This is a genomic window from Daejeonella sp. JGW-45 (assembly GCF_029360805.1).
Lineage (GTDB): Bacteria > Bacteroidota > Bacteroidia > Sphingobacteriales > Sphingobacteriaceae > Daejeonella.
Map to the genome: position 1 here is coordinate 230,687 of NZ_JARKNC010000003.1, position 203,100 is coordinate 433,786.

Annotated in this window: 154 protein-coding genes (1 of these 154 running past the window's edge); 31 read left to right on the forward strand and 123 right to left on the reverse strand. The window is 44.8% G+C overall.

Annotated elements, in window-relative coordinates:
* The 11 genes from P2W76_RS06570 to P2W76_RS06620 all read right to left on the reverse strand — a co-directional run.
* Nucleotides 1-4, reverse strand: partial view of an SGNH/GDSL hydrolase family protein gene (locus P2W76_RS06570; protein ID WP_276346838.1) — the 5' portion only. 812 nt of this gene lie to the left of the window's left edge; the window shows 4 of its 816 coding nt (coding positions 1-4); it begins with the start codon at nucleotides 2-4; its stop codon lies beyond the left edge, outside the window.
* A gap of 44 nt (nucleotides 5-48) precedes the next feature.
* Nucleotides 49-1,161, reverse strand: coding sequence for a sialidase family protein (locus P2W76_RS06575; RefSeq protein WP_276346839.1), 1,113 nt, complete (start codon nucleotides 1,159-1,161; stop codon nucleotides 49-51).
* Between the two features lie 165 nt (nucleotides 1,162-1,326).
* Nucleotides 1,327-2,253 carry a hypothetical protein gene (locus P2W76_RS06580; RefSeq protein WP_276346841.1) on the reverse strand — a complete coding sequence of 309 codons (927 nt, stop codon included), beginning with the start codon at nucleotides 2,251-2,253 and terminating at the stop codon, nucleotides 1,327-1,329.
* 6 nt (nucleotides 2,254-2,259) lie between these two features.
* Nucleotides 2,260-3,429, reverse strand: coding sequence for a sialidase family protein (locus tag P2W76_RS06585; protein ID WP_276346842.1), 1,170 nt, complete (start codon nucleotides 3,427-3,429; stop codon nucleotides 2,260-2,262).
* 12 nt (nucleotides 3,430-3,441) lie between these two features.
* Nucleotides 3,442-4,683 carry a sialidase family protein gene (locus P2W76_RS06590; RefSeq protein ID WP_276346844.1) on the reverse strand — a complete coding sequence of 414 codons (1,242 nt, stop codon included), beginning with the start codon at nucleotides 4,681-4,683 and terminating at the stop codon, nucleotides 3,442-3,444.
* A 91-nt stretch (nucleotides 4,684-4,774) separates the two neighbouring features.
* Nucleotides 4,775-5,872 (reverse strand): sialidase family protein, encoded by a 1,098-nt coding sequence (locus tag P2W76_RS06595; protein WP_276346846.1) that lies wholly within the window; start codon nucleotides 5,870-5,872, stop codon nucleotides 4,775-4,777.
* A 172-nt stretch (nucleotides 5,873-6,044) separates the two neighbouring features.
* Entirely contained in the window at nucleotides 6,045-7,223 is a 1,179-nt protein-coding gene (locus P2W76_RS06600; RefSeq protein WP_276346847.1) for a sialidase family protein, read from the reverse strand.
* A gap of 105 nt (nucleotides 7,224-7,328) precedes the next feature.
* Complete coding sequence (locus P2W76_RS06605) at nucleotides 7,329-8,822, reverse strand: RagB/SusD family nutrient uptake outer membrane protein (protein ID WP_276346849.1); 1,494 nt, start codon at nucleotides 8,820-8,822, stop codon at nucleotides 7,329-7,331.
* 48 nt (nucleotides 8,823-8,870) lie between these two features.
* Nucleotides 8,871-12,050: a TonB-dependent receptor gene (locus P2W76_RS06610; protein ID WP_276346850.1), complete on the reverse strand. Its 3,180-nt coding sequence runs from the start codon at nucleotides 12,048-12,050 to the stop codon at nucleotides 8,871-8,873.
* 196 nt (nucleotides 12,051-12,246) lie between these two features.
* Nucleotides 12,247-14,118: a dihydrodipicolinate synthase family protein gene (locus P2W76_RS06615; RefSeq protein ID WP_276346851.1), complete on the reverse strand. Its 1,872-nt coding sequence runs from the start codon at nucleotides 14,116-14,118 to the stop codon at nucleotides 12,247-12,249.
* Between the two features lie 139 nt (nucleotides 14,119-14,257).
* Nucleotides 14,258-15,652 (reverse strand): sialidase family protein, encoded by a 1,395-nt coding sequence (locus P2W76_RS06620; protein WP_276346853.1) that lies wholly within the window; start codon nucleotides 15,650-15,652, stop codon nucleotides 14,258-14,260.
* Nucleotides 15,653-16,025: 373 nt separating this feature from the next.
* Here P2W76_RS06620 and P2W76_RS06625 point away from each other — a divergent pair, with 373 nt between their 5' ends.
* Both P2W76_RS06625 and P2W76_RS06630 read left to right on the forward strand, forming a co-directional pair.
* Entirely contained in the window at nucleotides 16,026-16,721 is a 696-nt protein-coding gene (locus P2W76_RS06625; protein WP_276346854.1) for an FCD domain-containing protein, read from the forward strand.
* Between the two features lie 124 nt (nucleotides 16,722-16,845).
* A complete protein-coding gene (locus P2W76_RS06630; RefSeq protein WP_276346855.1) occupies nucleotides 16,846-17,604 on the forward strand; it encodes a carboxypeptidase-like regulatory domain-containing protein in 759 nt (252 codons plus the stop codon).
* A 213-nt stretch (nucleotides 17,605-17,817) separates the two neighbouring features.
* On the opposite strand, the gene P2W76_RS06635 is transcribed toward P2W76_RS06630, so the two are convergent.
* From P2W76_RS06635 to P2W76_RS06660, 6 genes are all read right to left on the reverse strand, one after another.
* Nucleotides 17,818-18,402 carry a hypothetical protein gene (locus tag P2W76_RS06635; RefSeq protein ID WP_276346857.1) on the reverse strand — a complete coding sequence of 195 codons (585 nt, stop codon included), beginning with the start codon at nucleotides 18,400-18,402 and terminating at the stop codon, nucleotides 17,818-17,820.
* Complete coding sequence (locus tag P2W76_RS06640) at nucleotides 18,399-18,947, reverse strand: RNA polymerase sigma factor (protein WP_276346859.1); 549 nt, start codon at nucleotides 18,945-18,947, stop codon at nucleotides 18,399-18,401. Before P2W76_RS06640 ends, P2W76_RS06635 begins: the two co-directional genes overlap by 4 nt.
* 29 nt (nucleotides 18,948-18,976) lie before the next feature.
* The gene (locus P2W76_RS06645) at nucleotides 18,977-19,954 is read right to left on the reverse strand and encodes a hypothetical protein (protein WP_276346860.1); all 978 of its coding nucleotides are present in this window, start codon (nucleotides 19,952-19,954) and stop codon (nucleotides 18,977-18,979) included.
* 43 nt (nucleotides 19,955-19,997) lie between these two features.
* Nucleotides 19,998-20,942 carry a hypothetical protein gene (locus P2W76_RS06650; RefSeq protein ID WP_276346862.1) on the reverse strand — a complete coding sequence of 315 codons (945 nt, stop codon included), beginning with the start codon at nucleotides 20,940-20,942 and terminating at the stop codon, nucleotides 19,998-20,000.
* A gap of 105 nt (nucleotides 20,943-21,047) precedes the next feature.
* Nucleotides 21,048-22,541, reverse strand: coding sequence for a tRNA uridine-5-carboxymethylaminomethyl(34) synthesis GTPase MnmE (gene mnmE, locus P2W76_RS06655; protein WP_276346863.1), 1,494 nt, complete (start codon nucleotides 22,539-22,541; stop codon nucleotides 21,048-21,050).
* An 82-nt stretch (nucleotides 22,542-22,623) separates the two neighbouring features.
* The gene (locus tag P2W76_RS06660; protein ID WP_276346864.1) at nucleotides 22,624-23,865 is read right to left on the reverse strand and encodes a DUF2130 domain-containing protein; all 1,242 of its coding nucleotides are present in this window, start codon (nucleotides 23,863-23,865) and stop codon (nucleotides 22,624-22,626) included.
* A 121-nt stretch (nucleotides 23,866-23,986) separates the two neighbouring features.
* On the opposite strand from P2W76_RS06660, the gene P2W76_RS06665 reads away from it, so the two are divergent.
* Complete coding sequence (locus tag P2W76_RS06665; protein WP_276346865.1) at nucleotides 23,987-24,676, forward strand: SAM-dependent methyltransferase; 690 nt, start codon at nucleotides 23,987-23,989, stop codon at nucleotides 24,674-24,676.
* On the opposite strand, the gene P2W76_RS06670 is transcribed toward P2W76_RS06665, so the two are convergent.
* A complete protein-coding gene (locus P2W76_RS06670) occupies nucleotides 24,669-25,538 on the reverse strand; it encodes an aldose 1-epimerase family protein (protein WP_276346866.1) in 870 nt (289 codons plus the stop codon). The two genes, P2W76_RS06665 and P2W76_RS06670, sit on opposite strands and share 8 nt — an antisense overlap.
* A gap of 330 nt (nucleotides 25,539-25,868) precedes the next feature.
* A complete protein-coding gene (locus P2W76_RS06675) occupies nucleotides 25,869-27,095 on the reverse strand; it encodes a DEAD/DEAH box helicase (RefSeq protein ID WP_276346867.1) in 1,227 nt (408 codons plus the stop codon).
* A gap of 339 nt (nucleotides 27,096-27,434) precedes the next feature.
* On the opposite strand from P2W76_RS06675, the gene P2W76_RS06680 reads away from it, so the two are divergent.
* From P2W76_RS06680 to P2W76_RS06690, 3 genes are all read left to right on the forward strand, one after another.
* The gene (locus P2W76_RS06680; protein WP_276346868.1) at nucleotides 27,435-29,045 is read left to right on the forward strand and encodes a CTP synthase; all 1,611 of its coding nucleotides are present in this window, start codon (nucleotides 27,435-27,437) and stop codon (nucleotides 29,043-29,045) included.
* A 17-nt stretch (nucleotides 29,046-29,062) separates the two neighbouring features.
* A complete protein-coding gene (gene yidC / locus P2W76_RS06685) occupies nucleotides 29,063-30,928 on the forward strand; it encodes a membrane protein insertase YidC (protein ID WP_276346869.1) in 1,866 nt (621 codons plus the stop codon).
* Nucleotides 30,929-31,039: 111 nt separating this feature from the next.
* Nucleotides 31,040-31,441, forward strand: a complete 402-nt coding sequence (locus P2W76_RS06690) for a hypothetical protein (RefSeq protein WP_276346870.1) — start codon at nucleotides 31,040-31,042, stop codon at nucleotides 31,439-31,441.
* Nucleotides 31,442-31,595: 154 nt separating this feature from the next.
* Here the strand turns inward: P2W76_RS06690 and P2W76_RS06695 are convergent, their stop codons facing one another.
* The 12 genes from P2W76_RS06695 to P2W76_RS06750 all read right to left on the reverse strand — a co-directional run bounded on the left by P2W76_RS06695 (nucleotide 31,596) and on the right by P2W76_RS06750 (nucleotide 47,093).
* Complete coding sequence (locus tag P2W76_RS06695) at nucleotides 31,596-33,203, reverse strand: serine/threonine-protein kinase (RefSeq protein WP_276346871.1); 1,608 nt, start codon at nucleotides 33,201-33,203, stop codon at nucleotides 31,596-31,598.
* A complete protein-coding gene (locus P2W76_RS06700; RefSeq protein ID WP_276346872.1) occupies nucleotides 33,203-33,994 on the reverse strand; it encodes an FHA domain-containing protein in 792 nt (263 codons plus the stop codon). Before P2W76_RS06700 ends, P2W76_RS06695 begins: the two co-directional genes overlap by 1 nt.
* Before the next feature lie 50 nt (nucleotides 33,995-34,044).
* Nucleotides 34,045-38,166 carry an FtsW/RodA/SpoVE family cell cycle protein gene (locus P2W76_RS06705; protein ID WP_276346873.1) on the reverse strand — a complete coding sequence of 1,374 codons (4,122 nt, stop codon included), beginning with the start codon at nucleotides 38,164-38,166 and terminating at the stop codon, nucleotides 34,045-34,047.
* 3 nt (nucleotides 38,167-38,169) lie between these two features.
* Nucleotides 38,170-39,603, reverse strand: a complete 1,434-nt coding sequence (locus P2W76_RS06710; protein WP_276346875.1) for a protein phosphatase 2C domain-containing protein — start codon at nucleotides 39,601-39,603, stop codon at nucleotides 38,170-38,172.
* A gap of 94 nt (nucleotides 39,604-39,697) precedes the next feature.
* Nucleotides 39,698-40,645, reverse strand: a complete 948-nt coding sequence (locus P2W76_RS06715; RefSeq protein ID WP_276346876.1) for a hypothetical protein — start codon at nucleotides 40,643-40,645, stop codon at nucleotides 39,698-39,700.
* 185 nt (nucleotides 40,646-40,830) lie between these two features.
* The gene (locus P2W76_RS06720; RefSeq protein WP_276346877.1) at nucleotides 40,831-41,337 is read right to left on the reverse strand and encodes a nuclear transport factor 2 family protein; all 507 of its coding nucleotides are present in this window, start codon (nucleotides 41,335-41,337) and stop codon (nucleotides 40,831-40,833) included.
* Between the two features lie 28 nt (nucleotides 41,338-41,365).
* Nucleotides 41,366-42,484: a bile acid:sodium symporter family protein gene (locus tag P2W76_RS06725; RefSeq protein ID WP_276346878.1), complete on the reverse strand. Its 1,119-nt coding sequence runs from the start codon at nucleotides 42,482-42,484 to the stop codon at nucleotides 41,366-41,368.
* Between the two features lie 35 nt (nucleotides 42,485-42,519).
* Nucleotides 42,520-43,446, reverse strand: a complete 927-nt coding sequence (locus tag P2W76_RS06730; RefSeq protein WP_276346880.1) for an RraA family protein — start codon at nucleotides 43,444-43,446, stop codon at nucleotides 42,520-42,522.
* Between the two features lie 118 nt (nucleotides 43,447-43,564).
* Nucleotides 43,565-45,013, reverse strand: coding sequence for a PQQ-dependent sugar dehydrogenase (locus tag P2W76_RS06735; protein ID WP_276346881.1), 1,449 nt, complete (start codon nucleotides 45,011-45,013; stop codon nucleotides 43,565-43,567).
* A gap of 13 nt (nucleotides 45,014-45,026) precedes the next feature.
* Nucleotides 45,027-45,491 carry a cytochrome c gene (locus P2W76_RS06740; RefSeq protein WP_276346882.1) on the reverse strand — a complete coding sequence of 155 codons (465 nt, stop codon included), beginning with the start codon at nucleotides 45,489-45,491 and terminating at the stop codon, nucleotides 45,027-45,029.
* Between the two features lie 179 nt (nucleotides 45,492-45,670).
* Nucleotides 45,671-46,138: a RidA family protein gene (locus tag P2W76_RS06745; RefSeq protein ID WP_276346883.1), complete on the reverse strand. Its 468-nt coding sequence runs from the start codon at nucleotides 46,136-46,138 to the stop codon at nucleotides 45,671-45,673.
* A gap of 22 nt (nucleotides 46,139-46,160) precedes the next feature.
* A complete protein-coding gene (locus tag P2W76_RS06750) occupies nucleotides 46,161-47,093 on the reverse strand; it encodes an SMP-30/gluconolactonase/LRE family protein (protein ID WP_276346884.1) in 933 nt (310 codons plus the stop codon).
* 473 nt (nucleotides 47,094-47,566) lie between these two features.
* Here P2W76_RS06750 and P2W76_RS17905 point away from each other — a divergent pair, with 473 nt between their 5' ends.
* Nucleotides 47,567-47,953: a four helix bundle protein gene (locus P2W76_RS17905; RefSeq protein WP_346429824.1), complete on the forward strand. Its 387-nt coding sequence runs from the start codon at nucleotides 47,567-47,569 to the stop codon at nucleotides 47,951-47,953.
* 267 nt (nucleotides 47,954-48,220) lie between these two features.
* Here the strand turns inward: P2W76_RS17905 and P2W76_RS06755 are convergent, their stop codons facing one another.
* The 22 genes from P2W76_RS06755 to P2W76_RS06860 all read right to left on the reverse strand — a co-directional run bounded on the left by P2W76_RS06755 (nucleotide 48,221) and on the right by P2W76_RS06860 (nucleotide 85,598).
* Nucleotides 48,221-48,799: a c-type cytochrome gene (locus P2W76_RS06755; RefSeq protein WP_276346885.1), complete on the reverse strand. Its 579-nt coding sequence runs from the start codon at nucleotides 48,797-48,799 to the stop codon at nucleotides 48,221-48,223.
* A gap of 164 nt (nucleotides 48,800-48,963) precedes the next feature.
* Nucleotides 48,964-50,271 carry a vanadium-dependent haloperoxidase gene (locus tag P2W76_RS06760; protein ID WP_276346887.1) on the reverse strand — a complete coding sequence of 436 codons (1,308 nt, stop codon included), beginning with the start codon at nucleotides 50,269-50,271 and terminating at the stop codon, nucleotides 48,964-48,966.
* Nucleotides 50,272-50,341: 70 nt separating this feature from the next.
* A complete protein-coding gene (locus tag P2W76_RS06765; protein ID WP_276346889.1) occupies nucleotides 50,342-51,988 on the reverse strand; it encodes an aminotransferase class V-fold PLP-dependent enzyme in 1,647 nt (548 codons plus the stop codon).
* Nucleotides 51,989-52,055: 67 nt separating this feature from the next.
* The gene (locus tag P2W76_RS06770; protein ID WP_276346891.1) at nucleotides 52,056-55,349 is read right to left on the reverse strand and encodes a VCBS repeat-containing protein; all 3,294 of its coding nucleotides are present in this window, start codon (nucleotides 55,347-55,349) and stop codon (nucleotides 52,056-52,058) included.
* Nucleotides 55,350-55,689: 340 nt separating this feature from the next.
* Complete coding sequence (locus P2W76_RS06775; RefSeq protein WP_276346892.1) at nucleotides 55,690-57,240, reverse strand: SusD/RagB family nutrient-binding outer membrane lipoprotein; 1,551 nt, start codon at nucleotides 57,238-57,240, stop codon at nucleotides 55,690-55,692.
* A 20-nt stretch (nucleotides 57,241-57,260) separates the two neighbouring features.
* Nucleotides 57,261-60,341, reverse strand: coding sequence for a SusC/RagA family TonB-linked outer membrane protein (locus tag P2W76_RS06780; protein WP_276346893.1), 3,081 nt, complete (start codon nucleotides 60,339-60,341; stop codon nucleotides 57,261-57,263).
* 449 nt (nucleotides 60,342-60,790) lie between these two features.
* Nucleotides 60,791-62,374 (reverse strand): SusD/RagB family nutrient-binding outer membrane lipoprotein, encoded by a 1,584-nt coding sequence (locus P2W76_RS06785; RefSeq protein ID WP_276346895.1) that lies wholly within the window; start codon nucleotides 62,372-62,374, stop codon nucleotides 60,791-60,793.
* A 27-nt stretch (nucleotides 62,375-62,401) separates the two neighbouring features.
* The gene (locus tag P2W76_RS06790) at nucleotides 62,402-65,419 is read right to left on the reverse strand and encodes a SusC/RagA family TonB-linked outer membrane protein (protein WP_276346896.1); all 3,018 of its coding nucleotides are present in this window, start codon (nucleotides 65,417-65,419) and stop codon (nucleotides 62,402-62,404) included.
* Between the two features lie 247 nt (nucleotides 65,420-65,666).
* On the reverse strand, nucleotides 65,667-66,770 hold the full coding sequence (locus tag P2W76_RS06795; protein WP_276346897.1) for a carbohydrate-binding family 9-like protein: 1,104 nt from the start codon (nucleotides 66,768-66,770) through the stop codon (nucleotides 65,667-65,669).
* Between the two features lie 123 nt (nucleotides 66,771-66,893).
* Nucleotides 66,894-67,823 (reverse strand): hypothetical protein, encoded by a 930-nt coding sequence (locus P2W76_RS06800; protein ID WP_276346898.1) that lies wholly within the window; start codon nucleotides 67,821-67,823, stop codon nucleotides 66,894-66,896.
* A gap of 94 nt (nucleotides 67,824-67,917) precedes the next feature.
* On the reverse strand, nucleotides 67,918-69,216 hold the full coding sequence (locus P2W76_RS06805; RefSeq protein WP_276346899.1) for an MFS transporter: 1,299 nt from the start codon (nucleotides 69,214-69,216) through the stop codon (nucleotides 67,918-67,920).
* Between the two features lie 265 nt (nucleotides 69,217-69,481).
* Nucleotides 69,482-70,120, reverse strand: coding sequence for a bifunctional 4-hydroxy-2-oxoglutarate aldolase/2-dehydro-3-deoxy-phosphogluconate aldolase (locus P2W76_RS06810; RefSeq protein WP_276346901.1), 639 nt, complete (start codon nucleotides 70,118-70,120; stop codon nucleotides 69,482-69,484).
* Nucleotides 70,092-71,108, reverse strand: coding sequence for a 2-dehydro-3-deoxygalactonokinase (locus tag P2W76_RS06815; RefSeq protein ID WP_276346902.1), 1,017 nt, complete (start codon nucleotides 71,106-71,108; stop codon nucleotides 70,092-70,094). The genes P2W76_RS06810 and P2W76_RS06815 overlap by 29 nt, the downstream gene beginning before the upstream one ends.
* 124 nt (nucleotides 71,109-71,232) lie before the next feature.
* On the reverse strand, nucleotides 71,233-72,408 hold the full coding sequence (locus tag P2W76_RS06820) for a sialidase family protein (protein ID WP_276346903.1): 1,176 nt from the start codon (nucleotides 72,406-72,408) through the stop codon (nucleotides 71,233-71,235).
* A 43-nt stretch (nucleotides 72,409-72,451) separates the two neighbouring features.
* Nucleotides 72,452-74,176, reverse strand: coding sequence for an arylsulfatase (locus P2W76_RS06825; RefSeq protein WP_276346904.1), 1,725 nt, complete (start codon nucleotides 74,174-74,176; stop codon nucleotides 72,452-72,454).
* A 59-nt stretch (nucleotides 74,177-74,235) separates the two neighbouring features.
* Nucleotides 74,236-75,510: an amidohydrolase/deacetylase family metallohydrolase gene (locus P2W76_RS06830; RefSeq protein ID WP_276346906.1), complete on the reverse strand. Its 1,275-nt coding sequence runs from the start codon at nucleotides 75,508-75,510 to the stop codon at nucleotides 74,236-74,238.
* Between the two features lie 502 nt (nucleotides 75,511-76,012).
* Nucleotides 76,013-77,236: an aminotransferase class V-fold PLP-dependent enzyme gene (locus tag P2W76_RS06835; RefSeq protein ID WP_276346907.1), complete on the reverse strand. Its 1,224-nt coding sequence runs from the start codon at nucleotides 77,234-77,236 to the stop codon at nucleotides 76,013-76,015.
* A gap of 135 nt (nucleotides 77,237-77,371) precedes the next feature.
* On the reverse strand, nucleotides 77,372-79,024 hold the full coding sequence (locus P2W76_RS06840) for a SusD/RagB family nutrient-binding outer membrane lipoprotein (protein WP_276346908.1): 1,653 nt from the start codon (nucleotides 79,022-79,024) through the stop codon (nucleotides 77,372-77,374).
* Nucleotides 79,025-79,040: 16 nt separating this feature from the next.
* On the reverse strand, nucleotides 79,041-82,505 hold the full coding sequence (locus P2W76_RS06845; RefSeq protein WP_276346910.1) for a SusC/RagA family TonB-linked outer membrane protein: 3,465 nt from the start codon (nucleotides 82,503-82,505) through the stop codon (nucleotides 79,041-79,043).
* 276 nt (nucleotides 82,506-82,781) lie between these two features.
* Nucleotides 82,782-83,951: a FecR domain-containing protein gene (locus tag P2W76_RS06850; RefSeq protein WP_276346911.1), complete on the reverse strand. Its 1,170-nt coding sequence runs from the start codon at nucleotides 83,949-83,951 to the stop codon at nucleotides 82,782-82,784.
* A 342-nt stretch (nucleotides 83,952-84,293) separates the two neighbouring features.
* The gene (locus P2W76_RS06855) at nucleotides 84,294-85,007 is read right to left on the reverse strand and encodes an SGNH/GDSL hydrolase family protein (RefSeq protein WP_276346912.1); all 714 of its coding nucleotides are present in this window, start codon (nucleotides 85,005-85,007) and stop codon (nucleotides 84,294-84,296) included.
* A gap of 45 nt (nucleotides 85,008-85,052) precedes the next feature.
* A complete protein-coding gene (locus P2W76_RS06860) occupies nucleotides 85,053-85,598 on the reverse strand; it encodes an RNA polymerase sigma-70 factor (protein ID WP_276346913.1) in 546 nt (181 codons plus the stop codon).
* Between the two features lie 291 nt (nucleotides 85,599-85,889).
* On the opposite strand from P2W76_RS06860, the gene P2W76_RS06865 reads away from it, so the two are divergent.
* From P2W76_RS06865 to P2W76_RS06890, 6 genes are all read left to right on the forward strand, one after another.
* Nucleotides 85,890-87,209 (forward strand): amidohydrolase/deacetylase family metallohydrolase, encoded by a 1,320-nt coding sequence (locus P2W76_RS06865; protein ID WP_276346914.1) that lies wholly within the window; start codon nucleotides 85,890-85,892, stop codon nucleotides 87,207-87,209.
* Between the two features lie 32 nt (nucleotides 87,210-87,241).
* Complete coding sequence (locus tag P2W76_RS06870) at nucleotides 87,242-88,669, forward strand: PQQ-dependent sugar dehydrogenase (RefSeq protein ID WP_276346916.1); 1,428 nt, start codon at nucleotides 87,242-87,244, stop codon at nucleotides 88,667-88,669.
* Nucleotides 88,670-88,814: 145 nt separating this feature from the next.
* Nucleotides 88,815-89,309 carry a RidA family protein gene (locus P2W76_RS06875; RefSeq protein WP_276346918.1) on the forward strand — a complete coding sequence of 165 codons (495 nt, stop codon included), beginning with the start codon at nucleotides 88,815-88,817 and terminating at the stop codon, nucleotides 89,307-89,309.
* 229 nt (nucleotides 89,310-89,538) lie between these two features.
* Nucleotides 89,539-91,206 (forward strand): L-lactate permease, encoded by a 1,668-nt coding sequence (locus tag P2W76_RS06880; protein WP_276346919.1) that lies wholly within the window; start codon nucleotides 89,539-89,541, stop codon nucleotides 91,204-91,206.
* 91 nt (nucleotides 91,207-91,297) lie between these two features.
* Complete coding sequence (locus P2W76_RS06885) at nucleotides 91,298-91,870, forward strand: hypothetical protein (protein WP_276346920.1); 573 nt, start codon at nucleotides 91,298-91,300, stop codon at nucleotides 91,868-91,870.
* Nucleotides 91,871-91,886: 16 nt separating this feature from the next.
* The gene (locus P2W76_RS06890) at nucleotides 91,887-92,558 is read left to right on the forward strand and encodes a DUF2490 domain-containing protein (RefSeq protein WP_276346921.1); all 672 of its coding nucleotides are present in this window, start codon (nucleotides 91,887-91,889) and stop codon (nucleotides 92,556-92,558) included.
* Nucleotides 92,559-92,619: 61 nt separating this feature from the next.
* Here the strand turns inward: P2W76_RS06890 and P2W76_RS06895 are convergent, their stop codons facing one another.
* The 4 genes from P2W76_RS06895 to P2W76_RS06910 form a co-directional block, all read right to left on the reverse strand.
* Nucleotides 92,620-93,834: an aminotransferase class V-fold PLP-dependent enzyme gene (locus P2W76_RS06895; protein WP_276346922.1), complete on the reverse strand. Its 1,215-nt coding sequence runs from the start codon at nucleotides 93,832-93,834 to the stop codon at nucleotides 92,620-92,622.
* Nucleotides 93,835-93,845: 11 nt separating this feature from the next.
* Nucleotides 93,846-95,426 carry a sodium/solute symporter gene (locus tag P2W76_RS06900; RefSeq protein WP_276346923.1) on the reverse strand — a complete coding sequence of 527 codons (1,581 nt, stop codon included), beginning with the start codon at nucleotides 95,424-95,426 and terminating at the stop codon, nucleotides 93,846-93,848.
* Between the two features lie 21 nt (nucleotides 95,427-95,447).
* Nucleotides 95,448-95,747 carry a DUF485 domain-containing protein gene (locus tag P2W76_RS06905; RefSeq protein ID WP_276346924.1) on the reverse strand — a complete coding sequence of 100 codons (300 nt, stop codon included), beginning with the start codon at nucleotides 95,745-95,747 and terminating at the stop codon, nucleotides 95,448-95,450.
* 163 nt (nucleotides 95,748-95,910) lie between these two features.
* A complete protein-coding gene (locus P2W76_RS06910; protein ID WP_276346925.1) occupies nucleotides 95,911-97,137 on the reverse strand; it encodes a DUF5009 domain-containing protein in 1,227 nt (408 codons plus the stop codon).
* A 161-nt stretch (nucleotides 97,138-97,298) separates the two neighbouring features.
* On the opposite strand from P2W76_RS06910, the gene P2W76_RS06915 reads away from it, so the two are divergent.
* The gene (locus tag P2W76_RS06915) at nucleotides 97,299-97,982 is read left to right on the forward strand and encodes a peptidoglycan recognition family protein (protein WP_276346926.1); all 684 of its coding nucleotides are present in this window, start codon (nucleotides 97,299-97,301) and stop codon (nucleotides 97,980-97,982) included.
* A 38-nt stretch (nucleotides 97,983-98,020) separates the two neighbouring features.
* Here P2W76_RS06915 and P2W76_RS06920 read toward each other — a convergent pair whose 3' ends face one another.
* The 17 genes from P2W76_RS06920 to P2W76_RS07000 form a co-directional block, all read right to left on the reverse strand.
* The gene (locus P2W76_RS06920; protein ID WP_276346927.1) at nucleotides 98,021-99,628 is read right to left on the reverse strand and encodes a SusD/RagB family nutrient-binding outer membrane lipoprotein; all 1,608 of its coding nucleotides are present in this window, start codon (nucleotides 99,626-99,628) and stop codon (nucleotides 98,021-98,023) included.
* A 122-nt stretch (nucleotides 99,629-99,750) separates the two neighbouring features.
* A complete protein-coding gene (locus P2W76_RS06925) occupies nucleotides 99,751-103,080 on the reverse strand; it encodes a SusC/RagA family TonB-linked outer membrane protein (protein WP_276346928.1) in 3,330 nt (1,109 codons plus the stop codon).
* Between the two features lie 200 nt (nucleotides 103,081-103,280).
* Nucleotides 103,281-104,336, reverse strand: coding sequence for a FecR family protein (locus P2W76_RS06930; RefSeq protein WP_276346929.1), 1,056 nt, complete (start codon nucleotides 104,334-104,336; stop codon nucleotides 103,281-103,283).
* Nucleotides 104,337-104,411: 75 nt separating this feature from the next.
* Nucleotides 104,412-104,978: an RNA polymerase sigma-70 factor gene (locus P2W76_RS06935; RefSeq protein WP_276346930.1), complete on the reverse strand. Its 567-nt coding sequence runs from the start codon at nucleotides 104,976-104,978 to the stop codon at nucleotides 104,412-104,414.
* A gap of 155 nt (nucleotides 104,979-105,133) precedes the next feature.
* Nucleotides 105,134-106,306: a mannonate dehydratase gene (gene uxuA / locus P2W76_RS06940; protein WP_276346931.1), complete on the reverse strand. Its 1,173-nt coding sequence runs from the start codon at nucleotides 106,304-106,306 to the stop codon at nucleotides 105,134-105,136.
* A 33-nt stretch (nucleotides 106,307-106,339) separates the two neighbouring features.
* Entirely contained in the window at nucleotides 106,340-107,155 is an 816-nt protein-coding gene (locus P2W76_RS06945) for an SDR family oxidoreductase (protein WP_276346932.1), read from the reverse strand.
* Nucleotides 107,156-107,338: 183 nt separating this feature from the next.
* Nucleotides 107,339-110,488, reverse strand: a complete 3,150-nt coding sequence (locus tag P2W76_RS06950) for a heparinase II/III family protein (protein ID WP_276346933.1) — start codon at nucleotides 110,486-110,488, stop codon at nucleotides 107,339-107,341.
* Between the two features lie 65 nt (nucleotides 110,489-110,553).
* The gene (locus P2W76_RS06955) at nucleotides 110,554-111,867 is read right to left on the reverse strand and encodes a sugar MFS transporter (RefSeq protein WP_276346934.1); all 1,314 of its coding nucleotides are present in this window, start codon (nucleotides 111,865-111,867) and stop codon (nucleotides 110,554-110,556) included.
* Between the two features lie 54 nt (nucleotides 111,868-111,921).
* Nucleotides 111,922-113,433 (reverse strand): hypothetical protein, encoded by a 1,512-nt coding sequence (locus P2W76_RS06960; protein ID WP_276346935.1) that lies wholly within the window; start codon nucleotides 113,431-113,433, stop codon nucleotides 111,922-111,924.
* Between the two features lie 14 nt (nucleotides 113,434-113,447).
* The gene (locus P2W76_RS06965) at nucleotides 113,448-114,203 is read right to left on the reverse strand and encodes a glucosamine-6-phosphate deaminase (RefSeq protein ID WP_276346936.1); all 756 of its coding nucleotides are present in this window, start codon (nucleotides 114,201-114,203) and stop codon (nucleotides 113,448-113,450) included.
* An 84-nt stretch (nucleotides 114,204-114,287) separates the two neighbouring features.
* Entirely contained in the window at nucleotides 114,288-115,478 is a 1,191-nt protein-coding gene (nagA, locus tag P2W76_RS06970; RefSeq protein WP_276346937.1) for an N-acetylglucosamine-6-phosphate deacetylase, read from the reverse strand.
* A 94-nt stretch (nucleotides 115,479-115,572) separates the two neighbouring features.
* Nucleotides 115,573-116,835 carry an Nramp family divalent metal transporter gene (locus P2W76_RS06975; RefSeq protein WP_276346938.1) on the reverse strand — a complete coding sequence of 421 codons (1,263 nt, stop codon included), beginning with the start codon at nucleotides 116,833-116,835 and terminating at the stop codon, nucleotides 115,573-115,575.
* A gap of 83 nt (nucleotides 116,836-116,918) precedes the next feature.
* On the reverse strand, nucleotides 116,919-117,974 hold the full coding sequence (locus tag P2W76_RS06980) for a formylglycine-generating enzyme family protein (RefSeq protein ID WP_276346939.1): 1,056 nt from the start codon (nucleotides 117,972-117,974) through the stop codon (nucleotides 116,919-116,921).
* Between the two features lie 165 nt (nucleotides 117,975-118,139).
* Entirely contained in the window at nucleotides 118,140-119,213 is a 1,074-nt protein-coding gene (locus P2W76_RS06985) for an aldo/keto reductase (RefSeq protein WP_276346940.1), read from the reverse strand.
* Between the two features lie 124 nt (nucleotides 119,214-119,337).
* Nucleotides 119,338-120,885, reverse strand: coding sequence for a sulfatase (locus P2W76_RS06990; protein ID WP_276346941.1), 1,548 nt, complete (start codon nucleotides 120,883-120,885; stop codon nucleotides 119,338-119,340).
* Between the two features lie 68 nt (nucleotides 120,886-120,953).
* The gene (locus P2W76_RS06995) at nucleotides 120,954-122,282 is read right to left on the reverse strand and encodes an AGE family epimerase/isomerase (protein ID WP_276346942.1); all 1,329 of its coding nucleotides are present in this window, start codon (nucleotides 122,280-122,282) and stop codon (nucleotides 120,954-120,956) included.
* Nucleotides 122,283-122,337: 55 nt separating this feature from the next.
* A complete protein-coding gene (locus P2W76_RS07000) occupies nucleotides 122,338-123,666 on the reverse strand; it encodes an AGE family epimerase/isomerase (protein WP_276346943.1) in 1,329 nt (442 codons plus the stop codon).
* Between the two features lie 366 nt (nucleotides 123,667-124,032).
* Here P2W76_RS07000 and P2W76_RS07005 point away from each other — a divergent pair, with 366 nt between their 5' ends.
* Nucleotides 124,033-126,717, forward strand: a complete 2,685-nt coding sequence (locus P2W76_RS07005; RefSeq protein ID WP_276346945.1) for an outer membrane beta-barrel protein — start codon at nucleotides 124,033-124,035, stop codon at nucleotides 126,715-126,717.
* Here P2W76_RS07005 and P2W76_RS07010 read toward each other — a convergent pair.
* The 5 genes from P2W76_RS07010 to P2W76_RS07030 all read right to left on the reverse strand — a co-directional run bounded on the left by P2W76_RS07010 (nucleotide 126,714) and on the right by P2W76_RS07030 (nucleotide 132,395).
* Complete coding sequence (locus P2W76_RS07010; RefSeq protein ID WP_276346946.1) at nucleotides 126,714-127,613, reverse strand: serine hydrolase; 900 nt, start codon at nucleotides 127,611-127,613, stop codon at nucleotides 126,714-126,716. The genes P2W76_RS07005 and P2W76_RS07010 overlap by 4 nt on opposite strands.
* A 172-nt stretch (nucleotides 127,614-127,785) precedes the next feature.
* Nucleotides 127,786-129,675, reverse strand: a complete 1,890-nt coding sequence (locus P2W76_RS07015) for a hypothetical protein (protein ID WP_276346947.1) — start codon at nucleotides 129,673-129,675, stop codon at nucleotides 127,786-127,788.
* Between the two features lie 4 nt (nucleotides 129,676-129,679).
* On the reverse strand, nucleotides 129,680-130,267 hold the full coding sequence (locus tag P2W76_RS07020) for an LUD domain-containing protein (protein ID WP_276346948.1): 588 nt from the start codon (nucleotides 130,265-130,267) through the stop codon (nucleotides 129,680-129,682).
* A complete protein-coding gene (locus tag P2W76_RS07025) occupies nucleotides 130,267-131,652 on the reverse strand; it encodes a lactate utilization protein B (protein ID WP_276346949.1) in 1,386 nt (461 codons plus the stop codon). Before P2W76_RS07025 ends, P2W76_RS07020 begins: the two co-directional genes overlap by 1 nt.
* Nucleotides 131,649-132,395: a (Fe-S)-binding protein gene (locus P2W76_RS07030; RefSeq protein WP_276346950.1), complete on the reverse strand. Its 747-nt coding sequence runs from the start codon at nucleotides 132,393-132,395 to the stop codon at nucleotides 131,649-131,651. Before P2W76_RS07030 ends, P2W76_RS07025 begins: the two co-directional genes overlap by 4 nt.
* A 153-nt stretch (nucleotides 132,396-132,548) precedes the next feature.
* Between P2W76_RS07030 and P2W76_RS07035 the strand changes: the two genes are divergently transcribed.
* The 3 genes from P2W76_RS07035 (at nucleotide 132,549) to P2W76_RS07045 (ending at nucleotide 135,320) form a co-directional block, all read left to right on the forward strand.
* The gene (locus P2W76_RS07035; RefSeq protein WP_276346951.1) at nucleotides 132,549-133,472 is read left to right on the forward strand and encodes a PHB depolymerase family esterase; all 924 of its coding nucleotides are present in this window, start codon (nucleotides 132,549-132,551) and stop codon (nucleotides 133,470-133,472) included.
* Nucleotides 133,473-133,651: 179 nt separating this feature from the next.
* Complete coding sequence (gene moaCB, locus P2W76_RS07040) at nucleotides 133,652-134,602, forward strand: bifunctional molybdenum cofactor biosynthesis protein MoaC/MoaB (RefSeq protein ID WP_276346952.1); 951 nt, start codon at nucleotides 133,652-133,654, stop codon at nucleotides 134,600-134,602.
* A gap of 292 nt (nucleotides 134,603-134,894) precedes the next feature.
* Nucleotides 134,895-135,320: a nuclear transport factor 2 family protein gene (locus tag P2W76_RS07045; protein ID WP_276346953.1), complete on the forward strand. Its 426-nt coding sequence runs from the start codon at nucleotides 134,895-134,897 to the stop codon at nucleotides 135,318-135,320.
* A 128-nt stretch (nucleotides 135,321-135,448) separates the two neighbouring features.
* Here P2W76_RS07045 and P2W76_RS07050 read toward each other — a convergent pair whose 3' ends face one another.
* The 8 genes from P2W76_RS07050 to P2W76_RS07085 all read right to left on the reverse strand — a co-directional run bounded on the left by P2W76_RS07050 (nucleotide 135,449) and on the right by P2W76_RS07085 (nucleotide 141,346).
* Entirely contained in the window at nucleotides 135,449-135,937 is a 489-nt protein-coding gene (locus P2W76_RS07050; protein ID WP_276346954.1) for an SRPBCC domain-containing protein, read from the reverse strand.
* Between the two features lie 166 nt (nucleotides 135,938-136,103).
* Nucleotides 136,104-136,553, reverse strand: coding sequence for a KTSC domain-containing protein (locus tag P2W76_RS07055; protein ID WP_276346955.1), 450 nt, complete (start codon nucleotides 136,551-136,553; stop codon nucleotides 136,104-136,106).
* A 68-nt stretch (nucleotides 136,554-136,621) separates the two neighbouring features.
* Nucleotides 136,622-137,353, reverse strand: coding sequence for a diphthine--ammonia ligase (locus tag P2W76_RS07060; RefSeq protein ID WP_276346956.1), 732 nt, complete (start codon nucleotides 137,351-137,353; stop codon nucleotides 136,622-136,624).
* Nucleotides 137,343-137,696 (reverse strand): MmcQ/YjbR family DNA-binding protein, encoded by a 354-nt coding sequence (locus P2W76_RS07065; RefSeq protein WP_276346957.1) that lies wholly within the window; start codon nucleotides 137,694-137,696, stop codon nucleotides 137,343-137,345. The genes P2W76_RS07060 and P2W76_RS07065 overlap by 11 nt, the downstream gene beginning before the upstream one ends.
* A gap of 84 nt (nucleotides 137,697-137,780) precedes the next feature.
* Nucleotides 137,781-138,047, reverse strand: coding sequence for a zf-TFIIB domain-containing protein (locus P2W76_RS07070; RefSeq protein WP_276346958.1), 267 nt, complete (start codon nucleotides 138,045-138,047; stop codon nucleotides 137,781-137,783).
* A 27-nt stretch (nucleotides 138,048-138,074) separates the two neighbouring features.
* A complete protein-coding gene (locus P2W76_RS07075; protein ID WP_276346960.1) occupies nucleotides 138,075-138,572 on the reverse strand; it encodes a DUF4251 domain-containing protein in 498 nt (165 codons plus the stop codon).
* Nucleotides 138,573-138,746: 174 nt separating this feature from the next.
* Nucleotides 138,747-140,882 carry a molybdopterin cofactor-binding domain-containing protein gene (locus tag P2W76_RS07080; protein ID WP_276346961.1) on the reverse strand — a complete coding sequence of 712 codons (2,136 nt, stop codon included), beginning with the start codon at nucleotides 140,880-140,882 and terminating at the stop codon, nucleotides 138,747-138,749.
* A 5-nt stretch (nucleotides 140,883-140,887) separates the two neighbouring features.
* Nucleotides 140,888-141,346, reverse strand: coding sequence for a (2Fe-2S)-binding protein (locus tag P2W76_RS07085; RefSeq protein WP_276346962.1), 459 nt, complete (start codon nucleotides 141,344-141,346; stop codon nucleotides 140,888-140,890).
* Nucleotides 141,347-141,541: 195 nt separating this feature from the next.
* Between P2W76_RS07085 and P2W76_RS07090 the strand changes: the two genes are divergently transcribed.
* From P2W76_RS07090 to P2W76_RS07120, 7 genes are all read left to right on the forward strand, one after another.
* Nucleotides 141,542-142,825, forward strand: coding sequence for an amidohydrolase/deacetylase family metallohydrolase (locus tag P2W76_RS07090; protein ID WP_276346963.1), 1,284 nt, complete (start codon nucleotides 141,542-141,544; stop codon nucleotides 142,823-142,825).
* Between the two features lie 11 nt (nucleotides 142,826-142,836).
* On the forward strand, nucleotides 142,837-144,150 hold the full coding sequence (locus tag P2W76_RS07095) for an amidohydrolase/deacetylase family metallohydrolase (RefSeq protein WP_276346965.1): 1,314 nt from the start codon (nucleotides 142,837-142,839) through the stop codon (nucleotides 144,148-144,150).
* Nucleotides 144,151-144,166: 16 nt separating this feature from the next.
* Complete coding sequence (locus P2W76_RS07100; RefSeq protein WP_276346966.1) at nucleotides 144,167-145,414, forward strand: amidohydrolase/deacetylase family metallohydrolase; 1,248 nt, start codon at nucleotides 144,167-144,169, stop codon at nucleotides 145,412-145,414.
* Between the two features lie 89 nt (nucleotides 145,415-145,503).
* Nucleotides 145,504-146,136: a SatD family protein gene (locus P2W76_RS07105; protein WP_276346967.1), complete on the forward strand. Its 633-nt coding sequence runs from the start codon at nucleotides 145,504-145,506 to the stop codon at nucleotides 146,134-146,136.
* A 14-nt stretch (nucleotides 146,137-146,150) separates the two neighbouring features.
* Entirely contained in the window at nucleotides 146,151-146,531 is a 381-nt protein-coding gene (locus P2W76_RS07110; RefSeq protein WP_276346968.1) for a hypothetical protein, read from the forward strand.
* Between the two features lie 9 nt (nucleotides 146,532-146,540).
* Entirely contained in the window at nucleotides 146,541-146,990 is a 450-nt protein-coding gene (locus P2W76_RS07115) for a GNAT family N-acetyltransferase (protein WP_276346969.1), read from the forward strand.
* 246 nt (nucleotides 146,991-147,236) lie between these two features.
* Complete coding sequence (locus P2W76_RS07120; protein WP_276346970.1) at nucleotides 147,237-148,919, forward strand: PLP-dependent transferase; 1,683 nt, start codon at nucleotides 147,237-147,239, stop codon at nucleotides 148,917-148,919.
* Nucleotides 148,920-149,000: 81 nt separating this feature from the next.
* Here the strand turns inward: P2W76_RS07120 and P2W76_RS07125 are convergent, their stop codons facing one another.
* The 14 genes from P2W76_RS07125 to P2W76_RS07190 form a co-directional block, all read right to left on the reverse strand.
* Entirely contained in the window at nucleotides 149,001-150,797 is a 1,797-nt protein-coding gene (locus P2W76_RS07125; protein WP_276346972.1) for an ATP-binding protein, read from the reverse strand.
* Between the two features lie 217 nt (nucleotides 150,798-151,014).
* On the reverse strand, nucleotides 151,015-151,590 hold the full coding sequence (locus P2W76_RS07130) for a YceI family protein (protein ID WP_276346973.1): 576 nt from the start codon (nucleotides 151,588-151,590) through the stop codon (nucleotides 151,015-151,017).
* 485 nt (nucleotides 151,591-152,075) lie between these two features.
* On the reverse strand, nucleotides 152,076-153,782 hold the full coding sequence (locus P2W76_RS07135) for an FAD-dependent oxidoreductase (protein ID WP_276346974.1): 1,707 nt from the start codon (nucleotides 153,780-153,782) through the stop codon (nucleotides 152,076-152,078).
* Nucleotides 153,783-153,789: 7 nt separating this feature from the next.
* Nucleotides 153,790-154,209 carry a GNAT family N-acetyltransferase gene (locus P2W76_RS07140; RefSeq protein WP_276346975.1) on the reverse strand — a complete coding sequence of 140 codons (420 nt, stop codon included), beginning with the start codon at nucleotides 154,207-154,209 and terminating at the stop codon, nucleotides 153,790-153,792.
* A gap of 66 nt (nucleotides 154,210-154,275) precedes the next feature.
* Nucleotides 154,276-156,546, reverse strand: a complete 2,271-nt coding sequence (locus tag P2W76_RS07145) for a BamA/TamA family outer membrane protein (RefSeq protein ID WP_276346976.1) — start codon at nucleotides 156,544-156,546, stop codon at nucleotides 154,276-154,278.
* Complete coding sequence (locus tag P2W76_RS07150) at nucleotides 156,543-161,585, reverse strand: translocation/assembly module TamB domain-containing protein (RefSeq protein ID WP_276346977.1); 5,043 nt, start codon at nucleotides 161,583-161,585, stop codon at nucleotides 156,543-156,545. Before P2W76_RS07150 ends, P2W76_RS07145 begins: the two co-directional genes overlap by 4 nt.
* Before the next feature lie 78 nt (nucleotides 161,586-161,663).
* Nucleotides 161,664-163,628 carry a hypothetical protein gene (locus P2W76_RS07155; protein WP_276346979.1) on the reverse strand — a complete coding sequence of 655 codons (1,965 nt, stop codon included), beginning with the start codon at nucleotides 163,626-163,628 and terminating at the stop codon, nucleotides 161,664-161,666.
* 16 nt (nucleotides 163,629-163,644) lie between these two features.
* Complete coding sequence (locus tag P2W76_RS07160; protein WP_276346980.1) at nucleotides 163,645-165,147, reverse strand: PQQ-dependent sugar dehydrogenase; 1,503 nt, start codon at nucleotides 165,145-165,147, stop codon at nucleotides 163,645-163,647.
* Between the two features lie 86 nt (nucleotides 165,148-165,233).
* Nucleotides 165,234-165,653, reverse strand: coding sequence for a hypothetical protein (locus tag P2W76_RS07165; protein WP_276346981.1), 420 nt, complete (start codon nucleotides 165,651-165,653; stop codon nucleotides 165,234-165,236).
* Nucleotides 165,654-165,821: 168 nt separating this feature from the next.
* On the reverse strand, nucleotides 165,822-166,256 hold the full coding sequence (locus P2W76_RS07170; RefSeq protein ID WP_276346982.1) for a GtrA family protein: 435 nt from the start codon (nucleotides 166,254-166,256) through the stop codon (nucleotides 165,822-165,824).
* Nucleotides 166,219-166,911 (reverse strand): CDP-alcohol phosphatidyltransferase family protein, encoded by a 693-nt coding sequence (locus tag P2W76_RS07175; protein WP_276346983.1) that lies wholly within the window; start codon nucleotides 166,909-166,911, stop codon nucleotides 166,219-166,221. Before P2W76_RS07175 ends, P2W76_RS07170 begins: the two co-directional genes overlap by 38 nt.
* A 21-nt stretch (nucleotides 166,912-166,932) precedes the next feature.
* Nucleotides 166,933-167,739: a phytanoyl-CoA dioxygenase family protein gene (locus P2W76_RS07180; RefSeq protein WP_276346985.1), complete on the reverse strand. Its 807-nt coding sequence runs from the start codon at nucleotides 167,737-167,739 to the stop codon at nucleotides 166,933-166,935.
* Between the two features lie 265 nt (nucleotides 167,740-168,004).
* Entirely contained in the window at nucleotides 168,005-168,781 is a 777-nt protein-coding gene (locus P2W76_RS07185) for an SDR family oxidoreductase (protein ID WP_276346986.1), read from the reverse strand.
* A gap of 129 nt (nucleotides 168,782-168,910) precedes the next feature.
* Nucleotides 168,911-169,564 carry a TolC family protein gene (locus P2W76_RS07190; RefSeq protein ID WP_276347028.1) on the reverse strand — a complete coding sequence of 218 codons (654 nt, stop codon included), beginning with the start codon at nucleotides 169,562-169,564 and terminating at the stop codon, nucleotides 168,911-168,913.
* Nucleotides 169,565-169,581: 17 nt separating this feature from the next.
* Here P2W76_RS07190 and P2W76_RS07195 point away from each other — a divergent pair, with 17 nt between their 5' ends.
* Together P2W76_RS07195 and P2W76_RS07200 are read left to right on the forward strand one after the other, a co-directional pair.
* Nucleotides 169,582-170,760, forward strand: a complete 1,179-nt coding sequence (locus P2W76_RS07195; RefSeq protein ID WP_276346987.1) for a sigma-54 dependent transcriptional regulator — start codon at nucleotides 169,582-169,584, stop codon at nucleotides 170,758-170,760.
* Complete coding sequence (locus P2W76_RS07200; RefSeq protein WP_276346988.1) at nucleotides 170,760-172,088, forward strand: HAMP domain-containing sensor histidine kinase; 1,329 nt, start codon at nucleotides 170,760-170,762, stop codon at nucleotides 172,086-172,088. Before P2W76_RS07195 ends, P2W76_RS07200 begins: the two co-directional genes overlap by 1 nt.
* Before the next feature lie 5 nt (nucleotides 172,089-172,093).
* On the opposite strand, the gene P2W76_RS07205 is transcribed toward P2W76_RS07200, so the two are convergent.
* From P2W76_RS07205 to P2W76_RS07225, 5 genes are all read right to left on the reverse strand, one after another.
* On the reverse strand, nucleotides 172,094-174,916 hold the full coding sequence (locus P2W76_RS07205) for an outer membrane beta-barrel protein (RefSeq protein WP_276346989.1): 2,823 nt from the start codon (nucleotides 174,914-174,916) through the stop codon (nucleotides 172,094-172,096).
* A gap of 117 nt (nucleotides 174,917-175,033) precedes the next feature.
* Nucleotides 175,034-175,447, reverse strand: a complete 414-nt coding sequence (locus P2W76_RS07210; protein ID WP_276346991.1) for a hypothetical protein — start codon at nucleotides 175,445-175,447, stop codon at nucleotides 175,034-175,036.
* 101 nt (nucleotides 175,448-175,548) lie between these two features.
* Nucleotides 175,549-176,250, reverse strand: coding sequence for a hypothetical protein (locus P2W76_RS07215; RefSeq protein ID WP_276346993.1), 702 nt, complete (start codon nucleotides 176,248-176,250; stop codon nucleotides 175,549-175,551).
* 174 nt (nucleotides 176,251-176,424) lie between these two features.
* On the reverse strand, nucleotides 176,425-176,955 hold the full coding sequence (locus tag P2W76_RS07220) for a hypothetical protein (protein ID WP_276346994.1): 531 nt from the start codon (nucleotides 176,953-176,955) through the stop codon (nucleotides 176,425-176,427).
* Nucleotides 176,956-177,214: 259 nt separating this feature from the next.
* Nucleotides 177,215-178,045 carry an AraC family transcriptional regulator gene (locus P2W76_RS07225; RefSeq protein ID WP_276346995.1) on the reverse strand — a complete coding sequence of 277 codons (831 nt, stop codon included), beginning with the start codon at nucleotides 178,043-178,045 and terminating at the stop codon, nucleotides 177,215-177,217.
* A 72-nt stretch (nucleotides 178,046-178,117) separates the two neighbouring features.
* Between P2W76_RS07225 and P2W76_RS07230 the strand changes: the two genes are divergently transcribed.
* Both P2W76_RS07230 and tatA read left to right on the forward strand, forming a co-directional pair.
* Complete coding sequence (locus tag P2W76_RS07230) at nucleotides 178,118-179,347, forward strand: MFS transporter (RefSeq protein ID WP_276346996.1); 1,230 nt, start codon at nucleotides 178,118-178,120, stop codon at nucleotides 179,345-179,347.
* Nucleotides 179,348-179,448: 101 nt separating this feature from the next.
* On the forward strand, nucleotides 179,449-179,640 hold the full coding sequence (gene tatA, locus P2W76_RS07235; RefSeq protein ID WP_276346997.1) for a twin-arginine translocase TatA/TatE family subunit: 192 nt from the start codon (nucleotides 179,449-179,451) through the stop codon (nucleotides 179,638-179,640).
* Between the two features lie 108 nt (nucleotides 179,641-179,748).
* On the opposite strand, the gene P2W76_RS07240 is transcribed toward tatA, so the two are convergent.
* From P2W76_RS07240 to P2W76_RS07320, 17 genes are all read right to left on the reverse strand, one after another.
* Nucleotides 179,749-181,542 carry a serine hydrolase gene (locus tag P2W76_RS07240; RefSeq protein WP_276346998.1) on the reverse strand — a complete coding sequence of 598 codons (1,794 nt, stop codon included), beginning with the start codon at nucleotides 181,540-181,542 and terminating at the stop codon, nucleotides 179,749-179,751.
* A 141-nt stretch (nucleotides 181,543-181,683) separates the two neighbouring features.
* The gene (locus P2W76_RS07245) at nucleotides 181,684-181,884 is read right to left on the reverse strand and encodes a hypothetical protein (RefSeq protein ID WP_276346999.1); all 201 of its coding nucleotides are present in this window, start codon (nucleotides 181,882-181,884) and stop codon (nucleotides 181,684-181,686) included.
* 58 nt (nucleotides 181,885-181,942) lie between these two features.
* Nucleotides 181,943-182,104 (reverse strand): hypothetical protein, encoded by a 162-nt coding sequence (locus tag P2W76_RS07250; protein ID WP_276347001.1) that lies wholly within the window; start codon nucleotides 182,102-182,104, stop codon nucleotides 181,943-181,945.
* A 244-nt stretch (nucleotides 182,105-182,348) separates the two neighbouring features.
* Nucleotides 182,349-184,862, reverse strand: coding sequence for a phospholipase C, phosphocholine-specific (locus P2W76_RS07255; protein WP_276347002.1), 2,514 nt, complete (start codon nucleotides 184,860-184,862; stop codon nucleotides 182,349-182,351).
* A 92-nt stretch (nucleotides 184,863-184,954) separates the two neighbouring features.
* Nucleotides 184,955-185,974: a serine hydrolase domain-containing protein gene (locus P2W76_RS07260; protein WP_276347004.1), complete on the reverse strand. Its 1,020-nt coding sequence runs from the start codon at nucleotides 185,972-185,974 to the stop codon at nucleotides 184,955-184,957.
* Between the two features lie 31 nt (nucleotides 185,975-186,005).
* Complete coding sequence (locus P2W76_RS07265; RefSeq protein WP_276347006.1) at nucleotides 186,006-187,226, reverse strand: membrane dipeptidase; 1,221 nt, start codon at nucleotides 187,224-187,226, stop codon at nucleotides 186,006-186,008.
* A 98-nt stretch (nucleotides 187,227-187,324) separates the two neighbouring features.
* Nucleotides 187,325-188,593 (reverse strand): amidohydrolase/deacetylase family metallohydrolase, encoded by a 1,269-nt coding sequence (locus P2W76_RS07270; protein WP_276347008.1) that lies wholly within the window; start codon nucleotides 188,591-188,593, stop codon nucleotides 187,325-187,327.
* A gap of 25 nt (nucleotides 188,594-188,618) precedes the next feature.
* Nucleotides 188,619-189,839 carry a PLP-dependent transferase gene (locus P2W76_RS07275; protein WP_276347010.1) on the reverse strand — a complete coding sequence of 407 codons (1,221 nt, stop codon included), beginning with the start codon at nucleotides 189,837-189,839 and terminating at the stop codon, nucleotides 188,619-188,621.
* Nucleotides 189,840-189,877: 38 nt separating this feature from the next.
* Complete coding sequence (locus P2W76_RS07280) at nucleotides 189,878-190,339, reverse strand: RidA family protein (RefSeq protein ID WP_276347011.1); 462 nt, start codon at nucleotides 190,337-190,339, stop codon at nucleotides 189,878-189,880.
* 102 nt (nucleotides 190,340-190,441) lie between these two features.
* Complete coding sequence (locus tag P2W76_RS07285; protein WP_276347012.1) at nucleotides 190,442-191,860, reverse strand: amidohydrolase/deacetylase family metallohydrolase; 1,419 nt, start codon at nucleotides 191,858-191,860, stop codon at nucleotides 190,442-190,444.
* 119 nt (nucleotides 191,861-191,979) lie between these two features.
* On the reverse strand, nucleotides 191,980-193,029 hold the full coding sequence (locus P2W76_RS07290) for a DUF922 domain-containing protein (RefSeq protein WP_276347013.1): 1,050 nt from the start codon (nucleotides 193,027-193,029) through the stop codon (nucleotides 191,980-191,982).
* A gap of 156 nt (nucleotides 193,030-193,185) precedes the next feature.
* Nucleotides 193,186-194,541, reverse strand: a complete 1,356-nt coding sequence (locus P2W76_RS07295; protein ID WP_276347015.1) for a DegT/DnrJ/EryC1/StrS family aminotransferase — start codon at nucleotides 194,539-194,541, stop codon at nucleotides 193,186-193,188.
* A gap of 155 nt (nucleotides 194,542-194,696) precedes the next feature.
* Nucleotides 194,697-195,908, reverse strand: coding sequence for a nucleoside permease (locus tag P2W76_RS07300; RefSeq protein WP_276347017.1), 1,212 nt, complete (start codon nucleotides 195,906-195,908; stop codon nucleotides 194,697-194,699).
* 6 nt (nucleotides 195,909-195,914) lie between these two features.
* Nucleotides 195,915-197,363 carry a neutral/alkaline non-lysosomal ceramidase N-terminal domain-containing protein gene (locus P2W76_RS07305; protein ID WP_276347018.1) on the reverse strand — a complete coding sequence of 483 codons (1,449 nt, stop codon included), beginning with the start codon at nucleotides 197,361-197,363 and terminating at the stop codon, nucleotides 195,915-195,917.
* 7 nt (nucleotides 197,364-197,370) lie between these two features.
* Nucleotides 197,371-198,750, reverse strand: a complete 1,380-nt coding sequence (locus tag P2W76_RS07310) for a hypothetical protein (protein ID WP_276347019.1) — start codon at nucleotides 198,748-198,750, stop codon at nucleotides 197,371-197,373.
* Nucleotides 198,751-198,837: 87 nt separating this feature from the next.
* The gene (locus P2W76_RS07315; protein ID WP_276347020.1) at nucleotides 198,838-199,866 is read right to left on the reverse strand and encodes a Gfo/Idh/MocA family oxidoreductase; all 1,029 of its coding nucleotides are present in this window, start codon (nucleotides 199,864-199,866) and stop codon (nucleotides 198,838-198,840) included.
* 476 nt (nucleotides 199,867-200,342) lie between these two features.
* A complete protein-coding gene (locus P2W76_RS07320; protein WP_276347021.1) occupies nucleotides 200,343-201,404 on the reverse strand; it encodes a substrate-binding domain-containing protein in 1,062 nt (353 codons plus the stop codon).
* Nucleotides 201,405-201,874: 470 nt separating this feature from the next.
* Between P2W76_RS07320 and P2W76_RS07325 the strand changes: the two genes are divergently transcribed.
* Both P2W76_RS07325 and P2W76_RS07330 read left to right on the forward strand, forming a co-directional pair.
* Entirely contained in the window at nucleotides 201,875-202,444 is a 570-nt protein-coding gene (locus P2W76_RS07325) for a DUF6266 family protein (RefSeq protein WP_276347022.1), read from the forward strand.
* 137 nt (nucleotides 202,445-202,581) lie between these two features.
* The gene (locus P2W76_RS07330; protein WP_276347024.1) at nucleotides 202,582-203,031 is read left to right on the forward strand and encodes a twin-arginine translocation signal domain-containing protein; all 450 of its coding nucleotides are present in this window, start codon (nucleotides 202,582-202,584) and stop codon (nucleotides 203,029-203,031) included.
* Nucleotides 203,032-203,100: the final 69 nt, after the last annotated feature.

Genomic DNA, 203,100 nt, shown 5'->3' on the forward strand with positions numbered 1-203,100 from the left:
TCATATCCCCTCTATTATTTGCTTTTTCACCAATATATTGGCCTAAGGTTATTTATAGATAAAATCCAGGCTAAGCTTTGTAATTTGTGTAACTGCCAGTCCTGTGCCTTTGGGACGATTTCCAGCACAATGGCCAAGTAAAATGTCTTTTTTTGTAAAGTGGATGGCGGTATAGCAGTACCAGCCATCGGGATCATCTTCAAGAGTTTTAATATTTCCCCAGGTTCGCCCTTCATCCTTTGAAATACCAATATTAAAGGGCGTCCGCTTTTGATCCCGGGCGTTGTTGTTCCACACCATTACTAAATCACCTGTAGATGGAACCCGCGCGATAGATGCTGGAGAAAGAGGCGAGTTAATGTTACTCGGTTCGATATGACTCCATGTCTCGCCTTTATCTTTAGAATATGACAACTGCTGAACCCCACCACTGGCCCGAATAAACATCATAACGGTACCGTTGTTTAACTCTACAACACCGGGCTCCTGGGTAATAATATCTGTCGTATTAGGAACAGCCTTGCTGCAGGTCCAGGATGCACCATTATTATCCGAATAATAGTTATATATAATTGCCTTATCCTGCCATTTTCCCTGGCTTGTTTTGTGCATCGCAACCGGCATAAGAAGCCTTCCGCTTTTCAACTGAACCACCCGATTATTATTCAGTACAAAATACCCCTGCTTATCGGTAATACATGAAACCGGATCACTCCAGGTTCGCGCTTCATCTGTTGAAATCCGCATCATCGGCATACAATCTTCTTCAGAATTCTTTCGTGCATAAAACAAGGCGATCGAACCGTTATTCAGCCTGAGCAGTGATACGGACATTACATTCATAGTGCCCTCCTGCTCTACTACAAGCTGATCTTCAGTGCTCCATGTTTTCCCCTTATCGCCTGAATAGCGGCTTGCCAGATACCCGTTCCCAAAATCACTGCCTGATTTGCCTGAAAAATGGCTATAGATAAACAGGATCCTGCCATCTTTTAAAGTAATAAAGTCACCCTCACTGTTTCTGGGGTTATTTTCTCCAGGATTAAGTCTGAGAACTGCACTTTTCGAGGGTTCCTTATTGCTCGTTGAAAGCACGTTACAGCCGGATAATGCGGCTATCATTACTGTCAGGAAAATTAGGTTGATCTTTTTAGACATCATGTATTTCAATTATTAGCTATTTCTCAGCGTTTACTTATAAATCGATTTAAGACCTGGTTTCTGATTTGGAATTTAACGCCCGTAAAGCATACCTCCCTAATATGTCTTGGCTGCTCAATAAGACGGGATCCGTATTTCAAGAACGTAAGCCATTTGAACTTTACCTTATACTTTCCCTAGGGCAAATATTCTGTTCGTTGCCTGAATCGTTACTATTTTGGAATAATGATAAACCGTTGAAATCATTTTACCGTCTTTTGTGATCGGTGTTGGAGCCTCTATGACAAAATCAGCAAAATGATCTTGATTAAAGGCTATAAATGCCAAACTCAGACTGTCAATTTGTTCATCGTATATTTTTGACAGATCCGGATAGACAATAGGTCCCGTATCAACCTGATACAGCTTTCTGGCATGGTTAATATTCATCGTCTTACAAGGAGCTTCAATGACCGCACGAAGTCCGGTTTCATCATTTTTGAGTTCGGTTTGTGTAACGATTGGAATTCCTGCAGCGGTAGCGTCACGTATTTTTTCAAATGTGTTGAGTTCGGTAATTACCTCAGGAACTGGTGTGTATATTACAGGATTACCTCCCCACATTCCTTCCATTTTTTTTACAGAGCGATATCTGTCTCCCCGCTTATCCGCATGACGACGAAAAACCAATACTTTACCTGCTCCGAAAACAGGGAGAAAGTCGTAGTTATCGCTATAGAACAAATCCTTTTCACCAAAAGTATTCTCACTTTTACAGGAGGCTCCCTGATAATAAACAACATGTTTCCCGGATTTTGTATCGGTTATAGTTGTCCTGCTTTCAATCCACATTCTGGCAGAGTTATACTTTCCAGTATTGCATAAAAAGGACTTACCATAATCAATGCATTTCGATTGATCCATATCTTCTGCCCTCAGACCGGCTTCATTCATGCCCGACACCGAGGCAGACGCACCGAGTACACCTGATGCTACTATCAGGCCGGTAGTTCTGATAAAAGTCCGTCGCGAAGCGTCTGTTTTTTCTTCTAAACTTAAGGGAATCTCATTAGAAATAGTCCGCAGACTACCTTTTACAGTTTTCTTATTCATAATATTCTAGTTTAAAAAGTCTTTTTCATGCAATTTTATACTTAGCTCACCAGCAAACCCTGCATACGTTGTAGTTACCCATATCTCTCCGGGTCTTGCTTCAAACACACGCGGATATGCTAAATTCCTAATTTTACTTTTTTCTGTAATCCCAGCTATAACCGTTGGCTTAGTCCAGGTCTTGCCATCATCATCAGAAAACATGATCGACAACTCTTCACGGTTATTACTATGAGCAACTTCAGAAGATATACCATCGCCGCCGCTTAATGGGTATGTCTTTTTACCTTCCGGATAAGCACGATTCCAGACAAGTACCAGGCGACCACTTTTAAGCCTTTGGAGTAAGCCGGGTGCGGAACTAGCATCAATTTTGGTGGGTTTAAAATTTTTCCAGGTTAAGCCTTCATTTTCTGAAAAAGCTTCCCAGAATACTCCCCAATTTGTACGCATTAGCATCCATATACGGCCATCACGGAGTTGCTCAATAGTCGCTTCAGTAACGCCGCTATGATGGCCTACACCGCCAAGATCAATGATATTCGAACGAATCCAGCTCAGACCATTTGTCTTTGAAGTATACGTTAAAACCGTGTGGTGGCCCGGATTATGGCGCATCATCATGGTGCTAATCACAACATTGCCATCCTTCGTCTCTATAATATCACGGGTTGCCCCTGTCCACTCATCATGGAGCTTTTGGGGAGCCTGCCATGTCTTTCCATCATCCAGACTTCTGACTGCATAAGTTGGTATTGTTGCACCCGGCGAATCTGCAATGTCATTTTGCCAGTTCCAATTAGCCTTTTCTTTATCATTTGCAAAGGCCAGTATAATAACTCCATCTTTGGTACGGATCAACGCCCTTTCAATCCGGATATCAAACCGGTCGGCATCAGCAAAAATGGGATATTCGGCCCAGGTTTTGCCCTCGTCCTTACTAATGCAACTTTTATTTCCTTCAACAGTTAGAAGATCTCCATTACCCAATCGGACAAACGGCCCTGTTTTCAATCCGGGAATTTCCTCCGCCTTGTCGTGAATCCAATAACCCTTGGAGCTGAGTTTGCTGCGGCTTGCAGATGATTGTGCTGAAACAAAATGTGAAGTAGTTACGAGAGCCAATAGAATAATTGAGGCCCGAAATGTCTTGAAGATTGTCAATTTAAGATCCATACTTTTAATTATTTATTTCACTAGTTTATTCTTTTTTGACCAGATGACGCGGGCCGCCCAGACGGTACCGTTAGCGCCGCGCGGATGAGGTTTATCCCCAACCATGTACTCAGCATCTGTCACCCATGATTCACTTTGTGTTATCGCAGAAGCTCCAAAATTACCTAGCATAACACCCCTTTCAGGCATCAGCACCTGTTCGGTAGCCCGAATTACATTTAATTTTACCGGGTCGACTTGTGCCACGAATAAGGGAGCCCGGTTGCGTGCAATGTGATCATTCTGTGCACCTCTCCTGGTATATGAAAGAAATAATCCACCACTATGCACCAACCAGTGAGCTTGCGTATTGTAGCTGCCAAGGTCGCTTCCGTCATCAAACGTCCATGGCTTATATGGGCTCCAGTGCAACCCATCTTTACTTGTAGCCACATAAGCTTTAAAGTTGTTCCTCATAGTGAGGTAATACGTTCCTTTAAATAGTACAAGCGAGGGCTCTCCAAGACCTCTACCGCCCATTACGGTCATCTCATCACCATGTTGCAGGTAGGATAAGGTAGTACCGTCGAATGAGCATTCGAGCACTGTAACAGAAGATTCACCCAATTCAGGTCCGCTGAAATAGATTGGGAGGAGAATTTTCCCATCGGGCTTGACAAGCCACTGAACGCATCCGGGATTAACAAGAAAGAACTTAGAATTAGCGTCAGGTACATCATTAATCATTTTCCAGGGCGTCCATAAATTGGTCACCGGATCAAAAATGGCGTATGCTGCGTCATGGGAACGCGGCTTGTCAAGCAATTGCTTTCCCTGTTTGCTATACCTCACTTTAATTCCAATAGCAATAAGCTTACCCGTTTTATCATGCCAACCCGGAGTGACATCGGCAACACTCACTGTCGTACCGTCCGGTTCGTATTGCCATTTAAGTTGTGGTATCTCAACAGGGGCAGACCAGTTTTTCCCAAGATCATCTGTCCTCATATAATACATCCCTGAATAGTAATCACTTACGTTCAAATGTTTCTGAATAGTCATAATAACCGCCGGATTTCCGCGCTTTCCAAATCCCGGAATTGCAGCAGCACGCGGGTGAAACCAGGAAAAGTTTTTATTAAGCTCCTGGTGAGCCACATCAGTCTGAACACGAAATTGAAGCCGTTCTAATTTATTCACAGGCTCCCGGTAGAATCCGTAAAAAACTGTTACTGAAATAACTAGTACAGAGGCTAATAAGACTGACCGTTTCATGGATTTTTTTTGCATTTTATTTGTTCTATATGCTCATTTACTGTGAGTCTAGCTCCCCGAGCTTTTCCGACGGATCAGCATTTTATTTAAACTATTTGTAAATCCAATCGATATTCACCCTTACTACATCTGAAGATGATTTATTCTTATCGGCCCGGTTCCAAAATCCAAACAATACGTTCTTTCGGGTAAAATGAATTGCCGTGTAACAAAAAGAACCTGCAGGGTCATTTTCAAGATCTTTGGTCCTTTCCCATGTTACACCCTCATCTCGAGATATAGCAATACTTAACGGTGTGCGTTTCTGATCGGCGCCATTATTATTCCATGCTAATAATAAATCTCCGGTAGATGGTATTCTGGTAATTGAAGCCGGAGCAACCGGAGATTTTATTTCGCTTGGTTTAATATGGCTCCATGTTTTACCTCTGTCCTTAGAAAACGATAATTGCTGCACCCCGCCGCTCGCCCTGATAAACATCATAATTGTACCATCTTTTAATTCAACTACGCCTGGTTCCTGGGTAATAATATCGGAATTATTAGGTACCGCTTCACTGGATGTCCAACTAATGCCATTATCATCAGAAAAATAAGCATAAATGGTTGCCTTCTCCTGCCATTTCCCATGTAGTGTTCCATGTAAAGCAACCGGCATAAGGAGCCTTCCGTTTTTCAACTGAATTACCCTGTTGTTGTTCATTGCAAAATATCCTTTCTTATCAATTATACATGGAACAGGAGTACTCCAGGTTTTCGCCTCATCATTTGAAACCCGCATCATTGGCACACAATCTTCCTGAGAGTTTTTTCTTAAGTAGAATAATCCAATACTGCCGTTTTTCAACCTGATCAAGGAAACTGACATAACGTTTACATCACCCTCCTGTTCCACTACAAGCTGATCTTCGGTGCTCCATGTTTTTCCCATATCGTCTGAATAGCGGCTTGCCAGGTAGGCGCTTCCAAAATCGCTGCCGGAGGGACTTGAAAAATGGCTATAGATAAAAAGAATCTTGCCATTCTTTAAAGTAATAAAGTCTCCTTCACTATTTCGTGAATTGCTTATTCCCGGAAGAAGTTGAAGTACCTTTTTTTTGCCCTGACGTTCTTCATTACCAATGTTCACCGATCTACTCTTACAACCTAAGGCAAAGAGCATCAACAAATACAAGCCAACTATTCTCATTATTCCCGGATGCTATTTATAGAACCATTTGCTGATATTTACCGGAAATGCGCGCTGGTCCATGACCAGCTCCATCACCAGCGTAGAATTCAGTCCGGCAGATGAATGATATTTTCATCATATAAGGTAGTTGAAAGAGGCTACCACTTTTTTTACTTAACTGCATGTTCGATTAATTATAAATCCAGTCAAGATTAAGCTTTGTAATTTGCGTGACGGCCAAACCCGTCCCCTTTGGCCGGTTACCAGCACAGTGTCCCAATAAAACGTCTTTGCCGGTGAAATGTATAGCTATGTAGCAATACCAGCCATCCGGATCGCTCTCAACATTTTTGACGTTTTGCCACGTTTTACCTTCGTCCCTGGAGATTGCAACAGTAAGTGGGGTCCGTTTGCCTTTTATCGCCGGATCATCACCGCCATTATTATTCCAGACAAGAAGCAGGTCGCCTGTTGTCGGAATTCTTTCTATAGATGCAGGCGAAACCGGGGATTTAATATTACTTGGCTTAACCGATGACCATGTTACACCTTTATCCTTTGAATAAGATATACACTGAGCTCCTGCATCCGACCGTATTATCATTAAAACGTCCTTGTTCTTTAATTCTACGATCCCGGGCTCCTGTGTTAAAAATTTTTCAGGATTAGGAACTTCTACACCCGATTTCCAGGTAAGTCCATTGTCATCCGAATAGTAACTCCATAAGCTTCCTTTATTCAGACCCGATCCCTCTGCAATGTTATACAGGTTTACCGCCATTAATAGCCTGCCGTTACTCAATTGAATTACACGGTTATTATTCAAAACAAAATAACCTTGTTTGTCAGTAATACAGGCCACCGGCTCACTCCATGTTTTTGCTTCATCGCTTGAGAATCTAACCATTGGTATGCAGTCAGTCTCTGAATTTTTCTTTAAATAGAACAGAGCTATTTTTCCATTTTTCAATCTAAGCAATGAAACGGACATCACATTCATGGTACCTTCTCTTTCGACAACTTTCACGTCCTCAGAACTCCACGTACTCCCGCCATCATCCGAAAACCTTGACGCCAGATAAGCTGGTGAATGGTCACCTCCTTGCGAACCAAAATAGCGGCTGTAAATGAACAGTATACGGCCGCTCTTTAAATTGATAAAGTCTCCCTCGCTATTCCGCGGGTTGTCAGGCCCTGGTTCCAGCCTAAGTACAATTTCTTTCCCCGGATTGGCCGCCTTATTTGTGAAACCCACTTGAAGAAATAATAACAGCAAACAAACAGGCATAGTAATAAGGCCGGATATTTTGAGACTATTAGCAAAACCGGACCGATTCCGCCAATCTTTATAAGAAGATATCGTTTTCATGAAATATAATTTGTTTTATGGCGAGGAAGCTTCCATAGGCTTTTTAGTTTATGGAATCTACCCGGCGGTTGAATTAACTCAAATCACTTTAGCGAATTATTACTCCTAGTACCCCGGATTTTGTATGACTTTAGGCTCTACGCTTAACGTCGACTGCGCTATTGGAAATAACAATAAATGATTCTTTCCCAACTGGGTTTGAAGCGAAGGCACCAACTCAAATGCCTTTCCAAACCTCAGTAAATCCCACCAGTAGTGGCCTTCAAAAGCGGTTTCCAACAAGCGCTCTTTAAGTATTTCTGCATCGTTTTGATCTTTAGAACCATTGGCAAAAACAAACTGAGAGTAATTGGTTCCGTAAGCCCGCTGTCTGACCTTATTAACTTCAACAGATGGATCCTGGCCTAAAGCATTTTTTGCTTCAGCCTTCATCAATAGAATATCGCCATATCTATAAATTACATAATCATCATACCACCATCTTTGACCTGCGATAAGCACCCCATCATACTTGGTTTGTATAGTAGTATAATAGCTTTTTACCCCCGATGGGTAACCACCGTTATATACATAGATCTCCTTAAATGTTGCATTTTTCCGTTGATCTAAATCGCTAAACTGGCTCCGGACATGGGGCATTACCTGCATGTAGGAGTACCCCCTTCCTCCCGTTACAATTGGCCTGGTTGCAGGATCCAAATCACTGCTATTCGGAAGCGATTGCGGATGTAAGAAACTTTGATCATATGGAAATGACTCTCCTGATTCCTGATCCATATACCTTACTGCAAAAATAATTTCTTTGTTACCTTTATTCGTGTAGTCGAATATGCTGGCAAAATTGGCCAGTAAGGAAACATCACTGGTTTCAATGTCATTCAATGCAGTCAATGCTGTTGTAAAATCCGCATTTCCGCCGTTCATTCTTTTGCCTGTCCATAAATAAACCTCCGCTTTTACGGCATTTGCCGCTGGTTTTGACCAAATGAATCTGCCCGTAGGAAAAGTGTTATTAGGAAAAAGAGGTATAGCGGCATCTAAATCTTTTTTAATGAAGCTGAATAGTTGTTCTATGGTAGCTCTTTCCCGCTGGCTGGATTCTGAATAACCCTCGGTTGGAGTATCCACAATTGGAACCCCGCCCCATGTTCTGGCCATAACAAAATAACAGAATGCGCGCATCGTGTAAGCCTGGGCCAGAATATTTTTTTTGTTCGCTTCAGATGAAAATGTAATACCAGGAACGTATTTCAAAATTAAATTTGCATCGTGAATTACCGTGTATAAACCTAACCAAGTCGGCAGCTGTGACGATGCGTTCAAGGTATTTCTATATAAAGGTCCCTGATTAACGGGTTCTCCGCCCACACTAGGGCCAAAAGTGTTACTTCTAATGTCGCCCAACAGGAACAAGTTTGCTGTTTGTGGACGAAATCTCGCGTACATTCCTGTTATTGCCCCATTCGCATCATTCTCGGTTTTCCAGTAAGAAGCGGCCGATATCTGGCTTATAGGTTCTAAGTTTAGATCATCCGTACAAGAACTGACCGATAAGATAATCACCAAAAATAACGTGAGGGCTTTATGTAATTTTTTCATAACTATAATATTTAAAAGCTGTATTAATATGTTGATTGGCTTCGCTAGTTAGAGAGTAACGTTTAGACCAAAAATGATATTCCTGGGAATAGGGTATCTGCCATTATCCTGGCCACCGTATTCAGGATTCAATCCTGAGTATTTAGTGAAATAGTGTAAGTTATGCCCTGTTACGTTAAATCTTAGAGCAGAAATTTTAGCTTTCTGCAATAGAGCTTTAGGTACATCGTAAGTAAATGTCAGCTCACGAATGGCCAAAAAATCACCTTTTTCATAAAATCTTGTAGTCCCGGCAGCTCCTCTGTATAACTTATTACGGACTTGCTGATCCGCATAAACAAATACGGGTAGTTCTGACACATCACCTGGCTTCTGCCATGACTGCAGTAATTCTTTGGAAAGTCCGTTATCACCCTGTAACTGAGCAATCATAGTCAGGTTAGTGTAATTGAAAATTGTCTGGCCCGCTGTAAAATCCGTCCTTATATAAAGACCCATATTTTTATAGCTAAATGAATTGGAGAAGCCACCTGTCCATTTTGGATACATGTTTCCTGCGTAAACTTGGTCGCGGGTATCCAATATTTTATTCCCATCCAGATCTGCAATGATAGCATCACCTCCATATACCTTTTTATCAGCAATAGGAGTTAAATTATCCAGCGGCGCGTTAGCAGCTTCTGCATCAGTAGCATAAACTCCCAGCATGTTATAGGTATAATAATCACCCATAGTACCCCCCTCCTGTAGTCCGCCTTTCCACACGTAAGAATTGGTTTTGGAATCCCAAACTTCTACTCCGCCGATCCGGTTATTTTTAATTCCGTTATAAGGAAGCTTAAGTATTTTGTTAGAAACTCTTGCAACGTTAAACCCAAGATCCCATTGGAAGTTAGATGTACCGGGCATAATCCTGGTATTAAGTTCAAGCTCTACTCCCTTGTTCTCTAAACTTCCTGCATTCGTCAGTGTGCTGGAAAATCCTGTGGAATGAGGCATGCTCAAACTGGCAAGCAGGTTATCAGTTACGCGACGGTAAACGTCAAATACAACATTAACTCTATTATTAAATACCCCCAGGTCCAGTCCGAAATCAAGCGTTTTGGACTGCTCCCACTGAAGCTCACTGTTAGCAATTACCGTATTCTGTACCGCGGCAGATCCTCCATACCTGACTCCAACATTATACTGGCCTTGTGCAGTATACGGCCCGAGGCCGCTTATATTACCATTTACGCCATAGCTTGCTCTCAGCTTTAACTTCAACAAGTTCTCTGGCAAACCACTCCAGAATCTCTCTTTATGCACATTCCATCCCAAAGAAATACCAGGAAATAGCCCCCATTTATACGCTTCTCCCAGATTGGATGCACCATCGTATCTCGCGTTAACGGAAAGAAGATATTTTTGCTTAAAGTCATAATTGATTCTCCCGAAATACCCAAAAATCAGCTGTTCACTTTCGGCGCTGCTTATAGATACCGGCAACGCTGACGCGTTTAATGTTGGGATTAAATCTGTGGCTGCATCCCGCCCATTACCACTTAAACTGCTTGAGAATGTACTATAATAAGAGAACCCGGCTTTAGCTTCAAAATTATGGTCATCTTTTAATGATTTGATATAGGTAAAGACTCCATCCGCCTGCTTTTGCAAACTTTTTGAATTTGAACTGCTGGCGGCCCGGGTGGTAACATAGGATAAGGGACCATTCCAGAATGCCCTTTGAAAACTCCTCGCATCACCAGTCACCTGCCACAGCGACACCTGAGGGTCGAACGTAAGACCAGGCAATATTTTCCATTGCGCCCCAAAGGCAACTGTCAGATCATCGCCAACATTTCTCCGGTCTACAGTATTTAAAAGATACTCGCTGTTCCCCAGGCTTGAGCTTGCGCCTGGAGCCAGGGTACCATCTTCAAATTTATATTTTGCTGTTGGTGGTAATCCTATCGACCTTCCAAATGTAGCCTCTGAAGTCGGATTATTATCCTGGCTGTTTGAATATATCAAACGTCCGAAAACCTTTAAATTGTCTTTGATATTAAAGTCGCCGTTTATATGTCCATTAAGTCTTTTGAAATTTGTCGTAATAACAATTCCATCATTATTAAGGTATCCTAGTCCCGCACTGAAAGAACCCTTATCTGTTCCACCTGACGCGCTTATGCTATGGTTTCCTGATATTCCGGTACGATATATATTATTCTGAAAATCAAAATCATCAAAAATAATCGTTTTGGTTGGATCGATAGGATCAGGCATGCTCTGCCATCCTTCATTCAATTTATGCTGATTCTGAGCATTAAGATACTGTGTAGTATACGCTGTATTTTTCGTAAGATCATTGCCAGTTCCGGCGCTGCTGGCTGAAGAAAGGATCGCCAATTGAGCCGGCTTATTTCCCCAAGTTGCAGAACGATAAATTCCTAATCTTTGAAACTGTATGTAATCTCTCGCACTAAGAAGATCGTACTCTTCAACATTGTCGGAAATTGTCAGATCATATTTATAATCAATTACAGCTTTCCCTGATTTTCCAGATTTAGTAGTAATAATAACTACTCCATTGGAAGCACGGGCTCCATAAATTGAAGTCGCAGCGGCGTCCTTAAGAACCTGCAAAGATTCAACATCAGACTGGTCAATTGTATTAATATTGCTTCTGATAACCCCATCTACGACATATAAGGGTCCCGCACCATCGGGATTGTTTATAGAAGTGCCACCCCTTATGATTATGCGGGGGCCTGATCCCGGCATACCTGAAGTAGTTTGAACCCTAACGCCGGAAAGAGTACCTTGCAATGCTGAAGCTACATTTGAAAATGGAACATTAGCAAGTACTTTAGTATCAAGCTTTGAGACCGACGTGGTAATTGTTTCTCTTGATTGAGACCCATAACCTATAACTACTACTTCTTGTAAACTCTCTAAACTTGCTAAAAGCGTAACGTCAATTACTTTTCTTCCAGAGATTTCAACCTCCTGGTTTTGCATCCCAATAAATGAAAAAATCAAAACACCATTGCCATCGGAAACTGGTATCGAATAACTACCTGTTGTGTTCGTATTTGCACCTATCGAAGTGCCCTTTAATTTAACACTAACTCCGGGGAGAGTTTCACCACTTCGATCTTTGACAGTACCTGTAATGATGGTTTGTGCAAATCCTTCAAAAGCACAGAGCATCAAAAAGGAAACAGAATAAAGTAAAATTTTCTTCATAACAATGTGGTTTAATAGTTCATTAATAAGTCTTACATATTACAATACTAAACAATATTTTCTTTTATGCAAATAAAAATGAAAAAATGTAGGACATATTTATCCGTAACTACAAGGAAGGAAAGGATTTGAAATTTATTTCAGACAGAACCAGGTAGAAATATTAAAAAGCAAGGCAGGCAAATTAAGAGCGTACCTATCGGATCACCTCCAAATCAATAACAGAAACCCGCTCCGTACGGTTCTTTCTGGAATCAGGCTCTCCGCTTACCAACCACCATTGCTTATCATTAACCCGTATGAGCGGAGCGGTAGCGGATGGAGTAATTAATTCTCCCGTCTTAATCATTGACATATCATTCAAACTTAACACCCAAACGTCTTTATGTACGTTAATCGGTTTGCTATTGTCAGCCCTTCCTGTGATGATAAGATGATCATCATCAATACGCTGGCTAGTCCAGGCATAACCTTTAAAAGGCAGATCAGCAAGCTTTGTCCATGTATTCGCTTCAGGATCGTAGCGATACGCATCGCTCAGTGCCAGGCCCTCTGATGAACCGCCCAGCAAATAAAGATATTTCCCATTGGATACCAGCGATGGGAGTATTCTGGCTACGCCGGGAATGGGTTCGACTTCGCGCCAGAGTTCTTTAGTATTCTTCAAATCAAGAACGAACATTTTAGCCGTGCTCACCCCATCCGCGGATCCACCGGCGACATAGAATTTGTGATTAATAATTGCTCCTGCACCCGAGTGTAACGCTAGGGGCAATTTAGGCAGCGGTTTCCATCCTTCCTTCAATGAATTGAGCCGGTAAGCGTCTCCAAAAGCAATCTTCCCATCATCTGTACCCCCCGCGAAGTAAACTCCGCTATCATCTGAAGCATACATGGAATAAGCCACCGGGTGTGGTAATGCTGGTCCGGATATCCATTTATCCTGATTAAAAAGCACTGCATCCTTCAGCCAGGTCTTCGTAATCTTGTCTTTGCTCCACGTATTACCTCCAGCTACTATAACCTTCCCCTCTATTTTGCCTCCTATATGGCCCCCCCGTGCCAGGTTCTCGTCCAGTGATACACCTTTTGTTACTGTAGTGGTGTATTTCATATTCGGACTCAATCCCATCTTTGAAAAGGTTTCACGCATATTTCTTAGTTCAGGCTCTGCCAGTGTCTCTGGTTTAGGTCTGATAAATCGTTTAGGTCCGCCGAAATATTCAATTGCAGTACTCCAAAGAGCAAAGGAAAACTTCTCCATAAAAGGCACATCATATTTCAGTATAATTTCCGTCGCAGTTCTCACATCGTTTTTCTGCATTGCCTGCCAGAATTTTTGCCCGATTGCAGGTGCGTACGTATATAGTGTACTATAATAAGCCGGGGAACCGTAGGGATAACCCTGAAGGTACCTTCCATCGTTACCTCCTCCAAAAATTGCAAGCCTGTCGCCAAACAGGATTTGCCTGCTGACATAATATGGATAGTCAACATCTTCCTTCATGGCGACAATCGATTTATTCTTCACGAGTTCTGTGAGCAGCTCTACAGAATAAAATCCATGCAATATAATGCCCAGTTTCGTTTCCTTCGCAACATCCTGATAAAATTTAACGACGTCTTCAGTACTGGCAGTGTTTGGAAGATCTTTTGGCCTCGAAACCTGAACTGCACTGTAACCCAGTAACTCAGCATACCGTACATAATCCATCACATCTTCCCTGTCCCATGCACCTGTTGATGCGATGGTTAAGGCTTTTCCGTCGACAGCCTTAGCCACAAAACTTGTTAACTCCCTGATCTCCTCATATGACAAAAGATTATATTTGGAATTGCCTGACGTGAGTGTTACTACTCCGCAGCCATAAGCCAGAGCCGGTTTGATCATATCCTCTATTCCTTTGAAGTCAATCTCGTAAGTCTCGGTAAAAGGCGTAGGAAAGGAAAGGATCGGACCTTTTAATTTTTCCCTGAACTCCACTGGAGTAAGAAGTTTTCGAGTCGTGACAGACGTACCCTGGGCTTTTGAATCCACGGTCCATGCTGACTGTAATATTATCAGCATACAGATAGTTAAACGACATTTCCCGGCAAGCTTGTTCATGTTGCCCCTTTTCTGCGTTATCATTATTTGTTTCATACGACAGGCGCTGGTGGTCAAAATCAATGATTAATATTTAGGGTATAGCGGTTGCTGCAGGATTTTACAAGCTGAGAGTATATTTATATGAATTCGCATTCCAGGTCTCCTTATTTTCTCCCAGGCGTGTCAGGTACATTTCTATTTCCTTTGTTTCACGATTTTCAAACAGTGAGAAATTTGAGAACTGAACCAGCTCGGTATCCTTCGCGGGATCACGGTCATCCAACACTGTGAGCGTACTTTTAATAAAAGATGGTCCCTCCTCATTTACTTCTACTATCTGAAGCGGGTACCTGGGACGATTACCCTTCGGAGGATCATTTGTTATGTTTCCAACCCAATAGAGCTTTCCCGTTTTTGAGCTGCGTATTGTTTTGTGTATGGATGCAGGTGAGTAAAACTGTTCGCCTGTATCGTAGCGCATATCTTTTATTTCACTCCAGGTATGTCCCCCGTCTTTAGAAACTGAAAACCATTTTCTTCCGGGAGATACCGGGGTATCATTCCCCCGCATAATGAGCATTAAGTTACCGTTCTTTAATTCGCTGAGATCGAGCTCAACCAGTCCGCGTGAGGATATCTTCCTGGGCAGAAATATTGCTTCGGATTTTTTCCAGTTATAGTTTTGTTTTCCCTTATCCCACGTTCCTATAAAACACATTGCACCGGCAACGTTTCCTTTTCTGTAGTTATTAGGAAAAATAACAGGATACTTTTCATCCTCGTCATTTTTATATGGCACCGGCACAGTAGCACTGATCAGGACTGTACCATTTTTCAATGCCAATGCATTTCCAATGTACATTTCATTGGTCCATAACCAATCTTTCTTACCCCAGTCTTTCGGATCAAAATCAGGTCCTTCTTCATATTTAAGCTGAAAGGTGTCTCCCCAGGTTTGACCATTATCTTCAGAAAGCTGATAATATCCATGATCCCAGAAAAGCCGTTCGCCTTTCCATACACTTTTCAAAGCTTCTTCAGGTTTACCCTGAAATATTCTCTGAAAAACAGGTTTAATTAACCTACCTGAAACAGCGTCAAGCGGCCCGGTTCCTTTTTGACTGGCTCCCCCGCTTTGAGTGAACTGACCGTCGGTTTGTGTCTCTGTCGGGATCGGGATCCATGGCTTCCAGGTACGTCCGTTATCGTCTGACGTTCGTCCCAATTGCATGATATGCCAGTCGCTTGATTGCATAAATAATAAGGTTTCCTGCCGGCGCAACCCTGAGCCGATATAGTGCATTCCTGTCATAGGTGCCAGGCTGGCGTCAGGTCCTTTAATATGAACTTCTCTTTTTATCTGGCAGATCGGACCCCTGGTTATCTTAACCTTGTCCTCTGTTTCAATGACTGCTGCTGAAAGCGATTCCGGCAACAGCCATGACCCAACAAGGGAAGTGATGCCTAGCTGAGAACTCTTTTTTAAGAAACTGCGTCTAACTAATGATTTCATGTATTTATTTTTTCCTGTGTTATGTTTATTGGCCGTTGAGCTTGTCAATTTTTACGGGCTCTCACGGTCTGTGATGTTTGCTTCAATTATTTGCTCCCTATTCGTAATTAATAAGTCTTACATATAACAATACTAAACATTATTTTCCGCTATACAAATAATCTGTCCGGCGGATTGTCGAAAAGTTTCGAAGGAGTTAATGTTAGATGGATAACGAATTACGCGAAGAAAGAGATTAGACCCGGTATCGATATAAAAAGTATCAGATTGTCAAAAGGCTTTACATTTTAAAAAATTAGACATATTAATTTCTAATGAGTAATTTTGCGCCGAACTCGATTGTGAGTTACGTATCCATTAATAAGAAAATACTTTGACAGCATTTAAACTTTCCAAAATACGTCCCGTTGAAAGCCTCACTCAAGTAGATAAAATTGAAATCACGTTACAGGAATATTTTCGGAACGAGAACTTCGCTCCCGGCGATTCTATTCCGAAAGAAGTAGAGCTCGCAGAGGCAATGGGAGTTAGCCGTACAGCTATCAGAGAAGCGATAGCCAGATTTAAAACTTTAGGAATAATCGAGTCCCGGAAGAACAGAGGAATGATCTTAACCCGCCCAGATATTTTAAATAATATGCAACGGTTAATGGACCCTCAATTACTGCATGGGGACACCATGAAAGAGATATTCGAAATGAGGCTGGTTATAGAAATAGGTTTGGCCGACATTCTTTTTCCCAGAAAGACTGAAGCCGGTTTAGTTAAGTTAGAACGGATAGTAGAGAGGGAAGAAAAAACGGATAATAAAATCGAAAAGGTAAAATGTGATGTTGAGTTTCATTCCATGCTATATGAAATTTCGCAGAACGAAACCATTCAACGGTTTCAGAAAATGCTGTTGCCCATATTCGATTACATGGACAATGAATTACATATTAAAAGTCAGATACCGGATGTGGGATATGCATCACACAGGGTATTGCTCGAGGTATTAAAAAACGGCACCCCTGAAGAATTCAGAAGTAAGATGAAAAATCACTTATTTAATTATTTCGAGAAGGTATAGAATCAATCCTTTCTGGTAAACACACCAGTTCTTCCTAAGGCCAGCCTCCAAAATACCCATATTTGGGTATTTGCATCATGCATTTTGCCGCATAGTTTTGATGGATCATTCATCCTAAATCATTATGCGAAAAATCCTTATCACACTTTGTATTGCGTTTGTTCTAGTCGCCTGCGAAAAGCAGGATGCTGCCAACTCCCGCGAAGACAAGATACTGACATGCGGATCTTCCCTGACCGCTCCCTTCCAGTGTATATCGGCCGCTGGCAAATCAACCTTAACTACCACGAAGATCCCCGAACTTTACGGTTACTGGGATTCCGACGATTTTGATTTTTGTGTAAATTATAAGAGCGATGGAACAGGTACAATTACCTTTAAACCTTCAGGATTGTCAAAGGGTTCAACTCAGAAAATCAAGTGGGGAGCGATGGTGAACTCGAAAGGCGAACTGGTGCTGTCAAATGCCGGAACGATCTATATCGCCCACGAAAGTCTCGAAGGCTCTCTTGACCCTCAAATTGCCCTTATGAGCTTCAAGCAATCTACCAAACAATGGTGGGGCTTCGACCTGAGATCAGTCAGCTCATGCCCGACCGTATCGGGTGGCGGAACTCCGGGAACCGGAGGTAACGGTAACATTATATTTTATACTAAATCCGATCTTGGCTGCGGCAGTATTAAGGTGACGATCAATGGTCAAACCGGCACTATAAATCAATACTTCAGCAGCGGGGCTCCGGCATGCGGGAATAATGGCGGAGCGAACTTTAGTCTCCCGGCCGGAAATTATACCTTTACAGCAGAATGTACCAATTATAAATGGACGTCCACACCGGTTACCATTACCGCCGGCCAGTGTTTCAAAATGGAACTTAAGTAATTCGGAGAATTTTAACTTAAAGAAGGTGACGATTTGAATAGAAGTCGTCACCCTTTTTTATTTCAAATAGGTTTCATTTGTACCTTCTTCGTTTTTTCTTCGTCTCCAACCCCATTTTAACTACCGTCAGGGCAATAATAGACGAAGTAGGTACGAACGAGAACACTAGAAGGTGGTTTGCTTGTGCCTGGCTGATAAAATTTGGATGCAAAGCTAATTCGTAGAGTCACCACGAAAAGCACGCGAAGGCACCAGTCTGTAGTCTGCGTCACTGATACCTTTTACTCCCCGCGGCTTTTTCCTTGTTATAACCGTATCTGCCGGCCTGGGTAGCGCCAGCGGTTGTTCTGTTACTTTCTGCACAGGTTCATTCTTTAGAGTTTTATGAGCTGGAAGTTGTTCAGGTTCTCTTATTTCAGAAGTAATTTTTTCGGAAACAACGACTGGCTTGCTAGCGTTAACTTTGATTGGAGGTGTTGTATGATCTGGAGTCGTCTCCTTATTTTTTAAAGGCTGTTCGTGCCGGATTACCGGCGGTTCGTGTTCTAGATCTTTTTCCCTTTCTGGGTTCTGTTTTGAAATAAATATATAGATAATAATCGCTATAAAAAGTGTCAACAGGCCCCCGCCTATCCACCAGTTGGAATTATTTAAACCACCCGAACCCGATGAATTATTTGGCATCTCTATGTTTAACTGGTGTTCAATAGTGGCCCAGATAGCATCCGCCTGATCAGGCACAGGCAGTTCCTGCAGTTTTTGAGCGATCAATTGTTCGTATGTGGTTGGTTGACTCATACCGAGTTTAAGTATTCTATTTTTTGTTGCAATGCTTTTCGGGCTTCGCTCAAGTGCCATTTACTGGTTCCTTCGCTTATGCCCAGGGCTTCCGCAATCTCTTTATGCTTATAACCCTCTACCGCGTACAAAACAAACACGGCATGAGTGGCGGGGGGAAGTTTCTGGATCATGGTCATTATTTCACTTGCATTTAAACGATCCAGGGCGGCATTATCAATAGCAGGTTCGGCAACGGTCTCAATCTCCAGATTATCTATAAACCGGTTTCTTGACTTAATATGATCAAGGCCTTCATTGATAACGATCCGCTTTACCCAGGAATAGATGGTCCCTTTACTTTCATCGAACGTATGGATATGTTTAAATATGCGTACAAAAGCATGACTTAGAATATCCGCGGCATCAAGCTCATCTCTTGAATAACGCATAGCAGCAGACATAGCAAATTTGTAGAGCATGCGGTAAAGCACTTCCTGGGCTCTCCGGTCGTTACTCCGGCAGCCTTCTAAGATCAGCTTTATTTCTGCTTCCTGTTTGGTCACTATTTCAACGCTATGATAGTTCCGTGTCTTTAATCTACAGCACCTGCTGATCCAAGTCTGCGGAGAAGAATTGCCGAGGATATGGAGGCCAGTATCAACCTGGTCTCTTTATCCAGATCGTTATATATCCATACACTATTGTCGTATACATCGATAATGCCCACAACACCGTCATCAATCCGTAGCTCATAACCCGCAGGCATTTGAACGGGCATATTTACCTGCCTGCCTTTTGGAGTAGTCATTTTTTTGGCACGTACGGTTCTAATAATAATCGTTTCGTCCCCGTTAGTGGCGTAGCCTTCCTCCTCGGCGTACGGCAGGTCCAGGAAACGCTTTGCCGTATCTCTTTTTGCATCGTAATTCGTATAAAGCACCACCTGCCACGGCTCATCATAACCGTCGATCAGCGGCAAAACAGCCGCAGAGAAAGAATACTTGTAACTCTTCGTCTGGGAGAAGTCGCCTAACCATTTAATATGAGTTTTGATCTCCCGTTCCGCCATATCTTTGCTTTCGATACAGAATATCTTAGACTCCAGTCCATCTCCATATAAACTATATTGATATTTGGTATTCGAGCTTGTCCTTTTATTGATATTGTCCAGGTTAAAAACCTTTAACAGGTTTTTTTCCGTATTAAACTCCCAAACAGGACCGCTCTTTTCACGGGTAATTACCCAGTCATTTTTAATTTTTGAAGTGCTGTAGCCCCCGAATGTAAGAGTCTGATTAACGGTAAACCCGTTTATTCCCTTAACATTCATCTCTGTAGCCTGTCTGGCAAACTGTTCCGGGATCCCCAATTTAACAGTAGTACACGCTGTAAAAATGAAAACAGGTGTGAGAAGGATAGTATATATTTTAAATTTCATTTGAATAGTGGTCTTAACAGCCATGGAAGTCTGCCCCGCCAGGTAGGCTGGAACAGTCCCGCATGAGTTGATATTTCTTTGCCGGCTCATTATTTCGGCGATAAATATCCTTATTTTAATGTATGTTATCAATTTGTCACTATTTACTGCAATACTCTCCAATAAAGCCCTGTCTTTAATAGACAAAAGCTGCCTCCAGTCCGGGTAGCGGTTTATTGTAGGTGAAAGACGTTAGTTTACGGGTAGGATAACCATGCACATCATACGAATACGAGTAGTGTTCAACAGGACTAGCGTTGTTCAGGATCTCCTTTTTACCGAGGTTATTTACAAAAAAGCTTAAGGGCTGCAGGATATAGTCGAAGCTCACAGAATTCTTCGGATACTTTTTTGAATCAAAATTAGAGAATTGTAATTCGGTAGAGCGTACAAACGTTTTGCTGCTTTCCACATACCAGTAGTAACTATAGTGTACCAGATTACCTGCGACATCGTAAGTAAAATTGGTTTTAGATCGTGGTGTAACCGCACCGTCCAGGGTAACATTGAACTCGGTATAGTCACTCAGCTGATTTTTTGCATTAAACTGAAATTGATACTTCCTAAGCGGTCTGTTCAGCTTATCAAAGCTTAACGCCTCGCTCCATACTGCGCCGCTGTACGTATATTCTGTCCGGATTCCGTCTTTACTCGTCACGCTGATTATTCTACCGTCAGTACCATATGCATAAGTATATTCCTCTCGCCGGACCATATCTGTCCCCTGTACGCTATTATATTGACTGATATATTTTAAAAGGTCGCCCTGTGTATTGTATTCAAATTCCTTGTAATCCAGGGGAGTCCATTTTATTTTTCTAAGCACACCAGGAACAGATGGTACCGATGGATCTGAAGCATCCTCTTCGGCCCGAGGTACAGGATTACCTGGAATTGGAGATGTAGGGCTATCAGGCCCTGCAGGCATGGTATCTATTGGAACAGGCGAATCCGGAAAGGGTTGTTGTGACGTTGGATTATTTTCCAATGGAATTGGAAGTTCGGTTTCTTCACATCCTGACATTAAAAGAGATACTACTGAAATTGCGATAAAGCTTAAGGTTTTAGATAAATTGCTCATATTTTTCTTGTGTTATTTACTGCAATACCCCAGGCCGCGAAAGAATGGTTGGGTAGAAGTGAAAAAAAATATGAACGGGAGTCTATCGTCCTATAAGCGATCGGGTTACTTTCCGATACAGAACTTACTAAAGATCGTTTCCAGCAGGTCATCGGTAGTTACCTGACCGGTAATTTCACCCAGGTAATGCAGGGCCTGTTTTATATCCATCGCCAGAAAATCAGATGTCACCGGGTTATCTATATTTTCAAGCACGCGGTTTAAAGAAGCTTCGGTTTTTTGGAGGGCTTCAAGATGGCGGATATTAGAAACGAGTACATCGTCAGTATTGATGGCGTGAAGGTTGACAATGCGGAGGATATTTTCTTTCAGTGAGTCGATGCCTTCGTTGTTTTTTGCCGATATGAAAAGAGGAGTTGAAAGTTGAAAGTTGAAAGTTGAAAGGGGTATATCGGATTCATTCAAATCTGATGGCAAAAATTGACTGCGGGGCTTAGCCACTTCATCCGGCTCGCCTCCTGATACCTGATACCTGATACCTGATACCTTTTCCACAAATTCCGGTGCCGCCAAATCGTTCTTATTAACCACTGTTAAAAACGGTATTCCGAGGCCTCTTAAGTACTCAACCTGGCTCCCGATCTCGCTAACATCCTGCTGGGGGTCTACCAGATAGATTATCAGTTTCGCCTGTCCTATCTTTTCGTGGGTGCGCTCCACTCCTTTGGCTTCGATAATATCCACCGTTTCGCGGATGCCGGCCGTATCGATGAACCGGAAATTAATGCCTCCAATCATCATTTCATCCTCTACCGTATCACGGGTGGTGCCTGCAATTTCGGAAACAATTGCCCTCTCCTCATTTAACAGTGCGTTTAAAAGTGTCGATTTACCTACGTTAGGCTTGCCTGCTATAACCACCGGAACGCCATTTTTCATAACATTTCCCTGCTCAAACGATTGAATAAGGCGATGCAGGATCCTGTCGATCTGATATATTAAACCCTTAAGATCCTCACGGTTGGCAAATTCTACATCCTCCTCGCCGAAATCAAGCTCAAGCTCTATCATCGATGCAAAATGGATCAACTGGTCACGGAGATGCTGGAGCTCATGGGAAAACCCACCTCTCATCTGCTGCATAGCAACTTGATGGGATGCTTGTGAGTTAGAGGCGATAAGGTCGGCCACAGCCTCTGCCTGCGACAGGTCAAGCTGACCGTTGAGAAATGCCCTTAGGGTAAACTCCCCCGGGCTTGCAGGCCGGGCTCCTTTTCGAATAAGAAGTTTGATGATGCTTTCAATAATATATGCCGAGCCATGTGTGGATATCTCGATAACGTTTTCCCTGGTATACGATTTGGGGCCGATGAAAAGTGAAACCAGAACCTCGTCGAGCACCAGATCGCCATCCTTTATGGTTCCGAAATGAAGGGTATGTGTTTTCTGAATGCTCAGATCTTTACCGGAAAATACCTCATTCACTATGGCTATAGCTTCCGGGCCCGATAAACGTATCACGCCTATGGCTCCTATTCCAGAAGGGGTGGCAAGCGCGATGATGGTATCGGAACTGTGGATAGGTGTGGCAGCTGACATGGCAATAGGTTATTGCGCAAATATCGTGATTTTTATATTCTGTTTCGGGACCGCCAGGACCTTAAGGTTCATATTGCGACAGCTACTCCAGGAGCAGTGTCTCATCTTCGTCATCAGTCAGGCTCAGAGAAATGGTATCCGCACCAGCAATGCCCTCAATAGACCCTTTAATACCAGAGGCATTTATAAGAACCTTATCCAGCTGCTTTTCTCTCATCTTCCACATCTTTTCCATAGCATCCCGCTCTTTATGGATGGAGAGCCGCATACTCATATACCCTTCGCGGATTGCTTTCCATTGTTCTGAGAACTCCGTTCCGGTAAGATAATCGTAGAGCATATGCATTTTATCCCCTTTATTTTCTTGCGACCTGGAAGCATTTGACAGCTTAATTATCCCATCACGCAATACATACGCTACAGCCTTAACTTCCTCAAAAGAACATATCCATACCCCGTCTTTTTCACCAAAGCAATCCATACCCTTAGGATAACATTGGGTAACGATCACTGCTACATCCACTCCTGCTCCCCGCATATCTTTTTTAAGCTTATCTATCCAGTCATTACCGAAATCCTTGGTGCGTTTGCTCTCATAAATGATCCTGCCGCAGTCCTGTCCAAATTTATTCCTTACAGTTTGTACGCAGTCGGCCCCTCTTACCCCCTTGCCTACCTCTCCGATCTCATCAAAAGGGAATGTATTCCGCAACAGTTCTTCCAGGATTAACTCCTGGACTTCTCCCTGGAGCTGCATCGAGCCCTGCTCGGCCTTCCGACGCATTTCTTCGACTAACTTTTTCTGATCTTCGAGCTGCTTCTCAAACTCTTTGATCCTGAGCTGATGTTCGGTTTCTTTGACCTGGTTCTTCTCAATCTCCTGTTTTTTGATCTGTTCGGCAATGATAAGCCGTTCTTCCTGCAGCTTTCGCTGGAAGCTTATCTCGATCTCAACTTCCTTATTTTTCAGTTCCTGCTCTTTTTGAAGGAATGCAAGCTCCTTTTCCCGGGCCAGCTTCAATTTTTCCTCATTGTCTCTATTAGAGTTCTGCAATAACAACAATTGATTCTCGAAATCTGCGGCAAGGCTTTTTCTTAAGCCTTCCTCCAGGTTTTTTCTTTCAACAGCTAATTGCTGCTCATATTTCAACGCTATTTCCTTCTGCTGGGCTCTCAGTTCCTCCTCCTTTTTCTGGAACTCCTCATCCTTCTTCTTTTGCCAGAGTTTCATTTTATCCCTCAACTCCTGCTCGTACTCTTTTCCAATTGCCTCTTCCAGGGGAAATGAGTGATTACATGACGGACATTTAACTTCTGTTGACATAGCTGAAAATTTGTTAAAAATAAGGATTCGTTACCTGTTTACAATCATCAGGCAATTTACTAATAAAATTAGTAAATATCTGCCCCGGCCGAATATATATTCATTTGCCTAATTTTACCTTATGGATGTGTTTGGAAAGGCCCTCACAGATTACTACGAATTCGGGCAATCAGATAAATTGTGGCTGCATAACAATTACGGGAAACCTGAGGATATGCCGGTTGAAGTATTTTTCAGGTCAGGAAACGACATCCCTGAGCTTGAAGAATATGCCCTGGCTCTTTGCCGGGGAAAAATACTTGATATCGGTGCAGGAGTGGGCGTCCATTCCCTGATCCTCCAGTCAAAGGGTTTTGATGTTACTGCCCTGGAGATATCTGGCTCGGCAGCCGGAATAATGAGCGGCCGCGGTGTAAAGAGTGTTATTAATATGGATATCGCTTCGTATACAAATGCTGCCTACGACACGCTGCTGCTCCTGATGAATGGAATTGGTCTCGCTGGAGATATGGAAGGTTTGAATGCATTGCTTCCGCATCTCAAAAACCTGCTTAAGGAAAATGGGCAGATAATCCTTGATTCCTCAGACATCGCCTATTTGTATAATGCACGAAATCTTCCCAGGAAAAACTATTATGGTGAAATTTCATACCGGTACGAGTACCAGGGCAATCAGGGCGAATGGTTTAAGTGGCTATATATTGATTTTAATAAGTTGTCTGAAATAGCTGCAGTCCACGGCATGTTGTGCCAGCTGTTAATTGAGGATGGTATGGATCAATACCTCGCCAGGCTTACCAAAATCAGGTAATTCCTATAGTGTAGTCGACTTCAAAAACATGACCGTGCTCGAGTTTGCGGAGCCCCTCTTTATTCCTGAAATCTCCCGGACCGCCAACACTGTCTCCGTATCCCAACCAGGGTTCAATGCACACAAAGTCAGCGCCCGGAGGAGCCCATATGCCAAGTGACTCAAAATGAGGAAAGGAGACGGAAATAAAATTGGGGGTCTTATGATTTTTTATGAGCACTTCTCTTGAGGCCAAACTTTTGAAAACCAAGGCACCGGCAGAAAACAGATCTTTATTAAGATCGATCTTATTACCGTTCTGGGAAAGATTCTCTCTCTCGCCGTTAAAGTAGCCTTCGTCTGAAAACAAGTGCTTAATGAGTTGTTCTTCTACTTCAAACTCAATATAGTAATCGTCGTATTTCTCTCCCTTAAAGAATGGTATATTAAACGCCGGATGAGCACCAACAGAAAAGTAAATAGCATTTTCATCCTCGTTGATCACCTTATAGCTTACCCGCAGCTCAGAATCAAACAGATCATACAGCACCTGGAAGGTAAATTTAAAGGGATAAACCTGGTGAGTGGTTGCAGAGTGGCTCAAAGAGAATTTCGCATGTGCATCGGAACAGTCCTGAATGATAAATTCTGATGTTCTTGCAAAACCATGCCTTTCCATAGGGTACGTACGGCCGTCAACCTGGATCACGTCATTAAAACACCCTCCAACCACGGGAAATAAGTTGGGCGCATGATAGCCCCAAACAGCGGGATCAGCCTGCCAAAGGTGTTCCACTTTGTTGAGTTTATTAAAGATGGATGTAAGCTGCGCGCCGAGCGGACTTATTTCAACTCTTAAAAATTCGTTCTGAAGTGTTACCATAATAAATACTGATGCCTTTAAAATAACAAATTCAACTGGTTTGTTTTAATAAATGTTAGACCATACGATGACAGGAACAGAATTGGGTTTTCGTAAATTTACAATAAAAATATAAGATGAATTTCCATACACGCAAACAGGTCAAACCTGGCGGTAGGCAGAGATCTACCCAATGACTCGCGGCCACAGCCCCCATGTCTACCGGCTTGTTAAATTGCATAAATTTGGCTCACATTCGTAGCCGGGCATATGCTGCGCATGCCCATGAGGGGATCCCTGTCTGCGATAGGCAGGCCCGATCAAGTCGGGGAAGAGACGGGTGTCGGCAAATTACGCCTGTTTTTTAGGCCAGGTTTTTTTGTTCCTGCCATTCCTCCTGTTGTTTCTCGAGCCTGATGGCCTTCTGAGTGTTGGATTATAAGCAGGGCCCTCTCCTAATTCTTCAGGAAGTGCCATTCTCGGGATTTCCCTCGCAATAAGGTTTTCGATAAAAGAAAATTTACGCTGATCCTTCTCGTTTACAAATGTTATAGCGGTACCGGTGGTTTCTGCTCTGGCAGTCCTGCCGATCCGGTGTATATAGTCTTCAGGGTCAGGCGGTACATCAAAGTTAATAACCAGGCTGATGCCTGTAACATCTATACCCCGGCTTAACACATCAGTTCCGATAATTACCGGTAAAGCCCTGCTTTTGAACGCTCTAAGAATGGTTTCCCGCTGCTCCTGCTCCAGGTCGGAGTGAAAGGCTTCGGCCTTAACACCCTCTTTCCGCAGGGTCCTGTTCAGATCCTTAACGGTTTCTTTTCTCGAACAGAAAATGAGCACGCTCTTATAATCGCCGTTCTTAAGGATCGTGGTTATCAACTTAACCTTCTGGGGGTCATAGACCATATAAACCTGCTGGGAAATTCCGGCCGCAGGTTGTGACAGCGCTATATTGATCTGTTCGGGGTTCTTAAGAATAGTGTTCGCCAGAGTCCTGATCTTTGGCGGCATGGTGGCCGAAAAGAGAAGAGTCTGGCGTTCTTTGGGAAGGCTGCTGATGATCCTGAGTATATCTTCATAAAATCCCATATCCAGCATCCTGTCTGCCTCATCTAGTACCAGGTACTGAAGATGATTCAGCTTGATAGCGCCGGATGCCAGCTGGGCGATCAAGCGCCCTGGTGTAGCGATGATAATGTCTACTCCGTCCAGCATCGCACGGCGCTGCTGCTCGTAGATCATTCCATCCCCGCCTCCATACACCGCGATGGAACTGATTCCCGCAAAATATGCGAGGCCTTCAACCTGCTGGTCTATCTGCTGTGCCAGCTCACGGGTTGGCGCCAGGATTAAAGCTTTTGTATGTTTTTTATCCGTGAGACTGATATGCTGTAACACCGGCAACAGATAGGACGCTGTTTTTCCTGTCCCGGTCTGTGCACATGCGATCAGATCTTTGTGTTCCAAAATTAGAGGGATTGCCTGCTGTTGAATTGGGGTGGGTTTAACATAACCCATGCTTTGAAGACCTTCGAACAATTGAGGGTCGAAATTGAAATCACTGAATGTCAAATGGTAAGAATTAAATTAATTAATATTTACAAAGTTACTTAAAACTATTGAGTACTAGTGAGCTGAAAACGGAAAACGGAAAGTTGAATGCGCATTTATAAGGTTAGATTCCTTAATAAGGGCTTTGGTCGCCATATTCAGTTTTCAGTTTTCACCTTTCAGTTTTCCTCTTTCAACTTTCTGCTGATTTATCAACACATTAAATTTTCTCAACAAATAAGAACCTTATCGATTATTTTCATACTTTTGAATCCCGTACAAAATGATGTTTTTATCGCCTAAAACAGTCTTCAAAGGCTCCTAAACGATAAGGCATTCTAAGCAAATCCTTCAGTTATCATGACCAAATACATTTTTGTTACGGGCGGCGTTACTTCGTCGTTAGGAAAAGGTATTATTTCCGCTTCTCTTGCTAAACTACTTCAATCAAGAGGTTACCGTGTTACTATCCAGAAATTCGATCCCTACATCAATATTGATCCGGGAACGCTGAACCCGTATGAGCACGGCGAATGCTATGTTACTGAAGATGGAGCTGAAACAGATCTGGACCTGGGTCACTATGAGCGGTTTCTTAACGTTCCGACTTCCCAGGCGAACAACATAACTACAGGGCGTATTTATCAGAACGTTATAAACAAAGAGCGCGAAGGAGCTTATCTAGGCAAAACTGTGCAGGTTGTGCCTCATATAACCGACGAGATCAAGCGCAATATGCAAATGCTTGGAGACAGCGGTAATTTTGATATTGTTATCACCGAGCTTGGCGGAACAGTAGGCGATATAGAATCACTACCCTTCATAGAAGCTGTACGACAGTTAAGGTGGGAACTAGGCTCCAGTAACTCGTTGGTTATCCATCTTACACTGGTACCCTTCCTGGCAGCGGCTGGCGAATTAAAAACCAAACCAACCCAGCACTCGGTAAAAATGCTTCTTGAATACGGAATCCAACCCGATATCCTGGTTTGCCGTACAGAACACCATATTCCTCAGGAGCTTCGTAAAAAGATTGCTTTATTCTGCAACGTAAATATAAACGCTGTAATCGAATCTATTGATGCATCTACTATCTATGACGTTCCGCTCCTGATGCTTAAAGAGCAATTAGACAGAACCGTACTGGGTAAGTTAAAACTTCCGCTTAAGAATGACCCGGATATGGAAAGCTGGAAGGATTTTCTGGGACATTTAAAAAACCCGACTTCTGAAGTGGTCATTGGCCTGATAGGAAAGTACGTAGAGCTGCCCGATGCTTATAAATCGATAACAGAGTCGTTTATTCATGCGGGTGCCAAGAATGAATGCAAGGTGAAAGTGAAATGCATCCATTCTGAAGGAATTACCGCTGCTAACGTGGCTGAGAAATTAAGAGGACTTGACGGCGTGCTTGTAGCTCCGGGCTTCGGCAGCCGCGGCATCGAGGGAAAAATAGATGCGATTAAATATGTCCGGGAGAACGACATTCCGTTCTTTGGGATCTGTCTCGGTATGCAATGCGCTGTGGTGGAGTTTGGAAGAAATGTTCTTGGGCTTAAGGATGCTCAAAGCTCAGAGATGGATGAAAACTGCGCAAATCCCGTCATCTCAATGATGGAAGAACAGAAAAAGATCAAGAATAAAGGGGGAACTATGCGTCTTGGCGCATACACTTGTGACCTTAAAAAAGGAAGCAAAGCAGCAGCGATTTACGGAAAAACACGCATTTCCGAAAGGCACCGCCATCGTTATGAGTTCAACAATAAGTATTTGGAGCAATATGAAAAGGCGGGAATGGTACCGTCCGGAATTAACCCTGAAAACAATCTTGTTGAGATCGTAGAGCTTAAAAACCATCCCTTTTTTGTGGGCGGGCAGTTTCACCCTGAATTAAAGTCGACAGTTGCCAATCCTCATCCACTTTTTGTTAACTTTGTCGCCGCTTCTCTGGCATATTCAAAAAGGAAATAAACGACTTTCAAATTATAATGGATAGAAATACATTCACGGGCCTGTTTTTGATACTGATCATTTTAGTTGGCTCGACATATCTTATGCAGCCGTCTGATGAGGACATTAAGCGGGAAAAAGCAAAACAGACTCAGGATTCTTTAGCACGGGCCGGAAAGCCCGTTAAATCACCGGCTGCTGCTGATACATTAAAAACTGTAAGCACACCTAAAATTGATTCCGCGGCAATATTAGCAGGACCTTTCGGCTCGGCAAATTCAGGTTCTTCAACACCGGTCGTACTTGAAAACGAGAAATTAAAAATCGAGATCAGTCCGAAAGGAGGCCGTATTTCTTCTGTCCAGTTAAAAGACTTTCAGACCTATACTAAACAACCGCTCATCATGTTCAGCGGTGAAGGCAACAGGTTTGGACTTATTTTTGGAGCTGCCGGTAAGAACATCAGCACGAACGAACTGTACTTCACTCCTTCCGGTTCCTCGGTATCGGTTTCGCAGGGCGATTCTGCCTCGCTGACCATGCGCCTTAACTATTCGGAAGGCCAGTATATCGATTACATATATTCTCTTAAAGGTGATAGCTATAACGTTGGTTTAACGATCGCAACGCAGGGCATGCAGGACGTGGTTGCGCCAACCCAGCAGCATCTGACCCTTAACTGGGAAACCGTCCTTAAAAAGAAGGAAAAAGACCTCGCGAGCGAGCAGCAGTATTCCACAGCCTATTACAACCAGGGCGAGGCCGGCGTGGACCATCTTGAAAGACTTGAATCTGAAAAGAAAGAACTTACAGAAGGTAAGATCAAGTGGTTTTCCTTCAAACAGCATTTCTTTTCGAACATACTTATTGCTAAGAATGGATTTGACAAAGGCGACCTGGCGGTAAGCACGAGTGCGGACCTTAATATTGTAAAGAGCTTTGCAGCCAATATGCAGATACCGTTTGCAAGACAGGGCGCAACATCTTTTCCAATGGAATTCTATTTTGGGCCAAACCAGATCAATATATTAGAAAAACAGGGCTTTGACATTGATAAGCAGATCGACCTGGGTTACTGGCCTCTAAAATACATTAACCGTTGGGTTGTTCTGCCAGTATTCAATTTCCTCGAACGCTTCGGCTGGGGATATGGCCTGATCATCCTGGTGCTGACCATAGTTCTTAAAACCGTCTTATTGCCGCTGACCTACAAGTCGTATTTGTCTATGGCGAAAATGCGGGTTCTTAAGCCTGAAATGGACGAGATCAAGGCAAAGGTCGGGGATGATAACCCTACCCTGCTGCAACAGGAATATCTGAAGCTCTATAAGAAAGCAGGGGTAAACCCGCTGGGCGGATGTTTGCCGATGCTTCTTCAACTGCCAATCATCATGGCTTTCTTCTTCTTCTTCCCTAACTTGTTTGAGCTTCGCCAGAGAAGTTTCCTGTGGATGGAAGACCTTTCGACCTATGATGCTTTTTTCCAGCTGGGATTTCAGCTTCCTTTCCTTGGATCGCATGTCAGTTTGATGTGTATCCTGATGACTATTTCTACGCTCATTTATACCTATTTTAACAACCAGGTATCAGGAGCCACAGGTCAGATGAAATATATCGGGTACATCACCCCTATTATATTCTTCGGGGTTCTTAACAGCTATCCTTCGGGGCTGAATTACTACTACTTCCTGGCCAATATGTTAACCTTTGCCCAGCAGTATATCATCCGGATGTTTGTAAATGATGATAAGATCCACGCGCAGATACAGGAGAATAAAAAGAAGCCCGCCAGTGAAAAGAAAAAATCGGGCTTCCAGCAGCGTATGGAAGATTATATGAGGCAACAGCAGCAAATAGCGGCGGCAAAAGGTAAAGAAGCGGGGAAGACAGGAAAGAAGAAGTAATTGAGTGATCAGGTGTGTGCGACCGGTAATTGGTAATCAGTGATCTGTATTTAGTAATCGGTGATCGGTGCTGGGGGTTTAGTATCTTTAGCCTTTAACTGTTCTGCCTGTATGAAAAGATTCGCATTTCCATTACTCTTTCTTGTCCTGTTCTTTGTCTCGTGTTCCACAGCTATTAAACAGGAAGATCTTTACGGCAGATGGAACTACGTGAGGGTAGATAATTCCAATCCCCAGGATACCCTTCCTGACGGTGAACTGGAATTACAGTCACCAGCAATCATTTTCAGTCCGGAAGATAATCTCGTAATAGAATGGGGAGGAAAGAAATTATCTTCGGGCAAGTTCCGGCTTGACGGCAAAATGATCAGGTACACCGAAACCCTTGAGGGCGGACAGACAAGGGAGTTTCCATTTCTGATAAACAGTCTTGATGAGAAGGAATTGGTGTTTCAGACCATGGAGCGAAGTACGACTACGGTTGTGGCACGGAGAGTAATTGGAGATCGGTGAGTGGTGACCAGTGATCAGTAAACGGTAATCAGTGACCAGTAAACGGTGATCAGTGACCGGTAAGCGGTGATCGGTAAACAGTAATCGGTAAACAGTAAACAGTAATCAGTAAACAGTAACCAGTAAGAATACAATCGGCAGCACCGATTACTGATCACATCCTTCTCAAATCACGTTTCCGGAGCCACCCTTTAATCACCTGGCCATTTTTCGTGAAGAAAACTACGTAAATGAATCCGTTCCTGTCATCAAGAGCTGTCAGTTCAGGATTATTCGAGCGGGCGAGGAAATTGTGCATACGGGAACTTTCATTGGGATCTGTATAAAAGTAAGCCCTGTTTGCCGCCAGCGTATATTTCGGGGCCCTCACCGGTGGTTCATCAGAGTTACCTGCCATAGGTTCGGATTCAGGGGTCTCTGCAGGCAGCTCTTCTATGACTGATTCATCCTCTGAAGGTAAAACAGTGTCAATTTGCTCATCACTTTTCTGAACTGAATCGATAAGAGCCCTGATCTCCTTGTCGTGGTTGTCTTTTACACGTCGTTGCGGCTCATTTGATAGATCTGCAGAATCTGTTTGCATAGTATCTACCGGGCTAAATGTATTTGTTTCAATAACCGGCTGTTCCCTGGTGTAAAAAGTATACGCCGCCAGGCCGGTAGAAGCCAGAAGCATCAACACCAGCAAATAGAATAATGGCTTTGACAGGCTCACCCTGTCGGGATCAGGGACCGGCGGCAGAGGGTCAAACACTGTATTTGCCTCATTGACCGTCGCTATCTTAGACTTGAGCACCTCATTTTCTTTCTCCAGCTTGCTGAGCCTGCCTGCCATAGCCTCTGAACTGCCTATGTCTGCAGTATAATTGTGAATAATACTAGCATGCAGTTCAACGCCATCCTTAAACCGGTTGGAGGCTTTCTTTTCCAGACATCTGTCTAAAGTCTCCAAAAGCCAGGTTGGAACCCTCATTTCGCTCTCGCGTTTTTCCGCGCTCCATGATTTAGGCAAATGTTGCCGTCTCAGGGCCATCACATCGGGAACTGGCTCCTCCATGTGGGATATCATAACCTTATTACGAGCGGTCTCGCCTTTGTCATTCAGGGGAAACGGAACCGTTCCGGCCAGTAATTCATAGAGGATCACACCGAAGCTATAAACATCACTCTGAAAAAGCATCTGACCTTCGTTTTGCTCAGGCGCCATAAACTCGATGGCCCCGGCGTGTCTCAGGCTTGTTCTGCGTTGTTCGTCAGACATGATTGCCAGGCCGAAATCCAATAGCACATAATTTCCGGTGTAGATATTAAGTTTGACGTTATTGCTTTTAATATCGCCGTGTTTTATCCCCAATTTATGGCAGTGAGCAAGGGCATTACTTAGCTGAGTAACAACTTTGATCAGTTCGTGTATTGTAAATACAGGGTCAGACGGGCTTTCCAGCAGTTCCTCAAGATCAGGGCCTTCTATAAATTCCATTTCGATATATGGGAAAGACCCGCTTTCTGTTAAGCCAGAGTTCAGGATCTTAACGACATTCGGATTAGGAACTTCGTTGACCTTCTTCAGCTTTTCAACCTCATTAAGGAAATCGCGGTAATTCTTATCGTTTTTGTCCTCCTGATGAATAGGTGTCGGTAAAAGCTTTACGGCACTGATTATCTCACCAATCCGCCGGCCTTTATACACTGATCCCTGGCCGCCGGTGCGAATGGCGCCCATATTCTCTAAACCTTCAGCTATGGTAAATACTTTTCCCATTATCGAATAGCTTCCTGAGATACAGATTTGAACTCAATCACCGCAGATTCCCCTAAGATCACCTGATCCCCGTCCTTTAACTCATGGCCGATCTGTGTCGAATTTAATTTAAAAGGACTGTCGTCATTCATGCTTTTAATCTTGATCTTGTTATGCGGGGGCACGCCACCCTCATCAGCAAATATCATAAAAGAACCTTTTTCTGAGTTCCAGGATATGTGCGCGTGCTGCCGGCTGATATATTTATTGGCTTCATTGGAACTATCGCCCGGAAAAGCAATTGCATTGACACGGAAAAAACCATCTGAGCCCTGAGCTTTTTTCTCTCTTCCTATCGTCATGGGTTCCATACCCGAATGAATTTTATATTCAGACTGTTCTGCCTCACCGTTCAATATCTTTATACAGGCCTCAAGATCTTTCCTGATCAAATTTTCCCGGGTTTTTATAAATAAAGCCAGGGCGAGCTCAGAAGCTCTCCTGCTCCCCGTTGGAGCCTCATCGGCAAACGACACTTCCAATGTCCAGTTTAACGGCAGATCCATGTCAAAGTCGTCGGCAATTTTTTGAATTTCTTCCTTTAATCGCTCCGGTTCTCCTACATAAAGTGCGGCCTCGTAAATATGTTTCTCTTCTAAGCGACTGGATATAAACAGTTGCAAGCCCCTGATATTGCGACCCTCACCTCCCTCCGACTTTTGCAATTCTTCCTTAATAAAACGTATAGCTGCATCCCGTAAGGATTTCACATCCATCTGAGCTGGCTGATCATTTTTGAATATTTCGAACATCTGATTTATTTTAATAATCTACTTCAAAAAATAGTCCAATTTTACGCCAATTACATTACTTCCGGTACTTCAACAGAGGCGGTGTCTCTGGCGGCCTCGGGCTTATTCTGTACAGGAACGCTAATCCCTTTTATATATTTTGATCTTAACAATAAGGGGATTACATGCTGTCCGGCGAGCTTAACAGCATCGCTTGATCCTTTGGTTGACTCAATCCGGATACAAACTACCAGATTACCGTTCCCTGAAGCCCTGGGCACAAAGAATGCATACCAGCCGTCATTGATCCTGTTGCCCTTCCAGATTCGCTCCGGCGTACCACTTTTACCACCGACAACAGCTCCAAGCCGCGTCGTTTTGTTCGCGCTCTGCCGGATCATATATTGTTTGAGCAAAGCCGCATTTTCCGGACTGGTTAGCTGAATACCGGGGTTCACCGGAATATCCCTGTCGCCCGATCTCAATACATACCGGTGCTCGGTCAGCTTGCCATGGTTAGAAACAGCGGATACGAGGCGTGCTACCGCAGCCGGACTTGCAATCAGCTCTCCCTGGCCCCATGCCATGCCGGATATGCCTTTTGCCCGTGTCCTCCTGATATTATTAGGATCATACCTGGGGCGGGTATCAAATTCCGTTCTTCGCCACAGCTCACGCCATTTATTTTCCTGGGCAGCGTTATCTGCGCCTTTCGAGTAATAGTATCCCCCCACCCCTCTCAAAAACATTCCTGTTTTCAGATAAAGATCAACCATATTTTCCTGAAGCTGTTCTTCATTTGCAAGCTTGATAAAATATACGTTGTTTGAATTAACTATAGCGCGTTCCATACCTATCAGACCTGTCTCGTCAGGTTCCAATCCCTTAGTCCGGATCCTCTCAAAAGAACTGACCTGGAACTTTTTATCGGCAGCTGCAGGGCCGAGTTTATTAAAAGCAGCCATCGCTGTCAGGATTTTAGCCGTTGAGCCGGGTTGTGTTGCATAAGTGAAGCCGAGATCTGATGTTGTCATCCAGTCAGCCAGTTTATTCTGCTCGGCCGCGGTCATGATCATCCGGTCCCAGTCTTTAACAGGAGGCAAGGGGTAAACCGCCGAAGTAAGCACATCTCCCGTTGAATCCTCGATGATCACAACTGAAACACGGTTGTCTTTAAGCGAGTCGTCCTTTGCTATGGACCGCTGGAGATCTGCTTGCAGTCCGGCGTCAAGCGTCAGCATTAAATCTCTGTTCCGCAATTTAAATTCTTCAACTTTCCGGCTATTGATACCCGCGAGCAATAAGGGTGCGAGCTCCCTGTAATCTTTCTTAGTGACTGTCATTTCCTTCACTCCCCTTGGCAAAAACCTGTCCTCCCTGTACCTGCTGGCAATTGTATTAAATTTAATTACCGGGGTATTGAATCCGCGAAGTTCTGCCGCGTGTTCGTATTCAGCAAAATATCCATTAGTACTGCCAGTAAAAATGCCGGTATTTGCGTCGCCCGTCCAAAAAAACATCTGCTCTTCATAAGGATAGTATCTGTCTACACGCTTATGAATTGCCGAATCCAGATCATAGTCCTTTGCTCCTGCGGCGGCTAAACGACCTTTTTGCTTTTTTATCAAATCCGCATTGCTGGTGACTAAAATGAGTCCGTTACGATCATATAAAGAACCGGCCTGCAGCTTGTTCATCAGTATATTTATCCTGGGATTATAACTAAACATCCTGGCTCCGCTCCGGTCTGCCACCAAAGATGGCTGGACAACCCATTTTTCATTATTTACCAGGTACGAGGCGATGTTAAATATAAGTAAGATAACGCCTGTAAAAGCTGCAGCCAGGGCGGGGATAAGATTCCTATCCTGCTGTTTGCTTATGTAATTCAGTTGTACCTCCGTACCTTTTATCTTTGAAGCCGATAACAGGAATCCTGCAGCTGCAATATTAGCCAGAAGAGAGGATCCGCCGTAACTCACCAGGGGTAATGAAACGCCTGACAATGGCAGCGCGCCGGTGGAGCCGGCGGCAATTAAAAGGAATTGAACAAACGTGCTTATACCTATGCCCGCGCTTAAATAGAACAGGAAAGGAGTTCCCGTTTGGCGGCCAATTAATATTGCCCGGTGCAAATAGATCAGGAAAAGTATACAGATGCAAACTATACCGGCAAGGCCAAACTCTTCGCCCAGCGCCGGCAGGACCATATCGGTGTGAGCCTCAGGAATATTCTTGGCGAAGCCCTCACCTATTCCCTGACCACCGATTCCACCTGCTGACATTGCCCATATCCCGTTAGCTACATGGTCGCCGCCGTAGACCTCATTATTCCAGGCATCGTTCCAGATAGCCTTCCGCTCAACAAGGCGTTGAACCGGCCCGGGGAAAAGCTTGTCCAGGCCGGGGATTTGATCAATAAGTAAAAACCCTGAGATGACCAGAATAGCCATCACTGCCGACTCGCTAAGTTGCTTTCGCTTAAATACCATTGCCAGGGCTAGTATAGTAACGGTTACCAGGGTGGCCAACCATAAACTACGTAACAGCCATACTGTGAACACATACAGAATTACAGCGGCAACCATAAACATAAAGTCGCCCCTGGAAAAAGAAAACAGGATGATAAAAGTGAAACAGATCACCATTGCAGGTCCCAGATCCCCGAGTACCAGGAAAAGCAGGATCGAAACCAGGATCGCGCCTAAGGCGAAAGAGAAGAACGACCAGCGCTTCCTGTAAGTGCGGTATTCGGAGATAAATTTTTCGTTGGCAGCAAAGAAACCAGCCAGAAAAAGGATAATGCCGAATTTCACTATTTCACTCGGTTGTATTCCAAATAAATTAACCTTCACTCCGCTTCCTTCCGGCCCCGTACCAAAAACGATCATTAACGCCAATAACGCAATAGACAATACGGCCCATGGCCAGCCATTCGCTGCCTTTCTGTTGGACCTGAAAAAGAACAATCTATAAAACCTGGAATCGGGGTTTAGCTTGCGGAAGTTGATGAATTGCAGGATGCATAAAACCATTAATCCGGCGAATAAATAAAACAGGGTATCCTTGGCAAGAAAGCGGTCGCGCAAGGGGTCCTGCAGACTGAGCAGCGTCACAAGCGAGATCCCGGTCAGGAACATCAATACCGGCAGCAACAACTGATCTGCCTGAGGAAATCTTATGCTTAGTATGACATGGACCATAAGAAACCCTGCAATGAATCCTCCCCCGATGATCCAAAACCATTTTGTAAACTCTTCAGGTGTCCTTACAATAAGCGCCTTTTCCTTTTTCAGAATGTTAAAATCCCGCGTAGGAAATAAGCGAATAGTGTGAATATTTTGCGTAAATGTGAGGTCAATATCCGACGCCAGTTCCTGAACTCCCTGCGACGATCCGAATTGGAAGCCTGGTTTTAGTGGCAAGACCTGGTATGCTTTGTTATCCGGAAGATTTCGGAATGTAAACTCGCCCTGTGCACCGGTACGTACATAAGCAGTTAATGATTCAAGCTGTTTGCTTCCCTTTTCGTTTGTCAGAAAGGTTTTAGTGTATCCATTTGCGCTCTCCTGGTATCTCCGGTCTATCTCAGCAACCTGGTCACTATAAACGCTGTCCTGCGGCAGGATCATTATCAGCCTGACAAGCACCCCCGGAATTAATTCTCCGTCCTTATCTTTAATTTTTCCATTAATGTCGAATTGACCTGACTTAAGGTCTGTCGACGAGGGCAAAGACGGCGGACGGGATGTTTCCTGATCGTACCGCAGGGAATCATCTCCCGTAAAACCCAATAGCGAACGCGATGCGCGGGCTCTCATTTTAAAGCTTTTACCTCCCCTGACATCCGCCTCCTGTGCGTTAACAAAAAATCTTCGCTTATTCAATTCTCCAATATTATCTATCACACCAAGGTCGCGGCTAGCATTTTCAACAACAGAACGTATCAGATCGATATCCTTTTTATCTTCGAAATAATATCCCCTTAGCATGAGCTTTTGAATCCGTTCTGCTGTTTTGTCTGAATTAAGATTAACCATACTCCCATCCGAAATCCGCGTTTTCACATCTTCAAAATCGCGTTCAAGTACCTGATGCAGGCTAAAAAATAAAAGACCGAACGCCACCGATAAGAGGACGAGAAATATCCGTTCAAACTTTCTGCTAGCTGAATGTGCTTGTGTTTCGGGCATATACTATGGCTGAATGGTTTGTAAGGAATCAGCTTTAAGGAAAATTTCTTTTAAACTTCCGTTCATAAACCTGTCGGGGGTGTTTCCAAATTGGTAACGTACAGGTACAGGACAGTCCAGAAACTGGATACCTATTAACTTTAAGTTCTTCGTCTGAGATTCAATCCCCACTTCAAAGCCATCAATTATCATCCCGTTTAGAACTATATTTTTCGCGCTTGCAGGAATCCGGAAAGCCGGTCCGGCAAAAACAGAATCTGGCTGAAATGCTATTTTACCTCTCGCAAGGATATACAGGGTATCCCTGTTGATATTAATACTGCGGGTTAAAATAATAGGCTGTCTGAAACTGGAGTCGTTCAAGACAAGAGTGTCACTCGTTCCGGAATTGAGTGCCTGGTAGAATAGCTGCTCTGAAGAACTCTCAGCGGTATCCGCGATGACGACTTTCTCCGGAACAGATATTTGTGTTTTGGGATGTAAAAACAGAATATAGATTATCACTAAAGATAAAGCAGCACAAAGTATTATTAACCAAATACTTAATGGTGTTCCATTTTTCCCTGCTTCCGATTTTGCATCTTCTGAAACGACATCGGGTTCGTCATCCTGATCCCGTTTCGGCACTGCAGGCGTCAGGACTTTTTTTTTTGAAGCAGGCACCGGATTAACAGCCTGTTGCTGAACTGGTCTGTCGTTCTTCACTAAAACAACTGTAATATTATCTTTCCCCCCCTTTGAATTCGCATCATCTATTAGTTCCTGCGCCATCACCTCAATTCCCGAATCGCTTGACAAGATCTGTGTAATGTCTTTCCGGGGTACCAGGTCAGTTAAGCCGTCGCTGCATAAAAGGATCATATCACCGGGAAGGAACGGGGAGCTGCCTGTTTCGAAATAGTCGATATCATTTTCCAGGCCGGTGTTAAAACCCAGTGCCTTGTTGATCTCATTTCGTTTAGGGTGGCTCATTGCTGCTTCCTCAGTCAGCCTTCCGCTGTCCTCAAGATAGCCTACGAAAGACTGGTCTTTAGTTACTTTTATAAGAGACCCATCCCGGAGAAGGTATAGCCTTGTGTCTCCCACGTGGATATAATGAAATTCATTATTTTTCACGTCAACAACCGCCAGCGTTAGCACACAAGCCATACTCTCATGTTCCCTCACCTCGATCTTCTCCTGGTAGATCTTCTCATTTGCTTTTAGCAGCGCTTCTGCCATCATCGAAATTATGTTGCCGCCTGGTTTAGCCAGCTGATCGATGATAGTTTCCCGTGCCAGCGCTGCCGCTATTTCACCGCCGGAATATCCGCCTACACCATCTATAGCGGCAGCCAGTATATATTCACCGTCGGCTGATAGCTGGACAATAAATGCATCCTCATTGTTCCCGCGAACCCTACCTGTGTCTGTAAGCCCGAAAAAATTATTCGCCATTCTTTTTATAGGTGTTTTTGATATCCATAAAATGTGCTATCATAAGAATTACACACATAACAAGAAGCACAAAGGATAAAACGTGAGACATGATCTATGGCTTAAAAATATTTATACCAATGATACCGTTAAGTATCATCTTCGAATTTATTGGCAATTCCGTCCAGACGGGCGCGTTGATATCACTTTTCGTTATTACCTGTTCGTTAACGACAGTTTTTTCACCGTAGGAACTAACGTAAAACTTAGAATCCGACTTATTGTGCTTTATAGAAAGATGGGGAGTATCAACCCACTCCGATGGGATCTTGAAAATATTGCTCTTGTCACGGGATTCATCTGATCCTGAAACAACGATCTCTTCATCAGTCATGATATACTCAACCTTCTGCCCTGTATAGGCCTTATCAGGAAGAATGGTTTCAAACCGCGCGATCGGAATATTTCTGACATCATTTAAACCCGATCCCTCCGGAATGAGCTCGTTTATGTATGGAACTTCATAATAGCCTTCGCTATAAAATGTAAAACCTTTAAGGTTCTCCTGGTTAATATCAAAGGTTTGAGCCAGGCCGGTTTGCCGGGGGATAAAAGTTACCCGTAAGCTTTCGTCCTTATGTGTGGTGCCTGGAAGAAGCCTGCCTATGAAGCCCATATCACCCTTCTCATATTCAGGGTGCGAAACAAAGCGGAACACCCATTTATTGCTTGATGGCTCGACTACCCGCAGATCAGTTTTCGACTGGGTTAAGATCTCATAAAACTTCTTAACGGCCTCCTGGACGATAAGTCCGAAGATCCCTCTTTTATTCTCCATAAACCCCTTATAATCGTCGGGGTTGAAGCAAATAATATACTCATGATAGAAAACAACACGCTCGGCAAAAGACAGTGTCGAAATAGATTCCCTGAATTTTTCTATGATATACCTGTACACCTCATTCGGAGTGAGGGTTTTAGGTTTGGCCGATGTAATACCAGTATCATTTAGAAACCAGCTTTGAATACCAATACGTTTCCAAAAATTGGCTTCGGACTTCATGTTTAAGAGCTTTAAGATTATGTAAGGTTTAATGTCCATACAACCCCGAAAACCTACTAAATGTTTTAACCAAGGTTCAGAATTCCATCCATGTCGAACAGTAAATTTCCGGGCACTGTCTTAAGGGTAGAATACAAATAAAAAATGCGCAGGGTCTCCGCGCATTTTCATAATTTCAATAGTGATTACTTCACGGGGTCAGGAAGTTTGAAGGCCTGCCTTGCGAGCAGTTTCCAGTCGCCGTTTTCCTTACGCAAAACAAGGAGAATGCCGATCTTAATATCGGTCGGAGCTCCGGCATTAGTTGCTTTTGCGATAAAAGTATGACGTACAATAGCGTTATCCCCACTTACCGCGATTGTCTGATCAGCGGCGTCTACGGACTGAAAGTCAAAGGGCCCGTTAATCAGATCATCAACAAACTCGGCCTTATTCTGAACCTTACCCCCAGAATGGCCATAGGATAAAGCATCAGAAGCAATGTTCTCGAGTCGACTCTTTTCGGGATTTACTATACTTTTGTTCAGGCTGTCAACTGCAGTCGCCACAGCCTGTTCATCTTCCGGAGTGGCTGTGGCTGTAGCCGCTACAGCCGTTGTATCAGCCCCGGTTTGACTGGTACTTTCTGTTTGACCGCAGGCTACGACTGCTAATAGGGCAATCAGCACAAAACTATTTTTGACATTTCTCATATTATTCTTCAGTTTGGGTTTGTAAAAATTAGTGAGAGCGCACTACCTCTTCAGTTTCAGGAGCTACATAGCCTGCAGGCGGTCTTTTGTGCCAGTATGATGCAAGAATAGATCCTGTTATGTTCATTAGCGGGCCGAAGATACCAGCCGCTAAACCCATAGTGGCTATCTTACCCAGTGAATTCGCAATTGCCGATGCCAATCCGCCGTTTTGCATACCCACTTCGATTGCAACGGTCCGGGCATCACGTTCGGGCATATTAAACAGGCGTGCAAACCAGTATCCTAGTGTATATCCAAAAATATTATGAGCCAAAACCACTAACAACAATATCGCACCGATAGCAAGCAAGCTATCCCGGCCTGCAGCCGTAATAACCACAATGATCAATGCAATTCCGGCCATTGATATTAAAGGCATTATATCGTTAAGTATTTTGGACCTGCCGCTTAAAAGCTTGTTTAAGATCAGACCAAGCCCGATAGGAATAATGATCATCTTAGCTATATCCCACATCATGGCAAGCATATCTATTTCAATGAACTCCCCGGCAAGTAACTTCATCAAAGCCGGTGTGAGAATCGGTGCCAAAAGCGTAGCTATCGAGGTAATCGTGATCGACAAGGCTAGGTTAGCTTTTGCAAGATAGGACATTACATTTGACGCAAGCCCGCTTGGAGAACATCCTATCAGTACAATTCCCGCAGCGATTTCCGGCGGAAAGTTGGTTAAGGTAGCCAGCAGGTAACCCATACCAGGCATGATCATGAACTGGGCAGTGACACCTATCAGAACCCCTCTCGGCGTTTTGATTACAGCTACGAAGTCCTTGGCGCTCATCGATGTTCCCATTCCAAACATGATGATCTGGATAAGCGGAGTGATGAGTAAGGTCAATTTAAAATCGCCCACAGTCAGAAAGTACTGAGGATAATATAATGCCATAGTAACCGCCGCAAAGATAACCGTCGTATAGACGAATCCTTTCATGCTGTCGTAGCCACGGAAGCCGACGGCCAGGGCCAGGAAAAAGGCTACCAATAGCGGCCCTGCCAAGGCCAGATTTCCCATAAAGATCATCCCGAGGGCGACCAGCAGCAACAGGGCTGCAAGCCCCAATGCGATTTTGTAAATAGATTGTGTCAAAGTTTAAGGGTTTAGGTTGTTTATATTCTTGTTTATTACCAGGTTCTTTTACTCATCAACACATCCAGTTCGGCACGGGTCATTTTGCCTTCCTCAGGATGTTGTGCAAGCCATTTAAGAAAGTCCACCTTAATTGCGTCAGTCCACTGGCTGTCGACCTGACCGGTGGTATAACGGCCAGCTTTGATCACTTCAAACCCGAATTTGTCTTTCAATGTAACAAATTCTGCGGTAGCTACCACCTGTTCGGCTAAGTGAGAAGGTACGAAAAGCACCCCGATCCGGCCGCCAATCACCAGGTCGCCCGGAAGAACCATAACCTTACCGATACGAATTGGCGTATTGAGGCCCATCAGCACCATGTCTTCCAGGAATGAAGGATGAAAGTCACGGACGAAGGCATTAAACCCCTTAATTTCGGCTAAGCCCTGTACATCACGCGCAGCACCGTCGAAGACCACCCCGTTACCGGACTTTGTAAAGATCGATGTGGCAAGGGTGCTTCCCATAAGGGTCCCCCCTCCTATCTTTCCGAATCCATCCGCTACATAAATATCTCCTTTTGTCAGGACATCTATAGGCCATGCGTTTGTATTCCCGGTACGGCCTTGTTTTGCACCCCGGTCTTTGATGTTCTTTTCAATATCAGGGCGGGTAGGCATAAACATGGCCGTCATGGCTCTGCCGCTTACCGGAAGATCGTTTACTGTTTTCCAGCCCAATTCAAACTGGTTGGTATAACCCAGGTTTTTTAATACTGTCCACGCATCATCGATGCCGATCTTTTTCGCTCTTTCGAGAAGATTATCAGCTATTTTGGGTCTGCCATCAGCAAACCTTTCGCCTTTCCATTCTGAGGTAAGAAAAATTAACTCCTCCTTCGATATTGTTTGTGCAGACAAATATCCTGTACTTAAGAAGCAAGAGATAATTGAAAGTAAAAAGACATTCTTAATTCTCATTACATTACTATTTAACATTATAAATAAACAAATTTTATTCGACAAAATACCATTTCACAGATCCTGCCCTGAACTCCATAGGTTAAACGTACCGGCTGACTGCTTTGGCAACAAAGATCTATCTTCTCTTCTTTGAAGCAGCTTTACCCGGGAGCGTCAATTTCCAGATACTGCCCTGCACATTTCCATATTCAATGATATACAATTCATTCCCCACAAGAACCGCGTCCGTCGGGTTATTAAAAGTATCAACTATCCTTGTTGTCTTAACCAGGTAATTATCTGCCAGAGGATTGTAAGTCATCTGCAGATGCAGGAGATCCCTGCCCTGATCAGTAAAAGGCTTCATCATACTTGACCTGGCACCAAGCGAATTTCTCAGAACAAAACCACTGCCTTTAAATTCCCCGCTAAGGGCACCCTTACGGTCAAATACCAAACCCAGGGGTGAGCTGTGCGGAGTGAACGTACTGGTAGTCACACCTGTATTATCACCATCGAGTACCTTCCCGGTATGCCCACGGTATTCATTTGCGTCAGGTCCTACGTTCTGGATACCTGCTGTAAATTTAACCCCTTCAGGGATTTTAGGGAACTCCGGATCAGTACGAAAATATTTAACCGCCCAGGCATGCGCACTTCTTGGAATGAAAGGATCTGTGTCCGGGTTTGGCTTCCAGTCGGGATACTGCTGAGGATTTTCAATCCCGCCCATTACCCATGGAAAACCATAATGATGTCCTTCGCGGACCCAAAACATGTCTTCATTATGGTCATAATCCGATGAGTTAACTACAGCGAACAACTTGTCAGAGGCATCAAAAGCAATATCATAGGCATTTCTTATGCCTTCCGCATAGATAAATCCTCCGGCCTTAAGCTTCGCCAGGTCATCCTGTAATTCCAGATCTTTTGCATCCGCCGGAATTCTGAAAATCTTAGCAGTCAACGCATTGTCGCGGGCATTTGGATATGCTCCCCTGTTGTCCTGCACCTCTCCATGATCTGTTCTTGCACCGGTATTGGCATAGATATATTTTCCATCCGGGCTCACCTCAAGTGCATTCCAGCCGTGATCGAACGTAGTGGCGTTTGTTCCGTATTCTACTGTATTAAAAACAACGGTCATTTCAGGCTTACCGGATGGTTTTATATTGTACCGTACCATCCTGCCCTTATTTCCCTTACCGTTATTAACACTCACGTTGCCGCACAAGAACAGGTTGTTACCCGAAAAAATGGCCCCCTGCAGGCGGCCAATACCATGATCCGCAGCGCTTAGTACCTGCTCCGGCACCGGGTTTCCGCCCGAGGTATTAACTTTAAAAACCCCACCATCAAAGGTGGTATAAAAAAAATCGCCGGTGAGCGGGTGTACGAGTAAACGAACAGCTTTAGCACCGACGGTCATATATTTTTCCACTTTTATATCCTGCCTCAGGGCCACGGGGGTTGTCTCAACCGCCGGACGCCTTGCTGTCCTTACGGGAGTATCCTGGGCCGATGACACCAAAGGGATTAAGATCGCCGGGATGGCGAGAGAATATCGTATTAACGAGCGTATCATGTAAGTGTATAAATTATTGTTGTTTTCCAAATTCCTTCAGGTAAGCTATCAGTTCCCATCTTTGCTCCTCCTTCAGAATTTCCTTAAAAGGGGGCATGTTACCTTTTCCATTCGTTAGTTTCCAGAATATAGCACCGTCCTTTTGCTTTATAAATTTCGGATCGTGGAAATTTGCCGGCTTCACTCCCATAGCGCCACCCGCAGCTCCGTCACCGTAGCCGGTTTCTCCATGGCAGGCAAAACAATATAAATTATATAATTCCTCTCCCCTGGAAATAATTTCAGCAGAGGTACCAATTGGGTTTTTAATTGTGTCGGCCCAGGCCGGCGCCTTGAATGGTTCCTGCGCTACAGTGTCTGCTAAATCTGGTGAATAACCAGCCTGGGAATTTGCATTGTTATAGTTTGTTGAAGCGGATAATATAAAAATACCCACAGTACCTAACATCAGAACCCCGTAAAATCTTATCTTCTTCATTTGAATATTATTTACCAATAGCTTAGCCGGAATCCGTCTAAATCATGCATTGTAAGCTAATTGATGATTGTCCCGAACCGGGAAGCAGTAAAAAATTTGTAAGAAGGTTACAGCATAGTGAAAAATCACAACAGCCGTAACCTTAAACTGTAAAACCGATACTTCGGCTCTGTTTTTTATTAGATATAAGCGATGGCGTCCATCTCTACCAGCGAATCGCCCGGTACACCGCCTTTAGCGACAGCTACAGTTGTACGAACCGGTGGTTTTGCTCCGAAACGGCCTTTGTAAACCTCGTTCATGCCCTTGTAATCAGCAATATCATTAAGATATACCGTTACTTTTAAAACCTTCTGCATTGATGAACCGGCTCTTATAAGCTCCTTTTCAAGCTCTTTCAAAACTATCTCCGTATGAGACTTGATATCGAATGGATCGGTATGAGCACCCTTTCCTGCGATGTAAACCAAGCCGTTATGAATCGTATGACCGGCAAATAATTGCTGGCCGGCATAGTCAGTGATGTTTCCGGCTACCTTTTCCGGAGCGGAATCAAGAACTTTTGCATTAGCCACCGCTCCAAGGCCTGTAACACCCACAACAGAGGCAAATAACTTTTTTAATACTGATCTTCTTTGTGTTTTCATTTTCTTATTTGTTGGTTGTTGATTATTTCTTCTTTTGCATTGCCCATTCGCGGCCCGGCCTGTCAACCCGGAAACTCTCAAGGTTGCCCTTATCCTGCAAAGTAACGTACATCGTGCGGCCATCAGGTCCGCCAAAAGCTACATTACTTGCCAATTTGCCTATCAGAGTAATTTCCTGTACGAGCTTTCCTTCTGGCGAGAGCTTTGCAACCGTACCTTTACCATGTCTTGAGATGTACAGGTTTCCGTCAATATCGCACCTCATTCCGTCCATACCGAAATCCGCGAATTCATGAAATAAACGCTTATTGCTTACATTTCCTTCCGGGGAGAGGTCGTAAACCCATACCTTACGCTGAACAGACTCGTTTACATAAAGCAATTTATTATCAGGGCTCACCTCGATCCCGTTTGCAGTCCCCATGCTGTCAAGCAATACAGACGAGCCATTGGTGTCAATACGCCAGATCCGGCCATTACCAGCTTTCCAGTTTGGGTCGCTTGCATATAGCCTGTCTTTATTATCGATCGCAATATCATTAGGCTGGCTCATATTGGCGTTATGCGCAAAAACGGTGATTTCCTTGGTTTGCATATTAACCTTAAGGATATTGTGTTTCGTATAATCAGCAATTAGCATATCGCCTTTGCTGTCGAAGCGAATGCCGTTTCCGATACTCCCTGCCGGTAATTCCACAAATAAACTCGCCTTACCTTCAGGCGTCACCTGACCGATTGTACCCGGGCCACCGAAATTAACCGCGTAGACCGTGCCGGCAGCACTAACTGCAGGCCCTTCAACGCCCTTCGGAAAGCTCTTCTCAGGCGTAAACGTTGATGATTTAAACATTTCAGATTTTGGGATTTGTGCCTGGCATGCCACAAAAAGAGGTAACAAGCCAAGTGCTAAACCGGCAGCCTTAGCTGACAGTCTGTTCTGTAGAAAACGGTTCATTTTCACGGTCATCAGAGAATAAAATACTTTTAAAAAACAGGCGTAAAAAGCCAGTTTATATATATTTTAACGCAATATATGACTCTTAGATGTCATGAGCAATTCCATAGTAATTATGTTACACTTTTTTCATTGGAAACGTGGTAGGTGAACGGTAATCGGTGATCGGTAATCGGTGCTCGGTAATCAGTGATCAGTAATCGGTAATCGGTAGTTACTAGTAAAAGACTCGTTAATGATTGCTGAGCGCAGCACCGATTACTGATCATTGAGTGAAGTACTGATTACTGAGCGCAGCACCGATTACTGATCATTACTGAGCACAGCACCGATCACTGATCACTAAGCGCAGCACCGATCACTAATTACCAAGCGTAGCACCGATCACCATACACGTCACTGATTAACCGGTATCTCATATCAAATAACCGGCATATCAACTTTTTTCCAGAAGATTTCTGGTAAATTTCCTAATGGAATACGTAAAAAATTTCGGGGATTTACATGTATACAAGTTATCACGAGATATCTCTAAGATAATCTTTGAGACTTCAAAAACATTTCCGAGAGAGGAGACTTACTCGCTAACGGATCAGATTCGAAGATCTTCGAGATCTGTTGGCGCTCAAATTGCAGAATCCTGGGCGAAAAGGAAATATGAAAGACATTTTATAAGCAAACTAACTGATGCAGATGGAGAACAAATGGAAACTCAACATTGGCTGGAGGTAGCACGAGATTGTTCCTATATTTCGCCTGATCTTGCCCAAGATCTTCTCGATCAATGTCGCCATGTTGGCAAAATGCTAAACTCAATGATCGCTAAATCAGCAGTTTTCTGTCAAACGGTGAGGAGGTGATCGGTAATCAGTAATCAGTAAGTGGTAATCAGTGAGTGGTAATCGGTAAGTGGTAATCGGTATTCGGTGATCAGTATAATCAGTGATTAGTAGTGAGTAATAAAAGACTCATTACCAAGCACGCACCAATTACTGTGCACACTACTGATCACTGATTACTGATTACCAGTCATGGAGCGAAGCACTGATTACTGAGCGAAGCACTGATCACTGATCACTGATTAACTAGTAACCGAGCGCAGCACCGATTACTGAGCGAAGCACTGATTACTTCAAAGACAACACATATTTAACCATCGCCTTCGCGTCATCGTCAGACAGCGCAGGGTGTGGTGACATTGGAATGGCTCCCCATACACCGCTTCCACCTTTTTTGATTTTTTCAACAAGCTGGTTTACAGTGGAGGCATTGTTTGGATATTTATTCGCCACGTCTTTATAAGATGGTCCGAGCACTTTGACATCGACTTTATGACAGGCAAAACAATCTGACTTCGCTATCAAAGCTTCTCCCCTTTTTATTTCAGCATCGTCATTCGCTGAAGCTGCCGGTTTAGCCGGTGCGGCAGCGGGAGCTTTAGTTGTAGTTGCTGCTGTTGCCGGGCTTGCCGGTGCGGTAGTTGTAGTAACTGCAGTATCAGCCGTTGCGCTTGCAGGCGCAGCAGTGGCTGCTGCAGCAGCAGCAGGAGCTGCAGAAGGTGCTGCCGGTGCGAACCCATCGTTACTGTTATAAGCACTTCCGGAAGCCGTAGAATCTGCGGATGTTGATGCAATACCGCGTTCATTCGACGAATCACCGCATGCTAAAAAAAGGGCACACATACCCAGAATAAATAGTTGTTTCATTTTAGTAAGAGAATATATAGTAAGACGTTGTATAACGCAATTTTATACAAAATATTCGAATTTCAGATTAAATAAAGAACCTTTGACCGATTTTTAGGAATAATCAGAGGCTCCACCAGGACAAAGCAGCTGAGCGATGATAATATTCCAAGGCTCCTACTGCTTCAATTGAGCTTATTAAAGACGAAGTTACCTATCTTCTCTCCTTCCTTAAGACCCTCATCCATAGCTTCGCGATAATGTATACCGCCGTATATACGACTAATAGCTGCTTCCCGGGCGGCATGATTTACGCTTGCAAATTTCCTGTCCGGCCAGCCCCAGCGTCTTTCCGTTGAATCGGTAAAAGCAGTGTTCTTTCCGAAGATATTAGTTAAAACTGTTGCCGAAGCGTTTGATATTATAGAATGCCCGCTAGTGTACTCGGGAAAGGGTGGTGTTTGAAGATATGGTTTCCAGTTTTCGTCAAGATACAAATTGATATAGGTTTCAGGTCTTAACAGCGAGTAAGTGAATTTTGTATTCCAGCAGGCAATAAAAGAATCCATAATGGCAATTGAGACACCGGCATAACTAAATACGGTTTTGTCAAAATCGGCCTTTTGATTTTTGCATACTATACCAGTTATGCCCATCCAGTGACCTCCCGGTGTCATAGCTTTTGTGGCAAACATCACATGTCCGGATACATTCATTTTAAACCCATTACAATCCCAGAAGTCAGCTATTGCCTTTTGCTCATCGGTCAGATTTACTCCCAGGTCGTATACTTCCGAAGCAAGTTTGTGAAACTTGCTATCCTTTTCCTTGCTAAAGGGAGCGGGTGGAAGCGGCAGGAACTGACTGGCAGAATCTATCATGACCGGACGCAGCTTCATCCAGTTTGGTTCTATTGCTGACATATAACCAGGGGGAGTTGGCACCCACCTGCTTTCATCATTATTAACAGTATACTTTACGGCTGACCGGGTTTGTTTGTAATTGTCTTTTTTACTCCAATCCATAACAGCTTTGCTAGATCCCTGGGCATAATTCCGGGAGTTTTCTATAATTTCGGCTGGCATTCCATTCGATTCCGCCAGGTGGATAAGCCCATCAATTATTTTCTGGGTGGAATCCTTCGAAAAGGTCAGTTCCTGCCCCACGTACATGAACGCCAAAAGAGAAGCAAGCTCGATATTAACCGGCTTTTCAGGCTTTGCAAGTTTATTGAATCCAGCTAGTTTTTTGCTAAGCGATCTATATTTTACAGACTTTGATGCCATAACCTCATAAGCTGCCAGATTACTGTAGGCATAGATCCTGCTGGCCACCGGTGGAGAAAAAACATCATACGTGATCACATCTGTTAATGAGCCTACGGTCTGTGAATACAGCTCAGGATTCTTGAAAACTGTTTCATAATCCTTGTCTTCGGAACACGAACTTGCCAGGAATAGAATGCAAATTATAACTACGTATATCTTCTTCATATCGGGAACGTCGATTAGTCTTATCTGTCTAAGTAAATTAATTTATTATCACATCAATATTAACGCATTTTCAGGTAGCTAGAGGCGGGCCTCCCGGTACGGAAACTTTTCGGCGGACCGCCTTGCTTTTTTCCCGGGTTGCTGTAAATTTAGCCGTGCGATATTCGCCCAAATGAATGTCACCTGTAATAGAATCACCGCTCACTGTTCCTGAGAAATAGAAAGTGATGCTATTTCCCGGCATTTCTGCAACGCTTTTAAGCTTCACCTGGTTACCTTCTATAGTACCTGCTATAAGCCTCTCATGAAACTCGCTCTTATGCGTACCATTTACCCAGTTGCCATCTTGAATAAGAGTAAAAATATGCTGATCCATACTGCTGAAAAACTTAATTCCAACTTTCCATGTTCCGCTTAAATTACCCGAAGGACTATTCATGGTTTCTGATTTTGGGCTACGCTTACGCGACAAGACCTCATAAAGACGGTCAGCCACCAAACGATCCTCCCCTTCTTTCATGTGCCCGGCGGTAATATCAATTGATGTTGTGCCATCTGGATGATCGGCATCACCTACGGCAACTCTCGGCTTATTTCTTCCTACCTCTTCTGCTATTTCATTGCCATTAACATTTAATTTTGCCGGATCCCAGCTAATTTTCAAGACCGGGTACTTATTGGACAGTGCTGTTGGTTCGATGATCAATGTTTTAACACCATTTATAGTCAGCATCTTCTTAGAAATAGTGTCCAGCCAGGATAACCATCTCTTCCATTCTGCCTCATGATCTCTTTTCGCCCAGCTTTCTACAGCCGCCAGCATTCCCATCATTTCTTCGCGGCCAACTTTATTATCTCTTCCGGGCCCGTGGTGCGGAGAACTAGCCTGCCATGCAGACATAAGTATATCTTTATTACCAAGCATTAAGCCCGCACATTGAGGCCCTCGTATAGCTTTACCTCCTGAGTAGGCCACTACGTCTGCTCCTCTTTTTAAATGGACCGGGGGAATTGTCAAATGCTCCGCGGCGGCATCGATAAGCACAGGGATATTCGCAGGTTTGGCGATCTTTGATATGACCTCCAGAGAGAACGGCTGCCCGGTAAAGGAACCCTCTACTGCATTGACATAAATCATCGCCGTTTTTGAGTTAATTGCCTTTTTCAGTTCCTCCGGCGATGAAACGTGGACGATTTTCACTCCGATATTCCGGACAGCATGATCATATACATTTCGGGAATACTCAGGAATAATCACTTCGGTTTTTTCCAAACCCGTAAGATCAGGAATACGAATCAGCTTTTCCGGATTACCCCCGGTTACGCAGGCTGCTGTTATATGCTTTAACCCGGCTGCACAACCGGCAGAAACCATAGCCCATTCCGCGCCGGTAATTTCGGCCAGCCTCTTGCTTATCCCGTCAGCGAGTTCATCATACTGAACAAAATTCTGTGAGGCTGCCTCCATTGCTTCTCTTACCTGGGGGAGCTCTAATGATCCGCCAAGAATAGTGAAAGCACCGCGGCAATTAATAATGGGTTCAACGCCAATTGAACGGAAAATATTTAATTCTGAAGAAGCAACAGATGGACCCGGAATTTGCGAAACCAGGGATCCCTTATCAGAAAGAATGGGTCCTGCTAATGATTGTTTAGGAAGCATGCTTCCGGTTAAAGGCAGGAGAGCTAAACCTTTAAGAACATTTCTACGTTTCATGTATTATTTTTTTGGGCTTTATATAATGAGTAGCTTAAATTATCAAATGTCATGGAATCCGGCATTGTCAATTAACCTTTACAGACCTTAGTTTCGAGTCATTTATTCCCATGATGATCTGGTGAGAATTCTGAGATTTATTAGAGACCATTTGCATACTTCTTACATTACCACGAATATTCAAGCCGCTTTTCCATTGAGGTACGTATTCAAATTCGCCTTTACCTTTACCCATTATCATCGTGCCGTTACTTCCAGTGAATTGACCGAATTTGATCCGTGTCCAGGAATTATTACCTGCTAATACCAGATCTTTTTTGCCATCTCCATTAGCGTCAAATGATGCAATTGCATACACAGGAGCATATTGTGCTTCAACGGGAAGCTTCTTCAGTGTAAAACCCTTTCCTGTATTCTCCAAATAAACGGTTTCAAGAATTTCTGATTTCAGCACTTTTGCATCCTTTAACTGCTCAGGCGTAAATAAGTCGGTAATAGTCGCTGTTGAATACTTATGATACTCCAGGAATTTCTTTTTCAGGCCTGGAAGCTGGTCTGTTATATCGTCCCTCGAAGCCGCCGGATAGGATGCGCCTCCATTGTAATAGCAGAAAATGGGATCTACAGAACCGTTTTCATCAAAATCTTTGAAATACAACTGTAAAGGTTCCTTCTCGCTCGCCCGGAATTGAGCATTTGTTCCGAGATTTCCAATGATCAGGTCTTTGTCGCCGTCGCCATCCATGTCATCCGCATGAATTTTATTCCACCAGCCGGTTGAAGCGAACTTAATATATGCTGACGAAGCGTCTGTAAGTTTGCCATTTTTATTCAAAAAGACTTTTACTGGCATCCATTCTCCCACCACTACCAGATCTTCTGTCTTATCATTGTCCACATCGATCCATAATGCATCCGTTACCATGCCTATATTCTTTATCGCCGGTGCGATCTTATTTGTCGCATCCGTATAATTTCCTTTGCCATCATTAATCAGGATCTTGCTCTCCGGCGTAGTTGGATACATCCCCGGGACCAAACGTCCCCCAACGAAAATATCTATATCACCATCTGCATCGATATCAGCAGATTTCACACTTCCTGTACTGATCAGCATTTTTGGCAGACTTGTTTTGCTCGCCGAAAAACCTCCTTTGCCGTCATTTATATAGATCCTGTCCTGCAAAAGAATATCATCCTTACCAAATTCATATCCGCCGCTGGCTACATATAAATCTTTATCGCCGTCGCCGTCTACATCCAAAAATTCAGCGGCCGTATCTTCATACTGAGAATCGGCTGTAATTGCTGCCGATGGTTTAGCAGAAAAGCTCCCGATCGCTGTTTGCAGATAAACAGCTCCGGATTGCCCCGCTGCACCACCTACGAATATGTCATCCAGCCCGTCATGATTCAAATCTGCCTTTACTATACACGGCCCTTGTCTTGACAGGTAGTTAGGCAGCAGGGTCTGAACTGTAAAATCATTAAACTGATTTTCTATGTGAGTATAGTTTATAGTATTGGTGTTGGTGAAATATCTACCCGAAATAGATGCCGGAACGAATTTATCGCTCTGCCCGGCATCCTTCAAATCCAGCGAGACTGTCTGGTTTACTTTAAGATTCCTTAACTTTTGAGTCTGATCATTTGGCCAGACTATTAAAATAGAATCAATAAGGTTGTTTTTTCCTACGCCAAAATTTAATACCGGATCTACAGAAGATTGAAACCCACGCACAGGGATCTGCTCCTGGTAATATTTTTTATCCTTACAATATACCGTCACCTTAGATCCGATACCATAGGAATTCAGGGGATCACCTTTTAGCTTGATCTTAATGTAATTGTTTTTTCCAATCGTTTCACTATTATTCTTGTAGATGCCTGCGTAATCATTTGTATTGCTGACTATCAGGTCCATATCGCCATCGTTGTCTAGATCAGCATACGCAGCACCTGCCGATATGCCTTCCTTGCTTAAGCCCCATTCAGAGTTCTTTTTTTCAAACCTGTCATTCCCCGTATTACGGAAAATGTAATTAGGGGTAACGATAGTCGGCATTTTTTCAATAAAGTCTTTCACCGCGACCTCCTTTCCCTCCTGCCTTGCACGAATGGTTTGATCCATTGTGTATCTTAGGAAGTCCATGTCAGTATAGTCCTTAACGTAACCATTCGTAACAAAGAGATCCTTATTGCCATCGTTATCGTAATCTGAAAACAAAGCAGCCCAGCTCCAGTCTGTGTTAGATATTCCGGCTAACTGGCCTATCTCAGAAAATGTGCCGTCCCCGTTATTTTTTTGCAGCATATTTCGACTGAACTGGTAATAAAAGCCTTTTTGGAAAAGAAATTGCATCTTATCAAAATTTTCGGCACCTGAATGCATCTTTTGTGTCTGATTATCTTCAGGAAGCATATCCAGGGTAACAAGGTCTGGTAAAGCGTCGTTATTATAATCTGCAACGTCAGATCCCATAGAATACATCGATACCAGGCTCATACTTTCGGCGAGCTTATCAGTAAATGTACCATTGCCATTATTAATGAACAGGTAATCAGGTTCATTAAAATCATTGGACACGTAGATATCCGGCCAGTTATCATTATTGACATCAGATATAGCAAGACCTAACCCAAAGGTGAGAACGTTAGAAGTTATTCCAGCTTTAGCACTGATATCGGTATAATAGCCATTATTATTTTGATATAGCTTATTAGCAAAATCCGGATTCTGCTGCTTTCTCAACTGAACATTCTCCTGCACACCCGTGGTGTATTTTTGCAGGGAGTGGTTAATAAGAAACATATCCAGGTCCCCGTCTTTATCATAATCAAAAAAAGAGGCCTGAGTGGAATAACCATGATCAGCAAGGCCATATTCTTCGGCTTTTTCCGTAAACGTCAGATCACCATTATTGATAAATAGCAAGTTCTTCCTTCTTTCAGGATCAATGTCTGCCGAGCGACAAATATAAATGTCGAGAAAACCGTCCGCGTTAATATCAATCATTGTTGCACCAGTACACCACCCCTGCATACTGGCTATACCGCTTTTATCAGTTATATTTTCAAACTCAAAATTTCCTTTGTTGATATACAGACGATTTCTAACCATGTTACCGGTAAAAAGCAAATCCTGAAGCCCATCATTATTAATATCACCAACTGCGACACCGGCGCCGTTATAGAAGTATGAATAGTTCATTACATTCAGTTCATCACTCTCACGAAGCTTATTCGAGTAGTCAATCCCCGTATCATCTTCGTCCAATAAGGTAAAAAGTGTATCATTTTTACTGGCGCAGCCACTCAATGCAAGACTCAAAAGAGCAGCAGCATAAATTTTTTTTAGCATGTTAACGTATTTTATCAGGCACGGATCATTGAAAATTATTTCTGTCAATTGTACAGCATAAAATTCTGAATTATAAGTATTTCAGAATAAAAAACTTTGATAGGAAGGAATAATAGGTCCCAGTCAAAAATTACTGTGCGTTCACAGTGAACCATTAAATATAAAAAATATCTGGGTAAAGAATATCTTTTGAGAACATAATATTCAGAATATTATTGCAAATGATCCCAGGTTCTATCTCATAGGTAAAATACCAGATAAACGGTTATTTTAAACTATTGTCAATAAAAAAGGCCTCCCTGAAATTCAGGAAGGCCTTCACTTTCGATATTATAATTGATTATTTATTCCACCATAAACGGGTAGCTTCATTATCAGGACCACCAAGTTTTGCAACTCCGGTTGCAACACCACCCGGGTTTGTCTGGCTTTCGCCAATAGTGTACGGTACACGACGAATAACCTGATCCTTGGTTACAACTGCACTCTCAGAGTTCATTACAGGGTATAACTTAGGGAAACCGGTACGGCGATATTCAGCCCATGCCTCTACTCCATTGGGCCACAAAGCAAGCCATTTCTGAGTGTGGATCTGCTCCAATTGTCTTGCAGCGTTTGTAGTCCAGGCAACCGGAAGGTCGGTTAATGCAGGTGAAACTACAGCGCCTGTTACAGCGATAGGAGTTTTCGTGCTCGCAGTGTATGCAGCTATTGCAGCCGGATCTGAGATACCCCATTGTTTCAGGGAAGTCTCGATACCTTTCTCATAGAAAGATTTGGCAGTACCAGCGCCCATGTTCCATCCTTTCAATACGCCCTCTGCTCTCAGGAACCAGCTTTCTGCAGCCATCATAACCTCAAATGGATTGGTATTCTGATTTGCTGGTAAAAACCTGTCAGCTACGTTTGACAATTTTGTATTTTGATTCTCTGGCAAACCTAACTGTACCTGAGTATATCCGTTACGGATACCCTTAAAGGTTGCAGTTGTTCCCTCAATAGGAGCATAAAACTTAGAAAGACGCGGATCTTCGTAACCCGTTAACACGGATTCCATTGCAGCGCTCATACGGAACTCATTCCATGCCGTTGCCTGATTGAAACTGTTGATGTTATTGGCAGTAGTTTTCAGGTAAGCATCGTGAGCATTGGTTTCCATAACACCACCGGCTATCGCAGCCTCAGCATTTGTCTTTGCCAATGCAGGCTCTACTCCTGAGATACGGATAGCGATACGAAGGCGTAAAGAGTTAGCAAACCGTATCCACTTATCTACATCACCTGCAAAGATCAGATCATTAGTTCCAAGAAGATTTTTTCCCTTGTATGCCTGCAGGTCAGCAGTTGCTTTAGCCAACTGTACCAGGAAGTCCTTATAAATAACATCCTGAGCATCATAATCCACTTGCTTTAGGCCATTACCTACAGCTGAATAAGGAATTGGTCCCCAATAATCAGTCATTGGCTGAAAGATCTTAACTTTCCAGATATTGGCCATGGCGTAAATTCCAGGATTTTCAGCTACACCACCCGGTTTAGTGTTTTCCAACACCCCCAACAATGGATTTACACCATTATTGTAAAAGTTATTGAATGCACCATTCAACCAGTTACCAACCATTACGTAACGGTCAGAGTTGAAGTTCTGAGCGATATTGCCATAATACTGGGCGTATAAATCGCCAAATAAACTCTGAAAGGTCTGCCATGAAAACAGGATCCCCCTGTGCTGAGTGGCTGCGAATGCATTACCAACAGCTGATGCGTCAAGCTCTGTTAACCTGGTTTTATCAGTATTGTATTCCTCAAACTTGTCGGTACAAGAAGAAATACCAATAGCTGTAACCAGGACCAAGGTTGAAGCAACGATATATAATCTATATTTTTTCATAATTTATAATTTTTTAATAATTAAAACGATAAGTTTAAGTTTAAACCGATCTGGCGGGTTGTAGGCAGGGAGAATCCTTCCTGACCAACGGACGTGTTAGTAGAACCTGCTGTAGATTCAGGGTCGAAACCTTTGGCTTTATTTACGATGAAGAATAAGTTACGACCTACTAAAGAAACAGAAGCTGCCTGGAATGGAGCTTTGTTAAATAGATTTTTTGGTATTGAATAACTTAAAGAAGCTTCGCGTAAACGAACGTTTGTAGCGTCATAAGCCCAAACTTCACCTACCGGAGTATTACGTCCACCTACAAATTTCCAGTATGCCTCGGCAGTTGTCGGAACTGTATTAGCTGCTCCGGCTGCGGTTACACCAGGGAAGATCATAGAGCTTCTTCCAGCTAATGTTTCGGCTACCTGACCATCAGAGTAGATAATTGCATTCGTGAATGAAGTAACCGTACCACCAACACGGGCTGTAATTAAAGCGCTTAGGCTAAATCTCTTGAAGTTAAATGAATTGCTTATACCTCCGGTCCAGTCAGGACGTGAATTACCGATATCAACAGTAGTACCTGGGGTGATCAACGGTAAACCGTTTGGCCCCACTAATATACTTCCGCTGGCATTGCGTTGATAACCTCTGCTATACATCTGACCCAACGGTTGTCCTTCAACAGCACGCTGGAATACCATGAAATCCTGAGTTAAGTTCAAGGTTTTCAAAGTTGGAGACAACTCAACTAACTTATTAATGTTTCTGGCGAAGTTTACGTCAATATTCCAACGGAAATCATTTTTAGCAATAGGCGTTCCATTCAGGGTTAATTCAATACCCTTGTTGTTTACTAAACCAGCGTTAACATACTCTGAGCTCCATCCTGAAGCAGGAGGAAGAGAAACAGTAAATAATTGGTTTTTAGAATCAGAATTATAGAAACCTAAATCAAATCCAAAACGATCGTTAAAGAATTTAGCTTCTAAACCAATCTCCATTGCCGTTGTTAATTCAGGCTTCAATTCAGGGAATGGTTTTACACCATTTCTGCTAATGAAACCGCCGTTACCGCCAGCCGCAAAGTTATATAACTGGGTTGTAAGGAATGCAGCAGCATCGTTACCGGTAGTTGCATAAGAACCTCTCAGCTTAGCAAACGAAACTGCACTTGGTAAAGTGAAGATGTTGGAAAGTATTGCTGAAAAACCTCCTGAACCAAACAGATAAGACTGGTTTTGTTTCGGCAAGGTAGATGACCAGTCATTACGAACTGAACCAGAGATTGTAATTGCATTTTTGTAAGTGAAATCGGCAGTTGCAAAAACACCTTGTTTTTCTGTGGCAACAAATGAGTAACCATCTGTTGGACCACGACCATTGGATGGAATAAATAAGTTATCCCTGTTTAGTCCATTAGTATTGGTTGAACGGAATGTCCTGTCAACGTGCTGAAGACTCGCACCGAAAGTTGCATCAACAGTCAGATCTTCCAGAATGTTCTTTTTGTAGATACCAATGAAGTCAAAGTTAGTTTCAGTAACGTCCCTGTTTTCAGTTACGTAGTTACCAAAATCAGCGATAGTATAGGTATTGTTGTACCATTTACCCTCGAAAGCATCAATTGTTTTATCAATACCTACACGTCCCATTAAACTCAATCCGGGAGTAACCTGGTAAGTTAATGATCCAAAACCCATAACGCGATCCCTGATGTCATCAGAAATGATACGGTTTTTAGTCCAGAACGGATTTTCACCGCCATTAGATCCAGGATTCCAATAGTTCTGCATTAATTTACCTGTTGAAGGGTCAATGTAATCGAATTTTTTAGCCTGTTCCAAAGAGATGTTACGTGGAATACGTAAGATGTGACGCTGGTTATTCTGGTAGGCCTCACCCGTGTATTGCCTGTTGTCAATATCTTGTTTAAGATAAGTAACTTTCGAATCGTAAGATATTTTAGGGCTTACTTTTCCGGTAATACGCAGGTTAAGATTGTTTCTAACCAACTTGTTATTGTCAATGATACCGGTCGCATCTACCCTGGTGTATGCGAAATAAGTCTGAGCTTTTTCGTTACCGCCTGTGAATGCTAAAGTATTTGACAATTGCTTTCCTGTAGAATAGAAATCCCTGTAGTTATTCGGCTGAGGAGTCATGTTATAGGTTTTACCAGCATCTGCAGGATCATTTCCCCACAAAGCTACTGACTGGCCTGTCATTTTCGGACCCCATGAGCCTTCCTGAGCTCTGTTATAAACTCCAGCGGCACCCTGACCATACTCATTCTGGAAGTCATAAAGCTCCATCATCTGCTCAATTTGAGAAGAGCTGTTGAAAGAAACCCCTGAACCTGCCTGCGCACTGCCTTTTTTGGTAGTGATCAATAACGCACCGTTTGCAGCACGTGAACCGTAAAGTGCAGTTGCAGAAGCTCCTCTCAGTACAGTCATAGACTCGATGTTATCAGGGTTGATGCTGGATAATCCATCACCACCATCACGGCCACCGTTACCGGTACCAGGACTGTAATTCGAGTTATCCATTGGAACACCATCGACAACGATCAATGCTCCGTTGTTACCTGTGATTGAACGGTCTCCTCTCAATACAACGCGGGTTGAACCGCCAAGACCTGAAGAAGTACCGGCAACATCAAGACCGGCAACACGGCCGATCAAAGATTTACCAACATTTAACTCTCTGGCTTTTTGGAAATTATCAGTATTGACCTTTTGAGTTGCATAACTCAGGACCCTCTGATCTTTTGTAATACCCAAAGCTGTAACAATTACTCCTTCAAGTAGCTTTGAATCAGATTCAAGACGAACATTTAAATTTGTCCGTCCGTTAACTGAAACAGTCTGACTTGTAAATCCAATGTAGGTAAAGACCAGTGATGCATTGGATGGTACAGAAATTGTAAAATTACCGCTTGCATCAGTACTTGTACCTTGGTTAGATCCACTCACTTTGACGCTTACGCCGGGAAGCGGCAGGTTGTCCGAGTCAGTAACCTTTCCGGTTACACTGACATTCTGCGCAAACGCATAGGTCTGGCAAAGTAGCAGTAACACGATTAGTTTGTAAATTTTTTTCATCATAAAACTTTTTTTGTGTTTAGGTATAAAAAACTATTTGTTTGCTCTAATTTTTACATAAAACTCATATTATCTTACATAAATATTAGGCATTCCTAAATTAAACATTTATTTAATTATGCCAAATATTTACAAAAGTCCCTGAATGTTCAGGCCTTTAACCTCGATCATGTTTGTATGTAATTGATTATAAATAAATTAATGAAACTTGTAAGAATAAAAATCCGCCACATTTTTTTATGCAGATCGCCGAAAATCGCTAACTGAATTTTTACAGTAACAATTTAACGACATATTTGCTATTGCGATCTTCAAAAACTGCGAGTTTTTATCGGCTGCGGCGCGCCGCCCGGATGCCGGATAATTGCTAATTATTTATATAAAAAAAACTGCGAAAACAAAAAAGCACCCCCTTTCAGGAGTGCTTTTTACAATACAAAATTTACCGGGAATTACTTCATCCAGTAAAATTTAATATCCGGTTCATCTTTTCCTTGAAGATACGCTGTAACAGCTGCATCATAAGCAGCTTTACTTGAACTTGCTACAAGGTTAGGATAAGTCAAACGCTTAATAAACGTTCCTTTTGGAAGTCTTGGGTTCGTAGGGAACGCAATTGCGTACTGTGCAGGGTATCCAGTTCTTCTGAACTCTGACCATGCTTCAGTTCCTTCAGGAAATAAAGCGATCCATTTTTGAGTGATGATCTTTTCGAGCTTATTGTCGAAACTACCCGCTTCATCCCATTTTACCGTATTGCTTGTTAATGGCTCGCTGTTTAATGAAGCGTTAGCAGGATCAACATACGCCGCCTGGGTTGAAGTGCTGTTCAGGTAAGCATCCACACCACCGGCACCATTTAATGTGAACGAAGCTCTTATCCCTTCTTCGTACAAAGATTGAGCAGTTCCGCCCACATTCCAACCTCTTAATGCACCCTCAGCTTTAAGGAAATAGCTTTCAGCGCCATCAACGATCTTTACAGGTGCAAACTCAGCAACCTTGAATGTAGAATAATTGATGTATGGTTTTTTATCAGCTGGTTTTTCAATTCCCGGTCTGATTCCTCTGAAGGTACCGGCTATTGGTGCATGCGTTGCAGGATTAGCATATACTGCTAAACGGCTGTCTTTGAAACCATCAAGGTACGTAATGATAGCTGCAGACATCCGGGTATCAGACCATGCATTTGTCATGGTGAAATAAGGATTCACTGCAGTTGCGGAAGCTGCAACCTGGAAAGAGCCAGTGGATAGGTCCATTACACCACCATTAGCAGGCAATAAAGCTTTGTCAGCCTCAGCCTTTCCTTTAGCAGGATCAACCACCGAAATACGCATTGCCATACGTAATCTGATGGTGTTTGCAAGCTTTACCCATTTCAGATAGTCACCCTTAAAAGTCGATCTGTCCCATTTCGCGAAACGCTTGGTATCAGCTGCCGGATCAGCTTTCTCTGCTGCCAAAAGTGCTGCAACAGCTTTTTCCAGGTCAGCAAAAATACCTGCATAAACTTCTGCAGGAGAGTCAAACTTAGGCTCTGCGGTGTTACCGAACTTAGAGTACGGGTAAGGGCCGAAAGTATCAGTAAGCCTTTGACCAGCCATCCCTTTAAGGATCAGACCGATGGCATACAGATCCGGATATTTTACATCATATCCTTTTTTCTGCATAGTCAACCAGTTGTTCATTACATTGTTTGTGCTGGCATCGTATGAACCTGCCCAGATACCTTTGGTTGAGTAGGTCATGGTATTTACATTACCGATGAAAGCTGTCGGAGCTTCAAGGTAACCTGCATATGACTCGGCCTGAAGATTCTGCTGGGTCTGAACACCCGTTCCTGTAACCACGATATTGTTCATCATGATTGGTAACAAAAACGCAGCCTCGGCACCGTCCTTGGCAAGGTCGGCATCAGAGATACGGCCTTTATCCACATTTAACCCCTCAAAGTCGTCCGTACATGCAGGAGCAGCAAGGGTTAACAAGCCCAGGCAAAGGAGCTTGAAATTGTTTTTATTAATATATTTCATCTTCATATTATATATGTTATATGGGTATTAAAAACCAGCTCTAAGTGTGAGACCGATAGAAGTTGCTGAAGGAATTTGGAAGGACTCAAAACCCTGAGCGCCATTTCCGGTACCAGAAGCTAATTCAGGATCGAATGGAGCTTTCTTGTAGAAGAATAACACATTTCTGCCTACTAAAGATAGGTTTACATTTTTGAACGTGTTACCGAATTTCGGCAAAGTGTAGCCAAGAGCTAATTCTCTTAATCTGATGTTAGTAGAGCTGTAGGTATATTCAAGACCAGCCGCACCGTAATCTGCTTTAGAAGATATGTGTCCAAAGTAGGTTTGTGCGTCGACCAATCTGCCGTTCAGCATTACGCCGCCAGCATCACGTGCTTCACCACTTCTCTTAGACAAACCTTTGAAGTCAAGCCATTGCTCGGTAGATGATGATACCAGACCACCGAAACGACCGTCAACAAGGAATGATAAGTTGAAATTTTTGTACTGGAAATTATTATTCATGTTCAACAGGAAATCCGGGTTGGCATTTCCGATGAATTGATCATCAGTAGCGGACAAAACTGGAAGACCGGTAACCGGGTCGAACAACTGTTTGCCGTTTGCATCATACTGATAGGTTTTTCCGAACAGATCATGATACGAACCGTATTTACGGCCTTGCAATAATGAACTTCCCGGACGAAGAAGGAAAAGGTTGGTTAACCTGTTACCGCTGTTCAACACAAAACGATCTGTAGTTAGCAAGCTGCTTAACTCTTCGATACGGTTGGTGTTTCTTGTAAAGTTTAAGGAAGGAGTCCACCTGACTGCGCCGAACTTAGTATCATAGCTTAATGAAGCCTCAATACCTTTGTTACGGATAGTACCACCATTGATGTAGAAACTGGTAGCACCAGAACCTGTAGGGGCAGCAATAGTGAATACCTGATCTTCAGTTAAAGCATTATAGTAAGTAACGCTTAAGTTCAATTTATCTTTCAGGAACCTTAAGTCAGCACCAAACTCAATTGATTTAGAACGCTCAGGTTTAAGAGAGATAGTATCTGTACCGCTGAAGAATGGAAGAGTTGGTCTTCCTACTACGCTTTCCGAAGTATTCACCTGGTAGTTAGAGTTGGTTGCTGCCTGTCCGAAAGATAAGGAGTTACCCACTTCAGCATAACCTGCTCTTAACTTAGCATAAGAAAGGAAATTGTTAGTGCCAATCGTATTTGTCAGCACGTAAGCCAATCCGGCAGATGGATAGAAGAAGGGATCGTTCACAGTAGATGACCATTCATTTCTGGCTGTTACATCAAGGAAGAAGGTTTCTTTAAATCCAAAAGCAGCCGTACCGAATACCGCACGGTCAATCCGCTTAGTTTTTTCAGAAGTTGAAATAAAATTTCCGGTCAGTCCTTGTAAGGCAAAATAATCAGCATAGAACAAGGTGTTACCTGCACCGTCATTACCATTAAAGATCTCGTCAAACTTGGTGATGGTATTACTGAAACCAGCATTGGCTATCAGCGTTAAGTTGCTTGATAATGCTTTATTGGCGTTAAGTAACACGTCAGTGTAGAGTTCTGATCCACGGTTTACTCTCTTATTGAATGCACCGTTTGCTCCAACAGATGTCGGATCAGATGTTGCTCCAAATCTCTGCTCTTCATCAGAACCGTAGTTGTTATACGTAGTTCTCCCGGCAACATTTAACCAGTTTGTCAGATCATACTTAGCAGAACCGGTTAAGTTAGTACGCTGGTTTAAGTTATCTCTGGTGATTTTGTTAGTGATCCAGTACGGATTCTGGTTAGAGCTGTGCTCGTTAACAATGTATGGCCAGTTTTGAACATAGAATCCTCTGGAAGCATCCCATTTACCGCCACCATTAGCTTTGTATTTGTTCATATCATCGCCCATAGGGAAAAGATAAAGACCAAACATCGGGCTATTATACCAACCTGAAAAGTTCTGATTTTTAGTGTGACGATTAATGTAGTTTATACCTCCATCAACAGTAAGCTTGTTGTTAAATGCTTTAGAACTACCACGTACAGTAATGTTATTTCTGCCGTAACCATAACCCGGAACCATTGCTTTTGCAGTAGTGTTAGCATAAGAAATGTAAATACGCTGTGTTTCATTTCCGCTGGCAAGTGATACACTGTTTACATAGTTCTCTCCGGTACGAAAGAAATCTCTGATGTGAGCATCGCTTCCGTTAGAAATTTTCGGGCCCCAGCTTTGATTACCTGTAGTTGAAGCTATTCCGTTTGAACCTTGTCCATACGTTGTCTGAAGCTCAGGTAAAACAAATGGGCTGTCGAAAGTTGCTGTACTGGCAACATTCACACTGGTAGTTCCTAATTTTCCTTTTTTGGTTGTGATCAAGATCACACCATTCGCAGCTTGTGCTCCATACAAAGCTGCGGCAGATGCTCCCTGAAGAATCTGAAGGCTTTCAATGTCTTCCGGATTGTAATCCGAGAATCCACCGATAGGCACCCCATCCACAACATACAGAGGAGAGTTACTACCTGCAATAGACTTGTTACCACGTAACACGATCCTTGGGGATGAACCCGGACCGCCGCTGCCTTGAGTAACAAATACACCTGCTGCTTTACCAGCAAGAGAGTTAAGAACGTTTGCGCCTGTAACTTTGTTTAACTCTTCAGCTGAAACGTTCGTTGTACTGTAAGATAAACTTTTTGCAGACCGCTCAATACCCAAAGCTGTTACAACTACTTCACCTAATGCAGTAGCATCTTCAGCTAAGCGGATGTTAAGGGTAGTACGACCCTGAACAGGAACAGATTGGCTGGTATACCCAATGTAGGTAAAAACCAAAGTTGCCGTTGAAGGCACAGAAATTGTAAAGTTACCCTCAATGTCGGTACTGGTTCCCTGTGTTGTCCCACTCACTTTTACGCTCACCGCTGGAAGTGGTAAATTGTCAGAGTCAGTCACCTTTCCGGTAACACTGATATTCTGCGCAAACACATAGGTCTGGCAAAGCAGCAGTAATACGACTAGTTTGTAAATTTTTTTCGTCATGAACTTTTTTTTGTAAATAAATTAATTAATTGTAAAACCTCCTTTACGTATTCCCTGGAGCAGAAAAACGTGGTAATTCGGCCTCCCAAAATAAGCATTTACGTCAGACTTACCGGAATATTGGACGGTCTTTGCCGAAGCTCTTAACTCAGCCCTCAACTCCTTCCATCTAAGACATTTAGACATAAAAAAACGGGTGCTGTTCGCACCCGTAATCGTAACGTGTTTGTTATCTATGCAAATCAGGCTACAGAATCTGCCGGAAATCGAACTTGCTATCGTGATCTAAAGAGGCTATTTTTTTCCGGGTTTTACTCTCCGCCTGAAGGACAAATTGATTTTCGGTGCCCCGGAGGATCACCTGTTCAATATCGTCAAAGTTAACAAGCGGGTAGTACTGTTTTAAAACCGAAAGGTCGGGTGTATATTTTCCTACCCGGGATTTATAATCCTGCATAAGATAATAATATTTCCATGCGGTAAGCTTTAGCTGCTCGTCCTCCAGGTTCAGAAAATCCAGGCTGTTTTCAGTCTCATCAGCAAACCTTACCACCCCCCACCTTTCCGGGTAATGGAAGTTTACAATGCCGGGTACCGACCAGCAGCTATAAGCCGGTTGTACCGGCCTTCCATTCGCACCCACTCTTTTTACATAAGCGCCATCCTTAATATCAACCTCTCTCTGCACCCGGGTTACATTCATTTTCCAGGTGCTTCCCACCTTAGGCATTGAACGGTTACCACCGTAACGGAACGTCGTTAAAGGAAATGCGAGCTCGATTCCCCAGGATTTATCCTTATCTGACGGGTTATTTAATGTGCCGTCGATATAAACAGCCTTCTTCAGTCCTTTAATATCCCAGTCGGTGATGCTTGGCCCGCCATTACGCGGCGGCTTGTTTAATAAAAGATCCCAGATTGCAGCAAAAGCATTGATCTGGAACTCCATATAATTATGCGTATCTCCATCAGGATCGATAAATATTTCGAGGGCGTTATCCTGGAAAATGGATTGGTCATGCTCTTTTAGTGTAGCCCAGATGTGTTCCTCGTCAAAGCGGCAATAAACATAAAGGTTCTCATTGTCCCACAAAAGCTTGAACCGGGTGGAAGTAGCGGGCTTTTTCTCCGGCTTGCCTTCTATATCCTCAAAAGGCTCAGACCAGGCTGCCTTAGACCAGGCTGGGTCGTCGCTCTTACCATCAATGTTTATAGGCTGAGAAGTTTTAAGGACCGTATATCCCCTCGGGACGGTAAGTATCGGTGCCAGCTTTTCATCGGTTAACTGAGCAGAAACGGTCAGCGAGCTTGCCAGCAACACTGCTGCGAGTATAAGGGTATTAGAATTCATATTGATGATAAATTATTAAAAACTGCGTTCCGGCGGTATCTCCGATGATCTCTGCGTCCACTGCCAAAAAACTCTGCGCTCTCTGCGTTAAAAAAATTCCCACAACACCAGCACGAAGCGCCCCTATTTAGGCAGCAGCTTTGCGTCCCCCGTCTTCAGATATTCTTCAAATAATTTCAATAATTCAGGATCCTTTGGTCGTCCATAAATATCGCTTGACTTGTAGCGCTTCAGGTCGAATGCCTTTTTCATCCATACATCCCTGCGGCGGTCGCGGATAACATTCTTTATTACTGCTGAAACAAATTGCGGCGGAACGGCCAGTATGCCATCCTGATCGCCTATAATAAGATCGCCAGGCATAATGATGGCGTTTCCGATGCGTACAGGAACATTTATTCCCGATACAGTTGCATTGCTCAACGGACCCGGATAGGTTCCGCGGTAGAATGCCTGCATGCCGCTCTGTGCCATATTCTCTAAAAGATAAATTCCACCGTCTACTACCACGCCTGTTTCGGTTGTTTTCCAGATGTAATAGGCTAATTTATCTCCCACGTAAGTTCCGCCCTGCACTTTACCGAAAAGGTCGACCACCACCAGGTCGTTTTTCTGAAGCATGTCAATAGTGGTCTGATTACGCAAACCGGTGAAGTTATTCTTCTTAGCTTCACTCTGCATGCCGGCCACCAGATCAGGTCGTGATGGGATGAACTGCACGGTAAATGCCCGGCCATACAACTTCTTGCCCGGCTGAAGGGTTTTCCAACCAGCCTCATACTGATTAGCATACTCCCGCGGAATAGAGCCAACTGCTTCCACTACCTGGATCTGCAACTGCCGGAAAGTATCAAGCACTGCCTCTGGTATCATTGGGCGCCCACCGGGAAAACGCCCGAAAGGATTGGCAGCGGTAAAGCTTTTCATCTGGTCTTCCGTAAAATTATAGAGTTGAGCATTGGCTGGTTGGATAAAGACAGGGGCTGTAATAAGAAGAGCAAGCACAAAGCTCCTCACCTTAATTTTCAATTGATGAGTAAAAATTGATTTCATTTGTTCTGTAGTAGGGTTAGGTTTTAGGTACTAGGTGTTAGGCTTTAGGTTTTAGGTTTTAGGTCAGACCTAACGCCTAAAGCCTAAGGCCTCATTAAATTGTGAGCTTTGTTACTTTGCGAGAGTCTTTCGTTAAGAAATGAATAATTATCCATGCGATAAGATAAGTAATCCCACATATCGTGAATATTAAATTATACCCGCCCGTAAGGTTGCCCCCTGTTTTATAAACATCCAGGATAACTCCGACCAGCAGCGGAAAAAGAATTCCACCAACCGCACCTGACATGCCTGCGATCCCGACGACCGAACTCACCACCTCTTTTGGGAACATATCTGAAGCCATAGTGAACACATTCGTGGCCCAGGCCTGGTGAACTGCCACGGCAATACTGATGAGGCCTACCGCCACCCACTTATCGGTTACAAAATTAGCGATAGCGATCATGAGGATCAGCTCCAGAACGGCAACGAAAAACAAAACTCCTTTGCGGGCTCTTAACGTTGGCCAGCCTTTTTTGATCAGGGCGGATGAAAAATATCCTCCCGCAATGCTGCCTACCGTTGTAGCCGCATAAATAATCATCAACTCAGGACTTATTACCTTCAGGTTGAGGTTAAATGCTGCCGAAAAGTAAGATGGCAGCCAAATACCAAAGAACCAGAAAATAGGATCGATGAGCAGCTTTCCTGTAATTACTGCCCAGGTCTGCGGCAGTGCAAAAAGCTTAAACCATGATATTGATCTCTTGCTGTCAACGCTTCCCGCCACATCATCCTTATCGCTCTCGATATATAAAAGTTCCTCCTTGGTAAGACGCTTTTGGCGGGAAGGGATCTCATACAATACCAGCCAGAATGCCAGCCATACAAAACCTAGCGCACCAGTGATCATAAAAACACCTTTCCATCCGTAGCTTTGCATGATTACCGGCACAAGTATCAAAGCCACAACACTTCCCACCGCTGTACCGGAATTAAATATGCCGGTGGCAAGAGCCCTTTCCTTACGGGGAAACCACTCTGAAACGGCTTTGACCGCTGCCGGAAAATTCCCGGCCTCGCCAATACCCAGGGACGCCCTGGCGATGCCAAAACCCACAACGGATTTTGCGGCGGCATGAGCCATCCCCGCAACACTCCAGGCAACAACAGCAACACTATAGCCAATCTTGGTTCCTACCTTATCAATAAACTTCCCGGAAATAAGAAGCCCTATCGCATAGGCAAAGGAAAAAGCAGACATTAACGCCGCGAAGTCTGTTTCCGACCAGTTGAACTTGACTTCGAGTGTTGGCTTTAACAGGCCGATAACCTGGCGGTCGAGATAATTAATTACTGTACCTGTAAAAAGGAGGGTGACAATGATCCAGCGGTAGTTTTTAATTTTCATTTAGTTGTTGGTTGTTCCCCGATTTAATCGGGGATCTTGTTCAGTTGCGGGGGATCCCGGCTGTAAGGCAGGACGCGTCGTCTATAATTTGACTGTAATATAATTTAAACATCCGGCGCAGTTGTAATTTAATTGCATTCTTAATATCCCTGTCGACACATGCGGCTGTAGCCTCGTGTCATTGAGGAGATCCCCGACTAAATCGGGGAACAGTTTCCCTGAACTCATACCTCCCACCCATATCCCATATCCCATATCTCATAGCTCATAGCTCACACCTCTTCACAAATTCCTTAAAATGCTCTTCTAATGCTCCCCAATCCTTGTTCTCAATACTTTTCTTATCAAAAAGCTGCCCTCCAACACCAAAACCATCTGCTCCGGCCTTCTTAAATTCAGCGATATTATCCTTATTAATTCCCCCGGTAGGCATGAGTTTGATCTGGTTCAGCGGTGCTTTAACATCTTTGATATAGGCCGAACCCAGCGAAGTAGCAGGATAAACTTTCACCATCGAAGCGCCCAGCTCCCACGCATGATATATCTCCGTTGGTGTAAATGCTCCTGGAAATACCGGCACGCCCTTTTTTACGCAGGATTTGATGACTGTTTCGCTTATTATAGGTGTTACGATAAAGCCCGCCCCGGCAGATAAGGCCTCATCCAAATCCTGCCCGTTGCACACCGTTCCTGCCCCGATATTCAACTTATCGGCATAATTATCGGCCGCGTAACGAATGATCTCTTTCGCCGAACCGGTATTCATCGTAATCTCGAGCGTAGTTAAGCCAGAAGCAATGTATACCGGCAGGATCTGCCGGATATCGTCAAAACTTAATCCCCTGATTATACCGACGACGGGTACCTTATAAAATCTATCCCACGAAAACGCCTGATTGCTCATAATCTGTCTTTGCCTTAAATATGCGTACCTGACCGGCAATTGTTGCTTTGTCGATCAATTCCGGTTTAATAAATATATTATCTTCTTTTAAATTCAGAACCTCGGAAGCCACCTTATAATGATTATAAAGATGTTTGCCGCAGCAGATAACGAGGTTGTCTGCTGAGCCGGATGTAAGCTGCCGTAATTCCGTCCCGATAAGCAAACCGCTTAAATAAAAAGCGTTTTGTTCCTTGTTGAACTTCCCGAACAGCTGATTGGTACGCACTGTAAAAAGGGTGTTCAGAAGGGTTGAGGATCCTGAGGCTTCTACCCCATTCCGGAAGGCCGGCAAATTTCCCGCTTCCGACAAATCCGCGCCGGTAGTGATGGAGTCTTTGAGGATACTATGCTCTGATAAAATATTAAAGATCTCGCCTGTCATAAACGTTCTGAAGCTGCTTACGAGGCCGTCTTTCACCTCGATATGCTTTGAATGAGTTCCGGGAAATACAAACAGCGCATTTGTCCCGACAGACCCGGAAGTTTCTGCAAGATTGAGCAAGCCGATCAGCTGCGCCTCCTCACCTCTCATCACATCTGAATCGCTTTTAATTCCCGATACCACAACCAGGGGATTCCCTCTGCCGTTGAAGTCCGGAAATATTCGTGCAGAGGCCTGGCTTCCATCTGCTGCAAATGGCAGCGGAGCATATGGGATCTCCTCCATCCCAATGGAAGACGATGCCATCCCTGATACCAGCACAGGTATATCAGAAAGATTGATCGATGAGGCAAGCGACAATTGCTCAATGGCCCCTTTCAGCTTTGCCGCATAGAAATTAAAGCGATCCGGTGATCCGGCTGCCTGCCAGGATTTGAAGGTGCCGGCTACTCCTTCGGCCGACTGATGTTCGGCGATAACACTGTAGTCGGACGCATCAACTAAACGCAACCTGAACGAACTCGTTCCCCAATCGCAGCAAAGAATATGATTAATAAGATTCATTTTTTTATTATTGAACGGGAATAGGAAATAGGGAATAGGGAATGGATCTAAACACAGTGTTACCTATTTACTATTTACTATTTCCCATTTACTATTTCCCATTTACTATTTCCCACTTCCCATTCTACTTATTAACTCTTCCCTTAAACACATTCTCCTCAAACCCTTTAAGAATATCCTCCTCATTAAACCTGAAATACAAAATATCCTTCGCCCCTGTCCGGTCGCGGTCAAACACGACGTGAATGCTGCCATCCGGCGTTTGATCTGCATCGGGATAAGAGACATTTTCCCGCGCATCGAGAAGCAACTGGTATGGCCAGGTTTTGCCACCGTCTTTAGATAGAGAAGCTGTCATGTTATTCCTGGTTGTACTGTTGTTGGACACCAGCAGCAAATTCCCTGAAGCCAGTTTACCGATATAAAATCGGCTCGATGTAGTTGGCCCCGCAGCAGTAAAAGGCACGGGGTCTGACCATGTCTTCCCGTAATCCTCACTATTTGCCGAATAGATCCCTTTAGTTGTTCTCAGCAGGGCAAGAAACCTTCCTTCAGGCGATATTTCCACTAGCTGCGGCTCATCATGGATGCGTAATGAATCAGGGAGTACAATGGATGAGTATGAGTTCAGTCCCTGTTTACCGGCAGCCAGAACAAAAGCCCCGCTAGCCGGATAGCTGACGTTTCCGCCCTTCTGCTCAGGCGCCTTGTCTATATATACAGGCAATAAGGTGATCTTTTTTGATTCCAGGTATACCGGCTTATTACTCATAACGCCGTCGGTAAGCCTCTTAGCATTACTGTGTTCTACCTTTGTCCCCTTCATCACAAGATCGACAGAATTAACGCCGCCAAATCCGTCCCACAACAGGCTATCCTTAGCGGAACCGTAGTACAGGCGAACCTGGCCTTCATTGTCACGCCATAATGCCGGATCAAATATCCGCGTCGAAGGAGTTTTGGGATAGACGATCAGCTGATCGTTTACCCAGCTTTTGCCATTGTCTGAACTGGTGGAAACAGTAACGAAATTTCCGGGTCCGGGAGCCGCACCACCGGAATACCAGGCGACATAAATAACTTTCCCGTCAGCACTGGCAGCGATAGCTGGCACCTGTTCAAATTTTCGTTGGACGATCAGCGAATCAGGTATGTCCGATGTTAAAAACAGCGCAGGCCCATTGTCAGCTACAGAATCCTGAGACGATTGTAAATTTGAGCCTGAGTTACATCCTATCGACAGAGCGATCATTCCCGGCAGGAATAATGAGAATCTAAATTTAAAGATCGAGTTTTTCAAATTGAGTGCATTTAATGATTTGATATATTGTCTGCTACGTCTTTTAATTAAGTTTTTCGACTTCAACAAACAAGGGCCCTGAATTAATGCCGGCTGAAGTTAAAAAAATTTCAAGCTTTCCATTGCCTTCCTTAAAATTAACCCTGTCGACCACGGTTTCTGACATGCCTGTTGTTATTTCCTTTTTAACATCCTCGCCATTATACCGGATATACAGCGTTGTGCCAGGGACGGCTTTTTGATGAGTTACCGAAATTTTGTAAGCCCCGGGCTGACTTGTCACATACCAGTAACCTAATTTGTTTCCCTGTTTATATGCCCCCGGGCCACCCCAGTCAAACCTTGAAAGATGCACCACCGGTTGAAATTGTGTTCCCATATGTATCTTTTGCGGTGGATCCGGCCCCCGGTCTGTCATCACCTGATCAAACCATCGCTCATATTTAGCCAGCAGCGATGCCACGATCTCCGGATTTTGTTTTGCTATATTAGATATCTCACTAGGATCGTTCTCAATATCATACAATTCCAACACGGCGATTGCCCTGTTTTGCTCAGCCGGCGTTAAAGGACTGATAGGTCCGTACGGATTGTCGTGCGGAGAAAGCAGCTTATATTTTTGAGAACGAACGGCAAAATGGATATACTTAACCGGATCGGGGCCGGTATGGCCTTGCAGAAATATCTCGCGGGCCGGCAAACGATCCGTTTGGCCCGTAAGAAGTGGCATAAGTGAAATCCCGTCAATTTTCAGTTTCGCCGGCAATTTTGCTTGAACTGCGTCGATCAGAGTAGGCAGAACATCGATATGAGCAGATAAGTTATCTATTTTCTTATTTTCTTTGAACTTACCCGGCCAGCGGATGAAAAAAGGTACGCGTATCCCATTTTCATAGACGCTTGTTTTCGTTCCCCGCAAATTCATGACATAACGGTCAGGGTAAAGATCATTTTTAGATCGCTTCGTTCTGGGGCCATTATCAGACATAAAAATAACGATGGTATTATCCGCAATTCCCAGATCGGTCAAAGCTCTCATCAAACGACCGAAATTATAGTCGACGTTGGCAATCATGCCAAAGGTTCGCGCATTCAGCTCGTGCTCGCCAAGCTTCCGGTAGGGATCTGCCCGTTCTTTATCAACATCAAGAGGAAAATGCGGAAGGTTCGTTGCCAGGTAGGCGAAGAATGGTTTATTATTTTTTTCAGACATGAATTCCAATGCCGCATTGGTGAAAATGTCGTCGCAATAGCCTTTATATTTTTCAGATACATTGTTGTGCTCAAGAACCGGATCATAGTAAGAATTTCCCGCCGGACCGGCACCCTGACCAATACCACCGCCTTTATGCACCAGGGATTCCTGAAATCCCTTATCTGTTGGCCTCATCGGATAATTGTCGCCAAGATGCCATTTACCAAAAATACCCGTGCGATAACCTTCATTTGCAAGGATCTGAGCAATGGTAACCTCGCTGGCTTTCATCAGGTGATCAGACTCAGTTACTCCAACTACTCCTGTTCTGTAGCTGTCACGTCCGGTTAAAAGACTGGCCCGCGTGGGTGAACAGTTGAAGTTTACTATAAACTGCCTAAGTTGGGTACTTTCCCGGGCGAATTTATCAATATTCGGTGTTTTTAAAACAGGATTGCCATTTATCCCCAGATCGCCTATGCCCTGGTCATCAGTCATTACGAGAAGAATGTTGGGGCGCTGCTGGGCAAAGGAAAAACTCCCCTGCATGGCAAATGCAAAAAGGACACCCATACATAAACTTAAGCCCTTGACTTTCAATTTTAACGACTCAGTTGATAAATAATCAGTCTTTATTTTGCTACCGGCGTTCCCGCAATCGCATTCAGGTCATACACGATCCGGCCGCCCTTAATGGTTATTTCACATTCAAACTTCTGTGTTCCGCCCTGCCTGTTTCCGGCAATGTCCCGGAACCCGAATTTACCCTGGCGCATACTCAGTATAGCAATGTCTGCGATCCCTCCAGCGGAGAGATTACCTAGTTCCTCGCGCTTAATAGCCTGGGCAGATCCCCAGGTCGCTGCCTTGATGATGTCCTGAATATTCATTCCCATTGCCAGGAATATAGACATCATATTCAGTTCGTCTTTCATGGAACCTACAATGCTTGAAGTATGCAGGTCAGTACCCATTGTATTAGGATAGAAGCCAGCCTTTATAGCGGGTATTGCCTGGCGGAAATCGAAGCTGCCGCTCCCAAAACCCACGTCGAATACTATCCCTCTTTTTTGGGCATCTAACACAAAGGGCTTGAGCTTCCGGGTTTCAAAATCGACCACAGGGTCCCTTCTGGCCAGTTCAGTGTAAACATGCGTGTAGATATCGCCCGGACGGAGATATTTAGTAAACAACTCTTCGATAGACAGCCTGCCGCCGCCAAAATCTATCATCACAGGCATGTTTGCCTTTCTGCCCGCTTCTGTTATCCTCTGAATCGGTGTCCAGTCGGGAGCGGTAAAATGCGCCAGTTTAAAGCCCACTACATGTTCTTTATATGCTAAGGCCGTATCTACCGCACGCTGAACGTCCATATCATTCAAATTCTGTTCATATGCGCCGCCCCTCATCCCTTCTCCAACGATGTTAAGCAGCGATAATACGCGGGTTTGCGAAAGATCGATGATATTTTTCTTAAAGAGGGCGAACGATTTATAGCCGGCGCCGCCGGCATCAACAACCGTTGTGACGCCGGCTTTAAACGTATGACCGTCCGGCACTACAGCTACAGAACCATTGCTTAAATAATTTTCGCGATGAGGACCGTAAAATACGTGCGCATGTACGTCTATCAGGCCCGGTGTTACATACATTCCCTTTGCATGGACTACTTGTACGGCCATTGCTGTATCGATGTTTTTGGCAATCAGGGCGATCCTGGCTTCCTGTGCCGGCAGACCATTCCCAGCCGTTGTGGCCGGCTCAATAGCAACATCCATTAACCCGTTGATGTTGTTTTTAGGATCAATAACATGACCGCCTTTTATAACAATGCTATAGGGACGCTGCGCCTGTGAATTTAGCGCAGTAATCGCGAGTATGGTTAGCAGGAGAATTAGTTTTTTCACACAAAAAAGTTTAATGTAGTATATTATAGTTATACGTTTTGTTACCAGCGAAACTGGCCCGGAAGGGTGATCGCATGTGTGTGTTTTGTTACATGCGACCACCTTCGGGGTCGGGTTTCGGACTATAAAGATGTTCTATAAACATTTGACCCGTTCCGGGTCATTGCAATGTATAATCCAGGGTATTGCATTGTATAATTCGGGACCTTGCATTGTATAATCCGGGACCTTGCATTATATAATCCAGGTCATTGCATTACATAATCCGGGGCATCGCATTGTATAATCCGGGACATTGCATGTATAATCCGGGACATTGCATTATATAATCCGGGACATTGCATTATATAATCCAGGGCATTGCATTACATAATCCGGGGTATTGCATTGTATAATCCAAGTCATTGCATTACATAATCCGCGCCGTCGCATTATAAGTCGTCGCATTATAATAAGATGCGGGTACACGGAAACCCTGCCCTCCTGCTAACCCCATCACCTGTTAACTCACCGCCGCTTTAGTCAATTCTTCCTGCAAGCGTCTTGCGACGATCTTTTCCTCTCCCGGTTTAAGCATAAATACCGTAATATCAATCCCATCACGGCCACCCATGGTCTCGATCGAAGGGCTTCCGTCCTGCAATCTCTTCTGGATCTCCCTTGGCGTTGCCTTTACTTTGGTCTGGTCCCAGGACACTGTAATTTTGGGAGTGTGGTTAGCCACCGGCGGCACTTCTACTTTAGTGCTTACACCATCGACTTTCTTTGCCGAGTTTGTAATAAGGGCAACCCTGTCCTCCCACATTTTCCACTCCTTGTCATGATCCTGGTTAATATATTTCTCAATAGCTACATACATACCCAGGATCTCTTCCTTGTTAACTTTCATTCCGCGGCCAATATTACCGCCGCTTGGCGGTGCACTTAAACGCGCGGCTGCGATAAGATCTTTACGCCCCATCAGTATACCGGCACTTTGCGGACCGGCCATTGCTTTACCGCCCGATACGCATACCAGGTCGAAACCTATCTGGTTGTATTTCCAGAGATTTTCAACAGGCGGGACATCAGCTGCCATATCGATCATCGTCGGAATGTTGTGCTTTTTGCCTATAGCTACCCACTCTTCGTGTTTGATCTTGCCCAGGGGTCCGCTTGAATTTAAAAACCACATCATAGCGGTTTTGCTGTTAATAGCTTTTTCCAGTTCTTCAGCCGTTTCTATCTCAACCGGCTTAATACCTGTATTGGTGAGCGCATGAACGTAGCCTACATTATGAGTCTTCTGAACGATCACCTCTGTTTTTTCGAAGGTAGAGAGGTCAGGAAGCAAAGCTACTTTCTTACGGTCCATGCGGGTTAACACACCTGCGGTACCCAACACCAATGCCGACCAGCATCCCGCGGTAACCATCGCTGCTTCCGCCTTACACATGGCAGCGATCTTCTCACCAACTTTGTCCTGAACTTCATTGATCATAACGAAGTGCTTAGCCGATTCATTGATAGTATCGACTACCTCATCATGCATTAAAGATGCTGTCATCGTAGTATAAGTACCCGCAGCATTAATAAAAGTCCTCAGACCTAATTCCTTAATGACATCACGTTTAGCCAATGCCGGAGCCGCTGCAGCTGCTTCTGCAATACCTGGAATACCTGTTCCAACAGCGGCGCCTGCAAGCGGAGCTACTGAAAGGTATTTAATTAAATCTCTGCGTTTCATATATTATTTTTTGATTTCTTTTTATTTAAAATGATAAGAGGAGATTAAATTTAATCTCCCCTTATCATATAGCTAATATATAAATAGGCTACCTATAATCCTATAAACACGGGGTTTATAACATATTAGTTACTATTAATTTGTATTACTTTGACCTGTACCCGGGCCAACATCCCACCACATTCTGCCCTGAAGAAGATCTACGGTTTCTTCCGAGAAGTTCTGACGCTTAATAGCTTCGAAATAGTTGGTCTCATTAGTGTTTCTCTCAGATAGCGGTAAAGAGAATCTTCTCCACATTTTTCCTGCAGTTACATTACCCGGATATGATACTTTCTGACCGGCAGTGTTAGTCCAGTTTGCATAATTGAACACTGGGAACTTAGTACGTCTCCAGTTTGACCAGATTTCATAATCATCGCCAAGCATTGAAACCCATTTTTGAGTAGAGATCTGCTCAAGCTGCTGTGTAAAAGTCCCGGCGACCAGGTATGGATTAGCTGCCAGGTACGCATCAACAGCGGCTGTTGATATATTTCCGTTATGAACACCAACGGTCGGCCATAATGCCCACTGAGCCATAGCCGCGCGCACACCATTAGCATAGGCTGCGCTGGCGGTTGTACCTACATTCCAGCCCCTGGCAGCACCTTCGGCTAAGATCAGCCATGCCTCAGCAGGACCCATTGTAATGATGGGTGAGCCCCGGTCGATATAGAGTAATGAAGGCTCAGAATAGGTGTCAAAATCTGTTGGCTTCGTATTGATGCTTCCATTTACCATACCGCGCTGTACTGCAGGCGTGTTATTTGCTGTGTACCCACCGGCACCATTAGGCTCCCATACGACAGAGATCACAGGTAAACGAGGATCATTGGTCGCTTTAAGATGATCAATGAATTTTGCAGCCCATTTGCTGCCTTCTACGTTATCACCACCCGGACTTGTAAAGTCTCCGTTTATATAGGTAACTACCCTGGGATTCATCTGACCGCTCACATTTGCATATTTGATATAAGCAATATCAGAATTTGAGGTCATTACACCTCCGGCTGCCGCTTTTTCTACCCAGGTTTTTGCCGTAGCAGGTTCCACATCCGACATCCGCATTCCCAACCGCGCCATCAGGGTATAACCAAACTTCTTCCATTTGGCAACATCTCCTTTAAAATATGGATCCGCATTTCCAAACACGTTTGGTTTGGCAGGATCCATTGATTTTAACGCAGCTTCAAGCTCGGTCAACATTGCCATATAGATGCTTTTTTGAGTATCATATTTAGGCTTCAGATTATCATCACCTTTCATAGCTTCAGAATATGGCATATCACCCAAAGCATCTGTTTCCTGGTGAAATGCCAGGATCCTGATTATTTCCAATGCTGCACGCTTATTTACATTCTCGGCGCCGGGTATTTGACTTTGAATCTGCAAGATCCGGTTCCAGCTGACAGGGATAGTATTATTAGTACTGTTGCTGGTCGGCCCAGTGCCATTATAGATGTTAAAATTCCCATTTGTACCACCAAAATTGTAGAATTTATCGCCGGTTGCCGGTACTTCTTTGTAGGATGAAAAATATTGGAGGCCCTGACCAAGTGGTCTGTAATTCTCCCCTGGCTGACTTCCAAGTACCGCCGCTGTGAACGCATATTCAGGAACGATATATTCGATCGCATCCGGATTTTTATTCAGATCGGTGAGAGCTTCTGTATCGCAAGATGGCATTACGGAAGCAATAAGAACAGCGCCCGCCGCGTATATCATTTTATAAAATGTCTTTTTCATGTTCTTAAATTTAATATTAGAATCTTAAATTTACGTTAAAACCAATGTTCCTGGTCCTTGGCATTGCAACCCCCTGGCTTCCCTGACCGTTCCCTACAGTTTCCTGCATTTCAGGATCGATACCGGCTTCTTTAATTGCTTTATCCTGGTAAAGAATAGCCAGGTTCAAGCCTGTAATACCAATGGAAGCCTGCTGAACTTTCATAAATTTCAGTGCATTCGCAGGAAGATTGTATTTCAATACTGCGCGGCGCAGTTTCACGAAATCGGTCTTATAAACAAACTGGCCCGGATAAACACTGCCAAAATTGTTATAATATGTGTCAAGCGTTGCCACATCCCAAAGTTTAGTGAATGGCGCACCTGTCTGATCCACTCCGCTCACAGTTAAACCATTTTCCCTTCCAGGCAAAGTTACCGGAGTGTGTCCGAACCTGGTTGCGTACTGTATCAGGTTACTATAGCCAACCGCGCCAAATTTCGAATCGATATCTATAGTAAGTGAAAAACGCTTGTAGCGGAAATTGTTCCCTAATCCCATTAAGTAGGGAGGGTTTCCAACGCCTATGTCCGCTAATACCCTGTCCTCATAACCGGTTGCCTTATTGTAAACAAGCTGGCCGCTGTCGTTTCTTCTCATCACGTAAGCGCGTATGGTTGAGTAAGGAAGTCCTACTGCATTGATCAGCTGAGGTCCTCCAATGGCATTTCCAAGATTAAGAAAATCAATTCCTTCTGCAAGCTCAACGATCTTGCTCTGATTGTAACCAAAGTTGTAATTCACATCCCAGCTAAAGTTTTCTTTCTTCACCGGTGTGCCGGTTAAACTTATCTCCCAACCCTTGTTAGTGATCAGACCAAGGTTCCGGCGTCCGGCAGAATAGCCTGTAGCCTGTGAAATTGGCGGTGAAAGAATGTCATTACGTGTCCTTCTTGAATAATAGTTAACATCCAAACCAAGACGGCTGTCAAGCATCTGAACCTCGAATCCGCCTTCCACTGTCGCCACGGTAACGGGACGGATATTTGGATTTTGCAAGGTATTAGGATTACTTAACGTAGGAAGACCGTAGGCGTTTACTGTACTTATTTCATAAGTCTGATTAATACTTCCGGCATTCACAGTCGCGCTGCCTACTTCAGCCCATGACGAACGAAGTTTTGCGTAGTTCAGGAACTTCGGCATCTTAACCACATCAGATAAAATGAAACTGGCCCCAACTGATGGATAAAAGATTGAGTTAAATCCAGGGTTCAATACAGAGAACCAGTCCTGCCTTCCGGTTACAGTCAGGTAGAAAATATTTTTATAATCGATGTTGGCTTCGCCAAACAAAGAGTTTGTTCCGCTTTTACTGCGTTCTATATTTACCAGGTCCCGGTTTATTAAATTAGACAGGGCATAAAAATCAGGAACAACCCATTGACTGCCATTGGCTTCACTTTCCCTGTTAGAATATCTTTCACGCTGAGCACCAACTAATAAATTAAGTCCGACTTTATCAGCCAGGAATCTTTGATTGTAATTTGCAATAGCTTGAAAATTCGTCAGGTTCGAGTTCTCCTGGTTTGAGTCGTAATAGCCGAGAGGTGTGAACGCATTTGTTTTCGGCACATAGAACTGATCGTTATAGTCACTAAAGTCTCTGGCTGCTGTTCCTTTAATAAACAAATTAGGAAGAAGATTAAACTGAACACTGGCTCTTCCAATTACACGCTGACGAGTATCTTCGTTACCCATTTGGTAGGCTGCATAATACGGGTTAACCGCTGCAGGTACGGGATTCCACTCAAGCTCCCTTCCGGTAGCAGGATTTATTCCCGGCCTGGCAGGATCACCCTTCATATTCCTCACATCAACATTGTTTGCTGCCAGGTACACCGGCCAGGCTGCGTTAATTTCCGCATATCCGACATTAGGCCTGTTTTTACCTTCAACCAGGTTGTACTGAAGACTGGATTCTACTGTAATAAAATCGTTTTTACCCATTTTACCGGTCACGTTTAAGTTCGCAGTTTTACGGTTGTACTCAGAATTCGGCTGCTGGTCTTTGGCACGAAGATCGCTTACTGATAACCTCATTCTTAAATTCTGATTACCGGCGTTCAATGCTACAGTGTTTGTGAAGTTCTGACTCGTCTGGTAAAAGTTTTTGATATTGTCTTTGACATTGAACGCAGAATATGGACGCATAACACCATCGAACTGCATCACCATCGAACCGTCAAGTTTAGCACCATAAGACAGACGTCCGGAGCTTAAAGCGGCTGCAGCGGTAGCTGGTTTTACGCCGTCATTACCCTGACCGTATTCGTACTGGAAATTAGGGAATATATAAGGTGTACCAAAGTTGGCATCTGATGTAAATTCAATTCCAACACCCTTCTGAACCGATCCCTTTTTAGTAGTGATCAGGATAACACCGTTTGCGGCCTGGCTTCCGTAAAGAGCCGCAGCAGCACCACCCTTCAATACAGAGATGGTTGCAATATCATCCGGGTTCATACTAGAGATCCCATCACCACGGTCAACATTCAACCCGCTGGAGCTTGTTACCGGCCCCCGGTTATCGTTATTTATCGGCATACCATCCACTACATATAGCGGTTGCTGATTTCCGTTCAATGATGTGTTACCACGAATGATCACGCGGCTGGAACCACCAACTCCGGAATTCGCCTGCGTTGCGTCAACCCCGGCAATCTTACCCGTTAGCGCATTAGCAACGTTATTCTGGCGGGCTTCAGTGAATTCGTCACCTCTTACTTCCTGCACCGCATACCCCAGACCTCTTTTTGCTTTAGTCACACCAAGCGCCGTTACAACAACTTCGCTCAAAGCCTGGCGGTCTTCAAGAAGAGTAACATTCACACTGGTCCTTCCGTTCACTGCAACCTCCTGGGTTACATAACCCACATAAGTAAATACAAGAACAGCATTAGCGGGTGCGTCTAATGTAAAATTACCCTGAACGTCTGTCGAAGCACCTACCTGAGAGCCTTTTACCCGCACACTCACGCCGATCAGCGCTTGCCCTGTAGCATCGATCACTTTACCCCTGATGTCGATCTTTTCGGCCTGAATAGTGTAGCTTGATACAGCACCAAGCGTCTTCCCGGCTGACATAGCCGCGTCGCGTTCCCCCGGAACGATAGAAAACTTAGACACGCCTTCCAGGAAACGCTCATCCTTCCTTTTCAGAATGATGGTATTTTCAGTGATCGAATAAGTCAGCGGCTGATTTTTGAAAACTTCGGCCAGGACATCCTTCAACGCCGTATTTCTTGTTTTTAAAGTAACCGGAACTGTATTTCGTAATAAGCGGGTATTGTACAGGAAATCGTAACCGGTCTGCTTCCTTATTTCAGTAAAAACCTTATCAAGATTAGAATTTGTTTCATTTAACGTCACATTTTGAGAGAAGCCTTTAGCACTTACCTGCATCAAAGCCACTAATATTAAAATGGTAGTTAGCTTCATGATTCTTAGTATTTGAGTTGAGAGCGAATTGAGCCTCAGTTCAGGAAAATTCCTCCTATGCGTGCAGGAACCACCACACTCAGGGTGTAAAACATTTTTCATACTTTTACATTTTTAAAATTGTTTGTTTAATTAATAAAACTTCGCGTCCGCGTGGTTTAGGATTGACAATCAAATTGACCGGCCGGGGCGCAATCCTGACCGGTTTTTTTATTATCATTCCAAAAAACCTGGTTAACTGGTATTTTTTCTTATCATACTTGCTTATTTAGGTAATTATTGAATTGATTTAACCTTTACTTTTCTTCCTTTTACTGTGAATTTGATGCCTCCGCTTTCTTCCAGCATTTTCAGCACGCCGGAGATTTTTACATCGTTAGAAATATAACCCGTAAACTCATCGGGAGCCAATTTCCCGTCGTACACCAGTTCCACATCGTACCACCTCTCGATCTCGCGCATAATATCCCTGATCGGGGTGTTTTTAAACTTGAAATAGCCGTTTTTCCATGCAATCGCCTTTTCAGTATCCGTATGCTGAACTTTAATATCCGGACCGGCCGGACTTGTCAGCGATTGCTCACCCGGCTTCAATAGCTGAGCATTGGGTTTAGCCGAATTAAGTATAATACGTACGCTGCCTTCCAGGAGTGTCGTCTTGGTATACGCTTCGTCTTCGTAAGAGTTGATATTAAAATGAGTCCCCAGGACTTCGACCACCTGGTTATTACTTTCAACCCGGAACGGTACATTTTTGCGCTTTGCAACTTCAAAATAAGCCTCACCTATAAGCCTGACCTTTCGCTCGTTACTGGCAAATGCGGTTGGGTAACTAAGGGTCGAAGCGGAGTTCAGCCATACCCTGCTGCCATCTGGCAACGTAATGTTATACCGTCCGCCTTTAGGTGTTTGTATTGTATTAGCTGCTGATAAACTTCCCATATTCCTGCCCCTGTCAAGCTTTTGGTAAACGATCTCCCCGTCTTCAGTCTTGGTTATAGAAATATTTCCCTGACTGGCCACAAAGCCATTTTTGACGTCATCCAAACTTATTCTTGAACCATCCGCAAGTGTTAGAATAGCTTTATTATTTGCCGGGTCTATGTCGTTCTTTTGGTTTATTTCAGTGAAAACTTCCGGCTCTGCCTGAGGTGCAGCATCCTTATAAAAATATAAGGATGCCGCAAGGGCGATAATGACTGTTGCTGCGATCGAAAGCCGCGCGACAAGCCGCGCCGGCATTCTCGGGGCCGGCTCACTTGTTTCAACGCTTTCCATCAGCCTCCTGAACATCCTGTCATCGAGCGAAGGCATATCTAAACCTGGCTGGTCTTCATTGGATTTATTAAAGCTTCCGTAAAAATTGAGCAGCTGCTGCTCTTCTTCCAAAGAAGCCTCACCAGAAATATACTTATCCAGTAATTTAAAAAACGTCGCTTTATCCACTGTATGGGTTGATTTTATATTGAAGAGTAAAAAGACAGGGGTATCCCCTAGTACCGGCGAAAAAAAAGCCTATTCGCTTTCTGCCGCTGACTGACGCAGGTTTGCATCTGAGAGATAACAGATTATTACCTGCTTCGTGTCTGATTCGGCGAGTTTTCGTGATTTTTTCGGTGGCCGCGCAATCCCCGTCGAACCGGACACGAATCTGTGCCGAACCTGTCACGGCGCTGATGCGGCACAGATACAGCCAAAACCCGAAGCGGACCCGAAGCCCAGTCGAAGCCGACTCGAACAATTGTCGAAGTGCAGTCGAAGCCGTGTCGAACAAATTGTCTCTTTTATCTATTTATTCAGACCGGTATTCCCCCTGGACTTTTTTGTTAAAGTAATAAGCGACCCTGCGATAAACGCTGCCTGTAAAGTTCTGACGGATTCGTTATAATGCACATGGTCAATATAGGTTTCGTCACCCAAATTGAGTGTGAACTGATATAGGTCAATCACAGGGATGTTTTTTTTGCTGAATACGTCGTCAGCAATAGCGTTATAGGTATCAACGTCTTTGGCAAAGCGATGAAATACCTTCGACCGGGTATTGTGTCTCTCGTCGACCACAGGAGTGGTTCGAAGCCAGATCAATTGGATATTTTTCTTCGTTGCTATCCTGCAGATGGCCTCAAGATTCTGGCGGTATTGCACTTCATCTATCTGGATAACGGAAGTTTGGGAGTTACGTTTGATATCATGCAAACCGCAATTCAGTAACAGCATGTCAGGCTTAAAAGTTGGATCATTCTGTTTTAACTTCAGATATTCAAGTACCATCCGGGAATCACCACCATTCGCACCCTCCGGATTATCAAGATTACTTTCCCCCCTGCCGTTATCCTTCTTCCGGTCATAATCGAAGAAACCCTTCAATTGATTTTGCAAAAACGGACCGTACTGCATTGAGATGCTGTCTCCGATAACAAAAACCGTGGGCAGCTTCTCTTTAACTGAAAACCCAAAACTTAATAATATACAGAGAATAATGGTTAGTTTTTCAAATTTCATAGCGTGTGGTATCAAAGCTATCAGGACGTTTGCAAGCCTGATAGATCAATATAATCCCAGCGATATCCTTAGCTGGCGCAACGCCTTATTAAGGTGATTCTCGACCGTTTTAGGAGATATATCAAGCTTGGACGCGATCTCCTTATGCGACAACTGTTCTTCGCGGCTGAGCTTATAAACAGTTTTGCATTTATCTGAAAGATTATTGACGATCGAATTAACGTAAGACAGCAATTCCCGGTGCTCAATATTTCCGTATTCGGAGGGTGACTGAAGGCGCTCGGAAATACTCTCAAATATACTTTCCCTAACGGAACCATGCCGTACCTGGCGGTACACCTCGTAGCGAACAGACGCAAAAAGATAAGATTTAAGAGATGCCTTAATTTCTATTTGCTCCCGCTTATTCCACAGGTTTATAAAAAGATCCTGGATGATATCTTCGCAGGCCTGCTGATCGTTGAGTACATGATATGCAGACACAAAAAGCTGGTTCCAATACTTCTTATAAATTAGCTTCAGCGCAAGATCGTCTCCTGCCCTTAACCGCTCCATCAGCTCTGTATCCTCAAAAAGTTGTATCTCAGCCATACGAAGTTTAAACCTATTTAAAAAAAATTAAAATTCAAAATATAACATTTTGATTACCGTACCTTAATAAACAATCAATTGATTTTACCGGTTTCGTAACGGTAAAATTGCATAAAGCCAACATTATCTTATTATTATTTTTACCAACACTAGGGGGTAAAGTATTTTTCACACTCCTTATAATGAATGTAACTAAAATAAGATACAGTAATATGCCCTACGGGGCGATTATGAATGTATTTTCACGCCGAAATTCAATCAATTTCCATAGAAACGTTAAAACTTATCACAATGAACCGAAAACAAATCTTCTTTTTCTCCGTGATGCTTTTGTGGTGTTCCGGCCTATTCGCGCAACAGGCTGGAACAGTCAAGCCTTATAACATCGTTATCAAAGGCGGCCACATTATTGATCCAAAAAACAATGTCGATGCTGTTATGGATATCGCCATTAAAGATGGCAAGATAGCTTTGATAGCAAAGAGCATCGACGGTACCCAGGGAACCCAGGTGGTTAACGCCAAGGGTATGTATGTGACTCCGGGACTCATTGACCTTCATGTTCACTTTTTCTGGGGACACGATGGATCTTCTTATATGAATGCTCCGTCAAGCCTTCCGGCCGATGGCTTTACCTTCCCTGCGGGTGTGACTACTGTTGTTGATGCCGGAAGCCCGGGCTGGAAAAATTTCGAATTATATAAAAAACAAACTATAGACCGGTCGCAGACCAGGGTACTGGCTATGCTGAATATTGTTGGACAGGGAATGGCCGGCGGACAATATGAGAGCAATATCGACGAAATGGAGCCTCAGAAGACAGCCGATATGGCTAAAAAATATCCGGAGCATGTGGTAGGCGTGAAACTTGCGCATTTCAGCGGCCGAGGTCCTTTAGCTCATAGCTGGATCCCGGTTGACCGTGCGATCGAGGCTGGCAAACTTGCCAATATCCCTATCATGGTGGATTTCGGCTCGGCTACTCCTTATCTGCCGCTTGATTCGTTGTTTAATGTAAAGTTCCGCCCTGGCGATATATATACACATGCTTTTGGCGGAGATCCGCAGGTAGGATTAACTATTCAGAACGGCCGGGAATCGATCGTGGACGTCAGCGCTAAAAAAGTTAAACAATATGCCTTCACTGCTCAAAAAAGAGGCGTTATATTTGATGTTGGCTTTGGCGGGTCCAGTTTCCTCTTCTCACAGGGAATACCGGCTATCAAAAGCGGGTTCTATCCTAACTCCATAAGTACCGACCTGCATACCGGTAGTATGAATAATGCCATGAAAAATATGCCGAATATCATGTCTTTGTTCATGGCGATGGGCATGCCGTTCAAGGAAGTTATCAAGGCTTCTACATGGAATCCCGCACAACAGATCAAGAGGCCGGAATTGGGAAATCTTTCTGTAGGTTCTGAGGCTGATATTGCTATTTTCACCGTTCGTAAGGGTAATTTTGGGTTCTACGCACGCGATGGAAAAATTCCGGGCAAGGAAAGGCTTGAAACAGAAATGACCATCAGGGCCGGCAGGATCGTCTATAACCTGAATGCTATTGCAGAACCAAACGTAATACAAGCACCTCCGCGTCCAAGAAACAGGTAGCACTTCACATTTAAAAATCAAAATCCATATTAATGCTTTTTAATTTCCGTATACAACAAACAGGGCTTTTAGCCCTGTTTGTGTCGTTTTCATTATTTGCTGAAGCACAGCAAACCAGACCGGTTGCACCGGTTAAAACCCCGGTCGCCTTGCGCGCTGATATTACTATCGATAAGGTAATGGACATCGGTCCGCTGGGTGTAAGGCTCATCAGAAACCCTAAAACGGGCGAATTCTGGTATTCTACCTTCGACGGGAATGTATTCAGGATCTCCGATTTTGATACGCCAAAGGCTGCCGAGCATAAAATATTTTCAGCAGCAGACCATGGGATAACCCGTCTCCAGGGCGCTGCTTTCCTTAATAACACCTTGTTTTTGTGTGGAAATATCAGTGCAAATGGCGGAAAAGGAACAAAAGGAAGGATGGTCAAATACGATCTATCTAAGAAACAGCCGGTACTGACCGAAGTATTCAACACCGTAGAATACGGCACCAACGCAACAACTTTTGACCATGGATGGAATGCCCTGGAGATCAGTCCGGATAAAAAATACATCTATGTTAACTCAGGAGCACGTACAGACCATGGGGAGGTGCAAGATAATAACGGTGCTTATCCAAATGCGCGCGACAATGGGCTGACTGCAAATGTTTTCCGTTTCCCTGTAACGGCAGAAAACCTGTTACTCCCGTCGGAAGCCGCGGAGCTTAAGAAAATGGGCTACCTGTATGCCGAGGGAATACGCAATGCATACGATATGGCCTTTGATGCCGGCAACAATCTTTTCGGGGTAATTAACTCCGGTGATTATGATCAGTCAGAAGAGATGTTCTGGATCAGGCAAGGTCATCATTATGGATTTCCATGGCAAATGGCAGGAGTTGAAAACCCTCAACAGTTCTCGCCCTGGGTTCCGGACCCGGCTACAGATCTGTTTATAAGCCCTGGGGCTCATGCCTGGGTTGTTAAATATTTCCGGAACGACCCGGATTTCCCAAAGATCCCGGCGGGCGTCAAATTCTCTCCGGGTGTACAGAACCTCGGCCCTGCGGCCAACGAATACCGCGATATCGCAACAGGAAAGATCGTGGATGGTGATATTACCGGCCGCACGGTAAGTACATTTAATGCGCATTGCGTACCCCTGGGACTGGTGTTCGATACAAAGAAAGCACTCGCTCCTGAGTTTCGGGGCGACGGCTTCGTTTTCAGGTATGGGGGCGGCTCCACAAGGCCGGGCACTAACCTCCTTCGGAAGGAAGGCAAAGACCTGCTCCACCTTGAGATGCAGTACAATGAAGCTGCTGACAATTACTATATGAAAACTACCAGCCTGGCTAATAATTTCAATGCGCCGGTAGATGCTGTGCTTCACGGCAATAAGATCTATGTAATAGAACACGGCGCCGCCGGATCAGCTGGCGGACGGATATGGAAGATTACTTTGCCCAGGTAGTTGAAAGTGGAAAGCTGAAAACTGAAAACTGAAAACTGAAAAGCTGAAAGTGAAAGGTTAATGAATTATCTCCGGCTTAAGTTTTATACGAAATGGTCCGGAGATTTTCTATTTTTAATTTACGAATCACATAAAAACAAAACAAATGCAAAAATCAACTCCTGATCAGAATTTCGCGAAAACAGGTTTAACGTTGCCTCCTGCACCCGCTCCTATCGGTGTTTACAAACCCTGCCTGATTGACGGCAAGTACCTGTACGTGTCAGGGCACGGTCCTGTGCAAAACAACAAGGAACTGATCAAAGGGCGGATAGGCAAAGACATGGACCTGGAGCAAGGCAGACTTGCCGCGCAGCAGGTTGGATTAACTATTCTTTCAACTATAAAAACCAATCTGGGAAGTCTTAACAGGGTAAAAAGAGTCATTAAGGTTTTGGGAATGGTGAACAGCACCGCGGATTTTGAACAGCACCCTAAGGTTATTAACGGATGCAGTGAGCTTTTCGCCCAGGTATGGGGCCCTGAAAATGGCATCGGAGTAAGAAGTGCCGTAGGGTTTGGTTCCCTGCCGGATAACATCCCGGTAGAGATCGAGTGCCTGTTTGAATTGGCGAATACACCGGGAGATCCGTTGAAGTGACCGGTAATCGGTAATCGGTAATTGGTAATCGGTGATCAGTAATCAGTATCCACCGGATGTACCCCGCTGATTATTGATCACTGATCACCGACTTCTGATTACTAAATACTGATCACTGAATACTGATCACTGAATACTGAATACTAATCACTAAATACCGATCACTGAATACTAATTCACTGAATACTGAATACTGATTACTGGCTACTAAATACTAACTACTAAAAATATGGAACAAATCTGGGCGCAAAACTACGACCCTTTAAATAACCCCTGGCTTTCCACAATATTGGCATCATTGCCTATTATTGTACTGCTGGGATCGATTGCCATATTCCACATGCGCATTCATCTTGCTGCAATTTTAGGCCTTGCCGTTGCTGTATGCGTTGCGCTATTTGTTTTTGAAATGCCTGCACAAGCCGTGAGCGCGTCAACTCTTTATGGTGGCGCATACGGGCTATTTCCTATCGGATGGATCGTTCTTAACCTTATCTTCCTGTACCAGCTGACCGTCGATAAAGGCCTGTTCACGCTTATCAGGATGCATTTATCTACGATTGCGCCTGATCCAAGGATCCAGGTTATCCTTATCGCATTCGCTTTCGGGGCATTTTTTGAAGGGGCGGCCGGCTTCGGAACGCCTGTTGCCATCACTGCAGCTATACTCATACAGCTCGGCTTCCGGCCGTTGGCTGCCTGCGGATTAGCACTTATAGCAAATACTGCGCCCGTAGCTTTTGGAGCGCTTGGAACGCCTATAATCGCCCTATCCGCCGTAACTGGCATCGATATCCTTGCACTGTCAGCGATGGTAGGCAGACAACTCCCGCTTTTCTCCTTCATCGTACCATTCTGGGTGATCTGGGCTATGACCGGATTCAGGGGTATGATACAAGTATGGCCTGCGGCTTTTACCGCCGGCTTTTCTTTTGCGTTAACCCAGTTCCTCGTATCGAACTATCACGGGCCATGGCTGGTTGATATTTTTGCTTCAATTGCTTCTATTGTTTCCATCATTGTGCTGCTTAAGTTCTGGCAGCCGAAGACACTCTGGAAGTTACCTGTTGCCGAGGATACCGTGCCGATAGATAAAAACCCGGCGGGTGTTGAAAGGAAAGACATCATCAGAGCATGGACACCATGGGTAATCCTTGTAATTTTCATATTTGCCTGGGGCGTACCTACGGTTAAAACAGCTTTGAATAAAATATCGGCTCCGGAATTTGAAGTCGCCTACCTGCACGAGCTGGTAAAACGCACTCCTCCAATTGCTCCTGAACCGACAATTGACAAACCGGCACAAGCAGAGGCAGCAGTATTCAAATTAAACTGGTTATCTGCAACAGGATCGGGGATATTAATTGCTGCAGTTATAGCCGGCTTTGCTATCGGTTACTCTTTCAAGCAAATGGTAAGAGCATATTTCCAGACCATGTGGAAGGTGAGGTTTTCCCTTATTACGATAGCCGCCATGCTGGCCCTGGGCTATGTGACTAAGTATTCCGGCGCGGATGCAACCCTCGGGCTTGCCCTGGCCAAAACAGGCGTACTTTATCCATTTTTCGGTACTATGCTTGGCTGGCTTGGCGTGGCGCTTACTGGTTCTGATACTGCCTCTAACGTTCTGTTCGGAAGCTTGCAGACAATAACTGCGAAGCAAACCGGTGTAGATCCTGTGCTTATGGCTGCAGCAAACAGCTCCGGCGGCGTTATGGGTAAGATGGTTGATGCACAGAGTATAGTTGTAGCAAGTACAGCCACAAACTGGTATGGCCACGAAGGCCAGATCCTGCGGTACGTGTTTTTTCACAGTATTGCGCTGGCTGCGCTTGTAGGGATTTTTGTCATCCTGCAGGCATATGTGATACCGTTTTCGGATATGGTAGTGAAGTAGGGTATTCCAGCCTCCGCCCCCACAAAAACCGTATCTTTGCAACATTCTGCGGCTACGGTCGTTTCCAGTGGGAAGATTTAATCACATTGACATGAAACGTACACTTATCATACTCTTCCTGGTTTCTGCCTTCTCAGCCGTATCTGCCCAAAATAAATTAGAGCGGGAATACAGGATAAAGCAATCTGAAGTACCTGCTAAAGCACTGGAGTTCGTGGAGAGCAGCTTTAAGGGCGTAAAGATCAAATGGTATGGTGAGGAGAACTTAGACGGTAAGGCCATCGAAGCAAAAGGCAAGCGTGATGGCAGGCTCTATAGCATTAAATTCGATACAAATGGTGTGTTACATGATATCGAAATGGTTATAAAATTCGGTGATATCCCCGAAGGAACGAGACTCCGGATTGAGAAGAATCTTCAAGACCGCTTCTCTAGATACAGCATCCAAAAAACGCAGAAACAATGGCTGGGAGCAACTGATGATTTGCGGGCGCTGGCGGAGGGAAAGCCTGTTTCGGGACAGTATTCGACAAATTACGAGATTAGCCTGCAGGGTACAAAAGATCGCCGCACAGACTATTTCGAGGTATTGGCAAACGCTGATGGCGAGATAGTGCGTGAATCGAAAATTGTACAGCGAAATAATCAGCATTTAATTTATTAGTTTCCGCCTGCTCATAATGAAGTCATATATATTCTCTATTTTATTCCTCTTCCTGAGTATAAACAGCTATGCTCAAAACCAGGTGGGCCTGATCCCTCAGATTAACTCAAGTTTTAAAATCGGCGATAGCTGGAAAGTCAACACTAAATTGGAAGGGAGACAGCTTTTTTTTCAAAATCCTTACCCGGATCATCTGAAGGAGGCTGAATTCGAGCGCGTGGATGCAGAATTAATAGCTACTACGAGCCTGGACCCCCTGCACGCATTGGGTGGCGGCTACCTGATCAGACGTTCAAACAGATCGTTTACACACCGCTTTATTCAGCAGTATTCGATCACCCAAAAGCTGCGTTCATCCAGGATGTCGCATCGTTTCAGGACGGACCAGACTCTTGATAAAGATGAGGCACTGCAATGGCGATTGCGTTACCGGCTAAGCCTGGAAAAGCCGCTAAACGGGCTGGAACTTGACCCTGGGGAGTTTTATCTTAAATTGACCAATGAATACTTGGGTATCCTCCAGGACTCTGAAGGAAACCTGGAGATCAGGGGACTGGCCTCACTGGGGTACGATCTGTCGGACCAGAACCGGGTAGAAACGGGAATTGACTACCGCATGGAAAAAGTGATGGATCCGACGGTAACTCACAAGCTATTTTTGAGTATCGGGCTCTATCACAGTTTCTAAATAAAAAAAACCTGATCCTCCTCGATGGCGACCAGGTTTTTTCTTATTATTTAACAAAGAGCTACACTACCGCTTTAGCAAGCTCTTCTTTTAACCGATTTGCTACTATCTTCTCTTCACCCGGAACCATAACGAACGTAGCGATCTGAACGCTATTGCGGCCCGGATTAATTTCTATCGAAGGGTTTCCGTTCCTTAGATTTAACTGCATTTGTTGTGTAGTTAGTTTAACAACCGCCGGATCCCATTTAACTTCGATGGTTGGCACGTGATTGGCAAAGGGCGGCACGAACACACGGGTAGTAACGCCCTGCAGACCGTTTACTGCCTTATCTATGGTCGCGATCTGATCTTCCCACATCTTCCATTCCTTATCTCCCACCTTAATAAAGCGCTCAAGAGCTACATATAAGCCCAGTATCTCTTCCTTATTGACCTTATGTCCCCTGCCTATAGTATTTGATCTTGGTGATGCACTCAGGCGTGCCGCCGCAATTAAATCTTTCTTACCCATCAGGATCCCTGAACTCTGCGGACCGCGAATGGCCTTACCACCGGAGCAGCAAACAAGGTCGTATCCCATGTCGTTGAACTTCCAAAGATTTTCAACAGGGGGTACGTCAGCCGCCATATCAACCATAGTTGGTATGTTGTGTTTTCTGGCCAGCCTGATCCACTCCTCATGTCCTATTTTCCCATTATCCGCGTTAGCATTTAGGAAATGCATAAGAGCCGTTTTGTCAGAAATAGTCCTCTCCAGTTCCTCCACACCATCGACCTGAATGATCTTCACTCCGCAATTGGTAAGTGCCTGGTTGTACCCAATATCATGACCCTTTTGCATGATCACTTCCGTTTTCATGCCGGTACCTTCCAGGTGCGGAAGCATAGCAGCTTTCTTCGCATCGAGCCCTGTTAATACACCAGCCATTCCCAGCATCAATGCTGAAAAAGCGCCGGAGGTAACAGTGGCTGCCTCTGCATGTGTAAGTTCAGCTATTTTTGCCCCCACTTTATCCTGCAGCTCATCTATCATGCAGAATACCTTTGATGAATCCCTGATCGTGTCCAGCACTTCATCGTGCATCAGCGATCCGGTCATGAAAGTGATTGTGCCGCGCCCGTTTATAAATGTACGTACGCCGAGCTCCTTATAGAGATCCCTCTTTGCAATCGCCGCGCCGGCTGAGTTAACGGCTGCCTGGGCTGTTCCAGCCAGGGCTCCTCCCGCTATGGGCAATAAAGTCAGCCCTTTGATCAGGTCCCTTCTTTTCATCTTATATTTTATTATTTTTCAGAGCCAACACCCAGGTAAGTACGCAGTTTTTCACTCTCAAATTTATCGGCAGCATCCTTTTCAGGACCAAGCAGCGAGGCGATAATGCCCACAACAAACGCTGAGGTCATGGATACCAAAGCCGGATTTTTCAGTGGGAAGATAGCCTCTGCATTTCCAAATACGTCAACCCAAACGGTCGGACTTAATACGATAAGTACCAAAGAAAGGATCGCACCCGTAACTATACTCAGTACTGCTCCCCGTGTTGTAAAGCCTTTCCAGATGATAGACATCAGCAATGCCGGGAAATTCGCGCTCGCTGCAATAGAGAATGCCAATCCAACCATAAATGCAACATTTTGTCCCTTAAAAATGAGACCGAGTCCGATAGCCAGAACACCCAGGAATATTGTTGCCCTTTTTGCAACTTTGATCTCTCCTTTTTCGTCAGAAACACCTTTCTTAACAACATGGACGTACAGGTCATGCGAAATACTAGAGGCGCCCGACAAGGTTAACCCTGCAACAACAGCTAAGATGGTTGCAAAGGCTACCGACGCGATAAAGCCGAGAAAAGCGCTTCCTCCGGTATGCTCGGCAAGCAATAAGGCGGCCATGTTACCCCCTTTATCAAGTACCTCGATAGAATCTTTTCCAACCAGGGCCATAGCAGAGAAACCGATAAAGAAGGTCAGGATATAGAAATAACCGATGAAGCCCGTCGCAACAAAAACAGATTTCCTCGCAGCTTTATCGTCAGGTACGGTGTAGAAACGCATCAGGATATGCGGCAAACCAGCGGTTCCCAGCATAAGGGCAAGACCCAGGGATATCGCGTCAAGAGGGTTGGTGATATATCCGCCAGGAGCTAGCATATCCGCACCATACTGTTCTTTTACAGAATCGAAAAGCGCGCCCGGGCTGAAATTGAACTGAGCCATAGCAAGCAATACCAGGATGGTAGCCCCCGAAAGCAAAAGCACGGCTTTAATGATCTGCACCCAGGTTGTAGCGATCATACCGCCGAAGAGTACATAGCAGGTCATTACGATACCCACCACAAAAACAGCGATTTCGTAATCGAGTCCGAATAGGGTTTGGATAAGCGTTCCGGCTCCAACCATCTGGGCGATCAGGTAGAATGCGATCGTCATTAGCGATCCTACAGATGAAGCGATCCGGATCGGCCGCTGTCTCAGCCTGTAAGCCACAACATCCGCAAAGGTATATTTACCCAAATTACGAAGAGGCTCGGCTACCAGGAACATGATCAAAGGCCATCCTACAAGGAAACCTATGGAGTAGATGAGTCCGTCGTACCCTCTGATCGCCACCATGCCGGCAATGCCCAGAAAAGATGCAGCACTCATGTAATCTCCCGCAAGGGCTAGTCCGTTCTGAAAACCGGAAATATTACGGCCCGCAGCATAGAACTCGGATCCTGTTTTGGTTTTTTTTGCTGCCCAATACGTGATATAGAGGGTAACCGCAACAAAAAGGAAAAAAATTGCAATAGATACTGGGTTAGCCGTTCCGAGGGTGGATGTAGTTCCAGCCGGGCTAACCTGAAGAAGTAAGTTTAAAGACATATAAGTTTGAGTATGATTTGATTAGAGATCTTTCTTTATTTCCTTTACTGCGGCATCATAGTAATTATTCGCCCAGTATACGTAAACACCGGTGATCAACCATGAAAACAGGATTATACCCATACCAACGATGATAGCCAGATTGAGTGATTCGCCTACAGGCATTTTCAGTGTGTCTTTCTGATAAGCAACAACCATCAGGAACCCGATATACACAAAAAGCATCAGGAAGGTGAATGCGAGGGAAATACTCCATCTGTTTTTTACCAGCTTCTTAAAGGCTGCACTTTGAAGGATTTCATTTGTTTTAGTCTTACTCATAGAGTTTAGTGAATTAGTTTTAGATGTAGATTATTTGTTGTTCTGGCCGTGTTGAATTGCCGTTTTAGATGTTAAATAAATCAGTTTATAAGTCTATGAAAAATAATTGAATTTAAAACGGAATTGGGCTAAAGTTTTTATGAGGTTATTAAAAAGTTACGGTCTAAATCTTCAACCTCACCCCCATCTTATTCAATCCCCTGGTAGCGAGCACACATAAGAGTGCGAAACATAAGGACTTAAGGAGTCCCACACTACCGGTTACCAGCACATCCGGAAATTTGAGCCCGATAAGCCTGAACGTCATATACATAAAGGTTGGGACCAGGTAACAAAGCAGTGTATCCGTCCCGGCGGGTTTAATAAGAGCGAACCAGCTGGATTTCTTCCAGACATCAGCTATCCAATAAATAATGACGAAGGCCAGTAAGGTAAAAGCACTGCACAGGAATAACCAGGCAGGAGTTGCGCCTAATTTAGCCAATCCCCAGTATGGGCGGGTTATAACGGACAAACCGGTCAGTACGATCGATGACACCAGGAATATCATAGTGAGCTTCCGGTTGTCCCTTTTCCCGACGTAATAACGGAATATAAACGAGGCAACGACCCCTCCCATTGTCAGCCCTGCAAGCGTGCCGCCAAGTATTGCATCGGGAATAAAAGATAAAAAACCCGGGACATAGCCGGCTTTGGATACCATGCTCAGCAAACAGAAAAAAATCCAACCCGCCAACAGAACGTAAAAGTTGTTCCTTGAAAAAACCGTGATCAGTGCACTGACAAGGTATGCCCAGCCAATTAAGCCCAGTATACCCCACCAGTGCGGCTCGAAACGGCTCGTACCTTCTTGTCCTCCGCGATACAGGTAAGCAATCACGATCAGCGTGATGATCCCGATCCCTTTTAAAACGATAACGAGATTATTGTTAATATTTTTTGAATAGGCGTTCCAGATCAGGATAAAACACAGGCAGCTAAGTGGATTCCATATCCACCGACTAAAGCCTGTTGCAGCCCCGTTCATACTTTCGCCGTTCACCAGAAAAACGCCCATAATCAATAGGGCAATGGTACGGGATAAAACATGTTTAACAAGTTCCCAGTCTGAATCACCTTTTTCTCTTCTGTTTTGCACAGCATAGGGTAATGACAGACCTACGATAAACAGAAATGCCGGGAACACGACATCAGAAAGCCCGATACCGTCAACTCCCCGTTCCACGTGACCCAGCCAGCCGGGAATATCCTTCAAGCTCCAGAAATCGTTAACAAATATCATCAGCACCATCGTAAGGGCGCGCAGGATATCTATTGATTCAACACGTTGAGAGGCCTGAACGGGCGCTGATTTGGGGAAGCTTTCAGATTTAGTTTTGCCAGCCGTCATTAAAGAGCTTTATTCTCAGAATCCGTTTGATCTTATATTGAATTCTTTATCCAAGGTATAAAAAATCATTCAAAAACATTCGCCCCGGAATTATTACATTTAGATGCAAATAGTCTTTTAAAACACGCACTAATCGGAACTTCAATCTTTAAATTTTTTCAATGAAATTAAGCTTTAACCGTTTCGGCGTTCTGCCGCTGATATTCGGAACTATGATTATACACGGATGTGCATTACCGACCCCAACATTCAGGACGTTTGATAAGCCGGTAGTGTTCAATGCTGAGCGGAAAAAACTCTCGCTGGAATATATGAAGGCCAGACACGGAATTGTTCAGGATTCGGCAACGATAGTTCCAAAAATGATCGTGCTGCATTGGACAGCCATACCAAGCCTGGAGGCCTCATTCGATGTAATGAACCCCGCGGTTTTACCGGGTGCCAGAAGCGGGATTGCAGGAGCCAGCAGCTTAAATGTTGCCGCTCAGTTCCTCGTGGACCGAGACGGTACAATTTTCAGGCAGCTTCCGGAAACAGCTTTCGCCCGCCATGTGATCGGTTTGAATCACTGTGCAATAGGTGTAGAAAATGTCGGCAGCGGAAAGATGCCTTTGACAAAAAAGCAGCTTGAGGCGAATGAAGATCTTATTCGTTACCTGAAAAAGAAATATGACATTCAATATGTAATAGGCCATCATGAATACAAAACATTTATTGGCCATGAGCTTTGGAAAGAAACAGACCCCAACTATCTGACCTCCAAAAGTGATCCGGGCGATGAGTTTATGAGGAAAATAAGGGAGCGGATCAAAGACCTGGGGATCCGGGGCGCCGGCGGTAAATAAAAAACCTGTTCCAATTGGAACAGGTTTTTTAAAGAAGATTATTTATCCCACCAGATCCGTGTAAGGAATGTATCGGGACCCTGATTAGCTATAGCTGCATTATAATTTTCAGTATTAATGCTCTGCTCGGCTGCAGGATAACGCAAACGGCGCTGAATTATACCACCGGTTTCATTGCCAGGATAATTCACCGGAACCAACACGGGATAACCTGTTCGCCTCCAGTTTGAAAAGGATTCGATATTATTCATGTATCCGAATAAAGCGACCCACATCTCGCTATGAATTTGCTCCATTTGCTGGGCTGCAGTACCGCCGGCATACGGATTTGCGGCGAGGTAACTTGCAGCAGCAGCTGTCGGATTAGGCATCACAACAGCATAATTAGGATAAAGCGTGGCTGAAGTAATACTAGCCGCCACTGCTTTTTCAAAGTGTTCTTTGGCAGTTCCGGGGCCCCATCCGCGAAGGGCAGCCTCAGCTAAAAGGAACTCTACTTCTGCATAGCTTTGAAAATGTGTCGGAGCCTCAAGGTGCGCGATCGTATGTTGATTCATTTCGGAATAGTCACGCTGCATATTCGCATTCCAACCGGGAATAGCAGTTGCTATTGACGTATAATCGTAGCCCCCCGGAAGACCCTTAGCTTTCGCAGGCGCTGACTCGGCAGGTAGGTTCGCTATGTTGATATTCCCCTGCCATAAGGTCGCGTAGAACGGCAGCCTGGGATCATTTTTTGATTTCAAACGATTAATTAACGTTTCATTGAGCTTGGAGAAACCTAAGCCCTGAGCTGATGCAGGATTACCCTCAACAGTTTGCATCTGCCGTGAATTCCAGTTCCAGTTAGTACCTGAAGCTGATGTGTGTGGCACCTTTGCATTGTCAGCATTGCTGGTCATGACACCTGCAGCTATTGCCTTTTTAACCCAGGTTTCGGCAGACGCTGCGTTGGCTTTGGTCATGCGCATTGCAAGACGAAGCATTAGTGAATTTGCGAGTGTTTTCCATTTTGCAGGAGAGCCGTTATAAACGAAATCAGCGGCACCGTAAGACGGCTTGGCAGGATCAAGCGCCTTTGATGCCTCTTCAAGCTCTTTCAGCATATCCGCATAAATGTCAGCCTGCTTGTCGTATTTAGGTTTGTATATTCCGTCGAGCGCCCTGCCAGCTTCAGAATAAGGCATATCGCCGTAAAGGTCTGTAACGCGATGCAGGATATCTACCCGCAGGATACGGGCTATGTTATATTGGTTTACCATCTCAGCATTACCTTTGGTCAGGTTGATGATCTGCTGAACCTCTTTCAGCTCTGTACTGAACGCAGTATTCCACAATCCATTATTATAATCAGCCTTTCCCTGATAAAGGTATTTCACTCCGGTCCATTGAAATGCGTTGAGTGAAGAAAAGTACTGGATTAAGGAACCTGCCTGTTTTGAGTTAGGATAAAGCGTATTTCCATCCCCTACTCCGGCGTGTCTCATTACTGATGCTGAGAACATAGAGCTGATAACCGGCTCAGTGTAGGCATTTGGGTTTTTATTCATTTCCTCAAAGCCTTTATCACAGGATGACAACAATAAAGCGGCCAGCACTCCTATTTTCAATGTCAATCCTCTTAATGTGCGTTTAATAAATTTCATCTTGTTGTTTTTTAGTTAAAATAGCAACGAAGCTCTCATGATCTAACAGTGTTACACTGCGGATTCGATTAACATGATGGTTTCATACTATGAAATCTAACAATGAATACTTTTTGTTTATACTAGAATTTAACCATCAGGTTTAAACCGAAACTGCGGGTTGTTGGCACACCAAAGTTCTCAAGCCCGAAAGAAGAACCGCTAACACTGTAGCTTGATTCCGGATCAACATTGGGAACATTGTTATGAAGCATAAACAGGTTTCTTGCCACCAGCGATAAACTGGCTGACTGTAAAGGTGTTTTGGCGATCAACGACTTCGGCAAATTGTATCCAAAAGTAAGCTGACGTAATTTTATAAAGTCGGCATCATACACGAACTGGTCCGTAATTGCAAATGCAATGCCCTGATAATACTGCTGCGCTGGTATCGTTCTGGCGAATGGAGCGCCCGTTTGATCAACCCCATTTACAGCTACTCCATTTTCTCTTACACCGCCGCCGACCGTGCGTTTATCCAACCCATAGCTGGTGCCATAGGCATTGGTTGATGTATAGAGCACACCTCCGAATTTACCGTCAATGAGGAATCCCAGTGAAAAGTTCTTGTACCTGAATGAGTTATTCAGTCCCATGGTTAATGGCGGAACACCCCTGCCCAGGTCGGCAATTGACGTACTTTGCATTGGGAGGCCGCTCCCGCTGTTATATACTATGTTGCCACTCGCGTCTTTCCGGAAAGTATATCCCGAAACCATACCAAACGGTTTACCTACATAATGGTTCACAAACGCATTCTGGGTCCTTGGCTGCCCCCCGGCCAGTGTATTAAGACCCGGAGCTATACTAACTACTTCATTTTCATTGTAAGCAACGTTCAGGCTAACGTCCCAGTTCAGGCCGTTTCCGGGTTTAACCGGCGTGCCTGTAAGCAACATCTCTATCCCTCTGTTTCGCATTTCACCCACGTTCAGCCGTACGGAAGTAAATCCTGAAGTATTAGGGATCGTGGCACTAACTATATCGTCGGTTGTAATCTTTTGATACACCGTAAGATCCAGACCCAGGCGGCCTCCTATCATCCTGGTTTCCAGACCAGCCTCAGAAGTTGTTGATGTAAACGGCCTCAATGGGTTTGGAATTGTACTTCCGCTGATTGTCATCAGAGCTTGCCCCAGGTGAGTAATGGCTCCTGCGCTATAGGTCAGGTCCAATCCGTAAGGGCCTGGTGTACCACCCCCGACCTGTGCCCATGAACCCCTTATTTTGGCGTAGTCCAGCCAGCCGGGTTTGGATTTCCAAACCTCAGAAGCAACGAAGCTTAAGCCGGCAGATGGATAGAGAACACTGTTGCTTGTCGGAGAAAGAGTCGAGAACCAATCCTGGCGGGCAGTTAGGCTAAGGTATAAATAACTGTTGAAGCCGATATCTGCTGACCCGAACAGTGAATTAATCGCGGATTCACCAAAGCTCTCGGTAAACGATTGACTTTTTCCATTCGAAATAAAATAGTTATATGGAACGTTGAGATCGCCGCTATTTAAGCCGTTCGAAGCGTTCTGAGTATACATCATATTACCGCCGACGAAAGCATTAACTGAGAATTTCCCAAAGCTTTTATCGAACCCCAGCAAACCCTCTACATTAGTTTCGAATCCTGTTGTTCTGCCCTTTTCGAACGTTCCGGCGAGGTTGGTTAATGCTCCCGTAGCTCCGATTATCCAGTTTTCCCGGGTAAAATAATCAATTCCGGCACCGCCCCGGGCATACAGGAAGTCCGTGATATTCCAGCGCGTTCTGAAAGATCCTATTATCCTGCGTCGCTGATCCTCGTTCTGATGCTTATTGACAGCAAAAAAAGGATTGGCAACAAAGGGATCGTCAGCCCATTGAACTTCCCTCAATGTAGTTGGATTATATCCGGGAGCGAGCGTCCTGACATCAAGACTAGTGGCCATTACCCCAACAGAGGCGTTAGGATTTCGCGTGAAATCGCCGATATTCGTTCTGTTTTTATTTACCTCAATATTGTATTGTGCATTACCTTCAAAAGTGATCTTGTTCGAAATATTCGCATTTGCTGCCAAGCTGAACGTATTTCTTTTCAAAGAAGAGTTCGGCACGATTCCATTATTCTTCATGTCAGATACAGAGAACCTGAAATTGGCATTCTGATTACCACCGGTCAGTGCAAGGTTATTTGAAAAGGTAGTACCTGTATTATAAAAATTCTTATTGTTATCTTTTTGAGCGACATACGGCCGGCTTTGTCCGTCGAATTGAATGACGTCAGAACCATCTAGCTTAGGACCCCACGACAATCGACCCTGCGACATCGCCTGCGCGGCATCGGTAGGTTTAAGTCCCAGGCTTCCCTGGCCATATTCATACTGCCATTCAGGAATTGTTATTACGTTATCCGTGGTAAATGTTGTATTGTAGTCAACACCAAGTCCCTGTGATCCGCGGCCCGATTTGGTAGTGATCAATATTACACCCGCAGCCGCACGGGAGCCATAAAGAGCCGCTGCCTGACCGCCCTTTAGAACTGACAGAGTTTCAATATCGTCGGGATTGATACTGATCAAACCGTCGCCGGCATCCCTGCCGCCAAATGTACCCGGAGTACCATTATTGGAGTTGTTAATCGGCACGCCGTTCACAACATATAATGGCTGATTATCTGACGAGAATGAGCCGTTTCCCCTGATAACCACGCGGCTGGATCCACCGGGACCAGTTGCTGTACTGCTGGCATTAACACCGGCAACTTTACCTGAGAGTGCGTTACCGAGGTTATTTTCCCGTGCCTGGGTGAATGAATCTCCTTTAACCTCTGTTAGTGCATAAGATAGTGCTTTCTTATCTCGTGAGATGCCAAGCGCTGTGACAACAACTTCACTCAGGGCCTGAGCATCGTCGGCCATTGTCACGTTAATCGTTGACCGGCCATTGATAGGCATTTCCTGGGTCACGAAGCCGATATAGCTGAAAACAAGAATAGAGTTTGCGGGGAAATTAAAGGAGTAGTTGCCGGATGCATCCGTAGATGTCCCGATATTACTCCCCTTGACTTTGATGCTTACGCCAGGTAAACCTTGTCCCGTTCCGTCAATAACCTGGCCTCTCACAATATCCTTTACCGATGCATCGGGCGCAGCCGCTAATTTGACTACGACTACTTCGTCTACTACTTCAAAAGTCAGCGGCTGATTCCGGAGAACCTGGCTCATTACATTCTCGATGGTACCCTGCTTCGCAAGAACACTGACTTTTTGATCCAGGTTTACCTGGTCTAAACGATAAAAGATAGAATACTTACTGTTTTTTTCAATTTGCTTGAACATTTGCTTCACCGTTGTATTCGTTTCATTAAAATTAAACGATTGCGAATGAACCTCGGCCCGGAGCTGGAAGATCACTACAAATGTTAAGAAAGCTATTAATTTCATAGCGCGGATAGTTTTTCGCCGAAATTCAGCGAATACTGATTTTTGATAAAGAATAATCATAATTTTGATTGTTTTTAGTTAATACTGGCTTCCCAAAGCATTGGGTATTAGCTATTGATTACGGAACCGGGGATGTTAGCGCATCCTCGGTTTTTTTTGAGGTCTTTTTATGTCATAGGCTTCTGTTGTTTAAGTTTTACTTACCAAATCGTAATTACCTTTCCGTTTTTCTCGTAATTTATATCTGTGGTCTCCTGCAGTATCTTGAGCGCCTTTTCTACTTTGTCCACGTTCTTAAAACTGCCGGTATAGGAGTAATTTTTAAGCTTTACGTCATTCATCACTATTTCAACATCATACCGTCTCTCCATTATTTTTGTAATTTCATGAAAGGTTTTACCTTCAAAAACCAGGAGATCTTCTGTCCACCCGGTGTAAGCCTCCAATTGTGAAGAGTTCACTTTTTGAACTTTCGCCTCTATTAGATCCGTGACATCCTTTTTACTCTGCCCTGAAATTATTACCGGGGCATAATTCAGTTTTAGAACTTGCTGCCGTTTTACAGATACAGTTTCTTTATTGTCAGAATTGAGAGATAATCTACCTTCAATAGAAACCTCGCCTTCAATAACAGCAGTTTCGAATTCGAGATCATCGGCGTATGCTTTCACATTAAAGATGGTCCCAATATCCCTGATAACATGGTGACTGGTTTTCACGATAAACGGGACGTCATGGTCGGCAATATCAAAATATGCCTCTCCGTCCAGGTAAACTGTTCTTGAACTGTTACCAAAACCCTTATCGAATTTCAATGTACTTCCCGCATTAATAGAAACTTTAGTTCCATCGGGCAATACTATTTTCCTCGTGGAGCCTTTAGGTACGTTGACTTCACTTTCTGCAAGGCCTTGCGGCGACAGGTTCAGATTAGTTCTGATATCATAAAAGTATATTCCAAATGCGCAAACCAATAAAACAAAAGCTGCTATGGCCAGCCTCCTTAAAATAACTGACGGTTGGGGTTTCTTAGTTTCTTCCTGAGCCGCCGAAGCGAGGAAGTTTGAATACGCTTTATTTGCATCGATTGATTCAATATTATAATACAAAGATTTCTGCCAGGTTTCATAATACGCTGCATAAAAAGCTTCATGCGCTTTGCTGCTGTTGATTAAATATTTAGCCATGGCAGTTTCCTCTTGGTTGGCCTGCCTTGTTATATATTTTACTATTAAAATTTTATCGTGCTCGTTCATGCTTATAATTTAAAGACAATTAGCCCCTGCCAATACCCCCAAGGCTTATGAAATTTTCATTAAGATTGCATTAATTTAAAGGATGAGGAGTAGAGCGGCGCTTAGAATACACTCAAGACTTTTTCGTAGCTTATCAAGGGCGATAGTGATCTGGCGCTCTACAGTATTTTGCGAGATATTGAGTCTCTGGGCAATTTCGCGATTTTTCAGGTATTCAAAACGGCTCATTATAAATACCTGCCTGCATCGTTCGGGAAGTGAATCGACAGCCAATTTTATCTGACAGGCTATTTCCTTTTCCAGAAGCGGGTCCGTATCATGTTCCGGCAATTCATTAATCAGGTTATTTCGCATTAAATAATTCACGTATTCGTTTTCGACCTTCCGATGTTTCAGATAGTTCATCGATTTGTGCCGAACCATTGTGTATAAATAGGCGGTTACGGATGACGAAAAATTAATGGATTCGCGTTTTTCCCAAAGCTGGGCAAGAGATTCTGAGACAATCTCTTCGGCTATATCGACGTCGTTAAGGAATTTATTGGCGTACAGGGTAAGCTTAACATAATGACATTTAAAAACATCTTCAAATGCTTTAATATCCACGTTATTTACCTTCCTGCTGAAGTTACCATCCGTCATGTTCCCGGTCCGTCCCTTAATTGATTTAACTCCCCAATATAAGGATTTTAGGAGTCTTCGAAAAAGGGAGCGCGAAGCGAAAGAAAACGGGCAGAGGCCTGGACAGGCTTCAAATCATCTGCCATCTATCATTTCGAAAGAACTAATCATTAGTACTACTGCTGTGCCCGGGTCATTGAATTCACAATTCCATATTCTAATCCACGTAATTCGGCTAATCCCCGCAGCCTTCCTATCGCCGAGTAGCCCGGATTCGTCTGCTTTTTCAGGTCGTCAAGCATCTGGTGGCCGTGGTCGGGCCTCATTGGTATGGACACACCCCTGTCCCGGGAAATCTCAACAATTGCTTTAACCACAGCGTACATATCGACATCGCCTTCCAGGTGATTATCCTCGAAAAAATCACCTAGTGCATTCCGTCTGGTACTTCTCAGATGGATAAAATTAATGCGATCGGCAAATCGTGTTACCATTGCCGGAAGGTCATTATCCTGTCTGACGCCAAAGGACCCTGTGCAAAAACATAGGCCATTGCTTAACGACGGAACGGCAGCGATCAGCGCTTCAACATCCTCTGCGGTGCTCACCACTCTGGGTAAGCCGAGAATCGCATAGGGAGGGTCATCCGGGTGGATAACCATGCTTACACCGCATTCTTCAGCAACAGGGATGACCTCACTGAGAAAATATATCAGATTAGCCCGTAAACGGTCGCGGTCGATACCCTGATAGGTGTCCAAAGCCTGCTGAAACTGTTCAATGGTAAAACTTTCTTCGCTGCCAGGTAAGCCCGCAATGATATTTCTCGTCAGCCTATGCCTTTCCTCATCAGACATTTCCGAAAAACGCTTCGCTGCCCTGTCTATCTCCTGCTGGCTATAATCGTTCCCGGCACCCGGCCGTTTCAAAATAAACAGATCAAAGGCTATAAATGCTGCCCTTTCAAATTTCAACGCCTTAGAGCCGTCCTCAACAACATAAGCCAGGTCGGTCCGCGTCCAGTCAAGCACAGGCATGAAATTATAGGTCACGCACTTTATCCCACAGGCCGATAAATTGCGGATACTTTGTTTATAATTCTCTATATACTTCTTATAAGAGCCGCTTTGGGTTTTGATGTTTTCGTGCACCGGCACACTTTCTACAACACTCCAGACCATGCCTGCCTGTTCGACTTCGATACGGCGCTTTTCGATCTCTTCGATCGTCCAGGCCTCTCCATTTGGAATATGGTGAAGCGCTGTAACGACACCGGCACATCCTGCCTGCCTGATATCAGAAAGGCTAACCGGGTCTTTGGGACCATACCAGCGCATGGTCTGCTGCATGAGGTGATTTTTGCTTGTATTGTTCGCCGCCATTTATACTCCTCCGAAAATTGAAAAACCGCCATCAACGCAGATCATAGAACCCGTCACAAACTGAGAAGCGTCACTCAGCAGCCAAACAAGGGCGCCTTGAAGCTCATCAGGGTGACCAAACCGTTTAAATGGCGTCTGAGTGATCACCTTTTGTCCCCGTTCGGTAAATGACCCATCAGGATTTGTCAGCAGGTTCCTGTTCTGCTCTGTCAGGAAGAAGCCCGGAGCGAGTGCATTCATACGGATCTTATCTCCATAGCGGTTAGCCAGTTCAACAGCGAACCATTGATTATAACAGTCAACCGCTGCCTTACCCATATTGTATCCCAGCACACGCGTTATAGCGCGCTTAGAATTCATCGAAGATATATTCACTATACTTCCTTTCTCAGCGGTAGCTGCTATTGCCTCACCGAATATCTGGCTTGGTATCAGGGTTCCCCAGGTATTCAGGTCCATCACCTTTTTCATCCCCTCAATATTCATTTTAAAAATATCGTTACCCGGAAGCAGCACTCCTTCAGGCTGATTGCCTCCTGCCCCATTTACAAGTCCGTCGATTCTTCCAAAGGCGTCCAGGGTTTTATTTTTAGCATCAATCAGCTGTGATTCATCCATTGCATCTGCGATGAGTGCTATTGCCTTTCCACCACTTTTATTGACCTGATCTGCCCGCTCATTGGCAACTTCTTTATTACGGCCAAGGATGCCGACTGCGCCTCCTGCATTTACAATTCCATCGATAAATGATTTACCAAGTATACCGGTACCTCCGGTTACTATGATTACTTTGTCTTGAAGAGAGAAATCGCCCATGGAAAAGTTGTCGTTGTAAGTTATACGTTGTAAGTTAATAAGATAGTTATAGGTTGTAAGTTTTACGTGATACGTTACTACGTAAAAAGCCGCAATAAGTTAGTTTTACGCGATACGTTAGATATTATGATAAAAGCCGCAAGTTAATAAGTTAAAAGATCAGTCAAACGTACTACGTACAACTTACAACGTAATACTCAATAGGCCTTCGCCAGCCGGAACCGTTATTGAAAGGGTCTTGGTGTCGCTATCGTAGACAATATTACGCACACCGACGCCATTCAGCTTTAGGGATGATGGTTTCGCCGGCGACCCGATCAGCAATTTAGCGTCTTTATCAACCGAGTATTTCAATCCTTCATCAGAAAACTCAAAGCTCAATGGCCTGTCGGCGCTCAGCGACCTGCTTCCGGCCGCCCCTTTAAAAATCTTAGCAAGAGCTACAAAGATCCTGTCCTGGTTCCATACCACGGCGGCTGCGTCAGTCTCCCCCACAGATGCTTTATATAGTTTGCCCGGACGGGTATTAAAGACAAACTGTTTGCCTGATGCTGTGCCCTGAACAAAACCGTCCTTCACTTCGGTGACCACATCCGGTGCAGTTCCCCTGGTTGTTGTAAGGATGTTTGCCATCACGAGTGGCTCCCTGCCTTTTGTACTCGCCGATACAGTAAGCATACCCTCCTTTTTCAGATGGCGTTCCCGCTGAAGTGTATATAAATAATGCGGCGTTTCAACTGCCTTTGTTTCAACTGCAGAGGGTGAAATGTGCAGGAAGTTTAAAGCAACCCCGTTTTTAGTGATGGTAGAAACGTCTTTCCCGGCCTTTATATCCTCCAGTTTAGCTGTTTGATATAAGAGAGTAACCTTGGCATCCTTCCCGGACGGCACTGCTGTATCCAGCATCAGTATTGTGCGGGGCTTAATATAGACCACATTTCTTGCCAGAGACTTTACCTTATCGAAATAGAGCCGCCCTATATCGCCTGAAGAAAATGCAGCATCTGTTCCGTCAAGGAAGTTTGCGATAAATGCATGATCATCAAAGCCAGGGGCAAACTTAAGATGATCACCCGTACGCTGACTCTGCTCATTATCGTCTATGAGGATAGTCGAATGGGCAACCGGCTGAATAAGCTTAGGCTGGTACAGCGGGTCGTCATAATACGTTGAATTCTTCAGATGGCGCTCTTCCACGAATATCTCACCGTGATCGGCCAGCCAGAAGCTACCCTGATCTATGTGCTGATGGTTATAAAATGCACCCGTACGCATAACGAAAGTAAAATCATCCTTTTCCCAACCATTCTTAAAGACAGTGGTTCCTATTTCGCGGAAAGCCTTCACAGGACTTTCGTCAAAGGGACTATCTTCCGGGATACCCTTGGTATTAAATAAAACATCTTCATACGTCTCGCCCGATTTCATAAAGTTATAGAACCAGCTAAGCCGTGGTTCCCTCCGTTTTTCCAGCAGGAAAGCCCAGAAGGTAGCCGGTGTCATTTCCCCTTTAGAGTCGCCGTATTCGAACCACAGTTTGTTCCTTACATTCCCCGCATAGATAAATTCTTTATAAGTACCGACCAAAGGTGCGGTCAGATCGATGTTAAACACGTTCTGCAGGGCAGGCAGGCTATAAGACATATTGGAAAAAGAGTAACTGTTATAACCATAACCTTCACCCCATGCGCCATCTTTAGAATCTACAACGCGGTTAATGAACTTGTTATACTTGAGCATCGCTCCGGTAAAATATGGTTCCAGATTCTGTGTTTCAGGTCCGTCATCATATATAGCAGCCATATTCATCAGGGAGCCACCCAGGATCATTGCAAGCCAGTTAGAAGTTGCCGCTGTTATATCATCGTTGTAGACGTAAGTACGGTGCGCGCCGTCTACAATGTTTGCCATAATTGCTTTCCTAACCTTTGTGCGCTCTTCCGGAGTCATCAGATCATACACCAGATCATAGGCCTCGGCAACTCTGTGAGCCCAGCTGCCAGTACGATGCTCGCTGTAACGGCCACGATTAGTTTGCCATGGATGCGTCCAGTCTGGCCACCCGGACAGCTTCACGAGCACATCTTTTGCATATAGGCCCGCCTCCTTTTCACCGTGGAACGTATAGGCTCTCGCGTTCAAACGCAAGGCCTCGCCAGTATGATAAATTTTATTTCCCCAGGCATTCCAGGTGGCTAACCAGTCTTCTTTCGGGAATTGATCAAGGTCATAAATGAGAGTATTCACTGGTATAGCTTCGCGCTGCTTTTTGGCTGCATTTTTAATATCGCTATATACCTTGCCGAACTCAGGCTGCTGCAGCTTAGCCTGAAGCAATTCTTTTTTATCGGAATCAAATAGCAAGCGCGGATGTTTTCCGCTCATGTTTTTTGGCGCAATATGAATAGTGAATTCTGTTGTAGAAAGAATCTTACTGCCATCGGCAGCATTTAGCTTACCAATATAAAGTCCTACAGGAAAGGCCAGTTTCAATGGCTTCAGGGACCAGCCGTTTGCATTCTTAACCAGTTCGCCTTTATAAAAAGATTTGCTTTCATCAGCAAAGGATACGATTTCCAGATTTACCTTTTTTGCATCAAGGGGCCACTGACCGGCCAATACAAAGTTATCATTCTGATAGTAATGCTTTTTTGGAATGTATGGAGCATATTCCGGCAGTTTGACTACTTCAGGGGTGGCAAAACGAAATTCTGTTGCCCGGGAAGCAGAAAGAGAGATATCGTCAATTCCAAAATATATAGGCATATCAGGGTCAGCAGAAGGAAATTTTGCCAAAAATGCGAGGGCATATATGCGGACTTTGTTTTTTCCTGCTATAGCTGGATTCTCCTTAAGCAGATCGTTAAAATCCACTGTGGCTGTAACCCATTTATTCCTTTCCGGGTTATTGATTGTGAAGTCCAGTTTTCCGTATTCGCCTGCAGCGAACCTTACCTTATAAAACTCCGCCTTGCTATTCGATTTCAGATAGTATCTGAACGACAGCCTGGCTGCAGGTGTAAGATACATATCAAGCAATTTCTGGGCGCCAGCATATGCATCCACGTTGGTGAATGCTGTTACCTTCTGAACGACCGAGATATTCGGATCGCCGGGCACAATTTCGTTAGGCCGGAAGTCCTGATTATATGCGATGTCCTGCCAATGCGGATATGAGGCCCAGGCACCCAACTCCCTGTCCTGGAAATCCTCTGAATACACTGACGGTTCAAGGACCACATCGGGGTTTACACGTGGTACCGTATTGAGCTGAGCTTGTGCCACCGGGGTTGTACAGATTAGGGCGGCAGCAAATAATGATATTCTCTTCATTTTTTTAGTTAAAGGTCCCGGATTCATATCCAATAAATAGATCTAACGGCTTTGAGCAGGGATTTTTACCATTTTCTAAGTGCGTAACCACGGAACGCATAAAAAATCAGGTACAAATAGCAAGGGAATAATACCCAGTAGGCTTCCCTGGCGGTAGTAAGGTCAGCAAAATAGCCATAAATAAGAGGAAGAATGGCATTACCGGCCAGTCCCATGATCATTATTGAAGCACCAATTTTAGTGAAGCGGCCCAAACCATCCAACGCCAGCGGCCAGATTCCGGCCCAAACCAACGAATTGGCGAGTCCGAGCATCACAACAAACCATAACGAAATATCATTTGTGTGGCCGAGAAAATTCACCTGTCCTTTTGCAAAAACAATTAACAGCGTCAAGATGAGTCCGAATACGGTGCTTAATCTCAGTGCAGTTAACTGGGATAAAAATTTCGGTATAAAAAAGACGCCTACCAGATACGCGCAGATCTGAGCGGTTAATGTGTATGACGGAAAGTCTTTCGCTTCTATTAAGTTCAGGTTCATGGTACCTGCATAGCTGATAACCGTGTCAATTGAGATAACCTGTGTACCGACGTGCAGGAAAATAGCAACTGCTCCCAGAACAAGGTGAGGAAACTGCATAATACTGGTCTTTGAAGAATTTGCTAATGCAACGTCATCACTTTCATGTTCGGTATCAATTTCGGGCAACGGGGAGAATCGAATAAAGAGTCCAAGCAAAAACAAAAACGCACCAACACAAGCATAAGGAACTATGATCCGTTGTATTAATTCATGAAGAGCAGCATTTTTTTCGGTTTCGCTCATTGTTGACAGCTGATCAAACATGTCGCTGTCTGATACACGAAAAATAACAGCAGCAAACAGCAAAGGCGCTAAAATCCCCGCCCCCTTGTTACAGATACCCATAATACTGAACCGCTGCGCCGCACTTTCCTTCGGCCCAAGGATGGTTATATAAGGGTTTGCCGCCGTCTGCAGAAGTGCGAGACCAGCCCCGATTGAGAATAATCCCAGCAAGAATAAACCATAGGTCATAGTGATTGCTGCAGGGACGAATAGTAATGCGCCCCCGGACATCACCCAGAAACCGATCATCATTCCCTTTTTGAAACCAACATTTTTGAGCAGGTAGGATGAGGGGACCGAAAAAATAAGATAAGAAATATAAAATGCAAATGTAACCAGGTAAGAAGCAACGTGACTAAGTTGGAATGCTACTTTGAAATAGGGAATTAATATGGCATTTATCCAGGAAGTAAATCCAAACATAAAGAACATAAAACCAATGATGACCATTCCTGTTACTGTATCCCTCTGACTTAAAGAGCCAGCTGCAACGGTGCTATTTTTCTTCATAATTTCATTTGTTAATTCAGGTATTTATCAGTTAAGTTAATTAAAATTATCTTGCTATTTACCGGCTCTTTCTTTGGCCGGAATATGAACGATTGCGAAAGACGTAAGCCCAAAACCCGCTTCATGCTGTTTTGGCTTTGCTGATCCGGCTACCGAGCCGTTCAGGCCGATATAGAGCGTAGATCCGTCTTTACTGATCTTAACTCCATAAGTTCCGCCGGGTGAATAATTAAAGGCGTTTGACATCGGACCCGACAGGAAGGCCAATGCTTTCTGTTTCCCCGATGTGATGTCATATTGAATAACCGGTGTACCCGAAAAGCCTGCAGAGCCGTGAGCCCCTGGCAGGTAATACATATATTTTTCATCCGGAGAAAGTACGCAGACGGTAATATATTCGCCCTTATCCAGAAAGTTGCTGCCGAGCAGTGTAAGTTCATCTGCCGACGGCGAGTACCTGAATAACTCTCCGGCCATAGTTGTGCCATAGATAAACCCGGATTTTGATTCATGGGTTGACGCTCTGAATCCACCTAAGGTTTTAGATTTTGTTGGGCTTACTGTGCCCGTTTCGGGATCGTATTTCCATATTTCTGTGAGGGGGAGCCTTCTGATCCTGTCGATCTGGTCGGCGGGCAGCATAGATGTTGTCTTTCCTTTTTGCTTCTCCTGGTGAGCCTGGTACTCGGAAACACTTAGCGTGTCCTGCACGCCATTGAAATACACATTACCGCTCTTATCCAGCATTAGGTTTCTATGATGACTCACCACCCCTGGTTCAGTCTGGAATACCCATTCCTTCTTCCCCATGTCAAAAACACCAAAAGAAACTCCTCTGGGATCACCCTCTAACTCGCAATAAAGAAAGTTACGGTTGGGATCATAAACCGACGTCGCAGTTACCCGCGCCGGAGGAAAATCTGCATAAACAATAGTCTTTCCCGATGCAGGATCATACTGAAATAGTTTTCCGCCCGGAATATTAGTACTCCATTTATCAAGTATCGGTTTACTGCCCCCTTTATCGCCATCATCCAGTGTTCCGGTGAAATATATTTTCTTATCCCTGCCTTCAAAAATAGGAGCATGAACTTTCGAAAAATGAATTTCATCGTCAGCCGCCGCAGTAAGCTTGTTCACGTCTGCTATTTTTTTTATCTCTTTTGCGGACGGGTCCCAGCTATACACGTAGGTTTCCCCTTTATCTGTATACCAATGATTTCCGGTTCCTGAATAGACCTTTCCATTACTCGCAAGACAGATGTCACCCCAGGAAGACCAGCCTACCCCGTTGAGTGCGGCGTTTGGCAGTTCGTTATGATAAACCAATTCCACCAGGGGCGCCTCAGTGGCAACTGAGAGAGTAATATGCCGAGCTGAATCTAAAATATGACGCACTTCTGAAGGCATCGTCAGCAGGTCGGGAGTGCTTAGAGAAGCCACGCCTTTTTCATTTGACGCCGGCAGAACCGGAGGCCATACGGTTTCGTTCTGAACATTGCTGCAAGCAGAAAAAAGCGCTGCAGAAAGCAAAAGAATGAACGATATGGTCTTTAATTTAGACATCTGCCCGGATCCGGTTATAGCTTGGAAGCACTATCCTCATCTATAAAGAGTGTGGCATTCTCATGCCTTCTTAAAATGGTTGAAGGATAAAGCTCGCTTATATCGCTATTGATAGTATGGTTTATCGCATTGGCTTTAAACGTGCCTGGTACGATCGCATAGGCGAAAGTTGATTTAAACAGTGCAGGCATCGTAATCGTAAGTGCGTGTGTCGGTACCTCACCGATATTCGGAAAGCAACCATCATTAACTTGCTGTACCCGGCAGTCCTGGTCAAGATCCACTACCTTTACGATCAAGGGGTCGTTAAAATCTGCGACATGGGGATCGTTGAATGCAAGATGGGTATTTTCTCCAATGCCAAGTATAACAATGTCCGTTGGATACTTTGTGAGAAGACCAGCATAACGTTTGCACTCTTCCTGTATATCCGGAGCATTTCCATTCATGTAATGAACCTCGCGGCACTTGACATTCTGGAAAAGCCTGTCCTTTAAAAAATTCCCGAAGCCCTGTGGTGCGTCTTTGTCCAGGCCAACATATTCGTCCATATGGAAAGCGTTAATACGCTTCCATTCCACGTTTTTTTTATTGACCTCAGCCAGAAATTCATTCTGAGACGGAGCCGAAGCAAAAATCACATTGACATATTCTTTAGTTTTCAAAAGTTCTTCGACCTTTTGCGCAAAGGTCTCTGCCGCCGCCGCGCCCAGTTCCGGCCGTCCTTCATACACTTTAACGTTAAGCTTCTCCTTCTTAAATTCTCTCATAATTGTTTACTTTTTTCAATCGTGTTAATTTTCTCGTAATGGTTAACTACATCGCTTTGCAGTTAAGCCTTTTCAATCGTTTGCTTAGTTTTCACTATAGATGACCCGGCCTTGGACGATGGTTGTACTAACCTGAATATCTTCATCAAATATGACAATATCAGCATCCTTCCCTTTAATGAGTGAACCCTTGGCATCATTTATTCCTAATATATTTGCTGGTGTAAGAGATGCCATCTTAACCGCCTCCAGAAGCGGAACATTGGCCATGTTGACCATATTCCTTACAAGCCGGTCGCTGGTTGCCACACTGCCCGCAAAGGAAGTGCGATCAGGCAGTTTAGCAACACCATCCTCGACAATAACCTTCAGTCCATTGTGTTTGCTGCCCAGGATACTCTCTCCCGGAGGCATTCCTGCAGCACGCATAGAATCAGTTATTAAGGCAATCCGGTCTGGCCCTTTGATTTTATAGATCAGTTTTAATAACGACGCGGGAAGATGTATGCCATCCGCAATGATCTCTACGTCCATTTCATCAAGCAGGTATGCTGTTTCGATCACACCGGCGTAACGGAAGCACTCCCTTCTGGTTACACCCGACATACAGGAATAGAAGTGGGTGGCCAGAGTATAACCTGCCTCAAACGCTTCCAGGGCTTCCTCATAGATAGCGTCCGTATGCGCCATGGCTACCAGGATATTTTTTGAGCGAAGATGATTTCCAAACTCAATAGCTCCCGCAAGCTCCGGAGCTGCACTCCATCGCTTTATATCGGAAGACCGTGACAGGATATCCATATATTCTTTTGGGTCAGGGTTCCTGATGTACCGGGGATCCTGGGCACCGCACTGCTTTACAGAGAAATACGGCCCTTCAAGATGCATTCCCAGGAACTGAGCTCCTCTATGATTATTTCTGTCAGCTTGTTTGTATAGATCCAGTGTATGATAAAGCTCATCAAGCTCGCTTGTAAGAGTGGTTGGCATCAGGCCAGTAGTACCGTACTTTGCGTGGGTTTCTGCGATCTTCAAAAATGCTTCTTCAGAGCCATCCATAAAATCGTGGCCACCTCCCCCATGAACATGAATATCTATAAAGCCCGGTGACACGTATTTACCTTGTGCATCTATATTCACAGCGTCGGCAAAATCAACCTGCTGCTGGGTAACCTGAACTATCTTACCATCGGCAACAAGTAATGTTGCATTTTCCAATATTCTGTAAGGCGTGATGATACGGGCGTTATGTATCTTTAATCTGTTGTTGTTCATTATTATAGTGATCTTGTCGTGGTAATATAGTGAATCAAAATGTATCAATCGCATAGCTCGCTGTCAGAACTGACGTGGCGAGTTGTAGCGGATATTATTTAAGGAATAACTCATTGACATTACTGGCAGCTAAAAGTACCAGGATCAATAAACCAATGGCTCCGATTACCTTAACCGCCGGAGAATTTGTATGCTTACCCATTATCTTTTCGTCATTCGATACGGCATACAAAGCCAGCCCTATGAACGGCACCAGGAATATGGTCACGCTCTGCGCGAAGACGATTAACTCTAATGGCAGCTTTCCAAACCGGATAGCGATTATTGCGCCGAATACCATAACGAGGGCAATGAACAACTTAACCCTGCCGGAGCTCAGGTTACTTTCATGTCCGAGAGAATCTGCCATTAGTGTGCCTCCTATTGTTGCATTTCCAACAAGAGACGAAAAAGAAGCGCCAAAGAGACCGATCAGAAACAATGATGAAGCGTAATTTCCGAAGAGAGGCACCAGTGCTCTCGACATATCTGAAGCACTAACAACATTTATCCCCTGTTTATGTAAAACCGCTGCCGCACAAATCATGATAATCGCACTCATTAACCCAAGAATAAAAATACCGGTTATACTATTACTGTTGTGTTCCTTTATTTCCGGATTAACTTTTATTCTTTCTTGTACCAGGTAAGATTGATAAAATGCCGCAACCATCGAAAACGATGAAGCAAAAAAAGCAATTACAAGGCCCAGGGATCCGGGAGCCAAACTAGGGACAAATCCTCCGGCGATTGCCGCAAAGTCAGGCTTTATCATGAAGAAGGTGGTAAGAAATGCGAAGAGCATCAAAGCCACCAGAAATATCATCAACTTCTCCAATACTTTATAAAATCCCCTAAAAAAAAGCAAAGCCATCCCTAAAAGGTTGAATGTTATAATCCAAACAACAGGCTTTGTTCCAGTCGCTTCCGCGATCGCAATACCAACACCAATTGAATTTCCGGCCTGAAAGGAAGTCGTCACGATAAAGATGCCGAGGCCGACCGCGATAGCTGCCACCTGCCCCCACTTATGACGTATGGTTGTTAACAGCGAATGCTTTGTAGCAACTCCTATCCGGGCACCCATAATGGTAAAAACAGCCATAAAAAACATCGCTATGACAACAATCCAGAGTAAGGAATACCCATACTGGGATCCCAGTTTTGATGTGATAGTCATTTTACTGGGTCCGAAAACCACAGCTGCTATAATTATCCCTGGCCCAAGGGAAAGAAAAATACTTTTTAATGCACTCATGGAGCTTTTTGAGTCTGCCACAGCTGTACTTTTTGAATCATTATTTTCTGATACTTTCATCAAATCTGGTTTTTATATTTTTCGTCCGGGCATTTACGGTTACGCACCCGAATGTAGTAACTTTATTATATAAATCAAACTAATCACAATCCCTCTGAATCTTTTACGCACCTGAAGCCCAGATTACTGCTTGAACTATTAATTTCTCCTTTACCGCGACTTCCCGCTTTATAACGGATACAATATTGATCGCTGCAAAGAAAAGACCCTCCCCTCTGAACCCGCTTTACTGCTCCCGGCTCGGCAGGGTCAAAACTATCAGAAGGTCCCTTAGGATCCTTTTCCGGACTCCGGCTATAATAATCTCCCCGATAAAAGTCACTGCACCATTCCCATACATTTCCTTCCATATCGTAAAGTCCATATCCATTTGAGGGGAATGATTTGACAGGCGCCACCCCTTCGAATCCATCGTCAAGGGTATTTGCATCGGGAAAATTTCCCTGATAAATATTTGCCGCCCATTTACCTCCGGGCTTTAATTCTTTTCCCCAATAATATGGCAGATGTTCTTTTCCGCCACGGGCTGCGTATTCCCACTCCGCTTCGGTCGGAAGCCGCTTACCTGCCCATTTTGCATAGGCCTCAGCGTCTGTATAAGTAACATGAACAACAGGATCATTTGGCCTGCCTGTAACCGAGCTTTCAGGGCCTTTAGGGTTTTTCCACCTCGCCCCGGGAACATATGCCCACCATGCCAGGGGATTATCATAACTTACAGGTTGAGCGGTGGGAGTGAATACACCAGACCCCGGCACCAGATTTTCAAGCGGCACGCCCGGAAAATCGGCTGGGTCTAAAGGCCGCTCCGCTATGGTCTGGTAGTTTGTAGCCTTTACAAACCGCTCAAACTCCGCGTTCGTAACTTCATGTTCGTCCATCCAGAACCCGCTAACCGTAACCTTATGTACAGGTTGCGCATCAGGAAAAGCAGGATCTGCTGACCCCATATCGAAGGTACCTCCAGGAACCCATACCATTTTTTCTGGAACGGTGTCTACTACAGACTGAACGGTATCGCTAAGATCATTGGTAGTTGATCTGGTACAGGCCGAAAGCAATATCGCAGCAAGCAATGACCATACACTTAAGCGAGCATACGTCGCTGGTTGGGTCCGCAATTGGTAATGAAATGACATAGTTGATTTATTAACAAAGCTGATCAACAGGCTCATATTCTTCGGAAGTCGCTTCATATGCACCTCTCATTATTGCAGCTTTAGCCTCAATCCCCGAGATCTTTGATTGAGAACTATTGGACCGGGAATAAAGCCAAAAGGTTTGATAAATTTTATTTTTTGCCATTAAATAAGGATCTCAAATATTCTTCTCTTTTGTTCGGCATCCAAAGCTATCTTAACGGCTGCGGCATTGGATTCTAACTGCTTTACTGTAGATGAAGACGGAATCACCGGGCCCATCCCCGGAAGAGATAACATGTAAGCAATTACCAACTGGCTTAGTTCAACATTCAACTCACGGGAAATCACTCCGAGCTTTTGAAGTTTTTGAAAAATCGGTCCGGTTGCTTTCGATTCCATTCCACCTTCGTCAAATAAACGGTCGCCGGGTCCTATATTTTGGGGATCCAGATATTTGTCTGTCAGCAGGCCTCTTGCCATAGGGCTCCAGGCAATAAACGACATCCCCGTACTTTCGGCATAGTCCAGTACACCTTTATGGTTTTCGCTTTCACCATCCAGGATATCGAATTGATTTTGTACAGCCAGCAAGCGACAACGGGAGGATACCTGCTTTTCCAGAGATTGGTAAAGCCTGATTTGCTCTACCGTAAAATTTGAAACTGAAAAATATCTTACCAGATCTTGCCTTATAAGATCCTCCACCGCCATAAGACTCTCCTCAGGAGGAGTCAATGGATCAAACAAGTGGAAATAAAGCACATCGAGATAATCGGTTTGCAATCTTTCAAGGCTGGCGTACACTCCATCCATAATGTTAGTGCGCGACAGGCCACAGTGATTAGGTGTAATACCATCCATAGTTCCACCAAGTTTAGTAGCCAATACCACATTCCGCCGCTGATCAGGATTATTGTTGAACCAGGTACCTATTATCCTTTCAGAATTGCCGGATGCATTGTTATACCGGTTAGCGGTATCCCAAAAGGTCACACCCAATTCCAAAGCACGGTCCAGTATCTGAAGTGAAGTTTTTTCATCTGTACGGGAACCGTCGCCACTTTCAGGGTATCCCATTTTCCAGGTACCCAGGCCTACATCAGACACTTTGAGACCAGATCTTCCAAGTACACGAAAAGGCATCTCGTTAAACGTCTTCACTTCAAATGGAATATTGTAAAATTTCGTGTCTCTGTTCTGCATGTTCGCTTCTTTCATATGGATCTGATCGTTCAATTAATGAGTTCTTAAAGATATTCGTAAGTTATCAAGAATATTTATATTCTACACTTCATAGCCTGAACCGTGATAACAGGCGGGAGTTGTAGCTGAGAGCATGCAGAATTTATTATTGTTTGTCTTAAAACCATTTTGTGGTCCCACTAATACTTTGCAGTGATTGATAATCATCCTTCTGCGGTATACCATCCTTCAAAATAGTATATCCTTTCGGCGATCCGCCCGGCCACTTCAAATCTTTAACCTGTTCAGATAAAAGTTTGCGATGCTCCTTAATAATTTCTTTGCTTGATGGCTTATAGGCTATATTATTCCATTCATTATCATCCGTATCATGGTCATAAAGTTCTTCCAGGTTTATAAAGGGATAATAAATATACCGGTACCGGTCGGTCCTGATCGTGTAAGCGTCACCACCCGGGGCATCCGGGGCTTCTTTAAGAACATAACCGGTTACCACACCTTTGTGGTCAAAGCTTTTGCCTTTTAGCATAGGCACCAGGCTTTCTCCATCGACATAAGAGGGCGACTTTTCTCCTATCAATTCTGCAAGCGTTGGATACAGGTCTATTATTCCAACAGGTTTATGCGTAGAAGTTCCTCCTTTAGTAACTCCGGGCGCCGATATGAATAATGGAGCCCGGGTGGACCGCTCCCATAATGTAAACTTTTCCCAATTTTCCTTCTCACCCATATGCATTCCATGGTCGGACCATAAAACGATAATCGTATTATCTTTATACGCAGACTTTTCAAAAACGTCCAATAACCTTCCCAGCATTGCGTCGGTAAAAGATATCGTAGCCATATAAGCCTGGACAACTTTCTTCTGTTGGTCATTGTCAACTATAAATTTATGCAGCGGCCGTCTCCCATGAATAAATGCGTCACTAAGATCATTCTCCTTGATCTTGATTTCGGGAACTGATTCCAGCGGGTACATATCAAAATATTTCTGGGGAACTTCCCATGGATCGTGAGGTTTGGTTAATCCTACAGCGAGAAACAAAGGCTTTTCATATTTTTGACTGAGCTGGTAGTTTGCCCATTCAACAATTTGGTAATCAGCCATATATTCATCGCTATGAGCTATTGGCCCCCAGGTAAAATAATCAGGCTGTGTGCCAACAAACAATTTCGGGTCTATCTCTTTCAAAGGCGCCCTCACCTGAAAGGGAATTGGTATGGCCAGACTTGGATAATAATAATCCCAGCCCTTGGCTTCCGACTGGTTTACCGTAGCTCGCGGGGGTGCCAGTGTATGATATATTTTTCCTCCGGCAAGAGTTGTATATCCTCTGTTTTTGAAAAATTGCTCGATCGTTTCAACATCTCTCAGTGCCGGAACTTTTCTCCACTCGGGATTCCCCCATCCTGTTATACCTGATTTTGCGGGATGCACACCAGTCATTATTGCTGCTCTTGAAGGCGCACAGGCTGGTGAAGGGATATGCGCATTGGTAAAGCGCATAGACATTTTTGCGAGTCTGTCGAAGTTGGGTGTTTTAAGTCCCGGTATTCCACCAAATTCTGCCGGATTGACCCAGTCGTTCAGATCATCGATCGAAACAAACAACACATTCGGCTTAGCTGACGGAGATCTTACCTGAGCATTGCAGGAAAAAGCCAGCACTAGAAATATCAGTTGGATCAGAATGACCTTGATCAAAAAGTTTAAAAATTCGGTTTTAATGTGCAGCATCATCACGCAGTTCTATTTAGAATTAAAAGATATACTTAAGAAAACATACCAGACGGTTTGCCGCCCCGCTTGGTTATCCTGTCAAATGCAAGCAGGCTAATCATTAGCTGTCTCGGGTAATGATAGTGTTCAGCACGATTCGTGGTGTGCTTTTCAACTTTCCTGTCACCGCTATCTATAACAAAAGCATATTCAGGACGAACGAATTTAGTCCTGACATAATTCTCTGTTTCGGCAAAGCAATTCACTGCCCATTCATCACCTGTGTGCTCGATCATAATCAGCGCTCCTATCAGTATTTCTTCCTGAAGCCAACGCACTTTGGATAATAAATACTTGTTTGAAGGGATGTCGTCGAACGCGTGAAAATGCCCGCCAAAGACGTTGTCTTTAGCTATTTCAACGTGACGTTTAAATTCGTCAGACGCCCGTCTGAAAAGCGCTGCATCTTTAAGCAATACAGCATAATTCATTACAAATGCCAATGTTTCACAGCCATGGCCTATATCACCATAACGGGATGCGATCGGGTCTGCCAGCGGACTAAGATCATGCGCCAGAGCCTCATTTAACACCCCATACTCTTTAGTTAAATGATGATTCAAGATCGCGTCTACACAACGATCGGCGAGCAAACGAATCCTATCATCGTGCTGCTGTTTGAGTATTTGCGTAGACAGACTAAGCAGGATCATCCAATGCCCGAGGATCCTCGGACCCGGCAATCTGTTTTCTGCTTTATAGGGGTATTCGAAATCAGGCCGGTCATATCTTTCCACAGCCTTTAGAATAATTTGAATAGCCTGGTCCAAATACTGTTTTTCGCCTGTGGCCTTTGAGTATTCAGCAAGTCCTTCCGCAACGAAAAGGTTGCCATATATATCGCCCGGCACCTTTCCAATCGGCCTTCCTTCTCTTGTGAAGCTCGAAATATAATATGTATCGTCTGATGGCAAGAGCTTTAAAATAAAGTCCTTGGATTTCTTAGCAATCTCCAAATAACGCGGGTTCTTTTCAAAATTGTTATACAGGAACGAGTACATCCAAATACCCCGCCCCTCGAACCAGGCACGCTTGTTTGTACTTAATGTCTTTCTGTTCAGAATATCAACGGTACACATGAAACCGCCGTATTCATGATCTACAACCAGGCTATCCATGTTTGGTATGAATTTGTGAAATAAAGCCTCCCTGTAGGTTTCCTGGAGCTTACTGATATCAAGCCCTTTGATTATACGTAGATCAGGCTCTGACGGGCTTATTCGCGTAAGATTGGCATAAGCCGGTACAATTCCAACTCCCAATAGGCCAAGACCTGACAGTGAGTTTCTCCTGATAAAGCTGCGTCTAGAATAGTCCGTCATTCGTATTTATTATTATTCTATAGATTTCGTAATGTGCAGAAAAAATTGCAATTCCCTATCCGAACAATCCTGAAACCCTCCCTTTTCTGTCAATGATCCTATTCAATGCCAGTAGATTAAGCATAAGATGCCGCGGATGATGATAATGCTCTGCGCGGTTTTTCTGTACCACCTTCAGCTCCCGGTCGCCCGCTGCAGGCCAAAATAGGTACCCATCGCGATCGAAATTCTTTTGCACGAAGGCCAAGGTCTCCCTGAAGCAGTTCCGGGCCCATTTGTCCCCCGTATGTTCTGCGAGAAAAAGAGTACCTATCAGAACTTCCTCCTGCAGCCACAACACTTTGTCCAACTTCCAGATATTGTTGCTTACGTTATCAAGCGAGCGGAAATATCCTCCATAAACGCCATCCTTAGCTGCAGTTACATGTCTTTTAAATATCCGCGCGGTCTTATCGAGCAGCTGCTGGTCCTTCCGGCGTGCGGCTTCGAACATTAGCATCCAACAGGTCTCAATTCCATGACCGGTATAGGCAAAATCACCAAAGGAATTCTCTGGTCTGCTAAAGTCGTGATTTAAAACCTCATTAAATAATTGATATTCAGGATTAAGATGATGATTAAGCAGGGCGTCTAAACACCTGTCGGCAATGTTTTGTATATCCGGATCGGGCCCATTCTCCAGCATTTGAGTAGCAGCCCGCAGGAAAACCATCCAGTGACCAACTACCCGCGGCGCAGGAATTTTTGGAGCTTCGGCATTCAGATAAGCTACATAGTAATCATAATCCGGCCTGTCATAGCGGGCCATAGAGTTCATTACGATTTTCCTGGCCAGCTCTGTATAGCTGCTTTCACCAGATGCTTTCGCGTATTCAGCAAGACCCTCAGCGATAAACAAGCCTGTATATATATCGCCCGGACCAGACAGCGGTTTTCCCTCGCGTGTAAATGAAGTCGGCCAGAATGTATCATCTGCTGGCCGCAGCTTTAAAATCAGGTCCTTTGACTTCCTGGCTATCTCGAGATATTTCGGGTTCTTTTCGATATTGTTGTACAAAAATGAATACGTCCAAAGGCCCCGGCCTTCAAACCATGCACTTTTGTTCGTTCCCAGCTGCTCGCCTGATTGGATATCCACAGAACAGTTAAACCCTCCGAACTGAGAATCAATAACGAATTTATCCATATTGGGGATAAACTTTTCAAAAAGATCTGAACGGTATTTGGTCTGCAGGTTTTCGAGTAATTGTGCCTGGTCCGGATCAGCAAAAACGTCTTTCAGACCACTGGCCACCGAACCCGATTTAACAACATTACATCCCGCAATGCTTCCCATGCTTAAACTTGCAAACATGGCATTTGACATAAATTGTCTTCTTTTCATATTGCGGGGTTTTCGTGGGAATTTACAGTTTATATTAAGAATTTCGAATAAACTAAAATACAATTATTTTAATTGTTTCATGCTTCTTCAAAACTAATTTTGTCTGAATAGACCTGCTCGTGTACGTTAACATAATGCGAACGAATACTAAATGTGCGATAAATCAGCATGGAAGCAGCACAGCCATGATCCATCCTGTAGAGCAGGACCTGGCAGGCTGGCATTTCCCCCAAAATTGTGACAATTCAAAAATGTAACATTACTGATCATAAGTCTCTTTGAACGAGCTCTTGGCATATCTTTAGCACTTGATTTTCACAGACGAAAATCAATTTTGGCTTATAACAGCCGGTTAACAATGCTCGTATGTTTAGAATTCTGATTACATCTTTATTTCTCTTTGGTTCTTTTGCTGGCTATGCACAAACTTATTCTGTTCAAGGAACTGTAAAAGACACCGCCGGCGTGCCTCTAACGGGCACAGTCGTTAAACTAAAATGGGGAACTGACAGTACTGCAACGTCAGTTAATATTGATGGCGACTTCTCACTTAGCAACATCAAATCACCAGATTTTACGCTTTCTGCTGCATTCATAGGTTTCCAAACATATATTAAGCAGTTTAAAATTGAAAATGGCACCAGTCTGACTATTCCACCGATTGTTTTAAAACAAGGGGTAAACACTTTGAATGAAGTTGTTATCACAGCGGTGACAGCCATGAAGGTAGGCGAAGACACCGTGACCTTCAATGCTTCCTCCTTTCCTGTGAGGCAAGGTGATGCCGTTGATGAGCTATTACGAAAATTACCGGGCGTTAAAGTTGATGCCGACGGGAATGTTACTAACCAGGGGCAAGCTATTACAAAGATCCGGCTGAACGGCAAAGACTTCTTTGGGGGGGATGTAGCAACAGCTATTAAAAACTTACCGGCTGATGTCATAAAGAATCTTCAGTTTATCGACGATTACGGAGATCAGGCTAATCTCACAGGAATAAAAACCGGTGAGCCTGAAAAGGTACTGAATATAACGATCCAGGAAGATAAAAATAAAGGCTATTTCGTTAGAGGAAATGCGGGGTTAGGTAATGAAGATCGTTATAATACAGGAGTCAGGGGGAATATCTTCCGGGGTGAGGAACGCTTTTCATTCGATGGTACAGTGACTAACGCCAATCGCGGAGGCGGTGGAGGGAATGGTATAACTGCCACTAATGCCGCGGGCCTAAGCTACCAGAACGAATGGAATAAAAAGCTTTCGGTCGATGCCGGATACAATTTCAACAATCGGCGGAATAACACGATCGGGAAAGCGTTCACACAGAACTTTCTGGAAACATTTACACGACTTGAAGACGAATCAACCAATAATAACAGCGATAATTATAACCATAGCCTATCGGGAAACCTGGAGTACCGCAAGGATTCTTTAAACTTTCTTAGGATATCTCCCCGTATCTCATATAACACAGCCAAAACTGACAATTTCGGACTTTATACGATAACGCAGGAGAATTTGCTTACGGTAAGAGATAACCAAACCTCTACCGATAATTCTTCGGCAAATATCTCCACTAACGTGTTCTACAATCATAAGTTCCGCAAAAAAGGAAGGAATATCAGTGTACGGGGGAATGTGAATTTCTCTAACGGCGACAACTTCAGGAACGTACTTAATGACTATGTGATTACGCAATCCGGAGTCGATTCTCTTCGGTTACAGAACCAGTTAATCGATAATACTAACCGTAACTTCCAAACCCATTTATATGCTGCATACATGGAACCTCTTGGAAAAAGAAATTATATCGAAGCCAGCTATAGTTGGAACCGGTCGGTTAACAGCACCAATAGAAATACCAATGATGTGTTAAGTGGTGTGCAGGTGTTCAACCCGGATCTAAGCAACAAATATGAATATCAGTTCGTTACTAACCGTGTCGGATTAAACTATCGCTTCATTGAGAAAAAATACAACTACACCCTCGGTGTTAATGCGCAGCCGGCCTTGCTTACCGGCCAGAACCTAAGCAGGAATATTAACACCCGCAAAAGCACTTTCAACTTCATCCCTTCTGCAAGATTTGTCTACAATTTTACGAAACAACAATCGCTGCAGGTAAATTACTGGGGTAGAAATAACCAGCCTGGATTTGTGCAGCTGCAGCCCATTACTGATAACTCTAACCTGCAAAACACGGTTACCGGTAACCCTAACCTGAATCCCGAATTCATCCATATGATTAATGCCCGCTACAACCAAACAGATTGGAATATGGGGCATTTTCTAACGGCAAACGTCATGTATAACCGTACAGAGGATAAAATTGTAACTACAAAAATGTTAGTTCCCGGGACAATTAACCAGGTTACAAGTTATACCAATACCGACGGCTTTTATACCTTAAGCGGAGACTATTCCTATGGTAAACCCTTTGCCGACCGGAAATTCACTATTACTTACAGCGGTAATGCTTCATTAAATAACAACGTTGCCTTCATTGACGCAAGTAAGAATATAGCGAAGAATTTTTACCTGCGGCAGGAGTTGGAGTTCGAAGTCGATATTAAAGATGTGATCGATGTCGAATTTGAAACATCTTATGGGATTAATACTACCAAATATTCACAGGAGAACTTTGAAGATCGCCGAACCAATTCTATGCGTTATGTGATCAGGGGGAGAAACTTCTTTTTTAAAGACCTCACAGTGGGTTATAATTTAAGCAAAACGGTAAACACCGGATTTGACAACTCAATTGTAAAGAACCCGACTATCCTCGGAGCTTTTACTGAATACCGGTTCCTTAAGGACAATAGAATGCGAATTCGCCTGGAAGCGTTTGACCTTTTGAATCAGAATACAGGTATATCGAGAGACGTATTTGACAATATTATTATCGACCGTCAGACCAACCGGCTCGGAAGATATTTCATGCTTTCCCTGAATATGACCCTGAGAAAGTTCGGAGGCAACGGTCCGCCTCCTGACAATCAACATCGCCCAGGCGGACCCGGCCGGCCGGGCGGCTATGGGAACCGCAATTAATCCAGTATTACCCCATACCGGGTCGCTCTTGCCATCCTGGAATAATAGTCATAAAGTGTTTTTGAAATGTTAGCTATAAGGTCCTGGGGCGCGGGCCCTGCTTTATAATTCTCCATAACTGCAACAGCGTAAGGGCGCTTAGCCATGTATATGATTCCCCATTCGGTAGACACCCCTCCCATCCCGCCGGGTTTGAAAGCAATCTTAGTACCGGTATTTTGCGGCAATCCCCTGGCGAGCTTACTGTTGTCGATCGGATTCTTTTGCAATATGAGTAATATTTCGTCAGAACTCGCTTTATCAATGAACTTTCCGTCATACAGCAACTTCATGATCTTTACAGCTTCTGCCGGAGTTGAGATATTTTCCTCGTTTCTCAAAGAGGCAGGCTGATCGATCATCTTACGTTGCACGCGTGTGTTTTTTAACCCAAGGGATTCCATAGTTGCATTGATATTATTCAGCCCGACAAGCTCAATAAGGGTATTCGTCGCCGAGTTATCACTCAGCCCGATCATCAGCGTACAATAATTACGGATACTTAAGGAGACTGGGTCCATCATGACATTTAGTATTCCTGAACCGCCCACTGTATTAGATGCTGTCAATGGGCGGGTATCGCTAAGTGCGAATTTCCCTTCCCTGGCCTGCTTATAAACCTCCATCAGTATAGGGATCTTAATGGCGCTTGCCTGGGCAAAAACGATATCCTGGTTAATAGCGAAACTATCTCCTGTGGTGAGATCAACCGCCATTACGCCAGACAGGAACGGAGAAAAATTGACAATGTCCTGCAGCTGTTTTTCGGCTTTTTGTTTGAGGATGTCTTTTGCTGTTTGGGAGAAGGCGATTTGGCTGGTGAAGGAAATACAGATCAGTAATAATAGCTTTTTCATTGTAATTGAGTTTGTATGCCTTTGTAGTGATGCAAGACTAAGATAAATGAATAGACACGCGAACCTAAAATAAAAGCGATTGATGTGAAAAGGATACACGATTATAATATGGCTGCGGACTTTCCGCCGTCATCTGTTTATGAACCTCAGGCAGCATAGCTAGCCTTCAATTTTATTTAGCAAGAAAATCCAAATTCTCCGTAATCCTCTTCCCCTGCGTCTTAAACGCTTCTATATATTCAGCGATCCGCCTCTTGCCTGTTTCGAGATCGGAGTTATTGAGGTTGATGTTCAACAGATCAATGAACCAGGGAATCTTAAACTCGTTAAAGACGTAGATATCTGCTATTTCTTTAGCGATCGGCAAAGTGGTTGTTTTTGAGGCATCGTACACATCTTTATTTCCCGCTTTCAACAGCTTCCCGTACTCCTCTTCCATTAACCGTTCAAGCAATTCCCTGGTAAATGTGTCACCTGCCCTCACTCCCGTCTCCGGGTCATCCTCTGTAAACTTAGCACCTTTACTAAGCCATTCCCATATAATGCTTAGCCTGATCTCCCCTGTTGCCATGTCTTCCATCAGATACAGGATATCATCATTGCCGAAATAATCTGCCGCTTTCAGCGCAGCAGCCTGCATCCCCTGGCCAAAGGCGTTACCATATTGAACGGCAACACTTAGCAAGTTACGCGCGCCCCTTATCGTTATAGGAGCCGGCTCAATCAATATGAGACCATCGGCGTCTCCCTGTGTATAGGTCAGGGGCGGGAACTTCCTCCCCAACTGGTTTGGTTCACCTATTTTCTCCCAAACTGGTCTTACAATGTTTACCATTTTCCAGTGGGCAACCCACTTCCCGCTTGCCCCCTCACGCTGTTCGCGCTCAGCTCCCGCTACAGCCTTTTGCATACTCGACGACACTCCTTCTTCCGACCCCACCGGGATATTAGGCTCCATACCACCCTGCCAAAGAGCAAAGTTCCCATTTATATCCGGAGTGTTCACGGCCCGGCGCACACGGTCTTCGTAGTTCCGCATATAGCCGTAGGTCATCGTGATTGATTCAATGTTAGGATTGATAAAGCTCTTATCCCAGGCCATAGCGTCTGACACACTGTTAATATAATCCCATCTCCCTGTATTGTATCCAACGAAATGCCTGCCAAGAACGGCTCTGATCTCCATGAGCATATGAGTAGCCTCAAGCTGCTCCACCAGCAGGTAGACCTTAATAGTGCCCTCCGCCAAACCAAGGTGCCCTTCCAGCGCCGTAAGCATTTCATTCCATAAGGCAGCTTCTTCTGCAGTCTGGATCTTCGGCAAATAAAGCACTATCGATGAGCCGGCCTTTTGAAGTTCCTGGTAATTATTAACCACATACAAGGTCAGGTCGGCTATTGAAGCTGCCAGCGCTACGCCATCGGCATCACGAATATGACGATCATCGAGATGCAGCCCGCGGCAACGGAATATCTTAGTAGTAAAATCTAATTGCGACCTCCAGTCCTTAACCATCGGATAACCCAGGAAGCCCTCCGACCAGCGGTTCATTTCGCCGGCCACCTGCTCCGCTACTTTGAGGAAAACGGGATCTCTCCGGATCGCCAGTTTCAGATTACGCTGGTTATCCAGCGACATGCTGTCTATCTGGCCAAGAGCATCCTCACCATCGAACATCCAGCCATCGGCGCCCGACAGCAACGCATAAGCAACATTTCGTATACTGCTTTCCAGGCTGGCGTTGGGCTTTGCCGCCGGACCAGTGCCCTGGATCCACTGGCGCTGAAGGTCGGCGGGAATCTCCGAACCTTCAAACTTCCCGTCCCTTGCATCCTGCACCCTGATGTTTGTGCGTGGAATAAGGCTGTCAGCATCATAGAAGCTAACGCGCTTGTGATCTCTCTGGCGTTCAGCGCGTCTCCTGATCCGCTTGTCCATTAACTCCTTCACATCTTTATTGAAATGCACCATCGCCGAGAAGGCGCTAAGTGCCTCACTGGTATAAACATCATTGTATTCTTCCCGCAAATTATCACGGATTATAATATTTAAGTCTTTCATTCAGTTATTGTTTAATCAGGAAAATAGTCATACTTAAGGGGCCATGGGCGCCTAGCACCAATGCTTGTTCAATGTCGGCTGTTTTAGACGGGCCGCCTATAAACCCGCCGAAGCCATAGTCTTCGGATGCGATCTTTCCATAGGCATCATGCATCGTGGATACCAGGCTGTCTTCGGTAACAACTACTGCCAAATGCTGGCAGATATATGGGATGATCCGCTGTCCCATCACGCTTTCTGTTAACCAAACCGCTCCGTTCTCGGCTACCGCCAGCCGTGCCCTTATTATTGCCAGCTCTACGTCGTCAAAGCTGTGAGGATCAACCTCTGTGTTTATTAATTCTGCCACATCTGAGAGCTCCGGCAAGGTGGTCACAGTACGCTTTGATATATCGAAGTGCTCAGATAGCAGGGGTTTGATGTGTTCTAATTCACTAACCGCTATTACCTGTCCTCCTATGCCCGTAAACACTTCCGTGTACCTGGAGGCGATGTCTGCTTCGACCACCTTGAACATCGATATATCAGGCAATGGCGATAGCGCAGGCTGGTTCTTCTTTACTGCTGCCAGGATGGCTTCTCTGCTGTTCATCAGTGTTTATCTTTGCTATTAATATTCTTCTTGTACCATTCGCCAAATGACTGCTTCGGACTTCCAGGCATATCTCTTTGCCTGTACCAGGGATTCAGCTTATGGTTTACAGCGAAAGGTGCGTGGTTTAATATCCAGCGACCGGTTTTTCCAGCCGTCTGATACATCTCCGGAGAGGAGAAGGTGAGCGACATAGCCTTCATGCTAAATGTTTTGCGATTGGCTACATAACCCTCCTTCACGATCACCTGCCGCCACTTGTACAGCTGATCGTGTATGGGTATTTTCACCGGGCATACATTGGAGCATGATCCGCAGAGTGTAGATGCGAACGGAAGATCGGCATGCTGCTGCATATCCAGGTTTGGTGCAAGGATAGCCCCGATCGGTCCTGATATGGTATTGTGATAGCTCAAGCCCCCGCTTTTACGGTAGACCGGGCAGGTGTTCATACATCCTCCACACTTGATACATTTCAGTGAATCGCGGAAATCCGGCCGCGCCATCAGACTGCTCCTTCCCTTATCAACCAGGATAAGATGCATTTCCTGCCCCGGCCGCGGTTTCTTAAAATGACTGGAATATATCGTGATCGGCTGACCAATAGCGCTGCGGGCAAGCAGTCTTAAAAAGACTCCCAGGTGTTTCCTTTCCGGTATCAGCTTTTCCAGTCCCATAGAAGCTATCTGCACTTCCGACAGGTGTGCACCCATATCTGCATTGCCCTCGTTGGTACAAACCACGTACTCACCGGTTTCAGCAACAGCGAAGTTGACACCAGTAAGTGCGGCCCTGCGGGTGAGGAACACATTCCTCAGGTGCTTCCGGGCTACGCGCGTAAGTAATGTAGGATCCGACAGGCCCTTTTCCGTACCCAGATGCTCATGGAACAACTCCCCTATTTCTTCTTTCCGTTTATGGATACACGGCAGAACAATATGGCTCGGCGGCTCATTATCGATCTGCTGGATATACTCACCCAGGTCCGAATTGATCACATCAATACCTCTTTCGTGCAGATACTCGTTCAGACCGCATTCCTCTGTGAGCATAGATTTACTCTTAACCATTTGAGTGATCTCTTTCGCCTTAAGGATCGAGTATACGATCTGGTTATGTTCTTCGGCATCAGCTGCCCAATAAACCTTTACCCCGTTCTTCTTCAGGTTATCTTCAAACTGGACCAGGTAATCGTGAAGGTTAGAGATCACGTTGCTTTTTATGGCCGAGGCAGCCTCCCGCAGTTCCTCCCACTGAGGCGTCTGGTTGGCAGAGCGGTCGCGTTTCTGCCTGATCCACCATAGTGCACCGTCATGCCAGTCGACACGTTCTTCGTCTCTGTTAAACTGTTCCGCTAAAGTTGCGTGGTCTGCGGTGCTCTTCATAATGCCGGCATATTGCTATTTAATATCTCTGCAATGTGAATTATCTTGACATTGCTCTTATTTCGCTGAAGTATTCCTTCCATATGCATCAGGCATGAAAGGTCTGGTGAGGTAATATATTCTGCACCATTCTTGGTGTGGTCTGTGATCCGGTCCTTGCCCATCTTTACTGAAACTGACTCTTCCGCGATACAAAACAAGCCCCCGAAACCGCAGCACTCGTCCTTCCGGTCAAGAGAGATCATTTCGATTCCCTGCACCATATTCAGCAGATGCTGTGGTTTAGAGAAATCAGGAGCCACCAGTTCGCTCATCTGCGCCAGGTGCAAGCCCCTAAGTCCGTGGCAGCTCTGATGTATCCCGACCTTATGCGGGAAATAAGCGTCCAGGCTTTCGATCTTAAGCACGTCCGTAAGGAATTCGACCAGTTCATAGATCCTGCCCCTGATGGCTGTTGCCGCAGCTTCATCAGCATGTGAATGCAGATGATCCTTGATATGAAGTACGCAACTGGCGGACGGGGCGACGATATAGTCGAAGCCTGAGAAATTCTCAATAAAAAGATTGTTACATGACTGGGTCATGTGCTCAAATCCTGAATTGGCCATTGGCTGTCCGCAGCAAGTCTGCTTTGCAGGGTAAGTTACCTCAACTGCAAGTTTCTGCAGGAGCTCCAATGTAGCAATAGCAGCAGCAGGGTAAAGCTGGTTAATGTAACAGGGAATAAAAAGGGCAACTTTCATAAAACTAGTCTATAAAACCCGCACAAAGGAGCAGGTAAACTTTCAACAAATTAGTTTATTTTTGATAAAGAAAAAATAATTAATTGTACTCCTGCTATGCCCGGCAATGATGTCCCGGCCCACGCAGACACTACCTGGTAATTTAGCCCTTATATGCTTAGAAACTTCTCCCTTTTAGTCCTGTGTGTAATAAGTATTACGCAATTGTTATTTGCCCAGAATTTAAAAACGCCGGGAATCCACACGGAAACTGTCAAGTTCGGCGGGCTCGACCGTAAATACATGTATTATATTCCGCAAGGGTACAATGAAAAAGCAAAGCTGCCCGTTGTTTTCTTCCTGCATGGCATGGGTGCCAGCGCCCAGATCGGCGTTAACGTGCTGGGTCCCCAGTTCCATGCACGCGCAGAGCGCGATAAGGCCATCGTGGTATATCCAGAGGCCACTTCAAAGCACTGGAACGATAAGCTTGGTGGGAGTTATCCCTTAACAGACAGCGTAAATGATGTGGGATACATCAGTTCGCTGATAGACCTTTTTATCAAAGAGTTTAAAGGCGATCCCTCACGCATATATGTATCGGGAAGTTCAAACGGCGGCATGATGACCTACCGCTTAAGTGTAGATATCCCCGGGAAGATCGCGGCTGCAGCACCCTTTATTTCGTCGATAAGCGACGAGGTTGCGGCGCAGTTTCCCAGTGCCGAACCTATCCCGATCATCATCACCAGCGGCACTGCGGACACGGTTATAAAATGGAGCGGCGGACCTATCCGGGTAACGCGCACTGCGAGTATATTATCCGGCGATGCGAATGTGGCCTATTGGGTTAAGCGTAATGGTGTGAGCGCTAAGCCGAAGATCACCACGCTTCCTGATATTGAGCCGGGCGACAAATCTACCGTGGAGGTTCAGGAATATAAGGGCAAGTACGATGTGGTCTTGTATAAGATCGTAAATGGCCACCATCAGCACCCTACATTAAGAGAGGCCGGCAAGCCTTTGGTACCGGGAAAGAATATGGATTATAATTCTTTTGAACGGGTGTGGGATTTTATGCTCAGCTATAAGAAGTAACAGCAGAACTACGGAGCGGCTGGTGATTTATGGACAATGACATCAATGCATGGAACATTTGCCCCAGCTACGCAGTGAAGTTGAACAGTTATTAGGTGAATAGCCACTATCAATGTCTGTCCTGACGTTATTTTAATTAGTCATTCGTAACTTGCCGTTCTTAATTCGGACCCAAGCACATGCGCGATATCACCAGCAAACAAGTAACCCTTCGTACGGCCCGGGCCGTTGGCATTATATTTTGTTCAGCGAACTCTATAGGACTGATCAATTCGGGCTCCCTGCCTAAAGGTAATTTGTTTGATGTGGCTCGCGCTGCCGGTTTTCTCGGTGCGAAGCTGACACCGCAGCTCCTGCCCCATTGCCACCCGGTAACTATCGATGGGATGGATTTCACTTTCGAATTCCTGAGCCGGGAGCTTCATGCGGAGCTGTTTGGCGATGCGATTGCCGCACGTACCGGTATCGTTATTTCCGGAGAAGCTAAGTCCATTGGCCGGACGGGTATTGAGATGGAGACGCTTACGGCTGTATCCGTCGCAGCGCTGGAGATCTACGATATGTTAAAACCAGTGGATACCGGCCTTGAGATCGGCCATATTAAACTGCTGGAAAAGAAAGGCGGCAAGAGCGACCGGAGCCGGTTTACTGAAACAACTCCGACCTGCGCTGTACTTGTCTGTTCAGATTCCACAGCAGCAGGTACTCGTGAAGATAAGAGCGGCAGGCTGGTATCTGCCATGCTTGAGAACGTTAAGGCCAGTGTATTACATTACAAAGTGCTCCCTGACGACAAGGAAGCCATTCAAGCCCAGATCAAAGCCTGGGTAGCTGATGATGTCCAGTTCATTTTTACCACCGGGGGTACAGGACTCGGGCCGCGGGACAATACCACGGAGGCTGTATGTGAGATCCTCGAACGCAATGCAGATGGCATATCGGAGGCTATGCGCAGCTTCGGCCAGGCGCGTACTCCACTGGCAATGATGAGCCGCTCTATTGCAGGCACTATCGCAAGCACCCTGATCGTTACCCTGCCGGGAAGCACCAACGGCGCCCGCGAATCGCTCGAGGCCATTTTGCCCGGGGTGTTTCATGCAAGAAAGATGATGGAGGGAGGCTCTCACTGACCGCTATCTAAGTACCATCCTACGCTGATCCTACGCATAAAGTATCACTATCCCTGTGTGATCCTATAGCTGTCCTGGCTCTCAGCGTTCTCATCCTATAAGCGAAAATCACTTATTGAACCGGTGAAAAAACCGCGTTCTATTTTCACCTAGAAATTTCCGCCGTTTACCGAAAAAGTTCCGCCCTCCGCCTAATAGCTGTATGCCAGCGTCGATCTGCGCTATACTTTTGATCAACGAAACAAACCAGATAAAATATAAACACAAAACTTAAACTTAAAAAACAAGCGTTATGAAAACTCTAAAAAGCATCGCAGCAGCATTATTAATCGCATTCTCATTATCATCATTTGCAGCAGACGGAACTGCTAAGGAGAAGCTGGAAATGAATTATGCATTGAAAACCTACATTGAGGCAGTAACCGTTGGTAAGATTACCGCGCTTCCGGAAGTACTTGACAAAAACGTAAAATTCACTTCAACAAGAGGCGAAAACATCATCAGCCACAACCGCTCAGAGATGTTAAATGTTTTGAAAACCACTGAAAACGTAAAGCAAAACTGTGTTACTGAATTCAGCGTGATTGAATCTACTCCATCTGCAAGCGTCGTAAAGGTTACCATGAAATATGACAACTTTTCAAAAGTGAGCTACCTTAACCTTGCAAACACCACCAAAGGCTGGAAAATTACAAGTGTTAGCACTTCCTTTATATAAATTCAGACCTTATCTTTGATGAAGCCAGTCTCTTAAATGGGGCTGGCTTTTTTGTAAAGGATCGGTGCCCTCTAACTATAATATCTCTATAAACATTTGAAACACCCGCGCTACTGGATCCGGCTGATTCAATTATTAATCATCGGCTTCAGCCTTTCATCTTTATTTCTCAGATCTATTCCCCCTTCATATACAGATTTAAGGTTGACCAGGTAAAACGCCCAACCATGGGAACAGCCCAGGCGGACAAACTTCTTAGACTTATCATCTGTGGGGATATTATGCTGTTTCAACTCAACTATAGTGTATCCTTTGTCTTCGCTAAGCCGCACATCTACCAGGCATTCTCCTTCGAAAGTAAACTGCAGGAAATCCTTCCCGTTTGCCTGTATGATCCTTCCTTTCATTGGATCCTTATATAAATACCACAGCCATTCATAGTTCGATCCCGCAGAAGCACTTTCAACCGGGTTCGGCCCATCGGTTCCCACGAAAGTCACCTTTTCAAGGAACCATTTTTCAAGCTCAGCTGCATTGGTCCAGGCTTTATATACATCAGCAATATTCGCTTTTACAGCAATCGTTTTGGTGAAGGATGTCCAATCAAAATCTTCCATTTGGGTTTAGATCTATGTGATCGCCTAAATTACAAGTTTTGGTATTATTTCCGCAGTGATGGTTCTGTCTCCACGATATTCAGAAGTAAAAAGTCATCGAGGTTTCCGCCTGCGCGGGATGCGATGGCTATCGGATGATATCGCTGTGGGGGAGGGAGCATGCGGTTTATACCGCGGCAGCCAGCCTGCTTGTACTTCTGTAAACGAAGTTATTATAGATGTGGCGCCTTGCAAAGCGACCTGGCGAGTCGGCATTGATCAGCTTGATATACACAGCTCTGGGCACATCGAAATATTCATAAACACTGCCGTCTGCAAAACTGACCTTCAGTACCTGGGACTGGTACTCGAAATCAAGCATCATTGAAGTGGTTGTGGTTAGCGTATATTCGGCGAAAGACTGGTTATGCGTTTCGGGAGCTATGCTCACCAGGAAATGATAGGCTTCAATAATAGTCTTGCTTTTCTCTTCAGCTTCGACCCTGGCCTCAGGCGAATCGGTGAACTTGTCGGGATGCCATGTTTTCATCATGGTGCGGTATACCGTCTTCAGGGCCTGAAGGTCTGCATTCTTATCAACTTCTAGAAGTTTCCGGTAATCAATTATTTTCTTCATGCTGTGCTTATCATCGTATGAAAGCATGGAACACCTTCAATAGAATTCTGCGAAGGTAGAAAAAAATACTATACCGGTATCAGGTCTGTATACCAGAACCCGCTCAGTTTGCCGGCAGATGCAGCTGGCGTGGTGCAGCTATCGTCAGCGTCCATTGGCTGCTTGTATTCTTTGAAGACTTTCTCGCCGTCTCTAAAACGGACAGGTTCCCTGAAGATAGGTCCGTCGAATGCGAAGGTGTGGAATTCTCCGTTCTCGCCGCAGATGTCGATATCTTCCGGGAAAGCGAGCAGCAATTCCTTTGTAAGTTCCCTGCCAGCCAGCCGCTCGAGCTGATGCTGTGTACAAACTATTGTGGTGCGAAAGCCAAGATCCAGAAACTCGTGGATAAGCTCGGTGGTATCGCGCTTCCATAAGGGAAACATAGCCTGCAAGCCTGCCTCAGCGAGACGGTCTTCCCGGTATTTCCTCAGATCTTCCAGGAAGATATCCCCGAAGATGGAGTGGGTGATCCCTTCTGCCTTAAATTTTTCGAGGTGCGTCCTCATGGTATCATCGTACTCTTTCATTCCCGGCATTTCAGGAAGCCTGATCTGGTGAAGAGGAATTCCGATAGACCGGGCCTGTCTGATCAGCAGCTCTTCCCTGACGCCATGCATCGACACCCTGTTCACGCTGTCGTTAACCGAGGTGACGAGATACCTGACATCCAGCCGTGGGTCCTGCAGGCAATGATAAAGTGCAAGCGCGCTGTCTTTGCCCCCGCTCCAGTTGAAAATACAGGAAATCTTAGGCTCCATCCACGCTCCCCCTGATCTGTGCGGCAAGTCGCGACGGCGCAACTTCGCAATAGGCCGTGCTTAAGATGTCAAGAAGCATATCTTCCCGTACAGCTCCGAGATCCACCAGCGTCCAGCCCTGTTTACCCCATTTGTTTGGAACCGGATAGATAATATTCTTGTCGAACGCCGAAAATACATCCTGGTCTATATCAGACAGCTTAGCGCATACACGGTTCTCCTTCAGGTTCATGGTAGCAAATATCTTCTTACCAATTCTGAAGGAAGGCTTTTCAAAATGAGGCTCTTCATGCGATTCAGGGAATGAAAGCGCCAATTCACGGCAGGTTTGTTCTGTGACCATTTGAATTTTTTAAGAGCATCGCCAAGCTGTGCTTTCACACCTGCTCAGCCATGCCTCAAATGTAATAAAAGGTAATTCAGGAGATTAAAAATCGAATATATCGTCCAGGAATGATTTCTTCTTTTTATGAGGATTTGCCCTGTAATACTCGCTGTTATGCTTACCGTACTCGTATTTCCTGGAATCAGCCTCGTAGTTTTCGCGATTTGAATAATGTTCGGCTGATCTTTCAATTATCTTCTCCAATTCTCCCCTGTCGAGCCATATTCCCCGGCAATCAGGGCAATAATCTATTTCTATACCTTTTTTATCTGTTATCAATAATGTTGTTTGACAATTTGGACACTTCATGTTTATCTATACTTATGTGAATTGGTTCTAATTTTTGTTCTTTTCAACTGGTTCTACCGTTCCATAAAATGAAATAGGCTGGCGATTGACGCTGTTTACCTGCAAGGTTCCATATCCCGAGGGACTGATGGAAAGTGTCAGCGTAGCAGGGTCGCTCGGCTTATTGAGTTTCACTATCACGGTTTGTCCGCCCCTAGATGACGTTTTGGTTTCGTAACTGAAGTCGGACGAAGTAAACGTGAGCGGGCTATCGGTAGAACCATATTGCGCCCGGTATGCAGTTCCGAAATACGGAAGAAAGCTGCTTAATGAGTCGTCTAAAAAGCGTACTTCATAATAGGATGAAGTTAACCGGATGTTGCCTCCGGACATAGGAGTAGCCGATTCTGGCTTGAATATAAACGATCTACTATCCACGAGGCTTTTCATACGGGCATTCTTTTGTGATTTGCTTTGCGCAAGAGATACCGTCGAAATACAGACGAGTAAGGCTATGCTGCTTATTATTATCTTGAACGTTTTCATAACACTAATTTTGAGGTTAAAGGGTCAAAAACCATGCTAATATTAAACGTTCAGATCGCGGCTATCGTGTGTTAAAAACACAACCGGTTTGGTCATGCCGGTTATGTTAATTTAATTGTTAAGCTGGTAGTCTTTTACAGGAGACCAGAGATTAAAGTCCTCTGATTCTCCTGTTTAAATGACTGTCTTGAACACATCGAGCTCGGCAAATGGCTGGCTTCTCAACCTCTTACCAGTTGCCTTGAAGATCGCATTCGCCACGGCACCTCCCGTTGGCGGAAGCGCTGGCTCCCCAAGTCCTGTTGGATCTATACCATTGTCGACAAAGTGTGTTTCAATTTCAGGGATCTCTTTCATCCGGATCAGGCGGTAGCTGTCGTAGTTCCTTTGCTGCGCTGCGCCATCTTTAAAACTAAGCTTGCTGTACATCGCGTGTCCCAGGCCATCAACGATGCCGCCCATTACCTGCTGGCGTGCGCCTCCGAGGTTAACCACCTGCCCGCAATCTGCAACAGCAACTATCTTTTTAACGACAGGCATACTACCCTGCATTTCTACTTCCGCCACCTGGGCAACGTAAGAAGCATGTGAGAAATACACACTAAAGCCCTGTGATACATTTTTATTTTTACCCCAGTTCGACTTCTCAGCCGCAAGCTTGATCACACCGATCATCCGGTCGACATCATAGCGCACCGGACCTGCAGGGCTTTTCTTAGCCTTTTCCAATAGTTCAAGCCTGAATGTCACCGGGTCTTTGCCTGCCGCCACAGCTACTTCATCCAGGAATGATTGCTCAGCATAGGCCAGGAAATTAGTTATCGGCGCACGCCATGCACCGGTGGTTATGGGCGACTTATGTTCTACTGAATCTATTAAAAGGTTGTCGACAGAGCCTGAAGGGAAATTATTCTCCCGTGTAGAATTGCCGGCATTTATTCCAACACCTCTTAATTTATAACCGGTCATATTACCCGATGCATCCAGCGCTGCTTCAAAACGATAGCGTACTGCCGGGCGGTAGGTACCACCGGTCATGTCATCTTCTTTTGTCCAGATAAGCTTGATAGGCGCTTTCATGATGCTCGACAATTCGGCTGCTTCTACAGCGAAATCATTGTTGAGTCTCCTTCCGAAACCACCTCCCAGGCGGGTAAGCTCTAAACTTATCTTATCCTCCGGAACTTTGAGCAGCTGAGCAACCTGTGTACGGGCCCGTGCAGGTGTCTGGGTAGGGCCGGCGAGTTCAACGCTATCAGGTTTTACGTGAGCAAAGAAGTTCATGGGCTCCATCGGACTGTGAGAAAGGAATGGGCACTGATATTCTCCTTTGACAACTTTAGCGGCATTCTTAAATGCGGCATCTACGTCGCCCTCTTTGCGGCGCACGGTGGCCGTTCCACTGTCCATTAAAGAAAGGAAAAGCTTGTTGTGATCATCTGTACTTTCAATATCTCCCTCCTTCTCATATTCTATCTTAAGCAGCTTCCTGGCTTTCATAACCTGCCAAGTCGACTTTCCTACGACAGCAACGTTATTCTTAAAACTAACCACATCGACGATGCCTGGCATCGCTTTCGCAGCAGCCGAATCTACCGACTTAAGTTTCATCCCAAATGATTCAGGTCGCTGTATCATCGCGAAAAGCATACCTTCACGTTGGAAATCAAGGCCAAAAAGCGGCTTGCCTGTAACTATCTTCTTATTTTCCACGTTCCTGACACTGGATCCGATCAGCTTAAAGTCTTTCCTGTCTTTAAGTTTTACATCAGTGGGTACAGACAATTTCGAAGCTGCTTCGGCCAGCTCACCATAGCTTAATTTTTTGCCCGACCGGTGGCTTACATAGCCGAGCGATGCGGTGCATTCAGATTCAGGTACAGACCATTGCTTTGCTGCCGCCTGAATGAGCATAGCTTTGGCTGTTGCTCCTGCCGTCCGGAGCAGTTTCCAGGAATGCGGTACTGCACCGCTGCCCCCTGTAAGTTGCCGGTCGAATTTGTTATCCAGGTTTGCCTGTAAAACTTTAACCTTTGTCCAATCAGCTTCGAGCTCTTCAGCCACTACCATTGGAAAAGAGGTCATAATATTTTGTCCGAGCTCAGGGTTAGGCGACATGATGGTCACCACCCCGTCGGTAGCGATAGACAGGTAGCTGTTAAACCCGATGTTTCCCGCTAGGGCAGCATCAGAAACAATAACAGGCGCTGCCTCTACATTAAACCAGTTGAAGCCCAATACAAGTCCCCCGCCGGTAATAGCTGTCATCTTTAAGAAATCGCGCCGGCTGTTTTTAATTACACTTTCCATAATGATCAGGCTTTAGTACTTGCTAATTTAACTGCTTCGCGGATGCGGTGATAGGCGCCGCAACGGCATATATTACCATGCATAGTATTTGCAATATCCTCGTCGGAAGGCTTTGGTGTCTTTTTCAATAAAGCCGCAGCCGTCATGATCTGGCCGGCCTGGCAGTAACCGCATTGCGCTACATCAACTTCGTCCCATGCCAGCTGTAAAGGATGGTCTCCTTTCTCGGATAGACCTTCTATCGTAATTACCTGAGAGTTGCCTACGGCAGACACCGGGTACACACAAGAGCGGGTTGCTCCCCCGTTTACATGAACGGTACAGGCACCGCACTGGGCGATCCCGCAGCCATATTTAGTTCCCACCAGTCCCAGATGGTCACGAAGGACCCAAAGAAGAGGGGTATCCGGTTCAACATCCGCCTGCAGTGTTTTACCGTTAACTTGAAGTTTATAAGTAGCCATAAATTAGGTATTGGTCGTTTTAAAAATAACTAAAATTATCTTCAATAAAATGTAACAATATCGTTTTTTAGCCGCCAGCGTCTCCCATCCCCATATCTCATCTCTCACAGCTCATCTCTCACATCTCAGTAACAATTCCATAATCAAATCTTGTTGCTAATTATTCTTAATTATATTAGGAAATAATTAAATCTTATGAAATTAAACTGCTACAAGAAAACTAAACTAAGCCTCTTTACCCTAAGCTTCCTGGTTCTTACCGGGATTTCGGGCGTCAGAGCGCAGGAGATCGACCTGCTTCTTAAGGGAGGCCATGTGATCGACCCGGCGAATAATATTGACGGTAAAATGGATGTAGGCGTAAAAGCCGGCAAGATATTCCAGGTAGCTGCCAATATTCCGGCTGCCAGTGCAAAAAGGACAATTGACGTTACTGGCCTGTATGTAACCCCTGGAATTATCGACATGCACACCCACGTATTTGAGGGGAACGACCCGGGTTCTTATATTGCCGACGGCCATACCAGTGTGAATCCGGATGCTTTTAGTTTCCGCTCTGGTGTAACGACCATGGTAGATGCAGGATCGTCGGGCTGGAGGAATTTCAGGAAGTTTAAGGAACAAACCATAGACCGTTCGCATACCAGAGTGCTGGCCTTACTTAATATAGTCGGGACGGGAATGTATGGTCGTTTTGAGGAGCAGGACGTCAGCGATATGAATCCCGAAATGACTGCTCACATGATCAAGCGTTTGTACCCGCAGATACTGGTCGGCATAAAGGCAGCGCATTATTGGGGCGGTTTTACCCAGGTAGATAAAGCGGTTGAAGCAGGGAAACTGGCTAATGTACCGGTCATGGTGGACTTCGGCGAACATAATCCGCCAAACCCTATTAAGTCACTGTTCCTGGAGCATTTGCGCCCGGGCGACATTTTTACGCATACTTATTCTTACGGACCGGCAAATCGTGAAACTGTTGTTGATGAGGACGGAAAGGTAAAGCCCTTTATTTTTGAGGCTAAAAAAAGAGGGATACTTTTTGATGTTGGCCACGGCGGCGGGGCCTTCTCATGGAGACAGGCGGTGCCTGCAGTTAAACAGGGATTCAAACCTGATGTCATCAGCACCGACCTTCACGCAGAGAGCATGAACGCGGGAATGAAGGATATGAGTAATGTAATGTCTAAATTCCTGAATATTGGGATGACCCTACAAGAAGTCATCCAGCGCTCAACACAGGCGCCGGCGAAAGTTATAAAACGGCCTGACCTCGGAAATCTGAGCATCGGCACCGAGGCCGACATCGCTGTATTCAGCCTGCAAAAGGGCAACTTTGGCTTTCTGGATGTGAGACGCATAAAGGTGCCCGGTACTCAGAAACTACAGGCAGAACTTACCCTGAGAGCGGGCCGCGTTATGTGGGATTTAAATGGTGTAGGCAGCCCGGCATATGATCCGACTTCAAAAACAAACTAATAATTCAGAACATGCAATTACCGAATCGTTTTAACAGAAATTTCTTCAATTCTTTACTTACAGCCTGCTTTGTATTCTCGATGGCATTACCGGCCTCGCTTAAAGCGCAACAGATCGACCTGCTTTTAAAGGGAGGTCACGTTATTGACCCGAAAAACAATATTGATGGCAAAATGGACGTAGCCATCGCTGACGGCAAGATCTTTAAAGTTGCAGCAAATATTCCGGCTAATACAGCAAAGAAGACGGTGAATGTTACAGGACTTTATGTCACCCCTGGATTAATTGATATCCACGGGCATGTATTTCATGGGACGGAGCCTGATCATTACCTGAGCAACGGACTTACTGCACTTCCGCCTGACGGGTTTACATTCCGTGCGGGCGTAACTACCGTCGTAGATGCTGGTGGTGCCGGCTGGCGAAACTTCGCGCTCTTTAAAAAGAATGTGATCGATGAATCGCAAACACGTGTTCTGGCTTTCATGAATATCGTAGGCGAAGGAATGCGCGACCTGGTGGGTTATGAGCAAAACCTGGCTGATATGGATGGGAAGATAACCGGGAACGTGGCTATTAAATACAAACCACACGTAGTGGGAATTAAACTGGCCCATTATATCGGGCATGACTGGGCACCAACTCAGAAGGCAGTTGAAGCGGGAACTATTGCCGATATTCCGGTTATGGTTGATTTCGGAAAAGCTAATCCTCCCCTCCCAATCGAGGATCTTTTCCTGAAATATCTGCGTCCCGGTGATATATTTACTCACGTATATCGCTATGATCAGGAATATGACCGTAGCGGAAAGATGGTTGAGCACAAACAGGCGATCGTTGATGTGAAAACAAAAAAAGTGAAGCCTTTCGTATTTGAAGCTCGCAAACGTGGAATTATATTCGACGTAGGTCATGGTGGAGGAAGTTTTATGTGGAGCCAGGCAGTACCTGCCATGCAGCAGGGTTTTGGCCCGGACGTATTAAGTTCTGACCTCCATACCGGCAGCATGAACGGCGGCTTTAAGGATATGGCCAACCTGGCTTCGAAATTCCTGACGCTTGGTATGCCGCTGAAAGATGTTATCGCCGCCTCGACCTGGAAACCCGCAAACGTGATTAAAAGACCTGAGCTTGGGAATCTTAGCGAAGGCATGGAAGCCGATATCGCTGTATTCAACTTAAGGAACGGTGATTTTGGATTTTTAGATTCAAGTGGCATGGCATTAAAAGGAAAGCAGAAACTGGAAGCTGAGCTTACTATCAGAAAAGGCCGGGTTGTGTGGGATCTGAATGCGATTAGTGCTGCAGCTGCCGGAAGTAATTGATCATTTCAGTAATAACATGAGAAACTATAAACAACATATCGCAACTGCATTTGGAATATGCCTTTTACTGTGTTCGACGGTATCCAATGCCCAGGAAATAGACCTGCTGCTGAAGGGCGGCCAGGTGATCGACTCCAGGAACAACATCAACTCTAAAATGGATGTTGCCATCAGCAAGGGGAAGATATTTAAGGTAGCTGCCGGCATCCCGGCCAGCTCAGCAAAAAAAACTGTTGATGTTTCCGGAATGATCGTCAGTCCGGGCTTGATTGATATCCACACCCATGTTTTTACAGGTCCCAACGCCGGCTTTGCAAATGGATCGTCGAGCGTAAAGGCTGATGATTTCACCTTCAGGGCGGGAATTACTACCGTTGTGGATGCTGGTACGTCGGGCTATAAGAGCTTTCCGGCGTTCAAAGAACAGGTGATCGACAGATCCCGAACTCGCGTACTGGCGTTTTTGAATGTATTTGCACCAGGCATGATCGGCGGAAAAGCAGAACAGGATACCCTGGATATGGATCTGGTCAGGGCCGATGAGTTAATTAAAAAATATCCTGATCTGATAGCAGGTGTAAAGATCGGGCATTATTCAGGGAAATCATGGACACCGTTTACCGCTGCGGGAAAGCTTGCTTCAGCTAATAACCGGCCGCTCTTCGTAGAATGTCACATTACCGAATTTTCTCTGGAAGATCAGCTTAACCATATGAAAGCTGGAGACATAATTACCCACGCTTATGAAAATGTATCAGAACGAATGCCCGTAGTAGATGAAAAGGGAAATGTGCGGCCATTTGTCCTGGCAGCACAAAAGCGCGGCATTTTATTCGATGTAGGGCATGGCGGTGTAGGCTTCTGGTTCAACCAGGCTATTCCCGCAGTAAAACAGGGCTTGCTCCCCAATACATTTGGAACGGATATGCATCATAACAGCGTGAATTCGGGCATGAAAGACATGCTGAACCTGATGTCGAAATACCTGAATATGGGAATGTCTAAAGAGGATATCCTGAAACGGGCAACCGTTGGCGCAGCTGACGCTATCCGGCGGCCGGATCTCGGCAATCTGAGTGAAGGTTCCGTTGCGGATATTGCCGTATTCACTGTAAATACAGGCAAGTTCGGATTTATGGATGCGGCTGGTTTCAAGCTGGATGGCGATAAAAAGTTCGAAACCCAGATGACGGTCAGAAACGGCAGGATAGTCTGGGATCTGAATGGCCTTAGTGCCGAACCATGGAGTATGGATAAGAAGTAAGCGCTATTAGTCTATTGCAGTAAAATCAAAATAAACAAACTATTGCAATAATTATGCAATAGTTTTATTTTTGTACAAAACATGCAACAATGAACTATCCCATATTAATGGCTGATATCATCAACAGCGGGAAGAAGGACTCCAGGCTTCTCATGTCCCAGCTCAGGGATATCGTCACAGCAATAAATAATAAGGGCAAAGTAGTCTCTCCTTTAACCATCACCCTCGGGGACGAATTCCAGGGAATTACCAGTTCGATCCCTGATGGAATAAAAACTATCCTGAATATTGAAGAACTCATCATCACGAACCAATTCGATCTGAAGCTGCGCTATGTGCTGAACTATGGTAAAATAGACACTAAAATTAATACCAAAACAGCTTACGAAATGCTTGGCCGGGGACTGACTGAGGCTAGAAAAAGCCTGAATGAGCTTAAAAATGAAGACTCCAGGTTTCTGATCTCGCTGGGAGATAACATGAAGGACACAGCAGAAATAATTAACCAGGCTTTTATAATATATCAAAGCTTTGTCGACTCATGGAAAATCAATGACTATCCCATTGTGGCTGAATTTTTCAAGACTAATGATTATAAAGTTGTGGCCGAAAAAGTAAACCTGGACCGGTCCAGTGCCTGGAGAAGAAGAAAAAGCCTTAAAATGCACGAATATGAAACAATTAAAAATATCATTGTAACTTTATTGAAGCCCTTATTATAAACTGTATTAATAAAATGATCTTTCAGATCCTTATCTTCCTGTTCATCTTCATCCTGGGTGAAGTGCTGCTTAACTTCACTTTCTTCCCCTACCTGAAGCGTTATTTCAATTTCAAAGAAAGCGATGCGAACAAAGAGAATGAAACCTCCAAGCCATTTCTGGGTTTGCCTATTTCAGTATTTAAAGGCGGACTGGAACGGTTTATAGTTTATCTGTTTCTCACCATAAACCTGTCGCAAATACTCATCGTGTTCGGTGCGCTCAAGATCGGGACCAGGATTGACAAAAATGAAAAGATAAAGAACGATTACTTCCTGATCGGGAACTTCAGCTCGCTTTTCATAGCGGTGATGTATTATTATCTTTTTACAAAAATTGGAATCATAGACCTTTAGCTGTGTGTAATGATCAGAACTATCCGAACCAACTCAGAAAATCAGGACTTCCGGGAACTTGTGAAAGAGCTCGATTACGAACTGGCTATCAGGGATGGATCGGAGCATGCCTTCTATGCCCAGTTTAATAAAATAGACCTGATAAAACATGTTGTGGTCGTTTACGATGATAAAACGCCTATAGGATGCGGAGCCATCAAAGAACTGACGTCCGACAGCATGGAAGTTAAACGCATGTATACATCTCCTGAGAGCCGCGGGAAAGGTGTCGCCAGTACCATATTGAACGAATTAGAAAAGTGGGCAGCAGAACTATCCTATCAGAAATGCCTTTTGGAAACCGGTAAAAAACAGCCCGAAGCAATAGCGCTTTACCTGAAAAGCCGGTATAACATTATACCCAATTACGGGCAGTATAGTGGTATAGAGAATAGTGTTTGTTTCGAAAAGAAACTTTAGGCATACCGGCATTACCTTGGCGTTTTATCCGGCAAAAAAGCAATTTATTTTAACCAGATATGGCGCGGTGCTGAACTTTCTGTAACAATGTTTACGTTTTTTAGTTCTGCCAGCTTCTTGTAACATTAATACTACTTATATTAAGGTAAATTGACTATCCAAGTGTATAAATTAGTTTTCTCATTCATCCTGTTTGAGAAGGGTGCGTAAAACAAATCTCAATATAACCTAAAATCAATTAATTAAATGAAACGTAGAGACGTTATTAAAGGTCTGACACTACTGCCCTTAGCTGGCGGAGTCGTTGGAAGCGCTAAGTCGGCAAACGCTGCTGAAGGTGCTGGCCTGCTTGACATGTTGGGTGGTGAAACACTAGCAGAAGGCCCGCTAAAAGCAGGACCTCAGGTGTATCAGTCTATCGGTGTTGAGCCGGTAATTAACTGTCGTGGAACATTTACTATCATCGGTGCATCTACTCTGATGCCTGAAGCTAAGGAAGCAATGCAATCTGCTGGCAACTACTATGTACAACTTGATGAGCTGGCAATGGGTGTTGGCCAAAGACTTGCCGAACTCTCAGGGGCCGAGTGGGGCGTTGTTTCGTCTGGTTGCGCAGGAGGAATGAAACTAGTGACCATCGCATCTGTTACCGGCGGTAACCCTGAGAAACTAATACGGGTCCCGGACCTTACTGGCTTTGAAAAAAATGAAGTAATTATCCCAAGGGGTTCACGTAATGTTTACGATCATGCCGTTCGTGCTGTTGGTGTCAAAATTATTACTGTAAATACCCAGGAAGAACTTGAGGCTGCTATCAGTCCGCGCACTGCAATGATCTATCTGATGTCAGGAACCCCTGGAGAAACAGGTCCTCTTTCACTACGGGCTATAGCTAACGTAGCAAAACCTAAAGGCGTGCCAATCCTTGTTGATGCGGCTGCAGAAGTTCTCACACTGAATCCAAATGTTCACTTGGCTGATGGAGCTACGGTGGTGGCTTACAGCGGAGGTAAAGCAATCCGTGGCCCTCAGAGTGCAGGGTTATTATTAGGCGATAAAAAATTACTGATGGCTGCATGGCAGGCGAGCGCGCCGCACCATGGCCCGGCACGGGACAATAAAGTTGGCAAGGAAGAGCAGATCGGCATGCTGGCTGCGGTTGAAGCCTGGGTTAAGCGTGATCATAAAAAAGAAGAGCAGACCTGGACCGGTTATCTCGAGAATATTGCTAAGCGCGTTTCTTCAATTGAAGGGGTTACCGCTACCATCCGTCAGCCCACCGGTCTGGGCAACAGAACGCCTAACCTGAATATTTCATGGGACCCTAATAAATTCAATGCTACCGGTTCTGATATTGCTACTTATCTTTCAACTACCAAACCACGGATAGCAATGAGTGCCGGTGGTGGTGGTCGTGGTGCGGCCGCCGCTGCTTCATCGACACCAACTACCTCAATTTCTATAGCCGCATGGATGATGCAGCCCGGAGATGATAAAATTGTAGGAGACCGTGTTCATGCGGCACTTATTATGAAACGCCCTCCCCTTCCTAGTACCATGAAGGCTCCGGCTGCCGATCTTAAAGGCCGCTGGGATGTTACCGTCAATTATTTTACTGAAAGCAGCCCGCATAAATTCATCATCGAACAACAGGATGGCAATTTCATGAAGGGTTCACATCAGGGTACTTTTACCACAAATGAACTTGCCGGAACTATCGAAGGAAACGAAGTGAAATTCCAAAGTCGTTCAAGTATGCCGGGCGACAATGTTCCGTTCACTTTCTCAGGAACCGTTAACGGAGACACCATGAGCGGCAATATACACCATGGAGAGTACCTGACTTCAACATTCACGGCAAAGAAATATGTTTATCCAACAAGCAAACAAAAGATCATCGTGCCAGTTGGTCCGCCGCTTTCGAGCTAAACATTTATCTAATGCACTGAATACAAAAGGCCTTGTTTGAATAAACAGGGCCTTTGTTTTTATCCGGTTTTCGACTATATCCTAACCCGGAATTTCCACCAGAACATCGTGGGTTCTGCTTCCAATATTTTTCAGCTTTCGGTACAGATCATCAGAATTAAAAGGCTTGTTAATATAATCGTTCATTCCTACCGACTTAATCTTATTATAAAGATCATTCGATACAGAGGCGGTCAAGGCGATAATGGGTATGGACGCCTTTGAGACATCCGTCATTTCTCTGATGATGCGGGCAGTCGCATACCCATCTAACAGAGGCATGTGAATATCCATCAAAATAACATCGTACTCGTTCCGTTCTACTTCTTCGATCGCCTCATATCCGTTTAAGGTAAATACCGGCAAATTGTTCCAGTTAGAAAGAATCTTCTTTAACAACAAACTGTTGATAGGGTTATCTTCAACAACCAAAACTCTTAAACTACTAATGTCATACTGCATCTTGCTATCTGTTTCAGGAACCTCTTTGTCAGGTCCGGACAGGCTGAACGATATGTCGAAATAGAACTCAGACCCCTGCCCTTCGGAGCTTTTTACTTGCACATCACTGCCAAATAAACCCAGCAGTCGCTTCACTATTGCCAGGCCTAAACCGGTTCCTCCAAAATTGCGTGTTGTACTCGACGAAGCTTGCATAAAAGCCTCGAAAATTAAAGCTTGCTGCTCTATGTTGATGCCTATACCGGTATCGGTGATGGAAAAGTTAATTGTTATCGAGTCATCTACAGCCTCGAGCACGTCCAGGGCAATAGAAACCGATCCTGAATGGGTAAACTTAATCGCATTCCCCAAGAGGTTATGAATAATCTGCGTTAACCTTGTAGGATCCGTTATAACCTGCTGATCTTTTAACCGTTCATCAATAGTAACATTAAGTTCCAGGCCCTTCTCCTCAGCCTGAAATCGCATCCCCAGGCAGATATTATTTACCAAACGATATAAATCAACAGGGATAGCTTCAAGACTGAGCTTGTCTGACTCCATCTTGTTAAAATCCAAAATATCATTGATTAGCATGTGCAGGTTCATTGCCGAGAAATTTACGATCTTGAGATTCTCAGATTGCTCTTCCGTATATGGAGAATTTAACAACAATTGCGTCATACCGATAACAGAATTAAGAGGAGTTCTTAATTCATGCGACATGGTGGAAAGGAAATCGGCTTTGGATTGTACCGCCATATTAGCTTCTTTAACTGCTTGCTGTAACTGCAGGTTTAAAGCTTCTTTTTCCGAAACACTTCTGTTTAAAGCCTGATAATATAAAAAGTGAGCTATCACAATTGTCAGGAAGTTCAACACAACAACTATCTCATAAAACGGTGATGCCAACTGGTTAGGATCAATTTTAACCAGCCTGACCTCTTCTCCTACTATGAGCAAAATGCTAACAGGCAGGATGCCCAAAAATGAATAGATCAGTGCCCAGCGCCAGTTTACGAGGTAAAAACTACTGAGAATGATCATCACAACAACCTGGATCGTAGCAATGTTTATCGTTTGTGCGGTGACAAAAGCGTTGGACCAGGTCAGGAACAAACCTACCCAGATCAAAATCATACCAATATTGGCGGCATATTTCCTGTGTGCGAGGAGGAATTTTAATAACACTGAGAATATCCCCAGCAGCAATATTATTCTGAATAGCTGAAGATCCTGACCAGCATAAAAAGCCCCCGGAAGAGCTACGGCACCCTTAATCAAAGAAAAAATGAGAATAGTAAAAATAATACTGATCCGGGCCTTCTTTAAACTATCGGGCTCAGCATCAAGAAGCCTTCTTAATGACCAGTTAAAAATAGGGAGCGTGTGTTTCATTTAGACTGATTAAATATATGAATATTTAAACCGTCATTTAAAACAAGTTAGAGCCAAAACAATTTTACCGCAGATATTTATAACACCTGAATCAGGGTCTTGCTATATGATGCTCATAAATAGAGCTATACAGCCTCCGCATAAATAATTCTGAAGCAAAAAAGTTGGCGATGAAGGGAACTTCAGGGCCAACTTTCGAAATAAATTAACTGGTGACTTATTTTGCTATAAACTCGCCGTCTGCTTTGATAGATACCTCATCACTGATCATTGGCGCAGGGAATTTCGGGCCGATATTGAAATCTGACCTTTTAAGTGTTCCGGTAAGCTGGAATCCCGCAGTGTTGGCTTTTGACATTTGGTTCACTACGCTGCCACGGTAGAGCAAATTCATAGAAACTGGTTTAGTAACACCGTGCATAGTCAAATCACCGCTTATTACATACTTGTTTTTACCGTTAGGCTTAATTGAAGTGCTTTTGAAAGACAATGTTCCGAATTGTGCCGCATCAAAAAAGTCAGGGCTCTTCAGGTGGTTATCACGCTGCTCTACTTCTGTGTCGATAGAGTTAATATCAGCTGTTAGATTGAACACTCCGTCACTGAAATCAGCTTTTGAAGTTGTAACTGTCGCGTCAAAGTTTTTAAACAGGCCTGAAACATCTGATATACCCAGGTGAGTAACAGTGAAAGCAAGTTTTGAGTGCGCTTTGTCTGAATGCCAGGTTGTTTGCGCAATCGCAGCTACCGAACTAAATACCGCCATTAAGGCTACTAAGAATAACTTTTTCATTTGATTTCTAATTGTTTAATTGATTAATATTCCGCTGTGAAACGTTCTTTAATATGTTTAAAATTTTCGCCTTCATACAAAATGGCAACCGAAACGTCTTCTTCTGATAATATTGATCTGCCATTCACCGTGTTCAGAACCCGGCTAGTTATTTCTCTTCAATTATAGTGTTAAGTATTAATTTACATGTTTTAACTTATAAAAATGACATTAACATCATAATTTGATAACCAGGAATTGTCTGTCATTTATATCACAAAGGTCCGGAGAAACTCAGCCCTGATTAATGATCTCGGACAAGAAATTAAATTGATCCGGATCAAGAAACTCCGGATGCGAAGTCAATTATCAGCACATATGTAGTCTCACAGACCGATGACACTTTGGCAGATTAACCAAATATCGCTTGTTACAATATATATTAAATAACTTATAATCAAAAATTTATACAACTCATATAATTAATTAATTTACATATCAGGTTCTTAACTTTTCCATTCAGTATCGATGCCCTGCCTCCTGATAAAGTCCTGGAATTTAGCTAGCACATCCTTCCCCTCCCTAACCTGATAAGGGATCAGGCCATTCTTAAGCCCGTAGGCTACAAGTAATCCCGCTGCTTCACCAATACTCCACTCAACCGGATGAAGCCTGTAGCAGCCGTTTGTAATGTGTGTAGTGCCTATATTTTTACAGACAGGAATCAGGTTCTCCACCCGTTTCGGTAAAAGAGCGCCCAGGGGAATTTGAAACGGCAGGGAACCGAAGTCGATATAGTTCTGTTTGCGGCTGCTAGGATGCAGATCGATATGATAATATCCAATACCAACACTATCGTAGAAATTAGCGGCTTTCTTACCTGCCTCCGGGCCGGCAACCTGTACCCGGTTTGCCTGGCCTACGTGTTGCTCCAAAATAGTAAATTGTGCCTTAATACGCCTGGCCTCACGAATATAAGGGTATTTTGCGAGCCCGTCGTCTGTACCCATTACATCCTTCCGCAGTCTCAGTTCTGGCCAGCCTTGTTTGCCGTCGGGACGGGGAGCCTCGGTTTGAAGCCAGTGAAACAGCGACAGGCTTAATTGCTTTCCGCGATTTACGTGGTGTTTAAACTCCTTCTCTGATACACCCACCAGGTTACCGAGTATATAGTCATTTTGCGGCCAGTTGACCGCGCAAATATCTCCGGCATAGGCTCCTGGCGTAAAGTTATCTTTAGCAAGGATGCGCCGGTAGTTCCATAAGTTCAGATACGGGGCCGTCGGGCTGCCGTCCGGGTTAAAGCCCAGAGGCTTTTTCTGAAGGGTTTTGGGATCAGAATAGCTCAGATCCAATAACTTACCGGGCCACGGCGGCGTCATTTCAGGCACCAGGTTTCTCCAGAAATCATATTCTGCGGGTTTATCTCCGATATTGTTCGTGCCCGGAAGGTAATCCATTGCGAAACAAACGGTAAAAGCCTGCTGGTTATCGGGATCAGCCTTTTCCGGTGCATGGAGTTCACGGGTTTCAGTACGCGACTCGGTACCCGTGACAAATTCTGTTCCCGTCAGAGGAAGCAGATCGCCCATTTCAGTGGCATCCGCAAAGTAAGGCGCGGTAAGAATAGTTTCTTTACCGGTCCGTAAGCTTTGAGCTTTTAATGCTTTCACCCGGTTGCCTGAATACTCTGCCGACCTGATCTTATATTCCAGCAAAAGGGTTAATTTACCTGAGCTCAGGTAAGGAGCCAGCATGTCGTTCAACACAGCAAGGGAAACCCTGGGTTCATGGCACAAAGCCGAAACCATAGCATTACCCGGATTAAGAAACTCTTTATCTTTCGCTTGAGGTGTAATGGGGTAATTCGTTTTATAATAGCTCCTTACAGCATTGCGATAAGTCCTGTAAGACTGTGGGGCGCCATGTGTTTCGATCCATCGGTGCTCATCCGGCGGGACTCCCTGCGACGTGAGCTGCCCTCCTATCCAATCGGTCTCTTCGGTCATTATTACCGACAATCCATTGCGCAGTGCTGCGAGCGCGGTAGCAAATCCTCCGACACCGCCGCCTGCAATTACCAGATCTGCGTGAAGCTCCGGTCCCGGGTTTATATTATTAGCAGGGATGCTCCGGCTAAAAACCGGCAGCCCAATTGCAGCAAGCGAGGTTGCGCCCAGGCCTGCAAGGGTAATGAAATTTCTTCTTCTCATATATTTTTTATTTCTCGCTTCCAGATCTTTCCATCATCAATTCGGGCTTTGATAATGATGTAAATCCGAACTTCCGGTACAAGGCATGGGCATCCTTAGTTCCCAAGCCCCATTTCATCACTGTATTCAATTCGGGATGTGATATTATTTCCCTTATTAACCACGAACCTAGTCCCTGACCTTGAAACTCCGCCAGGATAAAAACATCCATTAACCATGCAAATACAGCAAAATCAGTAACAACCCTGGCAAAACCAATTTGCTTCCCCTCTGCATCATATACTCCGAAACAGAAGGAATTGCCTATCGATTTACTGATAGCATCTTCCGTGCGTTCCTTAGCCCAATAAGACTGGTTTTTTAGATAATCAACGATTACATTGATATCCAATAAGGCTTTATCGGTTGATATAGAATAATTGTTCATCCGGTTCATTCTGTTGAAATGATTTCCGAAGATGCTCAATGAGATTCACAAATACAATAAAGGCAATTAAAATGGATAGCCGATGGCCAGGTTGAAGATCAAATTGTCTTTTCTCCACTTACGGTCGGCGAAGTTAATTTCGTCGAGAACAAGCCGGTTGCCTTCAGGCAGCCATGGTTTTCGGATAGGAAAGGCCAGGTCGGTTCGAAGAACAAGAAATGTAAGATCGAAGCGAAGACCGACACCGGCGTCAACGGCAAGTTCTTTAAGAAAATCCTTACTGAATTTAACTCCCGGTCTTGCCAATGGACCGGTTTCTTCTCGCTGAAGCCATATATTACCCGCATCAATAAAGATCGCACCCTTTACAATGCCGGAGATCCTGGGACGGTATTCGGTGTTAAATTCGATCTTTATATCGCCTGATTGGTCGGCAGCTATTTCTCCTCCATCAATATTAGGATCCCGGTAAGTGCCCGGCCCCAGCGTACGGGCACGAAAGCCCCGCAAGCTATTTGTTCCGCCAATAAAAAACTGCTTCACGTAGGGCAGCGACCTGGAATTTCCATACGAGTGACCGTAGCCGGCAATCAGGCGCGTTGCCAACTGCGATGATGTTCCTATTTTCAAGTAGTGCCGAAAGTCGTTGTCCAGGCGGAAATATTGTGAAAATTGAGTTTTTATAAGATTATTCAAGCCCGGAAGACTACCCGAAAAATCTATATTTCCATTGTAATAGAATGTATGTCGCTTGTTCGTTTCGGCACTGTTGGTGAAATTAAAATTATAATTAGGCCCTATAATGAATTGCTTTTCAATGGTATGTTTCAGCGTTGGATTGAGTGCCGCCAGCGAGTCAAAAGATTTAGAGACATTGGTAGGCTGAACATAATTCACAGCCAGCACATTTAACTGATGCTCTTTGCTCGCGCTTTCTTTCCAGGAATATCCAAACGAAGTCCGGAATGAAGTAAGGGTATAATTCTGCGGCCTGTTAAGGAAATCGTAACCCAGCTGGATCCTGGTTCTTGGAACAAATGCACTGTTCGAACTGAGTTTAAAAGGGCTGATAAATCTTGGTATAGAAAGGTTAGCCTCTGCGCCATAACGGAAAATATTGTTAAAACTGCGGCTGGCGGCCGAAACCTGTATATCGGTTGAAACATAAGCCGAAACGGTAAGCAGCTCAGCCCCGCGGAATGTGTTACGGTTTCTCCAGCTTAGGGTAAACTCAGACCCATTAAAGTTTGCCGAATTGGAACGGGCTGTCACTTCGGCGCGTATCGACTTTCGCTGGAAAGGTGTCAATTGATAATACACATCCAGTTTAGGACCCCCGAGGCTATCGACTTCGACAAATTTATTCTTGACGAACCTGAATGTGCCCAGGTTAACCAGCCTGTTCAGTGAAAGGTTATGATCGGTACGGTTGTAAACATCTCCCTGCCGGAAGAACATTGTTCTTTCAAATACCGATGGTTTGAACATCTTATCGGGGTCGATGACATGAAAATCGCCATAAATAACCGCGCTGTCTTTCTTCAAACTCGCACTGTCACTGATCTTATAGTTAGGATAGATGAAAATATCGTTGATTGAATACACCTGCCTGGCTTTCGCGGAGGTAGTCTTCTTAATATTCACGTACATATCGACTTTATGTACATTATTGGTACTGTCCACCTGCACGATAAGATCATCAGGCCCGAAGAAGTAAAAGCCCTGCTCCTTAAGATTTCCGTCAATACGGTTCCTTTCTGCTTTAATGGCATCCAGGTTATATGCATCACCCACTTTTAAAATACTATTGGCTGCGGTAGCGGACACCGCTGTCCCAAGAGCAGAACTATCAGTGGTAAACTGCACGCTGTTGATCATGTATTGAGGACCGGCTGTGGCGTGATAGATCAGCTTAACCTTCCTTTCGCCCCGGAAGGCGGTATCGGTTGTATCGGTAGCGCGAAAATATCCCCTGTTCTCCAATCTATTGGCGATCAGATCCCTGTTAAAATCCACTTTTACCGTACTGAACAAGACCGGTGGTTCACCAAACTTCCGGCTCAGCCAGCTGCCTAAACCTTTATTCGCTTCATTTCTAAGTCCATACATCATCAGCTTGAACTTAATCCCCAGTATCGAGCTATTGGGTCTTGGTCGGGTCAAGACCTCCAGATCCTCTTCAAGTTCTTTGCGGGATTGCTTCCTGATGTCCTTATCATCTATTTTAACGTCCGCACCCAGATAAAGCTTGTCATTCTCTGGCACATATTTAGTTGTGCTGCAGGCCGACAGCGTAACCAGCAAAACAATTAATGAACGGTATGCTATTCTACTCATTTCCCTTTTTCTTCTCTTTTTTCGGCACGCTCTTCACGTCGGCGTCTCTTGGTATCATCTGTCCTTGCCTGGAATATTTCCTTGAACTTATTGTAGTCCATAGTAAGAACAAAGCCTACGCCCGTTTCAATTACCTGCCCCTGTATCGCCACCTGATATTCGTTTTTCTGATATGCTCTCAATAAATAGCGGCCATTTTTTGATAACTGGTACTCTACAGAAACGTCCCCGGCAAGGTTACTTGTTCTTGCACCCGGTTGTTGTGGTCCCTCCAGTCCAAAGTTGCTGCCGACATTTACTCTGAGCCGGTCATTAAGCAGTCTTTTTGAAAGCCCCACATTAAGATCCGTACGATTGGCCCGCTGTCCCGTGGTGTAGTCGTCGGTTGATTCAAGATCAAAATTAAGTTCCACGCCCGCAATCAGGTCTGCCGCCAGGTTATTGAGTTGCTGCGAAAGAATCTTGCTAACGCTCTGCCTGGCAAGGGATTCTGCACCACCGCCACCGCCAGAGCTTGAGAAAGGATTTTCTCCCACAAAACGATTGAGCAGCAATAGCGCAAATACCTGCTTGTTAAGTTCCGAAGGCTCTTGCCGGAGCTGATCAAGACGGGTATTTACCGTACCGGTAACTTCGGTGGATACATTGTAATTCCTTTCCGGCAACACGATATCAAATTCGATCACGGGTTTAAGCAACTCGCCGGTCATGGTGAGGTTCACCTCGAAAGGCAGCTTCTGCTTGTAGGTATTCCGCTGTGCCTGCGGTGCATCGCCCAGGATATTATCGACCAGATCCAGTGGAGCTGTATCTGCGATATAGGTTGCGGTCACATTAATATCAGCCGTCATCACATCGCCGGTCCAGGTGAGCGTACTTCCTTTTTCAATTTCAAACCGGCGTTTGACAAAATTAAACGAGAGTTCGTACTCGCCCTCCTCGAGATTATAAACACCAGTTAAGGTAATTTTTCCGCTCGGATCAATACCCGCGTTCAGCTGCGCCTCACCTCTCAGGCGCAGAAAGTCGCCGTTTGCCTCGTCGATAATAATATTGAACTCTGCGGCCTTATCAACCTCCAGGTTGACTGAAACGTTCATACCCAGTATAGTCGATTGGTTGAGCGAATCAAGGTCCGAGCTTAACACTTCAGCCAGCCGGGGACTATCCATATCTATAAATTCGACTATCCCCTCGCGCTCTTCAATAGCCGGATCAGATTGGGGCAGCACAACCGTGAAATTGGTGTTATCATTGACGCGGATAAGGCCGTCTACCGCAGGGGAATTCATTGACCCACCAACCGTAGCATCAGCGTTGACAAACATCTTACCATAGTACAATTCGTTATCGTCCTTTGTAGAATTAATAACCTGGAAATTGTCTGCAACCAGATCGAGGTCAAAACGGTAATCCATGAAAGTTGTAGTATAGATCATGCCGTTCACCGAAGCGGTATTTTGTGCTGAATCAATTAAAGTGAAATCATTGAATCTTATACCTTCATTATTGAATGTAAGCCGGTTATCCTGAATCTTATAATAAGAGTTAAGCATCGTGATATTAAACGCCGCCTGGTTAAAATTGACCCCTCCTGTCACCTTCGGAGCATCTGCCGTTCCGTTTATATCGAGCCGCCCGTTGATGCTTCCGCTGGCACTATCTATTGCCCCGAAAGTGAAACCCTGGATACTCTTAAGGTTAAGGTTGACAATATCCAGGTCCATATCGAAGCTGCTGTCAGCAATATTATAATCCCCGATAAGGTCGAGCTGGTTGCCTTCGCCGATGATATTCACACGAGCCTTGAAAATATCCGTCCGCTCATTGTTAACAAGGAGAGCAACATTTCCCACGGTATCACCTCTGAAGTTGAAATTATCAACATCCATATCAGCGGTAAATACCGGCCTTGTTTGGAAATCGCGTACCAGCGCGTTGCCATTTATCGTACCTCCCACCAACAGTGAATCTTTCTTAATCATCGCGGTCAGCGTTTCTATCCTGAAATTATTGAAATCGACGCGCAGGGGATTATTCAATCCCGGCGGAGTGCTGTTTACACTAAGCCGCTGATCATTATTTGACAATACAAAATTGGTAGCCTGAACTCCGCTACTACCAAAGCGGATCTCATTTCCGGCGGAAACCATCCACGGTTCGTAATTCAGCACAAGGCCGTCCTGCCGGAGATTAAAGATAAAGTCAGGATTTGCCGACCTGACATCACCAGCAATACGATAGTGGGTTCTCTGCTGCCCGTCTTTAATCTGAAGGTCTGTGCTAAGGATATTATCCTTCGCATCGCCGCTCAGGCTGGTGTTAAGTAAACGCAGCTGCGGAGTATTGATGTGACCGATATTTATAGTGTAGTTCAGAGCATCGTTTCCGGTATTGACCGCCAGGCGGAGGTTATTCAGGTCATTTGTTCCATACAGCACTCGCGGGGCAGTTGCGTTCATTACCAGTTCACCTGATGCGCTATTGAAACGCCCGTCTATGGATACTGTCGACAAATCCTTAAGGTCAGGAACAAATTGGGTGATCATCGGCCCGTTTACCAGTTTAGCACTAAACACCATGGATTGGGGTGTATATGCCGGGGGCCTTGCTGCAGTGCCGATCGAGAAATATTTACTGATGAGATCCTGCACTGCATACCCCACCTGGGTAAGTTTATATTGTCCGGAAATATCTGCACTCAGCACTTCAGACCTTAATTTAAGCGTGCTGTTGTCCGGACTGGCTGTGGAAACAACAGTAACCGAATCGAGCTGGTAACGCTCGCCTGCCCGGGCAACTACTGCGTTGGTAAGGGTTACAATGCCATTCAGGTAATCCGGGTCGGCCGTTTCCAGATCTGCTTCGACGTAACCGTGAAAACGAACATCATCCTTCAGGAAGTTAAGAGGTCTGAGGTTTGCGCTGTCCAGCTCAAGCGATAGCTTAATAGCAGGGTATTTACCGGAGAGGTTTGCCCTTACATCCGCATCAAACACCAGGTTTGGATCCGTCATCTGTGCAGTGGTAGTAATATCACCATTTCTTACGTTGCCTTTGAGATTTAGGTTCGTATAGCCATAGCCGTTGTAATGGGCACGCACCACTCTAGCCGCGAATACCGCATTCATGGTTTTAGGATCTATACCGGTACCGGCCGCGTTCCCTGCCATGGTAACCCTTCCAATGAGGGTGTCCTGTTTTATCAGATGGCCTACATGAAAGTTATTCAGCCTTATGTCGGCTTTATATCTTTCCCGTCCCTTTATGCGGGAGTCGTACGCAGCCACCGCATTAGCACTGCCGTAACTGGAATTAAGGTTTAGCCTAGTACTAAAAACACTGGTCGTTCCTTTAAAGCTGCCATTTAATCTGAGCGACTCAGGAAGGCTGATATTAGTTGGCATTGTCCCTGGTGGCGCCAGAGCATAGAGATCACTTCGCCTGGTAGTCAGGTGCGCGATCCTGACATCGAAGTAAGCCCTGGTCATGTCCGGCAATCCTTTGATCCTGGCCGATGCCCGCAAGGCAGTATTTCTGAAACCAGAGATGCTCATATCCCCGATAGTGAGGTCATTTACTTTTCCGCTAATCTTTCCGTCTATGTTTAGCACGGCATCTGGTGAGCTCTTAAATGGATTCATACCAGCCATTTCAGGCATAAAAGTGATGATATCTGTTAAGCTGAGTCGGCTGTTTTCCAGATTTGCATTAATTCCCATTTCCCCGGGATCTTTGGTAAGACTTGCAAGAGAAGGATACGTAAGCCTGATATTATCCTTCAACTCTGAACGGGCTGTTTTAACAAACAGATCGTTCATGAAGATACTTGTATTGCCGTATGTAAATTCTGTGCGTAACTCTTTCAGGTCAAAACCACTTTTATCTGTAAAATTTCCTGACAATACCTTTCCTGATATTGAATCAATGGCATAATCGAGGTTCTCTACAGCGAAGTTCAGGCTTTTAATATCCATGTGGCCAAAGTCCAGCCCGCGTTTCATCGCCGGCATATTAAAATTATCAAACCGGATATCATTGTTCACCAGATGGATAGCGTTGGCCCTTACCTTCCAGTTTTCAGAAACCGCCTCCACCTCCTTGCTGGCCTCCTTAGCTACTATTTCGGCCTGCTCCTTCCTGCCCAGTGCGAAAGCAACCTTTGAATTCTTAAGATCCAGCGTATTCAATCCCACTGTTTGCTTTCTGAGATCAAGGTTGGTTACCTCGGTCAGCAGCTCACCAAGATCCACGTCTGCGCTTACTGCAGAAATATCATTCCGGTACCTGACAATGATCTTATCCAGGTCGATAGTTCCCAGCTTCAGATCCATATCCAATGGTTTGGTTGCCTCCACAGAATCTACGGAGGCTGATTCGGGACTAACAAGTGGTTTCGATTGGATGATCCTGGCATTAAGTCCTGAAAGTCTGATTTTTGGAATGCTGAAGCTCATCTTGTCCAGATCGAATTCACGCACTCGTGTGTCGAAATGCCCCAGGTAAACGTCCACATCATTAGCCATGACTGCATCGTTGAAACGCAGCCTGATGCGATCGAGATTGATTTTATCCAATGAGAACTTCATCGCAGAAGCCGTATCCGTCAGCACGGGATCCTTCTTCTGCTCAGTCATGAATGCCTTTACGATATAGTCGAAATTAAAAATGCTGTCTGCACCACGCTGTACGTTCACCGTCATACCGCGCAGGTCGATCTCATTTATCTGGACCTTGTTGCTCAATAGTTTCAGAAGGCTGATATCCACTTTAAGGGTATCTCCCGCAAGCAGGGTATCTTTTTTCTGATCTTCGAAGTAGACACCCTCAAGCACCAGCAATTTAGGAAGATCCATGCTGATCTTATTGATTTCCACACGTGTTTTAATCTTACCCTTTACATAGGATACAACCTTGTTTTTAGCGAAATTCTGGACTGAGGGTATACGAATCAGAACGAACGCCAGAATAGCCAGGAACAGTATAATGCCGATTATCCATAGTAAAACCTTAAGGGAAATGAGTCCGAATCTTTTCAAGCTATATCAGTATGACGATATAACCACATACATCGCTAAATGTTTGCTAATTACACCTTCAAACTGTGTTTTATAGCACTAGCGATCCGGAAGCGTAAGCTGCCAGAGCTCCGCAGAACGATGAAAATAGAGACGTTTGTTGTCGTCCATTGTGAGGAGGGTTGCAGGCTTAGCCAGTTGTTCCACTTGAAGGGTCGCAGGATCAATCCGGAAAAGCTGGCCGTTGCCGGTACCATATATCTTACCCGTCGGGTGCCAGATCAAGAAAGCATCGCGCCATACATGAGTTGTAAGAGGCCTCGTAGGATAAATTTCGCGGGTTTCTAAAACTTTCTTGCTAGATGGATCAAAAACAAAAAGTGTCCCGCCAGCCATACCCCATATATTCCCCTCAGGTGAAAGTATCATTGCTGTAATCGCATTTGCGCCCGGAACAGGGATCAACTCGTCGACGATCTTTTGCTTCTGCACATCCCAGGAAAATAACTTCGCAGCAGTTGTAGAGGGCATAATGCCGAGGCCGCCAGAGACGCTGGTTCCGCCCCACAGCAGACCATTTGCATAAGTAAGACTAACGATGGATTGGTCCTTACTTACTGCACCATAGGTCTTAAGCTCCGATGTTTCGGTATCGTAAGCCACCAGGTGCCCTCCCAGCTTGCCGTATTCAGGCACCATACCGAAAAATATCTTATTACTCAGGGGTTCATTAAATATAGCAAAGGATCTGCTTTGATCAGGGATTTGTCCAAGAAAAAGAGGATTAGACTTCTGTAAACTCCAGGGCTTTGAAGTATCATATTTGTAATACATTCCTTTTGGATAGATCCCAAAATATATATCCTTGCCATTAACGGTCATGCCCTCCGTCTGATGGAGCCCGGGATAAGAGGTAGTAATATCTTTCGCGGGATCGTAGGCAGCATGGCCGCCGGCAAGGTAACCGCCGGACCAGATCCTTCCATCCGGGCCTTTCATGATAGATTGTATCGAGATCGGCTGACCGGGAATTTCAAGCTTGGTTTTGCTCAGCTTGAATTTTTCAGTATCCATTTCAATCAGGATACCTTCAGAATTGAGAATTCTTAATTGCTTGCCCTCCAGTAGTATCGCATTTGCGGTACCTACTCCATCCGCATGTTTTACAGGCGTATCATCGGGATTCTTGATGTTCCGGCTAAATAATCCGGATTTCAAGGTGTAATAAAACCTTTGGCCAGCGTCAAGTCCGCTTACCGATTTCATATCCATTTGCTTTATTTTGTATTCGATCTTACCAGTCCTGATATTATACACCAGTGTGAAGCTTCCTACGGTAACCAGAGCCAGCAAACGGTCTCCGTCAGGCAGGCCTTCGAGAAGCTCCAGGCCGTAAATAAACTCCATATCTTTCAGATCAGCGGACAGTATCGATCTTTTATTCCCCGTGATCGGGTCAAGTTCGATCAAGTCGGCGTGTGATCCTACACCGGCAAAGAGCTTCCCGCTGGCTTTGTGATAGGCGAGGCTTCTTACATAGTTCTCTGACTCAACCAAGGGACCTTTTCCGACATCGCTAAAACCATTATCAGGATGATACCTGAAAACCCGACAACCAGGATAGGTCGCGCCGAATATTTCACCGTTGAGACCGGCGGCAAGACTCCATAATGTCGTTTGGCCGGGCAGAACAACACCAAGATCCTCTACCTTCTGGCTTCCTGGCAAATGGCGATATAAAACACCCTTTGCTCCCGGGATATACAGCCAACCGTCTGAAGCGACAGCGAGGTCCCAGGCACCATCTGAACCGGGCAGCGGCAGATCGGTAACCAGTTTTCTGTCAGCAAGCGTATAACCCAGCAGGTGTGCTGGATTTCCCCTAACTACAGTGTAGACCATTGTCCTGCCCGAACGATCAGTCAGGAAGGTGCTTCCCTGGATCACGGAAGCTTTAATCTGGGGGCCAAGGTTGCGAAGAATTGGCTCCTGCGCCCCGACTGAAAGACCTGATGTTAGTAAGAAACATCCGAAAAAGAACTCACGAATAATTTTATTCATCATTTGGCTACAATTGCATCTAGTTATTTCGCGCCTTCGCAATAATCTGCTGATCTATCACCGGATGTCTTTCAGCTTGCATAGCCAATATGTAATTCGCTATTTGCTCAATTTCATCATCTTTCAGAAAGGCAAAAGAGGGCATCTGGGCATCATACTTCACTCCGTTTATCTCAACGGGGCCGGCTGAGCCATTAAGTATCTTTTTGATAAGGGGCAAGCCAGCGGTTTTCACAAGCGCAGAACCCTTTAAAGGGGGAAATACGCCTTTCAAACCTGTTCCATTTTCCTGATGACAAGACGCGCAGTATTGCTGGTATAGCGTAGTTTTTGCTTGCGGTCCCTGCTGTGGCTGAAGGGAACTCATCACTTTATCTGATTTGAATATCCTGATAATCCGGTCATCTTCAGGAAGCGGGCTCCCTGGTGTCCTTGTCCAGTCGCGGTTACTGGTAGACACGTATACATCTCCGGCAGGTGAGATACAGATGCCCCGCAGACGACCAAACTGATTATCAAGGAAGACCTCTTCGCTGATAATGCTGTTCCCGTCGGCGCTAAGCTTTAATAACCTCAGGTTCTTTGCCTTAAGGCTCACCAGAAGCAAGGAGTTATTCCATTTCGATATTGTATTCGAGGAGTAATAGCTCATTCCGGCCGGAGCTATGGTTGGCGTCCAGGATTTTAAAGGATCGGCGATAGATGTAGAAGCGCTGAATTCCTTTTCTTTGGGACTATCTGCAAACCCACGAACTGCCGGCCAGCCATAATTTTTTGTTTTCTCTACAAGATTCACTTCATCATCTGTGGCATCGCCATGCTCGGATGTGTAGAGCTTGCCATTTTTAGAAAAGGTCATCCCTTGTATGTTGCGGAAACCCATAGCCCAAACCGGGCTGCCTTTTACTGGGTTATCAGCCGGGATAGAACCGTCGATATTTAGCCTTAATATTTTTCCATTGGGGATATTGAAATCCTGAGCGTATGTATTATTGTTAGCGTCGCCCGTCGCCCAATAAAGTTTTCCTTTCGAAAATGAAAGCCTGGCACCGCTATGCCCGTTATTGGCAGCAACTTCCATCAATACCCTTGGATTGATGAGGGTGTCCTTTTTCCAGGTATATCTTACCAGTCTTGAGAATCGCTTTGCATCTTTCTCAAACGTATAATTAAGGAAAACGTAAGGATTAGCCTTCATATCAGGATGAAGAGCCATGGCAAGTAACCCGGCGGTGCGGTAGAACCATACGTCGTTAAGCTGAAGCAGCACATGCTTAGCTCCCGTTTGAGGATCGACCGTACTGATAAGCCCCTTTTGTTCAGTTACCCATATCTTATTATCCGGCCCCCATGCTATTTCCCAGGGTATATCAAGGCCACTTGCTACAACCTGTGTGTCGATATTTTCACCCGTGCCGGCCTGCTTATGAGACGCTATTGAATCTATTTCAGCTTCTGCATCAAGAATATACGAGGCAAGCAAAAAGAAAGGCAGCAGTATGCTGAGATAAAAGAATTTCATCCTGTTAAATTTGAGGCAAAAGATAGAAATTTTGCCGGAATAAATCGCTTTTGCTAATTGCAGCGACAAATCCTCACAGGAATTAATTATTTCCCATTTCTCAGGGCATCTTCATCATCCTGGTCTTCGGCCGATTGGTTTTCCCCATCACGGTAATCCTGATCGGTCCGTTCGAGATCGTTTTCTTCGATAAAATCGTCGCGGCGGTAATCCTCGGGCATTTCCTCGCCAAGTTCATCATCCTCGGAAGCCCTGTTCTCCAGGCTCGGCCTGCTATTGTTTTCATATTGATCAAAACCCTGCTGACCGGTGTTTGGCATTGAAGCCTCATCCTGCCCTGAATTTATCCCGGGGCTATCCTGCGGTTCCGGCTTGTCGCCCTGCCAGGCTGTAGGATCAACTTTAGTTTGCTTATTATCTGTACCCTTATCCGACCGGGCATTTTGGTTTTGTGAATTTTGACCATTAGCTCCCTGAGCATCCTGATCCTTATATTCTGTTTCCATAGGTAGACGTCGATTGGTTATAACCAATTATCCAAATCACATACCAGCGAAACAGTGGCCATCAACATTACTTAAAGGCACAATATCTTTCCTTATCAGATAAAATTTATAAGCTGGGGCACATACGGCGTCCTGCCTGATAATATACAGGACACATTAGTCCGCATTTCAGTGCACGGTTTGTTTGAATACCCAATATTTCAAAAGCAGGTAATTGAATCCGTAAGACACTATCAGTTCGACAAACAGACGGCTAAAACGATAGTCCAGGCTTAACACTGAACTAATAAGGTAAGTCCCTGATGATTTCAACAAGATACTGCCGGCTACGACAAAAGCGAATCTCAGCAGGTCCCTGCCGAGCGGGGTTTGATCAGAGTTTTGCGAGGTAAAAGCCCAATACTTATTAATAGAAAAATTTATAATAGCACCCAGGATCCCGCTAATAATTATAGACCCCGCATAATGAATAGCGGCTAACTCGGTCAGAGCGATCATGAGCAGGTAATCGGATACACCTCCAATAAAGGCCGACACCTGAGCCCTCGCGAACGTATAAAAGGCCTTACGGCTGCCCACTATTTTTACTCCTTTCCAGGTCATCCCTTATATCGCCAAGCTTCAGCAGCTTCCTGGTGTCAGACAAATTGATAAAGAATAGAGCGGTACACATCAGGAAAGCACAAACATTAATTGAATTCGTTATCCAAATCTCAAGCACAAGGATAAGGGCGATAAGAACACGCAATTCTGTTGGACCGACGAGTCCCGAATCAATTGTATAATGGTCAGTGATCTTATAACGTAACTGAGAGATAATCATCGCCCAGGCATATAACACGACAAATACAAAGGCAAATATTTTATCATCACGTCCCGCATAGATATAATAACCAATACCGATCAGAACGGTGCTGCACCAGTCCATGATAATGTCAAGTGAGAAGCCGTACCACTTCCTTGGAATATGGCGATAATATGCAATACGACCATCAAGAGAATCTCCAAACCAGTTAATGAGAAGCCCTGCTATCCCTATCATCAAATAGCTTGAATTTAGATAACAGGCAAGTACAAAGGCCAGCAGAATGAGCAGAGAGCCAAACCCTCCTATTAAGGTAAGAATATTGGGGCTCATATAAGCAGGTATCCTTGGAAGCAGGTAAAGAATGAGCCGCTGTTCGGGACCCGCCAGTATATTAGTACGCTTGCGATCTTGAAATATCCTGTAAGGATCTTCGTTATCTATTTTACCCACAATATCCACTATTGAACGTCCTTACTTAACTAAACCAGCGAACCTTTGATAAAAGGCGGTTGGCGTGTTCTGATTTTTAGGAGCATACTTCCCGGCAATTATTGGGACATATATCACACGCCGGCGGCTCTCCTCTCCCACGACGGTTGATTTTGCCACCCTGTGCCATAATCTTCCATCATGTACTGTAAGGTCTCCCGCCTCAGGAATTATGGCCAGTTCTTCCGGATCTTCGTTATTATCCAGAAAGTACTTTTTTTTGAACAGCATCTGGTAGATGCTTTGCTTATGAGTGCCGGGAATGATCCTAAGGCCGCCATTCTCCGGCTTTAAATTATCGAGATGGATACCAACGTTTAACATTGGGTTTAGCTTGCCTCCATGGAATATATCCCGGAGGCCATCAGTATGCCAGCCCATTTGGGTAAACTTACTGTGCTCGCTGTTTACATAATGATTAAAGACCATACCGTCTTTTTCATTCTCCCCTAAACGGGCACCTTCGCCGGCCAATTCAAGCAAGCTCTTCAACCGGGGATCCAGCAATAAGCCTTGTAATGCGTCGTGATGTTGGTTGATAAAGGCAAAACGCTGCACTATAGGTTCACCGTTAAGATCTGCCCCATATTTAATGGGAACCCCATTAACCTTTTTTACACCGTTTCTAATCCATTTTTCTTGAACATCTCCCGATGCTTTGATGATCTGGCCAATTGTTTCAGGTGTGATTATTTTTTTGAAATGAATAAATCCGTGTTTGTTGAAGAATTCCTTCTGTTCCTCTGTAAGTTTCTCTGCGAGGTGAAATGTGGAATATGTAAAGCCCATGATTTCTTTCTGAATAGCAATATTGATTAATTAAAAATGCAGTGGTACTCAGCGACAAAAACTTAACACTAGCAATTCTGGTACAACAATATTCTTCATCTTAGTATCAATTACTTCATACCATGAACCTTAATGAGACCGATTTTGTTTCATCTCCGCACTATTAAATTCACAATCCCTTAACAATTATTAAAGTCTACAGGGTTAGTATACGTTAGTGCAGATATAGAACGTAATCAGGAATGGATTGGTACAGCAGCTGGCTTTAGAATTTGTAGATATTAGCGCCAACCTGTTCGAGGATGGATTTGGGCAGCAGGCGGGCTGCAAAGGCAGAGATCTTATTTGTAAAGCCGGGAACCACCTCAGATTTTCCGGCGAACATGGCATTAATACCGATTTCAGCTACCACGTCCGGCCTCATATTAAATTTAGCAGCCATCTCGGTTAACATAGATAAACCTGCCCTATCCGCAAAGCCGGTGTCTATCGGCCCGGGACTAATACACGTCACGCTGACGGACTGATTCCTCAGCTCGTAGCGAAGACCGCGTGTAAAGGAAAGGATAAATGCCTTTGAAGCCGCGTAAAGGGAAAATGTGGGCAGGGCCTGATATGCAGCGGTACTAGATACGTTAAGTATGTAGGATTGCGATTGTTGTTTTAATATAGGCAATATGAAATGGGTCAATTCGACAACCGCATTAATATTCAGCTGAAGCATATTGAGCTGTTCCTCCAGCACGATGTTCTCAAATTTACCCCAAACACCGTATCCTGCATTATTTATCAGCACAGATAACGGGAAACGATTTTCCACGCAGAACTTTGAAACCGATAACGCTGCACCTGGAAGCGAAAGGTCGACCGCCAGGATCTCTACCTTAACTCCGTACGTTTGGGACAATTCCTTCTTAAGATCGCGTAACTGCTGTTCTGATCGGGCAACTAAGATCAGGTTATACTTCCTTTTTGCCAGTGAGTGTGCCATAGCAAGCCCGAGGCCTTTGCTTGATCCGGTGATGAGGGCATAATTGTCCATAGCTGTTTTTGGATACGGCTAATTTAACAACTAAATAGCAATACCGCAGCTCTTCCCCGATTTAATCGGGGAAGAATACCAATCCGATCCTTTCCCGGCGGCAGGGGTTCTGACCAAATCGGCGAAGAGTTACAAAGGAGCCTTTCCCTTATAGAAGTCAAGGATCTTCTTTCTCAGTATAAAATCATAGCGGTTCGTAGCTAAATTCTGATTCGCCCGGTCAAGATTGTTCTTTGAGACGAGGTAATCTACCGAGTTTATCACTCCGGCGTTGAAACGGATCTCCATGGTCCTGAACGATTCCGCGAAAGCTTCTGTTTGCTCGAGCAGGTTCTGATAGCGCTCACGTGAAGATTCCATATTCAGATAAGCCTGGCTTGTAAGCTGCTGCAGCTGGATCCGGACATTCTCAGCCGCCAGGTCGCTTTCACGTTTAACGAGTTTCGCAAGTGCCACATTATTCCGTGTTCTGAAAGCATTGAACATAGGTATGTTGATACCAATGCTGAAACCCTGGCTAATATTGTTATTATACTGCCTGAAATAGCTTATCGGCAGGTTCTGTGCATCGCGGGCTGCGTTGGAAAAGTTGCTTCGTACGCCCGCATCAAAGAAAACGGTGGGATAAAACTTCGACCGGTTCGCGCGGACATTGTAAAGGGCGCTTTTCTGCCTGAGATCCGCGGCCTTAACGCCGGCATAATTAGTCAGTGCAGACTGATAAACCTGCGTGGCGTCGCCTTCATATACAAGCGCAAACTGTTCCGCGGTTAAGGATTCCAGGGTAAGTTCCTCTCGATATGAATTTCAAAAGTGCGATCAATACAGGAAACGAGGGTTTCTTCTGGCTAAATAAGATCAAGACAATCCGTCCGGAAATAAGCGTGATCATGATTACGGCCTACGGCGACATCGACCTTGCTGTGAGGTCGTTAAAGCAAGGTGCTGCAGATTTTGTGATCAAGCCATGGCATAATGACCTTTTAATAGAAACCATTAAAGAGGCCCTCAAACCAAAAGGGAAGCTACCGTCGACTAAAACTACGGTGAAAGACCCCGGTCCTCATATGGTAGGAGAATCTGAGATCATTAAAGATATATTATACAAACTGGATAAGATCGCCCCTACGGATGCCAACATCCTTATTCTGGGGGAAAATGGCACCGGAAAGGATCTCATCGCAAAAGCAATTCACAATGCCTCACTCCGGTCTGCCAGACCATTTATAAAAGTGGATGTAGGCGCATTAACAGACAGCCTGTTTGAAAGTGAGCTATTTGGGCACAAAAAAGGAGCCTTTACTGATGCGCGCGAAGACCGGATGGGTCGTTTCGAAGCTGCCCAGGGCGGAACCCTCTTCCTGGATGAGATCGGTAATATCTCACTGCAGCAGCAGGCTAAATTGCTAAGCGTCTTACAGAACAGGCAGGTTATACGTTTGGGCAGCAATGAACCTATTCCGATAGATATCCGGCTCGTCTGCGCTACCAACTTGCCCTTGAATGAACTGGCAAATGAGACCCGCTTCAGGAAAGATCTTATTTACCGCATCAATACCATGGAACTGATCATCCCCCCGCTTAGATACCGGGGTGATGATATCGTGCTGCTTGCAAGACATTTCTCCAGGATCTATGCAGATAAATACATGAAGCCTGCACCTGATTTCGACAGCAGCGCCTTAGATAAGCTCAGGCAGTATTCATTTCCCGGGAATGTAAGAGAACTTCAGTATACCATCGAACGGGCAGTAATTATGGCCGATGAAACGATTCTGCGAGCCAGTGACCTGATATTTTCACCGCTGGAATCTCAGTCAACTGCCCCGATCCAGACCGACTTTAACCTGAATAGCCTTGAGAAGAACGCAATTCTTCAGGTTATTGAAAAACACGGCGGAAATATTACCAAAGCTGCCAAAGAACTTGGCCTTACCAGAACGGCGCTCTACCGCCGGCTCAGCAAGTATGACCTGTAATGGAGAACGTTAAACTGAAAATAGGTCTCAGGACTTTTATTCTTTTTATTACGTTGTGTATAGCCGCCTACTTTATCATTACCGGCCGCTATACCTATTTTCTGTTATTAGGACCGCTGATTCTCTACCAGCTCTATTTACTTTATCGCAGCCAGTTTATGCTCTATAAAGAAGTAGAACAATTCTCACAGGCTTTATTCTACCGTGACTTTTCCAGGAATTTTAATACAAATTCGATAGCTGAACTCACCCCCTTATACCGGAATTTCAATGAAATAAGCCGTATGTTCCAGCAAGTATCACGGGATAAGGAAACGCAATATCAATACCTTCAAAAGATCCTGGAATTGGTAAATACGGGAATATTATCTTATGAAACAGAAAGCGGAGAGGTGATATGGATGAATGAATCGTTAAGAATGATGCTTGACCGTCCTTATATTAAAAATATTCATTCCTTAGCTAAACGGGACGAGAGCCTTTTCTGCGAGATCATGGCATTGAAGCCGGGTGAATCTAAGATAGTCACTATTGAAACACGAAAACTAAACGTGAAGACACTGCTGTCTGCTACCGCCTTTCAAACTAACGGGGTAAAGCACCAGCTGATAGCATTTCAAAACATTAATGAGGCTCTGGACGAAACAGAATCTAAAGCCTGGCAAAAATTATTAAGTGTTCTCACCCACGAGATCATGAATTCGATAGCGCCAATATCTTCACTAGCCGACACGATAAAGAATCGCCTGGGAAGCCTGGATAAAGGCCTGGATTCTGATAATAGCCTCGCAGACCTTGAATTAGGCATCGGCACCATTAAAAGGCGGAGTGAAGGCTTATTGAAGTTTGCGGAAACATACCGTAACCTGAATAAGATCACCAAGCCCAACGTGCAGCCGCTCTTTGTACGCGACTTGTTTGAAAACCTTCATTCACTGATGCAGCCAACCCTGGAGCAAAAGAATATTGAACTGGAAATAATAATCAAAGACCCAAACCATATTTTCGAGGCCGACCTGACACTTGTGGAACAGGTACTGATCAACCTTCTTGTCAACGCCATCGAAGCTGTAAAAAGCAATGCAGCGCCCCAGATCACTCTTTACGCTGACCGGTCTAATGAAAAAACCATTATCAAGATCATGGATAATGGAGTTGGCATTAGTGAGGACCTGCTTGATAAGATCTTTATCCCCTTCTTCAGCACACGGAAAACAGGCAGCGGAATCGGACTTACTCTATGTAAACAGATCATGGTGCTTCACAATGGAAACATACAGGTTGCATCCAGGCAGGGACAGGGTACCAGCTTCGTACTTCAGTTTTGAAGAGCTTAATTATAATCTCTTCTCATGCCGCCTCCGTTCGGCGGACCAAACCCGCCACGCTGTCCTTCCGGACCTCGTTCAAAATGACCACGCTCACCTTCGGGTCTTTCACTACGCTGCTGGGTGCCGCCGGCAAACTTGTTGATCCTGAGATTTAGCGTGAGCATAAAGTACTGAGTAAGGCGGTTTGTATTACTGTCCGTAAATCCGTTATCGATAACAGTCCGTGTAATGTTGTTTGACTGATCGAGGATATCGAAAGCCTTCAAACGCAGTGTAGCCATATTATTCTTGAACTTTTTCTCCACATAGGAGTTAAGGATCAATGGATTAGTATTAAGGTTGCCAACGTATCCTGTATTGAAGGTCTTACTGCCGTCAAAACCGAAGATCAAAGATCTGTCTTTCAGAAGCAGGAACCGGCCGTCTATATTTAATCCGTAGGTATTGATCTTAGTATCGGTATTCGTAGCTAAGGTATAGTCCGTAACAGTCCTGCTGTACATCAGTTCTGGGCTCAGTTCCATCCATTCGCCCGGATTAATCTGTAAGGCGAGGCGCTGGCTGATATTTCTCCTGTTTGAATAGTTCTTAATATTGTCAGCCAGTGAAACCGCCCTGGTAAATCGGGTATCTCCCCTCAGTCGCACGGTATACTGCCGGTCGGCAAAAGATTGCGACCAGTTGTACCCTCCAAAATAAGTATAATAGCCATTCGTATTTACGTAACGAACTTCCTGCTTACGGCTGCCATACACATCGGGAATAAGCACGATATTCTGTACTATCTGATTTGCAATGGTATTTGCCTGAAGGTTAAACATCAGTGACGAACGCTTCTCCGGGTTGGATAGCCTTAGATTTGCATCAATAAAATGTGAAAAAGAGCTGTTCAGATCCGGATTTCCAACTATTGGACGCTGAGGATTGGAAACATCACGTACCGGCTGCAACTGTGCGAACTGAGGCTCGGCCGCTGACCCAAAATAGTTGAACGTGATGGTCTTTGTTCCGCCAAAGCGATATTGATAACGGGCTATAGGTGCAAGGAAAAAGTTCGACCGGCTAATATTTGTGTTTAAGGTAGCCGAACTGCCGGATAAATGTGTGGGATTAGCTGTCAGTCCCAGGGAAAGCTCACTGTTTTTATCTTTATAGTTATAGTTCATCCCGAGCCGGTGAGAAACAAAAGAATAGTCGAATATATTGCTCAGGGAATCTATAGGCCGAAGGATTCCTGCTGCATCGGCCAGGCTGGAAACCCGGCTGTTATCATAGTTATTATAGTTTACATCGTAATTAAACTGCAGCCTCCCGGTTTCACTGATCGGCTCACTATAAACGAACCGGCTTGATGCGCTGAAAGTCCTGTTTGCCGTAGAATTCAGCCGGAAATTAATGGAATCCTTCAATGTATTGCCGCTGGGATCGTTATAAACTATATGGTTGTCATTCTCCTGATCCGACTCCAGGTTACTATTCCTGAAATTCAGGTTTAGCGAGTAATTTCTGCGTGGCTTGCTAAACAAATGATTATATAAAAGATTTGCATTGACAGTCGGCGTCAGCGAACGATTACTGGACGTTATATTCTGGTTTTGATTAATTACCCCGGTTTGAAATACCGACCCGGTGCTCTTGTTTACATTTTTTGCAAAACTTACAAAGGGAGTAAACACCAGCATATTGGATTTATTAATATTATATTCCAGTCTTGCATTAAAACCATGCCGCGTGCTGATATTATTTGCGTCACTGAACTCAGTACTAAAAATAGTACCCACTGAATTAGCCGTTTGCCTGAAGACATCGCTGATCGCATTCTGATCCCGGTTATTGAAAAAGTAAGACGTTGCAATCCGCAGCTTCTCTCCAAATTTATTATTGTAGTTAAGAGCTACGGAGCTAAGATTCGTTATCCCGTTACCGCCGCCTCCACCCTGAAAACCTCCAAAACGTGCCCCGTTCCTGCCGCCGAAGTTTTCGCCGCCAATCTGTGTTCCATTGTTGTTGAGGTTAGCATTGATGCCTAATATCCGGTCGCCTTTCATCTGGGTAGCAAAGAGACCCACCTGATATCTTTCCTCTGTTCCGCCACCGACGGTTGAGTTAACTGTATATCCATGATCCCTCCCAGGCCGGGTGGTGATATTTATGATAGTTTCCGGATCACCTTCTTTCACTCCTGTAAAAGCAGCCTGGTCGCCATAATCGTCCACTATTTGTATCTTATCGATGGCATCAGCAGGAATATTTTTAGTGATGGTTTTCATATCACCGCCAAAAACCTCTTTACCGTTCACCTTGATCTTAGTTACCGGCTTACCGGCTGCGGTCACGTTTCCATCCTTATCTACTTCTGCTCCGTCAAGGCGCTTTATCGCATCTTCCACAACCGCATCAGGCTTTAGCTTCAGATCAGAAACCCGGTATTCGACTGTGTCCGTTTTAATTAATACCGGTGGAGTACCATTTACAACAACCTCATCTATCAGCTTACTTGTCGCTTTAAGGATTATCTTAGGTATAACAATAGCGGTGGCTCCATTTGCATTTGCCGATGCCACCAACGCAGGAGCATAACCCAGGCTGCTTACCAGAATATTAAAGTTAGATTTCGTAACGCCCCTGAATGCGAAATTACCGTCCACATCAGATCGGGTTAACAAGGTATCACCACCATTTGCAGGGATAAGTCTGACAGTTGCACTGAAAATCCCAACTCCCGCGGTGTCCTGAACTACCCCGCTTACATTACGTGGAGTTTGTGCGAATAATGAACTGCCCGCCAGCAAGAAGAGAAAAAGTAGTGTAATTTTATTGCTCATAATCATAAGAATACCGGATGGTTTAGCGGGCTTCTGAGATTAAGACTACAATAGTGCAAATAGGTTTAAATCCGGTTTATCAGTCGATGTTTTTGTTACAAAGTGCGAACGTAAGGGTCATTCCCTGATCTCCCTGGCCAATATCACTACCATTCCATCCGACTCACTTATCTGCACCTGGGCACGTTTATCCGGCTTCTCCCAAATATTCTCCTGGATCTTTCTGAAGTTTGTCTGCACGTAATCGATCTCCTTCCCGAGGCTCGGTAAGGGAGCCCTGTTTTTAATGAAGCTGCAGATCTTAGCCCCCTTGTAGAACGTAAAAAAGAAAGAAAGCTCTCTGTCTTTATCCTCGAATACCAACACATCGAATTCTTCGTGTTCAATAGCGCGATGCTCGGAAATTGCATAACCTCTAACGTTCTCCAGGATAAATTCCTCAGAGGCTCCTATCAGAGAAACGGTTTGGGCTTGCAGGCCAAATGAAATGAACACAAAAACGGCGGTGAAAGCCAGTCTGAAATAAGCCATACGGATTTGTTAATTCCCAAATGTAGCAGTTGTATGTTCTTCTTTCTTCAGCAACCTGAAATATTACAATTGCCGCGGGAACCAGAAGAAACCCTGTCTTGCTAATTACGCTTGCTGGTATCTAGCGGGGCTAATGCTTTGACCTGAGCATCGTAGTACTTTCGCAGCTCAGTTGAAAGCCGGCGTACCATCTCCTCGCGGGCTAGAATAAGCAGAAAATCATTCTCGGTAGGTTCGATATTGGGCCCCCGCATCGTAATACTGGGATCTACTGCCCGCGAATCTCCCTGAATGTTCTCTACATAGGTGTTTACATAATTATAGTTGGGGACAAAAGTTCTGGAAAACTTCAGTCCCGGTGTACCCTTTATGGTAAGATCGGTCGTAAACCGTGCATTAGAGCGGCGCTGGATCTGAACAATATCTATAGAAGCTGTAACGGTTTGATAAATTGGCTTTCCCGCCGCATCTGTTCCCGCTACAATACGCCTGCTAACCCTTCTCCTTGATATCCGCTCATCCCGCGGCCAGAGTGTAAAGGTGCTGATCTCCATATTTAAAACAACTTCCGGGTTATCCTGGGCATCGACAAGCAGAAAGTTGACGGATTGAAATTGATCAAGCTCCTGAATAAGCTCCAGCCGGAAATAATCCAGATTGACAAAATTTACGGTTGCGTTGTTGTGCGCCTTTATGTTAATAGCTATCGGAACTTCCCGCTTCGGCGCACGGGGTGTCCTGCTGGAATTACAGGCAAGAAAGCCTATAAACAGCAAGGGCAACAGGTATTTTAAATGTTTCATGACGATGCACATTTTGTTGATTGTGATCAGTTGAGTACTAACAAAAGCAAATGCAAAATAGTTTCATTCGCCGACCAGGGCATCCTGCAGCCCGTATCTTTAGTCTGGCCTCCCTGCTTAAAAAGAAAGACTCCCTAAGGAGCCTCACTTACATCAACCTAAAAAACGCCTTAATTATGGTTGGATTACGGTATAGGTAACCGGAATCACATTGGAGCCTGTGGTCTTACCAGCGTAAGCGCCGTCTGCGCCGATAAGATATGAAATATTGAATTTGTTAGTAGAACTGGTGCCACTCCATGAGCTTTTCTCCGAGGTGATAATCGTAGCCGGTGTGCTCCCCGACGCAGGTAAAGTAACCTCCGAAGCATAGATAATAGATGAAGTGTTTCCGGTATTGGTGCTACCTATACTTGAAGTGATCTTCACTGTACCCGGAGCTAAGTTGGCAGAACCGGTTACGCTTCCAGCCACTACCTTTACAATAAACCCGCTCGAACTGGTTACGCTTACATGATCGGTTGCTAAAGCCGTGATACCATTGGTATACTTTGCCTCAGTGTCAAAATTAACGTTAAGCGAGGCGGGCTGCGTCACTGAAAATGAAAGTATATCTGCAAGAATAATGTTAAGGCTCGCAGTTTGGGCAAATGATCCTGTGTTTAGTAATGAAATGAGTGTTATTAAAAATACTATCTTTTTCACTTCGGTATTCCTTCTTTGGGTATGCTTAGACAAATAGGAGACCAGTGCCAAAACGATGGCTCAATGCGACTTTCCGCCTGTGTTTCCACATTTTTCGTGGGAAGAGATTCCACAGTTGGGGAATGGGATACTCATGGTAAGTTGAAAGGGGAAAACTGAAAGTTGAAAACTGAAATTCGTAACTTAACAAGTTTACTCATACCTCATACCTCATACCTCATACCTCATACCTCATACCTCATACCTCATACCTCATACCTCACCTCAGCTCCTTTGGATTTACCTTCAAATGCCTCCTTATAAATTTATTAAAGTGACTCATGTCAGTAAACCCGAAGCGGTTAGATATCTCTTTCAGCGAATTACCTGTATAATGGAGCTCTTTCTCTATAAGTTTAAGCCTGTAGGCGTCGGTATAATCTTTTAATGATACTTTTATTTCCCTTTTAAATAGGTTTGTCAACTGCCCGCTCGAAAGCTTAAACTTCGCCGCCAGCTTACTGGTCCGCAGCCTGTTGGGATGATAGATATGCTGGTGGATGTAACCGATTACCCGTATCACCAGCGGATTTTCCGGCTTTTCATGCGTGATTATTTTAGAAAACACATTTCTTTTCAGAAGTGAGAAGACCGCCCTGATCAGGTGAAATATTGTTTCATTCTGAGAGTTTTTACTCTTAGTCCATTCACCGACTATCAGGCTGATCATTGCTCCAATTTTTTCCATTTCTTCGCTGGAGCTGATGAGCGGTTTCCGGTTGTTATCCGTAAACGCAAGCAGCTGATCGATTAAGCTGGTCCACTCACTTATGCCTGAATTATCCTGCTCTCCGCTCAGATATACGCTATTAAGTTTCAATACCGAGAACTCTGTTTCTGCTTCAATCTCGAATATGTGGTGATCGTCTGGCGCCAGCAGAAACAGGCACGGACCTTTATAGGAATACTTAACATCATTCAAATAGTGATACCCTTCACCGTAGCGGATAAACATCAGTTCGAAATGATCATGCTTGTGGACAGGAAATGGCCACTGAGTAGTAGTAAAATGCCGGATAAAAAGAGAATCGTGCTGTATAAACCTTTTCAATGCCTATCTATTTTTACAAATTTATCATTAAAATATACAAATCTGCAGATCTATTACGGGCTACGTTTGCGTATGAGTAAAATACAGCCCTCCCACACTGTTGGCGCCATCCATCCGTGGTTAATAATATTGATGGCAGTAGCTGCCGGAACGATTGTCGCAAACATTTACTATAACCAACCTATTCTCAATGATATCGGGGCAAGCCTCAAAGCTTCAGAAACAGAGGCTGGAAAAATTGCTATGCTGGCCCAGCTCGGTTACGGCCTGGGGTTATTTTTCGTGCTCCCCCTGGGCGATAAGATTAACAGAAAAGATCTTATCATAACACTTAGCTCAACCCTGGTCCTGCTGCTGGCAGGCTTCGCGAATGCGTCGGGGCTGACCGAGATATACATTCTAAGCTTTCTCGTTGGCTTGTGCTCCGTGCCTGCACAGATCATATTGCCTATGGCAGCTACAATGGACCCTGTAAACCGCGGAAAAACCGTTGGTATTGTATTCAGCGGCATTCTCGTAGGAATATTAGGTGCCCGGGTACTGAGCGGCCTGATAGGCGACTGGTTTGGATGGAGATACGTCTATGGAACTTCAGCTGTTTTGGTTTTAATTACTTCCATCTTATTAAAAATTTATCTTCCGGATATCAAGCCTCAGTTTAAAGGGAATTACCTGACCTTGCTAAGGTCAACCTTTGCTCTCGTAAAGGAATACCCGGTCCTGCGGCAAGCGGCTCTTCTGGGCTCTTTTACTTTTGGCATATTTTGCTCTTTCTGGACCACCTTAACCTTTCATTTAAGCTCCGATCCCTTAAATTACTCCACGGCAACCATTGGCTTGTTCGGGCTGATTGCAATTGGCGGCGCTTTGCTGGCCCCATATTTCGGTAAGCTTGCCGACAAAGGCGATACCTTTCGCTCCCTGCTTATCATCATGTTTATGTTAATTGGAAGCATCGTAGCTATAAAAGTTTTCCCTTATTCGGTCATCATTCTGATCATCAGCATATTTTTTCTTGATATTGGCGTCCAAGCTACACAAATCACAAACTTCACCCGTATCTACAGCCTGCATGAGCATGCTCATTCAAGACTGAACACGATATACATGACAACCTATTTCATCGGCGCCGCAATAGGTACGTATTTCGGCTTGCTGGCCTGGAAACTGGGGGGATGGGATATGGCTACATGGCAGATGCTTCTATGGAGTATCTTGGCCCTGCTTGCTGTGGTGATCTCTGAGTGGGTCACAAGGGTTAGAACAAGAGCCTTCGCTCTTAAAAAGCAGGCGTTGGCATAAAGCCTCTTCCATTTTTTGACGTGCTATTGTAAAATATTTATTATTAACCTACGTTTACTTTTAATTATTATCAACTTTAATAAAATTAAAACGAAAATATTATGGCAGGTTTAGGTGGTCCGGAAATCATTTTGATTCTGGTAGTTGTATTGCTCATGTTCGGTGGAAAGAAGATCCCGGAAATGATGCGTGGCTTAGGTAAAGGCATGAAGGAATTTAAGGATGCGAAAGACGGTGTATCCGAAAATTTAGAGCCAAAACCAATTCCCGCTCCGGTGACAAAAGAGAACTAAAAAAAGGATCCCGTTTGGATCCTTTTCTATTTTTATACACGCTCTGCTTTAATAGTCTTAACAACTTCGGCTTTAGAGTGTTTGCAGGAATTTATTTTCTTCAGTAATTTATTTCTGAACTGCCCGGTAAATAACATCCTGGATCCGGCTCCGTATGTTCAGCTGATATAGCTTATCAGTTGTCTTAGGGTGCACCCGGTTCGAAAGAAATACATAGATAAGATTGTATTTCGGGTCAACCCACGAACATATTCCCGTAAAACCGGTATGTCCGTAAGTACCCGGCGTAGTCAGCTTAGAAGGATAAGCCTTCGTTGTATCAGGATCGTACATATCAAAACCCAGAGCCCTCCTGCTCACAGCTGATTGCCTGGAAGTGAAAAGCGCCACCGTTTCAGGTTTCAGATATCGATCTCCCCCATAAGTCCCCTTATTCAACATCATTTGATAAAGGATACCCAAATCATTTGCACTTGAGAACAAACCTGCGTGACCTGAAACACCGCCCATCAGGGAAGCACCGGGGTCGTGAACATAACCGTGAAGCAATGATTTACGGAAATTTCCTTCATCTTCAGTGGGCACTATCTGCTCTCTTTCGAACCTGTTTCTGGGTAAAAAGCCAGCGGTATACATTCCAAGAGGCTTATAGAACTGGTCCTGTACGTATTTGTCTATCGGTGTACCCGACTGCCATTCAACAATTTCCTTCATTATATACAGGTTCATATCAGTATACAGATATGTTCCCCGGTTGCGCAGCGGCGCTTTAAGCAGCGCCGGCCAGAACATCTCCCTGAAGTAGCCTGGTTTAAAGAAATAATTGTCTGCAACTTTTACGGGATAGGCACGCGACGAATCAATACTATGATCTTCCGGCTGCAATTTGAGATAAAAAGACACGGCGGTAACACCGGATTGATGGGTCAGGAGCTCTCTCACCCTTATATCTTCCTTATTCGATCCCCTGGCGTTGGGAATGTAATCACCAATAGTTTTATCGAGCGCTATTTTGCCCTGTTCAAAAAGCTTCATGGCCGACATCGTCGTAGCAGAAGTTTTGGTCACAGAGGCAAGGTCATAAATATCCGAAAGCTTCGTTGGCTGCGAGCCTTCGTAAGTATGCGTGCCATAGGCTTTGTTGAAAATCACATTGCCGTCCTTAATAACCATAACAACAGCACTGGGTGTTGCCTTCTCACGGATAGCCTCTGCCACGATCAGATCGATACTGTCCAGGTCCGCTGTTTGCATCCCCACTGCTTCGGGGTTCGAGTACCTCAGGCGGGTTTTTTCAGTTGCATATCCCGCCCCGGCTTTATATTTGTCGCTGATATTGTGCTTCAATATTGCCTTTGCTGCAATTCCACCAAAGATCAGCTGAGCCGACTGGCTGGCCGCCTCCGCATTTGTGCCGGTACTCCATATAACCGGCCCGGTTACGAAATCAAGCTTCTTTAAGGAATTTAGTTCACCGAAGCCCGCAATAACTATACTTTTTCTTACCTGGTTCTCTGCAATGAACCTGATAACTTCCGGGTCATTTAACGATTGGCCGCTCACCTGGATAATCAACGTATTATAGAACTTCAGGTAATCGCCGGCGAGATTGTCCAGGCTCAAAGAGTCCGTCCGGTAAAGTGAACTGTCAAAACGCTTCACCGAGGCATACATACTCAATAGACTGTCAAATACAGGCGAATTGTCAAAACCAGCGTTAATGCTCGCTATCTGGCGGTCTGCTAATCCGCGCAAAGGAATGATTTTTTCCCGGTTATGAAACAGGTAAACGGGGGTGGAAGTGCCGTTTGAGGCGCGCGATTTGGTTTGTGCTATCCCGAAGTCCCCGGCCATCGAAAGCATCAGGAGAAAAAACAGCAGTTTAACTGTAAATCTGTTCATTTAATTTGGCTTAGGCATATATCAGGAAGTCCGGCGATCCAATGCCCGGATCCAACTTCCTGGGGCACTAAAATAAAGATTATTATAGATTAATAGGGTGCTCCTGAACATCACAAAAGTGATACCTTGTCGAAAGGTATCTCAGGCGACGTTTATATCAGAAGTATTCGCCTCGGAGTATAAATAGCTGATATTAAGGCAAATGATATTAAGTATACGTAATTCCGCATTGCAATACGGACATGGATGGGTTATGGCTTCAACCTGCAGCTTGTTATTTTCCAGCACATATTTATCCTGGTCTTCAAGCAAACAATAATGTTCCGGGCATACTATCTTCATGCAGGCAAGTTAAGCCCCGGACTTTAATCTAATTTTAAAGCAAAATTAAGTTTATACTTCAGACAGATTCGTCGTCCTTGTGCTGCTCAGGGTCTAACTCTGATTCGTTAAGTGTCTTTTCCAAATCCTTTTCGTCCTTGTAATTCCTCCTTGCAAGAAAGATGACAATAACAACTACAATGAGAGCTATTAGTCCGATAAGCGAATAGTTGATTTCCATACTTAAAATTAGCGAAAAATTTAAAGCGCCGTGGTCAAAAGAATTTAAACACGTGTTTATCTAAAATAAAAAAGCATCCGCTGTCGCGCAGATGCCTCGCCTATGTAATTAACTAACCAAATTAATTCTGTCTTTTGTTCAAACTCAGAATGCGATGAATTTGATAGCTCAAAGATAGATCAGCCGTAATGGATCAACGAATATCAGGTATTATTTTACTGTTAAGCTTACGTTAGGCCATGCATCAAACCACCCTTCCCATCAAGGGGTCAGTTTTACCTACAGCCCCCGTTTCCACCCTTCCGGCGAACCTTTCTTCAAACAAGTCGTACCCCTTTACCTTTATACTATGGTCATACCAGCCAAAACTTTTTGATAAGTTGATATTGACATTTGCTGTCGCTCCCGGAGCTATTGTGCGTGTCTGGCTGGCACCTTTATAACTGTTATCTTTGACTAATATACTGTGGGGCTTAGAATCGGTATTTTTGACTGATAGCATTACGTTTCCACTCAGAGTATTCTTGTTTACTCTTCCCCTTTCATACAAAAGGTCAACAGTTAATAGCGGGTTGCCCTGACCTCCTTTAAATTCACGGTAAAAACCGTTCGGACCGTAAGCCTTAAGGTGGTAATCGCCGTCTTCAAAATGCTGTAAGCCCCAGTTATCATTCAGCGTATCTCCTGCAACTGCAGAATAGTTCCAGGTTTTAAGGACGTCATTCTTATAAGGGTTTATCGAATAGACATAGAAGGCAGAGCCCGATGAGCGCTCACCAAACACCTCATTTCCGGCTTTAAGCTGTATGCCGATGGTATTATTTGCTTTGTTGAAACGCGCATTAGCGTAAAGCTCATAAGGCAAAGCGCAGGCGGGCCTTACACCCCTCTCCTGCTTCGGAAAATATGGAGAGCTGAATGGGTCTTTGTTTATCTGTGCGATCTCGTCAGCTGTAAGCTTCTTGAAATTAGCCGGTTCCTGTTTAAACTTAGCGCTATGGATACTCTCGAAGAAAGGCTCCTTAGCCAGGAACGCAGGCTTAGATATCGGCTCATTATTGTAGGGCCTGAAGGCTGAGGTGAGATCACCGCAAACAGCGCGCCTCCAATTGGTGATATTTTCTTCCCTTACCTGTTTGTTAAACTTCTTTTCGATAAAGTGTTCCAGGAACTGGATGGACGATGTATGGTCAAATACCTCCGAACACACAAATCCGCCTCTTGTCCACGGCGATGCGATAAGCATTGGCACACGGTATCCCAAACCTATTGGCGCATCTCTTAACCTGTCGGCCCGGGAAGAAGGATTAGTCTGCTGCTCTTTAGTAGAAAAATCAAGCTTCGCATCGATACTTGCCGAGACTTTTCCCGTATCTTCCTTATAAGGATTAGGAACAACAAACGGAGGAACATGGTCGAAATACCCATCATTCTCATCATAGGTTAAAATGAAGATCGTCTTCTTCCAAACTTCCGGATTCTCGATAAGGATATTCATGATCTCGCTAACGTAGATCTCCCCAAACCATGGCATTCCCGGGTGATCTGATAAATTGCCAGGTGAATGCAGATAAGAAACCGTTGGCAGCTTTCCATTTTTTACATCCTGTCTGAACTGATGTAAAACATCACCCTTAGGAATATTGAGTTCGCGCTCTACGCCGTTTTCGGTGTATTTAAGCGGCGCCAGATTATGATAATCGGGATCGCCGTCGTTTGTAGAAAACGCGCTCGATATAAGATCCTTTTCGCGCTGGCTAAGTTTATTATAATTCTCAATCGTAAACTTCTGCTGGTCGGCTTCTATAAGTGAAAGAACTTTCCTGGCAGCAGCTAACTTTGTATCATTCTCCTGGCCTGCGGAAAGCTTGGAAAGCGTATCGATCTGTTTAATAATATTCTCCTTTTTGGCCGCCAGTGCTGCGATTGCCCCTGGATGCAACCTTACATTATATTGCTTGTAAAATTCCAGCACATTGGTCCCGAAATTTCCCAGCCAGCCGGAAGCCTCACCGCTTAACGGACTAGGCATCGACAGCTCGTTCTGGTAGATCTTCCAGGAAACGCCGTTCTCTGAAAGACGCTCAGGGAAGGTCTTCCATGTCAGGTATGGATTTCCTGAACTTGCAAGATTCCACAAATTAGCCGGAGATGAAGGATCCGGCTTTTCGCGTACCGTTCCCGACATCCAGTAATGCCGGTTAGGATGCGTGCCGGTAATACTCGCACAGAAGTTCTGATCGCACACGGTGAAGGCATCTGCCAGCGAATGGTAAAATGGAAAATCCTGACGTGTACAATAACCCATCGTCAGGGGCATATGAGCATATTCCTTCCTGCCTGGTCGTTTTACGTCCAGCCATTTATCGTATTTTCCGTCATTCCTGGCGTCTGTCTGGTCTGCCCAGCCATGTGGTACAGAACCCATCCAGGCTACCTTGGTATCTTTCACATCCACACGAAAAGGAGCATAGGTTTCATTGTCCTTATTCGTTTGGAGAAACACTTTATTTTTATCAGGCAGGTTAATTGCCCGCGGATCGTTAAATCCTCTTACACCCTGTAAGGTACCCAGGCCATGGTCGAACGACCTGTTTTCCTGCATAACGAACACAATATGCTCTGCATCATAAAAAGTGCTTCCCGGCTCGGGTGTAATAGCCATAGCCTGCTGAATTACTGGCGGCAAAACATTTATAGCTGCTGCCGTTCCTGATAATAATGCTGCTTTTCTTAAGAAATCTCTGCGATTCTCCATATTGGTAAATTCGTGAATGTAAGATGTAAAACTATCTTTGTTGTGTTAAAATACTCTTAATTCTATTTAATCATTGTGTTTTAGTGAGAATTTTAATCCCTGACGCATAATCTGTAAACTTCCTCAATTATTGCCCCGCTGTCGAACTCCCAATCTGCATTTGCCGCCAGAATAATTGAAAAATCATCCTTTATCATTCGCCGGTATTCACTTGTAAAGCCGAATATCTCCCCGCGATGGGCCAGGTAAGGTCTGCCCGAGTTCTCAAACCGGAACATCCCGTTAGTCATAACGAAATCAAATTTATCGTCGGGCGATTTTATTGACGATCCATCTTCCGGGAGATATGGCTGTATTATCGCCTTCAATGAAAGATCACTCAGTACTTCCCCCCTGAAAATCGCCGATTCAAAATCAATAAAATCATGAAGTACTGCTGAGAAGCCTCCGGCAGAGAATGTTCCCGAATTACTGTAATAGGGAGGCTGTATAATTTTTCCGGCTTGTCGCGTATAACCCCTGACCCGCTGCGGGTTTACTATACGGTCGTCTGTCGGGATGATCATAAGCCCGGGTCTATAAGAACGGATCAGCTCAGTACAAAACTCGAAATAACCCTTACCCGAAATTCTTTCAATGATTAAGCCCAACAGGTAAAAACCAGTGTTTGAGTACCCCCACTGAGTGCCGGGAGCAAACTTCGGCTTAGCATCTGCAACATAGGAAATGATCCTCGACCGGGGTACATCAAGGTGATATTCATTCCAGTACTCCGGAGCATCCGTGTAATTCTTGATTCCCGAACTGTGCGACAGCAAATGCCCGACCTGTACGCGGTTCCAGCCTGCGGGCAAGTCATGTAACAGGTCGACTAAGGGTGTACTGAGATTGAAACGGCCACCCTCAATCAGTTTAAAAACTGAAACAATGGTTATTAGCTTACCTATGGAAGCAATGTTGAATACAGATTGCTCATCAACCGGTTTCCCGGTTTGAAGATCACCTACGCCAAAATTATAATCGGTAATATTTCCACTGTATGAAACACTACAGGACAAGCCCGGCAAATCAAGTTCCCCGAACTTATATGCCAAATATTCTCCTGCACTCATCCGGATCAAAGTGTATATACTAAGTCAGCAATTAACTCCCGGTAACCGACCGGATTACCCTGAGCCAGTTCAATCCCAATATTTTACGGATACGGTTCTCAGAATAACCGAGCTTTTGCAGAGCAATGGTAATTTGAGGATAATCACTTATGTCTTTTATCTCCCTTGGCAATTCAGGGGCTCCATCAAAATCAGATCCTAATGCAACATGATCTTCGCCCACGAGGTTAACTCCAAAGTCAATAACCCTGGCGAGCTGATCTACTCCCATCCAATACTCGTCCGGAATCCTTTCGAGTGAAACTAATGGCACGTCGGCCTCGACCTGCTTGTCGACCTGTTCGATGGTCAGACTGGAATCCAATTTAGGTGCTACCCCGGTTGAGGACCTCTGAACAAGCGGCGTCTTGGAATATTTCCAGTCAAAGTACTTCGGGTTATTAAATGTACTGCCAAACTGGATCCCTATTACCCCTCCTTTTGCAGCCACTGCTTTTGCTGCCTCATCAGAGATGCACCGCGGATGATTGACAATGCTCTTGAATCCGCCATGACTATAGACTACCGGATGCGTACTGGCGGCAGCGCTCTGAATAATAGCTGGCATGGATGCATGAGCCACATTTATTACCATTCCCAGCTTATTCATCTCAGCAATAACTGCACGGCCGTGATCATTGATACCATTCCACCTGGCGACGTCATTACATGCGTCAATAAAAGCATTAGTGGTGTTATGAGCTGTTAACTGTAGAGACCTTAAACCAAGCCTGTGAAGTGCACGCAGCAGGTTCAGATCACCGTCCATATCGAACCCTCCCTCCAGATCGAGGAATGCCGCCATTTTACCCTTTTTATTGATCCTCTTTATATCTGCCGCTGTAAGCGCCAGTTCAATAACATTACTGTTATTTTCTATCTGAGCCAGGGCCAGCTCTACAACTCTGAAGGTATTCTTTATCTCATGCCTCCCCGGATAATAGTTTTCAGGCGTGTAAACCGAAAAGAACATCGCATCCAGCCCGCCCTCTTTAGCGCGGGGCAGGTCTACAGTACCAGCATCTGTATATCGCTGGCCGATATCCGTACCTTTCAATAATTCACGCATCATTACATGAACGTGGCCGTCCATAACAAAGGCGTCTTTATGAAGGTCTTTGGGGCTTAGGCTGTTAATTAAAAAATCGGCAGGACTGGCATTACCAAACATGGGCACCAGTACCAAACCCTTTATCAGGTCTCTTCTCTTCATTGTGTTAAAGGCTGTTAAATTGCTTTTAAAATTCCGCTAAACTTAAGCAATTCTATACAAAAACAGGTAAAACGGCTGTTAGCGCAGGCTTATTGCCCCTACCGTGTCACATTAATATTGCTTGATATCGCATTTAGATCATATACTATTTTGCCGGCACGCATCGTAAGCTCGCACTCCAGTTTCTGTGTACCGGTAAGCTTATTACCGCCTACATCACGGAAACCAAAGACACCCTTTCTGACCGACAGTACGGCAATATCAGCTTCTGATCCCACAGACAAATTACCTAATTCCTCACGTCTTATTACTTGCGCTGGAGTCCATGTGCTGGCTTTAATTGCATCAGGCAGCTTCATGCCCATAGCCAGAAAAACAGACAGTACATTCAGCTGGTCTTTCATTGCTCCGTTCACACTTCCCTTATGCAAATCAGTACTTATCGTATTAGGATAAAAACCGGCTTTGGTAGCGGGTAAAGCCTGCCTGAAATTAAAACTGCCCCCGCCAAAGCCGACATCGAAGATGATACCCTTCTTTTGTGCCTGCAACACAAACGGCTTAAACTGACGGGTTTTCAAATCAACAATAGGATCTACTACTCCCCGCGTTGATTCAATAAAGGTGTGTGTATAGATATCCCCTGGACGAAGGTATTTAGTAAAAAGCTCCTCTAAGGAAAAATAAATGCTATTCAGGTCGATCATAACCGGCATGTTAGCCATCTTACCGGCTTCGACACCACGCTGTATTGGTGTCCAGTCGCTACCCGTAAAATGTGCAACCTTGAATCCGACAACGTGCTGCTTGTTGGCAACGGCAGCCTCCGCTGTCAGTTTTGCATCCATATCGTTGAGGTTCTGCTCATAGGGATCAATACCCCGCATACCTTCGCCGACAATGTTCAACAGGGATAATACCCTGGTCTGAGAATTATCAATGATGTTTTTCTTGAATAAGGGAAACGACTTCCATCCTGCTCCCCCAGCATCCACTACTGTTGTAACCCCGGATTTAAATGTACTCTGATCAGGCAGCACTGCAACCGTGCCATTACTCAGATAGTGATCAGGTTCAAAACCGTAAAAGACATGCGCATGTATATCGATCAGTCCGGGGGTGACAAACATTCCGCGGGCATTTACTGTTTGGGCAGCCAGTGCAGTGTCAATATTTTTCGCAACACGCGCTATCTTACCATCCTGGATCGCGATATCCATCAATTCGTTGATATTGTTTTTAGCGTCTATTACATGACCGCCTTTTATAACGATCCGGTAAACATGCGCGCCCTGCTGCGCGGCGGCAACCAGGCTCAGGGAAACCAGAACCAAAAAGAGGCTCATTTTGTGCAGATGTCCATTCATATTCTTTTGTTTAGAGTAGCTCAGCTCATACTGAGGCTTTGTTTAGTTCTTCAGTGAGCCTCCGGGCTACGATCTTTTCCTCACCGGGCTGCATCATCCACACTGAAATAATCAACGCATTCTCTACATATTTGGGGGCCTCTATGGACGGTTCACCGTCCCGGAGATTAGCAGTCATATCACGACTTGTCAGCTTGATCAGGGACTGATCCCAGTTTATTCTTAATGTCGGCGTGACGTTGGCATGCGGCGGCACGAATATTTCGGCTTTTGCGCCCCTGACTTTGTTTACAGCGTTTGCAATAATTGCTGCCCGGTCCTCCCACATTTTCCATTCCTTGCCATGATCAAGATTGATAAATCTTTCCAAAGCGGCATACATGCCCAGGATCTCCTCCTTGTTAACTTTCATACCGCGCCCGATATTATTTCCGCCGGGAGGCGCACTTAGCCTTGCTGCAGCAATAAGATGCTTCCTTCCCATCAGGATACCAGCGCTCTGGGGGCCCCGGATTGCTTTGCCGCCGGAAACACAGACCAGGTCGTAACCCATATCGTTAAACTTCCACAAGTTTTCCACGGGAGGCACATCTGCCGCTATATCTACCATTGTCGGAATATTGTGCTTCTTTGCAATAGCCAACCATTCCTCATGCCCGATCTTTCCCCATGGGGCAGCTTCATTGTAAAACCAGGTCATTGCAGTTTTTGGGGAAATAGCCTTTTCAAGCTCATCGGCGGTTTCTACCACCACCCGTTTAATACCGGTATTGGTCAGCGTGTGATCATAGGATCCCATGTGCGATCTCTGCACGATCACTTCATTCTTTTCGAAGCTTGACACATCTGGCAATAAGGCAACTTTCTTACGGTCCATACCGGTCAATACGCCAGCAGTACCCAGTACAATTGCCGACCAGCAGCCGGAAGTAACCATTGCGGCTTCTGCATGGCACATAGCAGCTATTTTTTCACCCACCTTGTCCTGCAGATCATTGTAAAGAACAAACTTCTTCGACGACCCGTTAATGGCGTCTAATACCTCGTCACTCATTAACGACGCTGTATGAGTGGTGTATACACCATAAGCATTGATAAAAGTTCGAAGGCCCAGTTCTTTAATCAGATCCCGTTTAGCCGTAGCTGCGGGTATCGCAGCTACGGCTTCCAGCGGCGCCGCTGATCCTGCTACAGCCCCGGCGACCGGGGCGATAGATAAATACTTTACGACATCTCTACGCTTCATTGTTCAAAAATTTAATTGAAAAACCTCCTTATCCGCAATTATTTTTTTGCCGTTACGGTTATCTCGAACCGTGCCGGTCCTATAAGCGATTTAATGCCCATGATCGACCGGGTAGGGCGCGGTTCGTTGAAGTAGGTGCGATATACCGTATTCATCCGTTCGAACAATTCCATATCTGTCAGATACACCTGAACCGAAACAACATCAGAATAGTTCATATCAGCTTCCTTGAGGATAACACCGATCTTATCCAGCGCCTGCTTCACTTCAGTCTCAAAGTCCTCAGGTATAATCCCGGTCTTAGCATCTTCTCCGCTAAAGCCTGCGATATACAAGGTTCCGTCTACTAAGATTCCCGGAGTAAATGGCAAGCCTTGATTATAACCTTCTGGCCTGATAAATTTGCGCTCTGTAGCCGCACCGGAATTCTTCTTTTCGAGGTTGTTGCAAGATGATAACACAAGTGACAACACAGTGCCGGCCATGATAATAGCTTTCATATTCTTAAGTTTAGGTTTTTTGTTTAGTATGAGATCTTTTATGTTTTTCCTGTTAAAAGAAACAGGCAATCTAATTTAAGAATTGCCTGTTTAAAAATACCATTACTGTTTCTGCGCGGGGGCGCTTCCAGCCGGCCGTGGTGTGTTTCCGCCACCGCCTCTCGGCGCGCCCGGCAGGTTTATGGGCTTTACCCGGCCATTCAAATTATAAACCAATTCCCCCGCCCGGAGGGTCATCTCATGATCGAACCTTTTGGTTCCATCGATATAACCATCGCGTGCCCAGAAGCCGAACTTGCCGGTACGGATACCGAATATCGCTATATCGGCTACGGAACCAACTGAAAGATTACCCAGGTCGGGCCTTTTGATCTGTTGAGCCGGATTCCAGGTTGCCGCCTTAATTACATCGTTAAACGGCATACCCATCGCCATAAGTAAGCCCATAATGTTCTGCATATCCTTCATGGCATTGTTCATGCTGCTGATATGCTGATCAGAGCTGATCGAATTAGGAAAAAATCCTGCTTTTACTGCCGGCGTGGCAACGTTGAATCCGAAGCTCGCCCCACCGAACCCGATATCAAAGATCACCCCCTTTTTCCGTGCTGCCAGTACGAATGGCTTTACATTCCCTGCCGAATCCATAATTGCCCGGCCATAAACGTGAGTGTAAATATCTCCCGGACGGAAACGATCGAATATTTCCTCATCCAGGCGGCCGTCCAGCATGAATACGCCGCCCATCTGCTTTGCAGCTTCAACACCGCGTTCTACGGGGATAAGATATGCTTTGGGGATGTTACCTCCGCCACCACCAAAGTGCGCGTTTTTCACACCAACAATGATATCGGGATACTTCTTTCCCATTGCTGCGGCCTTCTGAACATCCATTTCTTCCAGACTGCTTTCCGTACGCCCATTCATCCCGGCACCGTTGATATTAAGAAAGGCCAGAACACGCGTCAGGGAAAGATCTATTGTCTGCTCCTTAAAGGTTTCGAAATTCTTCCAGCCGGCACTTCCGGCATCCACCACAGTAGTAACCCCTGACCGGAACGTAAACCCGTCCGGAGGTATGCTGTAAGGTCCGTTGCTATAGTTTATCCCGCCTATGTCATTACCCCAAAAATTATGCGTATGTATGTCTATAAACCCGGGGGTGATATACAATCCGGTAGCGTCAATAACCTGCACGCCAAGATCGGGGTTGATGTTCTTTGCCACCAGGGCAATCGTACCGTCTATACGTGTGACAGCTTCCTGTGCAGGCCTCGCCGGGCGTGCCGGCATTCCATTAGAGGCAGGGCGTTCGGGTTCCGCTGGCATTGCCGGAGAAGGCGGACGCCCGCCCTTGATAGCAATATCTATAATTCCGTCGATATTGTTCTTGGGGTCAATAACATGTCCGCCCTTTATTACAAACTTATAAGGCTTTGCAGGATTTGCAGCGCCTTGCTGACCCCTTGCACCCACTGCAAGGAATAGCAACGCCGAGATAATTAATAAATTTTTTGTCATAGTTCAGGATTGAGATTTCTTAAAGCAATATACTTTTAAAGAGTATAAAAGCAGATAGAGTGACAAAAGAGTTACACTATTGCGGCCGGCTCAGCAGGAGCCTCCTGTCTATGGCCTTGTCAATTATCAGCGCTCAATTGTTTTAACTCCAAGTCAATCCTCCTGTTCCAGATATCTTGCTGGCTCTGGGATTTGCCATGCGACGTCTGCTCATCATAGTCCTTTTGGATTTTATTCATTTCACGATAGAATTCAAGGTATTCGAAGTTGATGACGCCCTGATAGTTTTCCGGACTAAGCTTTTCGGAAAGAAGTTTCTTTTTGAAGCGATCTGCTACTAATTTAACGAGATCGAAATGACGCTGTTCGTGATTTAAATTGTAAGCGTTTTGAGCGCCGGGAGCTGCCCAGGAAGCGCTCTTAACCATGAAGACTTTTACATCGAGCTCTACATGAATGACCCCATCTTTGACTTCGGAACGTTGATCGTAGCCAAACGAAGGAAAAACGGCAGCGGCAAAGTTGTGATCTCGTCTTGCTTCGCGGAAGTCATCCCACACCAATGGACGGCCAGCATCGTAATAAACAGTATCATCATGCTGTTCCAGGTAGTTATGAAATGAAAGTTTTACTTTTTTTGCCAGATTCGGGTCACTGGAAGCCTCCCTGGCCAGCCAGTTGTCGATAAATTTCACGCTGTTAGCAAGTATATTCAGCAGAGTGGGTTCAACGATGGCTAAATTGGCAAGGGAACGTTTGTATTTCGCTGCCGCCTGGTATCGGGTGAGAGGGACGGTCCAATCTCCTTTATCAAGATCAAAACTAAAGGCCAAATTAATCTCTCCGCTTATCTCACCATCTGCAGATATTGCCTCCCTGATATCTAATTTCTGTATCCTGATATTTATGGGGCGCAGCGAAGTGTCGCGCGCAACGCTACCGCTGAGAAATTCTCCGACTCCTGCGAACGAAGCGCTCCTCAGGCTTATTTTATGGGTTACTGATTCACCGTCCGCACTGAAGAATAGAGCACCGGTTGAATCCTGTCCGGTCCGTTCATCGAATACGGTCCTGACGTAAAAACCCGAAGGTACTATTGCAAATCCGCGCGTACTCAGCGCCGTCCGGGCCCTGGTGTTTTGAGCCTCTGCACCTTCAATACAGCTCAATAGACTCAAAAAAAATAAGCAACAGGCCAGACTTGATTTCACGCTAGTTCAACGGCAACCCTTAATCTTTGTTGCCTGGCTAATATAAAACTATTATTAAAATCCCCGATGCCTGCAATCCAGCCCGACCTCAGGCCTCAGACTTCACACAACTTCTCACAGTTTATTCCTGTTCTCATAAACCTTCATGATCGCATTGATCACATCGTCCATATCCTCCTTGCTTCCGAGCAGGCAGGATGAGCCCGGCAATATGACCATCTCTTCATTACAAACCAGGTCGCAGTTTGGACAAGCCATCTCATCACTGTATTGTTTAAGACGGGCTGCACCGTACATACTCTTATACTCTCTCAATCCTTTAATATGGTCTATCCAGGGTTCGATATGCAGGCCTCGGGCAATATAAGGGCTTAGACTCACACCCTCGGCTGCAACAGCTTTCAAAAACTTACTTCTCTCCACATTATTAAAATGTTCCTTATGGTAGCTCATCGCGAAGTGATAATAGCCGGCGCTTTCTGTTCCGGTGTATTGCTTCTGCGGAACCAGACCGGCAAAACCCTTAAGCTTTGAGATAAGGTAATTAGCGTTGTCATTACGTTTTTGGAAGCGGTCTTTAGCCGAACCGATCTGGCCCAGCAAAACGGCACCTTCAAATTCGTTCATCCTGTATTTCGGGCCAATGGTAACATTGCTGCCTTTGCGGTTTGTACCATGATTCTGAACAGTATAACATTCGTCCATCAATGCAGCATTATTACTTATTATAGCTCCCCCCTCGCCGCAGGCGATCTGCTTACTCGCCTGGAAGCTAAAGCAGCCAATGTCTCCGATCGTTCCTAATTGCTTACCCTGGTACCGGCCAAAATTAGCCTGACAGGCGTCTTCTATGACCTTTAGATTGTGCTTTTTTGCGATAGCCATAATTTTATCCATTTCACAGGGCATACCCATCATGTGCACCGGGATGATCGCTTTCGTATTCTTATTTATCTTTTTTTCGATCAGCGCAGCATCGAGCTGGTAAGACGCACGGTCAAGGTCGACCAGGACAGGCAAAGCCCTGCTCGTAAGAACAGCAGAGACAGTTCCGAAATCTGTATAAGGCGAAGTAATAACTTCATCCCCGGGGCCGATGTCCATAGCTTCAACACAGGTAGCCAGAGCCTGGGTTCCTGAACCTGTGCCTATACAGAACTCTGTTCCCATGAGTTTAGCATATTCTTTCTCAAATGTGGCAACTGTACCTGTTGGAGATTGGATCCTGCTCCATATCCCACTCTTCGTAGTTTTGTTAACAGACTCCATCATTTTCTCGTCAGCAAGCACAGCCGGCCATTTAGGCCAGTCTTTAACACGCACCGGAGTGCCTCCCTGCAATGCCAGCTTTCCGGCGTTTTTAGCAGGTGGCTTAGCAAATGATGGGACAGAACCTGATAGAGCCGTTGCAACTGTTGTAGTTGTTACCGCTGCGATGAATTTTCTTCTTGTCAGATCGTTAAATTTCATAGTGCATTTGGTTGAGCTTTTGCAAGCTGGTTATTGAAAATATTTTATTAGTGTTAAGGCTTTCACGTGTACGTTACCGAACAAGATACAAGTTAAGAAATTTACCTGACATAAATAATCCTGTGTCTTAATAATGGATATTTTAGTTCCCGCACTTATAGGCCGGAATTTCTGGTCTTACTCTCCTTTTCTTTAAAGAGCAAACTGAATATGATGATCACCGCCACGGCGATACCTGCCGGATACATCCATATCGTTTGCCAGTCGTATTTCATCACGCCGTTAATATTGGAGCCGTATTGCTCGGTAAGATAACCCGAGGCAAAAGACCCTATCAGCATACCGACTCCATAAGTAGCCAGGGTTATGAGCCCCTGGGCGGCACTCCTTACTTTTGCATCAGCTTTTTTGTCGATATAGATCTGACCGGTGACGAAGAAAAAGTCATAGCATATCCCGTGCAATACTATTCCGCCATACAGCATCCAGACACCGGGACCAGCATCACCGAATGCGAAGAATAAATATCTTGCGACCCATGCTGCCATCCCAATTAAAAGAACCTTCTTTACACCGAGGCGTACATACAGCAAGGGCAGTACCAGCATAAACACCACTTCCGAAACCTGCCCTAAGGTCATCTTGCCCGCTGCATTCTCAAGCCCGATATCGTTAAGAAAGGGATTGGTAAATCCGTAATAAAATGCCAGCGGTATACATATCAGTATGGACGTAATGAAGAAAACGTTGAACGACTGGTTCTTAAAAAGGACAAGCGCATCCAGTCCCAGTATTCCTGCGATACTGGCCTTTTCATTTTTAGCAGGTGTATCCGGAAGGAAAAAACTGAATATCCCCAGCAGCAATGAGCAGGCAGCGGCAATGCGAAAGGTAAGTACGGAGCTTTCCAGATCCAGGTAACTGATCATAATTCCTGCAACGATCCATCCCACGGTACCGAACACCCGGACTGCCGGAAATTCCTTACCAGCATCCTTCATTTGCGAAAACGATATGGAATTGGAAAGTGAAATTGTAGGCATGTACAGCAGGGTATAGACCAGGATCAACCACCAGAAAGAAGTAAAATCACTAACTGTACTCACGTAATACAAGGTCAGTGCACCAAGCAGATGCAGAACGCCCAAAACCTTCTGAGCCGAAAAAAACCTGTCGGCTATCAGCCCCACAATGAAAGGCGAAATAATGGCAGCTATGGAAAGGTTGGCATAGCTGGAGCCTATCTGTATAGCGTCGGCTTTTAACGCTGTAAAGAGATACGTCCCCATGGTAACATACCATGCTCCCCAGATAAAATACTGAAAGAACATTAGGCCTGAAAGGCGGGATCTGACGGAGATATCCATTTAGAATTATTTCTTAACTGCTTTGAATTTTGAAGGTACTAAATCATGTACTGCTTTAATAATCCTTTCTTCCACGCCGGGCGCGAAAGGTGAAGGCTTATGGTAATAATACATTGAGCTTACCGCTTCATAACCATAGCGTGGTTCCCTTAAAGCCCTTTCAGAAGCAATGTAACAGGGAACATCATTAGAATAGCCGTTTACCCATAGGCGATTTTTATCAAACTCCCGTTTGATACGCAGGGAATAATCAGATACAACTTCCCCGGCTAAAAACACCATAGCCAGGTCATCACCAAAAGTCCATACCTGTACGGGGTAGCTCAGGCTGGTGGGAATGATCCTGCCCCTGGAGATCTCATTCAGTGCCAGACGATAATAATACCCTTTGACCGTTTTATCGCTCGTTTGGGCAACCATTTCCCTGACATCAGGCACATGGGCATAAGGCAGTTCGATAACACTGGTACGGCCAACCGGCACATCACCTATAGGCTTAAATTCAGTCCCCATTAACCGTTTAACCTCATCAGCAATTAGCTTCCCATAATGATTGCTTCGTTCCAGTTGAGGTACAGATTCCAGGCCGCGAAGAGATGGATTCGCATCCGCACCGCATCCAACGGCATGTAGTGCCAGGACGCCGGGATGATTGGCTTCGATCTGGCGCTGTGCTTCGCCCACCCAATCTCCATGATACTTATTATTTGAGCCATCCACGGACACTGCATGGCAGGAGTAGTTCAGGAATAAAGCTTTTACTTTGCCGTCGCGGTCGGTAACCCTGAGGAGGGGCAGCGAATGGTCGACAGGGCCGTCAGACAGCCTGCGATTAGCCGCGAAATCAACCTTACCCTGTGTCCAGGACACAAAGGACGGCTGACGTGCCTTAAGCGCTTCAAGGGCAACCTGTTCCAGCTTATCGGTCAGCTGGGCAACGTACAATGAGATCCGGTTCATTTGCTCGATAGAAATAAGCGAATCACTGAAAGCCGTAGCGCTCCGGTATTGCAGGATATTCAACAGATCGCCCAGCTCGGGCCCGGAATGAGTGTGCGAAGCACTGATTGCCAGCCGGGCCGGATCAAGGCCGGCCTTTAACTTAAGGCGGCTTGCCACCTCTTTGGTAACATTCCACGGAATACCGATCAGGTCTACGGTAATAACAACCGACGGTCCCTGCTTATCATTTCCGAAAGCGAGTGCCTTGGCATTGAGCTGCATAAGAGTACCCTCTGCTGCATTTTTACTCCTTACCGCAAAACCCGCAAGCCTAACCGGCCATTCGGGAGTGATATTGATCGAAGAAACACCGGCGTCCATCAGATCCTTTTTTGAACGCCGGCTCTGGGCGCTGGCCATATCCGTCATGAAAAAAACAAGCAGGAAAACAGACAGCATACGCCCTAAAGCGGCAATACTATGCTTCTCTCCCATTTTAAGAACATTCCTCATAATTACTTTATTTCTTCAAGAGCTTGTTAATAGCATTCATTAAGGTGGCTTCTGCTTCTGCAGTTACGGCTGAAGCCTGGCCGGTTTCATACCCTCCTTCGTCATACGCTTTGGCGGTACCGATATATCCGACACCGTAGTCGCCATACCCGGCTACCGCGACAAAAAGATCAGGTCTGGCAGCCTTGGCAGCAAGCTGGTATTCAACGAATGGCTCGCCGGGCAGATGAACGATCCTGGCCTTACCTAAAGCCAGGCTTGATATGTCGATTTTCTTTCCCGCCTGCAGGCGGCGCAGCCATACAAGCTTGGAAATATTGTTAGCTATAAACACGGAGGTTTGCGTTTTCAGAGCTGCCTCCAGGTTATCAATGCCGGCTGCAGGGGCCAGGGCAACAGGCTCCACATTCCAGCTTACGGCACTGCTGGCAATAGGCTCGCGCGTTGTTGTTTCCCATGCACGCTTCATCCCATCAGCAAGCCTTTGGGCTAAGATCAGCCTGTTCTCCTTCGAACCGTCATTATATTTCCCCGCCGTAATGTTACCGCCGGCGCCGTTAAAATGTATGTGAAGAGCATCCGGAACGGCTAGCTGACGCATAAAACGGGCTATACCCGGAAAGTCCGGATTGGCGATCCCTGTCCGGTAATAGCTCTGCGGATGCGATGCATAATAGCTCAAGACAGCCAGGGGTTTATCGTTGTTCCAGAAACTGATCAGGGATACCATGGGATCGATCAGTCCTTCCGGTTCCGCCCGGAGCAGAGAATCCTTTGTTGCCGATGTCCGTGAGGCTCTGACCTTGCCATCAGGCCCGATGATCCGCCGGTTCGACGACACCATAGAAACCTTTGCCTGCCCGGTACCTATATGAGTTAAGGGAACCGCGGATATGATGGATTTCTGGATGGCTTCGTCTAATCTCCTTATAAGATCACGGGTATAAACACCTTCAAAAGCTCCCGGCTTCACTCCTGCCGAGCGCATAAGCTGCTCGGCGCCGAGATCTGAAGCAGGCGCATCATGCTGATGAATCGCATGGACAACCACCCTGGAGGGGATGGTGCCTGCCGCCGCGGCCATTACACGTTTAAATTCATCCTGGCTGTCGTTCGAAATTCCAATCCAGTCAACCGAACACATGACGATCGGCTGCCCGGCGCCGGATAAGATGATACCCTTTGCCCTCAGACCCAGATCCCAGTTATTGATCATTGGGTCATAGGTCAGCTGACTCCCTATCGGTGGAGTAGCATCAATATCAAAAGTTGATAATTTGAGACTTTGCTGCGGGGCTTGTGCCCCGGCGGTAGCTGACCAAAGAACAAAGAATAAGGCGGCCAGCCTTAATTTAATTTTCAGACAAAATATACCCGGGAGGTTCATAGGATCTTATAAGGGTTTTCCGGAAAATATGATTTACCAATTGCTACAGCTACCCTATTGTGTAGCTGCAGCGACTGAGGAAGGAATTTATTTTTTAGCCCGCTTGAACATAGATTCCAGGGTTACAGGCGCCCCATTCTTTTTCTTGCTCTCAAGTGCAGCTTCCATGAATGCACATATTTCCAGGGTTTCCTGTGAACTTACAGGAGGAATGCCTGTTTCGAAAAACTCGATTATCTGTACCAGCAATGGATCGTACCCTCCAAAATTGCCTATTTCAGAAACGCCCTTCTCACCGAAGACCGTGCCGCCATACTTCTGGCTTCCCTCGTGGATACCACGAAACGTACCCATCCTGCCTTCATCCCATGTTCCGACCACGATGTCCGTATTCGGAGAAGGAACCTGCACCACAGACTTACAGCCAGTTCCCATCACAGTAAATAAGGTTTCTACGCCGTGGATACCATACCAGAACAGCTCCGGGTGGGTTTCTTCATATTTGGAAGGGCTGAATGCATCGGCTCCCAGTACTTTCCCTACTTTGCCCTTTGCAATCTCCTGCGCGCCGGTTGAAAACCGTAAAGATGAGGACGAGAAAACAGGCACCTTATATTTTGCAGAAGCTTCGAAAATAGCAATTGCATCAGCCAGGGATGCAGCTACAGGTTTATCAATAAAAACCCGTTTACCTCCTTTAAAAACCTCCAAGGCTTGCTCCAGGTGCAGCCTGCCATCGTTGGTTTCCAAAAGAACGACATCCACTTTATTCAGCAGCTCCTTAATAGAACCCACTATCTCAACACCCATTTTTTTGACATCCTCGGTAATCTGAGGAATCCGCTCGGCGCTGCTTTTGATGTCGCGGCTGCCATGCGGATATGCTGCCACTACAGTATAGCCTTTATAAGTATTGGCCTCCTTGGGCGTATTGAGGCTCTTTGTAAAAGCCACACTATGAGAAGTGTCCAGTCCGATAATACCGACTCTCTTACCGGCAGGGTTTGATCCCATTGCCATAGCACCTAAAGGCATAATAGTTTCCGCCAGCCCTAAGCCAATACCTGCTATTGCAGCTGTCTTGATAAACCCGCGGCGATTGTAGTCTTGTTTCATATATAATTACTAAAGATGATAAATACGTTTACGTACCCGAATATAGTAATGATTTTAGCTAATGAAAGAGACTTATAAAATATTTTTATGCTGGTGCGGGCTTGCGGAGTGCTTCTTCGTGTAAAAGGAACTCCCGCTTGCTCGCTGCCGTGTATTCACATCGGGATGACAGCAATTTAGCGTTATCATTATTCATCGATGTTCAACCCCTCCAGGGTTGAGATAATCCGAATTAATAACCACAGGCTTCGCCTGTGGTTATTAATTCAAGCCCTTCAGGCTTGATACATCAAGTCTTATATCATTCGATAATTAAGCCCGCAGTATCTGAGATATAATTTACAACAGCGTAAAATATGATAACATAACCATAGACGAAATCCGTGGACAAGCAGCTATAGACGCTATGTCAAGCCTGAAGGGCTTGAATAACCATAACCATGGATAAAATCCGTGGATCAACCTGCAAACAAACATCAATTACGATAAAAATCGGCGTTCTCTTTAGTAAGTATATCTATCGGCATAAAATATATCTTCTCAACCGGCGTACCGAAGGCTAAATGCTGGTAGAGTGACATCACACCACGGTAGGCCTGTTGCTTCGGTTTCTGGCAGATCAGGAAATCGATCACTCCTCTTTTCAGGTAGTCTACATTCTCTGCGAGAAAATCGTAACCAATCAAAATAACATCTTTTTTAGACTTCTCCACAAAGTGGGCTACTTTGAAGACCCTGGAATTGGTCACGAAAACCACTTGAATATCGGTTGAATCCTCGAATGCTTTGGAGATGCTCTTTTCGATGGATTTATCTGCTACATCTTTAATATCCAGCTTTATTATATTTCCTTTGAGGTTATGGTCCTTAAAATAAGCCCTTAAGCCTTCTTCCTTTTTCAACAAGTGGTGCTGGTTGTCGATCTCTTTGGAGATATTCACAACCAAAACTTTGTCATTGTTCCTGGTAAGGTAGCTGATCAGGTGCCCGCCCATATAACCGCTGTGATATAAGTTGGGGCCTATATAACTTAAGCTGCTTTTATTGGGAAGGTCGGAGTCAATGAGAACGTAGGGGATGCCCAGTTCCTGGCATTTATCTGTGAAGGTGACCGATTCTTCGATAAAGGAAGGGCCAAAAAGTACCCCATCGGGAATGCTGTCAAGGATGACCTTCGTTTGCTTCACAAAAGACTCTATTGAATTTTGATCATAGAAATATTTATCCAGAACGATACCGAACTGCTCGATTTCAGCGCCTGCCTGCTCAATGCCCTTTAGCGGGGCATCCCAAAAACTGGTTTCCTTCGAACTCTCGGGGATCAGTGTGGCCAGGTGGAGCACCTTGCGTGATGCCAATCGCTGGGCAAGCAGGTTGGGCTTGTAATTCAGTTCTTCTATCAGCTTATTGATCTTTTCCTTGGTCTCTGCAGAAACGCCCTTTCTATTGTGTATAACGCGGTCGACAGTGGCAATAGATACATTGGCTCTCCGTGCAATTTCCTTTACTCCTGTAAGCTCAGTAGCTCTTTTTTTCATTTATATGCTAAATTATTACCGCCATCATGATCTAAGCTAAATCCTTGATTAAAAGGATTACACGCCAGAAGGAACAGCTATTCAATACTTATTCCAATATGCACAATAATAGTTTATATCTGCCGATTTTCATAATAGTTAAGAAAAATCGCAAACCGTGGAAATTCCGGCGCGAATTTGAGGTTACTACATGCGGCTGCCCAAGTTATTTTCGATTATTGATTAAACGGTTTGTACGTCGGACTTTACTCGGATACTAGTCGGATTTTGGTCGGACTTATGACAATTGCAGACGACTGAAATATGAATTATAATCAAACAGCAAATGAAAAACAACCCGTGTAATTAATAATTATTAGTTATATTCATATAAATCATTCACAGGTAGTTATGGCAATATTATCAGGAGGCCCGAACAGCGGGTTCAGCGGAAAGGCCGGCAGTGTGGTTGGGTATTACAGGCTTGGCAAATGGATAATCAGGGGACTTCCAAGAGAAATAAGAAAGGATCAGCCAAACAGAATGTGCGGCGTAGCAGATTTACGCAGATACAGCGCTTTCTGAAACCCATTATTCCTTTTATCAGGGTTGGCTTTAATCTCGAAGCGCGAAAGAACGGTAATACCGCACACAATTCAGCTACGTCGTGGAACCTGCTCCATGCGTTTGATGAGAACGGGGAATTTGATTATTCTAAAGCGAGGGTAACCATGGGTTCTTTGGAAGGCGCACCGGACGCTGCGGTAAGTATCGGAGAGGACCGCGAGATCGTCTTCACCTGGCAGGATGATTCCCTGAGCAGGCCGTCGAGTACAACCGGAGCCCATCCGACCGACCAGGTGATGTTACTGGCCTACCCGGCCGGGGCACGATTTTCCGTTGAGATGCTAAGTGGCGCACGAAGATCGGCGGGCCGGGAAATCCTGAAAATAGCACGTCAGATCCCTCGTAAAAAAAAGTGGCATATCTGGATAGCTTTTATCTCCGACAACCGGGAGCATGTCTCCAACAGTGAGTATCTGGGAGTTGTAGAAATGTAATTTAAGTGTTAGGATCTGACTTAAGCAGGAGCTAAAAGCCAGCGTTAGCTGGCATCGATAATGCCCCCGCAAGAAATTTGAAAAATAATTAAGTTTTGCCTATTTTGTGTAGGTACCCGTATCAAAACCCCTGCTCAATGAAAAAGAAAAACTCCAGGCGACAGTTCATAAAGATCTCTTCGGTAACGGGCCTGAGCGCCGCCCTGGGTATGGGTGTCCCCTTAGAATCCTTCCCTGAAGAGACACCAGTGATAAAAAGCCCTGCGTCCGGCGATAAAACATTGCAAATTAAACCCAGGTATCACCGCTGGCATGTAGACCCGGGACAGGAATGGCTGGAAACGAATACAGGCTATGCCTATCTGGATTGGAAAATTCCGGTTTCACAAACTGCCCTGGTACTGCTTGATGTCTGGCAAAGGCATTATATCAGGGAAACGGAAGAACGGGCTGAAAAGATCATCAATGAAAAGTATGTGCCGCTCCTGGCTAAATGCCGGGAACAGGGAATGCAGGTTATTCATGCGCCGGCGCCTGAGGCTGCTATGAAACATCCTGTAGCCTTCCCATTTTTAAGACACCGTTAATTTAGAGTTATTTCCTCAATTAATACATTCTTCGTGTTGACCTCAGTCTGTTGTTTGGAGATCATAGCA

Coding starts and splice junctions, on each gene's coding strand:
- P2W76_RS06575 (WP_276346839.1), bottom strand. CDS start 1,161: ATGATGTCTAAAAAGATCAACCTAATTTTCCTGACAGTAATGATAGCC.
- P2W76_RS06580 (WP_276346841.1), bottom strand. CDS start 2,253: ATGAATAAGAAAACTGTAAAAGGTAGTCTGCGGACTATTTCTAATGAG.
- P2W76_RS06585 (WP_276346842.1), bottom strand. CDS start 3,429: ATGGATCTTAAATTGACAATCTTCAAGACATTTCGGGCCTCAATTATT.
- P2W76_RS06590 (WP_276346844.1), bottom strand. CDS start 4,683: ATGAAACGGTCAGTCTTATTAGCCTCTGTACTAGTTATTTCAGTAACA.
- P2W76_RS06595 (WP_276346846.1), bottom strand. CDS start 5,872: ATGAGAATAGTTGGCTTGTATTTGTTGATGCTCTTTGCCTTAGGTTGT.
- P2W76_RS06600 (WP_276346847.1), bottom strand. CDS start 7,223: ATGAAAACGATATCTTCTTATAAAGATTGGCGGAATCGGTCCGGTTTT.
- P2W76_RS06605 (WP_276346849.1), bottom strand. CDS start 8,822: ATGAAAAAATTACATAAAGCCCTCACGTTATTTTTGGTGATTATCTTA.
- P2W76_RS06610 (WP_276346850.1), bottom strand. CDS start 12,050: ATGAAGAAAATTTTACTTTATTCTGTTTCCTTTTTGATGCTCTGTGCT.
- P2W76_RS06615 (WP_276346851.1), bottom strand. CDS start 14,118: ATGCTGATAATATTACAGTCAGCATGGACCGTGGATTCAAAAGCCCAG.
- P2W76_RS06620 (WP_276346853.1), bottom strand. CDS start 15,652: ATGAAATCATTAGTTAGACGCAGTTTCTTAAAAAAGAGTTCTCAGCTA.
- P2W76_RS06630 (WP_276346855.1), top strand. CDS start 16,846: ATGCGAAAAATCCTTATCACACTTTGTATTGCGTTTGTTCTAGTCGCC.
- P2W76_RS06635 (WP_276346857.1), bottom strand. CDS start 18,402: ATGAGTCAACCAACCACATACGAACAATTGATCGCTCAAAAACTGCAG.
- P2W76_RS06650 (WP_276346862.1), bottom strand. CDS start 20,942: ATGAGCAATTTATCTAAAACCTTAAGCTTTATCGCAATTTCAGTAGTA.
- mnmE (WP_276346863.1), bottom strand. CDS start 22,541: ATGTCAGCTGCCACACCTATCCACAGTTCCGATACCATCATCGCGCTT.
- P2W76_RS06660 (WP_276346864.1), bottom strand. CDS start 23,865: ATGTCAACAGAAGTTAAATGTCCGTCATGTAATCACTCATTTCCCCTG.
- P2W76_RS06665 (WP_276346865.1), top strand. CDS start 23,987: ATGGATGTGTTTGGAAAGGCCCTCACAGATTACTACGAATTCGGGCAA.
- P2W76_RS06670 (WP_276346866.1), bottom strand. CDS start 25,538: ATGGTAACACTTCAGAACGAATTTTTAAGAGTTGAAATAAGTCCGCTC.
- P2W76_RS06680 (WP_276346868.1), top strand. CDS start 27,435: ATGACCAAATACATTTTTGTTACGGGCGGCGTTACTTCGTCGTTAGGA.
- yidC (WP_276346869.1), top strand. CDS start 29,063: ATGGATAGAAATACATTCACGGGCCTGTTTTTGATACTGATCATTTTA.
- P2W76_RS06690 (WP_276346870.1), top strand. CDS start 31,040: ATGAAAAGATTCGCATTTCCATTACTCTTTCTTGTCCTGTTCTTTGTC.
- P2W76_RS06695 (WP_276346871.1), bottom strand. CDS start 33,203: ATGGGAAAAGTATTTACCATAGCTGAAGGTTTAGAGAATATGGGCGCC.
- P2W76_RS06700 (WP_276346872.1), bottom strand. CDS start 33,994: ATGTTCGAAATATTCAAAAATGATCAGCCAGCTCAGATGGATGTGAAA.
- P2W76_RS06705 (WP_276346873.1), bottom strand. CDS start 38,166: ATGCCCGAAACACAAGCACATTCAGCTAGCAGAAAGTTTGAACGGATA.
- P2W76_RS06710 (WP_276346875.1), bottom strand. CDS start 39,603: ATGGCGAATAATTTTTTCGGGCTTACAGACACAGGTAGGGTTCGCGGG.
- P2W76_RS06715 (WP_276346876.1), bottom strand. CDS start 40,645: ATGAAGTCCGAAGCCAATTTTTGGAAACGTATTGGTATTCAAAGCTGG.
- P2W76_RS06720 (WP_276346877.1), bottom strand. CDS start 41,337: ATGAGAAATGTCAAAAATAGTTTTGTGCTGATTGCCCTATTAGCAGTC.
- P2W76_RS06730 (WP_276346880.1), bottom strand. CDS start 43,446: ATGAGAATTAAGAATGTCTTTTTACTTTCAATTATCTCTTGCTTCTTA.
- P2W76_RS06735 (WP_276346881.1), bottom strand. CDS start 45,013: ATGATACGCTCGTTAATACGATATTCTCTCGCCATCCCGGCGATCTTA.
- P2W76_RS06740 (WP_276346882.1), bottom strand. CDS start 45,491: ATGAAGAAGATAAGATTTTACGGGGTTCTGATGTTAGGTACTGTGGGT.
- P2W76_RS06745 (WP_276346883.1), bottom strand. CDS start 46,138: ATGAAAACACAAAGAAGATCAGTATTAAAAAAGTTATTTGCCTCTGTT.
- P2W76_RS06750 (WP_276346884.1), bottom strand. CDS start 47,093: ATGAACCGTTTTCTACAGAACAGACTGTCAGCTAAGGCTGCCGGTTTA.
- P2W76_RS17905 (WP_346429824.1), top strand. CDS start 47,567: ATGGAATACGTAAAAAATTTCGGGGATTTACATGTATACAAGTTATCA.
- P2W76_RS06755 (WP_276346885.1), bottom strand. CDS start 48,799: ATGAAACAACTATTTATTCTGGGTATGTGTGCCCTTTTTTTAGCATGC.
- P2W76_RS06760 (WP_276346887.1), bottom strand. CDS start 50,271: ATGAAGAAGATATACGTAGTTATAATTTGCATTCTATTCCTGGCAAGT.
- P2W76_RS06765 (WP_276346889.1), bottom strand. CDS start 51,988: ATGAAACGTAGAAATGTTCTTAAAGGTTTAGCTCTCCTGCCTTTAACC.
- P2W76_RS06770 (WP_276346891.1), bottom strand. CDS start 55,349: ATGCTAAAAAAAATTTATGCTGCTGCTCTTTTGAGTCTTGCATTGAGT.
- P2W76_RS06775 (WP_276346892.1), bottom strand. CDS start 57,240: ATGAAAAAATATAGATTATATATCGTTGCTTCAACCTTGGTCCTGGTT.
- P2W76_RS06780 (WP_276346893.1), bottom strand. CDS start 60,341: ATGATGAAAAAAATTTACAAACTAATCGTGTTACTGCTACTTTGCCAG.
- P2W76_RS06785 (WP_276346895.1), bottom strand. CDS start 62,374: ATGAAATATATTAATAAAAACAATTTCAAGCTCCTTTGCCTGGGCTTG.
- P2W76_RS06790 (WP_276346896.1), bottom strand. CDS start 65,419: ATGACGAAAAAAATTTACAAACTAGTCGTATTACTGCTGCTTTGCCAG.
- P2W76_RS06795 (WP_276346897.1), bottom strand. CDS start 66,770: ATGAATTCTAATACCCTTATACTCGCAGCAGTGTTGCTGGCAAGCTCG.
- P2W76_RS06800 (WP_276346898.1), bottom strand. CDS start 67,823: ATGAAATCAATTTTTACTCATCAATTGAAAATTAAGGTGAGGAGCTTT.
- P2W76_RS06805 (WP_276346899.1), bottom strand. CDS start 69,216: ATGAAAATTAAAAACTACCGCTGGATCATTGTCACCCTCCTTTTTACA.
- P2W76_RS06810 (WP_276346901.1), bottom strand. CDS start 70,120: ATGAGCAATCAGGCGTTTTCGTGGGATAGATTTTATAAGGTACCCGTC.
- P2W76_RS06815 (WP_276346902.1), bottom strand. CDS start 71,108: ATGAATCTTATTAATCATATTCTTTGCTGCGATTGGGGAACGAGTTCG.
- P2W76_RS06825 (WP_276346904.1), bottom strand. CDS start 74,176: ATGGGTGTCCTTTTTGCATTTGCCATGCAGGGGAGTTTTTCCTTTGCC.
- P2W76_RS06835 (WP_276346907.1), bottom strand. CDS start 77,236: ATGAAACGCAGAGATTTAATTAAATACCTTTCAGTAGCTCCGCTTGCA.
- P2W76_RS06840 (WP_276346908.1), bottom strand. CDS start 79,024: ATGAAAAAGACATTTTATAAAATGATATACGCGGCGGGCGCTGTTCTT.
- P2W76_RS06845 (WP_276346910.1), bottom strand. CDS start 82,505: ATGAAGCTAACTACCATTTTAATATTAGTGGCTTTGATGCAGGTAAGT.
- P2W76_RS06855 (WP_276346912.1), bottom strand. CDS start 85,007: ATGAAATTTGAAAAACTAACCATTATTCTCTGTATATTATTAAGTTTT.
- P2W76_RS06860 (WP_276346913.1), bottom strand. CDS start 85,598: ATGGCTGAGATACAACTTTTTGAGGATACAGAGCTGATGGAGCGGTTA.
- P2W76_RS06865 (WP_276346914.1), top strand. CDS start 85,890: ATGAACCGAAAACAAATCTTCTTTTTCTCCGTGATGCTTTTGTGGTGT.
- P2W76_RS06870 (WP_276346916.1), top strand. CDS start 87,242: ATGCTTTTTAATTTCCGTATACAACAAACAGGGCTTTTAGCCCTGTTT.
- P2W76_RS06875 (WP_276346918.1), top strand. CDS start 88,815: ATGCAAAAATCAACTCCTGATCAGAATTTCGCGAAAACAGGTTTAACG.
- P2W76_RS06880 (WP_276346919.1), top strand. CDS start 89,539: ATGGAACAAATCTGGGCGCAAAACTACGACCCTTTAAATAACCCCTGG.
- P2W76_RS06885 (WP_276346920.1), top strand. CDS start 91,298: ATGAAACGTACACTTATCATACTCTTCCTGGTTTCTGCCTTCTCAGCC.
- P2W76_RS06890 (WP_276346921.1), top strand. CDS start 91,887: ATGAAGTCATATATATTCTCTATTTTATTCCTCTTCCTGAGTATAAAC.
- P2W76_RS06895 (WP_276346922.1), bottom strand. CDS start 93,834: ATGAAAAGAAGGGACCTGATCAAAGGGCTGACTTTATTGCCCATAGCG.
- P2W76_RS06900 (WP_276346923.1), bottom strand. CDS start 95,426: ATGTCTTTAAACTTACTTCTTCAGGTTAGCCCGGCTGGAACTACATCC.
- P2W76_RS06905 (WP_276346924.1), bottom strand. CDS start 95,747: ATGAGTAAGACTAAAACAAATGAAATCCTTCAAAGTGCAGCCTTTAAG.
- P2W76_RS06910 (WP_276346925.1), bottom strand. CDS start 97,137: ATGACGGCTGGCAAAACTAAATCTGAAAGCTTCCCCAAATCAGCGCCC.
- P2W76_RS06915 (WP_276346926.1), top strand. CDS start 97,299: ATGAAATTAAGCTTTAACCGTTTCGGCGTTCTGCCGCTGATATTCGGA.
- P2W76_RS06920 (WP_276346927.1), bottom strand. CDS start 99,628: ATGAAATTTATTAAACGCACATTAAGAGGATTGACATTGAAAATAGGA.
- P2W76_RS06925 (WP_276346928.1), bottom strand. CDS start 103,080: ATGAAATTAATAGCTTTCTTAACATTTGTAGTGATCTTCCAGCTCCGG.
- P2W76_RS06930 (WP_276346929.1), bottom strand. CDS start 104,336: ATGAACGAGCACGATAAAATTTTAATAGTAAAATATATAACAAGGCAG.
- P2W76_RS06935 (WP_276346930.1), bottom strand. CDS start 104,978: ATGACGGATGGTAACTTCAGCAGGAAGGTAAATAACGTGGATATTAAA.
- uxuA (WP_276346931.1), bottom strand. CDS start 106,306: ATGCAGCAGACCATGCGCTGGTATGGTCCCAAAGACCCGGTTAGCCTT.
- P2W76_RS06945 (WP_276346932.1), bottom strand. CDS start 107,155: ATGGGCGATTTCTCTCTTCAAGACAAAGTAATCATAGTAACCGGAGGT.
- P2W76_RS06950 (WP_276346933.1), bottom strand. CDS start 110,488: ATGAAGAGAATATCATTATTTGCTGCCGCCCTAATCTGTACAACCCCG.
- P2W76_RS06955 (WP_276346934.1), bottom strand. CDS start 111,867: ATGAAGAAAAATAGCACCGTTGCAGCTGGCTCTTTAAGTCAGAGGGAT.
- P2W76_RS06960 (WP_276346935.1), bottom strand. CDS start 113,433: ATGTCTAAATTAAAGACCATATCGTTCATTCTTTTGCTTTCTGCAGCG.
- P2W76_RS06965 (WP_276346936.1), bottom strand. CDS start 114,203: ATGAGAGAATTTAAGAAGGAGAAGCTTAACGTTAAAGTGTATGAAGGA.
- nagA (WP_276346937.1), bottom strand. CDS start 115,478: ATGAACAACAACAGATTAAAGATACATAACGCCCGTATCATCACGCCT.
- P2W76_RS06975 (WP_276346938.1), bottom strand. CDS start 116,835: ATGAAAGTATCAGAAAATAATGATTCAAAAAGTACAGCTGTGGCAGAC.
- P2W76_RS06980 (WP_276346939.1), bottom strand. CDS start 117,974: ATGTCATTTCATTACCAATTGCGGACCCAACCAGCGACGTATGCTCGC.
- P2W76_RS06995 (WP_276346942.1), bottom strand. CDS start 122,282: ATGACGGACTATTCTAGACGCAGCTTTATCAGGAGAAACTCACTGTCA.
- P2W76_RS07000 (WP_276346943.1), bottom strand. CDS start 123,666: ATGAAAAGAAGACAATTTATGTCAAATGCCATGTTTGCAAGTTTAAGC.
- P2W76_RS07005 (WP_276346945.1), top strand. CDS start 124,033: ATGTTTAGAATTCTGATTACATCTTTATTTCTCTTTGGTTCTTTTGCT.
- P2W76_RS07010 (WP_276346946.1), bottom strand. CDS start 127,613: ATGAAAAAGCTATTATTACTGATCTGTATTTCCTTCACCAGCCAAATC.
- P2W76_RS07015 (WP_276346947.1), bottom strand. CDS start 129,675: ATGAAAGACTTAAATATTATAATCCGTGATAATTTGCGGGAAGAATAC.
- P2W76_RS07020 (WP_276346948.1), bottom strand. CDS start 130,267: ATGAACAGCAGAGAAGCCATCCTGGCAGCAGTAAAGAAGAACCAGCCT.
- P2W76_RS07025 (WP_276346949.1), bottom strand. CDS start 131,652: ATGAAGAGCACCGCAGACCACGCAACTTTAGCGGAACAGTTTAACAGA.
- P2W76_RS07030 (WP_276346950.1), bottom strand. CDS start 132,395: ATGAAAGTTGCCCTTTTTATTCCCTGTTACATTAACCAGCTTTACCCT.
- P2W76_RS07035 (WP_276346951.1), top strand. CDS start 132,549: ATGCTTAGAAACTTCTCCCTTTTAGTCCTGTGTGTAATAAGTATTACG.
- moaCB (WP_276346952.1), top strand. CDS start 133,652: ATGCGCGATATCACCAGCAAACAAGTAACCCTTCGTACGGCCCGGGCC.
- P2W76_RS07045 (WP_276346953.1), top strand. CDS start 134,895: ATGAAAACTCTAAAAAGCATCGCAGCAGCATTATTAATCGCATTCTCA.
- P2W76_RS07050 (WP_276346954.1), bottom strand. CDS start 135,937: ATGGAAGATTTTGATTGGACATCCTTCACCAAAACGATTGCTGTAAAA.
- P2W76_RS07055 (WP_276346955.1), bottom strand. CDS start 136,553: ATGAAGAAAATAATTGATTACCGGAAACTTCTAGAAGTTGATAAGAAT.
- P2W76_RS07060 (WP_276346956.1), bottom strand. CDS start 137,353: ATGGAGCCTAAGATTTCCTGTATTTTCAACTGGAGCGGGGGCAAAGAC.
- P2W76_RS07065 (WP_276346957.1), bottom strand. CDS start 137,696: ATGGTCACAGAACAAACCTGCCGTGAATTGGCGCTTTCATTCCCTGAA.
- P2W76_RS07070 (WP_276346958.1), bottom strand. CDS start 138,047: ATGAAGTGTCCAAATTGTCAAACAACATTATTGATAACAGATAAAAAA.
- P2W76_RS07075 (WP_276346960.1), bottom strand. CDS start 138,572: ATGAAAACGTTCAAGATAATAATAAGCAGCATAGCCTTACTCGTCTGT.
- P2W76_RS07080 (WP_276346961.1), bottom strand. CDS start 140,882: ATGGAAAGTGTAATTAAAAACAGCCGGCGCGATTTCTTAAAGATGACA.
- P2W76_RS07085 (WP_276346962.1), bottom strand. CDS start 141,346: ATGGCTACTTATAAACTTCAAGTTAACGGTAAAACACTGCAGGCGGAT.
- P2W76_RS07090 (WP_276346963.1), top strand. CDS start 141,542: ATGAAATTAAACTGCTACAAGAAAACTAAACTAAGCCTCTTTACCCTA.
- P2W76_RS07095 (WP_276346965.1), top strand. CDS start 142,837: ATGCAATTACCGAATCGTTTTAACAGAAATTTCTTCAATTCTTTACTT.
- P2W76_RS07100 (WP_276346966.1), top strand. CDS start 144,167: ATGAGAAACTATAAACAACATATCGCAACTGCATTTGGAATATGCCTT.
- P2W76_RS07105 (WP_276346967.1), top strand. CDS start 145,504: ATGAACTATCCCATATTAATGGCTGATATCATCAACAGCGGGAAGAAG.
- P2W76_RS07110 (WP_276346968.1), top strand. CDS start 146,151: ATGATCTTTCAGATCCTTATCTTCCTGTTCATCTTCATCCTGGGTGAA.
- P2W76_RS07115 (WP_276346969.1), top strand. CDS start 146,541: ATGATCAGAACTATCCGAACCAACTCAGAAAATCAGGACTTCCGGGAA.
- P2W76_RS07120 (WP_276346970.1), top strand. CDS start 147,237: ATGAAACGTAGAGACGTTATTAAAGGTCTGACACTACTGCCCTTAGCT.
- P2W76_RS07125 (WP_276346972.1), bottom strand. CDS start 150,797: ATGAAACACACGCTCCCTATTTTTAACTGGTCATTAAGAAGGCTTCTT.
- P2W76_RS07130 (WP_276346973.1), bottom strand. CDS start 151,590: ATGAAAAAGTTATTCTTAGTAGCCTTAATGGCGGTATTTAGTTCGGTA.
- P2W76_RS07135 (WP_276346974.1), bottom strand. CDS start 153,782: ATGAGAAGAAGAAATTTCATTACCCTTGCAGGCCTGGGCGCAACCTCG.
- P2W76_RS07140 (WP_276346975.1), bottom strand. CDS start 154,209: ATGAACAATTATTCTATATCAACCGATAAAGCCTTATTGGATATCAAT.
- P2W76_RS07145 (WP_276346976.1), bottom strand. CDS start 156,546: ATGAGTAGAATAGCATACCGTTCATTAATTGTTTTGCTGGTTACGCTG.
- P2W76_RS07155 (WP_276346979.1), bottom strand. CDS start 163,628: ATGATGAATAAAATTATTCGTGAGTTCTTTTTCGGATGTTTCTTACTA.
- P2W76_RS07160 (WP_276346980.1), bottom strand. CDS start 165,147: ATGAAATTCTTTTATCTCAGCATACTGCTGCCTTTCTTTTTGCTTGCC.
- P2W76_RS07165 (WP_276346981.1), bottom strand. CDS start 165,653: ATGGAAACAGAATATAAGGATCAGGATGCTCAGGGAGCTAATGGTCAA.
- P2W76_RS07170 (WP_276346982.1), bottom strand. CDS start 166,256: ATGACCTGGAAAGGAGTAAAAATAGTGGGCAGCCGTAAGGCCTTTTAT.
- P2W76_RS07180 (WP_276346985.1), bottom strand. CDS start 167,739: ATGGGCTTTACATATTCCACATTTCACCTCGCAGAGAAACTTACAGAG.
- P2W76_RS07185 (WP_276346986.1), bottom strand. CDS start 168,781: ATGGACAATTATGCCCTCATCACCGGATCAAGCAAAGGCCTCGGGCTT.
- P2W76_RS07195 (WP_276346987.1), top strand. CDS start 169,582: ATGAATTTCAAAAGTGCGATCAATACAGGAAACGAGGGTTTCTTCTGG.
- P2W76_RS07200 (WP_276346988.1), top strand. CDS start 170,760: ATGGAGAACGTTAAACTGAAAATAGGTCTCAGGACTTTTATTCTTTTT.
- P2W76_RS07205 (WP_276346989.1), bottom strand. CDS start 174,916: ATGAGCAATAAAATTACACTACTTTTTCTCTTCTTGCTGGCGGGCAGT.
- P2W76_RS07210 (WP_276346991.1), bottom strand. CDS start 175,447: ATGGCTTATTTCAGACTGGCTTTCACCGCCGTTTTTGTGTTCATTTCA.
- P2W76_RS07215 (WP_276346993.1), bottom strand. CDS start 176,250: ATGAAACATTTAAAATACCTGTTGCCCTTGCTGTTTATAGGCTTTCTT.
- P2W76_RS07230 (WP_276346996.1), top strand. CDS start 178,118: ATGAGTAAAATACAGCCCTCCCACACTGTTGGCGCCATCCATCCGTGG.
- tatA (WP_276346997.1), top strand. CDS start 179,449: ATGGCAGGTTTAGGTGGTCCGGAAATCATTTTGATTCTGGTAGTTGTA.
- P2W76_RS07240 (WP_276346998.1), bottom strand. CDS start 181,542: ATGAACAGATTTACAGTTAAACTGCTGTTTTTTCTCCTGATGCTTTCG.
- P2W76_RS07245 (WP_276346999.1), bottom strand. CDS start 181,884: ATGAAGATAGTATGCCCGGAACATTATTGTTTGCTTGAAGACCAGGAT.
- P2W76_RS07250 (WP_276347001.1), bottom strand. CDS start 182,104: ATGGAAATCAACTATTCGCTTATCGGACTAATAGCTCTCATTGTAGTT.
- P2W76_RS07255 (WP_276347002.1), bottom strand. CDS start 184,862: ATGGAGAATCGCAGAGATTTCTTAAGAAAAGCAGCATTATTATCAGGA.
- P2W76_RS07260 (WP_276347004.1), bottom strand. CDS start 185,974: ATGAGTGCAGGAGAATATTTGGCATATAAGTTCGGGGAACTTGATTTG.
- P2W76_RS07265 (WP_276347006.1), bottom strand. CDS start 187,226: ATGAAGAGAAGAGACCTGATAAAGGGTTTGGTACTGGTGCCCATGTTT.
- P2W76_RS07270 (WP_276347008.1), bottom strand. CDS start 188,593: ATGAATGGACATCTGCACAAAATGAGCCTCTTTTTGGTTCTGGTTTCC.
- P2W76_RS07275 (WP_276347010.1), bottom strand. CDS start 189,839: ATGAAGCGTAGAGATGTCGTAAAGTATTTATCTATCGCCCCGGTCGCC.
- P2W76_RS07280 (WP_276347011.1), bottom strand. CDS start 190,339: ATGAAAGCTATTATCATGGCCGGCACTGTGTTGTCACTTGTGTTATCA.
- P2W76_RS07285 (WP_276347012.1), bottom strand. CDS start 191,860: ATGACAAAAAATTTATTAATTATCTCGGCGTTGCTATTCCTTGCAGTG.
- P2W76_RS07295 (WP_276347015.1), bottom strand. CDS start 194,541: ATGAAATTTAACGATCTGACAAGAAGAAAATTCATCGCAGCGGTAACA.
- P2W76_RS07300 (WP_276347017.1), bottom strand. CDS start 195,908: ATGGATATCTCCGTCAGATCCCGCCTTTCAGGCCTAATGTTCTTTCAG.
- P2W76_RS07305 (WP_276347018.1), bottom strand. CDS start 197,363: ATGAGGAATGTTCTTAAAATGGGAGAGAAGCATAGTATTGCCGCTTTA.
- P2W76_RS07310 (WP_276347019.1), bottom strand. CDS start 198,750: ATGAACCTCCCGGGTATATTTTGTCTGAAAATTAAATTAAGGCTGGCC.
- P2W76_RS07315 (WP_276347020.1), bottom strand. CDS start 199,866: ATGAAACAAGACTACAATCGCCGCGGGTTTATCAAGACAGCTGCAATA.
- P2W76_RS07320 (WP_276347021.1), bottom strand. CDS start 201,404: ATGAAAAAAAGAGCTACTGAGCTTACAGGAGTAAAGGAAATTGCACGG.
- P2W76_RS07325 (WP_276347022.1), top strand. CDS start 201,875: ATGGATAATCAGGGGACTTCCAAGAGAAATAAGAAAGGATCAGCCAAA.
- P2W76_RS07330 (WP_276347024.1), top strand. CDS start 202,582: ATGAAAAAGAAAAACTCCAGGCGACAGTTCATAAAGATCTCTTCGGTA.